Below are 230,686 nucleotides of genomic sequence, written 5' to 3' on the forward strand. Positions count from 1 at the left end.
TTCCGGAAGGCCCTGAGCGTCTGGTTTTTGGCGACCGTCGCTGGAACCGTGTGGCTCACCGCGTCGGTGGAGTGGCTTCTATGCTCGACCTTCCGAACCGTCAAACACTTTTTGCAATTTTGTTTCACGCGCCTCCGAAACCCGCAGAAAACTGCCGTTTATGGGTGCGCGAGCGGGTTTGTTTTGGGCGAATCATGTGATTCGATTGGCTCGAATCATCTCGAATCGGCTTTCCGAAGCGATCGGTAGCGCGCCGCGGGGCTGGTCGGGGTGCGCCATCGGCGTCGCGAACCCGTCAGCTTCGGATATAGTCGCGCATCGCAGCCGCCTCGGCCTCGATCCGGTCGATACGGTGCTTCACCAGGTCGCCGATCGAGACGATACCGACCAGCACCCCGCCCTCGACCACGGGCAAGTGACGGATGCGGCGATGGGTCATAATCGACAATGCGCCGAGCACGGGCTCGCCGGGAGCGATCGTTTCGACGGGCGACGTCATCACCGCGCGGACGGGACCATCGAGCACGCTCGCTCCGACAGTGCCGAGCTGGCGGATCACGTCGCGTTCGGAGAACACCCCGACCACGTCCGCCCCGTCCATAACCGGGACCGCCCCGATCCGCCGCTCTGCCAGCAGGCGCACCGCGTCGCGCACGCTTGCGTCGGCCGGGACCGTCACCACGTCGTGGCCCTTATCGCCCAGGATCACCGCGATCGTCATCGCACCCTCTCCCATTTTCGCGCTTCCAGACGTTGAGCATCGCGGAAATGAGGGCCATTGGCAAAAGCATAGTTATGCCCAGACACGATCCCCTGCCCCAACGCGATCCCGCCGATCCGCTCGACGACCCGGCCTATGCCGCGCATGTGTGGGGGCGGTTCAAGCGGATCATGCGCTGGATGAGCGGTGTCTCGATCGCGGCGGGCGCGGGGGCCGTCTGGATATTGTGGCGATCGGTAGGCCCGCTACCCATCCACATGGCGATCGCGACCTTCCTCGGCGTTACGCTGACGATCTTGATGGCGGCGCTGCTGATGGGATTGATCTTCCTCAGTTCCGGCAGCGGGCATGACGAGGCGGTCGAGCGGCACGACCGGGGCGAGGATGCCGCGATCTGGCGGGACGAATGAAAAAGGCCGGAGCCGCTTCGACAGCGACTCCGGCCTCTTCTCTTAGACAATCGTCACGGCGCCTGCCGTGAGTACTAAGCGTTCTTAGGCCGCGGGCGGGATCGCCTCGTCCTCCGTCCGAACGCGCCGCGGGCGGCCGCGACGCGGGCGCTCGGCAGGAGCGTCTTCGCTCACCGGCGCAACATCGGTCGAGATCGCGGGCGGCAGCAGCGCGGCGTCGAAGCCGTTGTCCTGCGCTTCCTCGGCCTGAACCGTCTCGCGACGCGGGCGGCGTGTGCGGCGCGGTTCGTCGTTCGCCGGAATGGGAGCGGCACGTTCTTCCGGACGCGCTTCGCCAGTGTCACGCGGGCCGGTCGCATCACGCTGGCCGGTCATCTCCCGGGGCTGACGACGCGGACGATCCTCGCCCTGGTCGTATCCACCCTCGCGGTCACGGTCACGGTCACGGCGCGGACGAGCTTCACGATCGCCGCGAGGGCTACGATCCTCGCGCTGGTCGCGGCGCGGTCGTTCCTGGCGGTCCTGACGCTCGCCGTCGTCCGACGACTGCTGATACTGCGCCGGGCTGGCGACTTCGCCTTCGAAGCCGAAATCCTCGCCCTCGTCGTCCATGTCCTCGTCGCGCGGGCGACGGGCCTGACCATTGTCCTCGGCCCGCGAGCGGGTTTCGGCGAGCACGCGGAAATAATGATCCGCGAACTGGAGGTAATATTCGGTGTTCACCCGGTCGCCGGCGCGTTGCGCATCGGCGGCGAGGTTCTTGTATTTCTCGAGCAACTGGGCGGCATTGCCGCGCGCGCGATTGTCGATACGGTTGCCGTTATCCGGGCGACCGGGGTTACCCCCTTGACGCTGCCCGCCCCGACCGCGACGGCGGCCGGCCTGACGATTGTTCATCAAAGTGTTCGGTCCTGTCCCATATAGGCATCTGCCGGTGCGTGCCCAAACCGGCCGCACGATGCGGATGCATGACATCCCCCCGGACCCCGCGCCTCTTCCCTGCAAAAGAGGTCTGGTGTCCCGCCAAGGCCGCCGGACGTCAGCGGCTCTATAGCTTGATGGAGCAACCCCCAGCCATCTCAACGATTTGGGAATGGGGGCCTGCCCTGCCGTTGGTCTTAGCGGTCCGGGCTTCGCTCGCCAAGCATTATATTGTGCGGGCGCTAAGCGGCTTCAAGTCAGGACCAAACACCGTGCGCGGCCGGCGAGGTCGCGGGCCAGCGAAACGGTAAAACCCTGGGCAGCGAAGAGCGCACCGACGTCGTCGGCCTGGCTCGCGCCGATCTCGACACAGGCGACACCCCTCGGCGCGAGTTGCGGGCGGAGCACGGCGGCGATCGCGCGATAGTCGTCGAGGCCGTCGGCGCCGGCGAACAGCGCGGACGCGGGTTCCCACGCCACTACCTCGCGCGGCAACGGCTCGTCCGTCCCGATATAGGGCGGATTGCACAGGATCAGGTCGTGCGGCCCGCCCGCCCCGCTCCAGCCGCCGTGGACGATCCGCGCGCGGTCGGACATGCCGAGCCGGGCGGCATTGTCGCGAGCGATGGCAAGCGCAGTTTCCGAAGCGTCGATGCCGATCCCCGTCGCCTCCGGCCACTCCGCCAGCGCCGCAAGCAACAGCGCGCCGGATCCGGTACCGAGATCCAGCACCGACCGCGGGCCGGGCGTCCTGGCGAAACGCGCGACGGCCGCTTCGATCAGCGTCTCGCTGTCGGGCCGCGGAATAAGCACGCCGGGGGCGACGTGGAGGCTGATGGTCCAGAAATCGCGGGTGCCGGTGATATAGGCGACCGGCTCGTGCGCCAGGCGGCGGATGAGCAGGTCGTCGAAACCCGGTGGAGTCGGATCGTCGAGACGGGAGAGGATCAGCGCGTCGCGGGTAATGCCCAGCGCGTGGGCCATCAGCAGCTCGGCGTCGAGGCGGGGGGTTTCGGAGATGGTGGCGAGTTGGTGCGCGGCGGTGCGCAGGGCGTCCCGCACACGATAACCCTCTCCCCGCTCGGGGAGAGGGTTCGGAGAGGGGCAGTGCTGCGAGCCCAAGTCTCGGTGAGACACCTCCCCCTCTCCCAACCCTCTCCCCCATGGGGGAGAGGACTTTACGCCGTCGTCACCCATCCAGCGTCGCCAACCGCTCGGCCTCGTCCTCCGCGATCAGCGCGTCGATCAACTCGTCCATCTCGCCCATCAGTATCTCGGGCAAACGGTGCAGCGTCAGGTTGATCCGGTGATCGGTGACGCGTCCCTGCGGGAAATTATACGTCCGGATGCGCTCCGACCGGTCGCCCGACCCGACCATCGACTTGCGCGCGCCGGCCCGCTCGGACGCCAGCCGCTCGCGCTCAGCCTCGTACAGGCGGGTCCGCAGCACCTTCAGCGCCTTGGCCTTGTTCTTGTGCTGGCTGCGTTCGTCCTGCTGGATGACGACCAGGCCGGTCGGCAAGTGGGTGATGCGGATCGCCGAATCGGTCGTGTTGACGTGCTGCCCGCCCGCGCCGGACGCGCGATAGATATCGATCTTCAGGTCCTTGTCCTGGATGTCGACGTCGACCTCCTCGGCCTCGGGCAGCACGGCGACGGTCGCGGCGGAGGTGTGGATGCGCCCGCCACTCTCCGTCACCGGCACGCGTTGCACCCGGTGGACGCCGCTCTCAAACTTCAGCTTGGCGAACACGCCCTTGCCCGCGACCGACGCGACGACTTCCTTGTAACCGCCGGCATCGCTGTCGGACGCGGAGATCAGCTCGACCTTCCACCCCTGTCGGTCGGCATAGCGCTGGTACATGCGCATCAGGTCGCCGGCGAACAGCGCCGCCTCGTCCCCGCCGGTGCCGGCGCGGATTTCGAGCATCGCGGCGCGCTCGTCCGCCACGTCGCGCGGCAGCAGCGCTAGCGCCAGCGCCCGGTCGGCTGCCATCAGCGCTGCCTCGTTCGCACGCAACTCGTCGAGCGCCATCGCGCGCAGCTCGGCATCGCCGTCCTGCGACATGAAGCTCAGGCTCTCCGCCTCCTGCCGCAAGCGCCGCACCTCGCCGGCGGCAGCGGCGACGGGTTCGATCTCGGCATATTCCTTCGACACCGCGACGAAGCGATCGCCCGGCAGGTCCCCGGTCGCCATCAATGCCTGAAGCTCGTCACGCCGCGCCTCGATCTGGCGGATGCGGTCGGCGGGGATGCGGGTCATGCGCGGACCTCGACCGCCACCGTCATCCCCGCGACGGCGGGGATCCAGGGTCGCGAGCGACACGGCCTGTGGCTCTGGATCCCCGCTTTCGCGGGGATGACGGAGGACATCACGATAGGGCTTCCCGCAACTGCGCCAACAGGGCGTCGACCCGAGCATGCTCGGGCGCAGCGGTCGCGGAGCGGCCGTTCATCTCGACATTGCCAGCGCGCATCGACACCGACACCAGCACCTTGGCCGGGACCTTCGACGCCTTGTCGTAGCGTTTCTTCGGCGATCCCGTCGCGATCATGTCGGCCGACAGCCCATCGGCGCGGAACATCGCGAGCGCCTTCTGAGCATGCGCGAGGGCGGCATCATTCTCGACAGCGATGACGACGTCCTGCGGCTCGACCGCCGGCTCCTCCAGCAGCATCGCGAGCCGCTCGATCCCGGCCGCCCAGCCCACGCCCGGCGTCGGCTGCCCGCCCAGACTCTCGACCAGCCCGTCGTAGCGCCCGCCCGCCAACACCGTACCTTGCGCGCCCAGCCGGTCGGTCACGAACTCGAACGCGGTGTGGCGGTAATAGTCGAGCCCGCGGACCAGCCGGTCGTTGCGCGTCCATTTGACCCCCGCGGCATCCAGTCCGGCGGTGACCGCGGCGAAGAAGTCGCTCGCTTCCGCCGTCAGATAGTCGTCGATCCCCGGCGCGCTGTCGGCGATCGGCCGGTCGCGCGGGTCCTTCGAATCGAGGATACGCATCGGGTTCTTGTCGAGCCGGGTCAGGCTGTCCTCGGACAGGTCGCCCCGCGCGCTCTCGAAATGCTCAACCAGAGCCGTCCGCCATGCCTCGCGCGTCGCGGCATCGCCAAGCGTGTTGAGCTGGAGCGTCACGCCCTCGGCAATCCCCAGCTCGTTCAGCAGCTGATCGGCCAGCGCAAGCAATTCGACGTCCGCCGCCGGCTCGGCCGCGCCGAGGATTTCGGCATCGATCTGGTGGAACTGGCGATAGCGCCCCTTCTGCGGGCGTTCGTAGCGGAACACGGGGCCGTGCGTCGCGACCTTGATCGGCGCGTGCTGCTGCCAGCCGTTGCCGATATAGGCGCGTGCGATGCCGGCGGTGAATTCCGGGCGTAGCGTCAGCGAATCGCCACCGCGGTCAGGGAAGGTGTACATCTCCTTCGACACGACGTCGGTCGTCTCGCCGATCGATCGTGCGAAGACCTGCGTGTCCTCGAACACCGGCAGCTCGACGCGGCCGAAGCAATAGAGGCGGCGGATGCGGTCGAAGGCGTCGACCACGCGGGCGAAGCGGCGCTCCTCGTCGAACGCGATATCCTGCGTGCCGCGCACGCGCTGCGGGGTCTGGATGCGGGCCATAAGTGCCGCGCCTTATGCGACGAACGGAGCAAACGCCAGTCTCGGTACAGCCAGTCTCGGTACAGGCCCTGACGCCGGGCGATCTTTGGGCTATCGCCCGGCGGCGATGAGAATGAGCGAGTTACAGGACCGGATCGTCACCCAGCTGGTCCGCGATCACGGCGGTACCAAGCGCGACTGGAAACGGATCGTCGGCCGCATCCGCCTCTACGATCCCGCCACCCATCCGCACTGCAACTGGGCGCTCGACCCGTCGGGCACACCGCGCGAAAATGCGGTCGTGGAGCGAATGATGGATGACTGGCGGCTCAGGGTGCGGATCGTGACGCCGGGGTGATCCCCCGTACCGAGCGGGTTGGAGCGCCATCCTTGCGGCGCGCGAAGGGGGGCAGCACTTCGCCACGTTCAGCCAGCCTAATCGGGGATGGACTTGGATCATCCGCCCGCTTCCCGCATTTCCCTCACCGATCATGACCGCCGCCGCCCAGCCCTTTCCCGCATCCCCCTTCGGCATCCCGCTGTTCCGCCGGGTGTGGACCGCCAGCCTGTGCTCGAACTTCGGCGGGCTCATCCAGTCGGTCGGCGCGTCGTGGATGATGACGTCGCTCGGCGCCTCGCCGCAGATGATCGCGCTGGTCCAGGCGTCGACCAGCCTGCCGATCATGCTGCTGTCGCTCTGGGCCGGCGCGATCGCCGACAATCTCGACCGCCGCCGCATCCTGCTGACCGCCCAGAGCTTCATGCTGACCGTCTCGGCCATGCTCGCCATCCTCACTTGGCTCGGCTGGATCACGCCGTGGCTGCTGCTGGTCTTCACCTTCCTGATCGGCTGCGGGACGGCGATCAACGGTCCGGCGTGGCAAGCGTCGGTCGGCGACATGGTGCCGCGCCCGCTGCTGTCGGGGGCGGTCGCGTACAACAGTATGGGCTTCAACATCGCGCGCAGCGTGGGACCGGCGATCGGCGGCGCGATCATCGCGGCGGCGGGCGCGGCAACGGCGTTCGCGGTCAATGCGGTGAGCTATGTCGGGCTGATATTCGTCCTGCGCGGCTGGCAGCCGAACCTGCCGCCACGGCGATTGCCCCGCGAGCGGCTGGGCGTCGCGATGGCGGCAGGTGTGCGCTATGTCCGCCTGTCGCCGCCGATCCTGACAGTCTTGATGCGCGCGGCGCTGTTCGGGCTGGCCGCCAGCGCGATCCCCGCGCTGATGCCGCTCGTCGCGCGCGACCTGATCGGCGGCGGGCCGCTGACCTACGGCGTTCTGCTCGGCGCGTTCGGCCTGGGGGCGGTCGGCGGCGCGCTGCTCGCCCGGAAGCTGCGCGAGCGGCTGACCACGGAACGGATCGTCCGGCTCGCCTCGCTGTCGCTGGCGATCGGCGCGGTTACGACCTCGCTCGGCATCCTGCCTTTAGCCCTGCCCGCCCTCGCCCTGGCCGGGGGCGGGTGGGTGCTGGCGCTGTCGACCTTCAACGTCAGCGTTCAGCTCGCCTCGCCGCGCTGGGTCGTGGCGCGTGCCATCGCGCTGTATCAGATGGCGGCGTTCGGCGGGATGGCGGCGGGCAGCTGGATGTTCGGGTCGGTCGCCAGCGTCCATGGCGTCGCCGAAGCGCTGATCGCCGCCGCCGGCGTCCAGCTGTTGAGCGTCGTCGCGGGCCTCGTCCGCACGATGCCGGAGATCACCCAGGCCGACCTCGCCCCCCGCTCGGGCTGGGTGGAGCCTTCGACCGCCGTGCCGGTCCAACCCCGCAGCGGCCCGATCGTCATCACGGTCGAGCACCGCATCGCCGAAAGCGACGTCGCGCGCTTCCTGACCGTGATGAGCGAGCGCCGCCGCATCCGCCGCCGCGACGGCGCGCGCGACTGGAACCTGCTGCGCGACCTCGCCGAGCCGACCTTGTGGGTCGAGCGTTTCCACTTCGCGACCTGGCTCGACTATGTCCGCCATAACGAACGCCGCACCCAGGCCGACGCGGCAAACAGCGACGCGCTCCACGCGCTCTGGATCGACGGCACCCCGCCCGTCATCCACCGCCGGATCGAGCGCCAGACCGGATCACTGCCCGGCGCCGACGAAGGCGACGCCCAAATGCTGGATCCCGTGACCGATCCGGCGCGCTCCAGCTGATCCCATCCATCGAGGAAACCGACATGACGACGAGCACAGCGGCACTTTCGAGCGGCAATCTGGCGGTGGTGACGGGGGCGGCCGGCGGGATCGGGCTGGCCGCGGCGCGGGCATTCCATGCGCAGGGCCTGCGCGTCTGCCTGGTCGACCTGGCCGGCGAAGCCCTGGACAGGGCGGCGGCGGAGCTCGGCGATGGGGCGACCGCCTGTCCCTGCGACGTAGCCGACGCGGCGCAGGTCGCTGCGCTCGCAAACAGGGTCGCCGCCGATCACGGACCGGTATCCGTCCTGATGAACAACGCCGGCATCGGCGCGGGCGGGGATGTGTTCGCGCGTGGCGATGTCTGGCGGCAGGTTATCGGCGTCAACCTGTTCGGCGTGCTGAACGGCGTCCAGAGCTTCGTGCCCGCGATGATCGCGCACGACGCGCCCGCCCTCGTCATCAACACCGGATCGAAGCAGGGTATCACCCAGCCGCCCGGCAACACCGCATATAATGTCAGCAAGTCGGGCGTGAAAGCGCTGACCGAGGGGCTGGCCCACACGCTGCGCGAACAGACCGGCGACCGCGTGACGGCGCATCTGCTGATCCCCGGCTACACCTTCACCGGCATGACCGCCCGCGGCGCGACCGACAAGCCGGACGGGGCATGGACCGGCGAAGAGGTCGTCGACCGGATGCTGGCAGGCGTCGCGGCCGGAGACTTCTACATCCTGTGCCAGGACAATGAGACGACGCTGGAGCAGGACCGCCGCCGCATTCGCTGGGCCGCGGATGACGTGGCCGAGAACCGCCCGGCCCTGTCGCGCTGGCATCCCGACTGGGCCGACCATTTCGCCGCCCATATGGCCGAGTGACGACGCTTAACGGCAGATATTGACCGCGCGCGACCAGCGCGTCGAGGAAATGGTGCCGGAATTGGGCGAACGGGTCAGGTTGAACGCTCCATGCTCTGCTGGCCGCCGACACCGGGATGATCCTCGCTCCGCTCGATATGCAGATAATTCGGCGAGAACATCGCGGCGCTGCATAGGTCCTGCCAACGCAGGATGACGACGCTGCGTCCACGCCACTCGATCAGCCTGCGCGCCCGCAGGTCCTGAAGCGTCCGGTTGACATGAACCGGTGTCATCCCCGTCGCTTCCGCCAGATCGGTCTGGGTCAGCGGGCAGTCGAATCCCCCCGCCTGTGTCAGCCCGACCGCGTTCAGCCGCACGAACATCTCGCAGATCAGGTGCGCGATTCGCTCCAGCGCACTGCGTTGCCCGAGGTTCAGCGTCCATTCGCGCTGGATTGCCGCGGCAACCAGCAGATCCCAGGTCAGCGCGCTGGCGATCCGCGGATGGTCGATCGCCAGCGCCTCCATTACAGGCGCGGGCAGTTCGACATAAGTCAGCGCGGTGATCGTTCCCAGCGAATGGTCCATCTCGCGCAGCATCGACGCATTGAGTTCGCACAAATCCCCCGGCAGCAGCATTGCCAGCATCTGGCGCCGGCCGTCCTCCAAAGTCTTGTAGAGCGATGCCCAGCCATCAAGGATCAGCATCGCACCGCGCGGCTGTTCGCCCTCGCGGATGATATCCGTCCGCGCGCGTGCCGTGCGGGCCGGGCTGTCGGCCAGATGTTGCAACGCTGCACGATCGTCGTCCGCAAGGCCGATGAATTGCTCATATTTTCGGGCAAGCAGTTGCGGCATTGAAAATCTCTGGGTGCGCCGAACAGCCCTCGAGCGGGCATGACCGGGATTGGGCCTTACCTGCCTTATTTCTACAGGAATTTATTTTGCTTACGCCGCTTTGTTATGAAAATCGACGGCATAGTTGCTGGCTGTGTCGTCCTCATCGCCAGCACTACGGCGCCAATTGATCGGAAGCCGTTCAAGGGTCCAAACCCAATCAGGATGGGGTCGTGACGGAGCCGATTTTGGTTCAGGGCAAGAAGCGAGGAGCGGAGCGATGCTGATGCATCGTGACCGACGAGCGACGCAGCCCTGGGGCAAAATCGGCCCGCGGCGGAGCCGTCGCTCAAAGGAAGGCGCTGGACGGCGTCGCTTGCTTGCAGGTAGCGCCGCTACCTGCTGCGACGCGCTCCTTGCCAGCGCCTTCCTTTGAGCGATCACGATCCCCGTCCTGATTGGGTTTGGACCCTAGCCGCGTCCGGCGCGACTCACACCGCCGCATCCCGGATCGTTTCCATCGCCACGAAGGTCGATGTATTCGCCACATGCGGCAGCGCCGAGATGCGCTCGCCCAACACTTCGCGATAGCGTCGGATATCGGCCGTCCGCACCTTCAGCAGATAGTCGAAACTGCTCGCGATCATGTGGCATTCCTCGACCTCGGGAATGCGCAGCACCGCGCGGCGAAATTCCTCCAGCGCCGCCTCGCGCGTGTCGGACAATTTCACTTCGGTGAAGGCGATGTGATCGAGCCCCAGCCGGGCCGGATCGACGACCGCGCGGAAGCCCAGGATATAGCCGCCGTCGATCAATCGCTTCAGCCGCACCTGGCAGGGTGTCTTGGACAGCCCGACCCGCTTGGCGAGCTCGGTGACCGACAATCGTCCGTCCGCTCGCAACGCGTCGATGATCCGCCGGTCGAATGGATCGAGCGACGGGCTTCTGGCGTCCGTTCGGTCTGCCACATGGCCTCCAAAAGATATGATCGGCCTGGGATTGCCGCAAATCCGGGCGGATCGCCAGCGCCGAAGTCGCTATATCGGCTATCATGAGCACCGCCCCCTTCGCCGACTTCGCGCCACCCATCCGCCCGCAGGACGCCCAGCGCCGCGCAATCACCGCGGCCTATCGCCGGCCCGAGCCCGAGTGCCTCGCGCCGCTCCTCGATCAGGCGACGTTGTCCGACGACGTCCGCCGCCAGGCGACCGCCACCGCAAGCGCGCTTGTCACCGCGCTTCGCGCTAAGCACAAGGGCACTGGCGTCGAGGGGCTCGTCCAGGAATATGCGCTGTCGAGCCAGGAGGGCGTCGCCCTGATGTGCCTCGCCGAAGCGCTGCTGCGCATTCCCGACACCGCGACCCGCGACGCGCTGATCCGCGACAAGATCGCCGGCGGGGACTGGCGGTCGCATATGGGCGACGGCCGCTCGCTGTTCGTCAATGCCGCGACCTGGGGGCTGGTCGTCACCGGCAAGCTGACCGGCAGCGTCAACGACAGCGGCCTGGGAGCCGCCCTCACCCGCCTGATCGCGCGTGCGGGCGAACCGGTCATCCGCCGCGGCGTCGACATGGCGATGCGGATGATGGGCGAACAGTTCGTGACCGGCGAGACCATCGCCGAAGCGCTGGAGCGCGCCCGCCCGCTGGAAGCGCGCGGCTTCCGCTACAGCTACGACATGCTCGGCGAAGCGGCGACGACCGCGGCGGACGCGGAGCGCTATTATCGCGACTATGAAAATGCCGTCCGCGCGATCGGCGAGGCTGCGGCAGGTCGCGGCATCTATGCCGGGCCCGGCATCTCGATCAAATTGTCGGCGCTCCACCCGCGCTACGTCCGCGCTCAGGCGGAGCGGGTGATGGGCGAACTGCTGCCGAAGGTGAAGGCGCTGGCGCTGATCGCCAAGGGCTATGACATCGGTCTGAACATCGATGCGGAGGAAGCGGACCGGCTGGAACTGTCGCTCGACCTGCTCGAGTCGCTGGCGACCGACCCGGACCTCGCCGGCTGGGACGGCCTGGGCTTCGTCGTTCAGGCCTATGGAAAGCGCTGCCCGTTCGTGATCGACTGGATCATCGACCTCGCCGCCCGCGCGAGCCGGCGTATCATGGTCCGGCTGGTTAAAGGCGCCTATTGGGATGCCGAGATCAAGCGTGCGCAGGTCGACGGCCTCGCCGACTTCCCAGTCTATACCCGCAAGATCCACACCGACGTCGCCTACATCGCCTGCGCTCGCAAGCTGCTCGCGGCGAAGTCGTTCGTCTTTTCGCAATTCGCGACGCACAACGCGCAGACGCTGGCGACGATCTATCACCTCGCCGGCCCAGACTTCACCGTCGGCGACTATGAGTTCCAGTGCCTCCACGGCATGGGCGAGCCGCTGTATGACGAGGTCGTCGGCGGCAACAAGCTGAACCGCCCGTGCCGCATCTATGCCCCGGTCGGCACGCACGAGACGCTGCTGGCGTATCTCGTCCGCCGCCTGCTGGAGAACGGCGCCAACTCATCCTTCGTCAACCGCATCGCCGATCCCGAAGTCTCGATCGCCGACCTCGTCGCCGACCCGGTCGAGGCGGTGCGCGCGATGCCGCAGCCGGGGCAGAAGAACCCGCATATCGCGCTGCCTGGCCAGCTTTACGACGCGCGGATCAATTCGGCCGGGCTCGACCTCAGCGACGAGACGACGCTCGCCATGCTGAGCGAAACGCTGGCCGGCGAAGCCCCGTGGACCGCAGGCGACACCGGCACCGAACGCGCCGTGCTCAACCCGGCCGATCGCCGCGATCAGGTCGGTATCGTCCGCGAGATGAGCGTCGCGGACGCCGAAGCCGCCGCCCGTACCGCCGCCGCATCCGCGGTCGGCTGGGCCGCGACCACGCCCACCGCCCGCGCCGCGATGCTCGATCGCGCGGCCGACGCGATGCAGGCGCGCATGCCGCAATTGCTCGCGCTGATCGTCCGCGAGGCGGGCAAGTCGCTGCCCAACGCCATCGCCGAAGTGCGCGAGGCCATCGACTTCCTGCGCTATTATGCGCAGCAGGCGCGATCGACGCTCGGCACCGGCCACCGGCCGCTTGGCGTCGTCACCTGCATCAGCCCGTGGAACTTCCCGCTGGCGATCTTCACCGGCCAGGTCGCCGCGGCACTGGTCGCGGGCAATACGGTGCTCGCCAAGCCGGCGGAGGAAACCCCGCTTGTCGCAGCGCAGGGCGTCGCCCTGCTGCACGAGGCCGGCGTGCCCACCGACGTCCTCCAGCTTGTGCCCGGCGACGGCGCGATCGGCGCCGCACTGGTCGCCGCGCCCGAGACGATGGCGGTGATGTTTACCGGCTCGACCGAGGTCGCCCGCCTGATCCAGAAGGAACTGGCGAAGCGCCTGCTGCCCGGCGGCGCGCCCATCCCGTTCATCGCCGAAACCGGCGGCCAGAACGCGATGATCGTCGATTCGTCGGCGCTGGCCGAACAGGTGGTGGCGGACGTCATCGCCTCCGCCTTCGACAGCGCCGGCCAGCGCTGCTCGGCGCTGCGCATCCTGTGCCTGCAGGAAGAGGTCGCCGACCGCACTTTGGCGATGATCAAGGGCGCGCTGCACGAACTGTCGATCGGCCGCACCGATAGGCTGGCGACCGACATCGGCCCGGTCATCACCGCAGAGGCGAAGGGGACGATCGAGAAGCACATCGCCCGGATGCGCGCCGCCGGCCACCGCGTCGAACAATTGTCGCTCAAGGGCGATACCGCAAACGGCACCTTCGTCGCCCCGACCATCATCGAGTTGAGCGATATCGCCGAGCTGGAGCGCGAGGTGTTCGGCCCCGTGCTTCACGTCGTCCGCTTCCGCCGCGCCGAACTCGACCGGCTGATCGACCGGATCAACGCGACCGGTTACGGCCTGACCTTCGGCCTGCACACTCGCCTCGACGAGACGATCGCGCATGTGACGGCGCGGGTGAAGGCGGGCAACCTCTACATCAACCGCAATGTCATCGGCGCGGTCGTCGGTGTCCAGCCGTTCGGCGGGCGCGGCTTGTCGGGGACAGGGCCGAAGGCGGGCGGGCCGCTCTATCTCGGCCGGCTGGTGACGGGTGCGGACCTGCCCCCGCCGGTGGTGTCCGATTACGCCGATCCGGCCGCGCGCGATCTGGCGATCTGGCTGGAGAACCGCGGCGAGGATCGCGCCGGTGCCCGTGTGCGGGACGCAATCGCGGCGTCGATGCTGGATGCGGAAGCCGAACTGGCCGGCCCGGTCGGCGAGCGCAACCTCTACGCGCTTCATCCGCGCGGCCGGGTGCTGCTCCTGCCCCGGACCCGCGAAGGGCTGATCGAACAGCTGGGCGCAGCGCTGGCGGCGGGCAACGACGCGGTGGTCGGCGATGCGGCGGCGTTCCGCGACATGATCTCCACCCTGCCCCCCAGCGTCGCAGCCCGCGTGCGGATCGCCGACGACTGGCGCCGCGAAGGCCCCTATGCCGGTGCGCTGATCGAGGGCGAGGACCGCCAGGTCGCTGCCGCGCTGACGGCGCTCGCCGACCTGCCCGGCCCGATCGTCCTGCCGCAGGCGGGCTCGGCCGGCTACCGCCTCGACTGGCTGGTCGAGGAAGTGTCGACCTCGATCAACACGACCGCGGCCGGCGGCAATGCGAGCCTGATGGTCCTGCCGACGAGCTAGTAGACTTCTACGAAGTCCCTGTACTCGACAGAAGCTCATCAGTGTTCCCGCGCAGGCGGGAACCCAGGGTCAAGCAATACAATGGCGTGATCGCTCGTGGCCCTGGGCTCCCGCCTGCGCGGGAGCACGGACGGGACTTTCGCAGAGACCTTGCGACGGCGGCACTGACGGGGGTCGTGCACGATGGCCGGTCACACCATCGCCATGTCCGCGCCCGGTGACCGCCACGCCCCCCGTGTGTAAGGCGGTCTTATGCTCTCTCGCCTGCTCATCGTCGCCAGCCTGACCCTCGCCGCCCCTGCGCTGGGGCAGAGCAACGGCTTCGACCTGTCAGGCCCCGACCTGTCAATGACGGTCAAGCGTGGCGAAGCGTCTCTGCCGGTCGGTGCCGTGCCCAGCCTGAAGGCCGGCGACCGCCTGACCGTCACCGCCGCGCTCCCCGACGACCAGTCGGCGCGCTATCTGCTGGTCGTCGCCTTCCTGCGCGGCGCGACCAATCCGCCGCCCAAGAACTGGTTCTTTTCCGCCGAGACGTGGAAGCGCGGACGCAACCGGCTCGATATCGTCGTGCCCGAAGGAGCGGAGCAGGCGGTCACCTTCCTCGCGCCCGACACGGGCGGCGGGCTCGATGCGATCCGCGACGCCGTGCGCGGGCGGCCGGGCGTGTTCGTCCGCGCGGCGCAGGATCTCTATCAGGCCTCGCTCGACCGCGCGCGCCTGGACGCGTTCGTCGGCGGCATCGCCAGCGTCGCCGACAGCGATCCCGATCGTTTGCCGACCGTCGCCCCGGTCCTCGCCAATGCGTTGCGCATCAAGCTCAATCCCGATTGCCTATCGCGCCAGCGCGCCGTCCAGGCCTCCTGCCTCAGCCAGGCGCGGGACTCCGTCGTCCTCCAGGCCCAGCGCGGCGCGACGCTGACCGAGACGCTGACCGGCGCGCCCGTCGACCTCGCCTATCGCGTCGCCGCCACGCGCGAAGGCGGGGCGGGTTTCTACAGCCCGTATATTGGCCTCGCCCGCGATCTCGCCCGCCTGTTCGGCGCATTCCGCAGCGCGCAATATCAATATGTCCCTGCGCTGGCGCTCGGCCGCGGCGATCGGGTCCATCTGCAACTCAACACCGCGCCGTCGTTCCAGAACCCGCGGTCGGTCTTGGTCGCGCCGTTACCCCCGGTCGCAGCGATGCCGCCGCCTGCCTGGCGTCCTGCGAGTGGCGACGTGCAGTGCCTGACCCAGCCGGGCCTGACGCTGACGCTGGACGATGCCTCGCTGATGTTCGCCACCGGCTATGCCCGCGACCTTGCGCTGCGGCTGACGCAAGCGGACGGCAAGACCGTCGACGTGCCGCTGATTGTCAATCCGGGCCGCGGCGGCCTGCGCCTCGCGGGCGACCTGCCGACGCTGACGGGGCCGGTCACCAATGCCATGCTTCAGGGCGTGTGGGGCTTCGACCCGTTCACCGGACCGCGCCTGCCGGTCCGTCTCGACGCGGCGGGCGCCTGGACCGCGCCGGGGGACGGCGTCGTCGTCGTCGGGCGCGACCATCCGCTGTCGCTGCGTGGCGGCGTCGCGGCCTGCGTGACCGGGGTCGCCTTGCGCGAAGCGGACGGCGCGCTGCGGCCGATCGCCTGGAAAGCGGCGGGGCCTGATGCGATCGATGCGACGCTGCCGCTCGGCAAGGCGAAGCCCGGGCCGATGACCCTGGTCGTCTCGCGGCAGGGTGCCGCCGAGCCTGCCACGCTCGCGCTGACGGCGCGCGTGGAGGCGAGCCGGCTCGATCGCTTCACCGTCCACGCCGGGGATCGAGCCGGCGTGCTGGAGGGCACACGGCTCGATCAGGTGGCCGCACTCGACATGGGCGGACGGCGCTTCACCGCGGGGACGCTCACCCGCGGCGCCGATGGCGATCGGCTGGAGATGACGACCGATGCCGCGGTCGAGGCGCAAGGGGACACCGTCGACGCTCGCGTCAAATTGCGCGACGGCCGCGGGGCGTCGGTCGCCGCGCGGATCGCTCCGCCGCGACCGACGGTGACATTGGTCAGCCGCGAGGTGACCGCTGCCCCCGCTCCGGCAACGCTACCAATCATCCTGCCCGAGGGGCTGATACCGCGAGACGCGACGCTGACCTTTTCGTTGCGCCTGACTGGCGGCTTCACGGGCGGCGACGCGGTCGAAGTCGCGGCCGGTGACGACGGTGCGGCGACACGGCTGACCGTCGCGTCCGGCGCAGTGCAGCGCGTGGGTGCGGATGTCGCGGTGGCGCGACTGGCGCCCGCCACCGCGTTCGGCCCCGCGGCGACCGGGCCGATTCGCTTCCGGCTGTGGCGCGGTGAGGTCGCAGGCGACTGGCAGTCGCTCGGCCGCATCGTCCGCCTGCCCGTGCTAACTACGCTCGCCTGCCCGACAGCGGCCAAGGCCTGCACGCTCACCGGCCGCGACCTGTTCACCGTGGCGAGCGTCGGCGAGGTCGCGCTTCCGGCCGGCTTCGTCGGCAGCAAGATCGACGTTGCCAAGCCGGGTGACGGCACTCTCCCGATGACGTTGCAGGACGCGCCGGACGTGGTGGTCCGGATAAAGACACGGCCGGCGGGGTAAACCCCACCGGCCGGTCAAATGCCCCCTCCGTCGCCTCAAGCGCGAGAGGCGTCAGAACCGCAGCGCTACCCCGGCCGAATATTTGCGCCCGCTATATGTGCTGTAGAGCGAATCCTGCCGTACCGAATCCTGGTAGAAGCCCAGTTCCTGGTTGGTCAGGTTCTGCGCCTCGACCCGCAGCTGGATTTGCGGCGTGATCTGGTAGGATGCGGTCGCGTCCAGGAAGAAGGCGTCGATATTACCCTGCACGTCGCTGCCCGCGCGGCCCGACGGCACGCGCAGCAGGAACCGGTCGCGCCACGACCCGCTGGCGCGGATGCTGAACTTGCTGTCTTCGTAATAGAGCGTGCCGTTGGCGGCATATTTCGACAGGTTTACCAGCGCCGCGCGCGTCGTCAGGTTGCAGGCGGTGTTGTTGCAATAGGTGATGTCGGAGTCGACATAGGTGAAGTTCGCCAGCGCCCCGAAGTTGCGCAGGAAGCCCGGCAGGAAGTCGAACCCGGCCTGGACGTTGATCTCGACACCCTTCAGCGGCCCGCCCGGCGTGTTCACCTTGGACGAGAAGGTAAATTCGGTGTCCGCCGTGTTGCTTGACCCCGTCAGCAGCGACAGCGGCAGGCCGGTTTGACTGTAGGGGATGTTGCGCTGGAGCGCCTGGATGAAGCTGTCGATGTCCTTGTAGAACCCGCCGACCGAAATGATGCCGGTCCGCCCGAAATAATATTCCAGGCTGACGTCGGCGGTCTTGGCGCGGATCGGTTCGAGCAGGAAGTTGCTGGCCGATACGGTGCGGGTGTTCAGCGCGATCGACACCGAACCCGGCAGCAGGTCCGACAATTCGGGTCGGGTCATCACCTTGGCGGCGGCAACGCGGAAGATCAGATTGTCGGTCAGGTCCGCGGTGATCGTCGCCGACGGCAGCCAGTCGTCATATTTGCGCGTCAGCGTCGTCGGCGATCCCGAGATCGGACCCAGCCCGACCTGCTGCGTGTTGACGTAGCGGACACCGGCATTGGCCCTGATCCGAACCCCGCCCAGCGCGCGGGTGTCGAGATCGACCATCGCAAACGCGCCGCGCACGCCTTCGTCGAGCGACGACATCTGCGGCGGGTTCAGCGCATAGGCGCCGCTCTCGCTGGAGAAGCCGAACACCGAATCGAACTTCGCATAGTCGGGCGCCGCCCAGCTGCTGATCGTCTGGACCGGCAGCGTGCGACCGAAGTCGCCGATCGGCGTCGTTAGCTGGCCGATCGTGGCGCCCGCGGGGATCGTCGGCGCCAGATTCTGCGTCACGCGATCGCGGCTCCAGCGCTCATACTGCGCCTCGCGATACGAGCCGCCGACGCGGACGTTCAGCCCCTCGGTCAGCTCCAGCGTCGCATTCAGTTCCGCCGTCAGGTTGTTGAATTCGTCACGGCTGCGCGCCAGCGCCAGCGTCCCGTTGACCGTGTTGTCTGCGGACGGCGGACCGAACACGAAATTGGCGGGGTTGTCGACATCGATTCCCCAGCCGATCGTCGGGAAGCGGCGGTTGTTCCGGAAGTCGAAGGAATAGCCGTTGATGTTGTTGGCGAAGATGCCGATCTGCGTGCGCCGCGGCTTGTCGTAGATCGTCCGCGACATGCCGATGAAGCCGTCGAGCTTCAGCGCGCCGAAATCCTGCGATCCGCTCAGATTGATCTGGCCGAAGGTGGTGGTGTACTTGCTGAGCGTCAGGTCGTTGGTCAGATCGACGCCGTTGAACAGGCCATAGACCAACGTGCCGTTGGGATCGCGCACCGCATCGACGACCGATGTTTCCGCGCTGCCATGCTGGGCGGCGTTGCGCGAGAAGGACAGTGCGGTGATCGTCTGGTCGCTGCGCGTCACGTCATAGCGCGAGAACAGCCCGTCAAGCGCGAAGTGCGTCCGGTCGCTCGGCCGCGCCTCCAGCGTCACCGTCGCGCCGAAGCGGGTATATTCCTGGTCCGAACGGATCAGACGGCCGCTGCGCGGGATATAGGTGCCGGCGCTGTCGACCAGCGCATAGTTGCTGTTGTTCTGCGTCGTGTTCGGCAGGCGCGGGTTGCCGGTCGAGCAATTGGTCGCGGTGGTGCCGTTCAAGGTGCTGTTCGACGGGCTCTGCGGCGAATAGCCGACCGGTGAGCAGAAGCGGTTGAGGCTGCCCTGGATGACGTCGACCGCCGACCAGCCCTCTTCGCGCGTGTGACGCTTGGTCCAGGCGACGGAGGCCGCCACGCCGAACGTATCGTCGAGGAATTTCTTGGAGATCAGCCCCGTCACGCGCGGCATGACCTTGCGGCGCAGGTCGTCGTACGTCCCCTGCGCACTTGCGGCGAGGGTGAAGTCCTTGGCGTAGGACAGCGGCCGCGGCGTCTGGAGGTCGACGGTCGCGCCGAGCGACCCTTCCTCGATGTCCGCGGTGCTGGTCTTGCGTACGGTCAGCGTGCTGAACAGTTCGGAGGCGAAGGTGCTGAAGTCGAACGAACGCGACGAGACATAGCCCGACCGGATGTCGGACGACCCCGCCGACGACGACCCTTCCATCCCGTTCAGCCGCACGCGCGTGAATTGCGCGCCGAGACCGCGGACCGAGATGGTCTTGCCCTCGCCGCCGTCACCGCGGGTGATCGCGACGCCCGGCAGGCGCTGCATCGATTCGGCCAGGTTCGAGTCCGGAAACTTGCCGATATCCTCGGCGGAGATCGAGTCGACGACACCGATCTCTTCCTTCTTCGTCGCCAGTGCGGTGGCGAGCGATCCGCGGAAGCCGGTGACGATGATGTCCTGCGGCGTGCCTTCGTCTTCGGACACCTGCGCGGGGGCGGCGGTGCGATCCGCGTTGGTGACGGGCGCGGGGGTCACCTGCGCCGCTGCCGGGCTCGCCAGCCCGATCGCCAAAGCCATTGCCGAAACCGTCACCTGAACGGTCGTGTTGCGCGAAGCCATCAATCCCCTCCCTGTCGCATTTGCCGCGTTATGGGTTGCGCAAACCTGTAAGACAGATTTACCCATAATACAACATACGAGTTTGCAGGGGTCCTGTCGTTCCCGCGAAGGCGGGAACGACAGGTCATCAGGTCACAGCTTGTACGCCGCCTTCGCCAGATCATAAGCCAGCGCCCGCGCGACCTCGAACGCCTCGTCGCGGTCCAGCCGATGTTCCGCCACCAGCCGCGCAAGGAAGCCGCAGTCGATCCGTCGGCTCAGGTCATGCCGCGCGGGAATCGAGAAGAACGCCCGCGTATCGTCGTTGAAGCCGACCGTATTGTAGAAGCCCGCGGTCTCGGTCACCTGCTCGCGGAACCGGCGCATCCCCTCCGGGCTGTCGTGGAACCACCAGGCCGGACCGATCTTCAGCGCTGGATAATGGCCGGCGAGCGGCGCGATCTCGCGCGCATAGGTGCTCTCGTCCAGCGTGAAGAGGATGATTGTCAGGTCGCGTTCGTTGCCGAAGACGTCGAGCATCGGCTTGAGCGCGCGGACATAATCGGTCCGCGACGGCCAGTCGTCGCCCTTCGCCTCGCCGAACGTCCCGCTGACCGCAGGATTCTGTCCGCGCAAGGCGCCGGGATGGATCTGCATGACCAGCCCGTCGTCCAGACTCATCCGCGCCATTTCGGTCAGCATCTGCCCGCGGAACCGCTCGGCCTCGTCCGCACTTGCCTGGCCTGCGACGACCCGGCCGTACAGCGCGGCGGCATCTGCCTGCGACAGGTTTTCGGTATGCGCGGTCGGGTGGCCGTGGTCGGTCGACGTCGCGCCGCCGTGCTCGATGAAATAGCGCCGCCGATCGCGCAGGGCGGCGAGATAGCCGTCCCAACTGCCCACATCGTGGCCCGTGATACGACCGAGCTCGGGCACATCCTGCCGGAACCGCGCATGATCGGGATCGGTGACGTTGTCGGGCCGGAAGGCGGTGACGACCTTTCCGCCCCATCCGCTGCTGCGGATCGCGCGGTGGTGCCGCAGGTCGTCCAGCGGGTTCTCGGTCGTCGCCAGCGCCTCGATACGGAAGCGTTCGAACAGGGCGCGCGGGCGGAACTCGGGCCGCTTCAACTGCGCATCGATCTGGTCGTACAGCCGGTCGGCGTTATAGGCCGACAGACGTTCGGTCAGGCCCAGAATGTCGTGGAACGCATAGTCGAGCCACATCCGGCTGGGCGTCCCGCGCAGCAGGTGGACGTTCTCCGCAAAGCGGCGCCAGATCTTGCGCGTGTCCGTCTCGGTCCAGCCGCCGTCGATCCGCGGCACGCCCAGGTCCTCCAGCGGCACGCCTTGGCTGTAGAGCATGCGGAAGATATAATGGTCGGGGATGATGAACAGCGTCGCCGGGTCGGGGAACGGCGCGTCCTCGGCAAACCACGACGGATCGGTGTGGCCGTGCGGGCTGATGATCGGCAGGTCCGCGACCGACGCATAAAGCTCGCGCGCGATGCCCCGCGTTTCGGGATCGGCGGGAAGCAGGCGGTCGGGGTGCGGCGCGAGGGGCGCAGGGGTCATCGTCAAAATCCTTGGGAAGCGCCGCCGTCGACCGGCAGCAGCACGCCGGTCACGAACTTGGCGGCGGGCGAGCAGAGATAGACGGCGGCGTGACCGATATCGTCGGGCTCGCCGAAGCGCGCCATCGGCGTGCGCTGGAGGATGCGGTTCGACCGCGCCGGATCGCCGTCGAGCGCCTTGCGCAGCATCGGCGACTCGATCCACCCCGGCGCGATCGCATTCACCCGGACGCCTTGGCCCGCGACCTCGACCGACAGCGCGCGGACCATGCCGACATAGGCCGACTTGGCCGCCGAATAGGCGACCACGCCCGGCATCCCGATCAGCGAGGTCATCGACGCGGTGAACAGGATGCTGCCATGCCCCGCCGCCAGCATCCCCGGCAGCACCGCCTGGGTCAGCGCGTGGGCGGCGAGGACGTGCGTGTCGAGCATCGTCGCGAAATCCTCGACGGACGTATCGACCGCGAGCTTCTTGAAGTTGATCCCGGCGTTGTTGAGCAGGATCGACACCTTGCCGTGACGCGCGATCACCCGCTCGACCAGCGCGGGCAGGCTCGCGAAGTCGGTCACGTCGGCGGCGGCATAGTCAGCGCGTTCGTCAAGCGCCTCGGCGGCACCGCGCACCATCTCCTCGCGCCGCCCGACCAGCACGACCGTCGCGCCCGCCGCATGGAGTGCTCGCGCCATGCCGAGGCCGAGCCCCGTACCACCACCAGTGATCAGCGCGACCTCGCCGTCCAAGCGGAACGGGTCAGGCTGCACTGCGGCACCCCCGGTCCAGCTCGGGCGTATCCTGATGCTTGTACATGACGAAATACTCCCTGTGTCCCAGCGCTTCCGGCTTGCTCTGCGTGCCGGACGCTACGTCGGCGACGAGCCCGCCCAGTTCCTCCGCCGCCGCATCGAGCGACAGCGCGCCCGTGAGGACGCGGCCGGCGTCGAAGTCCATGTCCTCGTGCATCCGCGCATAGGTGCGGCTGTTGCCCGTAACCTTGACGAGCGGGGCGACCGGCGACCCGATCACGCTGCCGCGCCCGGTCACGAACAACACGATCTGGCTGCCGCCGGAGATCAGGTCCATGATGCCTTCGGTGTCGTTGGGATTGGTGTAGCCGAAGCCCATGAAATGCGGGTCCGGCACCGAATCCATGACCCACAGACCCGGCCAGGGCGGACTTTCGCCGACCTTGATGACGCCCTGGATGGGCCGCGATCCGCTCTTGGCGAAAGCGCCCATCGACTTTTCCTCGATGGTGGTCAGCCCACCGGCGAAATTGCCCGGCGACACGGAATATTGCCGCACCTCGCGGCAATAGCGCTCGGCCTTGGCATAAGCCGCATCGAGCTGCTCCCGCGCGGCCGGTGAGGCGGCGCGGTCGAGGATGATGTCCTTGAGGCCGATCATCTCGACGATCTCTTCGACGATCGCGGAGCCGCCTGCATCGACCACCCGGTCGAACAGCCGCCCGACGACCGGATTGCCGACCAGCCCGCTCGTTCCGTCCGACCCGCCGCACTCCGCCCCCAGCGTCAGGTCGCCGAACCCCATCGCCACCCGCGGCGTCTCGGCACGGATGCGGTCACGCAAGCCTCGCACGATCGCCTTGCCCTTGTCTGTCGAACTGCGCGTCCCGCCGACGTCCTGAATGAAGAAGGCATCCGCCGGCCGACCGCTCTTCGCCACCGCCTCGGCGATCCGGGCGGGTTGCGTGTATTCGCACCCCAGCCCGACCGCGAGCACCGCACCGACGTTCGGGTGCCGCGCGAGCGACAAGGTCAGGCGGATGGCATATTGGTTGTCGTAGCAGCCGGGGAAGCCGATGACCTGCACATCGTCCTCACCGGCGGCGATCGCATGGGCGACATGCGCGGCGCACTGGACGGTATAGACGACCAGCACGAGATTGCGGACGCCCTTGCGTCCATCGGGCCGCAACCACCCGGTCCATTCGCGCGCGAAGACGTCAGTCATAGCGGATGTCCTGCGCCGCTCCGGTCACGACATCGAACCCGCCCGAGCGTTCGTCGAAACCGCTCGTGCAATTGTGCAGATGCACCCAGTCGCCGCGCGCGATGTCCGTGCTCGCGGTGCCGATCGGAATGCCGAACTTCACCACCGGGTCGCCCGACGCCATGTCGACCAGCGCGACCTTGTGCCCCAATGCGATGGACGTGCGCAGCGGCACCTCGCCCATGCCCAGCACGGTCACGACGCCGTCGCCATCCTCTAGCAACGTCGCGACCGTGTCGCGCGGGTGAATGCGAAACGCCGTGGTCACAGGATGCCGTATTTGGCGAAAGCCGCGGTTGAGGACATGCCGCCCTCGATCTCCTTGCGCACCAGCTTCTCGCCCCGCGCTTTCTCCAGCGCGCGCTCGACCACCTCGTTCTCATGCGCACGCGGGATCACCAGCACGCCGTCGAGGTCGCCGAACACCAGATCGCCCGGCATCACCGTGACCGGTCCGACCTCGATCCGGCAGCGATAGTCGACGACTTTCGTCCGCACCCCCGAATCCTGCGCGAACCGCCCGCGGCTGAACACCGGCCAGTCCTGTTCCAGCACCTGCGGCGTATCGCGGTGGAAGCCGTCGATCACCGCGCCCGCCGCCCCGAGTGTCCGCGCGGTCGCCGTCAGGATCTCGCCCCAATAGGCGCAGCGCATCGTGCCGCCCGCGGCAAGATAGACGTCGCCCGGCTCCAGCTGGTCGAGCGCTTCGGTCAGCCGCCCGAACGGCTGCGCCTGTTCGCCGAAGACGTCGATCATCAGCACCGGCATCGCGCGGCCGATCAGCTTCATCGGCGTCAGCGCGGGCTGGATCGGTTGCGGCAGGAACTGGTGGTACAGCCCCAGCGTGTCGAGGATGTCGCCGACCACTGGCGTATAAAGCTCGGCACGGAACAGGGCGAACAGGTCGGCGTCGGTCATGTCGGTTCCACGGTTGCAGGACGGCGCAGGATCAGCGCCAGGATCAGCACGGCGAGCGGATAGGCGACGCCAGCGCCGACGAAGAGGATGGTGTAGTTGCCGCCGGTCGCGTCCAGGATGCGGCCGACCGCCATCGCGACGAACATCCCGCAAATGCCGGCGGCAAACCCGCCGATGCCGATCACCGAGCTGACCGCGCGCGCCGGCAGCGTATCGGACACGATCGTATAGAGGTTCGCCGACATGCCCTGATGCCCGGCCGCGGCCAGCGCGATCAGCGCGACGCCTGCCCACATCTCGGGCAGGCCCGCGACGAACACCACCGGCAGCGTGCACGCCGCCATGCACGCCATCGCGACCAACCGCGCGGGGATCGTCGCCATCCCACGCGCGATCAGCCGCGACGACAGCCACCCGCCCAAGATGCTGCCGACATCGGCGACGAGGTAGATCGCGACCAGCGGCGCGATCGAGGCCATCATGTCGACGCCGAAGCGAGTGTGAAGGAACCCCGGCACCCAGTTGAGGTAGAACCACCATACCGGGCTCGTCATCAACATACCGATCGCATAGGCCCAGGTGCCGCGGTAGCGGAACAGTGACAGCCAGGGGACACGATCCGGCTCGGACACAGCGCCCGCTTCGATATAGACGCGCTCTTCGTCCGACAGCCGCGGATGATCCTGCGGCAGGCGATAGAAGCGCAGCCAGGCGAACAGCCAGATGATGCCCAGCGACCCTGCGACAAAGAACGCCGCGCGCCACCCGATCCAGGCGACCAGGAACGGCAGGCTGATCGGCGTCACGATCGCACCGATGTTGCTGCCGGCGTTGAACAGCCCCGTGGCAAAGGCGCGCTCGGACGCGGGAAACCACTCGCGCACCGCCTTGATCGAGGCGGGGAAATTGCCGCCCTCCGCCAGGCCCAGCGCGCCGCGGGCGATCTTGAAACCGATCACGCTCGCCATCAGGCCATGCGCGGCGGCGGCGATGCTCCATCCGCCCACCGCCAGCGTCAGGCCGCGACGCACCCCGATCAGGTCCATCAGCCGTCCGCCGAACAGATAGCCGAGCGCGTACATCGCCGAGAATACCGCAACGATGTCGCCGTAATCGGTCTCGGTCCAGCCAAGCTCTGCGGTCAGTATGGGCTTGAGCAGCCCGAAAATCTGGCGGTCGATATAGCAGATCGTGGTGGAGGCGAAGAGCAGCGCGACCACCGTCCAGCGCACGCGTCCCGCCGGCCTGGCGACGGGCGAAGTCGACGTAGCGGCATCCGTATCGGCGATGCTGGCCATCCTCTCCTCCCCACCGCGAAATCCTGTAATACAGGTTTGTAAGGGCTTGCGTGGCGAAGGCAAGCGGGTTTTGTATGATGACTATCGGGAGACACGCGTGGACATGATTGCGGCAGACGACACAGCCATCGCCAAAGGCCCTGGACTGGTCGAACATGTCATCGACTATCTGCGCGATCACGTCGCCAACGAACGCCTCCGCCCCGGCGCGAAGCTGCCGAGCGAGACCACGATCAGCCTGACTCTTGGCGTCAGCCGCCCGGTCGTGCGCGAGGCGATGCGCACCTTGGCGGCGACTGGCCTGGTCGAAATGGCGGTCGGCAAGCGTGCGACCATCGTGCCGGTCGACGGCGAGATGATCTCGCGCGTGATCGAGAATGCGGTGCTGATCGGTCAGGCCGATGCCGCCGATATCCTGGAGATGCGCCGCGGGATCGAAATCGCCACCGTCACCCTCGCCGCTGCGCGCCGCAGCGATGCGCAGGCCGCCGAACTCCAGGCGATCGTCGCCGAGATGGCGGGGCTGCTTCACGATGCGGAGGCCTATGCCGAGCGCGACCTGCACCTCCACGCGACACTGGCGAAGGCAACCGGCAACCCGCTCTACCCCCTGCTGATCGAAGCGTTCCGCCAGCTGATCCAGGCCTCGATGCGCGAAGGGCTGGAGCGCTGGGCTGCGACGCCGAAGCTGGCGCGGGTGCAGGAGTTGCACGAACAGATCGTCGCGGCGGTTGCCGATCGTGACCCGGCGGCAGCGGCGGAGGCGATGGCGCGACACTTCGACGATGCGATCAGCGCGATCCTGGGGGCGAAGGGCTGAGTCCTTTCTCATCCTCCCCTGAAAGGGGAGGTGGCAGCCCGCAGGGCTGACGGAGGGGTGTCGCGCTATCGAGAGGCTGACACCCCTCCGACGCGCGTTCCGCGCGCCACCTCCCCTTAAAGGGGAGGATCAAGGAAGTGCCGTTCAAATCGCTGTGATACCGCCCACCCGCACATCGCGACTCGCCACCGTTCGCACCGCATCCTTCGCCGGACCCGACACCCGCAGCCCCTCGACGCTCGCCCCCGCCACATCGTCCAGCACCACCGCCGGCCGCGCATCCGCCCGCTCGGTTGCAAAGGTCACCTCGTCCAGCACCACGCCGCGCGCATGGCGCACGTACAGTCCATAGGCCGGCAGAACCCCCATGAAGCTCGGCTCCAGGCTCGAATTGCGCCGCTCGGGGACCACCCGCGCCGCGTCCTCCGCGGTCCCGCCGCCCGACGAGCGTACCGACACATTCGCCAGCGTCACGTCCGCGATCGCACCGCCGTCGATACCGACGATACCGCACGGATAGCGCCCGTCCGCCCCGCTCACATCGATATCGGAAAAGCGCACGCCCCGCACCGTTGCGACCGGCGCGCCCTCCGGCGCCCGTTGGCGCGCGGACAGGCGGACGAAGATCGGGTGATTGACGACGTCGCGCATCGTGATGTTGGCGAAGCGGACATTCTCCAACGTGCCCCCGTCGATCGCCCCCATCTGCAATCCGCGGCTGTTCTCGCAGATGCAGTCGGTGACCAGGATGTTGCGGAAGCCCCCGACCGAATCGGTGCCGAGCTTGATCCGTCCCAACACGCCCACCTTGTCGGGCGCGAGATAGTCGGACTTGCGGTACGTGCCGTCGACGACGCTGCCCAGCGCATAGCCGCTGGTCTTGCACCCGCTGACGATCACGTCCTCGCAGACGATGCGGCGATTCAGCGCATAGCTGCTCTTCAGGCAGATCGCGTCGTCCTTGTGCGCGTTGACGGTGCAGTCGGTTATCCGCACCCCGCGGCAGCAGTCGATGTCGATGCCGTCGCGGTCGGTGTCAACCGTCAGATTCTCGACCGTCGCATTGCCGCAGCCGAGCAGATAGACCGCGAAATGACCACCCTGCAGCACAGTGAAGTCGCGCAGCAGGATGTTGCGGCTCTCCTTGAAGGCGACCGCCTTGTTGCCGCGCCCCTGCTGCTCGCGCTCGGCCGGATCGGCAAGCCGCGCCTGTTCGAGGGTCAGGCCCTGCGACTCGGCCGATCGCCAGCCCGGCACGCCCCGCCAGCGCGGCCCCGGTCCCTCGCGCTCCAGCCCCAGGCCATGGATCAGCCCCTTGCCGACGATCGCCACGTTCGACACGCCGATGCCGTAGATCAGGCTGGGGCGCGTATGGACGACGCCGAAGTCGGTCAGCTGCTCGACGAACTCGCCTTCGGGCAGGTCATAGTGGCGACCGTGCGTGTCGGGGTCGGCCGCGACGATGACGGAGCCGGGCGACAGCATCAGCGTGATATTGTCCTTCAGCCGGATCGAAAAGCAGAGGTACCGCCCCGGCGGCACGACGACCGTCCCGCCTCCGCCGCGCGCCGCCGCCTCGATCGCGCGATTGAACGCGCCGCTGTCGATCGCCCGCCCGTCGCCCCGCGCGCCATAGGTGCGAACGTCGTGCCACCCCCGCGGATCGCGGGCCGCCCAGGCCGGCAGCGTCGCCAGTCCGGCCGCCGCGCCCAGTCCGCCCAGCAGTTCCCGGCGCCCGACATCGATGACCGGCATGACCCTCTCCCATGTCGCTTGCCCTCTTAGCCTAGCCGCCGTATCCTGTAAGACAAGTTTTATCGGAGAGGGTCATAAGCGTGCACATCGAGAAATTCGAAACCTGGATCTGCAAGCGTGAAAAGGGCCTGTTCGACGAGGATCGCGAGGGCGCGGCTCCGATGCCGTGGAGCTATGGCGTCGGCCGGATCACGACATCCGATGGCGTGGAGGGCATCGCGACTTTCTGGGCGGCGCGCTCCGGCGCGGTTACCGACGCCTATCTGACCGACGTCATCGCGCCGGTCATCCTCGGCCGCAGCATCCACGACCGCGAGGCGATCTGGCACGATTTCTGGACGATCGATCGCCACGGTGCCTTCTTCCCGGTCTTCCTCCCCGGCCCGATCGACGTCGCGCTATGGGATGCCGCCGCCCGCACCTCCGGCCTCCCCCTGCACCAGTATATCGGCAGCCAGCGCACCAAGCTGCCGGTCTATGCCAGCAGCCTGTGGCTCCCCGGCATCGACGACTATGTCCGCGAAGCGCTTCACTACAAGGAACGGGGCTTCAAGGCGTACAAGGTCCACCCCTGCGGACCCAGCAGTCTCGACATGCAAATCCACGCCGCCGTCCGCGAAGCGGTCGGGCCGGACATGGTCCTGATGAGCGATCCGGTCGCCGAATATTCGCTGCACGAGGCCATCCGTGTCGCACGGCACATGGAGGACCTCGGCTATTACTGGATGGAGGAACCGTTCCGCGATTATGAACTCGACAAATATGCCAAGCTCAGCGCGGCGGTCGACATCCCCATCGTCGGTACCGAGACGACGCGCGGCGGACCGTGGGGCGTCGCGCAGGCGATCAAGGCCGATGCGCTCGACATGGTCCGCGCGGACGTGTCGTGGAAGGGCGGGATCACCGGCACGCTCAAGGTCTGCCATTTGGCCGAAGCGCACGGCATGAACTGCGAGCTGCATACGACGACGATGGGGCCGATGGACATCGCCAACGTCCATGTCGCCTGCGCCGTGCGCAATTCAGAATATTTCGAGCTGTTCGTGCCCGAGGACACGTTCCAGGTTCCGATGAAGCAGAGTCTGCGCGATTTCATCGACGACGCCGGCGACATCCATGTGCCGAGCGGGCCGGGTCTTGGGATCGATATCGACTGGGACTTGGTGGACAACGCCTGCGTGTCCCACCGTAAATTTACGGCATAGTTTCGAAACGCACGCGCAACGGGTGGCACCTTCCGGTCTGACGCTGGTTATAGCGTTAACGGAGACCACATGTGACGGATCGGATCGTCGCCATCGGATTGCTGACGCAACATGACCTCGACCTGCTGGGAAGCGGATTCGATCGTGCTTTTGCGCTTGAAGAGGATGACGCCTTCGCCGATCTGGTCGCCCGGCTCGACCAGATTCCGGCGGTGCATGTTCCCGACGACAAACACGAGCACGCCTGAAGCCGGTGCGATCGTGAGTCCGGCGTCGAAACCGTTCTAAACGAAAAACGGCGGACCTTTCGGCCCGCCGTTTTCGATTCAGCGCCAAAGCGACCTGCGATCAGTTGAGGCGACCAAGCCCCGAAATCGTGCGATCGACGAGCGCCTGATCGGCATCCGCACCATGCTTCGCGGCAATCAGCGCCGCAGCCGCCTTGGTCGCCGCGTCCGCGGTCTTCGCCCGCACTTCGGCAAGCGCCGTACGCTCGGCCGCGGCGATCTTGTCTTCCGCCATCTTCGCACGACGCGTGACCAGATCGGCGGCGTCGGCTTCGGCCTTGGCGACCAGCGCCTTTGCCTCTTCCTCGGCATGAGCCACGATGTCGCGCGTCTGCGTCTCGACGTCGGTCAGCTTGCGCGCATATTCGTCGCGCAGGGCCTCGGCCTCGGCACGAAGCTGCTTGGCCTCTTCGAGACGCTGACGAATGCCCGCGATCTGCTTGTCGAGCAGGCCCGTGATCAGCGACGGGACCTTCTTGACGACCAGCACGGCTAGGAAGACGGCCATCGCCAGACTGACCCAGACAGTCGCATCCAGACCGAACAGCGCCGGATCGGGATGGTTGGCCGGACCCACACCACCATGTTCGGTGGTCAGCGCCTCGCCGCCCGTCTTAGGCACGCCTTCTTCATGGATCGCCTGATCCAGCGTCGGCGCGGTGTTTGCATTAGCCATGAAGCACCGCCTTCGCCGCCTGCTGCGCCTCTGCCGGGGTCACCGACACGCCCGACAGGCGCGCGACGATGGCCTGCGCGGCGTCGGCCGCGACGCTTTCGATCTCAGCCATCGCAGCCTGGCTGGCCGACGCGATCCGCGCCTCGGCCGCCGCCACCTGCTCCGCCGCAGCGCTACCCGCCGAAGCGAGCGTCGCTTCGCTGGCAGCCTGCGACCGGGCACGCGCCGCGGCGATCGTCTGGCGGGCCTGTTCGCGGGCGGCGTTCTCGTTGGCCCGCCAACGCTCTTCTTGGGCGTCGGCGTCCGCACGCGCAGCTTCCGCTGCGGCGAGGTCGGCCGCAACCGACGCGTCGCGCGCGTCGATCGTACCCTGGACCTTGGGAACCATGCCCCGGCCCACGATGAGGAAAGCGATGCCGAACGTGAGCGCCAGCCAGAACAGCTGGGACGCCCAGGTGGCCGCCAATTGTTCGATCTGAGGCATCTCTACTCCGTCCGTCTAGCAATCCCTTGTCCCCGGCCACCGGCTTGTCCGGCGGCCGGGGAACAGGATTACGCGACGAAGATCAGCAGGACGGCAACGACGAACGCCAGCAGGCCGAGAAGCTCGGCGGCGGCGAAGCCGATGAACATGTTGCCCTGCTGGCTCGATGCCGCACCCGGATTGCGCAGCGCGCCTTCGAGGAAGGCGGCGAAGACGTTGCCCACGCCGAGAGCCGCGAGGCCCGCACCGATGGCAGCGAGACCGGCACCCAGCAGCTTGATCGAATCACCGTCCATTGTTCAACTCCCGTAAGAAATTCAGTGTGATGGAAAAGAAATCAGTGATGGTCGTGCAGGTGCACGGCATCGTTGATGTACAGCGAGGTGAGCAGCGCGAAGACATAGGCCTGCACGCCCGCCACCAGCAGTTCGAGGGCCGAGACGCCGACCATCAGCGCGAAGCTCGGCAGGCCGACGACGATGCCGAGGCCCGCGCCGGTGTTGCCGGCGTTGATGATGAAGCCGGCCAGCACCTTCAGCAGGATGTGGCCCGCGGTCATCGCGACGAACAGTCGCAGCGCGAGGCTGAACGGGCGCACCATGAACGAGACGAACTCGATGGGCGCAACCAGGAACAGCACCGGCAACGGCGTGCCCTTCGGCACGAACAGCGAGAAGAAGCGCAGGCCATGCCGCGCGAAACCGACGCCCAGCACGATCAGGAAGCTGGCAATGGCGAGCACGCCGGTCGCGGTGAAGTGGCTGGTGAAGGTGAACGGATGCACGCCGACGACACCAAGGGGCAGAAGGCCCAAGATGTTGGCGAACAGGATGAACATGAACAGCGTGAAGACGTAAGGCAGGAAGGCGCGGCCTTCCTTGCCGATGTTCTGCTTCAGCAGGCGGTCGATGAAGCCGGTGAAGCCTTCCACCGCCATCTGCCAGCGGCCGGGCACCTGCGCGCCCTTGATGCCGCCAAGCATGAAAAGCCACAGCGCGACCAGCGCCACGCACATCCACATCGCCGAGTTCGTGAAGGCGATCTGATGACCGCCCAGCTGGAACCCGTTCCAGATGGTCTGCACCTCGAACTGGTGCATCGGATCGATCTTGCCCGAACCTGCCGACACGTTTCTGTTTCCCGCAAATATTACGACAGGCGCCCGAAGGTCACTTCGAACGCCCGCTGGAAATCCGGATGATATTCCTGAACGCGGCTGCGATTCCGAGGAACAGCAGCCCGAGCAGGAACCAAGGCGACGTACCCAGCAAACGATCGAGCACCCACCCGATCAGGGCACCTCCGACCATTCCCCCGATCAGTTCGGCCAGCACGCGGTTGCCGAGACGATAGCCGTCCCCGCCCTCTTCACGTGCCTCACCGCTCCGGATCGCCTCATCGGTCTTCGCCCGGTTCAGCCGCTCATCGAGCGATTGCAGGCGAGTATCCTCTGAAATTGGGTCCAGTCCGGGCTCTCTCTCCGCCATCTGTTCTCTCCGCCGAGGCGGGCAGGACAAACGGCCGAGCGGCAAGCCCGCCAAGGCAGGCGCGCTTTAGGAAGCGTAAATCCCCGAGTCAACCGAAAGCCCACCACTGCGGTGGCCTATGCGAATACGAAGCTTGCGCTATGTTAGACTTGCATCACATCCCGTGGTGCGAAGGGGGGTGAGAATACTGAACATAGAAACCATGATGGTCATCATCAGCGCTGGCTCGCTGATGGTGGCATTCGCCGCCTTGGTGCTGAAAATCATCGAGGTGGCCCGCTCGAAGTAGCGGCGGGATGGGGTCGGGCTGGCACCCGGCCCCTGAACGCAATAGACCCCGGCCGCTGGCACGACCGGGGTCTGGAGGTGATTTCTGAACATTGAAACCGAGGTTGACATAGCTCAGCCAGCCTCGATTTTCAACCCTCACACACAGCGCGGATCGCGCGTCGGAGCGCCGGCGCCACGCGTCAGCCACTGCCCGTTCGGCGACTGGTACTTCTCCCCCGCCGAAGTCTGGCTGATCAGGTTGCAGCCGGCGACGAACGCCATCTGCTCGACCGTCGCGCCGTTGCCGGCCTGGCGGGTGTAGGCGGCCTTCCGCTGGATGTTGATGTTGTTGACCAGCGCGCGCAGCTCGGGCGTCGGGCTGCCGACGATGCCGAGATAGCCGTCCGGCTGCTCGCCGACCTGGCCGGCGGCACGCGCGGCGGCATAGGCGGGGTCGCGCTGCGCATAGGCGGCGGTCGCGGCCAGCGCGCCGACCGTGGCGATCCCGATCAGGGCGGCGATGTGAAGCGTCTTCATGGTCTTAGAAAATCCCTGGGTTCTGCTGGATGAGCGACTTCGCCTCTCCGTCGAGGCGATAGACGACCTCCTGCGTGATCGAGATGTTGAGGTTGATGACGATCGGCTTGTCGGGCGCGTTCACGGTCACGCACCCACCCGTCATGCCGGCCATTGCCACGCTCACGATCATCACCTTCTTCACACGTCGGATGTTCGTACAAATGCGCACGAACCTCAATCCTGCAGTCTTCATGGACGTTTCTCGCTTACCGGAGGCTGAATGACGGGGAGAGCGGGCGGCTGCGGCCCCTCGCGACGACGCTGTTCCTCGATCAACGTCGGCAGGTTGCGCTGGATGAGCCGCGACGGATCGTAGTAGCTGCGCACCGAATCCATCAGCTGGCGGAAGGGCGCGCGAATCGTGATGTTGAACACGAACGGCAGCCTGGCGAGGCGACGGATAATGAAATTGCTCTTCGTGCCCTGCCCCTGGCTGATCCCGGCGAAGCGGATCGCCGTCACCATCTCGCCCGACAGCGGGCCATTCAGCGTGATGTCGAGGCTGCGATAGTTCAGCGCCCGCAACGCCTGGAAGGCCATGTTGCCCCACACGCCCACATCCTTTTCGGTGATCGTGCCGACATAGGCAATGCTGCCGCCCGAGCGCGCCGCGAGTGTCCCATCGACGATCCGCCCGCCCGATTCGTCGAAGACCATCGGCAGGACGCCGTCGAAGGTGCCGGTCGCGTTGAGATTGTCGAAGTCGAACTGCTGGAGGAACGTCGCGGCATCGGCGCCGACGACGCGGAAGGTCATCCGCCGCTGCTGGTTGGCGTTGAAGTCGAGCAGGGTCGGGTCGAGCGTCAATTGTCCACCCGCGAACGGCCATTCCGCGCCCTGCACCTGGACGCGGTTGTCGCCGATCAGCCGGTAACGGACGGTGCCGTTCTCGACCGCGATACCGGGATTGACCGTCGCGATCGTCGCGACCTGGTCGGGCGCGCTGACGAGGCCGAGCAGGTCGGTGAAGACGAGGTCGCCCTTGATCCCGGTGACCGGGCCGAAGGCGGCGGCGAGGTCCATGCCGGGCGTGCCGAACCGGCCGGTGCTCGTCACGCCCTGCGGCGACCAGACGATCCGGCCGGACCCCGATACGCTGCCCACGACATCGGCGATCACGCCGAAGGTGAGCGGGGTCAATTCGTTCGGTTGGAACGCTTTGCCGAAGACGATGCCCGGCACGTTCAGATCGGCCGAGCCTGTGCCCCGCGACAGATCGTGGACGATCTTCACGGCAGCGACCGACACCCGCTTCGTCGGATGAATCAGCGTCCCCGTCGCATCGATACGGTTCCCGGTGAGGGTCAGCGCGACATCCTCGCTTACCAGCGGTTCGAAGCGGCGGTCCTTGGCCGCGTCCGCCACCGCCAACCGCCCGCCGAGCGTCAGCCTGCCGCCCGCGAACCGCCAGTCGCCCGCTGCCGCCGGCAGGATCAGCGGCACATTGGCTATCTGGCCTCCGCCATCGATGAAGCTGCCCGCGACCTGACCGCCCGCGATCCGCCCGGTCAGCCGCCCGGCATCGATCCGCGTCACCCGCTCCGGCGCGCCGAGCCGCGATTTCACATCATCGAGAACGAAGCTCATGTCGCCGAACCGCAGTCGTGCGTCGGCGACGGCCAGGTCGAGCGGAGTCGATCCGATCCGCCCGGTCAACCGCGTCGCGCCGAGCCGCCCACCGCCGTCGATCCGCCCGCCCGCCAGCGTGACCAGTCCAGCCCCACCGGCGCAGACCCGCACTTGCGTCGGAGCGAGCGTAAGCCCGGAGACGGTCAATCGCTGCCAGGCGAGCGGGGTGCATCCCGGATTGGCGATCATCGTGCGGCCGCGCCACCGCACATCGATCGGCATGCGCACGCCATCGATGCGCCCGGCGGCAACGGGTCCGGACAGGGTCGCTTGCGTCGTGATACGGGTCAGCCCCCCGCCCCGCGCCTGAAACGCGATCGGGGTGAGCGCGAGTCGGGCGGTGCCAGCGGCGTAGGGTTCGACGACTGCGCGCCCCGAAAGACCACCGCCGATCTGTCGCAACGCCACGGTCGCGGTCGGAAGCCCGCCACCGCGTACCGCGATCCGCCCGCCGACCTCGACCGGGCCGAAGCGAATCGGGTCGCCGTCGATCGTCGCGACCGCGCCGCTGGCCGATCGCAGGGTCAGACCCGTGACTCGCACAGCCTGCGCCGCCCCGCGCCGCACCGCCTCTACGTGAGCCTGTCCCGACACGCCGCCCGCCGCCGCGACGCCAGCTTGGGCCAACGCGGTGGCGAGCGGTGCGACCGGGGTGCCGGCGGCGCTCGATGCCAGCGCGGCGATTCTCCGACGGAGGGGGTCGGCCGCTCGCGCACCGGAAACTTGCGCGTCGCCGGCAAATTCCAAACCCGACGGCGCGATGCGGTAGCGGCCGGACAGTTCGCCGCGCGCCATCCGTCCATAGGCGGTCGTCGCATCGTCCGCCGCGATGCGTAGATCGCCGAGCGTCCCCTTCGCACTGCCGTCGAAGCCGACAGTGGCCGACATGCGGCCCGTGGAGAGCCCGAGCGCCGTGGCCCTTGCCCCGACCGCGGTCGCCCGCCCGGTCCAGCGATCGAGCGCCGCGCCAAGCGTGAGGTCGACGTCCGCGCGTAGGTCCTGTCCACCAGCCGCGCCGCAGCGCAACCCGCCCGCCCTCAAGGGACCAACGATGCTCGGTCGTTCGTCGGCAACCTTGAGCGCGAAGGCACCGCCTATGCCGGTCGCCGTACAGCCGCTCGCGACCAATGCGTCGCTGACCAGCGCCAGGCGTCCGGCGAACCCATCGTCCAGCCGACCCCGCCCGCTCAGCCGCGCGCCCACGACGCCCTGCGGCAATTCCAGGCGGATGCGCGCATCCTCGACGTCGGCCTGCAACTGCGGCAGGGCGAAGGGCTTTCCGCTGGGCGGCGGCATCAGCTTGTCGAGCGCGCCGAGCGACAGTGCCCCGTCCTTCCACCTTGCGCGAAGACGGACGTGGCCGGCGTCGATCCCGGTGACCTCCGGCGTTCCCAACCTGACCCGCGTGCGCACGACGATCCAGTCGGCGACCAGATCGGGATCGCGCGGGTCACCGATGACGACGTTGGTCAGCCGCTGCCGCGCGAAGCCGATGTCGGCGACCGTGTAGCGCGCCGGCACGCCGCGCTTCGCCAGTTCCTCGTCGATAAAGCCGGTCGCGATCCCGCGCCGTTGGTGCCACAGCACGCCGATCGCCACCGCGAAGGCGAGCAGCAACACAAGCAGCGTGCGCCAGCGCTTGCGCTGATGCCAGCGCCGCCGCCGCGCCTCGCCCCCGGTTTCCGCGGCGTCCGCCGTCACGCATTACTCCCACTCGCCACCGGTTGCATCGCCGGCATACCCTCGCCTAACCTTGGTCAGTGACGAGCGTTCCCGCAACTGCTGCCGACGATGCCTTAGGACACCGCGCCCGACTGCGCGAGCGACTGTTCATCGGTGGCGCCGAGGCGTTACAGGACTATGAACTGCTGGAATATCTTCTGGCCCTCGCCATCCCGCGTCGGGATACCAAGCCGGTGGCGAAGGAACTATTGCGCGAATTCGGTGACTTGTCGGGCGTCATGAATGCCGCACCCGAGGACTTGGCGCGGATCAAGTTCATGGGCGAAACATCGGTCGCGGCGATCAAGGCGGCGCATGGGGTCGCGCTGAGGCTGCTGAAAACGGAAACGAGTTCACGACCCGTACTCGGCAACTGGCAGGCGCTGCTCGACTATCTGCGCGCCGACATGGCGCATCACCAGATCGAACGCGTGCGGGTGTTGCATCTCGACACACGCAACAAATTGGTCCGCGATGAGGTTATGAACGAGGGTACGGTGGACGAGGCGCCGGTCTACACCCGCGAAATTGTGCGCCGCGCACTCCAGCTGGGATCGGCGGCCGTAATCCTGGTCCACAATCATCCCTCGGGCGATGCCTCCCCCAGCAAGGCCGACATCGATATCACGCGGCAGGTAGCATCGGCGCTCAAGCCGCTGGGGATCGCATTGCACGATCATATCGTGATGGCGCGCGGTGGGCATACGAGCCTCCGGGCGCAGGGGTTGATCTGAAAGCCCTCCCCCGGGCGGATGCCGGGGGAGGTACCGAAGCATCAGCCCAGATCATGCTCCAGCGTGATTTCCGCGTTGAGCAGTTTCGAAATCGGGCAGCCCGCCTTCGCCTCTTCGGCGATGCGCTTGAAATCTTCGTCGGAAATGCCGTCGACCGAACCGGTCAGCTTCAGCGCCGACCTGGTCACCTTGAACCCATCGCCATCCTTGTCGAGCGTCACCGCCGCATGTGTTTCGAGCGTGCCGGCAGTGTGACCCTCCTTCGCCAGCGCGAAGCTGAGCGCCATGGTGAAGCAGCTGGCATGCGCGGCGGCGATCAGTTCCTCCGGATTGGTGCCGGGACCATCCTCGAACCGCGTGCCGAAGCCATATTGCGTGTCGGACAGCACGCCCGATTGCGTCGATACGCTGCCTTTGCCGTCCTTGCCGAGGCCTTCGTAACGGGCGGATGCCGTGCGGGTCACCATGTGCGTCTCCTTGTGAAATGACGCTGCGCGAACGCGCTGGACGGCGTTCGGCTCCACCATGGATTGCGGTCGCCGACGTCATCCCCGCGAAGGCGGCAATCAATAGTCGCTGATCGGCCTGAGACTCACCACGTTCAGCGACTATCTATTCCCGCCTTCGCGGGAATGACGGAAGGCATTGGTACCGCAAAGTTTAGCCGGCGTGCTGCGCGATCCAGTCCTCGACCACGGGCGCGATGCGATTGCGCCATTTCGACCCGTTGAAGATGCCGTAATGGCCGACTTCGGGCGCCATGTGATATTGCTTCATCGCTTCGGGCAGTTCGGTCGCGATCGTCAGCGCGGCCTTGGTCTGGCCCAGGCCGGAGATATCGTCACGCTCGCCCTCGATCGCCAGCAGGCCGATGTCGGTGATCGCCGCCGGATCGACCGCGCGGCCGCGGTGCGTCATCTCGCCCTTGGGCAGCGAATGCTCCTGAAACACGACGCGAATGGTCTGGAGGTAGAATTCCGCCGTCATGTCGCACACCGCGCGATATTCGTCGTAGAACGCCATCGTCGCCTGGCTGCTCTCGCCGTCGCCGGCGACCAGATGTTTGAACAGCTCCCAGTGCGACATCATGTGGTTGCCCAGATTCATCGTCATGAACCCGGCGAGCTGAAGGAATCCCGGATAGACGCGGCGACCGGCACCCGGATAGGTCGCCGGAATCGTCGCGATGACATTCTGTTCGAACCAGGCATAGGGACGCTGCGTCGCGAGCGTGTTGACCGCGGTCGGCGCCTCGCGCGTGTCGACCGGACCACCCATCAGCGTCACGGTGCGCGGACGATTGGGATGCGTGTCGGCGGCCATCAGGCAGGTCGCGGCATAGGCCGGAACCGAGGGCTGGCACACGGCGAGCATGTGCGGGCGCGGATCGCCATCCTTGCCCATCGTTTCCAGGAACTCGACGATATAGTCGACGTAATCGTCGAGGTCAAAGCGGCCGTCCGACAGCGGCACCAGCTTCGCATCGCGCCAGTCGGTGATGTAGACGTCATGCTTCGGCAGCATGCGCTCGACCGTGCCGCGCAGCAGCGTCGCATAGTGGCCGGACATCGGCGCGACGATCAGCAGCTTCGGCCCGCCCTCAACGCCTTCACGCACAAAGCGCTTCAGCTGGCCGAACGGCTTGCGCAGCACGATCTTTTCGCGAACCGCAACCTCGCGGCCGTCGACCGTGGTCGACTTGAGGTTGAACGCCGGCTTGCCCCGCGGGGCACTGGCGTGGGCGAACACCTCCAACGCCGAGGACAGCACCGGCCCGCCGCCGAAATAAGCGAACGGGTTCACCGGGTTGTTGAGCCATCCTGCGGAAAAATTCGCCAAGGCGCTTGCTCCGGCGAGCATCGAGCGCTGCATTTCATAGGCGTTATAGAGCATTCGGTATGGACCCTCACCGGCGCCCGCCACATCGCGGCCGCACCGCCAATCGATCGGCGGGTATAGCCGCTAAGGGTGACGGTGCAATTAATAAGACAAGCGGTTTGCCTACCGGGAAGTTCCGCTGGAACATTGCCGCGGCGCATGAGTGGGCCTAGTCGGACGCGCATGGCCACCGCCCCGACTCCCGTGCCGTCCAAGGCGAAGATCGACAATCTCAAGATCGTCTGGCGGATGGCGGCACGCTACCCCGGCCGGATCGCGGCGGCGCTGGCGGCGATGCTGGTCGCGGCGCTGGCCACGCTTGCCATACCGTCCAGTTTCAAGCTGATCATCGACCGCGGGTTCATGGCGGGCGGCGGCGGCGATATCGGGCGGTGGTTCCAGTACCTGCTGCTGCTGGTGCTGATCATGGCGGTCGCCACCGCGTTCCGCTTCTACTTCGTCTCCTGGCTCGGCGAGCGCGTCGTCGCCGACCTGCGCATCGCGGTGCAGGCGAACCTGCTGCGGCTGTCGCCCAGTTTCTTCGAGGAGAACCGCCCGTCGGAGATCGCCAGCCGGATGACGTCGGACACGACGATCATCGAGCAGCTGGTCGGATCGACCATCTCGATCGCGGTGCGCAACCTGGTGATCGGGGTCGGCGGCATCCTCTACCTCTTCACCCTGTCGCCGAAACTGACCGGCCTGCTGGTGCTCGGCATTCCGCTGGTCATCCTGCCGATCATGATCCTGGGCCGGCGGGTGCGGACCATCTCGCGCGCCAGCCAGGACCGGGTGGCCGACGTCGGCGCGATGACCAGTGAGGTGCTGGGCGCGATGAAGATCGTCCAGGCGTTCGGCCAGCAGCGGCGTGAGGGCCAGCGCTTCGCCGACGCCGTCGAGCGGGTGCTGGCGACCGCGAAGACGCGCATCCTGCTGCGCGCCATCATGACCGCGACCGTCATCGGCCTGATCTTCTCCGCGATCACGCTCGTCATGTGGCAGGGCGCGATCGACGTGTCGCAGGGACGGATGAGCGGCGGGTCGATCGCCGCCTTCGTGCTGACCGGCGTGTTCGTGGCGGGATCGTTCGGCGCGCTGACCGAAGTCTGGGGCGACCTGCTGCGCGGATCGGGCGCGGCGCAGCGGCTGGCCGAGTTGCTCGCGGAGACACCGGGCATCGCCGCCCCCGCCCAGCCCGCGACGCTACCCGAACCGGCGCGCGGCGAGATCGCGTTTTCAGGCGTCGAATTCCGCTATCCGACCCGGCAGGAAGTCAGCGCGCTCCACGATTTCTCGCTGACCGTGCGGCCGGGCGAAACCGTCGCGCTGGTCGGCCCATCGGGCGCGGGCAAGACGACGGTGTTCCAGTTGGTCCAGCGTTTCTACGATCCCGTCGCCGGATCGGTCGCAGTCGACGGCCTCGACGTGCGATCGGTCGATCCCGAGGCACTCCGCCAGCGCATCGCAGTGGTGCCGCAGGAAACGGTGATCTTCGCCGCCTCTGCCCGCGACAACCTGCGCTACGGCCGCTGGGATGCGGACGACGACGCGCTGTGGGATGCGGCCGAGGCCGCGAACGCCGCAGACTTCCTGCGCGACCTGCCGGACGGTCTGGACACCTTCCTGGGCGAAGGCGGGGCACGGCTGTCGGGCGGCCAGCGCCAGCGCGTCGCGATCGCCCGCGCACTGCTGCGCGACGCGCCGATCCTGCTGCTCGACGAGGCGACCAGCGCACTGGATGCGGAAAGCGAACGGCTGGTGCAGTCCGCGCTCGAACGGCTGATGCAGAGCCGAACGACATTGGTCATAGCGCACCGGCTGGCGACGGTCCGCGCGGCGGACCGGATCGTCGTCATGGACGGCGGCAAGATCGTCGAGGAAGGCCCGCACGCGGAACTGGAGCGCGGCGGTGGGCTGTACCAGCGGTTGGCGGGATTGCAGTTTGGCTAGGCGATAGCCCTCTCCCCACTGGGGAGTTTTAGGTAAACCGTCCCCCGGACGGTTAAGGATCGTCCGGGGGACGATCCGACCTGAAACTGGTTGGGAGAGGGGGCCTATCCGCGAGCGCTGGCCTCGGTGAGACCCCTCCCCCTCTCCCAAACCCTCTCCCCGGCGGGGAGAGGGCTTTCTTCGTCACGCCGCCAGCGTCTCCGCATCCACTGCGTACAGCATCTCCGCGCTTGCCAACGCGGCCGCCTTCAGCCCCAGCGCCTCCGGCACGATCTGCGCCACGTAGAAGCGGCATGCGGCCGCCTTCAGCTTGAGGAAGGGCGTCTCCCCCGCATCGGCGATCCGCCCTTGTTGTTCCATCAGCCACCCGCAAACGGCGACCGAAAACATCGTCAGGAACGGATAGCTCGCCGCCAGCCGGTCGTCCTGCGCCGCCGTCGCCAGCACGCCCCCAACCTCGCCACACGCCTCGACCAATGCGCGCAACCCGGCGTCCTCGACCTCGCCCTGCATCCGCGCGATTAGCCCCGGTGCCAGCGCCAGCTTGCGCCCGACGAGGTCCGCGGCCTGGATGCCGTTGGTTCCCTCGTAGATTGGCGTGATCCGCGCATCGCGATAATGCTGGGCGGCGCCCGTCTCCTCGATATAGCCCATGCCGCCGTGGACCTGCACGCCGATGCTGGCGACTTCGCAGCCGATGTCGGTGCCATGCGCCTTGGCAAGCGGGGTGAGCAGGTCGAGCAGCGCCCTGGCCTCCGCATCGCCGGCATTCGCGCGATCGACCTGGCCGCAGGCGTAATAGACGAGCGCGCGTGCGGCCATCGTCTGCGCCTTCATCCGCAGCAACATCCGGCGGACGTCGGGATGTTCGACGATCGCCACCCCTGCCCCGGCGCGCGCGCCCTGCATCCGGTCGCGGGCATAGGCGACCGCGCGCTGGGTCGCGGCTTCCGCCACCTGCACGCCCTGTAGACCGACGTTCAGGCGCGCGTTGTTCATCATCGTGAACATCGCGCGGATGCCGCCGAATTCCGGCCCGATCAGCTCTCCAACGCAGTCGCCGTTGTCGCCGAAGCTCAGCACGCAGGTCGGGGAGGCATGGAGCCCCATTTTGTGCTCGATCGACACGACGCGGATGTCATTAGGCTCACCCGGATTGCCATCGGCGTCCAGGCGATATTTCGGCACCAGGAACAGGCTCAGCCCCTTGGTCCCCGCCGGCGCGTCCGGCGTGCGGGCGAGGACGAGGTGGACGATATTGTCCGCCATGTCGTGATCGCCGAACGAGATGAAGATCTTCGTGCCCTGAATAGCGTACGTCCCGTCGCCACGCGGAACCGCCCGGCTGCGTAGTGCCCCGACGTCGCTGCCCGCCTGCGGCTCGGTCAGGTTCATCGTGCCGGTCCATTCCCCGGTCGACAGCTTCGGCAGGTAGAGCGCCTGCTGCTCGGGCGACCCGTGATGCAGCAATGCCTCGATCGCGCCGACCGTCAGCGTCGGGGCCAGCGCGAAGCCCATGTTCGCCGCGCCCAGCGTCTCCAGCACCGCCGCGGCCAGCACGAACGGCATTCCCTGCCCGCCGAACCCTTCGGGCGACCCGATCGTGCCCCAGCCACCCTCGACATAGGCCTTGTAGGCCGCTCCATAGCCCTTGGGCATCTTGACGCCCGCGTCGGTCCACGTCGGCCCGGCCGTGTCGCCCGCACGGGCGAGCGGCGCCCATTCGCCTTCGGCAAAGGCCCCCGCGCCCTCCAGCACCGCGTCGAGGATATCGTCGTCCACCCCCAGGTCGGCGATATGCGCGATGTGCTGCAGCACGAACTTCTGCTCGGCGACGGGCGCGGTGAAGGGCATTGGCAATCCTCTCGCTTGTGCTGTGGCCCAAGCGCCTATAGCCGCGAAATTGTGAGCGCAACGGGCACGAAAACCTTACCCTACGGCGAGGCCGCGATCGTCGAAGCGGCGCGCGTGATCGCCGCGGGCGGGTGCGTCGCCGTACCGACCGAGACGGTCTATGGCCTCGCCGCCGACGCGACCGATTCGGATGCGGTGGCAGGAATCTATGCGGCGAAGGGCCGGCCGAGCTTCAACCCGCTGATCGTCCATGTGCCGGACCTGGCGGCGGCGGAGGCGCTGGCAGTGTTCGACGATGGGGCGCGGGCGTTGGCGCAGCGGTTCTGGCCGGGGCCGCTGACGCTGGTCGTGCCGGTGCGACCGGGGGCGGTGTCTTCGCTGGTTACGGCGGGGCTGAAAACGGTCGCGATCCGCGTGCCGGCGCACCGGGCGATGCAGGCGCTGTTGCAGGTGTGCGGAAAGCCGCTGGCGGCGCCATCGGCCAACGCCAGCAACCGGATCAGTCCGACACGGGCGGAGCATGTGCTGGCGACGCTCGACGGGCGGATCGCGCTGGTGATCGACGATGGACCGACGCCGGCCGGGCTCGAGTCGACGATCGTCGACGCGGCAAGCGGCGCGGTGCTTCGGCCGGGGCCGATAACGGCTGAAGACATCGTCCGGTGCTCCCGCGAAGGCGGGAGCCTAGGGCCGCACGGGATATCCTCGATAACCCTAGGCTCCCGCCTGCGCGGGAGCACGGAAGAGGTGACGGCGCCCGGGCAACTCGCTTCGCACTACGCACCGACCAAGCCGCTGCGGCTGAACGCTATGGAAGCGCGGCAAGACGAATGGCTGATCGGCTTCGGCACCATAGCCGGCGAAGATACGCTGTCGGCGACCGGCGACCTCACCGAAGCCGCCGCCCGTCTATTCGACGCGCTTCACCGGGCCGACGCGAGCGACCGAGCATCGATCGCAATCGCGCCGGTTCCGGGGGACGGGCTGGGCGAGGCGATCAACGACCGCCTCCGCCGAGCCGCCCACCGCTAGAATTTACTGCGGCGCGGTCATCGCGTTCTTCTGACCCTCGGTCAGCTTGTCCGCGTCGACATCCGACCCGTCGATCGCGTCACCGCGACGCTCGCCATCGTCCTCGATCCGCTCGGCGGTGGCTTCGTTGCCGCCCATTGCGCGAACCTCGTCGGCCTTCGCTTCGGCGCGATCCTCGGCCTGCTCGGCCAGCTTGTCGTCGCCGTTTCCGCCGCAGGCCGCCAGCGGCGCAGCGAGAGTGACGAGCAGGGCGGACGCAAGAAACTTCTTCATGATATTGATCCCCGTTAGGAATTCCGGGGCATCACGCCCGGTCGCGGCACAACCGGCGACCGGGCGGTCGGTTCCTCAGGCGTCCGTCGTCGCCGCCTTCGATCGCGCGGCGAACGACTTGCGCAGCTTCTGCAACTTCGGCGGAATGACCGCGAGGCAATAGGGATTTCGCTGCCCTTCGCCGTCCCAATATTCCTGGTGATAGTCCTCGGCCGGATACCACTGCGCCAGCGGCTCGATCGTCGTGACGATCTTAGCCGGCCAGGTCTCGCTGTTGCGCACGATCGCTGCTTCCGCCGCCGCCTTCTGCGCGTCGTCGTGCGGGAAGATCGCCGAGCGATATTGCGTGCCGACGTCGTTGCCCTGACGGTTGAGCTGCGTCGGGTCGTGGGTCGCGAAGAAGATGTCGAGCAGATCGTGATAGCTGACCTGTGCCGGATCATAGGTCACGCGAATCGCCTCGGCATGGCCCGTATCGCCGCCGCAGACCTGCTTGTAGGTCGGGTTGGGCAGGTGGCCGCCGATATAACCGCTTTCGACGCGCTCCACGCCGATCACATCCTTGAACACGGCCTCGGTGCACCAGAAGCACCCGCCGGCGAAGGTCGCCGTTTCCATGTCTTACCTATCTCCTTGCTTTGGCTCCTTAGATAGGATTGAGGCGGCGTCGGACAACACGGGGGTACGGTGATGATCGACGGCAGCGTGATGGTGACGGGTGGGGCGGGCTATATCGGCAGCCATGCGGTGCTGGCGCTGCTCGATGCCGGATACCGGGTGGTGGTGATCGACAACCTCGTCACAGGGTTCGACTGGGCGGTCGACCGTCGCGCGACGTTCGTTCCGATGGCGGTCGAAGACGCAGGCGTGGCGGGCGTCATCGCCGAACACGACGTGCGCGCGATCCTGCACTTCGCCGGTTCGGTCGTGGTGCCCGAATCGGTCGAGAATCCGCTCAAATATTATCGCAACAACACCGCCGCCTCGCGCACCCTGATCGAGACCGCGGTCGCGGGCGGCGTGAAGCATTTCATCTTCTCATCGACCGCGGCGACCTATGGCACGCCCGACAAGGTGCCGGTGGCCGAGGGCGACCTGCAGCTGCCGATCAACCCCTATGGCATGTCGAAGCTGATGACGGAGGCGATGTTGCGCGATGTCGCGGCCGCCCACCCGATGAACTTCGCAGCGCTCCGCTATTTCAACGTCGCCGGTGCCGACCCGCAAGGGCGCACGGGCCAGTCGACCGTTGGCGCGACCCACCTGATCAAGATCGCGGTCGAGGCGGCGATCGGCAAGAGGTCGCACGTCGGCGTGTACGGCACCGATTTCGCGACACCCGACGGGACCGGCGTGCGCGACTATATTCATGTCACCGACCTCGCCGCCGCGCACGTCCACGCGCTGGAACTGCTGATCGCCAACCCGGCCGACAGCCACTTCCTCAACGCCGGCTACGGCAAGGGCTTTTCGGTCCTCGAAGTGCTCGACGCGGTCGACCGCGTCACGAACATGACGATCGACCGCCGGATGGAGGGACGCCGCGCCGGCGATCCCGCCGCGCTGATCGCCGACAACAGCGCGATCCTCGCGACATTGCCGTGGCGGCCGCAGCACGCCGATCTGGACGGGATCGTCAGGGATGCACTGGCGTGGGAGCGGCAGCTTGCGGAACGCGGTGCCTGAGCTTCGCGCCCAGGAACCACCACATCGCCGCCCATAAGGTCCCGAAGCTCCAGCCGGCCAGCACGTCGCTTGGCCAGTGGACGCCCAGGTACACGCGGCTGACCCCGATCGCGCCGACCAGCAGGATCGCGCCGGCCAGCAGCGTGTTGCGGGTCGCCGCACCCTTCGTCACCTGCGTCCCGAGCGCGGCGATGGTCAGATAGACGATCGCGCTGTTGGCGGCATGGCCGCTGGGGAAGCTGTTGCCGGTCACCTGGACCAAGTGATCGACGATCTCCGGCCGCGGTCGCCCGACGTGCAGCTTCATCTGGGTCACCGCCCATGACCCGGTGATCGTTGCGGCTGCCGTGAGCGCGGCAGTCAGCCACAGCCGGCGGGACGCGAGAAGCGCCACGGTGCCGATGACGACCAGCGTCAACACGGTCGCGCCGCCGGTCGCGGTGATGTCGATCATCGCATCGCGCAGCCAGGACGGGCCGATCGGCTGCGCGGTATCGCCGGGCACGCGCAGCGCCAGCGTGATCCGCGGGTCGAAGGAGAAGCCGCCACGCGTGTCGATCACCGCGCCCAGGATCAGCAGCAACCCGATCGCCACCGCCCCGCACACCGCCGCCCACAGCAGCACCGGCGGATTTCGGACACCGCGGGCGATGCCCTCTTCGGCGGACAGGGTCGGGGTCAAGTTCTTGGTATCCACCCCACCAGCCTAGGCGCCGGGGGCCTAGCCCGGCAATCCATGATCGGCGGCGAAGGCGAGATACATGCCGAGCCAGTCGATGGCGGTGCCGTTCCGGCGCGGCGCGGGCGGGCCGTGGCCGCCGCGGTCGAAGACATGGAGTTCGGCTGGGATCTTCGCGGCGGCCAGTCCCTGATACATCAGCAGGCTGTTGGCCGCGGGTACGGTCTTGTCGTCGGTGTTGGTCGTGACGAAGCAGGGCGCGGCGTCGGCGGGGATATCGAGTTGCGCCGAATAGCGACGTTGCCAGTCGGCGTCGGCCAGCCGTGCGCCGAGCAATTCGCGGCGCGAGGCGGCATGTACGCTCTCGTCGAGCATCGTCACCACCGGGTAGAACAGCCCCGCCACCATCGGCCGCGGCGACTGGGTGTCGGCGACGTCGACGGGATCGTAGGTCTTCAGCGCGAAGCGGGTCGCGACGCGCGCGGCGAGGTGCCCGCCGGCGGAAAAGCCCATGACCCCGACCTTCGCCGGATCGATCGCCCAGCGCTTGCCGGCGCCCGCGCGGATCAGCCGGATCGCCCGCTGCGCATCCTGAAGCGGCGCGTCGGGTCCCGCCGTCCATCCGTCATGCGGCAGGCGGTAGAGAAGTTCGAACGCGACATAGCCGCGCTTCGCCAGGTCGAGGGCGATCGGCCCGGGCTCCCGCCGGGTCGCGACGCGGGTATAGCCGCCGCCGGGGATCAGCAGGATCGCCGCGCCATTGGGCTTCGCCGGACGCGTGACGACCAGCGCGGGGTCGCCGACGCTGGTCCAGGCGAGGTCGCCCGGCGTCTTCGATCGCTGGATGACGACATCCTTCACGCCGCCCGCGGGTTCGCCGGGCGGGCGGCCGGGCCACAGCGGGATGCGCTCGGGCGTCGGCATGATCTGCGCCAGTGCCGGGGCCGCGACGACGGCCGCCGCGCCGGCGCCGAGCAGAGTGCGACGATCAATTGCCATCGGGACGGACTCCACTGGTGCGCGCACTGGCGGCGAGTACGAAGCTTTCGGGCGCGGGCGGGTGCGCCGGATCGAAGGGGGCGAGACCAGGCTGAAGATGCGCAGCGATCGGCAGCTTCGCATCCGTCATCCCCTGCGCCACCGCCCGCGCCAGCACCCAGGCACCATAGTTGTTGTGGTGCGTCGCGTCCTTGCCGCCGTCGTTGAAGGCGAGCAGCGCGCGGTCCTTACCCAGCGCCTCGTAAATCCGGATGCTGGCGTCGTTGAGTTTGATGACCGGCACCCTCTGCTCCACGCCGACCGCCTTCACTGCGGCGGCATAGTCACCGAGCGTCGGGCGGATGCGGCCGTCATCGGTCCAGTTGCGTCGCTCGGGCGAGGTGACCAGGATGACGCTCACCCCGCGGCGGCGAAACTCGTCGACGAACACGCGCAGCCAGCTGCGGTACGTCGTATCGGAGGCGGCAAAGGTCTGCGGCCAGTTCGCCTTCTGGTCGTTATGGCCGAACTGGATCATCGCGGTATCGCCGGGCTTCACGCTTTCGAGCACCTTGGCGAGCCGCTTCTCCATCACGAACGACTTCATCGCTTCGCCCGATTCGGCGTGGTTGGCGACCGCGATGTCGGGCGTCAGAAAGGCGGTGAGCATCTGACCCCAGCTCGCCGCCGGTTCGAACGACTGGTCGGTGACGGTCGAGTCGCCCAGCAGGAACAGGGTCGGTACCTGCACAGGCTCGATCCTGACCGCGGTCACGCCGGGCTGCGGGCCGACGAATTCGAGGGTCAGCCGGTCGTCCCAGGTGAAGCTCGCCTTCTCGCGCGGCTTCAGGTCGACCATCGTCGCGCCGGGCGCATTGGCCGCCGGCGGCACGATCGCAGCGTCGCGGACGTTGACGATGAAGCTGCGCTCGATCCGCTTCCCGGCGGGCACCTTCACGCCATCCAGCATCAACCGGCGCGCCTCGACCTTTACCGTGGTGTCGGTCGCCCGCTTCGGCAGGCCGAGCGTCACGGTCACGCGGTAGTTGCCGGGCGGCGTCTTGACCGAAAACACACCGGGCATGCCGGGTTCGAAGCCGTGGTCGCCGTCATAGGCCCGCGCCGGCCCGTCGAGCGCGAAGCTGCGCACCTGTGCGGCGGCGGGGTTGGCGAGGCCGATCAGTGCGGCAGCCATCAGGGCGATCCTCACTCCCCCTCCCCCGGACGTCGCGCGCGCGGCGGGGGAAATTTTTGTTCCTCCAGCGCCGCAGGCACGAGGTCGAGCATCTGGATCGCGGTCAGCCCGAACTGGGCGGCCGCGTTGGTCGAGATGCCCGGCCATTCAGTCACGCCGTTCACCGTCCGCCGCGGGTCCTTCGGCTCGACCATCAGCCCGGCATCCGCGCCATAGAACTCGCCGACCGCACGCGCCGCAAGCGCGGGGTCATTGTCCATCTTGGCCGCATAGGCGGTCAAGCGGGCGTGGCTCGCGCGCAGGTTGCGATTGACCCACTTCGTCTTGAACTTCGCCTCGAACTCGGCCTTCGGCGCATTGTACCAGCGGCAATAGTCGAGCCAGACCGCGCGATAGCGGGGGACGTCGACCAGCGCGATCAGCTCGGCGCTGATTTCGGGCGCGCCGAACACCGCGTTCAGGTGGCTGATGCGGATGCCCTTGCCCTGCCCCAGGAACCGTCCGGAGGCGAGGTCGTACCACCCGCTCCCCTCCAGCCAGCCGTTCGGCAGGCGGCCGATGCTGTCCATGCCCGCCACGATGCGGTCACGCCAGCGGGTGTCGCCGGTACGCTCCCATTCGGTCAGCCATGCCGCGGCGATCGTGCACCACGTCGTGCCGAAGGTCATGTCGATCATGCCGGCCGGCGGGCGCGCCTGCGCGGACGGCGTCTTGCGACCGATCTCGACGGTGGTGAGCGACCGATCGGACGTGACGAGCGCGCGCATCAGGTCGCCGACGCGTTCGTCGCCGCCACTCAGGTAGAAAAAGATGCGGCGATAGGCGGCGTTGCTGACGCGGGTCTGTTTCGAGCTGTCGGCGAAATGCTGGACGCCGTGGCGCGTGCCCAGACCGGCGAACCGGCCCAGGTGATAGACATCGACTTCGCCGGTGTGCCGGGTCATCGCCTCGGCAAAGCGATAGGCGCGCGGGTCGGCGGCGCGCAGGACCTGGTACCAGAGCCAAAGGTCGGGCGAGAGTTCGCTGTTCGCCCAGGCAAACCCGCCGATGTCGTAGCGCCACTGATGCCGATCGGCGTCATAGGTATGCATGACGTCGCCGTGGTCCCAGAAGCCGTACCACGACCGTTGGTCCACCTCGCGCTCGTAGAAATCGAGCATGTCGGCAAGCTGGTTTTCCAGCGCGGTACGATTGGGGCCGCTGCGATCGGGCAGGTTCCAGTCGCCGAAGATGCCGGCACGGTGCAGGTGCTCAGGAGACGCCATCAGTTGCGGCGGCGTGGCGACGGCCGCCGCCATCGCCTCGAACCGCGGCGTCTCCGGCGTGGCGGGCAGCGCCCAGAGCGTCAGTTCGCTGGTGCGCGCGATGCCGGTCGGCGTGTCCCAGCCGGGTTCGTAATCCTCATAGGTGATGTCGAGCCCGCGGACCTGATCGGCATAGGTCTCCATCCCCATCGTGCCGTGATAGGGGCGCATATCCATCGCAGCCGCGCGCGGCGACCACAGCCAGGCGGTCAGCCGCGCGGTGTCGCCGGCCGCACCGTCGATGTCGATCGCGCTCGGATGCCGCTGCCAGAAATAGCGGACGCCCAGCGCCGCGCCACCCTGAGGGGAGCCGACATAGGCGAGGCCCGGCGCGCGCCTGCCTTCGTCGCTGTCGATCCACGCATGGCCGGGGCCGGTACGCTTGGTGAGCGTGAAGCCGTGGGCATTGGCCTGCTCCAGCCGGAAGTCGTTCCATGCCGGGATCAGGTCGAGCCGATCGCGCACCGCCGGGGCCATCTGCGCGAGCGGCGGCACCGCCTTGCCCGCGACCTGCGCGTCGCGAAACGCCGCGCCGGGATCGCGCCTTAGGCCGGTCAGCGGACGTACGGCCTCGGCAAAGGTCTGGCGGTCGTGCGCGATGCGGATATGGCGGTCGTGCAGGCTCCCGCGCATCGGCACCTCGGCACTCAGGCCCAGCGACGCCAGGAAGTCCTTTGTCGGATCGCCATCATAGACGAAGCTGTGGACGATCCGCAGCGACGGCGTGCCGGCATAGGCGTAGAAGCGGACGGTGAAAAACAGCCAGTCGCGCGTGCCGGCGCGATGCTTGCCCTCGACGCGGATGACCGCACGGACGGGGCCGCGCTGTTCGACGGTAATGGTCGAGATGCTGCCCTTGAACGGCGTGAGCGTCCCGCCCTCCGCCGCATCGCGCACGCTGCCCATCAGGCGAACCGGGCCGACCAGCTGACGCTCGCCCTGCCACGCGCCGCGCAGGACGATGCTGCCTGTGCGCGGAAACTCCCAGCGCAGGTCGCCGCTGGTCACGGTCACGGTATCGGCCGACTCGCGCACCGCGACAGGGTCGGCGGGGGCGCGCGGCTTGCCCGGGACGACGGTCAGGTCGGCGGGTGCGATGTCGGCGGGAAGCGCATGGGCGCTCCACTTCACCGATCCGTCGGGCCAGGTCGCGATCGTCCAGTTCTGGCCGGGAAGGCGGGTGCCGTCGCCGGTAGCGAGCGCCAGTGCCGTGCGCTTGCCGACCGCGCCACGCGGCCAGGCGACGCCGAAGGTCTGGCCGGTGTGCAGGGGCGGCGGAGCGCCATCGATCCAGCGGACCGGCGCGGGCGCGACGCCCGGTGCACGGGCCGCGGCGACCGCATTACCCGACAATGCCGCGCCGGCGCCGGTCAGCGCCGTCGTACGGATAGCCTCGCGACGCGTGAACATGCCTCTCCGTCCCACATTGTCGAACCTGATCTTACGATCTGGTCCGACAAGTGGACGAAGTTGTCAAGCTAACGTCTCAGCGAAGGCCCAATGCCTTCAGGACATCGGCCCAGCTGACATATTTGAAGTTCTGCGTGTCCGGCGCATTGTCGCCGTCCTGCGCGACGAACAGGCCACGTGGGTATTTCGGACCGAAATTGCCGAGCATCATCTCGATTCCGTCGGTGTCGCTGGTCCCGTCGATCGCGCCGCCGCCGATGCGGAATCGGCCGGCATAGGTGACCCCCGGCAGGCGATAGAGGGTGTAGGCATTGTCGCCCTGGCTCGAGACGACCAGATAGCCGCCGTCGCGGCCCTTCGGCGCGAGCGCGAGCCCCTCGGCATCGTCGAACAGCACGCGGCGGTCGACCCTGGCGATCGGAGTCGCGGTGGTCGGCGCGGCGGGATCGGCGTCGAAGCGCCACAGCCCGACATCTTCCTCGGCGACGTAGAGTAGCCCCGTGCGGTCATCGACGACGCAGCCCTCGGACTGGGTGCCGAGCTTCATGCTGCGGACGGTCGCGACCTTGGGCGCAGCGCCCGACAGATCGATCGCGACTTGATCGATCCGCCCGTCCTTCAACACGACGAAGCCGAACAGCGCGCCGTCCCTCGCGCGGCGCCATAGGCACATGCCATAGGCCTCGCCGGACCCGACGCGGAAGCGACCGGTCGGGACCAGCCGCCGCGCGACCGTGTCGAGCGTGAACATCGAGACATGGGCGACGTCCTTGTCCGCGCGGTCGCTTGCCGCGACGACGACGCCCTTCGCACCCATGTCGCGCAAGTCGACGTTGTTCAGCCGCGCCGCGGGCGTAAACGACACCCGCTTTCCGGCGAGGTCGTAGACGTGGATGCCGGCCTTCTTGTCGGTCCCGATCACTAGGCTCGCAGCCGGATCGCGCGGGTTGCGCCAGATCGCGGGATCGTCGGCGGCATCATGCGCGGTGTCGACCGGATCGGTCTCCGCGAGCGCCGCCAGCTGCGGCGCCTGCTCCGATGGCGGCGCGACGGCGGTCGCCGCGCAGCCACCGAGCAGGAGCGCGAGGATGACTGCCTTCACAGCTTCACCCGCACGCCGCCGAACAGCGTGTAGCCGAACTTCTCATATTCGTAGACGCGCTGGCGCTGGCCGAAGTAGCGGACGCCGGCCGAATTGGTCAGGTTCTTGCCTTCGAAGAAAAGGTTGATGCCCTTCATCAGTTGCAGGCTGGCGGTCGCGTCGAGCTGGCCGCGGCCCTCCCAATAGAGGTCGAGCGCCGGCGCATCGGCGTTGATCTCATCCAGATAGTCCGACCGCTTTGTATAGGCGACGCGGACGTTGACCGGGCCGCGCTCGTAGAACAGCGAGGCGTTCCACATATGCTTCGACTGGCCCTGGAGCGCGAAGTCGCGGCGGCCGCCGAACGCGGTGTCGAACCGCGCATCGCCCTGCGTATAGGTATAGTTCGCGAACACGCCGAACCCGCCCAGCGCGCCGGGCAGGAAGCTCAGCTGCTGCTGCCAGTTGACCTCGACGCCGTACAGCTTGCCGTCGCGCGCGTTGACCGGGCGGCTGAGGATCGCGCCGGGGACGCCCAGGTAGCTGCCCGTGCTGGTGACCGTGTAGCGATAGTCGAACAGGTCCTTGTAGAAGGCGTTCACGCCGATCAGGCCGAGCGGGCGGATATAATATTCCAGCCCCGCGTCGACGTTGTTCGACAGCGTCGGGCGAAGGTCCGGGTTGCCGAAATCGACGCGCACGGTGTTGCCTTCGGTCGCCTCAAGGACGCGCGGTGCGATCTGCGGGAAGTTGGGGCGGTTGATCGCGCGGCTGACGGCGAAGCGGCCGATGATGTTCGGGGTGAACGCCTGGCGCACGGTGAAGTTGGGGAAGAAGCGGGTGTAGCCCGACTTGCCGAGCGCGGTCGTAATGACGCCGGTCCTCGAAACGCTGGGCGCCTGGCCGCGGAAGTCGGTCGTCTCGACACGCAGGCCCGCGATCAGCGTCGTGCCGCCGAATTCGCCCTTGCCCATGCCGAACAGGCCGAGGATCTTTTCGTTGGCGGTATAGTCGGCGGTCAGCGACTGCGGCAGGCGGCGCTGCGATGCCGCCCTGGTCGCGTCGAAATAGGCGTCGGCCAGCCCGCCGGCGATGCGGTTGCCCAGATTATAGTCGAAGTTGCGCGAGCCCTCGTCCGACAGGAAGCTCGCCAGCGTCTGGCTGGGCGCGGCGCTGCTGCGCTGGTCGCGCAACCGCTCCTCGTCGGCGGCGATGTTGCGCTCGCGATATTTACCGCCCGTGGTGAAGGTGATGTCGTCGTCACCGATCGCGACCGGCAGGTCGATGCGCAGCGCCGCCGTCAGTTCGTCGTTCTTCGTGGTGTTCGACCGATAGGCATTCTCGCGGAAGGCGTAAGTGCCGGTCTGAAGATGTTCGTTGGTCGTGAACACCGAATAGGCCGGTAGGTCGCTGCTGGTGCCGAAGTCGTAGCTGAGCGTCGGGCGCAGCAAGGAGCGGAACAGCAATTCATCACGGCGTGGATAGGTCTGCGACGATTCGCTGTACGCGCCGTCCAGGCGGACGGTGCCTTCGCCCAGCTTCTGCTCGATGCCGCCGGTGACGGTCCAGATTTCGTTGACCTGCACGCGGTGGCGGATCTGCTTTTCGATACGGGTCGACGCCCAGGTCGCGGCGGTGTCGGTCGAACCGGCGACCGGCGCGGCGTTGCCGGCGTTCCAGGTGATGCCGATGCGGTCGCGATACTCGTTGTCCTCGAACCGGGCATAGGTGCCGCGGACCCACAGCTGGGTCGCATCCGTCGGATGCCATTCGAACGCGCCCGAACCGGCTACGCGGGTTCGGCGGGTGCGGTAATCCTTGAACAATGTTTCCGTGACGCGCAGGCCGGCGGCCGTCTGCGCCCATGTGTTCTCGACATTGTCCGGCTGGCGGTCGGTCTTGGAAAAGCTGCCCGACAGCAGGATGCCGAACTGGCGGTCGGCGCCGAAGCGGTCGCTGACCGAGGCCGAGGCGCGATAGTCGTTGCCCTTGCCGAACTGGTTGTAGCTCATCCCGGCCATGCCGGTCAGCGCGAAGCCCTTGCGGTCGAAGGGCGAGCGCGTGCTGATATTGACCGCACCGGCGATCGAATCGGCGTCCTGATAGGGCAGCAGCGACTTGGTGACTTCGATGTTGCCGACGATGTCCGACGGCAGCGTGTCGAGATCGACCGCGCGGGTCGTCGGGTCGACCGAGGGGACCGCGATGCCGTCGACCGACACCGCCGACCATTCGGACGGCGCACCGCGCACGTTGATGTAGCGGCCCTCGCCCTGGTCCCGCTCGATGCCGACGCCGGCGACACGCTGGAGCGCTTCGGCGATGTTCGGATCGGGGAAGCGACCGATCGCGTCCGACGACAGGATGGTGACGGTATTGTCGGCCTGGCGCATCTGGTTGAGCGCGCGTGCGGTGTTGTCGAGCAGCGACTGGCCGGTGACGACGATATCGCCCGACGCGCCCGCCGCCGGCAGGGTGATGATCGCCGGACGACCGCGCTCGGCAGCGGTGATCGTCACGGGCAGGACGTCGCGGCCGATATAGTCGACGCTCAGCCGCACGTCGCCGTCCGCGCTGGGCACCGCGACGGTGAATTCGCCCTGCAGGTTGGTCGTCGCCTCGACCCCCGTGCCCTCGACGACGATGCGCGCGCCGGGCAGCGCCGCGCCGGTCGCGTCGTACACGCGGCCCGAAACGGTCGGGCCGGCGACCGGCGTAGTCGCCATCGGCGCGCCGGGGTCGTTCGGACGCGCGGCCGCGGGCGATGCGCCGGCGACGGCAAGTGCGATGAGCGAGACGCCCGCGAATGCGCGAGCGCCGGTAAGGACGATGGTCATGAAGCTCCCCCGAGCGGAAAATTGCTGTCGCGCGGCACCGATCGCGCCACGCCTTGGCGCGGCCTTTGACGCAGGTTTGTTACGCAGGCGTGGGGGATTGGTTACAGCCGCGTGACACCGCTCACTCAGGTCATTTAGAACCCGGAGCGGATGCCAGCGCAGCATCCGCCCCGGATCGATCACGCAACCGGTTTGGTCGCGTCGTCGATGATCCGCCGCCCCTTGGCGATGGCATCGGCCTCGGTCGCCGTGCCGGCCTGGACCGCGTCGGCGAGCTTCAGCAGGGCATTGGCGGTGGAGCTGCCGTGATCGGCCTCCTCCATCACATGGATGCCGTTCTTGGTTTCGGCGACGCTGGCCCATGCCGCACGCACCGCAGCCCAAAAGCCCTTGGTCGCCGCCCAATAGGTGTCGGCGGCCTTCACGTCATAGGCGTCGTACGTCGTATAGGTGTTCAGCACCGATTCCTGGACGACCGGCTCCAGCTCGCCGGCGAACTCGCCCATCTTGATATTGTCCTGCCAATGGACCCAGCCGGTCGGTGACTTCTGGTGGCGGTTGATCGAGAGATAGCGGTCATAGACCGGCGAACGCACCGCATCGCGCCGGGCGAGCGGGCGCCACGTCCAGTTCGACCGCCAGCGCCTCAGGCCGCCTTCGGTCGTCCACTGCCCCCAGCCGCCGTAGCGGGGCGAATCGTCGACTTGGTACACCGTCTGCGACCAGCGGCCGGCGCGCATCCGTTCGGGCACCGCTTCCCATTTCCACGTGTCGGGTCCGGCGTAGACGAGCACGCGCGCAGGCTCATATTCCCAGTCCTGACGCCAATGCTTGACCAGCATCGTCTTGCCGCCGGTGTCGATGACCAGGATGTGCTGGAGCGAGATCTTGCGCCCGGTGTCCTCGATCACGCGGACGACCTCGTTGCCACCGGACACCTTGGCCGGGATCGGCGTATAGTCGGTGCGCCACGGCGTCGTTTCCTGCATGTCGAACTTGACCTTGAAGGTGCCGGCCATCGCCAGGATGTCGGCGCGGTCGGCTTCGAAGGCAGCGCGTTCGGCAGCGGCGTCGCGTTTGGGCAGCGGTCCATCGGCATGGGCGGGAACCGCGGCCAGCAGGGCGACGGTGGTGAGCAGAATGCGGATCATGACTGGTCCTTTCGATCAGAAGGCAAAGCTGACGGATGCGCTGGCGTTGCGTCCCGGCTGGGTGAAGGCGTCGGTGACGGTGGAGCTGGCGGCGAGGCCGCGGACGTCGCTCCACCAGGCGTATTTCACGTCGGCGATGTTGAAGATCCCGGCCCGCAGCGTCAGCGCCTGACCGAGCCGGACGAAGGCGGTCGCGTCCAGGGTGGTGAAGGCTGCCGGCCGGAAGCAGGGGCCGCTGCACAGCCCCAGCGTCGCGCCCAGTTCCTTGCGGTCGGCATGGGTCGCGATCAACTGGCCACCGAACCGCCCGGCGACGTCGCGATAGCCGATCCCGGCGACCAGCTTCAGCGGATCGACCGTCGACAGCGGCGACCGCGAGCCGGTCGGCGACGTCACTTCCCCATCGGCAAAGGAAATGGCGAGCGACCCGGTAAGGCCGCCCGCCACCCGCGCCTCGAACCGCGCCTCGCCCCCTTTGACGACGACGCGGTTCAAGTTGACGAACTGGTAGATCGCCGGGTTAGCGGGCGTGAACGCGCCGCCGACGACTTCCTGCGAAATGAAGCCGCGATAGACGCCGCGGAACGCGGTCAGGTCGAGCGACAGGCCACCATGCGCCACCCGCACGCCGGCTTCCGCGCTGCGGCTCGTCTCCGGGCGCAGGTTGGGGTTGGGGCGCGAGGTATAGCCGAAGGCGACGTTCTCGAAGAATTGGTTCACCTGGCTCGGCTCGGGCGCCTTGAAGCCATGGGCGTAGTTGGCGAACAGGCGGATGCCGTCCCGCACCTTCACCACCGCGCCGATCTTCGGCGACACCCGCGACCCGTCCTGCGCAGCGGCGCGGAAGGTCGGGAGCAGCGGGTCGGCCTGCGGCGACAGATCGTAATAATCGACGCGCAGCGACGGGAAGAGCGTCAGCGGCCCGGCGGTGATCTCATCCGACAGGAAAGCGCCCGCCAAAGTGAAGTCGGTCGTCGGGAAGGCGCGGGTCGGGAAGGTCTCGCCCGCGGGCGGCACGGTGCCGTCGCGAAGCCCACGCTGGCGCAGACGGCTGGCGTCGGCACCGAGGACGACGCGGTGCGACAGCGGTCCCGTCGCGAAGCCGAACCGCGCTTCCGCCGCGGCACCATAGACGCGGTTTTCGAAGGTATTGAGCCGGGTGCGGTCGGCCGCCGGAGTGCGGTCCTCTCGCGTGAACTGACGATCGGCGGCGTCCTGCCAATAGCCCGCGATCCGCGCGAACTGGAAGGCGCCGCTGCTCTCCCACGTCCAGTCCGCGGCGATCCGCTTGCGCGTGCCGGTGTCGCGGGCGAGGACCAGGTCGACGGTCGCGCTGCGTCCGCTCAACACGTCCGTTATCAGCCGGTTATCGAGATACTCACCCGTCAGCCGGAAACGGTGCCCGCCGCCCGGCTGGAACACGACGCGGCCCAAGAGCGCGTTAGAGCGCCCATCCTGCGGATTGGCCGTCGTTCGCGCCGCACCGATCGAATCGTTGGTGCCCTGGTTCTCCAACTCGTTGAAGTCGCGGCGGGTATAGGCGACCATTGCCGACAGCCGGTCAGACCCGGTCGCGAGAATCGCGGTCTCGGCGAACTCATTCGACGCCGACTTATAGGCCGCGCGCGCGAGGCCGGCGATTGCGGCACCGTCCTTCAGGAAATCGGCCGGATCGCTGGTGACGAACGATACTGCCCCGGCCAACCCGTCGCTGCCGTAGAGCGCGGAGGCCGGCCCGCGCAGGATCTCGACCGACTTGACCAACCCCAGGTCGACATAGTCGCCCCGCCCGGCCGCCTGCGCGCCGAAGGCGAAGCCATCGGGCACACGGACGCCGTCGACCTGGATCAGCACGCGGTTGCCGCCGATCCCACGGATGACGAAGCCTTCGTTCCCGGCCCGCCCTGTAGCCCCCAGCGCCGCGCCGAAGCGCGCCGGCGCGCGGGGTACCGACACGCCGGGTTCGAAGCGAACCAAGTCACGAATGTCCTGCGCCAGTTCATCGGCGATCCGCTGGCTATCGATCACGCTGACGGTCGCCGGCGCATCGGCGGTGTCGATCGGCGTCCGGGTCGCGGTGACGGTCACCGTCTGCGGTTCGATCTCGTCATTCGCCGATACGGGCGGCGCAACCATCAGCCCACCGGAAATCGCGATGAGGGCCGTGCCCTGTCGAAAATGTCGCATTTGTCGTCCCCTTTTTCGACGCATAAGCGCCGTCGGGGATGGTCGTTAATAGGACCAATTCGCATTAGCAAGATTATCGCTAATGATTCTTAGGTGCGGTTAATCAGCGAACCGGTCTCTTCTCCAATTTCCGCGCCAGCGTCCGGCGGTGCATACCAAGCCGCCGTGCGGTTTCGGAGATGTTGAAACCCGTCTCCGCCAGCGTCTGGTTGATCATCTCCCACTCGTGCGTCTTGATCGACGAAGGGCGCGCGGTGATGTCGACGTCCGGGTCGCCCGCGGCCTTGCTAAAGGCGGCTTCGATGTCGTCGGTGTTCGACGGCTTCACCAGATACTGACAGGCGCCCAGCTTGATCGCCTCCACCGCCGTCGCGATGCTGGCGTAGCCGGTCAGCACGACGATCAGCATTGCCGGATCGATCGCATGGAGCCGCGCGACGCAGGGCAGGCCGGAGCCGGTGCCGAGCTTCAGATCGACGACCGCATGGTCGGGCACCTCTTCGGTCAGCAGCGCATCGAGCGCACCGGCATCGGCGGCGATACGGACGCGGTAGCCGCGGCGCTCGAACGAGCGGCCGAGCGTGCGGGCGAAGGTCGCATCATCCTCGACGATGATCAGGCTGGGCGCGTCCATGCTCATCTCCCGCCCGCGATCGGCAGCAGCAGGCGGACCTCGGCGCCGCCGTGCGGGCTGTTGCGGGCCTCCAATTGGCCACCCAGTTGCCGGGCGAGATTGGTCGCGAGGAACAGGCCCAGGCCATGCCCCTGCCCCTTGGTCGAGCGATACAGCTTGCCGACCCCCTCCAACACGTCCGCCGAAAACCCCGGACCGTCATCCGACACGGTGACGACCAGTTGCGGCGCCTCGACCGTGGCCGCCAGTTCCACGGCGTGCGGCGACACCTCCGCTGCATTGTCGAGTAGGTTCCAGATCGCCTGTCGCAGCGCCGGATCGACGGCGATCGACACGTCGTCGAGCCCCCGCGGCCTGTACACCAGCGGCACGTCGGGATGCAGCCGCCCCCAGGTCCGGACGCAGTCGTCCAGGAACAGCCGCGCGCTGGCTCGTTCCATCGCCTCGCCGCGCGGCTGGCCGGCGGACTGCAGGATGTCGCTGACAATCGCCTTGCAGCGTCCGACCTCGCCCTGCATCTCCGCCACATCGGCGGCCAAGCCGGGGTCGTCCGCGATCGCGGGCATCCGCCGCCAGTCGGCGAGGATCACTGACAGGGTGCCGAGCGGGGTGCCGAGTTCATGGGCCGCACCGCTGGCGAACAGCCCCATGCGCACGATGCCGTCCTGTTCGGCCGCATGCTGGCGCAGGTCGGCGACATGGGCGTCGCGGGCGCTGAGGTTGCGGCGGATGCGGGCGATGAACATCACCAGCAGCCCGGCGACCATGACGAAGGCGATCCAGTGGCCGATCGCGAACAGATCGGCGGCGTCCGCGATCAGGCCGCTCGGCAACAGCAACGGCACCGCCCGCAGCGTCAGCAGCGCGTAGCTTGCACCGGTCGCGGCGACCAGCACGACCGCGGCGGGCGGCGGCAGCAGGATCGCGCCGAGCACGACTTGCAACAGATAGAGCGCGATGAACGGATTGGCCGCGCCGCCGCTGAAATAGAGTTGGAGCGTCAGCGCCAGCATGTCGATCAGCAGCGCGATCATGATCTCGATCGTGCGGACCCGGTGTCGCGGCAGGGCGATGGTCGCGAGCAGATTGGCGAGCGCGAGCGCCCCGACGACCGCCAGCATCTGCAGGACCGGCAGCGGTACGCCCAGCGCGAAATGCACGAACAGGATCGTCGCGGTCTGGCCCGCAACCGCGATCCAGCGCAGCTGGACCAGCTGGCGCATGTTCTCCGCCGCCGCGCTGTCGTCGGGCGCGTCGCGGCGGCGGGTGAGCGCGAGAAGCGGTGCTTCCATCACCCGGCCCGGCCCCGCCAGAACAGCCACGTCCCCGCTCCGGCGAGCGCTGCCAGCGCGAACCAGGTCAGGGCATAGACAAGATGGGTATTGCGGAAGGCGACAACGGTCAGCCCGCCGACCGGATAGCCGCCGGAATTGGGCGTACCGTCCGCGTCGACAAACAGCGGCGCGATCCGACCCGCCAGCCCGCGCGCGGCGGCAATGGCGGCGACGTCGCGCGAATACCAGCGGCCCGCGGCGGGATCGTTGCTGCGCAGGAAGCCGCCACCGGGTTCGGTCAGGCGGACAAGGCCGGTGACGGCGACGGGTCCCGCGACCTGCCCCGCCGCGCGGGTGTTCGGGTCACGTCGATCCTCGGGCACGAAGCCGCGGTTGACGAGAACCGTCCCTTCGGGCGTGCGCAGCGGGGTCAGCACCCAGAAGCCCGCGCCGCGCGCGGTCAACGCCTGGACCAGAGTCTCGCGGGCATGCTCGAAGCTGCCGGTTAGGCGCACGCGTCGGTATTCGAGCTCCCGCGGATCGCCCCCCGCCCACGGAAAGGCGGCGGGGGCGGCGTGGATGCGCGCGTCGACACGGGCGATCAGGTCGAGCTTCCACGCCCGCCGCTCCAGCTGCCACACCCCCAGAGCGATCAGCCCCGCCGTCACCAGCGCGGCCACCAGCGCGAGCCACGGGCGACGGCGGATGGTCAGGGCGTCCCGTCCATCGCCGACATCGGCATCATGTTGCTATTGAGGTGGTACATGATCCACAGCGACCCCGCGATCACGATGAGCACGATGACCGCGGCGAAGACATAGGCCATCAGCGTCCATCCGCCCTCCGAACGCGTGTTGACGTGGAGGAAATAGTTGGTGTGAACCAGGATTTGCGCGACCGCGGCGACGACGACCACGGCGACCGTCCAGTTCGCGCTCAACGTGCCCGACATCACCGCCCAGAACGGAATCGCGGTAAGGATCACCGACAGCGCGAAGCCGGTCAGATAGCCGCGGCGCGAGACGTGGAGATGCTCGTCCTCATGCGTCGGCACGTCGTGGCCTGCGCCGTGGCCGTAGCCGGTCTCTGCCGGGCGGGTGGTGTCGGTCATCGCAAGCTTCCCAGCAGATAGACGAAGGTGAAGACGCCGATCCAGACGACGTCGAGGAAGTGCCAGAACATGCTGAGGCACATCACGCGGCGGCGGTTGTCCGCGTTCAGGCCGCGCTTGGTCAGCTGGATCAGCATGACGCCGACCCAGATGATGCCGACCGTGACGTGCAGCCCGTGCGTGGCGACCAGCGTGAAGAAGGCGGACAGGAACGCGCTGGTCTGCGGAGTGGCGCCTTCGTGGACGAGCTTCGAGAATTCGTAGAGTTCGACGCCGACGAACGCCGCCCCCAGCAGGCCGGTCAGCGCCAGCCAGCCGCGGGTGCCGCCCAATCGCCCTTCCTGCATCGCGATCATCGCGAAGCCATAGGTGATCGACGACGTCAGCAGGATCGCGGTGTTGAGCGCGACCAGCGGCAGCTCGAACAGCTCGCGCGGCCCCGGACCGCCGGCATAGCTGGTGCCGACGACGCCATAGGTCGCGAACAGCGTCGCGAAGATGAGCGCGTCGCTCATGAGATAGATCCAGAACCCCAGCATCGTGCTGCCGCCGGGGCCGGTGTGCGCATGATCGTTGTGGCCTTCGCCCTCGTCGAGGTAGAAGACCGGGGCTTCGTCGCCCTTGGCCGTGGTGGTGCTCATGCCGCGGCTCCCTTCGCCAGCAGGGCGGTGCGGTCGTCCTCGACTTGGCGCACCTCCTCGACCGGGATGTGATAGTCGCGGTCGTAGTTGAACGTATGGCCGATCGCGACGACGACCATCCCGACGAACGCCAGGATCGCCAGCCACCACATATACCAGACCATCGCGAAGCCGAGCACGAGCGCCAGGGCCGACAGGATGACGCCCGCGCCGGTGTTCTTCGGCATGTGGATCGGGGTGAAGCCCGTCTCCGGACGCGCGGCCTGGCGCGACTTCATGTCGTACCAGGCGTCGAGATCGTGGACGACCGGCGTCTTGGCGAAGTTATAGGCCGGCGGCGGCGAACTGGTCGCCCATTCGAGCGTCCGGCCGTTCCACGGATCGCCGGTGGTGTCGCGCAACTGGTCGCGCCGCATGATGCTGACCGCGATCTGGATGATGAACGCCAGGATGCCGATGCCGATGATGAAGGCACCGATCGCGGCGATCACGAACCACGGCTGGAGCGATGGGTCGCTGATGTGGTTCAGTCGGCGCGTCGTGCCCATCAGGCCGACGATGTAGATCGGCGTCCATGCGATCCAGTAGCCGATGACCCAGCCCCAGAAGGCGATCTTGCCCCAGAACGGGTCGAGCCGGAAGCCGAACGCCTTGGGGAACCAATAGGTCATGCCCGCGAACAGCCCGAACACCACGCCGCCGATGATGACGTTGTGGAAGTGCGCGACGAGGAACAGCGAATTGTGCAGCACGAAGTCCGCCGGCGGCACCGCCAGCAGCACGCCGGTCATCCCCCCGACCGTGAAGGTCAGCAGGAACGCGACCGTCCACATCATCGGCAGTTCGTAGCGGATGTCGCCCCGGTACATGGTGAACAGCCAGTTGAAGATCTTGGCACCGGTCGGGATCGAGATGACCATCGTCGCGATGCCGAAGAAGCTGTTGACGCTCGCGCCCGACCCCATGGTGAAGAAGTGGTGCAGCCACACCAGGAACGACAGGATCGTGATGACCACGGTCGCGTAGACCATCGACGAATAGCCGAACAGCCGCTTGCCGGAGAAGGTGGAGGTGATCTCCGAGAAGATGCCGAACACCGGCAGGACGAGGACGTAGACCTCCGGGTGACCCCAGATCCACACCAGATTCCAGTACATCATGGCGTTGCCGCCAAGGTCGTTGGTGAAGAAATTGGTGCCGATATAGCGGTCGAGCATCAGCATGCCGAGCGCGGCGGTTAGGATCGGGAAGATCGCCACCGCCAGCACGTTGCTGCACAGCGCGGTCCAGCAGAACACCGGCATCTTCATCATCGTCATGCCGGGCGCGCGCATCTTGATGATCGTCGTCACCATGTTGATCGCGCTGAGCGTCGTCCCTACGCCTGCTATCTGCAAGGCCCAGAGATAATAGTCCGGCCCCACATCGGGCGAGTTCTGGAGGTTCGACACCGGCACGTAATTGAGCCACCCCGCACGGCTGAACTCGCCGATGAACAGCGACGCCATCACCAGCAGTGCACCCGCGACCGTCAGCCAGAAGCTCAAATTGTTGAGATAGGGGAACGCCACATCGCGCGCGCCGATCTGGAGCGGCATCACATAGTTGATGAGTCCCACGACCAGCGGAATCGCGACGAAGAAGATCATGATCGTCCCGTGCGCGGTGAAGACCTGATCATAATGGTGCGGCGGCAAATAGCCGGGGTTGTCGCCGAACGCGATCGCCTGTTGCGTCCGCATCATGATCGCATCGGCAAAGCCGCGCAGCAGCATGATGATGCCGAGGATCATGTACATGATCCCGATCTTCTTGTGGTCGACGGAGGTGAACCATTCCCGCCACAGCCAGCCCCACAGCCGGTATTTTGTGACGACGAACACCAGTCCCAGCCCGCCGAGCACGACACCCGCGAAGGTGACGAGCAGGATCGGCTCGTGGATCGGGAAGGATTCGAAGCCGAGGCGCCCGAAGATGATCTTGGACAGAGGTTCGTTGAACATGGGGCGTTCCTAGGCCGCTTCGGCGCGCGGCGCGCCGTGGCGGAGGTCGAGGCGGGACATGTCCCGGTTGTTCGGATCGTTCGGATTGGCGTTGCCGGACGGGTTGCGCCGCTCGTCGCCGCGCTTGGGCGACACCGGCTTCTCGTCGCCGCCCTTGAAGATCGCGCCTTCGGGCTTCTTGCCCGCAGGCGGCTGGCTGCCGTGCATCGACGGCATCCCTCCGCCGTCCGCGTCCTTGCGCATCATCTGGCCCATGCATGGCGTACCGGGACGCACGCAGCGTTGGTAGATGCGGTCGAACAGCCCGACCTGGCTCTGAGCGAAATACATCGCCGGCACCTTGTCGGTCGGCTTCTCAAGCTCGAGGTAGCTGCGCGTATCGAGCGCGAGCGGCGCCGCCTTCACCCGCGCGACCCAGGCGTCGAAGCCGCGGTCGTCGACACCGTACAGCGTGAAGCGCATGTCGGAGAAACCGGCCCCCGAATAATTGGCCGACATCCCCTCGAACTTGCCGGGCTTGTTCAGCACCGCATGCAGCGTGCTGCGCATGCCGGGCATGGTGTAGATCATGCCCGCCAGCGTCGGCGCGTAGAAGGTGTTCATCATGTTGGTCGACGTCAGGTGGAACCGGACCGGCCGGTCGACCGGCAGCGCGAGTTCGTTGACTGTCGCGATGCCCTGCTCGGGGTAGATGAACAGCCATTTCCAGTCGAGCGACACGACCTGCACGTCGAGCGGCTTGACCCGCGGGTCGACCGGCTTGGTCGCCGATACCCGGTTCACCGGACGGAACGGGTCGAGCAGATGGGTGCTCCACCACGTCAACGCGCCGAGACAGATGATGATCAGCAGCGGCGCCGACCAGATCACCAGTTCGAGCGACGTCGAATGGTGGAAATCGGGGTCGTAAGTCGCGTCCTTGTTACCCCGACGATAGCGCCACGCAAACACGCAGATCAGCGCCATCACCGGCACGATGATGACCAGCATCAGCGCGGTCGAGATATAGATGATGTCGCGTTGCTGGAGCGCGATGTCGCCCGCCGGGTCGAGCACCTGTGTGTTGCAGGCGGCCAGCAGCGCCAGCGCCGGCAGGGTGGCCAGCGTCGCCAGGCGGCGTCCCATCGTGGAGAAAGACGTGTCGGACATGATGATGCGCCTACCGCCAGGCCCGCTGTTTCCGACAGTGGACATTTTGTCCTATCCCCCAAGATGCACCTAATCGGGCAATAGGCGTTGTAACGGATCACCCCTGTGTGGGTTGCGGGAGCGAAACAACCAATGAGTGCACCGTCGATGACGATGGACCCCGGCGGCCACGGCGCCGCGGATTCGACGTCGCTCGAACGCGACGCCGCCGCGCTCCACGCGCATGGGCAGAAGATCGCACCGGGCGAGATCGCGATCGGCGTCGTCATCGGCCGGACGAGCGAGTTCTTCGACTTCTTCGTCTACGCGATCGCCTCGGTCCTGGTCTTCCCCGCGCTGTTCTTTCCGTTCGTCGACCGGGTGACGGGGACGCTCTATTCCTTCGCCCTCTTCGCGCTCGCCTTCATGTTTCGCCCGCTGGGCTCGGCGCTATTCATGTGGGTCGACCGCAATCACGGGCGCGGGGTGAAGCTGACCATCTCGCTGTTCCTGCTAGGCGGGTCGACGATGGCGATGGCGTTCCTGCCCAGCTATGCGTCCGCCGGCCTGCTCGGCGCCTGGCTGCTGGCGCTGTGCCGGATCGGCCAGGGCATGGCGCTGGGCGGCGCATGGGACGGCCTGCCCTCGCTTCTGTCGCTCAATGCCCCCGAGGACCGTCGCGGCTGGTATGCAATGATCCCGCAGCTGGGCGCGCCGCTCGGCCTGATCGTCGCTGGTGGTCTTTTCGCCTTTTTCCTCAGCACGCTGTCGGAAGCGGACTTCGTATCCTGGGGCTGGCGCTATCCCTTCTTCGTCGCCTTCGCAATCAACGTCGTGGCGCTGTTCGCGCGGCTGCGGCTGGTCGCCACGCCCGATTTCCAGACCCTGTTCGAAAGCCGCGAGCTGCAACCCGCCCCCTTCTGGGAAACCGTCCGCGTCGAATGGCGGACGATCGCGCTGGGCGCCTTCGCTCCGCTCGCCAGCTTCGCGCTGTTCCATCTGGTCACGGTGTTCCCGCTGTCGTGGGTGACACTCTACACTGGCGAGTCGGCGGAGCGCTTCCTGGTCATCGAGATGATCGGCGCGGTCGTCTGCGTGTTGGCGATGCTGGCGAGCGGCGTCATCGCCGACCGCGTCGGACGCCGTGCGGTGCTGGGCGTATCGGCGGTGCTGATCGGCGCGTACAGCGGCTTCGCGCCGCAACTGCTCAACGCCGGCGCGTTCGGCGAGGTCGTCTATATGATGACCGGCTTCGCACTGCTCGGCATCGCCTTCGGCCAGTCGTCGGGCGCGGTGAACGGCCGCTTCTCGCCGGCGCGGCGCTACACGGGCGCGGCGACCGTCGCCAATCTCGCCTGGCTGATCGGTGCGGGCTTCGCACCGCTGGTTGCGCTGACGCTCGCCAGCAAGGTCGGGCTGTGGTCGGTCGGTGCCTATCTGCTGTCGGGTGCGGTGTGCACGCTGGCGGCGCTGTCGATCAACAAGGACTGGGGCCGGTCGGACCGTTGATGCAAAATCCTCCCCTGCAAGGGGAGGTGGCAGCGCGCAGCGCTGACGGAGGGGTGTCGCCCTCTCGACAGTGGGACACCCCTCCACCACGCGCTGCGCGCGCGGTCCCCCTCCCCTTACAGGGGAGGAATGATCCCTCACGACTTCGGCCTTGCCCAACAACCGATTTTGACTAATGAAAGTCCCTTCGGCAGAGGGGCATAGCATGCGGTTCATAGGCAAGACGGTGCTGGTCACGGCCGCCGCACAGGGTATCGGGCGCGCCACGGCCGAGCGACTCCGCGACGAAGGCGCGGCCGTCTGGGCCGTCGATCGCGACGCCGCCGCACTTGCGACCATCGACGGGGTGACGCCGCTGACCGTCGACCTGACCGACCCGGCCGCGGTCGCCGCACTGCCCATGCAGACCGGCCCGATCGACGCGCTCGCCAACATCGCCGGCTTCGTTGCGGCTGGGAATATCCTGGAGTGCAGCGACGCCGACTGGGCGCTCAGCTTCGACCTGAACGTCCACGCGATGCACCACGCGATCCGCGCCTATCTGCCGGCGATGCTGGAGCGCGGCGGCGGATCGATCGTCAACATGAGCAGCATCGCCAGCAGCGTGAAGGGCATCCCCAACCGCTATGCCTATGGCGCGTCGAAGGCTGCGGTCGTCGGCCTGACCAAGGCGGTCGCCGCGGACTTCGCCGGGCAGAATGTGCGGTGCAACTGCATCTGCCCAGGCACCGTCGCGACGCCGTCGCTCCGTCAGCGCGTGAGCGAGCAGGCGGCAGTGCAGGGCGTGGACGTGTCGGATGCCAATGCCGCCTTCGTCGCCCGCCAGCCGATGGGCCGACTGGGTCGCGCCGAGGAGATCGCGGCACTGGTCGCGTATCTGATGAGCGACGAGGCGAGCTTCACGACCGGTGCGGTCCATGTCATCGATGGCGGGTGGGTGAACTGATGACGACGATCACCGGCCTGCGCACTGTCGACCTGCGCTTTCCGACCAGCCTGTCGCTCGACGGGTCGGACGCGATGAACCCCGACCCCGACTATTCGGCGGCCTATGTCGTGCTGGAGACGGATACGCCGGGGCTGGAGGGGCACGGCCTGACCTTCACCATCGGTCGCGGCAACGACATCTGCGTCGCGGCGGTCCAGGCGATGACGCACCTCGTCGTCGGGTTGTCGCTGGCCGAGGTTGCCGCCGATCCGGGCGCGATGTGGCGACGACTGACCGGCGACAGCCAGCTGCGCTGGATCGGGCCGGACAAGGGCGCGATGCATCTGGCGACCGGTGCGGTGGTCAATGCGATCTGGGATCTGTGGGCGAAGGCGGAAGGCAAGCCCGTCTGGCGGCTGGTCGCCGACATGACGCCCGAACAGATCGTTCGCGCGATCGACTTCCGCTACCTGACCGACGCGATTACGCCCGATGAGGCGCTGGACCTGCTGACAGCCCGCGCGGCCGGCAAGGCGGAGCGGATCGAGCGGCTGATGGAGAGCGGCTATCCCTGCTACACGACGTCGGCGGGCTGGCTCGGCTATCCGGACGAGAAGCTACGACGGCTGGCCAGGGAAGCGGTCGATGCCGGATTCGACCATATCAAGCTGAAGGTCGGCCGCGACTTGGACGACGACATCCGCCGCGTCCGCATCGCGCGTGAAGTGCTCGGCCCCGACCGCAAGCTGATGATCGACGCCAATCAGGTGTGGGAAGTCGGCCAGGCGATCGAATGGGTCAATGCGCTCGCCTTCGCCAATCCCTGGTTCATCGAGGAACCGACCAGCCCCGACGACGTGCTGGGCCACAAGGCGATCCGCGACGGCATCGGTGCGGTCAAGGTCGCGACCGGCGAGATGTGCCAGAACCGCATCCTGTTCAAACAATTCATGGCCGCCGGTGCCTGCGACGTCGTCCAATTGGACGCCTGCCGTATCGGCGGGGTGAACGAGGCGCTGGCCGTCATGCTGCTCGCCGCCAGGTTCGACCTGCCCGTCTGTCCGCATGCCGGCGGTGTCGGCCTGTGCGAATATGTCCAGCATCTGTCGATGATCGACTATCTGTGCTTCTCTGGAACGATGGAGGGCCGCGTGACCGAATATGTCGATCATCTGCACGAACATTTCCTCGACCCCTGCGTGATCCGCGATGCGGCCTATATGCCGCCGACGCGGCCGGGCTATTCGATCGAGATGAAGCCGGAGACGCTCGCAGCCTTCCGGTTCGGCGCGTGAAGCTGGGGCTGGCCGACCGGGTCGTCATCGTCACCGGCGGCGGCTCCGGGATCGGCGCTGCGATCACCGCCGGGCTGGTCGAGGAGGGCGCGCGGCCGGTCATCGTCTCGCGGTCCGAACCCAGGGAGCCGCTGGGCGAAGCGGCGTTCGTGAAGGCCGACCTGTCCGATGACGACGCCTGCGCGCGTGCGGTGGCGGAAGTCGGCGAGCGGTTCGGGCGGATCGACGCGCTGGTCAACAATGCCGGCGCCAACGACGGGGTCGGACTCGACCGCTCGCCCGCCGACTTCCGCGCCTCGCTCGACCAGAATCTCATCCATTATTTCGCGATGGCGCATCACGCGTTACCCAGCTTGCGCGCGGCACAGGGCAGCATCGTCAACATCGCGTCGAAGACCGCGCTGACCGGACAGGGCAATACCAGCGCCTATGCAGCCGCCAAGGGTGCGCAACTGGCGCTGACCCGCGAATGGGCGGTGGCGCTCGCCCCCGATGGCATCCGCGTCAATGCGGTCGTCCCGGCGGAGGTGATGACGCCGCTGTACCGCGACTGGCTGGCGACCTTCGACAACCCGCAGGCGAAGCGGGACGCGATCGAGGCGAAAATCCCGTTCGGCAAACGGATGACGACGGCACAGGAAATTGCGGATACGGTGCTGTTCCTGCTGTCGGACCGGGCAGGGCATACGACGGGGCAGTGGTTGTTCGTCGATGGCGGGTATGTCCACCTCGATCGGGCGATGGATTAACGCGTTTGACTGTCATCCCCGCGAAAGCGGGGATCCAGAGCCAAACAATATGCGGGTTGCCAAAACAACCCTGGATCCCCGCCTTCGCGGGGATGACGATGGAGGGGCAAAATGACCGGCAAGGCGCGCAGTTACGCACCGGCGATCATCCTGACGGTGTCGCTGTTCTTCCTGTGGGGGATGGCGAACAACCTGAACGACATCCTGATCGCCCAGTTCAAGAAGGCGTTTACCCTCTCCGACTTCGAGACCAGCTTCGTCCAGCAGGCCTTCTACCTCGGCTATTTCTGCCTAGCGATCCCCGCCGCGATGCTGGTGCGGGCGCGCGGGTACAAGGCGGCGATCGTTACCGGACTGCTGCTCTATGCGGCCGGCGCGTTGCTGTTCTATCCGGCGGCGCATTACGGCGAGTATCGATATTTCCTCGCCGCGCTGTTCGTGATCGCCTCGGGCCTCGCCTTCCTCGAAACCTCGGCCAACCCGCTGATGACCGAGCTTGGCGATCCGCGCACCGCGGCGCGGCGGCTGAATTGGGCGCAGGCGGCGAACCCGGTGGGCACGCTGACGGGCGTACTGATCGGCAAATATTTCATCCTGTCGGAAATCGCGCATGACGAGGGCGCGATCGCGGCGATGACGCCGGCCGCGCGCGAGGTTTTCTACCGCACCGAGACGCAGGCGGTGCAGGCGCCCTATCTCGTGATCGGACTGGTCGTGCTGGCCTTCGCGCTGGCCGCAGCGATCATCCGCTTCCCCGACGCCCGGACCGAAGCGGGCGAGGATGCCAAGCCGCCCTTCGCCCATGTCTTCCGCCACCCGCGCCTGCTGTTCGCGGCGGTCGCGCAGTTCTTCTACGTCGGCGCGCAGGTCGGGCTGTGGAGCTACACGATCCGCTACGCGCAATATAATGTGCCCGGGATGATTGAGCGCACCGCGGCCGATTATCTCTTCGCCAGCCTGCTGCTGTTCGGCATCGGTCGGTTCATCGGAACCGCGCTGATGGGCCGGATTCCGCCTGCCCGGCTGCTCGCGCTGTTCGCGACCGCAGCCCTTACGCTGGCGCTTGCCGCCGCGCTGATCGGCGGGACGGCGGGGCTGTTGATGCTGGTGTCGGCCAGCTTCTTCCTCTCGATCCAGTTCCCGACGATCTTCGCACTCGGCGTCGAAGGATTGGGACCGCTGCGCAAGGCGGGGTCGTCGCTGATCATCATGGCGATCATCGGCGGTGCTGCGGTCACCGCGGCGATGGGCTTCGTCTCCGACCGCGCCGGCATCAACATGGCGATGCTGGTGCCCGGCCTCGCCTTCCTGGTCGTGCTCGTCTTCGCGGTCGTTGCAGGGCGGGACGCCGACACGCGTATCGGCGATGACAACCCACTGCCGATCCACTAGCTTCCTACGAATGACAGGCCGAAAGACCGCACCGCGCGAGGACGCAAAGACCCCCGCCTATTCCGCGCCCGCGCTGGAGAAGGGCATCGATGTCATCGAATTGCTCGGCACCGAGCCGTCGGGGCTGTCGATCGGCGAGATGGCGACGCGCATGGGCCGGTCGATCAGCGAGTTGTTCCGCGTCGTCGTCGTGCTCGACCGTCGTGGCTGGCTGCACAAGGACCCGGCCAGCGATCGCTACCGCGTGACGTACAAGCTGTTGGAGGTCGCGCATCGTGCGACGCCCGCGCAGGAACTGACGCATGTCGCAGGCCCCCATATGCACGCGCTCGCCGCGCGGGTGGAGCAATCCTGCCATCTGGTCGTCATCAACGGGTCGCAGGGGCTGGTCGTATTGCGCCAGGAAAGCCCCGGCCAGACCGGCTTCGCGGTGCGCCTGGGCACGTCGGTCGACCTCGCGTCGAGTTGCTCGGGGCACGTCCTGCTCGCCTTTTCCGGCGATGTGGAGCGCGCCGCGTTGCTCGATGGCGCGAAGGGCGGCGCGACGCTGCGTAGTCGGCTGGATCGGGTCCGCGCACAAGGCCATGAATCGATCCCCAGCGCACGCATGGCCGGCGTGTCGGACATCAGCTGCCCGGTCTTCGGCTTCGACGGCCAGGTCGTCGCTGCGCTGACGATCCCGTTCCTGGAGGCGATCGACGGCGCGCCGCATTGTACGCAGGCGGAGGCGCTGGAGGCGCTGAAGGCGACCGCGGCGAGCATCTCGACCGCGCTCGGCTGGTACGACCGGGGAGCGGAGGACTTCGTGCCCACGCTGTCGGTCGCGGCACCAACCAAGAAGCGGCGGGCAGTCGGGGGTTAAGCGCACCACCCTCCCCCGTTCGTGCTGAGCTTGTCGAAGCACCGTACTTCGTGCCGCGAGTCCATAGCGGGCGTATCGCAGAACGGCCCTTCGACAAGCTCCGGGCGAACGGATCAGATGAATCACGTCCTTCTGTGCAACGTGACGCCGGCTTGGAGGCGACAGTAGGTTACGGCGCGCGCCGCTCGGCCTGAGCCTCCGCAAGGATCAGCGCGAACTTCCCCTCCGCATCGGTCCATTCCGCCACCGGCGTCCAGCCACCGCCACGCAGCAACAGGCGGGCGTCACGCGGGCCGTATTTGTGGCTGTTCTCGGTGTGGATCGTCTCGCCCTTCGCGATCGAGAAGGGCCGCCCTTCCACCGTGAAGTCGACGTTGCGCGTCGCTTCCAGATGCATCTCGATCCGCGCGCGGTCGTCGTTCCAGATCGCGCGGTGGCGAAAATGCTCGACCGGGATCGTGCCGTCGAGCTCGCGATTGATGCGCTCCAGCAGGTTGAGGTTGAACGCCGCCGTCACGCCCGCCGCATCGTCATAGGCGGGGACCAGCACCTCCTCGCCCTTGATCCGATCGATCCCGATCAGCAGCAGCGACCCTTCGCCGAGCGACGCGCGCATCGACCGCAGCAGGTCGACCGCACCCGCCGCCAGCATATTGCCGATGGTCGAGCCGGGGAAGAAACCGAGCTTCGTCAGCCCGCCGACTCCGGCCGGCAGCTTCAGCGGCTTGGTGAAATCCCCCTCCAACGGGGCGACGGCGATATCCGGAAACTTCTGCGCGATGACGTTGGCACTGTCGCGAAGGAAGTCGCCGGAGATGTCGATCGGCACATAGGCGGCGGGCTTCACGCAATCGAGCAGCGCGGGCGTCTTGGTCGACGAGCCGGAGCCGAATTCGACCACCGCGCACCCCGCCGGAACGCGCCGCGCCAGATCGGCGCAGCTGTCGGCCAGGATCGCGATTTCGGTTCGCGTCGGGTAATATTCGGGAAGTTCGGTGATTTCTTCGAACAGCTCCGACCCGCGCCGATCATAGAACCAGCGCGCGGGGATGGCGCGCGGGCGCAACGCAAGGCCGGTCAGCACGTCGTGGCGGAACTGCGGATCGGCGAGCGACGCCTGACCGTCCTCGATTTCCTGTTTCAGCATCTCAGAGGTCTTTCGCTAGGCGGACGCCGGTGAACTGCCAGCGCTGATGGGGTGGGAAGAAGTTGCGGTAGCTCGCCCGCGCATGACCGCGCGGCGTCGCGCACGATCCGCCGCGCAGGACGAACTGGCCGTTCATGAACTTGCCGTTATATTCGCCGACCGCGCCCTCGGCCGCGGCGAAGCCGGGATAGGGCCGGTAGGCGCTGCCGGTCCATTCCCAGACATCGCCGAAGAAGCCCGGCGCGGAAACCGCCGGACGCGGCTCAACCGGTCCGGCGTGGTCCAAGAAATTGCCGACGTCAGCCGCATGGGGCGCGGCGGCGGCTTCCCATTCGAACTCGGTCGGCAGGCGCGCCCCGGCCCAGCTGGCATAGGCGTCCGCTTCGTAGAAGCTGATGTGCGTCACCGGGGCGGCGGGGTCGATCGGGCGGCGACCGTCCAGTCCGAAGCGTGTCCATGCTCCGTCGGTCGCTTCCCAATAGAGCGGCGCGATGATCCGTTCGGCCTTCACCCAGGCCCAGCCGTCGCTCAGCCACAGGCGCGCGTCGCTATAACCGCCATCTGCGACGAAGGCGGCCCATTCGCCGTTGGTGACGGTGCGGTTGGCGATGGCATGGGCGGGCACCAGCGCGCGGTGGCGGGGGCCTTCGCAATCGAACGCGAAGCCGGTGCCGTCGTGACCGACCTCGACCACCCGCTCCTCGCTCGCCAGCCAGCCGATCGGCCCCGGCATCGCGACGGGCACCTTACGCTCGGCTGGCCAGATCGCCGGTTCGCACGGGTTGCAGGAAAACAGGTGGAGGATGTCGGTCAGCAGCAGTTCCTGATGCTGCTGCTCATGATGGCACCCAAGCTCGACCAGTTGTCGCGCATCGGTCGACAGGCTCGGCCAAGCCGCGACGACGGCCGCGGTCACGGCGGCACGATAGGCCAGCACCTCGTCGAGCGACGGCCGCGTGATCATGCCACGGCGGTCGCGCGCGTGGCGGGCGCCCTCGGCTTCGTAATAGCTGTTGAAAAGGAACGGGAAACGGGCGTCGAATAGGCGATAGTCGGCGACGTAATCGCGCAGCACGAAGGTCTCGAAGAACCATGTCGTATGCGCCAGATGCCATTTCGCGGGCGACGCGTCGGGCATCGACTGCACGGTCGCATCGGCATCGCTCAACGGTGCGACCAAAGCCTCGCTCAACGCGCGGACATGCTCGAATAGAGCGCGGGTGGCATCGGCGGTTACCGCCGGCACCGGAGCGAGAGGCATGGGCGATCCTTCCTCCCGCGGGCAGGGTCGCCAGATCAGCAACCTAGGTTCAGGAACCCCCGGGCACCCACAGAACGTCCGCAGCGCCTTTTTGGTTCACCCACCGTCCGGCAACGAACAGATAGTCCGACAGGCGATTGACATAGGCGAGGACCGGAGCGGCAACCTCCGCCCCGCCGGCAAGCGCGACGACCGCGCGTTCGGTCCGCCGCACGATGGCGCGCGCAAGATGCAGGTGTGCCGCTGCCGGCACGCCGCCGGGCAGGATGAAGCTGGTCAGCGGTTCCAGCTCGGCGTTCAGCGTGTCGATCGCCCGTTCGAGCCGCTCGACCTGCGCGGCCGTCACCCGCAGCGCGCCGGGGATATCGCCCGGCGTGGCCAGGTCGGCGCCGAGGTCGAACATGTCGTTCTGGATACGCGCAAGTTCCTCCGCGACCGGCCCGCCCTCGATCGCAGTGCGCGCGACGCCGATCGCCGAGTTCGCCTCGTCCACGTCGCCGATCGCTTCCATCCGCGGATCGGCCTTGGACACGCGGCTGCCGTCGACCAGACCGGTCGTGCCCGAGTCGCCGGTGCGGGTATAGATGCGGTTGAGCTTGACCATGACAATCAGCCACGCCTTGAAGCAGGTGCGCTCAGGTCCGTCCGGCGGCGAACAGGATGACGACAACGATCAGCACCGCGATCGCCTGGAAGAAGATGCGGAACTGCATCATTTTGTTCGATCGCGTCTGCGATGCGGTCGGCCCGTCCGGCCCGGCCTTCAACTCTTCCTCCGTCGTCTTGAGGAAGGTGACGATGCCGCGAACGAGCGCGACGACCGTGGCGATCATCGCCGCAATCAGGGCCAGGGCGAGAAACGTGTTCATGGAGGGTATTTAGGGTGTCGGAAGCGTGTTGGGAAGGCGCCCGGAGAGCAGATCGCGTACCAACGCCGGCCCGTCCGCCCCGCCCTCGCGCAAAGCCGCCAGCGTCGGTGCGCCGTTGCGCTTGGCGAGGCGTTCGCCCGAGGCATCGGTCAGCAACGAGTGGTGATGATAGGCGGGCGTCGGCAGGTCGAGCAGAGCCTGGAGCAGCCGATGGACATGCGTACTGTCGAACAGGTCGACGCCGCGAACGATGTCGGTCACCCCTTGCGCCGCATCGTCGACGGTGACCGCGAGGTGATAGCTCGCAGGCGCGTCCTTGCGCGCGAGCACGACGTCGCCGTGGGCGGCAGGGTCGGCACGAACCCAGCCGGCGGTCGCGTCGTGCCACCACAAATCCTCCCCGGCACGGGGAAGGGGGCCATGCGCAGCATGGAGGGGGGGCTGCGCGAGCGAAACCCTTTGCGGCCCACCCCCTCCACCACCGTCTTCGGCGGCGGTCCCCCTCCCCGTGCCGGGGAGGATCTTCAGAGCCTTCGCCACATCCAGCCGCCAGCAATGCGGCAAACTCGGGTCAATATCGCGGCCGCGGCACGTCCCCGGATAGATCGCGCCCGACGGCCCGTGCGGCGCCGCGAGGCTCGCGGCGATATCCGCGCGCGTGCAGACGCAGCGGTATAGCAGCCCCATCGCCCGCAACCGGTCGAGCGCGGCATCGTACAACGCCAGTCGCACCGACTGGCGCATCACCGGTACGTCCCAGTCGAGCCCGAGCCAGATCAAATCCTCGACGATTCCCGCGACATGCTCCTCGCGGCTGCGCGTGCCGTCGATATCCTCGATGCGCAGCAGGAACCGCCCGCCCCGCTCCCGCGCGAAACGGTGCGCGAGCGCCGCGGAATAGGCGTGGCCCAGGTGCAGCCGCCCGGTCGGGCTGGGGGCGAAGCGGGTGACGACGGGCGCGGCCATGGCGCACAGATGGCGCTCGGGTGGCGACTTGTCGATGTGGCGGACGCCCATTAGCCTGCTGCCATGTCCCGCGCCGCATTCCTGCTCGCCCTGTCGTTCGCAATGCTGCCGGTGACCGCATGGGCGCAAGCCGCGCCCAAGCCGGGGGCGATGAAGACCTTCGGCGACTGGACGGTGGGCTGCGACAACGCCAATCGCTGCATGATGCTGTCGCTGGCGCCGGAGGATGCGTTTGCGCCGCCGCCGACGACGCTTCTGATCGTGCGGGAGGCCGGCGGCGATATCGGATTTCGTGTGACCGTGGAGCCGGAGGATGGTCGCGCGCGGGGGCTGGCGGTCGATGGCAAGCGGCTTGCTGCCGGCACGGTCGAGTATGACGGCGCGCCTGCCGCTGCCATCGTCGGGGCGATGGCGAACGGCCGGGCTCTTCAGGTGCTGAACGCTGCCGGCAAGCCCGAGTCGACGCTGAGCCTGAAGGGCGCATCGGCGGCGCTGCGCTACATCGACGCGCATCAAGGCCGTGTCGGGACGATCACCGCGGCGGTCGCCAAGGGCAGCGTCCCGGCGTCACGGGTTCCCCCCGCCCCGGCGCTTCCGGTCGTGTCCGCGCTGACGCCCGCCGGCGTGGCGGCCAAGCCGACCGCAGCGCAGGTCGCCGCGATGCGCAAGGCCGCCGACTGCGATCTCGAAGGTTTCGCGGGCGACAGTTCGCCCGAAGTGCATGCACTGGGCGGTGGAGCGACGCTGGTGCTCCTGCCCTGTTCGGCGGGTGCCTATAACCTCACCGCCGCCGCCTTCGTACTGCAGGGCGGAAAGGTCGCCCCGGCCCGCGCCGATGTGCCGACCGGCTTCGGCGACGGTACGACGACGAAGGGCCCCGCGATGCTCGTCAACGCCGGGTTCGAGACGGGCGTGGTGACCAGCTATGCCAAGGGGCGCGGGATCGGCGACTGCGGGTTCTGGCAGAGCTTCGTCTGGGACGGCACCCGCCTGCGGCTGACCGAAAAGGCCCAAATGAGCGAATGCCGCGGCAACACCGGGCTCGCCACGACCTGGCGCGCGACGGTGCGGCGGAGGTAGCGCCGCCAGCAACCACCGCCGGCAGCGCCAGTAGCAGCCCGAACATTACCGCGGCCGGCTGAACGCGCTGATCCCAGCGATAGCCAGCGTGGCCGCCGGCACCGCCGTCTCGGCGAAGCTGAGCCGCAGGTAGCGCACCGAACGCGCCCCGCCGGTGAAGTTCAGCCGCTGCGTCGACAGCGCATAGGCGATATTGGGCAGCTCGCCCCCGCCCGCCGGCTGCCAGACCCGGCCGTCGCGGCTGACCTCGACCATGTAGCCCTTGGGTGGCGAGGCGCCGTCCATAACCTGACGTGAGGGCGTCAGGCTGAAGCCCGCGACCGATTGTTCGGTCCCCATGTCGATGGTGACGACGACCGGCTTGCCCGCGGTGGGCGCAGGCGCGGTCCAGATCGTCTTGGCGTCGTTGTCGAGAAGCTTCTCCGCACCGGGCGCGCTTGCCGAGACGATCCGCCAGGCGGCGGTCGACAGGATGGTCGGGTCGCTGGAGATGATCGCCGGCACCGGCACCGGTGCGACCGATCGGAACAGCGCGACTTCGCTGATCGCCGGACATGCGGTGCCTTCGACGATGCGCAGTTGCAGGCGGCGGGCCGTGACGGGCTTGGGCAAGCGGATGATCCGCTGGGCCGAGATGCATTCGTGGACCGCCAGTTCCTGCCACGTGCCGCCGACCTCGGCATCGACCGCGAACTTGGTTACGCGGATGCCGAGCGGCAGATGCTCGCGGATGCGAATCAGGTCGAAGGGGCGGCCGGGCGGCAGGTCGAGCACCAGGCTGGCGGTGGTGACGTCGTCGGGCGTGGTCCAATAGGTTTCGCGATTGCCGTCGAGCACCTTGGCCGCGGCGAACGCGCTCCCGCGCTCGCTGCTGGCATGGGCGACGGCGCCCTTGGTCAGGTCGGTCGCGAAGCTCGCGCGGATCGCGTCGCCGAAGCTCTTGAGGATCTTCGCATCCTGGTCCGGAATCCGCCCGCGGCGATCGGGCGGCAGGTTGAGGTGCATGTTGGTCCCGCGCGCGACCGAGGTGTCGAAATAGCGGATCAGATTCTCCGGCGAGCGGACCTTCGAATCTTCGTCCGAATGGTAAAACCAGCCCGGCCGGATCGAGGTGTTGGTCTCCGCCGGCCACCACAAAGCACCGCCACGCACGCCCGAATTGCCCTCGGACTGGACATAAGGGTGGTTCGGCATCGTCGGCCAGCACGGATCGCCGGCGATCCCGTCCTCATTCCCCACCCAGCGGATTTCGGCACCCAGCGGATCGAAGGTGCAGGCCATCGGCTGGTACTGGTGGACCAGCGCGATGATACTCGGCCAGTTGTAATAGGACGGCGCATCGATCCGCCGCGTCTCGCGCGCGCCGCCATAATAGCCGTCGCCGCCGTTCGCGCCGTCGAACCAGAATTCGAACAGCTCGCCATAGCGGGTGCAGAGTTCGACGATCTGCTTGCGGAAATAGTCGATGTACGCCGGGCGGCCGTATTCAGGGTGATTGCGGTCCCACGGCGACAGATAGACGCCGAAGCTCAACCCCGCCCGCCGCGCCGCCTGCTCCAGTTCGCCGACGATGTCGCCCTTGCCGTTCTTGTAGGGCGAGTTGCGGATGCAATGTTCGGTGAGCATCGTCGGCCACAGGCAGAAGCCGTCGTGATGCTTCGCGGTCAGGATGATGCCGCGCATGTTCGCCGATTTCGCCGCCGCGACGATCTGGTGGGGGTCGAAATCGGTCGGATTGAACAACGTCGGGCTTTCGTCGCCGAACCCCCATTCCTTGTCGGTGAAGGTGTTGATCGAAAAATGGACGAAGGCGTATTGCTCGTGTCGGTGCCAGGCGAGTTGGCGCTTCGACGGCGTCGCGCCCCAGGGCTTGGGTGCGCCCACCTGCGCCCGGACCGGAAGCGCGGGCATTGCGCTCGCGGCTAGGCCCGAAGCGATCAGGGTACGGCGGTCGAGCGTCATCGTGCGTCCTTCACGGGAATGAGCCAGGTTTCTGCGATCTGTGCGCCGCGCCCGCTGCCGCCCATGCCGGGCGGGCGGGTGAAGGCGAGCTCCAGCGTGCCGTCGGCGGTCGCGGCGGCGGGAATGTCGAATTCCGCCGTTTCCGGGTTGCTGCGACGCTTGCGCGGCGGGTGGATTTCGTAACTTCCATCGGCGACCAGCCGGATCGGAAGCGTGTAGTCCTCGCCTGCGTAGGTGACGGCGATGCGGTAGCGGCGGGTGCGGTCTAGGCCGGTGTAGCGCAGGCGAAGCGGCGCATCGTACAGCGCCTCGGCATAGGTCAGCTGGGCCATCCGCCAACCGTCCGCCATGGTGCGGTCGGCGATGCCGTCGATCGCGGCGCCGAACATCGCGGGATCGTCCACGCCGTTGGTGCCGCGGACGAGATGCGGTTCGGCGCGCGGATTGCCGAGATCGTCGTAGAGCGCGCTTTCTGCCGAGCGGCTGCGATCGGGGCCAAGGTCGACGATCTGCGTGTCTGCGCGGTCGAGGTTCGCGCCGCGTTCGACGTGCGAGGCGCCGAACTTCGCGACGCTCAGCTGTAACCGCGCTGTCGCAAACAGCCGGCCGGCAAGGTCGTCGAGCCGCTGGCGGAGTGCCGCGACCTGCGCGCCCTCCGGCTGCCCCGCGCGCCCGGCGATGGTGCGATGACGGACGAGCGCGTCATAGACGGCGCGGTAACGGAAGCTGTCGAGCCGCCAGTCCGCCGCCCTGCCCGGCCGCACTGCGTCGACCTTAGCGAGCGTCGCGTCGATCCCCACATTCGCCGCCGGATCGCCGACCCAATTCGCCTCCAACCGCGCCGGGATCGCCGCGGCGCGCGCGTCGCCGATGAACATCCGCGCATAGTCGGCCGCGGCGTCCTGCGCGTCATGGCCCCAGCCCAGCCGGAACCACAGCAGCTGGTTGAAGTCGTCCGCGACGCCTTCGGAATAGGTGACGAAGCCCGAGTGCAGCCCGTCGAAATGCCGCCAGATCCGGCTTTGCGCGCCCGGCTGCGGATTGATCGGCTCGCGCCCTTGCGTCAGCGCGAATTCGGGCGCCCATTCCGGAATTGGGAACTGCGCGTGCATCGTGTGCGCGATGTCGGGGTAGAGCAGCAGGCGATAGCGTGCGGGCACCCGCTGGCGTTGGAGCGCGACCGGATCGCGCGTCTGGGGGCCCGCGAACACGCCGGTCAGCCATGCCGGCCGTTTGCCGAGTTCGGCGTAGAACGCTTCCAACCCCTTCGCATCGAAACCTTGCGTCGAGAGCCACACGGTCGCCGCCGGATTGCGCCGCCGCATGACGTCGGCCGCCGCCCCCACCAGCGGGAAGAGCCGTGGCGGAGCGGTGTGACCGGGGTCGCCGCCGGGAACATAGAGATCGTCGACGCGCGGCAGTTCCCCCAGCAGCGCGTCGAGCGTCGCGGTTTCCTTCGCGATCGCCGCCGCATCGGCGTACTCGCCCATCATCGGGTAATAGAGCGCGAACCGCATTCCCAACCGGTGCGCCGCTTCGCCGATCGAGCGCAGGGTCGGGATCGGCGGCTGCGGGAACAGCGGGCTTTTCGGCGCATCGTCGCTGACGGGGGCGATGACCTGCACCCCGCTCGCGCCCCACAGCGCCATGTCCTCGACGCGCCGCTCGAACATGGGGATGGTCCAGGCGTCGAGGCTGTTGTTCTTCGCGCGATAGCCGATCTGCGTCATCCGCACGTCGGTCCGCGGCGCTTCGGCCAGACGGCGCGGGATCGCGACGACGGCGCGGCCGGGCGTAACGTCGGCCTTGCGCAACAGCCAGCCGGCGCCCTGAACCAGCCCCAGCGTGTCACGCGCGCTGATTTGCGTGGCCTTACGATCCTCACGGATGACGAAGCCCGACGCGGTGCCCTCGATCACGAAGCGGATCGGCGCGACTTTCCGATCGCAAGTGGCGACGCCCGTCCCCTCGGCCAACCGCCGCGCGAGCAACGGTGCGGCGACCGGATCGCCGGTCACGCACGCGCGGGCGATGTCGCGTGCCTCCGCCGGCGCGGCGGCCAGCAGGGCCAGTGCCAACGCGACGATCCTCATCCCGGACGACGACCGTTCGACGGCGGACGATCGGCGAGCGCGCGGCCGAAATCGCGGTTGGGCTCGGCGCTCATCGTGAAGCGCAGATGGCCGCCGCGGATCAGCTCGGCGTGCGGAATCCAACTCTTGGTCCACGGTCGCCCGTTCCAGGACACCGCGGTGACATAGGGGGTGGTCGGGCCGTTGCCCGGTGCCTCGATCACCAGCCGCTTGCGGTCCCCCACGCGCAGCTCCGCGCGCTCGAACAGCGGCGAGCCGAAGACATAGACCGCCTCGACCGGATCGACCGGATAGAAGCCGAGTGCGGACAGCACGAACCACGCGCTCATCTGCCCGCAATCATCGTTGCCGATGATGCCGTCAGGGTCGTTCCGGTACATCTCGACGCACAGCCGGCGGACCATCGCCTGCGTCTTCCACGGTGCGCCGACATAGGCGTAGAGGTAGGGCACGTGCTGGTCGGGTTCGTTGCCATGGGCGTACTGACCGACCAACCCCGAAATGTCCGGCGGCGCATTGGCGGGCAGCGTCGAGGGCGCATTGAACAGCGCGTCGACCTTCGCCTCGAACGCTGCATCGCCGCCGAAATGCGCGATCTGGGCGTAGATGTCGTGCTGGTTCAGGAAGGTCGCCTGCCAGCCGTTCGCCTCCGTATAGTCGCGCCACCAGGGCTTGGGCATATGGCCGAGCTGGATCGGGTCGTAGGGCGTCCACCAGCTGCCGTCGGCGAACCGCGGCCGCGCGAAGCCGATCGAGGCGTCGAGCACGTTGCGCCAGTTGCCCGATCGCTTGAACAGCCGATCGGCATCCGCCCCCTGCCCGATCGCCCGTGCGATATGCGCCGACGCCCAGTCGTCATAGGCATATTCCTGCGTCCGACTGACGCTTTCGAATATCTTGTCCGCAGGGACGTAGCCGAGGCGGTCGTACAGGTCGCGGCCTAGTGAATTGTCCTTGTCGGGCGCGGTGAAGTCGAAGCTGCGCTTCTTGATCGCCGGCCAGGCGGCGGCATAGTCGGCCGGGATGCCCTTCGCCTGTGCCTCGGCCAGCGGCACGACGCCGTGCCAGCCGATCATCGTCCCCGTCTCCTTGCCCTGGAGCGGCCAGACGAGCGGGCCATAGGGCGACTGCGCGCTCTGGCGGATCATGTCGTCGACCAGGCTCTTGACCCGATCCGGCGCGATCAGCGTCAACAGCGGGTGCAGCGCGCGGTACGTGTCCCACAGCGAATAGCTGCTGTACGCCGCCCCACCGGCCGGAAGCTCATGGACCTGCCCGTCCAGCCCGACATAGCGCCCATCGACGTCGGAGAAGAGCGTCGGTGCGAGCTGCGCATGATAGAGTGCGGACGACAGGATGACGCGCTGGTCGGCGGTGCCGCCGGTCACCTCCAGGTCGCCCAGCGCCCTCCGCCACGTCTTGCCGGCGCGGCGCCGCACGCGGTCGAAGTTCCAGCCCCGTGCTTCCTTCGCCAGATTGCCGATCGCGCCCGCGACATCGACGCCGGAGATGGCACAGCGGATCAGGATCGGCTCCGCACCCGCATCGTCATGGTGGAGGACCGCCTTCACCCGCTTGCCCGCGACGCGCGTGCTGCCCGCCGCCTGCTCGATATCGCCATCGCCGTAGAAGGTCACACGGTCGGGCGCGCGCGACAGCTGCATCGCGAAATGGATGCGCCGCCCCTTCGCCCAGCGGAATACGCGGCGGCTGCCGGTCAGCGTACCCGCGGCATCGATCGCGATATGCGCCTCGTCGATCAGCGGCTGGGTGTCCGATGTGTCGAGGATCAGGTGGGACAGGTCGATCAGGATATGCCCCGGCCCGGCGGGGAAGCGGTGGCGGTGCCAGCCGACGCGCTCAGTGACGGTCAGTTCGGACTGCACCCCGCTTTCCAGCGATACGCGATAATATCCGGGTTCGGCATGTTCGTCCGAGAAGCGCTGGCGGTATCCGGCGTCGGGGTTGGCGAGCGTGCCCGGCGTCAACTGCACCGGGCCGCGGGTCGGCACGACCAGCACGTCGAGCATGTCGCCGATGCCGGTGCCCGACAGGTGCGTGTGGCTGAACCCCATGATCGAGGTGTCGGTGCGGTGATAGCCCGAACAGGCATCCCAGCGCTCGACATCGGTGTCGGGCGACAGCTGAACCATGCCGAAGGGCAGCGTCGCGCCGGGATAGGTGTGGCCGTGCCCGCCGGTGCCGATGAACAGGTTCGGCCGCGCCTCGCCGTCGCGCAACTTCGCCGCGGCGGGCAGCGCGACGGCGATCGCACCGGAGCCGAGCAGGGCACGACGGGTCAGCTTCATAACTCGGTTCCCAGGATATGCGGGCGTTCGTCGGCCAGCTTCACGATCAATTCGCCGAACAGGCCGTTGGCCCAGGCGAACCAGTCGCGCGTGAACTTCGCCGGATCGTCCTGATCGACGGCTTCGTGGATGAAGCCGGTGCCGCCATCGGTGTCGCGCAACGCCTTCAGGCATTGGCGGACGGTCGTGTCGTTGACTGCCGACAACGCGCGGATCGTCAGCGACATCGGCCAGACCTGGCCGGGACCGACATGCGGCCCGCCGATGCCTTCCACAGCCTTGCCGCGGAAAAACCAGGGGTTGGCGTCACTCCACGCCGCGGCTTCGGTGCGGCGCCACAAGGGGTCTTCGGGCTTCACGCAGCCGAGATAGCCGAGACCCGACAGCGACGGCACATTGGCGTCGTCCATGAAGACCGCATTGCCGAAGCCGTCGACCTCATACGCCCACACTTCTCGCCCGTCGCGCAGGCGCATCTTGCCGTACTGCTGGATCGCGATCTCGACCTCATCCGACAGCGCCTTGGCGTCCATCGCCAGCTTCATGTCGCCGGCCGCCTCGGCCGCGACGACCGCAAGCTCCCGCAGCGTGATGACCGCGAACATGTTAGCCGGGATCAAGAAGGGGTAGAGGCACGCATCGTCCGAGGGACGGAATCCCGAATGGATCAGCCCGACCGGCCTGGTCGGGTTGCCATAGCCCCACAGCAACGTTTCCGACGGCTGGTTGGCGGTGCGGCGGAATGTATAGGGGCCGGGGCCGTCCTTCCTCTGCTGCTCGCGGAAGGTCTGGACGATCAGCCGCGCCGACTTCGCCCAGGTCACGTCGAACGGCCGCGGATCGCGCATCTCACGCCAGTAGAGGTATGCGAGGCGCAGCGCGTAGCAGAGCGAGTCGATCTCCCACTTCCGCTCGGCGACGCCGGGGCGCATTTCCGTCTCGTCCTTCAACGCCCAGGACAGATTGGTCTTGGCTGTGGGGTCTTCCATGAAGGCGTTGGCATAGGGGTCGATCAGGATCGAGCGCGCGTGGCGGGCGATCAGGCCGCGGAACAGCTCGTCGACCTTCGGGTCCTTCTTGATCAGGTGCAGGTACGGCTTCACCTGCGCCGCACTGTCGCGCAGCCACAGGCACGGAATGTCGCCGGTGATGACGAAGCTGTCGGGCCGGCCGCCGACGGTCGACATCTTGACCGTGGTGTCGAGCGTATTGGGATACGCATTCTCGAACATCCAGGCGAGCTTCGGGTCGGCGATCTTCTTTTTGACGCGCTCGATCTCGCGTTCGATCGCTTTGCTGACGAACTTACGCTCGGTGACCGGGGGGCGCTTGGTCGGGATCGCGGGCGGCGCGTCGTCCTTCGCGTGCGCGGGCAGCGCGGCGAGCGCGGCTGTGGCTCCGACGAAGGTCCGACGCGTGATGGTCATTTCGGCAAGTCCCGTGCTTCGCCTGCCAGATTGATCTCGGTCCAGGCGCCCGCGGACCTACCGGGCTGGCCGCCGCCGATCCAGATGCGATAGGCGCCCGGCAGCACCCGGCGCGTGCCATCGCGCAGAACAACACTCAGGGATCGCAGGTCGAGGGTGAGCGACACGTCGCCCGCCTTTCCCGGCGCCAGCGTCGTGCGGGTGAAGCCGGCGAGCTGATGGCGCAGCACCGGGTCCGTGAAGTTCGGGCGCTCGCCGCTGTCGGGCGGGACGACATAGGCCTGGACGACCTCGTCGCCGGCCCGCGCGCCGGTGTTGGCGAGGCGGGCGGTCACATTGACGCCCTTCGCCAGATCGCCTGAGGCGCGGACGTTCTGATAGACGAAGCGGGTGTAGCTCAGGCCGTGCCCGAAGCCCCACAAGGGCTCGCCGGAGAAATAGCGGTAGGTCCGCTCCTTCATCCCGTAATCGACGAACGCGGGCAGGTCAGTCGTCGCCTTGTAGAAGGTGACCGGCAGGCGCCCGCTGGGATTGCTGAGGCCCGCCAGCGTTTCGGCGAGCGCGGTGCCGCCGGCCTCGCCCGGATACCACATCGTCAGGATGGCGTCGGCTAAGGTCGGGTCGACCGACACCGCGCTGCCGCTCGCCAGCACCAGCACGACCGGCTTGCCGGTGGCGCGGACGGCTTTGAGCAGGCGAACCTGCGCCTCGGGCAGGCCGATGTCGGTACGGTCACCGCCGACGAAGCCGGGCACCTGCACCTGCAACGCTTCGCCCTCCAGGTCAGGCGAGAGCCCTGCGAAGACGACCGCGACGTCCGCCGCCTGCGCCGCCGCGACGGCCTCTTCGATCAGCGGCTCGGCGGGCGGCGTCCACAGCAGGCGGATGCCTTCGTCTTCGGAAGTGTGATCGAGCTCCAGGCGGAACGGCACGGGGCGGCCGTCGCTTCGAACGGTGACTTCGACCCGACCCTTCTTCACTTCGCCATCGGCGAGCGGCTTGCCGTCGATCCACAGCCGCACCACATCGTGCGCCTTGCAATATTTCCAGCACGCCGGGACGTCGATCGCCAGCGCATAGGTGCCGGCGGCAGGCGGCACGAACTGGCCGGTCCAGCGCACCCCGAACGGCCCCTCCGCCGGCAGGCCCGGCAGCGGCGCGGCACGGTTGAAGTCGTGGTCGATCCGGCGTTCGGCACGCGTCGCGATGGTCTTGCCGTCGGTCGAATATTGCGCCGTCAGGTCGCGGAAGGCGGTTTCGGGCACCACCACCGGCGCGCCATCGGCCAGGACCGATCCTTGCGCGAAGGTCACGGCGAAGCGCTTCCGCAAGCCCTCCAGCGGCGTGACCGGCGCGATGGCGGTCCCGTGGTAGTTGCCCTGCAACACGCCCAGATCGTCGGCATTGGCGCCAATCACCGCGATCTGCGCGCCGGGCTTGAGCGGCAAGCGCTCGACGTCGTTCTTCAGCAGCACGATGCTCTTGCGCGCCGCCTCCAATGCCAGCGCGGCATGCGCGGGCGTCGCGACCTGATCGCCGCGGATGCGCGACCAGGGCGACGTCGCGCCGAACACGGTGCCCAGATCGAGCCGCGCGGTCAGCGCCCGGCGCAGCGCAGTGTCGATCTCCGCTTCGGTGATCAGCCCCCGCTTCACCCCCGCGGGCAGCGCGCCGTAAGCCGTGCCGCAGTTGAGGTCGTTCCCGCCCCGCACCGCCGCCGCCGCCGCGCTCGCCGCGTCGAGCCGGTAATGCTGGAACAGATGGATGTTCGACACCGCGTCGCAGTCCGACACGGTGAAGCCGCGGAAGCCCCAGTCCTTGCGCAGCCGGTCGACCAGCAGCCCCGACGCCGCGCACGCCGGTACGCCGTGGATCGAGTTGTACGCGCACATCAACGACCGCGCGCCGCCTTCGGTCACCGCCATGCGGAACGCGGGCAGGTAGGTCGCCTCCATGTCGCGCGGCGAGGGCATGACGCCGAAGCCGTCGCGTCCGGCTTCGGGGCCGCTGTGGACTGCGAAATGCTTGGGCGTCGCGATGACTTTCGGGTGCGCGGCGTCCGGCCCCTGCAAGCCGCGCACGAAAGCGGTGCCGATGCGTCCGGTCAGATAGGGGTCTTCGCCGTACGTCTCCTGCCCCCGCCCCCAGCGGGGATCGCGGAAGATGTTGATGTTGGGCGACCAGATCGTCAGCCCCTCGTAAATGCGACGATCCGCGCCGACGGGCTTGCGGTTGAACTTGGCGCGCGCCTCGGTCGCGACGACGTCGCCGACGCGGGCGACCAGCGCGGCGTCCCATGTCGCCGCCATGCCGATCGCCTGCGGGAAGACGGTCGACGGCCCGCTGCGGGCAAGCCCGTGCAGCCCCTCGTTCCACCAGTCATAGGCTGGCAGCCCCGCCGCCGGGTCGGCCGGCGCGCTCGACTGGAGTTGGGCGGCCTTCTGCTCCAACGTCATCGTGGCGATCGCGGCCCCGACCGGATCGGCGGCCTGGAGCAAAAGCGGCAGGATCATCGGTTGAGGCTCCGCAGCGTCAGTGCCTTGGCGAGCGTCGCGGCCGTGGCGGCGGAGGCGACCTCGACGGTCATGCTTTCGCCCGGCAGCAAGTCGAAGCCGTTGTCGCTCGGCTGGGCCACCACGTCGCCAAAATCGAGCATCACCGCCCGTGCCAGATTCCCCGCGCGCACCGTCACCCGCTTGCCGACCCAGGTCGCGGTCAGTTGCGGATCGGGATAGGCCATGTCCTTGGGCAGCGCACGCTCCACGATCGTGCGGCTGACGAGGCGGTTGACCCGCTGCAACCCGTCCTGTTCGAAGCTCTCGCTCATCAGTTCGGCGACGGCATAGCTGTGCGTTGGATCCGCTGTGCCGAACAAGTCCGCGTCGGGCACCGTCACGACCGTCGCGGCACTGAGCGGCGCCAGCGCGGCTTCGGCCTCCCGCGTGGCCAGCGTGGCACCTGTCATGTCCCGCACGGTAACCCGCCACCGCGCCTGCACCGGCGTGGTCGCGTCCGACACGACCGAAACCTGCGTCGCGCCGCCCTTATGCTCGGCGACGATCGCCTGGGGCGCGAAGAAGCGCTTCGCCTCGAAATTCAGCAGCTTCCACCGGCCGTACCAGTCGATGCTCGACCAGCTGATCGCCGGCCAGGTGTCGTTGAGCTGCCAGTAGAGCGATCCCAGCGTCACCGGACGGCAGGCGCGGTGGTGGCGCGCGGCCATGCCGATCGCCTGCGCCTGGTTGACCTGCGTCAGGTACACGAAATCGGCGAAGTCCCTCGCCGGCCGCAACCGCTCGCGCAGATAGAGTTCGAGGCGGGCATTGCCCTCCCCGGACAGGAATTTCTGATGCGCCTTCAGTACCGGACTGTCGGGCTTCAGATCACCCGCGCCTGCGAACTGCCGGATCGTCGCCAGGTTCGGCATCGCCTGAAAGCCATATTCGCTCATGAAGCGCGGACAGGTTTCGAGGTAACGCTCGACCGGCTTCGATCCCGACCACACGTCCCAGAAATGCCGGTCGCCGTCGCGGTCGGTATCGGTCGGGCCTTCGTAATCGGTCGAGGGCGACCCCGGCCAATAGGGCGTGCCCGGCGACATGCGCGTCACCGCGTCGCGCAAAACGCGGTCGAACAGCACCGCCATGCCGACGCCGATCCGCTCCTGCTCGTCCGGACCGACCGCCTTCTTGAAGGCCTTGCGGTCCGACCAGTTTTCCCAGCCCGACAGCACTTCGTTGTTGCCCGCCCAGACGACGACCGAGGGATGCGCCTGCAACCGCGCGACCTGTTCCTCGGCTTCGGCGGCGACGCTGTGGCGGAAGGCGGCGTCGGGGGGCGTCACCGCGCCGCCGAACATGAAGTCCTGCCAGACCATCAGCCCCATCTCGTCCGCCATGTCGTAGAAGGCGTCGTCGAGATAATAGCCGCCGCCCCACACGCGGATCATGTTCATGTTCGCATCGCGCGCGCCCTGCAGGACGGTGCGGATCTGCTGCGGTGTGACGCGCGAAGGGAAATTGTCGAACGGGATCAGGTTCGCGCCCTTGGCGAAGACTTCGGTACCGTTGATCTTGAACCCGAAACTTCCCTTGTCCCGGATCAGTTCGACCGTGCGCAGCCCGAAGCGACGTTCAGCGCGATCGTCCCCGCCCAGATCGGCGGCGATTCGGTACATCGGCTGCGCGCCATAGCCGACCGGCTGCCAGCGCTGCGGCTGTGCGATCGTCACCGGCAGGGTCACGCGGTTCTCACCCGGTGCCAGAGCAACTTCGCGCTCGACCGGCACCTGACGCCCATCAGGCGCGGTCACGACGGCGTGGAGGGTGCGGCGAACGGCGGCGTCGGCGACAACGGTGAGCGTGGCGGTCACGCGCGCTTCATCGCTGGTCAGTGCATCCTGATCGATCCGCATGGTGTCGATCCGCGCGTCGTCCCACGCCTCGACCCGCGCCGGACGCCACAACCCCAGCGTCACGATCCGCGGACCCCAATCCCAACCATATTGGTACTTCGGCTTGCGGATGTATGGTGACGTCTGCTTGCCCTTCGGCTCGTCGCCGAACGCGCTGTCGTACTCGCCGGGGAGCGGGTTGACCTCGGCCAGCACCATCGGTTGCAGCCGCTTGATCGGCGACGCGATCGCGACGGTGATCTCGTTGCGCCCGACCTTCAGCAACGGCTTCGCATCCGCCCGCCAGCGACGGTGGGCATTGTCGGCGGTGAGTAGCTTCTGCCCGTTGACGCTGACGACCGCGAAGGTGTCGAGCCCGTCGAACACCAGGTCGAGATGATCGCGCGCCAGCATCGCCGGGGTCACCTCTATCACCGTCCGCCACTGCCAGTCGGTCAGCCCCGCCCACTGGATCGCCGCCTCGTTTACGCCAAGGAAGGGATCGGGCACCCGCTTCGCCGCGATCAGATCCTGCTGGACGCTGCCGGGCACGGTCGCAGGGAGCCAGGCCGCTTCCTTCGGACGCGTCTTCGCATTGGCGTCCGTCGGATCGATCCGCACCTGCCAGCCGCGGTCAAGCTGGACGACGGTCTTCTCCGCCGCAAACGCCGACGTCGACGTGAGCAGCAGCGCGGCAACGAGCGCAAACCTCACTTGGCACCTTCCGTCAGCGTGACCCGGCCGACCGTGTAATAGGGGTCGGCGATCGGGGAGGTGAACTGGAAACAGACGTCCTGGTCGCCCGTCAGCCCCGCCGGGAAAGTGCCGTCGAAGCTGAACTTCTGCGGCGCGGTCTTCGGGTCAGGCAGCGGGAAGGCGCCGGCTGCGATCGGGCGGGCGGTCTTGTCGCCGGCCTTGCGCTTTTCGGCCGCCGCGATGCAGCCGACCTGGACCAGCAGTTCGCCGTGCGCGGAGACGTTGTAATGCTCGCGCACCATCCGCGCCTCGTGCGCCAGGCCATAGTGGCGCGCCAGGCGAACGACCTCGACCTTGTATCCCGTCGCCACGTCCATCGGCACGTCGGGATCGAGGATACAGGTGTCGAACAGGTTGATGTTGTAGACCGGCGCATTTTCGGTCGCGTCCGAGCGCAGTGGCGGACGGAGACCCAGGCTGCCGGCCGGACAGGCCTTCAGCTCCGGGTTGATCCGGGTGAGCAAGCTGACGCGCGAGGTATCGAAGGCCCGCGGGGCGGACGTCGCGAACCCGCTCGCGTCGAAGGCGGCGGCGCGGACGATCGTACCGGACTTGACCGTCAGCGGCGCCGCATAGGCTTTCGACCGCGCGGTCGGGGTGCTGCCGTCGGTGGTGTAGCGGATCGTGCCATAAGCGACCTGCGCCGACAGCGTCAGCGGCACCGCATTCTTGCGCAAAGCGTCGCCCCGCCCGCCGGGAATCGTGAAGTCGACCGCGAACGGCGTGTCGGCGACCTGCACGCCGTTCGTCCGCCAGCGATCGGCCTGCCGCATCAACCGCGGCAGGAAGGCGGCGAAGTTCTTGTCGCCCTTCGGCGTCCACGCGATCTCCGCCAACGCGCCCGCCCGCGGGAAGGCGTGGTGCTGCAACTGATACGGCGTGACGATATATTCGCTCCACAGATTGCCCTGCGCGCCGAGCACATGGTGCGCGCGGTCGGGCGCGATGGCGGCGGGCATCGGGTCGTATTTATAGACGGCTTCGAGCGAGTTGATGTCGTAACGCCCCGGCGGCTCGTCGCGGCGCAATGTCTGCGTCTGGTTGAGGTACAGCGGCCCGCCCGGCGACATGACGACGTCGTGTCCGGCATTGGCGGCGTCGATCCCGCCCTTTTCCCCGCGCCACGACATGACCGCGGCCGACTGCGGCAGCCCGCCCTCCAGTATCTCGTCCCAGCCGATCAGGCGGCGGCCCTTGGATTGCAGGTAGAGGCCGAACTGGTCGATCATCCAGCTCTGCAGCGCTTCCTCGTCCTTGATGCCCAGCGCCCTCATCTGCGCCTGCACTTCCGGACTGCGCTGCCACTGGTCCTTGATCGCTTCGTCGCCGCCAAGATGGATATAGGTGCCGGGGAAGATCGCCATCAGCTCATCGAGCACGTCCTTGACGAACTGGATGCCCTTGGGACCGGGGTTGAACAGATAGGGCTCGATGCCCCAATTGTTGCTGACGACCGGCGCGTCGCCCAGGATGCCGAGCTCCGGATAGGCCGCGACCAGCGCGGTCGCGTGGCCGGGCAGGTCGATTTCGGGGACGATGGTAATGCCGCGTGTCGCCGCATAGGCGACCAGATCCTTCAGCTCGGCCTGGGTGTAGCTGCCGCCGACCTTCTCGGTCGGGCGCGCGCCGCCAGTCCATGGCGGCAGGCGCCAGCCGCCCACTTCCGTCAGCTTGGGATATTTCCTGATCTCGACGCGCCAGCCCTGGTCGTCGCTCAGGTGGATGTGCAACGTGTTGAGCTTCACCGCCGCCATCTGGTCGACCATCGTCTTCACGACCGGGATCGGCTGAAAATGCCGCGCGACGTCGAGCATCAGCCCGCGCCACTTGAAGCGCGGCGCATCGTCGATCGCCTGCGCGGCGATCAGGACGGGCTTGCCCGTGTTGCGGTCGGGGCTGGCGAGCTGGGCGAGCGTCATCGCGCCATAGAGCAGGCCGCGGTCGCCCGACGCAGCGATGGTGACGCCACTGCGGGTCACGGTGAGGCGATAGGCTTCGTCGCCGGCGATGCTCGCGTCACGGACGAAACGGATCGCGCCGTTGGAGGCGTCGGTGAGCGTCAGACCGCGCTGGGTGCGGACGACCTCGGTCAGGATGCGCGCCGCCGCGTCCGCCCCGCGGTCGCCGGCCGGGATAGCGACCCCCGCGTTATTCGTCAGGGTGAAGCCCGGACCGCTGGCAGGCGCGATCTTCGCCGGCATCGGCAGCAGAGCCGCCCCGGTCTGCGCGATCGCCGTCCCACCGGGCAGCGCCATCGCTACCGCAACCGCAACCGCCGTCATCGCCTGCTTCGACCAGCCCGACATACCCGCCCCTTTTGCGTTACCTTTGCCGCGCGATCGTGTGTGTCACGAAGCGGGCGCGACAGACCATAAAAAAGCCGCCCGCAGGCCGGAACCCGCAGGCGGCAGAGAATCGAGACCAGCCGAGGAGAAAAGTGCCGGCATCGAGTAAGTGAAACTCCGTCGTCGATGGGTCGTCCGGGCGGCGGCAATGCCACCCGGACGATGCCCGATCACATCCGCAGCGTCGCGCCGATCGAGAAGACGCGGCCGTTCTTGTACAGCGACGTCGGATAGCGCGGGTCGCTGCTGTACTGGTAATAGGTCTCGTCCAGCAGGTTCGACGCGTTCGCGGTCACCTGCACCTGATCGGTCAGGTTGTACGAGATCTGCGCATCCAGCTGGCGATAAGCGTCGGTGTAATCCTGGCTCGACTGACGGCCGAAGCGGTAGAAATACTTCGAGCGACGGTTGTAGCTGACCCGTGCCTGGAACGGCCCGTTCTCATAGTAGGGCTGGATGGTGACCGTGTTGCGCGACAGGAATGGCAGGCCGGTGGCGAACGGCGTCTGCGCATCGGCGAAGGTATAGCTTGCCTGGATGCCGAAGCCCCACATCAGCGACGTATTGCCCGACAGCGAGAAACCGGTGACCGATGCCTTGCCGCCATTGACCGGGCGCGAGATTGAATAGGTCAGCGACTGGCCAGTGACGGTGTTGGTCAGCGACACGCCGTCCTGCACTTCGTTGCCGACATAGTTCGAGATGTCGCGGTAGAAGACTTCGCCCGAGAGGAAGCTGGCCGGCGCGAAATACCACTCGGCGGACAGACCGTAATTCGTCGCCGCATAGGGCTTTAGGTCCGGGTTGCCGCCGCTACCGGTACGGGTCTGATCATTCAGCGACAGCGAACCGGCGAGGTCGCTGTAGCGAGGCCGTGCAATGACCTTGGCGGCCGCCGCGCGAAGAACGACATCCTCGCCCGCCTGGAAGATCACGTTGGCCGACGGCAGGAAGCGCGTCTCGTCATTCTTCAGCGTGGTCAGTGCGTTACGACCGGCGCTCGAAATGTAGAAGGTCGATCGGTCGCTGGTATTGACCAACCGGCCACCGACGTTGCCACGGATACGGCTGCCCAGCTCGAAATTGGCTTGGAGGTACCCGGCGCTGATGTTTTCGCGAACGCGCCAATAATCACCGGTCGACAGACCGCGATCGACCGTGAAGTTGCCGTACTTTTGCAGCGCCGCCAAGATACCGGCCTGACCCAGGGTCGCGTATGGCGTCCCGTTACCAGTCGTACTCAGCCCGTCGTACAGGTCGCTGGGGTGCACGAAATAGTCGAGATTGGCGAGCGTGAAATTCTGATTGGTATAGACGGCGTTGCTGTACGTCGTGTTGCCGTTGAGGTGGCTGACATAGCGGCCGCCGAACAGGATTTCGGTCACCGGACCGATGTTCAACGGATGCTTGAAGTTGACTTCGCCATATCGCTCGCTGTCGGTGGTGAAGCCCGACTGCAGAGGAATGCCGCCGATCTGACGACCGAAGAAGGTCCGGCCGTCCGGCGCCGTGATGTTGGTCCCACCGCTTGCCGTGAAGTTGCTCAGCCACTTCGTCGGGTCGCTGGCCGGCGATGCCCAGTTGACGACGGTGTCGCGACCGTTTGCACCGGCGGTGAAGCCCATCTGCGTGCGGAAATCGAGCAGATATTCCGGATCCTTGCCGCCCGACGCCTTGGTCCAGCCGATGTTGCCGGTGATCGACCAGTCGCCCGGCGTATAGTCGAAGAGGAACGACAGCGAGTCGTTCTTCAGGCGGGTACGACGATAGTAGGTGTCGAGCTGGCCGGTCGCACCGGTGCCCGACGTGATGCCGGTGAACGTCGCAGAATTGACGACGCCGGTCTGTCCGTTCGTGCCAGGAATAAAGGTCGCCGCGGTCAGACGCGACCCTTCGAACCCGTAGGTATATTCAGAGTTGGAAACGTTGTCGTAGTTGCCGCGGATCATCATGCCGGTGAAGGTCATGGTGAGGTCTTCGGCAGGACGAACCGAAATCGCCCCGTTCAGGCCGATACGCTGACGCTCCTGACGGAAGAACTCATGCGCCAGGAACGAGGCATAGCGCGATGCACTGAAGGCCGCGATCGTCGCCGCGTTCGGCAGCGAACCGTTGATCGTCGCACCGCTAGCGACGGTATTGTTCGGACCGGCATAGACGATGTTGCCGTTGGCATCCTTCGGATAGCTTTCCAGCAGCGCAGCACCGGTACGGTACCAGTAAACCGCGACGCCGGCGCGGCTCAGCTGTTCCTTGTCGTAGTTGCCCGACAGGGTGACGCCGAACGTCTCGGCATCGTTCTTCCAGTTGACCAGCGCCGAGCCGCGGAAGCTGCCGCGATTGGCGCGGTCGTTATACTCGCCGCCGGCGTTCACCGCGAGCGCACCCGACTTCAGGTCGCGGTCGAGGGGCTTGCGCGTGACGATGTCGACGGTGCCGCCGATGGCCCCTTCCTGCAGGCGCGCTTCGGGTGTCTTGTAGACAACCGCCTGCTTGATCAGCGTCGGCGAGAGCAGCGAATAGTTGAAGGTGCGGCTCGACCGGTCTGACGGGTTGCCGCCCCAGTCGGCCGAAGCGACCGAGTGGCCGTCGATGGTCACGCGGTTGAGCGCCGGCTCGGTGCCCGCGATCGACAGCTGCTCGCCTTCGCCGAACTGGCGGTCGACGGTCACGCCGGGCAGACGCGCCAGCGAGTCGGCGATGTTGCTGTCGGGCAGCTTGCCCACGTCTTCGGCCGAGATGACGTCGACGATCGAATTGGCCTCGCGCTTCGTTTCCAGCGCGTCGGCGATCGAGCGGCGGATGCCGGTGACGACGACTTCGCCGCCCTCGTCCTGCTGCGTTGGCACGGTCTGAGCGCCGGCGGCCCCGCCGAAGCCGATGAGCGCGCCGGTCAGCGCGGTGGTGAACAGAATCGTCTTGCGAAGCGACATGCGCCAATCCCTCCCCAGACATCACCCCAGCAGATGATGCCGTGAACCCCTGCGCCGTCCAGCTGGCGGCCCCCTCCCGCATCGTCCCCGCCATGCAGGTCCTATTCGGTGGTATCATTTGTATAACCAATCTAAACCACGTTGGAAATGAAAAATTACAAATCTGTTTCAAATATGAAAAAGTAACGAATTCCGTAGGGTTTCCATATTGCCCACCGCAACGAAACTGGCACATTTCGGTCCGGCAAAAGGGGTGCAGGGAATGAGCGTTCAGCTGGAAATTTGCGTCGAGTCGCCGGCCGGTGTCGCCGCTGCCATCGCGGGCGGTGCCGATCGAATCGAACTGTGCGCCGCGCTGGATGTCGGGGGGCTCACCCCATCCACCGGATTGCTCGCAGCCTGTCGCGAAGCTGCGGGCGATTCGGGGATTCCGATCTTCGCGATGGTTCGCCCGCGTCCGGGCGATTTCGCCTATGACGCCGCCGAAGCCGCACTGGCGAGGCGCGAGGCGATGGCGTTGATCGATGCCGGTGCCGATGGGCTGGTGTTCGGCGCCTGCGCCGGCGGCGCCATCGACGAAAATACAGCTATTTCATGGATTTCTGCGGTTCGTGATCATGCCGGACAGCCCCTCCCCTGCACGTTCCACCGTGCGATCGACCTTGCCGACGACCTGCCGGCCGCGGCGGAACGGGTCGCTGCAATGGGGTATGATCGAATCCTGTCATCAGGTGGCGCGATCCGCGCCATAGATGGCGTCGACACTCTAGCCGCGATGATCGCGCGGGTCGGCGATCGTATCACGATCATGGCCGGGTCAGGCGTTTCTGCGGCGACAGTGCCGGCCCTGACGGCAGCGGGGGTGCGAGCGTTTCACGGCTCGGCCAGCCGGCCCTCCGGGCGACTCGACGACCGTGTCCGCGACCTCGGCTTCGCCGCTTCACCGCGACGCGTCACCGATACGGAACTGGTCGCCGAACTGCGGGAAGCATTATCCATGACCATTCTGTGACATTGGCTTTACATTGGTATTATCATAAGGCATTATCCATGTAATAGCCGCAAGCGGGGGCCTGCGGCGGGATGGCGGGACAATCGATGTTATCTGACAAGATCGGCCGCTTCCGCACAGACGACAGCGCGCCGCTGTACCTCCAGCTTCAGGTGCTGATCCGACACGGGATCGAGGGCGGAGCGATCCGTCGCGGCGACGCGATTCCCGCCGAGCGCGACCTGGCCGAGGAATATGGCATATCCCGCATCACCGTCCGCAAGGCGATCGAGGGACTGGTCGAGGACGGACTGCTGACCCGCCGCCGCGGCATGGGCACCTTCGTCGCCGGCACCGGTCGCGTCGAAAAGAGCTTCTCCAAATTGTCGTCGTTCAGCGAGGACATGATCGCGCGCGGCCGCGTACCGAGCAGCAGCTGGGTGTCGCGCGCCGCCGGCACGGTCGATCCCGAAGAGGCGATGGCGCTGGTCATGTCGCCGGGCGAGGCGGTGCTGCGCTTCAACCGCATCCGCTATGCCGACGACGTGCCGATGGCGTTCGAGGCGACGACCATCGCCGGCTTCTGCCTGCCCTCGGTCGAGGCGGTCGGCGACTCCCTCTACGCGGCGCTCGATGCCGCGGGCAATCGCCCGGTGCGCGCGCTGCAACGCCTGCGCGCGGTGCCGTTCGGTGCGGAGCATGCGCGGATGCTGGGCGTCGACACCGGCCATCCGGGGCTGCTGATCGAGCGCCGCAGCTTCCTGCGCGACGGTCGCGCGGTGGAACTGACCCGGTCCTATTATCGCGGCGACAGCTACGACTTCGTCGCCGAACTGTCCGACCTCTGAGAGAGACCATGGTCACCGACATTTTGGATATGGCGACGCTGATGCGCCGCGAGACGCTTGAGACGCCAGAGCGCATCGCCGAGATGCTGACGCGCAACGCCGGCTCCTATGCCGCGCTGGGCGCCCGGTTGCGGGCCAGCCCGCCGCCGGTCGTCGTCACCTGCGCCCGCGGATCGTCGGATCATGCCGCGACCTACGGCAAATATCTGATCGAGACATTGGTCGGCGTGCCGGTCGCATCCGCCGCCCCTTCCGTCGCCTCGGTCTTCGACGCCGATGTGTCGGCCGCCCGTGCGCTGGTGCTGGCGGTGTCGCAGTCGGGCCGCAGTCCCGACCTGCTGGCCAGCGTCGGCGCCTATGCCGGGTCCGGCGCGCTGGTCGCGGCACTGGTCAATGACGAGACGTCGCCGCTTGCCGAGCGCGTCGATGTCGCACTGCCGCTCGCCGCCGGGCCGGAGACGTCGGTCGCCGCCACCAAGTCCTGCATCGCCGCGATGGTCGGACTGGCCGCGATCACTGCCGCCTGGAGCGAGGATGCCATCCTGGCGGACGCGCTGGCCGCGCTGCCGCAGGCGCTGGACCGTGCGGTCAATGCCGACTGGAGCGCGGCGATCGAACCGCTCAGGGACGTCAGCCAGATGTTCGTGATCGGGCGCGGCTACGGCTTCGGCATCGCCCAGGAATGCGCGCTGAAGTTCAAGGAAACCTGCGCGATCCAGGCCGAGCCGTTCAGCGCCGCCGAAGTGCGCCACGGCCCGATGGCGATCGTCCGCGATGGCTTTCCCGTGCTCGCGCTCGCGACGTCGGACAGCGCCGGGGACGACGTGGAGCTGGTCGCCAGCGAGTTTGCCGGGCGCGGCGCATCGGTGCTGCTCGCCCATGCCGGCAAGGCGGGCCTCCTGCCAGCCGAGGCCGCGCATCCCGCGATCGAACCGATCCTGATGCTCGCCAGCTTCTACGGCCTGGTCGAACAGCTTGCCCGCGCACGCGGCCGCAATCCCGATCAGCCGCCCTTCCTGTCGAAAGTGACGCGCACGCTATGACGATCCTGCGCTTCACCGGCGGCAAGGTGCTGGCGGCCGATACGGTCTGGACGGGTTGCGAGATCCTCGTCGACGGGAGCCGTATCGTGTCGGTGACACCGGTCGACGGTGACGGCGGGATCGACCTTGCCGGCGGCTGGCTGATGCCGGGCTTCATCGACACCCAGGTCAACGGCGGCGGCGGCGTGCTGCTGAACAACGACCTGAGCGTGGCGGCGGTAGCGACGATCGCCGATGCCCATGCCGCCTATGGCACGACCGCGCTGCTGCCGACGCTGATCAGCGAGACGCCCGATCTGGTCGCCGCGGCGATGGACGTGACCGACGCAGCGATCCGTGCGGGGGTTCCCGGCGTGGTCGGCGTGCATATTGAAGGGCCGGTGCTCAATCCGTTGCGCAAGGGCATTCACGACGCCGACCGCTTCCGCCGGCTGGACGACGAGATGCTGGCGATCCTAACGCGCCCGCACGCCGGCAAGGTGATGGTGACGCTGGCGCCCGAGCGTACCGATCCGGCGGCCATCGCCACGCTGGTCGCGGCCGGGGTGATCGTCAGTGCCGGCCATACCGAAGCGTCCTATGACGAGACGCTGGCGGCGCTGGACGCAGGACTCAGCGGCATCACCCATCTGTTCAACGCGATGCCGGCGATGCAGCAGCGCAATCCCGGCATCGTCGGCGCCGCGCTCGACGATCCGCGGCCGTGGTGCGGGATCATCGTCGACGGGGTCCATGTCGACCCGGCGGTGCTGCGCATCGCCATCGCCGCGCGCGGGGCGGACCGCATGATGCTGGTCACCGACGCGATGTCGTCGGTCGGCGCAACGAACAAGGATTTCGTGCTGCAAGGGCGCCACATCCGCGTCGCGGACGGCATCTGCCGGTTCGAGGACGGGACGCTCGCCGGCTCCGATCTCGACATGGCCGCCGCCGTCGCCAACAGCGTCCGCGATCTGGCGCTGACACCGGCGACCGCGTCGCGGATGGCATCGGCCAACCCGGCGGCATTCCTTGGCCTCGCCCATGAGCGCGGCGCGATCGCGCCGGGCTTGCGTGCCGACCTCGTGCAACTCGACGCCGACTTCGCGCACGTCGCGACCTGGATCGGCGGGACGCAGCTCGCGTGAGGGTTGCGCGGCGGGATCTGCTGGCCGGCGTCGGCGCTGCAGCGCTGGTTCCCGCCATCGGTGATGCCGCGGTTGCCGCCGCACCTTCCCCGGACTGGCCGCAGGGGCCGCTCGCCGCGATCGACGGCCTGCCGCCGCGCCTGCCGGTGACCGATCCGGGCCGCTCCTCGCTCGACAGCGGCTGGCTGTTCCACGAAGGCGACATCATCGTCGCGCCGCCCGCGACGCACAACGACACCTATCTCAGCACGAAGGCCGGCAACGCCGCCGGCGCCGCTGCGGTCGACCACGACGACAGCGATTGGCAGGCGGTCACGCTGCCGCACGACTGGGCATCGCACCAGCCGTTCGTTGAGAGCGCCAACCCCAGCCAGGGCTATCGCCCGCGCGGGATCGGCTGGTATCGCCGCACGCTGCGGCTCGACGCGGCCGACCGTGGCAAGCGGATCGCCCTCCAGTTCGACGGCATCGCGACCAACGCAACGATCTGGGTCAACGGCACCGTCGTCGCGCACAGCTGGTCGGGCTATTCGAGCGTCCTGATCGACCTCACCCCGTTCGCGCGCTTCGGGGCGCAGGACAATGTCATCGCGATCCGCGTCGATGCGACCGCGATGGAGGGGTGGTGGTACGAGGGCGCCGGGCTGTACCGCCACGCCTGGCTGTCGCGCCGCGCGGGTGTGTCGATCGCCGAGGACGGGGTGCATTGCGATCCTCGGAAGGACGATGCGGGCTGGAGCGTGCCGGTCGCGGTGACGCTGACGAATATCGAACGCGCGACGGTCGGCGCGACCTGCGAGGCGCTGCTGCTCGACCCCGCCGGCCGCATGGTCGCGCGGGCGACGGTCGATATCGCGGTCGATCCGCTGATCGAAGTCACGGCGAGCCTGACCCTCCCCGCGTCGAACCCCCAACTCTGGTCGGTCGAGCAGCCGAGGCTCTACACCGTCATCACCCGCGTGCTGCGGGACGGCGTCGCGGTGGACGAGCGCCGCACCGCCATCGGCTTTCGGACCATCCGCTTCGACGCCGCCCGCGGGTTCTTCCTCAACGACCAGCCTGTGAAGCTGAAGGGCGTGTGCATCCATCAGGATCACGCCGGGGTCGGCGTGGCGGTGCCCGATGCGCTGATCCACTGGCGGCTGGTGCAACTGAAGGCCTTGGGCTGCAACGCGATCCGCTGTTCGCACCACGCGCCCGCCGCCGAACTGCTCGATTATGCCGACCGGCTGGGTTTCCTCGTGATGGACGAGAACCGGGTGTTCAACCCGTCGCCCGACTATCTCGCGCAGCTGGAATGGATGGTGCGGCGCGACCGCAATCACCCGAGCGTCATCCTGTGGTCGGTGTTCAACGAGGAACCGATGCAGGGGACCGAGGCGGGGGTGGAGATGGTCCGCCGCATGGCCGCCGCGGTTCACCGGCTCGACGCCTCGCGCCCCGTCACGGCGGCGATGAACGGCAGCTTCTACGATCCCGCCAATGTCTCGACGGTCGTCGACGTGATGGGGTTCAACTATTATCAGCGCGACTATGACCGCTTCCACCGGCTGAACCCGGCCAAGCCGATCACCAGTTCGGAAGACACCAGCGCCTTCGAGACGCGCGGCGCCTTCCGCACCGATCCCGCGGCGCATGTCATCACCAGCTACGACACCGCCGCCGCCGACTGGGGCGCGACGCATCGCGCGTCCTGGGCGGCGATCGTCCAGCGCCCGTTCGTCGCGGGCGGCTTCGTGTGGACCGGTTTCGATTATCATGGCGAGCCGACGCCGCATGCGTGGCCGACGATCTCCAGCTTCTTCGGCATCCTCGACCTCTGCGGCTTCCCCAAGACCGCCGCCGGCATCCGCCGCGCACAGTGGATCGACACCCACGCCGTCGTCGCCATCGCGCCGCACTGGACATGGCCGGGACGCGAGGGCGAGGCGGTCCCGGTCCATGTCTCGTCCAATGCCGAGACGATCGAACTGCGCCTGAACGGCCGTTCGCTCGGCCGCCAGGCGGCGGATCGGGTGATGGGGAACGACTGGAGTGTGCCCTATGCGCCCGGCCGGATCGAGGCGGTGGCCTATCGCGACGGGCGCGTGGTCGCCCGCACGGCGCACGAGACTGCCGGCCCACCGGTCGCGCTGCGCCTGACGCCGGCGCGTACGGTGATGGCGGCGGACGGCGTCGATGCGCAGCCGGTGACGGTCGACGCGATCGATGCGCGCGGAAGGCATGTCCCGACCGCGAACCTGCCCGTCCGCTTCACCATGACAAGCGCGACGATCATCGGCCTCGGCAACGGCGATCCGAACAGCCATGAGAGCGAGAAGGGCGATGCGCGCTCGCTGTTCAACGGTCTCGCGCAGGTCATCCTGCAATCCGGTACCGCGCGCGGACGCATCACGCTGACCGCGACCGCACCGGGGATGAAGCCCGCGACGCTTCGCCTCGACGCCATCGCCGCGCCTGCCCGTACCGTCGAACCCGCGGTCGCCGCCAAACAGGCGATCGAGGGCTGGCGCCGCTCGCCCGCAACGCCGAACCGCCCCGACCCTGCCACCGCACCGGCGGCGGGCGACAATAACCTTTGGGCCTTCGTCCGCGCCGGCACGCCGACACCGGCCGAGCCGACCGACGGCTGGCGCATTTATCGCGCGCGCATCACGCCACGGCGGCGGATTGCGGCGGCGGGTGGCACCATCCGCTTCGCCGCCGTCGCTGGTCGCGCCGAACTGTGGGTCGACGGGGTCAAGCTGGCGGACAAGCCGACCGCATCCACGGGACCGATCGCGGCGCGCATCCCCGCCGGGACGGGGGCACGTACGGTGCTGCTGCTGGTCGAGGCAGCGGCGGGAGTGGAATCGGGATTGGTCGGACGCGTGGGGGTAGAGGCATGACGGACACGGGCGGCATGGTGCTGAGCGCACCGATGGCAGGCTGGGCGATGCCGCTCGCCGACGTGCCCGATGCGGTCTTCGCGCAGGGCATGATGGGCAGCGGCGTCGCGATCGATCCGGTCGATGGCGTGCTTCATGCGCCGTGCGATGCGACCGTCACCAGCATCCATGCCGCGCGCCACGCGGTCGCGCTGACCACCGACGACGGTGCCGAGCTGTTGCTCCACATCGGCATCGACAGCGTCGCGATGGGCGGCGAGGGCTTCGAGGCTTTGGTCGCGCCGGCCACGCGCGTCGCGGCCGGCACGCCGCTCATCCGCTTCGACCTCGACCTGCTCGCCCGCCGCGCCAGCGCCACCGCGACGCCGGTGCTCGTCGTGGGCGAAGGCTTTGTCGCGACCCCGATCGCGACCGGCCGGATAGTCGCGATCGGCGAGCCGTTGCTGTCGATCACGCGCGTTGCCGATACGGCCGCTCCGGCGCCGAGCGCGAACGGCAACGCCGGCCGCTGGGAAAGCCTGACCGTCGCGCTCCCGCACGGCCTCCACGCCCGCCCCGCCGCGCGCATCGCCGCTGCGGTGCGCGGACGCGACGCGGTCGTGACCTTGGTCTGCGGCGACAGGCGCGCATCGGCGCTCAGCATGACCGGGCTGCTCGGGATCGGCGCGGTGCATGGCGCGCACGTGTCGATCGAGGCGCAGGGGGCCGATGCGGACGCGGTAACCGCGGCCATCGTCGACATCCTGACCGCGACCAGCGAGCCCGACAGCGCACCGCCCCCGCCGCCCGCCCGGCCCCGCATCGCCGTCGCCGAGCTGGAGCCCGGTGTCATCGCTGGCGTGGGCGCCGTACCCGGCGTCGCGATCGGCACGGTTCGCTGGCTGCGCGCCGCCGAGATCGTCGCTCCGCCGGGCAGCGGCAATAGTGCGGCCGAGCGTGATGCGCTGGCCCGCGGGCTCGATCGGCTGCGTGCGGAGCTGGAGGGCGGGCACGGCGTGATGGCCGCGCACCGCGCCATGCTCGAAGACCCCGACCTGCTGATGGCGTTCGACACCGCCGTCGCCGACGGGCGCGGTGCTGCCGAGGCTGCCCTGTCCGTCACGCGCGCGCAGGCCGCGGCGCTGGCCGCCAACAGCGACCCGCGGCTGGCCGAGCGCGCCGACGACCTGCGCGACATCGGCCAGCGACTGGCCAGCGCGATCCTTGGCACGACGCCGGAAGCCTTCACGGTCTGCGGCGACGAGATCCTCCTAGCCGACGACCTGCTGCCCTCGCAGCTTGCGGCGCTGGTCGGTATGCCGGCCGGCATCGCCATCGTCCGCGGCGGGCCGACATCGCATGTCGCGATCATGGCGGCGGCGCGCGGCATCCCGATGGTGGTCGCTCTCGGCCAGGCGGTCGCCGACCTGACCGATGGCGCCACGCTGATCGTCGATGGCGACGCCGGCACCGTCCATCTCGCTCCGGATGACGCGGCGCTCACCCGTGCCCGCACCCGGATCGCGACGTCGGCGGAGGCAATCCGCGTCGCGCGTGAAGGGGCAGATGGCCGTCCCGCCACCACCAGCGACGGTCACGAGATCGCGGTGTGCGTCAATCTGGGCGACGCCATCGAAGCCGCCGCGGCCATCGCCGATGGAGCCGAGGGCTGCGGCCTGTTGCGCACCGAACTGCTGTTCCTCGACCGCCCGACGCCGCCGACCCGCGACGAACAGGCCGCGACCTATCGCGCGATCGCCACGGCAATGGCGGGGCGTCCGCTGACCATCCGGTTGCTCGACATCGGCGGCGACAAGCCCGCCCCCTATCTGGCGATCCCGGCGGAGGAGAATCCGGCGCTTGGCCTGCGCGGCATCCGCGTCGCGCTCGCGCATCCCGATGTGCTGGAGGCGCAGGTCGCGGCGATCCTCGATGCGGCGGACGCCGGCCCGGTCAAGATCATGGTGCCGATGGTCGCCAGTCTGGCCGAAGTCATGGCGGTCCGCGCGGTCGTCGACCGGTTGCGCGGTGACCGGCAGGTGTCGATCGGCGCGATGGTCGAAACGCCCGCCGCCGCCATTGCCGCGGACCTGATCGCGCAAGCCTGCGACTTCCTGTCGATCGGCACCAACGACCTCACACAATATGCTCTGGCGATGGACCGCGGGAATGCCGCAGTCGCCGGCGGGATCGACGGGCTTCACCCCGCCGTCCTGCGCCTGATCGCGGCGACCTGCGAAGGGGCCGCGCGACACAAGGTGCCGGTCGGCGTGTGCGGCGGGATGGCCGCCGATCCGCTCGCCGCGCCGATCCTGATCGGGCTGGGCGTCGTATCGCTGTCGGTGCCACCCGCGCGCGTCGTCGCCACCCGCGCTCTCGTCGCCGGCCTGTCGCACGCCGCCGCGCGCGCCCATGCCGCCACCGCCCAGACCCTGACGTCTGCCGCCGAGGTCCGCGCGCTCGCCCGCGCCTTTGCCCAAGGGAACGCCGCATGAAATCGCCGATGGCCTTCCTCCAACCGCTCGGTCGCGCGCTGATGCTGCCGATTGCAGTCCTGCCGGTCGCGGGGCTGATGCTCCGGCTCGGTCAGCCCGACCTGCTCGATATCGCATTCCTGGGTGCGGCGGGCGATGCGGTCTTCGCGCATCTCGGCCTGCTCTTCGCGGTCGGCGTCGCGACCGGCTTCGCCCGCGACGGCAATGGCGCGGCGGCGCTGGCGGGCATTACCTGCTACCTGGTCAGCGACAATGGCGCGCAGGTGTTCCTGATCGTCCCCGCCGACGTGATGGCCGGCGTGCCGGAGGGGGCGCAGGGCTTGGTCACCGCAGCGTGGAAGGCCGCCGCGATCGCCAAGCTGCAGGTGCCGATCGGCATCGCCGCGGGCCTGATCGGCGGACTGTTCTACAATCGCTTCGCGACCTTCAAGCTGCCCGACTATCTCGCCTTCTTCGGCGGGCGGCGGTTCGTGCCGATCGTGTCGGGTGTCGCCGGCCTGGCCATCGCGCTGCTGCTCGGCACGACCTATTCGGCCGTCAATGCGGGCGTCGACGCGCTCAGCACCGGCGTCGTCGCCGCGGGCGGCTGGGGGCTGTTCGCGTTCGGCGTGCTCAACCGCCTGCTGATCGTCACCGGGCTGCATCACATCCTGAACAACATCGCCTATTTCGTCGTCGGCGAATATGCCGGCAAGACCGGCGACCTCAGCCGCTTCTTCGCGGGCGATCCGACCGCGGGCGGGTTCATGTCGGGCTTCTTCCCGGTCATGATGTTCGGCCTGCCCGCCGCGTGCCTGGCGATGTACCACACCAGCCGCCCCGATCGGCGCAAGGCGGTCGGCGGCATGCTCTTCAGCCTGGCGCTGACGTCGTTCCTGACCGGCGTGACCGAGCCGATCGAGTTCAGCTTCATGTTCCTCGCCCCCGCGCTCTACGCGCTCCACGCCGTGCTGACGGGCGCGGCGGAGGCGATCATGCACGCGCTGGGCGTCCGGCTCGGCTACGGCTTCTCCGCCGGGCTGTTCGACTATGTGCTGAACTATGGCCGCGCGACCAGGCCGCTGCTGCTGATCCCGGTCGGCCTCGCCTATGCCGCGATCTACTACACGCTGTTCCGCTGGGCGATCGTCCGCTTCAACCTGCCGACGCCGGGGCGTGAGAGCGACGACGTGCCGGTGCCCTCGACCGCGCCGGTGACGGCAGACGCCCGCGCGACAGCCTATGTCGCGGCGCTGGGCGGCGGAGCGAACCTGCGCACCATCGACGCCTGCACCACCCGCCTGCGCCTGGAGGTCGTCGATTCGTCGAAGGTCGACGAGGCCGCGCTGAAGGGGCTGGGTGCGCGCGGCGTGCTGCGGCCGTCGGCCACCGCGGTGCAGGTCGTCGTCGGCGGCATTGCCGATGGGCTGGCGATGGACATGCGCGCCGCGGTCGACGGCGGGTTCAGCGTCGCGACGCCCGTCGCTGTCGTCAAGGCGGTCGATGAGCCCGCCCTTCCCGCTGCGCTCGTCACCGCACTGGGCGGCGCCGGGAACATCGGCCGCGTCAGCCGCAAGCCCGGTCGTATCCGGGTCGAACTGACGGATGCCGCGCCCGTGGATAGCATCGATATGCCGGGCATCCGCAGCACCGTCCGTGTCGCACCCGGCGTCATCCACCTGCTGATCGACGATGCGTCCTTCGCCTGACCGCGCGGGTCAGCGATGCAACAATGACACACCCGGCGGACCATCGAATCTTACACAAGTAAAAACTTCTTTTGTGTCTGAAAGTACTGACCTATCCTACATTGGTATTATCGATCGATAGGGACCAGCGAACGTGGGATCGACAGGGCGCGACGCGGGACAGTTGATGTCGCCGGCGCGACGCGCGGCACTCCGCGCAGGCGCGCTACTCCCACTAATCGGCACGGCTATGTCCGCACGGGCCACCGCGCCCGTCGGTACCGTCATCGTCTCGACTTGGGATTTCGGCGCAGCCGCCAATGCCGCGGCGATCGCGACGCTGGGTAGCGGGGGCAGCCTGCTCGACGCGATCGAGGCGGGCGCGCGTGTTCCCGAAGCCGACCCAGCCAACCATTCGGTCGGCTATTCGGGCTATCCGGACCGCGACGGTATCGTCACGCTCGACGCGGTCATCATGGACGATGCTGGCCGCGTGGGCGCGGTCGCCGCCTTGCAGGACGTGATGCACGCCGTATCGGTCGCCCGCGCGGTGATGGAGCGGACGCCGCATACCTTCCTGGTCGGCGACGGTGCGACCCACTTTGCGCTGGCGAACGGCTTTCCCAAGCGCGACCTGCTGACGCCCGAGGCGCGCGCGGCGTGGCAGGACTGGCTGAAGACCGCGAACTACAAGCCCGAAGCCAATATCGAGAATCGCATCGGCGGCACCGGCATCCGCGGCGACGCCCGCAATCACGATACCATTGGTATCATCGGCCGCGGCGGCGACGGACGCTTCGCCGGCGCCTGCACGACGTCGGGCATGGCGTTCAAGATGCACGGCCGCGTCGGCGATTCGCCGCAGGTCGGCTCGGGCCTGTTCGTCGAGGCTGGGGTGGGCGCCGCGACCGCGACCGGCGTGGGCGAGGAAGTGACCCGCATCGCGGGCACCGCACGCGTCGTCGCCTCGATGCGCGGCGGCCTGTCCGCGGACGCGGCCTGCCGTGAGGCCGTCGAGCATATCGCGCGCCTGCGCGGGGATGCCGTGAAGGATGCGCAGGTCGGCTTCCTCGCACTCGACCGCGACGGCTGCGTCGGCGCCTTCGCGCTGCAAAAGGGCTTCACCTACGCCGTAACCGACGCCGCCGGCCGCACCGACGTGCGCGCGGCGCCCAGCCTGCGCGGCTGACACCAAGAGATTCAAGCGCGCCGGGGAGAAAGAGCGCGCGAGAGGGGAATAAAAAGGGGACATCATGAAGACGAGTTTGACGCATTTGTTGATCACGACGGTGCTTGCCACCGGCGTTGCCGTTCCTGCGGCCGCGCAGACCGCGCCGGCATCGCAGACCGGAGATCCAGTCGCCGACGCCAAGCTGGAGGACACGCGCGCCCGCACGGGGACGACATCGTCCAGCGACGACACCGTCATCGTCACCGGCACGCGCATCCTGCGCCCGAACAACACGTCGGCCGCGCCGATCACCAGCGTCACCGCCGCCGAGATCCAGGCTCAGGGCGCGACGACGATCGAGGAAGTGCTGAACCGCCTGCCGCAGATCCAGGCGAACGCCGAACAGAATTATGCCGATTCGAGCGGCGGCCAGCGCATCAAGCTGCGCAGCCTGGGCTTCGAGCGCACGCTGGTCCTGATCGACGGCACCCGCATGGGCCTGACCAACCAGCAGGACACCGGCCTGATCCCGACCGCGCTCGTTGAGCGCGTCGACACGCTCAGCGGCGGTGCTTCGTCGGTCTACGGATCGGACGCGATCTCCGGCGTCGTCAACTTCGTGCTGAAGAAGAACTTCGACGGCATCCGCCTCGACGCCAACTACAGCTTCTATAATCACCAGAACCGCGCAGGTCCGGTGACCGAGGCCGCCGGGCGCTCGTTCTTTCCGGCGAACACGTCGATGGTCAACGACGGCGCGCGCGTGAACGCGACGCTGGCAGCGGGCAAGAACCTGTTCGACGACGCCGTGAACATCTCTGGCTTCGTAAATTATCGCCATTCGGACATCGTGCCGCTGCGTAACCGCTCCTATTCGGCGTGCGAAGTGACCCAGCCGACGCGTGACGGTGCGCTCGCCTGCTCGGTCGCCAGCTTCACACCGGCCGGCACGATCATCCCGTTGTCACCCCTGGCCGGCAGTTTCCAGAACCGCCAGCTGGTCAACGATCCCAACGGCACGCGCACCTTCGTGCCGATCAATTCGGGTCCGAACACCGCCGCCAACCCGTATGACGGTTTCAGCTTCCAGCGCGAATTCGAGCGAATCAACTACGGCGGCTTCCTCACCGCGAAGGTTTCCCGCGCACTCGAATTCTATGGCACCGCGCTCGTCTACCGCGACGAATCGCGCAATCCGGTTCTCGCGCGAACGCTGAACTTCGGCGCCTATGGCAGCACGCCCTATCAGGTCGCGTGCAACAACCCGTATCTGTCGGCGTCGCAGGCGACGACGTTGTGCGGGGCGTCGGCCGGAACGGCGACGACCGTGCCGATCGACGTGCGCTATCGTTTCGACGACAACGGCCCGGCCGACAGCCGTTTCGTGAACAAGGGCTATCGCTACACCGCGGGTGCCCGCGGTCGCCTGTTCGACGACGTGTGGAACTATGACGCCGTCGCCGTCCTGTCGCGCAACGAAGTCGTGTCGCGCGGCCAGACCTATGCCAATTTCGACAAGGTCAATCGTGCGCTCGATACGGTGCTGGTCAACGGCACGCCGACCTGCCGCTCGGTCGTCAACGGCACCGATCCGGCCTGCGTCCCCTTCAATGCCTTCGCGCCGTTCAGCGGCAGCCCGGCGCTGTCCGCCTATCTGTTCGGTGGCGGTACGTTCGATGTCGGCAACACGTCGGCGACCAGCGCCGCGCGGATGTTCCAGGGGCTGGTGTCCATCGGCGCCGATCTGGGCAAATATGGCATCACTTCGCCGCTCGCGACGCAGGGCATCGCCATAGCGTTCGGCGGCGAATATCGTGACGAAAAGCAGGTCAACCGCGCCGACGCAGCCTATCGCGCATTCTACGGCGGCACCGACCGTGTCTCCACGCAGAATGTCGTCGAAGGCAATGTCGAGCTTCAGGCGCCGCTGGTCGAGGACAAGAGCTGGACGAAGCTGCTCCAGCTCAACGCCGGCTATCGCCTGTCGAAGTATAACCGCCTCCAGGGCACGTTCAGCACCTGGAAAGTCGAGGGCATCTGGTCGCCTATCGCGGACATCGGCTTCCGCGGCGCGTTCAACAAGGCTCAGCGCGCGCCGACCGTGACGCAAGCGGCCTCGGCGGCGAACATCGAATATGTGAACGTCGGTTCGCGCAACGATCCATGCGCCTCGACCCCTAGCGCGTCGAACCCGAACGTGCTGGTTGCCCCGACCGCGACGCTGGTACAGTGCCGCGCGACGGGCCTGCCGGACAATTTGTACGGCAGCGCGACGCTCAGCTGCCCGGACGGCGCCTGCACGATCCGCAACGGCGGCTTCGGCCTGACGCCGGAAACGGCCTATACGAAGACGTTCGGCGTGATCCTGCGCCCGCGTTTCCTGCCAGGCCTGACCCTGTCGGCCGATCGCGTGCTCGTCGACCTGAAGGACTCGATCAACTATTATGCGGCCGCCGACTTCCTGAACGGCTGCCTCACGATCCAGAGCTCCTTCTACTGCCGCGGCGTGGTGCGTAATCCGGGCACTTTCACCCTGTTCAGCGCCGCCAACAGCAACCCGACCACCGGCTTCTTCGCACAGGGGCTGACCAACGGGTACAAGTCGGCGTTCCACGGCTGGGACTTCCAGGGCCAGTATGGCCTGGGCATCGGCGCCCTCGGCCGTCTGGACGCGTCGTTCGACGGGTCGCTCGCGACCAAGGTCGGCGGACAGGACGCCCCCGAACTCGCCGATCGCAACTGCGTCGGCTATTTCGGACAGTTCTGCGGCGAAAGCCTGCCGCGCTGGAAGCACAATGCGCGCGTGACGTGGTCGTCGCTCGATCGCTTCGCGAACGTATCGGTGGCCTGGCGGCATATCGCGTCGACGACGATCTCGTACAACGTCACCGACCCGACGGGCACGGGCATCCCGTTCACCGCATCGGATCGTCGCACGACCTATTTCCGGACGGGTACGTACGACTATTTCGACGTGGCGCTCGGCTTCGAGGTCGCGAAGCAGTTCTCGCTGCGCTTCTCGGTCAACAACATCTTCGACAAGGACCCGCCGCTGCTGCCGAACGCACGCAACGTGCTGGGCCTGCTGCGCAACAATACCCTGATGGGCTATGACCTGCTCGGCCGTCAGCTGGTGGCTGGCGCAACCGTCAACTTCTGATGACACGCGCTGGGCGACCGGCGTGATATGACCTGGCGGCCCGTCGCTCACCCGAGCGGCGGGCCGTTTTTTCCGATAGGCTCATGCGCATGACCACCCGCCGCCTCGTCTTCGCCCTCGACCTCGTCGCCGACGCTGCCCTCATCGCCGCCTATCGCGATCGCCATGCCGCGGGCGCGGTGTGGCCGGACGTTATCCGCGACATCCGGGATCGCGGATTTGTCGATATGGAGATTTGGCAGGTCGCCGACCGGCTGGTGATGATCGCCGAGGTTGCGGAGGACTTTCCGCGCGCCGCCGACCCCGCCTTGCAACCGATCGTCGCCGAATGGGAGGCGCAGATGGATACCTATCAGCGTCCGATCCGCGCGGGCGTCGACAAATGGTTGCCGATGGAGCGGATCTTCGCCCTCGCCGAACAATCCCGCTGACGGCCTTTCAGGATCAGTCGTCGACTTCGCGCTTCATGTGTAGATAGCCGGGATCGAAATCCCCGACGCTGGCGAGGCCCGCCCAGTCGAGGATCTTGAGCATATTACCCTCGGTCTGCACCAGCGACTGGCTGCGCAGTGCGCGCATCATGCGGTTCACATGGACGCCGGTCAGCCCGAGCGCCTCGCCGATATGCGTCTGGGTCAGGTTGAGCGGGAATTCGTACCGCGTCAGCCCGACCGCGAAGTGGCGGCAGGACAGTTCGCACAGCAGATGTGCGACCCGCGCCAGTGCGCCGCGCCGCCCGACGTTCAGCAGCCATTCCGACGCCACCTGCGCATCGACCACGCAGTCCCGCCAGAACGCCCGCGCCAGCGTCGCCGACCGCTCGCCTGCGCGACGGATGACGTCGTGGGGCACGAAATAGACCGTCGCCGTCATGGCCGACTGGAGCGGTGCCGTGACGACCGGAAGGACCGCCGAGTGCAGGTCGGCCATGTCCCCCGGGATATAGAAGGCCGTCAGCTGGCGATGCCCCTCCGACGTCTGGCCGAAGCGGGCGACGATGCCATCGACGACCAGACAGGATTGCTGCGTGCGCTCACCCAATCGGACGATGTCACGCGACGAGGCATAGCGACGCAGCGTGCCCGGGAAGGACAGGACGGTTTCGCGGTCGAAATTGGTCAGCGGAGATCTGAGCTCCAGTCGGCGCAGCCACAGCGCCAATGCCTCTTGCCCCTCGTTCATATCGGCCGGATAGACGAACGTTTCGGGATCGTGATTGATCGACATCATAGGCGATCCTCAGCCTGGGAAATGTCAATTTTAATGGCGCCGACCGGAGCTCCGCCCAAGCGATGGACGGCTAGGGAGAAGGTTCTCAGCCCCTTGGCCGCATGGGCCTGCTCCTTCAGCATTTCAGCCGCCGTATGCGCCGCTTCGCACATCGCATCGTCGTCGGACCCATGGTCGGATTCGATCGCCTCCGCAGCCAGACCGTCATTGTCCCCGAACTGAAAGCGGTATCGTTCCATGCGACAGGCAACGTGCGAACTGTCGCTATGATCCCGATCAATCGGGTCGCCTGTGCCGGGAACGGTTGGACGATGCGCGACGTTCGCCGAATCCCGCCACCCCGGCCGGAATCGGAACCGCCATCATCGTGCTGCAACCGCCCCCGTCTTCCGCCTCGACCACCATCGTCCCGCCTGCCGCCGCAGTCGCCATCCAGCTGATCGAGGCCGACGCGCCGAAGGGCATTGTCTTCGTCGCGCGCGACCATAGCCGCGCCGATGCGGTCGCCGCACTCGTCCGCGCCTTCGCTCCCGATCGCCTGCTCGTCCATTATCCCGCCAGCGACGCCCTGCCCGGCGAGGCAGCGGGTGCCTCGGCCGCCAACATCGGCCTGCGTGTCTCCGCGCTCCATGCGCTGCACATCCGGGATGTGGCGGCCGGGGCGATCCTGATCCTGCCGGTCGCCGCGACTCTGGAGCGCGTCGCGTCGGCCGAAGCCTTCGACGCCGAACCGCCTCTGCTGACGATCGGCCAGACGATCGATGGCGAGGCGTTCCGTGCCCTGCTGGAAGAGATCGGCTACCGCGACGACGATCGGGTCGACGAACCCGGCGAATATGCGGTGCGCGGACGGGTCGTCGATGTCTATCCGGTCGACGCCGCCGGGCCGGCGCGCATCACGCTGGACGACGAGGGGCGGATCGCGGGCATCGATTGGTACGACGCGCTGACCCAGCGCAGCACCGCTGCCTGCGAGCGGCTGGCGATCGGGCGGGCGGCCGAACCGACGGCGGAGCGCAACGCCACGCTGCTCGACCATCTGCCCGGTGCCGCGGTGATGCTCGATACCGGCGTCGAGGACCGACGCGCACGTCTCGCAACGCTGGCGGCGGAAACGCTGCGCGCCAAGGCCGCGACCGTCGATGCGAAGGACTGGGACGCCGCGCTGTCGGCCCGCCCGTCCATTGCGCTGACCGCCGCCGACACCACGCCGCCCCCGCGCTTCGTCGAGCGCAAGGACCCAACCGCTGCCTTTGCCCGCTTCGCCAAGGCGGCGCTTGCCGAAGGCCCGCTGGTCATCGTCGGTGTCGAGCGCGACCTGCGCTTCCTGAAACCCCGCCTCGCCCGCCGGCTGAAGACCGAGATCGTCGACGCCGCCGACTGGTCCGTCGTCCAGACCGCCAAAGCCGGCACCGTCCTGGCGCTGACGGCCGTGCTGCCGCGCGGGCTGGTCGCGGGCAACGTCACCATCGTCGCTGCCGCCGACCTGCTGGGCGGGCGCGCGGGTCGCGACGACGGCGGTGCCGACGGGCTAGCGGCGCTATCGATGGGCGAAGTCGCGATCGGCGACGTCGTGGTCCACGAACGCTATGGCATCGGTCGCGTGCTTGGACTGGAATCGCTCACCGATGGCGATGAGGGCATCGTGTTGGACTATGCCCGCGGCGGACGACGCGTCGTCGCGCTGGCGGAGGCGGATATGCTGTGGCGCTATGGCGCGGACGGCGACGCGGTCGCGCTCGACAGCCTCGACGGATCGAGTTGGGACAAGCGCCGGGCCGAGATCGACCGCGCGGTCGCGGAAAGCGCGCGCGCGCTGGCCAAGGTCGCCGAGGAGCGCGCCGCGCGGACGACCGTCCCCGTCGTGCCGGACGCCGGGGCCTATGAAAAATTCGCCGCCGCCTTTCCCTTCACCGAAACACCGGATCAGGCGCGTGCGATCGCTGCGATCCGCGACGATCTCGCCTCGGGCAAGCCGATGGACCGGCTGATCGTCGGCGACGTCGGTTACGGCAAGACCGAAGTCGCGCTACGGGCCGCGGCAATGGTCGCGCTAGCCGGTCGGCAGGTGGTGGTTGCGGCGCCGACGACCGTGCTGGTCCGCCAGCATCTCGATACCTTCCGCAAGCGGTTCGAGGGCACGGGAATCGAGGTCGCGTCGCTGTCCCGCCTGTCAAGCACGGCGGAGGCGAAGCGGGTCAAGGCGGGCCTCGCCGACGGTTCGATCCGCATCGTCGTCGGCACCGCCGCGGTCGCCGGCAAGGGCGTGACCTTCGCCGACCTGGCCCTGGTCGCGATCGACGAGGAACAGCGCTTCGGCGCGGCGCAGAAGGCGAAGCTCAGCGGCCTGGGCGCCGGACATAGCCTGTTGCTCAGCGCGACCCCGATTCCCCGCACGTTGCAAAGCGCTTTGATCGGCCTGCAGGACGTGTCGGTCATCGCGACCCCGCCAGCGCGCCGCCAGCCGATCCGCACCGTCGTAAGCGAATTCGACGATGCGACCGTCCGTGCCGCGCTGCTCCGCGAAGAGGCGCGTGGTGGGCAAAGCTTTGTCGTCGTACCCCGGATCGAGGATATCGCCCCGCTGGAGGCGAAACTGCGCAAACTCGTCCCCGAACTCGGCCTGGTCGTCGCGCATGGCAAGCTGCCGGCCGCGGAGATCGACGAGGCGATGACCGGCTTCGCGAACGGCGACGGATCGGTGTTGCTGGCGACCAACATCATCGAGGCAGGGTTGGACGTGCCGCGCGCCAACACGATGATCGTCCACCGCGCCGACCGCTTCGGGCTCGCCCAGCTCCACCAGTTGCGCGGCCGGGTCGGGCGCGGCGGTCGGCGCGGGCAGATTCTGCTGACCACCGAAAGCGGCAAGACGATCGCTGATCGCACGGTGAAACGGCTTCAGACGCTTCAGGCCTTCGACCGCTTGGGCGCAGGCTTCGCGATCAGCGCGCAGGACCTCGACATGCGCGGGGCCGGCGACCTACTGGGCGAGGAACAGGCCGGTCACATGAAGCTGATCGGCGTCGACCTGTACCAGCACCTGCTGACCGGTGCGCTGCGCGCCGCACGCGGGGAATCCGCCGAGACGCCCCTGCCGGATCTGTCGCTGGGTCAAGCCGGGCATCTGCCCGACGATTGGATCCCGGAGGCGAGCGTCCGCCTGGCGCTCTACATGCGGCTGGTGCGGATCACCGAGCCGTCCGAACTCGACCGGTTCGAGGAGGAACTGGAGGATCGTTTCGGTCCTCTGCCCGCGCCTGCCGCGCGGCTGATCGAGTGGATGCGCATCCGCCTGCTCGCCCATGCGACCGGGGTCGCCGCGATTACCGCGGGTCCGGCGGCGATCGCGTTCACGCCGACCGATCGCAAGGCGGACTGGGCGGCAGCGGGCCTGACGGAGAAGGCCGGACGCTGGATCGACGCGACCGCGATCGCTGACGACGACGCGCGGCTGGAGCGTGTTCGGGAGGTGCTGGAGGCGTTGGCGGAAGGGTAGCCGCCCGCTCAGCGCGGATCGTCGCCCTTCAGATGCTGCTTCAGCGCCACCCGCCGGTCGCTGCGGGCCAGGGCATGCGGATCGACCGCTTCGGCGCGTGCGACCAGCCCCTCGATCTCACCGAGCAGTTCGGTCATCAGCGCGTGGCGCCGCAGTGTCGGCGCGGTCGCCGCTTCGTCGAGATAATTGTCGATCAGCTCGGGCACCCGCCGCTCGAGCTTGATGCGCAGCTCGCCGAAGTCGGAAAAGGGATCGGCCGCCTCACCGCGTGCAAGCAACAGGTCGTGCCGTCGACGCAGCGCCGTCACGCGCCCGCGCGTCAGGATGCCCGCCGCCCCGGTCAGCCGAGTCCAGGCGACTTCGCCCGCCGGTCGCGTCGCGGCGCGGCCCGGCGTCTTGCCGGTGCCTACTACCGCCAGCAGGAATGCGAGGACCAGCGCGACAATGATCGCCAGTCGCGGGGCAACGCCGCCCTCCTCGATCATCAGTGCCGCCGCGGTCAGCGCGACCGGGGCCGCGACGACGATCCGCCGCGGAGCCGCCGCCAGCGCGATGATCGTGCACATCGCGAGCAGGACGACGAAGATCGCGGCGATCATCCGCCCTTGCGCTCCAGCAGGTCCTTCAACCCGGCGAGCGCACCGGCGGGCTTGGCTTCCTTTTCAGTCTTCACCCCGGCCTCGCGCAGCGCCGCCTCGGCACCCGGTGCCCGCGGATAGGGATCGATCGCCAGTGCCAGCGTCTCCGCTGCCGCTTCGCCCAGGTCGATCGCGGAACCGGCGTAGAACATCGTGTCCATATCGCCTTCGTCCAGTTCGACCTCGTCGGGCAGCTCGCCGTCGCGTTCGGGGAGGAATCGGATGTCGAAGGGGATGTCGATCGTCGAAGGTACGGGTTCGCCGGTCGCGGTGCAGGCCTGCACCACGTCCGCCTGCAACCGGCCCGATGCGATGATGCCGGCGGCATCGCGGCGCAGCGTGTAATCCGCCTCCAGCCGATCGAGCGACGACAGGCCGAACCGCCCGGCGAGCTTGCGGCGCTCCTCCGCCTCCGCCGCGATCTGGACCGCGATGCTGCCCTCGCCGATCGTGTCGAGCCGGCGCGGGCGCGAGAATTCGGGCGATGCGCTCACGGCAGCTGCCCCGCCTTCAGCGCATCGAGCGGCGTTTTGGCAAGCGCTGCGTGGAGCGTCATCAGCCGCCCACGGACATGCGCCAGCGCCGCGTCGCCGGGATGCGCGTCGCGGTAGAGGTTGCGCAGCAGCGCGCGGTCGATCGATCCGCTCGTCAGACCGTCACGATACGCCCCCAGCCGCCCGCCGAGCATCGACATCATCTTGCCGACATGCTTGCCGACGACGATGTCGCCGATGCCGATCTCGCGCAGCTGCGGGTCCATGTCGTCGACGAACCGTTCGGCCAGCGCGACGCCGAACGCTTCCGCGCCCGGCTCCGCCTCGACGCGCAGCAGCACGATGCTCAGGATCGCCGCGATCATGTCGAAGCGGCCGTCGATCGTGTCGGCGACGCCGCCGGTCACATACCAATGCTCCGCACGCGCACGCTCGACGATCGCGCGGTAGAGGGCCGCGGCTTCGTCCTTGCGTCCGAACAGGCGTTCGAAAAATGCCAAACCATATCCCCAGACTTCAGGCTGCCGCGCGGCGCTTGTCGCGCGGCCTTCCCGCGCATATTGAGGCGATCGGGCGCGGTTGCAACGCTTCGGCCCCAGTATGACAATGCGCTGAGCGCCGGAGACCCGAATGTTCCGTCCCCTTGCCCTGATGCTTCTGTGCGGCGTCGCCGTATCGGCCTGTACGCCGCTGCGTGGTCACCAGGGCTATGTGGTCGATGCCGACCTGGTCAATTCGATCCAGCCCGGCGTCGACAATCGCCAGTCGGTCCAGCAGGTGCTGGGCCTGCCGACGCTGGCCGGCCAGTTCAATCAGGGCGACTGGTATTATGTCGCCCGCGACACCCGCAACTTCGCGTTCAACAATCCGAAGCCCGTCCAGCAGTCGACATTGCGCGTGCGCTTCAATGATGCCGGCGTCGTGACCGCGATCGACCGGATGGGGCTGGAGCAGATCGCATCGATCTCGCCAAGCAAGAAGAAGACGCCGACGCTGGGTCGCGAGCGCGGCTTCTTCGCCGACCTGTTCGGCAACATCGGCACGGTCGGCGCGGCCGGGGCGCCTCCGGGCGGACCGCAGTAAAGCTGGACGCCTGTACGCCGCGCACGCAAACGGCCGCGTCGAGATAAGCGCCGACGCGGCCGGGTGCGTTTGCACGCACTGGTCCCGAAAGGGGAAGGACCTGGGTGCCGAACGCGCGATTCGGCAAATGGTTCGCGCAAAATTAACGCAATTCGAATCGCTGTGTTAGCGCCGCCCGGATACCGCCAAATCGGCTCCATGCTTGCGCTATGTTAAGATAATGCGGACAATACCTTCGTCGGATCGGCGGGGGGCTGCGATTTGGATTGGGGTGTCGTTTCGCCGATCGTGGCGACTGTGGCGCGTGAAGCGACGCTGTTCGCGGCGATCGGCATGTTCGTCGGCGGCATCGACGATCTGCTCGTCGATAGCATCTTCCTGATCAAGCGTGTCACGGGCTGGTGGCGCGGCGAGCGAACGCCGACCCTGGCCGACATGCGCCCGTCGGGCAAAAGGCTGGCGATCTTCATACCGGCATGGGACGAAGCAGCGGTGATCGGAGCGATGCTCGCCACGCTGTCGCAGCGGGTGGCGTCGGCTACGCTGACCGTCTTCGTTGGCACCTATCCCAATGATCCCGCGACAATCGCCGCGGTGACGCGAATGGCGGACCTCGACCCGCGCATTCGCCTGGTCGTGGGCAGCGCGCCGGGACCAACGACGAAGGCCGATTGCCTGAACAGCATCTGGCGAGCGTTGCTAGCGGAGGAAGCGGCATCGGGCACGCCGTTCGATGCCATCGTGCTGCATGATGCCGAGGACGTCGTTCACCCCGCCGAGATCGCCGTCATCGACCATTATCTGGACGAGTTCGCGGCGGTCCAACTGCCGGTCATCCCGCTGCCGCATGACGACGCCCCTCTGGTCGGCGGCACTTACCTCGACGAGTTCGCCGACGCGCACGGTCGTACTCTCGTCGTGCGCGGCGCGATCGGCGCGGGCCTGCCGTTCGCAGGCGTCGGCTGTGCCATCGCCCGGCCGGTGCTGGAGCGGATCGCCGCGGCTCGCGATGGCGACCCGTTCGATGCCGACAGCCTGACCGAGGACTATGAGCTAGGCCTGACCGTCGCGGCGATGGGTGGGCGGACACGATTCGCGCGCGTTCTCGAGCGGCCGGGCGGCCCGTTGATCGGGGTCCGTGCCTATTTTCCGAAGAACTTCGATGCGGCGACGCGGCAGAAGGCGCGGTGGATGCTTGGCATCGCACTGGCCGGATGGGATCGGACCGGCTGGGGACGGACGCGACACATCGGCGAATGGTGGATGCGGATGCGCGACCGCCGCGCGCCGATCGCTGCGATCGTCCTGCTGGCGGCCTATCTGGCGTTGGTGCTGGCTGCGGTTCAGTTTGTGTTCGGATTGCCGAACCCCGAACCGTCGCCGGAGATGTTCGCGCTGCTGGGTGTGACGACCGCCCTTCTGCTCATCCGGATCGTCGTGCGCGCTGCCTTCGTCTGGCGGCTTTACGGCGTGGCCGAGGCGTTACGATCGGTGCCGCGGATGCTGATCGGTAACATCGTCGCCATGGCATCCGCCCGGCTGGCGGTCCTGCGCTACATCCGCATGCTGCGGGGAACGCCGCTGCACTGGGACAAGACGATCCATCAATTCCCCGAAGCGGTGCCGCCGGTATGACACGGGGAAACGGTCGGGCGCTTCGGTTCGTCGGCGTCGTCACCGGAGGTTGGATCGCGATCCGGGTCGTGATGTTGTGGCCGCAGGACGGCACGGCCGCCGATGTCGTCCGCGATGTGATGCCGGTGCCGGTGCCGGTAGCAGCGAAGGCCGAACCGCGGATCACGTACCAAGCCCGCGGTGCAGAAAGCGTTCGTTGGACCGCCCGATCCGATCTTGCACGGGTCGGCACGGCGCCGAGACCGCGAACGGTCGCTGCCGAACCTAACTCGCCGCCTGCGACGTCGCCGAGCCTGGCCGCGCCACCGGTCGAACCGGAGCCGGTTTCAGCGTCGAGCCAGACGGCGGTCGCCGGGCCGCTTGCTCCCCTGCCCCCGGAGCGGAGCCGCAAGCGCCTGAGCGTCAGCGGGTGGCTGATCGCGCGGTCAGGAGCCTCCGGTGATGCCGGTCTGCTGGCACCGCAGCTGGGCGGTACGCAGGGCGGCGTGCGGGTCGACTATCATCTGGCGCACGGCATCGCCGCCACCGCACGCTTCGCGGCCTCGGCGGCGGGCGTGGGGCGGGAAGTGTCGATCGGGCTAGCCTGGCGCCGCAAGGGCGTGCCGATCCGCCTCGTCGCCGAACAGCGCATCGCCCTGGACGGTGCGCGCGGTGGGCCGTCGGTCGGGATCAGCGGCGGCGTCGACACGCTGCCGCTGCCCGCCGGCTTTCAGCTCGACGCCTATGGCCAGGCGGGGACGATCTTTCGCGGACCTGCCGAGCATTTCATCGACGGCAGCGCACGTGCCACGCATGGGGTCGGCGCCATCGGCAGGGTAACGCTCGACGCCGGCATCGGGACATGGGGCGCGGCCCAGCGCGGGGCGGCGCGACTCGATGTCGGCCCGAGCATCGGCGCGCGCATCCCGATCGGCGGCACGCGGTTGCGCCTCGTGATCGACTGGCGCCAGCGCATCGCGGGCCGTGCGCGGCCGGGATCTGGCCCGGCATTGACGCTGGGGACCGACTTCTGAGGTGTCATTCGGGGTTCGCCCCGTCGCGATTTCGGGCTATCCCGGCGGCGTGGACCTGTACCTGCCCATCGCCAACCTGTCGGTGAACGCCATCGTCATCGTCCTGCTGGGCGGCGGCGTGGGGTTGCTGTCGGGGATGTTCGGAGTGGGGGGCGGATTCCTGACCACACCGCTCCTGATCGTCTATGGCATCCCGCCCACCGTCGCCGCAGCGTCGGCCGCCAGCCAGGTGACAGGCGCCAGCGTATCAGGCGCGATGGCGCATTTCCGGCGCGGCGGGGTCGATACCGCGATGGGGACCGTGCTGGTCGCCGGCGGCATCCTGGGCTCGATTGCCGGCGCGGGCGTGTTCCGGCTGCTGCAAGCCAGCGGGCAGATCGATACAGTCATCGCGATCCTCTACGTCGTGCTGCTGGGGTCGATCGGCGGGCTGATGCTGCGCGAGGCGCTGGGCGCGATTGGAGCGGCCCGCGCCGGCCGGCCGCCGCGCCCCCGCAAGCGCCGCCACCACCCGCTCGTCGCCGCCCTGCCCCTGCGCTACCGCTTCTACGCCTCGGGCCTGTACATCTCGCCGCTTGCCCCGCTGCTGCTCGGCTTCGTGGTGGGCATGCTGACGGTACTGCTGGGCGTGGGCGGCGGGTTCATCCTGGTGCCGGCGATGCTCTATCTGCTCGGTATGTCGACGCAGGTCGTCGTCGGGACGTCGCTGTTCCAGATCGTGTTCGTCACCGCCGCCGCAACGCTCGTCCATTCGCTGACGACCAAGGCGGTCGACGTCGTGCTCGCCGCGCTGCTCCTGCTCGGCTCGGTCGCGGGGGCACAGGTCGGCGCGCGGTTCGCGCAGAAGATGAAGCCCGAATATCTCCGCCTCGCGCTCGCGGTGATGGTGCTGCTGGTCGCGGTGCGGATGCTGCTGGGTCTCGCTTGGCGGCCCGACGAAATCTACACGATAGCGACGTCGTGAAGGCACTGCTCGCCCTGCTGCTCGCGCCCCTGCTGCTGGGGGCGGCCAAGCCGGTGCTGGTGCCCGACGTGTCGCAGCGCGACATCGAGATCGCCTATTCCTTCACCGGCGCCGACCTGCTGCTGTTCGGCGCAATCCTTTACCCGCGTGGGGAAGCGCCCGACCCCGACCGCCCCGCCGACATCGTCGTCGTGGTGAAGGGGCCGGCGCAGTCGATCCTGGTGCGCGAGAAGGAGAAGGTCGCCGGCATCTGGGTCAATGCCGAGCGCATGCGCTACCGCTCCGCTCCCGGCTTCTACGCCATCGCCTCGTCCCGGCCGATCGACGCCCTGGTCGACGAGCGTACCCGCGCCATCTACGAACTGGGCCTCGCCAGCCTGCAACTGTCGCCGGCCAGCGGGGCGGTGGCGACCGACCAGGCGCGGTTCGACGCAGGACTGGTCGACCTGCTCCGGCGCAACGGCCTCTATTATGAGGACCCGAAGGCGGTCGAGATCACCGACGGCGTTCTCTACCGCGCCCGCGTCCGCATCCCGGCGCGCGTGCCGGTCGGGCGCTTCACCGCGGAAACCTTCCTGATCCAGGACGGCCGCGTGCTCGCCGCCGCGGTGCGCCAGATCGACATCCGCAAGTCCGGCTTCGAACGCTTCGTCGCACGGTCGGCCGATCAGCAGTCGCTGCTGTACGGCCTAGTCGCCGTCGCGCTGTCGCTGGCGTTCGGTTGGGGCGCCGGGGCCATCGCCCGCCGCGTGTAACTCCTGCTCGCGAGAAGGCGGCAAGCCCCAAGTCCCTCGGCGAACCCGATATTAACTCCCTCCGGCGCAAGACGAAAACCTCAGCAAGGGGTTACGAATGGCGGAGACATGGGAACGGCGGGGATTCGAGGGCGCCGAACCGATCGCGAGCACCGGGCATCGCCCCGGTGAGACCTTGCCCGCGTCGGCGGGCATCGGCGCGGTCTTCGAAATCTCTGGCTCGTCGAGCCAGATCATGCTCGATCTCGACTGCCTCGACGCACTGGCCAACGATCCCGATCCCTCAATCGCCAATGCGGGCCAGGTCGGCAGCCAGATCAAGCTGCGCGTCGGCGGCAGCTGGCTGATCGCCAACGTCCGCTCGATGCGGCTGAGCGAAAGCCACGGCAACCGCGTCGTCGCCCAGATCGACTTCCTGGGCGAAGGCGACGAGGAAAAGCTGACCGGCAAGCTCTACCGCTTTCGCCGCGGCGTCACCCGATACCCGTCGCCCGGCACGCCCGTCTTTCCGGTGTCGACCGCCGACATGAAACAGATCTACGCCGCCGACGACCGCGCGAATATCGAGATCGGCACCATCTATCCGACCAAGGATATCCGCGGCGCGCTTTATGTCGACGCGATGCTGGGCAAGCATTTCGCGCTGCTGGGATCGACCGGCACCGGCAAGTCGACGGCGGCCGCGCTGATCCTCCACCGCATCTGCGAGCTGGCGCCGCAGGGTCATATCGTGATGATCGACCCGCACGGCGAATATTCCGCCGCGTTCCGCACGACCGGCGAGATCTACGATGTTTCCAATCTGCAGATGCCCTATTGGCTGATGAACTTCGAGGAGCATTGCGAGGTTTTCGTGACAACGTCGGGCTCGGAGCGGCAGATCGACGGCGACATCCTCGCCAAATGCATCCTGGCGGCGAAGGCCAAGAACCGGCTGGCACAGGAATTCGGCAAGCTGACGGTCGATTCGCCGATCCCCTATCTGCTCAGCGACTTGGTCAACCTCATCCAGCTGGAAATGGGCAAGCTCGACCGCGCCGGCGACACCGCGCCCTATCTGCGGCTGAAGACCAAGATCGACGAAGTGAAGGGCGATCCGCGCTACGCCTTCATGTTCAGCGGCATGCTGGTCGCCGACACGATGGCGCAGTTCCTCGGCCGCATCTTCCGCCTGCCCGCCGACGGCAAGCCGATCTCGATCATCGACGTGTCCGGCGTGCCGAACGAGATCACGAGCGTCGTGGTCGCGGTGCTGAGCCGCATGACCTTCGACTTCGCGATCTGGTCGCGGAACGAGGCACAGCGGCCGATCCTGCTCGTCTGCGAAGAGGCGCACCGCTATGTCCCCAACGAACGCAACGCCGACGCATCGTCGGTCGGCCGCATCCTGAGCCGCATCGCGAAGGAAGGCCGCAAGTACGGCGTGTCGCTGGGCCTGATCACGCAGCGCCCGTCCGACCTGGCCGAAGGCGTGCTGTCGCAGTGCGGCACGATCATCTCGATGCGCCTCAACAACGACCGCGACCAGGCCTATGTCCGCGCGGCGATGCCGGAAGGCGCTCGCGGCTTCCTCGATTCGATCCCCGCCCTGCGCAACCGCGAGTGCATCGTCTGCGGCGAAGGCGTCGCGACCCCGATCCGCGTGCTGTTCGACACGCTCGACGAAGTGAAGCGGCCGGCGTCGGGCGACCCGCTGTTCTCGCAGCTTTGGCGCGAAACCGGGGGCGAGGACGGGATCATCGACCGGACGGTGCGCCGGTGGCGGGCACAGGGGCGGTAAGCGGGCACCCTGCGATTGCGAGAGCAATCGCAGGAGATGCCACGTCGGGCAGCGGTGCGAGCGCAGCTCGCTCCGTCTGACGACGTGGCGGCCAGCCGATCCTTACCGCAACCAGTTCACAATTCGCAGCCCATCGACCCGCGCGAACTCCCGAACATTGTCGGTCACCAGGATCGCATCTGTTGCCAAGGCGTGCGCCGCGATCAGCAGATCGTTCGCACCGATCGTCAAACCGCGCTTCTCCAGATCGCTTCGCGTTTCGGCATAAGTTCGGTCGACATCGTGATCCAGGGGCAAGACCGGAATGAACCCCAACGCCCCCTCTACCCGCTCGGTCAATCGCTGCGAACCGCGGCGGGCGGCACCGTATCGCAGTTCGCATGCGACGATGATGCTCGTGACGACATTCTCCACACCGACCTGCGCAATGGTACGCGTCACGACACCCTGCGGAAATTGGATCAGGTCAGAGACGATATTGGTGTCGATCAGATACCGCGTCACAATACGACCGGTTCCGGCGGACGATCCTCAATCTCCCCGATCCCCTCGTCGAGCGGTTCGAGCGTGGCCAGCCAATCCAGCAGCGATTTCGGCCGCGCGGCCTCGATTACGAGACGATCGCCCTCCTTGCGCATGATCGCATCCTCGCCGGGCAATTCGAAATCCCGCGGGATGCGGATGGCTTGGCTGCGGCCGTTCTTGAAGAGCTTGACGATGCGTTCGTGCTTCATGAGTGGAAATATAGCATAGGCCGGTGGCATATGCCACGCCCCCCCCCACGCCACGTCGTCAAACGTGACCGGCTTTGCCGGTCCCGCTGCCCGAGGGCACCTATGAAAGTAATACTTTCATGGGACCCGTCGACGTGGCATCTCCTTGGCTTGCTTGCGCAAGCCAAGGGTGCCCGCGACTCAATCCGCGGTTGGCACCGCCATCAGTTTCGCGAACTTGCTCTTGAACGCCGCGAGTGCGCTTCCCGACAGCTGCTGGACGCTTTCGAACGTCACCTTACCCGGGTTGATCGGCACGCCGTTCTTCCACAGCTCGTAGTGGAGGTGCGCGCCGGTCGACATGCCGGTGGAGCCGACATAGCCGATGATCTGCCCCTTCGACACGCGCCCGCCGCTTGCGACGGCGATGCGGCTCATGTGGCCGAAGCCGGTGGCGAGGCCGCCGCCGTGGGACAGCTTGACGAATTTGCCGTAGCCGCCGGCCCAGCCCGCCATCTGCACCACGCCGTCCATCGGCGCGCGGATCGGCGAACCCATCGGGGCGGCGATGTCTAGGCCCTTGTGCATGCGCGCATAGCCCAGCACCGGGTGGCGGCGCATGCCGAAGGACGAGGTCAGGCGGCCGGCGACCGGCATCATCGCACCCGACGAACTCTTGGCGCCGATGCCCTTGGCGTCGAACCACTGGTCCTTGCCGTCCTTGTCGAACCGCACGAGCTGCAACTTGCGCGCATCGCTCGACAGGCCGGCGTAGATTAGCTTGCCGAGCTGGACCTCGCCGGTTGCGGCGCGGGCGCGTTCGACAATCAGGTCGAACTGCTCGTTCGAACCGATCCGGCTCATCGGCACCCGGCTGGCGATCGAACGGATGAAGGCCTCGACCGCCTTGGCCGGCACGCCGGCGGCGCGGGCGGAGCGATAGAGGCTGGGGCCGACGCGACCCTGGATGCGCAGCGGCGTGTGGTCGATCGCGATCGGCACCGCGGTCAGCGCCAGGCCAGCGGCATCGCGCGCAACCTTCATGCCCAGGTCGAAGCGCGCGCGGAAGCTCAGCGCCTCGACCGGGCGCGCATCGGCCTTGTTCGCGCGGCGACCGAGCGTCAGCTGGAGCTGGGTGCCGGGCTTCAGTTCGTCGAGCGGCATCCGCGCCGCGACCATGTCGGCGATGCGATCCGCCTCGCCCTCACCCACCCCGGCGCGTTCGAGCGCGCGGGCGAAGGCGTCGCCCGACGGCAGGGTCGTCGAGAGTTCGAGCACCGGGCGTTCGGGCGTGTCGGTCAGCGGGCGAACGGCGGCGGTCGGCGCAAGGCGCCGGCCGGAGGTGCCGCCATAGGCAAGCGGCGCGATCGACTGCGCGCGCGCCTCTTCCCAGTCGGCGCCGTCCATGACGGGTGCGGCGGGACGATAGAGCGGATGAAAGCCGGGGGCGAGCGCCAGCGTGACGGCGCACAGCGCAGCGCAGGTCGCCGCACCGCGCCACCATTCCCGGCTGCCGATGTTGGCGCCGAGGTCGGGCACGAAGTCGATATCGCGAAGCCGCTCGCGCCAGCCATCGCCACGCGATGCGGCGGCGGCCGCCGGCAGCGGGGCACGTCCGAAGGTCAGCGCCGCAGCGCCGCCCGCTCCACCCAAATTCTGATCGTTGCGCAGGTACACGGCCGCGCCAATCCCCCGAAATGAAATTCAGCCTGCCCCGAAAAGCCCCAGGCTTGGCCGCGAGCGTTGTGGGGGAGAAGTGCTAAAGTCAAATTAACCCGCGGTCCCGGGCGGATGGCTTGCGACGAGGCGTGGGGCTGGTTCGACGAAGTGTCATGTCGATCCTCCCCTGGAGGGGCAGGATTATAAGGATTCCTTGACCTAACCCATTGCATCCCCGCGTCCGGCGGTCGATCTATCGGGCAGGATGAGTAGTTTCGCGCGTTCCGCCGTCACCGCGGTGCTGGGGCCGACCAACACCGGCAAGACCCATCTGGCGGTCGAGCGGATGTGCGGGCACTCGTCGGGCATGATCGGCTTTCCGCTGCGCCTGCTGGCGCGCGAAGTGTACGACCGCGTCGTCGCGATGAAGGGCGAACGCCAGGTCGCACTGATCACCGGCGAGGAACGGATCATCCCGCCCGACGCTCGCTATTTCCTGTGTACGGCCGAGAGCATGCCGATCGATCGCGACGTCGCCTTCGTCGCGCTCGACGAGGCGCAACTGGGCGCCGATCCGGAGCGCGGGCACGTCTTCACCGACCGGCTGCTGCGCGCGCGCGGTCGCGAGGAGACGATGATCCTCGGGTCCGCGTCGCTGAAGCCGCTGGTCCGCACCCTCGTGCCCGAAGCAGAGGTGATCGAGCGGCCGCGCTTCTCGACATTGAGCTATGCCGGGGCGAAGAAGCTGTCGCGGCTGCCCAAGCGCTCCGCGATCGTCGCCTTCTCCGCCGAGGAAGTCTATGCGGTGGCCGAGGCGATCCGCCGGATGCGCGGTGGGGCCGCCGTCGTGATGGGGGCGCTGTCCCCCCGCACCCGCAATGCGCAGGTCGCGATGTTCCAGGCGGGCGAGGTCGACTATCTCGTCGCGACCGACGCGATCGGCATGGGGCTGAACATGGACGTCGCGCATGTCGCCTTCGCCAGCCTTACCAAGTTCGACGGCCGCCGCACCCGCCGCCTGACCGTCCCCGAAATGGCGCAGATCGCTGGCCGCGCCGGACGGCACCAGCGTGACGGGACGTTTGGCGGGCTGGTCGAGGACGGCCCCGGCGCGTTCACGCCGGAGGAAGTCTTCGCGATCGAAGACCACCGCTTCGCGCCCCTCGATTTCCTCTACTGGCGCGAGGGACAGCCCGATGTGTCGTCGGTCGACGCCCTGATCGCCAGCCTGGAGCGCAAGCCCACCGAAATCGTACTCCGCGCCGCGCCCGAGGCGCTGGACCTCGCCGTCCTCAAGCGGCTGTCGAACGAGCATGTCGTGCTGAACCGCGCACGCTCCCCCGCCGGCGTCGCCAAACTCTGGGCGGCGTGCGGCATCCCCGATTTCCAGAAGCTGGGTGTCGAGCCGCACAGCCGCTTCGTAGCGCGCGTGTTCACGCATCTGACCGAAGGCAACGGACACATCCCCTTCGCCTGGTTCGCCAGCGAGATCGCGCGGCTCGACACCGTCGCGGGGGATGTCGAGACGATCGCCGGGCGGATCGCAGCGACCCGGACCTGGGCCTATATCGCGCACCGCGCCGGCTGGCTGGCTGATCCGCTGGAGGCACAGGCCCGCGCGCGCGCTCTGGAGGAACGGCTGTCGGACGCGCTGCACGATCGGCTGACGCAGCGCTTCGTCGACAAACGCACCACGGCGCTGCTGCGCACGATCGGCGCGGATCACCGCCACCTGCCCGTCACGATCGGCGAACAGGGCGAAGTGAGCGTTGAGGAGCATGAGATCGGTCGCCTCGACGGCTTCCGCTTCACCGTCGTCGCCGACGCGCGCGCGACCGACAAGCGCCTGTTGCTGGCGGCGGCGGAGAAGCGGCTGGCCGGCGAGCTGGGCAAGCGCGGCGCGGCGCTGGCGGAGGCGCCTGACGCCGACCTGTCGGTCGATGCGGGCGCGATCCTGTGGCGCGGGGCGGAGGTCGCGCGGCTGGGCACCGGCCAGCGGCTGACGCGACCGGCGATCCTGATCGACCGGGCGCTCGATTGCCTCGACAAGCCGGTTCGGGAGCGCGTCGCCGCACGGCTGGCGCGCTGGATCACGGATCGGACGCGCAAGCTGACGCCGGCGCTCGCCCGGCTGGATGCATTGGCGGACGACACCTCCGCCCCGCCCGAACTGCGCGCGGTTGCGATCGCGCTGGCGGAGGCCGGCGGGCTGGCCGACCGGGCGACCGTGCCCGATGTCGAGCGGATCGATCCGCGCGCGCGGCGCTATCTGCGCGATCTGGGAATCACGGTCGGGACGCTCGACCTGTTCGATCCGCGGCTGACGCGGCCGGCGCCGGCGCGGTGGCGGGCAGCACTGCTGGCAGCGCGTGGACGAACGACGGCACTGCCGCAGGAGGGCGCGACGGTGGTTACCGGGGGTGCACCGTTCGCGGGCTTCCGCCGGATCGGGACGCAGCAGGTGCGGCTCGACCTGGTCGAGCGGATCGCCCGCGCGGCCCATGATGCGCGCGGTCAGGGCGAGAACGGCGCGCGCAGGCCGTTCGCCCCCGACCCGGCGCTCGCGACCTCGATCGGGGTGACGCCTGACACGCTCGCCAAGCTGATGGTGCGGTTGGGCTTCCGTGCGGTGAAGGGCGATGCACCGGGCTGGGTCTGGCAGGGACGGCCGAAGCTCGTGTCGCCGAAGAAGGCCGAGCCGCCGCGCCGCGACAATGCCTTCGCCGTGCTCGCCGGGTTCGGGACGCTGCGTGGCTGACACGATGCGCCTCGACAAGTTCCTGTGGTTCGTGCGGCTGGCGAAGACGCGCAGCTTCGCACAGGGACTGGCCGAGGCGCGGCATTTGCGGATCGACGGCCGCGTGATCGAGAAGGCGGCGGCCTGCGTCCGCGTCGGCAATACGCTGACCTTTCCGCTGCACGACCGCATCCGCGTCATCCGCGTGATCGCGCTGCCCGCGCGTCGCGGCCCCGCGCCGGAAGCACGCGCCTGCTACCTCGATCTGCATGAGAATGTCTCGCAGGAAACCCCAGGCGATTGACGCGTTCGCAAAGCGACAATAGCGACGGCCGCGATTCGAAGGAGTTTCCCCGTAATGACCTACGTCGTCACCGACGCCTGCATCCGCTGCAAGTATATGGATTGCGTCGAGGTCTGTCCGGTCGACTGCTTCTACGAGGGCGAGAACATGCTCGTCATCAACCCCAGCGAGTGCATCGACTGCGGCGTGTGCGAGCCGGAATGCCCGGCGGAAGCCATCCTGCCCGACACCGAGAACGGGCTGGAAAAGTGGCTGGAGCTGAACACGACCTTCTCCGCCCAGTGGCCCAATGTCACGCGCAAGCTCGACCAGACCCCGGCCGACGCCGACGAGCACAAGGGCGAAGAGGGCAAGTTCGACAAATATTTCTCGCCCGAGCCCGGCGCCGGCGACTGAGTGACAGCCGACCTGCCGCTACGGCAGGGGTGTCAGCACCGTCATTTGGCGGAAATTCGCGCTTTGCGAGTCGCTTGGCCGTGTTCGGACGCTGGTAATTTTATTGCGACTGTGTTAAATAGGTCAGGACGAGGGCGATTGACTCCCCCCTCGCCCGGAGAAGCACAGATATTGTCTCGACGCCGCCGGCCATCCCTTGGTTGTGCGCGCCCCTTTCGTCGGGGCACTGAATACGGAAAGGCTCACCGCACATGGCTGCTAAGGCGCTGTCCTTCGTTGTCGGCGATTATGTCGTTTACCCCAAGCACGGCGTGGGTCGTGTCATCGAACTTCAGAAGCAGGAAATCGCTGGCACCAGCCTCGAACTCTATGTGCTGCGCTTCGAGAAGGAACGCATGACGCTGCGCGTTCCGACCAACAAGGCCGAAAGCGTCGGCATGCGCAAGCTCAGCAGCGACAAGACGCTGCGCGAGGCGCTCGACACGCTGAAGGGCAAGCCCAAGGTCAAGCGCACCATGTGGTCGCGCCGCGCGCAGGAATATGAAGCGAAGATCAATTCGGGCGACCTGGTATCGATCGCCGAAGTGGTCCGCGACCTGTTCCGCCCCGATGACCAGCCCGAGCAGAGCTATTCGGAACGCCAGATCTTCGAAGCCGCCGCCAGCCGCCTCGCGCGCGAACTGGCCGCGATGGAAGAGGTCGACGAGCCCAAGGCGCTGGTCAAGATCATCGACATCCTGAAGGTCGCGGCGCCCGCCTATGCCAAGGACAAGGCGCTGGCCTGACACATCATTTCTGCCGTTCGTGTCGAGTAGGGATCGAGCGAAATCGAGAGCCCGTATCGAGACGAGCTTTCTCGATACGCCGTCTCGACAAGCTCGACGCCTACTCGAAACGAACGGTGAATTTGCGTTTTTAAAAAGGGGGCGGCCGGCGACGGTCGCCCCTTTTCGTTTGCGCTCCCCCGACCTGTGTATTATGTTCGCAACACACAGCGGGAGAATGACGATGCGATTTCTGATGACCCTGGCAGCCCTGCCCCTGGTCGCCTGCGGCGCGATCGCCGGCACCAACCGGGGCGAAGCGGTCGCCGAGAGCGGCAGCGGCGGGACGCGCGAGTTCCAGGTCGCAGGCTTTACCAAGGTCGAACTGGCGGGCGCCGACGACATCGACGTGCGGGTCGGCCAGGGCTTCTCGGTCCGCGCCGAGGGGCCGGCGGAGCAGCTCGACAAGCTCGACATCCGCAAGGACGGATCGACCCTGTGGGTCGGTCGCAAGCGCGACAAGAGCGGCTGGTCGATCTCGCGCGGCAAGGGCGTGAAGGTCTATGTGACGATGCCCGCGATCGAGGGGGCTTCGCTCGGCGGGTCGGGCAATCTTTCGGTCGATACCGCCCGCGCCAGGGCGTTCGAAGCGAGCCTCGCCGGATCGGGCGACCTGCGGCTCGACCGGATCGAGGCGCAGGACGTGAACATGAGCCTCGCCGGTTCGGGCAACCTCCGCGCGGCGGGACAGGCTGCGACGCTGAAGGTCAGGATCGCCGGATCGGGCAATGTCGAGGCGGCGGGATTGAAGGCGGCGGACGCCAATATCTCGGTCGCCGGATCGGGCAACGCCGCTGCTCAGGTCAATCGCACGGCCAAGGTAAGCGTGGTGGGATCGGGCAATGTGACGCTGACCGGCGGCGCGAAGTGCGATTCGTCCAAGATGGGATCGGGCGAGATCCGGTGCAGCTGATCGGGTAATCGCGCTCACGGAGGATGGAGGGCGGCAGCGGCCTTGCGCATCGCCGGTCGAGGTGCGAGCCTGACGGCCATGTACCGCGTCGCAGTCCTCCTCCCCGCCCTCCTCATCGCCGCGCCCGCCAGGGCAGACGATCGCGCCTATATGCTGACCGACTTCGACGCGGTCCGGGTCGAGGGTCCCTATGAAGTGACCGTCGCCACCGGCCGCGCGCCACGGGCGGTCGCGAGCGGCGCGGCGCGCAGCTTCGAGACGGTCGATGTCCGCGTCGAAAACCGCACGCTCGTCGTCCGTGCCGGGCTGGAGGCTTGGGGCGGATATCCGGGTGCAAAGGCCGCCGCCCCACGGATCGCGGTGACCGTGCCGGCGGTGCGCACCGCCAATGTCACGGGCGGCGGGCGGCTGACGATCGATCGCATGGCCGGACAGACGGTGACGCTGCAACTGCTGGGCGCCGGATCGATCGCGGTCGGCGCTGCGAAGGCCGACCGGCTGGAGGCCGGCGTCGTCGGCGCGGGCACGATCACGCTGGGCGGCACCGCGCAACGGGCACGGCTGATCGCGAACGGCGCAGGATCGATCGATGCCGCAGGCCTGACCGCGGACGCGCTGTTCGTCGACTGGCAAAGCGTCGGCAGCGCGCGCGTGACTGCGCGCTACACGGCGGAGGTCTATGCGCGCGGACAGGGTCCGGTCGAGGTCCTGGGCAAGGCGGCTTGCAAGGTCGCGGGTGCTGGCCCGGTGAGTTGCAGCAACATCGCGTCGCGGCGGGATTGAGGATTTGGCGGCAGTAGTGGCCGTCGTCTGATAGCCGGCCATCGGCTGCTACCCGCCCCTCAATTGGTTGCTCCCCGCCCCTCAATTCCGTCCTTCCGGCGAAGGCGTGAATCGATAGTCGCTGAACGTCGTGAGACTCACTGTCGTCAGCCAGAATTGAGTCCCGCCTTCGCGAGACCTCTGCGAACCTCAGGTCGGTGCTCCCGCGCAGGCGGGAGCCCAGAGTCAAGGGCGACGCAGCTCGTTGTATTGCTTGGCCCTGGGTTCCCGCCTGCGCGGGAACACGGGTGGGTTTTGGTCATGTGCAGAGACTCTCGCCAAAGTCTCGCCTTCGTGGGAATGACGAACATCATCTGATCGCTTACCCAGCCGTCGGAAGGATCGAACCCCCACCCGTCAATCGAATAGCGGCAAGCCCCCCTCCGCACGCGGCGTGAAGTTCGATACCGTCACGCCTACCAGCCTTATGCCCTTCGCCGTCGGCAGCACTGATCGGATCAGCCCCAGCGCCGCGGCGCGCAGTCCGGCGTGACTGTCGACCGGCAACGACAGCGTCTGGCTGCGGGTGATCTGCTGGAAGTCGGCGTATTTCACCTTCACCGTCACCGTCCGCCCGAACGCGCCGGCCGCCGCGCACCAGGCCCAGACGTCGTCGGCCATCTCCTGCACCCCCGCCTCGATCTCCGCGGCCAGTATCAGGTCGCGGTCGAAGGTCGTTTCCGATCCCGATGACTTGCGGATGCGGTCGGGATTGACCGGACGATCGTCCTGCCCACGCGCGATCGCATGATACCAGCCGGCCGAACTGCCGAAATGGGTGCGCAGGAACTCCATCGAACACCCACGCAGGTCGCCGCCGGTGCGGATGCCCAGCCGCTCCATCTTCGCCGCGGTCACCGGGCCGACGCCGTGGAAGCGCGCGACCGGCAGCGTCTCGACCCAGGCCGCGCCCATGTCCGGCGTCACCGCGAACTGGCCATTGGGCTTGCGATGGTCGGACGCGAGCTTGGCCAGGAACTTGTTGTACGAGATGCCGGCGGAGGCGGTCAGCCCGGTTTCCTCCAGAATGCGCCCGCGGATCGCCTTGGCCGTCGCCCATGCCGTCGGCAGCCCGGCTAGGTTCGCGGTCACGTCGAGATACGCCTCGTCGAGCGACAGCGGCTGGATGATGGGCGTGAATTCGGCGAACACGGCATGGATCTGGCGCGACACCGCCTTGTACACATCGAAGCGGGGGCGCACGAAGACGAGGGTCGGGCAGCGCCGCAGCGCGGTGACCGATGGCAGCGCCGATCGCACGCCGAAGGCGCGGGCCTCATAGCTCGCCGCCGCCACCACGCCGCGCGCGGCCGGCGATCCGACCGCGACCGGCTGCCCTTTCAACGACGGATCGTCGCGCTGTTCGACCGACGCGTAAAAGGCGTCCATGTCGATATGGATGATCTTGCGGGGGTCCACGTCGGTCGAGATGGTAGCGGCGGGCGGGCGGCTCAATGGAAATCGCGCGACTTGATCGGAATCGCGTCCTCGGGATCGCACCCGGTACGGAAGGCCTTGTGATAGTCCGACCGCACGCGCGGTTGCCAGCCGGGATCCCCGCGGTCGGGCGATCCGCCATGCGTCGCGCCGTCGCCGCGCGTCGTCAGCCGCGGCAGGTCGACGTCGCCGACCTCGCGCAGCATCCAGCTGTAATCGACGATGCGGTCGACGATGACGTGGATGACCAGCCCTTCCTTCTGCACCCGCCCCTGCACGCCGATCATCGTCGCCGACATGACGGTGCGGCGCTGCGCCTCGAACCGGTCGGGCCACAGGATCGCATTGGCGACGCCGGTTTCGTCCTCGATGGTGATGAACAACACGCCCTTGGCGCTGCCGGGCTTCTGCCGGACCAGGATGACACCGGCGACCTCGACCTTGCGCCCCTCCTTGATACCCGCCAGCGCGGACGCCGGCACGATACCCGCACGCTCCAGCCGCTGGCGAAGGAAGGCCAGCGGATGCGCGCGCAGGGACAGCTGGGTGGACCGATAATCCTCCACCACCTCGCGCCCCGCGGTCAGCGGGGTAAGCGCGACGGCGGGCTCATGCACCTCCATCGCGTCGAGCAATGGCAGCGACTTTTCGCCCAGCGCCTTCACCGCCCATAGCGCACCGCGCCGGTCGAGCCCGAAACAGCGGAACGCATCGGCGCGGGCCAGCCGCTCCAGCGCCGCTGCCTTGACGCGCGCCCGGCGGAAGATGTCGGGGATCGAGGCGAAGGGGCCGCCGGCGGCGCGGGCGGCCAGGATGGCGTCGGCATCGACCTGGGCGAGGCCAGCGACGACCTTCATGCCGAGGCGGATGGGACGGAGTGCCGCCCAATCCGGGTCGGATCCGGCGAAACGCGTGGGCTTCCTATTAAGCCCTCTCCCCCTTGGGGGAGTGCCGGGTAAACAGCGTCCCACGCTGTTTAGGCCATGCCGGGGGCATGGCCGACCCGGCACTGGTTGGGAGAGGGGAAGGTGTTTCACCGAGACCTGAGCCTGCCGCACGGCCCCTCTCCCAACCCTCTCCTCGCTAGCGGGGAGAGGGCTTAAAAGGATCGTGTCCCATTCGCTGCCGTTCACGCACACCGGCTCGACCGTCACCCCATGCTCACGCGCATCGCGGACGATCTGCGCGGGGGCGTAAAAGCCCATCGGCTGCGCATTCAGCAATGCCGCGCAGAACACGTCGGGATGATGGCACTTCATCCAGCATGACGCATAGGCGATCTTGGCAAACGACGCGGCGTGGCTTTCGGGAAAGCCGTAGCTGCCGAACCCCTCGATCTGCTTGACCAGGCGTTCGGCGAAGTCGGTCGCGATGCCGTTCTTTTCCATTCCGGCGATCAGCGCATCGTGGAACTCACCGACGCCACCGGTGAACTTGAACGTCGCCATCGCCTTTCGCAGTTGGTCCGCCTTGCTGGCCGAGAAACCTGCGCCATGAATCGCGACCTTCATCGCCTGTTCCTGGAACAGCGGTACGCCCAACGTCTTCTTCAGGACATTCTCGAGGGTGGCGTTGGGATAGGTCACCTTTTCCTTCCCCTCGCGCCGCCGCAGATAGGGATGGACCATGTCACCTTGGATCGGTCCCGGCCGCACGATCGCGACCTCGATCACCAGATCGTAGAACTCGGTCGGCTTCATCCGCGGCAGCATCGACATCTGCGCACGACTTTCGATCTGAAACACGCCCAATGTATCGGCCTGCTGGATCATCTCGAACGTCTTGACGCAGTCGTCCTGCATCTCTTCGGATGCCATCGTCAGTCGCACGCCTTTGTGTTCGGCCAGAAGTTCGAACGCACGACGCATGCAACCGAGCATGCCAAGGCCGAGGATGTCGACCTTCATCAGCTTCAATTCCTCGATGTCGGCCTTTTCCCATTCGACGACATGCCGGTCGGCCATCGCGGCCGGCTCTATCGGGACCAGACTGTCCAGTCGGTCGCGGGTCAACACGAAGCCACCGGGATGCTGCGAGAGATGGCGCGGCGTTCCGATCAGGTCGCGTGCCAGTTCCAGCGTCAGCGCCAGGCGCGGGTCGGTCTTGTCGAGATTGAGTTGATCGACATGCCGGTCCCTCACCCCCTCCTCCGACCAGCCCCATACCTGTCCGGCAAGCGCGGCCGTCATGTCTTCCGGCAGGCCCATGACCTTGCCGACCTCCCGCACCGCACCGCGCGCACGAAAGCGGCTGACGACCGCGGTCATCGCCGCATGATCGCGCCCGTAAGTGTCGTAGATCCACTGGATGACCTGCTCGCGCCGTTCATGTTCGAAATCGACGTCGATGTCGGGCGGCTCGTGACGGTCTTCGGAAATGAAGCGTTCGAACAGCAGCTTGTGATAGACCGGGTCGATGGACGTGACGCCAAGAACGAAACAGATCATTGAATTGGCGGCAGAGCCCCGCCCCTGGCACAGAATTTTCTGGCTGCGGGCATAGTCGACGATGGCGACGACGGTCAGGAAATAGGGTGCATAGCGCATCTTGGCGACGAGCTTGAGTTCGTGGCTGAGCAGCTTGCGATAGCGTTCGGTCGGACGCCCGCCGTAGCGCGCGTTCAGCGCGCGCCAAGCGAGTTTCTCGAGTGCCTTTTGCGGACTATGCGCCGTCATGACCCGTTCGTCGGGATATTGATATTCCAGGCTGCGCAGGTCGAATGTGCACCGTTCGACGATCCGTTCGACCGCATGTAGCGCATCCGGATAATCGGCGAAGCGGCGCGCCATTTCCTCGGGTGGCTTGAGGTGCCGGTCGATGCTGCGCTCGCGCCGCAGGCCCAGGTCGTCGATCGTGCAGCCGTGGCGGATCGCGGTCACGACATCCTGCAGCAGTCGTCGGTCGGGATGATGATAGAGCACCTCGCCCGTCGCGAGCGGCGTCAGCCCATAGGCACGCGCCGCCTCTGCCGTGTCGCGCAGGCGCAGGGCATCGCCAGGTCGGCGATGGTGGGTCAGGCAGACGTGACCGCGCTCGCGGCCGAAGACATCGGCCATCCATAGAAGCGCATGGCGCTGCGGCACGTCGTCGCAGACCAGCGCGCCGACCAGCCCGGCGGCATGATCGGCCACATCCTCCCAATGCAGGAAGCACTGGCCCTTCTCGCCCATGTCCGGCTTCGCCCGCAGCTTGCCGCGGGTCAGGAGCGTCGTCAGTCGGCTCCAGGCGGCCCTGTCCTCCGGCCAGACGAGCAGCGACGTCCCGCAGACGAGATCCAGCCGGCAACCCGGGATCGATCGGACCCGCAGGCCGCTGTCCTTCTCAACCTTCTCGCTCGCATAGAGCGCCCGCACCACCCCCGCGACCGAATTGCGGTCGACGATGCCCAGCGCCGGCATCCCCATCACCGCGGCCTGTGCGAACAGTTGCTCGCACGACGATGCACCGCGCAGGAAGCTGAAGTGGGTGGTGACCTGCAGCTCGCTATAGGTCACCCGAACCACCCGTGGAGGAACCAGCTGAGGTCGCCCGTCTCCGCGCGCTCGCCGTCGCCGCGGCGGTAGAGCCAGAAGCGGGTGCCGGCTTCGTCCTCGACGCAGAAATAGTCGCGGACGGCGTCGCGTTCGCTGGCGCGGCGCCACCATTCGCCGGCGATCCGCTCCGGCCCGTCGGCGCGCGCGACGGTGATGGTACGACCGCGCCAGACGAAGCGGCGGGGGGCGCCGTCGGGCATGACCGACAGGACATTGTCGATCCGCTCGGGTCGCGGCAGCAGCCGGACCGGGCGGGGCCAGCGGGGGTGCCAGGGATGCTGTGTGACGCGGGTGTCGAGGCGGCGGACGTCGTCGGTCTTGAGGGTGGTGGCGGTACGCTCCGGCGCGTCGAGTGGCGGCGCGGGCGCGGCGCTGCGTTCGGGCACGTCGCTCTCGACCGGGCGGACACGCCACAACCGCCGCCCCAGCGTCGCCAGCGTGTCGACCAGCGGCGCGAGGTCGGGCGTCGCTTCGCTGGCCAGATCCGCGCCCAGCGCCTCCGGCCCCAGCCGGTCGGCGGAACGCAGGTGAAGCGTGATCGCGTCGATACCGTAACCCGGCTCGACATCGCCGATGCGACGGACGAGCAGGCGCAGGATGTGCGCGCCGTCGCGGCTCGGGCGGGCGAGGCCGATACGGATGCGCTGCGGCACCGCGTCGATGCGGTCGGCGATGACCTCGATCCGCCGCGCGCCCAGGCCGGCGGCGGCGAGTTCCGCAGTCAGGCGGGGAACGAGCGTGCCGAGCCAATGTTCGATCGCCTCCGCCGTCGCGATCGGTTCGGCGAAGCGCTGGGTGATGGCGATCGGCTCGGGCGGGATGACAGGAGTCAGCGGGTCGGGCAGCCGGCCGAGCGCCTGGTCGAGCCGCGCCACGGTACCGGCACCGAAGCGGCGCGCGAGCGGTCCACGCGCGACATCGGCGAGCATGCCAATGGTGTCGATCCCCAGCCGGCGGAGAAGCTCGACCTGCGTTTCACCGAGCGCCAGGGCGGCGACGGGCAGCGGGGCGAGCGACGTCGCGTCGTCGTGCGAATGGAGGATCGGCGCCGGGCCATAGCGGGCAAGCGCATGGGCGGCGGCGGCCGAAGTCGCCACGGCGATGCGCGCTGTGAAACCGCGGGCGGCCAGTTGGCGGACGATGCGCCGGACCATCGCCGCCTCGCCGCCATGCAGATGCTCTGTGCCGGTGATGTCGATCAGCAGCCCGGCCGTGCCGTCGATCGCGACGGTCGGGGAGACGCGGCGCGCGAGCACGGTGGCGAGGGCGGCGAGATCGGCGGCGTCGCCGGTAGGGTCATAGTCGCGGGCGATCAGACCCGACGTCTGCGCCCGCGCCTGGGTCAGCGCCATGCCCCGCGTGATGCCGAGCGCGCGGGCGTGTCGGCAGGCGGCGGCAATCTCCACGCGCGGGCCGGTCTTGTGGACGAGGACCAACGGCACAAGGTCTTCCCCGCTTGCGGGGAGGGGGACCGCGCGAAGCGTGGTGGAGGGGGCGGGCCGCGGGCGGTTCGCCTGTGGCGCTCCCCCTCCACCACCGCTTCGCGGCGGTCCCCCTCCCCGTAGTGGGGAGGATCGGGCCTCGTCCGGGCGCATCGCCTTGAACGGATGCGGCGCGGCTTCGCTCCTGCGGCCGAGCTCGCGCATTGGAGGCTGCTGGTGCGCGGGAAGGCGGGCGATGGCCTGCTGGACCTCCGCCTTTGCCCAGCGCGCGCCGGGGCGCCAGCCGCCGCCGCGTGGGACGGAGCAGGCGTTCACGTGTTCGGCGGCGACCTGGGTGGCGAGGGTGGTGACCACGCCATCAAGTCCCCCGTGCTCCCGCGCAGGCGGGAGCCTAGAGTATGATTCGACTGGGTTGATGCATAGCTGTGCTCCGGCGAAGGCCGGAGCGTTGGCGGGCGACCGGTCTTCGACTGCCAAGGCTCCGGCCTGCGCCGGAGCACGGGTAGTCCCATCGGCCCCGCCGTGGGCAAAGCCCACGTCGTCGGACGCACTGCGTGCGCCGGCCGGGCGGGGCGCTGCGGTGCCTTCGGCACGCACCGGCGCCGTCGAGCTATGCTCCGACGCGCCTGCGCTACGCGGCGCGGCTCGCGCCGCTGCCCGCAGCCGCTCTACCGACCACTCCGGCAGGTACAGCGCAGCGACCCGTTTCATCGCAAGCCTCCAGATCCCAGGCGCCCGGTGCGCCACCCTTTTGTCGAACCAGTTCCACCCGCCAGCGTGATCGCCCCACCCCCGCGACGGGCAGCGGGGTGGAGGGCGCGGTGGCGATGCGCCAGCGGGTGACCGCGGCCGAAGGGGCGCCCAGCGGATCGTCGGCCGTGCGGCCGTGGCGTTTCAGCAGCAGCGCGATCGTCCGCCCGCCTTCCGCTGCCAGTTGCAACCGGCGGGTCGCGGCAAGGCCGGCGCGCTTCGCCTCGCCGATGACGGCGCCGAGCGACCGGTGCCGCAACCCTTCCTCCATGATCGCTAGCAGGTCGGCGTCGTCCTGCGCCTCCGCATAGATGACGCGGTGCGGGGCAAGGCCGGCCTGCGACAATCCGGGGGCGAACAGGTCGCGGCGGCGGACCACCCACAGCACCGGTCCCCACGCCCGCGCGGCGATGCCGGCCATGAACAGGGTCGCAGCGGCATCGTCGCCCATGCCGGCCGATGCGCCGGCGACTTCGTGCAGCGCGTCGAGCCGGAGGCCGGTCGAGGCGAGCACCCCGTCGATCGCGCCGATCCCGAACGGCAGCGCCTCGCGCCGGCGGAAAGATCCGCCTTCGATCCCTCGCAATTCCTCGCGAAGGCGGGCTATGACGGCGGGGTTGGACACGCGGGGCACGACTCGCAAAACAGATGATGTTCTTATTCTGTTCCGTTTTGCGATTGAGTCAACCGGCTGTTTTGGAATGGAGTTTCAGGACAGGTCGTTCCCGCGCAGGCGGGAACCCATCTCCCCGGCTGTCCTCCTGGCGTGTGCGGGAGATGGACCCCCGCCTTCGCGGGGGTGACGTGCCCTCGGACGCCGCCAGCCCCTCCACCATCGCTACGCGATGGTCCCCTCCCCGAGACAAGCTCGGGGAGGAATTGCCAACCGCATGCCTCCCGCCACGAATCGCACTCGACCCGCGATCTCAGCTTGTTAATCTCCGCGCCATCCCGATCCCGGCATAGGCCCGCACATGACCTTTCGCTTGACGCTCGCCCTTCTCGCCACGACCTCCCCGGTCATGGCCACCGCCCAGACCCAACCCGCCGCCGCTCCGACCGCCGATGCCGCGATCCTGCTCCAGCCCTGGAGCGGGCCGAACGGCGGGGTGCCGCCGTGGGACAAGGTGAAGCCCGCGATGTTCCCGCCCGCCTATGAAACGGCGATGACCGAGTATCGCCGTCAGGTGCACGCGATCCGCGACAATCGCGCGGCGCCGACGTTCCAGACGGTGATCGTGCCGCTTCAGCTCGCCGGCGAGACGATGGGCCGGGTCGGCGCGATGTGGGGCGTCTATACCTCCAATCTCGCGACCAAGGAGGTGCAGGACATCGACCGGGTGCTGAGCCCGAAGCTCGCCGCCTTCTACGACGAACTGACGCTCGATCCCGCGCTCTTCGCCAAGATCAAGGCGGTCTATGACGGCCGCAAGACCGCCAGGCTCGATGCGCAGCAGCTGCGTCTCGTCGAGCGGACCTATCGCAGCTACGTCCGCCGCGGCGCGATGCTGTCGCCTGCGCAGCGCGCGCAGGTGACGCAGCTGAACCAGCAGCTCGCCACCGCCTTCACCGACTTCGGCAGCAAGCTGCTGGCGGACGAGGAAAAGTGGATCGTCGTCGATGACGAGGCGCAGCTGGCGGGCGTCCCTGATAGCGTGAAGGCGGCGATGGCCGCGGCGGCGACCGCCAGGCAGTTGCCGGGCAAATGGGTCGTCGTGAACACCCGCTCCTCCGCGCAGCCGGTGCTGACCTATGCCAGGGATCGCGTCCTGCGGGAGAAGGTGTTCAAGGCCTTCGTCAACCGCGGCGACAATGGTGACGCCAACGACACCAAGGCGACGATCGCGCAAATCCTGAAGCTGCGGCAGGAGCGCGCCAAGCTGCTCGGCTTCAAGAACCACGCCTATTTCCGCATGGACGACACGATGGCCGAAACCCCGGCCAACGCGATGGCGCTGATGATGCGCGTCTGGCCCGCCGCGGTCGCACGCGTCCGCGAGGAAGTCGCCGACATGCAGAAGGTGGCGGACGCGGAAAAGGCCGGCATCACCATCCAGCCATGGGACTATCGCTATTACGCCGAGAAGGTGCGCAAGGCGAAGTACGACCTGGATGAGAGCGAGATCAAACCGTACCTGGAACTCGGTAATATCCTGAACGGTGCCTTCTACGCCGCCGGCCGGCTGTACGACCTTGGCTTCAAGGAAAACACCGGGCAGATCCCGGTCTTTGATCCCGACGTCCGTACGTTCGAGGTGACGAACACCAAGACCGGCAAGTTCGTCGGATATTTCTATTTCGACGCCTATGCGCGGCCCAGCAAGCGATCGGGCGCATGGGCGACGACCTATCGCAGCCAGCAGAAACTGGCCGGCGACCGCACGGTGCTCAGCTCGAACAACAATAACTTTGTGAAGGGCGCGCCGGGCCAGCCGACGCTGATCAGCCTGGACGATGCGACCACCGCCTTCCACGAATTCGGCCACGCGATCCACTCGCTGCTGCAGAACGTGACCTATCCGGGTCTCGCCGGCACGCCGCGCGATTTCGTGGAATATCCAAGCCAGGTGAACGAGAATTGGCTGCTGACCCGCGACGTGCTCGATCGTTATGCCAAGAACGCGGCCGGCCAGCCGATGCCGCAGGCGCTGGTCGACAAGATCGAGAAGTCGTCGACCTTCAACCAGGGCTTCGACACGGTCGAATATCTCTCGTCGGCGATCGTCGACATGAAGCTGCATGACCGCGAGACGCCGGTGACCGACATCGCCGCGTTCGAGCGCGATACGCTGGCCGAGCTCGGCATGCCCAAGGAGATGGTGATGCGGCACCGCCTGCCGCAGTTCGGGCATCTCTTCTCGTCCGACGCCTATTCGGCCGGTTACTACAGCTATCTCTGGTCGGAGACGATGGACGCCGACACCTGGGCAGCGTTCGAACAGGCCGGCGTGTGGGACAAGGCGACCGCCGACCGCTTCCGCACGACATTGCTGTCGACCGGGAACGAGACGGATCGGAAGGAGGCCTACCGCACGTTCCGCGGGCGCGATCCGGACGTGAATGCGCTGTTCAAGCGTCGGGGTTTTCCGACGAAGTAAGCAGATTTAGAGCGTCATGCCGGACTTGATCCGGCATCCAGAGTCGCGGGCGATGCAGTGCGTGGCCCTGGATGCCGGATCAAGTCCGGCATGACGGGACGGTTACCCATTCACGATCGTCCCCCCATTCGGGTGCAGCACCTGCCCGGACATATAGCTCGAGTCCTGACACGCCAGGAACAGGAACGCCGGGGCGACCTCGTTCGGCTGGCCCGGCCGGCCCATCGGCGTATTCTGGCCAAAGGTCTTCAGCTTCTCCGGCGTCGCGCCGCCGAACGGATTGAGCGGCGTCCAGATCGGTCCCGGCGCCACCGCATTCACGCGGATGCCCTTGCCGATCAGGTTCTCCGACAGCGACCGGGTGAAGGCGGTGATCGCGCCCTTCGTCGACGAATAGTCGAGCAAATCCTTGGCGCCCTGGTACATGGTGACGCTCGTGCAGTTCACGATCGCGCTGCCGTCCTTCAGATGCGGCAGGGCGGCTTGGACCATGTGGAACATGCCGAAGATGTTGGTCTGGAAGGTGCGGAGCAACTGTTCCTCGGTGATGTCGCGGATATCCTCGTCGGGGTGCTGCTCGCCGGCATTGTTGACCAGCACGTCGAGCCGGCCGAAGGCATCCACCGTCTGCTGGACGGCGCGCTCGCACATCTTGCGGCTGCCGACGTCGGCGCGGATGGCGAGACCGCGGCGGCCTTCGCTCTCGATGATCCGCACCGTATCCTCGGCGTCGTCGCTTTCGAGCAGATAGACGATCGCGACGTCGGCCCCTTCGCGGGCGTAGAGCGCCGCGACCGCGCGGCCGATGCCGCTGTCGCCGCCGGTGATGATCGCGACCTTGCCCGCCAGCCGGCCGGAACCGGGATAGCGGGGCTGCCATTCGGGCTTGGGCTCCAGCTGGCGCTCATGGCCGGGCAGCGCGTCCTCGTGGACCATTTCGGCGGTGTCTTGGGCAGCGGTCATGGCAGGGCTCCTGAATACCGCGTCTCAACCGCTCGCGGCGCCCCGCCGTTCCCGGAAACCTTCGTACAACTCACTCGTTTCGCTAGCTAAATGATCGACCTGCAAACCCCGGATGGTATCGAGGATCGGCACGCCGAACCCAAGCGGCTGCACGCCTATGCCAATCTCCTGTCGCTGCTGGTGCTGGGCGCGTTGATGGTCACGGCAATGACCGGCTGGCTGGCGGGCGACCGCACGACGCCCCGCAGGGTCGAGGCACCTGCCGCGACGATGACCGCCAGCATCCCCGACCGCCTGCGCAACGGCGAGTTCTTCGAGATGCGTCTGACGATCACGGCGACGCGCGATATCGCCGATGCGACGATCGCGGTGCCGCCGGCGCTGTGGCGGGACATGACAATCAACGCGATGGTCCCGGCCGCGTCGGAGGAAGCGTATAAGGATGGCGCATACCGCTTCCACTATGGCGCGTTAAAGGCGGGCGAGACGCTGGAGATTAAGATCGACGGCCAGATCAATCCGCCGCTGACCATCGGCACCGCGGGCGAGGTCGCGCTCTACGATGGCGACACGCGGATCTTGGCGCTGCCGGTGCGCATTGCGGTGCTGCCCTGATGGATATCGTGCTGCGCGCCACTGCGATGTTCGCGATCGTCTATCTGCTGCTGCGGCTGCTGGGCAAGCGCGAGCTGGGGCAGATGGCACCGTTCGAGGTGGTGACTTTGGTCGTGATGGGCGATCTGATCCAGCAGGGGATCACGCACAATGATTACAGCCTGACCGGCGCGACGCTGGCGATCTGCACCTTCGCCTTCTGGGGCCTGGTGCTGGGCTGGGTCAGCTATCTGTTCCCGCGCTTTCGCAAGGCACTGGAGGGCGAGCCGCGGGTGATCGTGCGCGACGGGGAATTGCTGGAGGGGAATTTGCGCCGCGACCGGATGACGCGGGGCGAAGTGGAGGCCGAAATGCGTCTGGCGGGGATCGGTCGGATGGCGGATGTCGCCTGGGCGATCTTGGAGACGAACGGCAAGATCAGCTTCATCAAGCGCGAGGACGACAGCCGGCCCGCGCGCCAGTCCGACGAGGACGTGGCGCGCTGAGCCTTGGAAGCGTGGCCTGCGCCACCATCGATCAGGCCAGGAAGCCCGGACCCGGATGGCTACTGCCGATGACGAGCAGCACGGTGGCTGCGAACGAGAAGAGGCCGATGGCGAACGAGCGGATCATGATGAAAGTCCCTTTGGAAATGAATGCGGTGGTCGCGGGTTACGCAATGACGACCTGAGGGGCCGATGCGACGACGAGCATCGTGGTGAAGAGCAGCGAGCCGATGATGGCGATGGTCGAGCGCTGCAGCATTTCGAGGCGGTAGGTCATTGTCCCTGATCCTTGTTCTTTCGTGCGCCGGCCGATCCGACGCTGATGCGAGGATCATTGCAGGGGGCGTGCCAAGTTGGTAAGTTGTTGTAATTGCTGGATACGGAAATTGGCTTAGCAAAGTGCGCCAATTTTATCCGACATTCTCCGCCATGAAATGGCGAGTTTTGCACGTCGGTTACATCAAGGGGGTGGGTGCAGCTACCCGCAACCCCACATATCCAAGGCGAACTCTTTGATGCGCGAAGCCGGGTCGACACTCTGCGTGCCAGCGCGAACGGTCGCCTTGCGATACCGTCATCCCGGACTTGATCCGGGATCCAGGGTCACAAGCGACACGGCTTTGGGCTCTGGATCCCGGATCAGGTCCGGGATGACGAAGCGAAGAGGAATGTAAAGCGCCGCAATCGCACGACGTCATCCGATCCGGACGCAGTTCCGTCCGTCATTCTTGGCCGCGTACAGCAACGTGTCGGCGCGCTGGAACAATGTGCGCGCGGTATCGTCGTTGGCCGCCTCGGCGATGCCGGCCGACAGGGTCACCGAACCGAGCGGCGCGTCGGACTCGCGCAGTTTGTATCGCTTGTCGGCGATATGCTCGCGCGCGCGCTCCATCACGGCCCGGACCTGCCCGATACCCAGATTGGAGAACAGCACGACGAATTCCTCGCCGCCGTAGCGCGCGACGAACTGGCCCGCGCACTGCTCGGCCAGCGCCGCGCCGATCGCCTTCAGCACGCGGTCGCCGACCGCATGGCCGAACCGATCGTTGACCGACTTGAAGTGGTCGATGTCGCACACCGCCAGCGCCACTTGCTGCCCCAGCGCCATCCGCTCGGCAAAGGCCTCCTCGAACGCGCGACGGTTCGGCAGGTCGGTCAGCGGATCGCGGCGCGCATTGTCGCGGGCCTCCTCCAGCTCGGCGCGCAATTGCGCGGCCTCGCGCGTCGCCGCCTCCAGCCGCGCCTCCGCGGCCTGGACGCGGCTCGCCATCGCGGTCGTCATCCGGACAACCTCATCGATATCCAGCGTGGTACGAATCGCCTCGGCGCTGGCCGCCAGGTCGCGGCCGAAGCCGGCGGTGTCGGCGTGCAGATCCTCGACCACGTCGACGAAGCCGTCCAGCTGCATCTGCGTGCGGGCGACCATCTGCGCGGCCTCCGCCTTCGCCTGCTGCATCGCCTCGGCACCCGGCGCGCTCGACACGTCGGCGCCAAGATCCTCGATATCCTTCACCGTCAGCCGCACGCCGCCATCGGTCAGCGATGCGACCGCCTTCGCCAGCGGGCTGCCCGGCTGGCTGAGCACGTTATAGGCGAAGACATAGTTGACCGGATCCGGCGACAGCCGCTGGGCGGTCAGGAACTGTCCGATCTGGTCGTACAGCCCGGTGGCGGCGCTCCGCGCGCCAGGCTGCGCTATCGCTTTGATTGCGACCCCCATGCCGATACGATCCCCAAAAAACGTCGTACGCAGGGGTCTAACTTGGCATTACTAACAATCGATTGACCAGCGCGTCGGTTATCCGCGCCGGATCGCTTTCACCGCGGCCAAAGTCTGTGCGACGTGATGGGCAGCGTCGAGTTCGCTGTGCGTGAAGACGATGCGTCCATCGCGACCGATGACATAGCTGGTCCGGTTGGTCGCATTGATCATCGCGCCCGAGGGCGTCTTGATCTGGCGACCGAGCGCCACGTCATAGCCCGCGACGACCTTCGGCCCGGCGCTCGCCACGGTGAACTTGCCCGCGCATTCCTTGGTCGAGAAGTCGCGCAGCACCTCCACCGAATCCGCCGACATGCCGACCACGGTCGCGCCGGCCGCGGTAAATTCGGGAATCGCCTGCGCGAACGCCGCGGCCTCGGCGTTGCAGCCCTTGGTACCGGCGGCGGGGAAGAAATAGAGCACGACCGGCCCCTTCTTCAGCAGCTGCGCCAGATGCACGTTCACGACCTTGCCCTGATACCCGCCACGCGTCTTGAAGTCGGGAGCCTTGGCGCCAGGCGCGAGTGCCGCGGTGGCGGGAGCAGCGGCGAGCGCGAGGGCGGCAAGAGCAAGCAGACGGCGCATGGGGCAAAGCCTTTCGAATGTACGCAAGCAACCTAGCCGTCCGCGAAAGGCTCGGCTAGTCGCTGTACGATGCCGGTGTCACCTTCCGATCTCGCCCTCGCCCATGCCCTTGCGGACGCCGCAGGCGGGGTCATCCGCCGCTACTTCCGCGCCGATTACGGGCTGGAGACGAAGGCCGACGAAAGCCCCGTCACCCGCGCCGATCGCGAGGCGGAGGCGGCGATGCGCCGGCTGATCCTGGCCGAGGCGCCGCGCGACGGCATCGTCGGCGAAGAGGAAGGCACGACCGTCGGCACCAGCGGGCGGCAATGGGTGCTCGATCCCATCGACGGCACCCGCGCCTTCATCGCCGGCCGCCCGATCTTCGGCACGCTCATCGCGCTGGTCGAGGACGGCTTTCCCATCCTGGGCGTCATCGATCAGCCGATCCTCAAGGAACGCTGGGTCGGCGTAGCGGGCCGCGATACCGAATTGAACGGCAAGCCGGCCCGCACCCGCCGCTGCCGCGACCTTGCCGACGCGCTGCTGGCGACGACGAGTCCCGCACTGTTCGCCGACGACGAACTCCACGCGTTCGAGCATCTGGACGTCAAGGTGCGGTCCACCGTGCTGGGCGGCGACTGCTACAACTATGCCTGCCTCGCCTCGGGGCATCTCGACGTGGTGGTGGAAAGCGGATTGAAGCTTCACGACTTCGCCGCGCTGGTGCCGGTCGTGGAGGGCGCCGGCGGCGTGATGTGCGACTGGAACGGCGACCCGTTGCATGCCGGCAGCGCAGGCGACGTCATCGCGGCGGGCGATGCGGCGCGGGTGGAGGACATCCTCGAAGCGCTTAGCTGTCGCGGTGCAGGCAACCACTGATCGCCCAAGTGAAACGGCGTTTCGCAAAGAAACTAGCGCCATGTGGCCGCGGAACTATTGGCTGACGAGCGTTTGCCCCGGCCCGTGTGCGTTGGCTGTCCAGGCTCCGCAGTCTTGAACGACGTACGCGACCGTATCGAATCGAGACGATGATATTTTTGTAAGATTAAACAGGCATTAACTTACAAAACCTCTGTTACCACCCCGCCCATAGAAGACGCGATCTTCGTAGGAATGGGGGGCAAATGATTGAAAGGAAGCCGCGGCTTGCCGCGACCGCCGTCGTTGCCACCGGCACCTTGTCGCCACAGGGAGGCAACTCTTCCGCCCCATTCGTCGACCATTCCGCCGCCCGGCGAAGCATCATCGCCGACGCTGGCCGGACCAGCGGTATCCTGCATCGCGAGACGTACCGTCGTGCCCGAGCCCCCCTCGCAGATCGGCCGTTTCGCTACGTAACGTCGTCGGTGGCAAAGCCGGCAGCTATTTCGCGTCCGATGCGACCGGGCGTGACTGAGCCTCGGCCATGATCGAAAGCGGGAGCCTGACGCCGGGCATCGATCCGGCGGCTTGGAAGCTGCCGGCCGGGACGGCGCTGCGGTACGAGATGCCGGACGCGCGGTTGCACCCGTTGTTGCCGAGCTATGCGGTCCTCGACTCCGATCCGACGATCTGGACCGGGCCGGAGGAATGGGTGCTGCCGGGCTGGGCACAGCTGTGGATCGTGCTCACGCCGGCACCGATCGCGGTGTCGCTGCGGCGGGGGGACGTGCCGCTCGGCGCGGCGATGGTCTTCGGCAGCACCAGCCAGGCCATGCCGGTGTCCGCGCGTGGCGGCGTGACCGTCGTGGTCGATATCAGCCCGGCGGGATGGGCGCGGCTGTTCGACACGTCCGCCGAAGCCGTGCGCGAAAGGATCACGCCACTGGAACAACTTGGTCGCGCGTCCTGGGCGCGGGATCTGACCGCGCTGCTCGACGCGTCCGACTGCGCGCGCGATGTGAAGGCCGTGCTCGACGACTTCTTCCTGTCCCGCCTGCCGCCGGCGCACCGTGACGAGGCGATGATCGCGCGTATCGCCGGGGCGATCGCCGACGAGACAATTGTCGACAGCCGCGCCCTTGCCGCCGCGCTGGACATGGACCCGCGCACCGTGCTTCGGCGGACATTGCAGCATTTCGGTCATGCGCCCAAAGTGGTGATGCGACGGTCGCGGTTCCTGCGCGTCCTGTGCGCGATGCTGATGGCGGACACGCCCCCCGACTTCTCGGTCACGCCGCCCGGCTATCACGACGTCCCGCACTTCCTGCGCGACGCCAAGCAGTTCCTGGGACTGACGCCGCGGCGCTTCATGGCGCTGGGGACGCCCTATCTGCGCGCGGTCCTGCGCGGCCGGACCGACGTGATCGGCGCGCCGTTACCGATGCTGGACCGGCTTTGAGGTGATGGGGAGCCGGGTCGTCGGCGTCGGATAGGCAGAGTTGCCGCCACGCCGTCAGACGGGGCCGCTTCGCGACCCCGCTGCCCGCCGTGGCGTCTCCTGCGATTGCTTCTGCAATCGCAGGGCGCCCGGTCAGAAAATCCCCAGAAACTTCTTTCGCTGCTCTTTCCGCTCGCCCTTCGTCCGCGAGCCGTCCTCCGACTTGGCAGTCGTCCCCTTCCCCACATCGTCGCGCGGTTCGCCCTTCGTCGTGCGCTGCGCCCGCGCGGTGGCGCCCGCCAGCACCGGCCCGCAGGCGGCCGACTTGGCATCGCCCGGATCGACGAAGGCCAGAATGCCCGCGAGTGGAGTCGCGACCACGCTCAATCCCAGCCCCACGCCCGCGCGTCCGACCAGCTCCGGGCTGATCACGTCGATACCGGGCGAGGAGAAGGTGCCGCCGATCCCGACCGGCGATTGGCCGGCGAACAGGCTGAACTTTTTCGAATCCGCGCGGAAAGCGAGGTCGAGCGTCTCGTTGCGAAACGAAAAACCGCCGCGCCCCAGCATCACATTCTTCTGCGTATCGATCAGGATCGGGTCCGCCGCCGCCATGCCGCGCCGCACGGTGAAGCCGATGAGGCCGCAGTTGATCTGCACCGGTTCCTTCAGCCGCCCCTCGAACATCTTCTGGACGAAGGTACCGAGGTCCAGCTCGCTCAACTGGACATTGCGTGTCCAGAAGCTGCCTGCCGGCAGGACGAAGGCGATCCGCCCGCGCGACGAGGCCAGCGTGTCGTGGATCGTGTCGCCACGTCCGTCGAGGTTGATCCGCCCGCGGATCGTGCCGGTCGTGCCCGATTCCTCGACACCCCACCCCGCCAGCAGCCGCCCGAGCGGGGTCGGGGCGAGGCGGATGTCATAGCTCGCCGCGGTCGGACGCTGACGGGTATCGAACACGACGTCGGAGGCGACGTTGCCGCGTGCCATCGCGAAGGTGAAGGGCGAGAGCGCAAGGCGCCCGCGATCCAAGTCGACGCGCACGCTGACGTCGGAAATGGGGATGCTGCGCGACCGCACCGTCTTCACCGTCCAGTCGACCTTCGCATCGAAGCGCTGCATCGCCTGAACCGGGAAGGTCGCGTCGGGCAGCAGCCGCGCGGGCGCCGCCCCGGTCTCCGCCGCCGCCGCGATCGCGCCCCTGGTTGCGACAGTATCGGGATTATAGCCGATGAAGGGCGCGGCATCGACGATGTCGAGCGTTCGCGTGGTGAGATCGGCGGTCATCAGCAACCGCTCCCCGCTGGCGTCCGCGGTGAACTTGCCCGACAGGTCGCTGTCGCCGAAAATGCCCTTCATGCCGGTGAAGGCGTACACGTCGCCCGACTTCACCATGTTGGCGGACAGGCGATAGTCGCGGGTGTCGGGCAGGACGACCCCGATGATCGCGAGCAGTCGGGCCAGGTTCGGCCCCCGCGCGGTCGTGCGCAGGGGCACATCCTCGATATCGGCGAGGCTCGGCAACGTCCCGCCGACGGTGATGATGTTGCCAGCCGCCCGCGCGCGCAGGATCAGCTGGTTGCGCCCGCGCGCCGCCGTCTCGTTGGGCGAAAGCAGCGCGCCGACGACGGTGAACGGCGTCGCCCGCGCCACCCCGTTGCCGGCGAACCGCACCGATTTGTCGATCCGCGTCGCCGTCGACTCGACCGTTTCGAACGACAGGTCGGTCAGCAGTTGCAGCCGCGCATCCTTGTAGCGCAGCGTGGTGCCCGTGACGGTCGCGCGGTCGATGATCGGAAACTCGACGGGCTTCCCCTTCGTCTCGCTGAACGTCCAGGTATTGGCGCGGTGCTGCGGGTCCCATTCCAGGTCGATCGCGGCATTGCGCAGGTCGAGGAAGCGCGCGTGATAGCGGCCTAAGATCAGCGACAGCGGCGCAATGCGCGTATCGAGCGAATCGGCGGCGAACAGATAGGGCTTCGTCGCATAGGCCGGGTTCGAGATCGTCATCCGCTGCGCCACCAGCTTCAGGTCGAAGGGATCGAAGTACAGCTGGAAGTCGCCGCCGACACGCACCTCGCGGTGGGTCAGTCCGCCGACGACGCGTTCGAATGTCGGGCGCAGGAAGCGGCCTTTGGTGACATAGAGCACGCCCCAGGCAAGCACGATCAGCCCGACGACGCTGACCAGCACCGACAGCGCGGCGGCGAGCGGGGTGCGGATCGCCAGGCGGGGGGCGGTCGTGTCGGGCATGGAACGGTTCAATCCGCCGCCGGCTCGTGAGTTCCCACCGGTTGCATTCGCACGCGCCTTGGGTTAGGGGCGCCACCTTCCGCGATTTGAGATACGGAAACGGCCTGGCCAGTGTGGGCTGCCAGGGCTGTTCGAAAATCGCCCGAACGAAAGGACGAAAATGCCCAAGCTCAAGACCAAGAGTGGGGTGAAGAAGCGCTTCAAGTTCACCGCCACCGGCAAGGTCAAGCACGGTGTCGCGGGCAAGCGCCACCGCCTGATCTCGCACAACGCGAAGTACATCCGCCAGAACCGGGGCACCTCGGTGCTCGCCGATGCCGATGTGGCACACGTGCGCCAGTGGGCGCCGTACGGCCTGCGCTAAGGGAGCCTGACACATGGCACGAGTGAAGCGTGGTGTTACCACCCGTCTGAAGCACAAGCGGATTCTGGATCAGGCGAAGGGCTATTATGGCCGTCGCAAGAACACCATCCGTATCGCCCGCCAGGCCGTCGAAAAGGCCGGCCAGTATGCGTATCGCGACCGCAAGGTTAAGAAGCGGACCTTCCGCGGCCTCTGGATCCAGCGCATCAACGCCGGCGTCCGCGCCGAGGGCCTGACCTATTCGCAGTTCATGCACGGCCTGAAGCTGGCGGGCATCCAGCTCGACCGCAAGGTCCTGGCCGACATCGCGATGCACGAAGGCGCCGCGTTTAGCGCGATCATCGCGCAGGCGAAGGCGGCCCTGCCCCAGGCCGCGTAAGCGACCTGTAGCGACCAAGACGTGAAGGGGCGTCGGTGGGAGACCACCGGCGCCCTTTTCGTATCCAAAAGAGCCTTCCCCCCTTGAGGGGGGAAGGATACGGAGCCTTGGCAGCTTGCTGCCTAGGCGCAGTTGGATGAGGGGTAAGCGGCGCGACATCGCGCCGCTGCGAGCCTGATGGCTCGCATGCCCCCTCACCCAGCTCCGACTAGGCGGCAGAGCCGCCAAGTCTGCGCAACCCTCTCCCCCGTGCCGGGGGCGAGGGAGGGAGTATCAATGACCGACCTCGACCAACTCCGCACCGATCTGCTCGCCAGCGTCGATGCCGCCGGCAGCCTCGATGCGCTGGACGCCGTGCGCGTCCATGCGCTGGGCAAGCAGGGCGCCGTCACCGGCCTGCTCAAGACGCTGGGCGGCATGAGCCCGGAGGAGCGCCAGGCGACCGGCCCGCGCATCCATAGCTTGCGCGAAGCCGTCACCGACGCGATCGCCACGCGCAAGGCGGTGATGGAGCGTGATGCACTCGACGCGCGGCTGGCGGGCGAGACGCTCGACATGACGCTGCCGGTCGATCTGCCGACCACCGGGGGCGTGCACCCCGTGAGCCAGGTGATGGACGAGCTGGCCGAAATCTTCGCCGATCTCGGCTTCGCGGTCGCTACCGGGCCGGAGATCGAGGACGACTGGCATAATTTCAGCGCGCTCAACATTCCGGAGACGCATCCGGCGCGGGCGATGCATGACACCTTCTATCTGGCCGGCGAGCATGAGCGGCCGATGGTCCTGCGCACGCACACCAGCCCCGTGCAGATCCGCGCGATGAAGGCCGCCGGCGGCACCAAGCCCGTCCGCATCATCGCACCGGGTCGCACCTACCGTTCGGACTCCGACGCGACGCACACACCGATGTTCCACCAGGTCGAAGGCCTCGTCATCGACAAGGGCATCACCATGGGGCACCTGAAGTGGACGCTGGAGACGTTCCTGAAGGCGTTCTTCGAGCGCGACGACATCGTCCTGCGCCTGCGCCCCAGCTATTTCCCCTTCACCGAACCCTCGGCGGAGGTCGACGTTGGTTTCTCGATCCAGAACGGCAAGCGCGTGATCGGCGGGGCCGAAGGCTGGATGGAAGTGCTCGGCTCCGGCATGGTCCACCGCAAGGTGATCGCGGCGGGCGGCTACGACCCCGACGAATGGCAGGGCTTCGCCTTCGGCTGCGGGATCGATCGTCTCGCGATGCTCAAATATGGGATGGATGACTTGCGCGCGTTCTTCGACGGCGATCTGCGCTGGCTGAAGCATTACGGCTTCTCGGCACTCGACGTACCCACACTGTCGGGGGGAGTGTCGCTGTGAAGTTCACGCTCAGCTGGCTCAAGGAGCATCTGGACACGTCGGCGACCGTAGACGAGGTCGCGGATGCGCTGACCCGCGTCGGGCTGGAGGTCGAGGGCGTCGAGAACCCCGGCGCCAAGCTCGCCGCCTTCCGCGTCGCCAAGGTGCTGTCCGCCGAGCCTCATCCGCAGGCCGACAAGTTGCAGGTGCTGTCGGTCGACGCGGGCCCGGACCACAACAATGGGGCCCCGATGCAGGTCGTCTGCGGCGCACCCAACGCACGCGCCGGCCTGGTCGGCGTGTTCGGCCCGCCGGGTGCCTATGTGCCCGGCGCGGACATCACGCTGAAGGTCGCCGCCATCCGTGGCGTCGAATCGAGCGGCATGATGTGCTCCGCGCGCGAGTTGCAGATCGGCGAGGGGCATGAGGGGATCATCGAACTGCCGGCCGATGCGCCGGTCGGCACGCCCTTCCCCGACTATGCGGGCCTCGACGATCCCGTCTTCGACATCAGCGTCACGCCGAACCGCCAGGACTGCATGGGCGTCCGCGGTATCGCGCGCGATCTGGCGGCGGCGGGATTGGGGACGTTGAAGCCGCTGGCGGGCACCGACCCGGTCGCAGGCGAAGGCCCCGGCCCCGACGTGCGCACTGACGACCCGAAAGGCTGCCCGGCCTTCTACGGCCAGGAGGTCCGCGGCGTCGCCAACGGTGCCTCGCCCGACTGGATGCAGGCGCGCCTCAAGGCGATCGGGCAGAAGCCGATCTCGGCGCTGGTCGACATCACCAATTACGTGATGATCGACCTCGGCCGCCCGCTCCACGTCTATGACAAGGCGAAGCTGACCGGCGGGCTCGTCGCGCGCAAGGCGGTGGCCGGCGAGCAGGTGCTGGCGTTGAACGGCAAGACGTACACCCTCTCGGAGGGCATGACCGTCATCGCCGACGACACCCACGTCCACGATATCGGCGGCATCATGGGCGGCGAGGATTCGGGCGTGTCGGAGACGACCACCGACGTCGTGATCGAATGCGCCTATTTCACGCCCGAGAGCATCGCGCGGACGGGCCAGAAGCTGCAACTGACCAGCGATGCGCGTCAGCGGTTCGAGCGCGGGGTCGATCCGGCGTTCCTGGACCAGGGTCTCGCCATCGCGACCCGGCTGGTTCTCGACATCTGTGGCGGCACGTCGAGCGGCATCACCCGCGCCGGCACGCCGCCGACCGAGCCAAAAACGCTGACCTACGACCCGCAGCTCGCCGAGCGGCTGGGCGGGCTGATTGTCGCCGAGGATCGCCAGCGCGCGATCTTGGAGAGCCTGGGCTTCACGATCGCCGACGACTGGACGGTCACCGTCCCGACCTGGCGCCGCGACGTCGATGGCCCCGCCGATCTGGTCGAAGAAGTCATCCGCATCGAGGGGCTGGACAACGTCCCCTCGACACCGCTGCCCCGCACGCCCGGCGTCGCGCGCCCGACCGCGACGCCGATGCAGTTGCTCGAACGCAAGGTCCGCCGCGCGGCGGCCGCGCGGGGGCTGGCCGAGGCGGTGACGTGGAGCTTCATCAGCGAAAACGAAGCCGCTGCTTTCGGCGGCGGGGCGTGGACGGTCGCCAACCCGATCAGCGAGGACATGAAGGTCATGCGCCCCTCGCTGCTGCCCGGCCTGCTCGCCGCGGCGGAGCGGAACGTGAAGCGCGGGGCGACCAGCATCAAGCTGTTCGAACTCGGCCGCCGCTATCTCAGCGATGGCGAGCGGCTGACGCTGGGCGTCGTGCTAGCGGGCGACGCCCGTCCACGCGGCTGGGCGCAGGGCAAGGCGAAGGCCTTTGACGCATTCGACGCCAAGGCCGAGGCGCTGGCGCTGCTGGAAGCCGCCGGCGCGCCGGTCGCGAACCTGCAAGTCATGGGCGAGGCGGGCGAAACCTGGCACCCGGGCCAGTCGGCGACGCTGCGGCTCGGGCCGAAGACGGTGCTCGCCGCCTTCGGCATGCTCCACCCGCTGACGCTGAAGGCGTTCGACCTGTCGGGCGACGTGGCGGCGGTCGAAATCTACCTGGATGCGATTCCAGCCAAGCGCAGCACCGGCTTCATGCGCCCGGCCTACACGCCGCCGGCGTTGCAGGCGGTGACGCGCGACTTTGCCTTCCTGGTGCCGGCCGAACTGAAGGCCGGCGACCTCGTCCGTGCGGTCAAGGGCGCGGACAAGGGAACGATCGTCGACGCCCGGCTGTTCGACCGCTTCGTGAAAGATGACCAGACGAGTCTGGCCGTCGAAGTGACGCTGCAACCCGGCGCCAAGAGCTTCACCGACGAGGAGTTAAAGGCGATTGCCGACAAGGTCGTCGCGGCCGCGGCGAAGGTCGGGGCGACGCTTCGAGGATAACGACGTCACCCTCACCCTTCCCACCGGCTGCGCCGGCGGGCCCCCTCCCTCTCCCAACGGGAGAGGGAGGGAGGCGCGGAACGCGCCGGAAGGGTGAGGGCGATCCAATAGGGAGACAAGAATGCCGACAGTCCTCATCACCGGCGCGACCGCGGGCATCGGCAAGGCCGCCGTCGAGGCGTTTGCCGATTCCGGCTGGCACGTCGTCGCCACCGGCCGCCGCGCCGACCGGCTGGAGGCGCTGAAGTCGGACTGCGTCCACACACTCGCCTTCGACATCCGCGACGACGCCGCGCGCGATGCCGCGATCGACAGCCTGGAGGGTCCGTTCGCGGAGATCGATCTGCTGATCAACAACGCCGGGCTGGCGCTCGGGCTGGAGCCCGCGCAGAGCGCGTCGCTGGACAACTGGCGGACGATGATCGACACAAACGTGACCGCGCTGGTCGCGATCACGCACAAGCTGCTGCCCGGCCTCGTCGCGCGCAAGGGGGCGATCATCAACCTGTCGTCGGTCGCCGCAACCTATCCCTATCCCGGCGGCAATGTGTACGCGGGCACCAAGGCCTTCGTCCGCCAGTTCAGCCTGGACCTGCGCGCCGACCTGCACGGCACCGGTGTGCGGGTGACGTCGATCGAACCGGGCATGGTCGAAACCGAATTCACCCTGGTCCGCACCGGCAGCCAGGAGGCGTCGGACAAATTGTACGGCGGCGTGAACCCGATGACGAGCGAGGACATCGCCGACACGTTGCTGTGGGTCGCGACACTGCCGCCGCATCTGAACATCAACACGCTGGAGCTGATGCCGACCAACCAGTCGTGGCAGGGCTTCGCGGTGCATCGGGAGGGGTGATGGCCGACTGGATCTCGTTCGGGTCCGAAGCCTTGCGCGCCGCGGTCAATCCGCAGGGCGCGGAGCTGTCGTCGCTGATCGACGGCGACGGGGCGGAATTGATGACGAACGCCGATCCGGCCTATTGGACCGGTCGCGCGCCGATCCTGTTTCCGATCGTCGGGGCGCTGGCGGGTGGCTGCTATCGGCTCGACGGGCGGGACTATGCGCTCGGCAAGCATGGCTTCGCGCGGCATTCGACGTTCGAGGTGGTCGGCGTCGATGACGACCGCGCGACGTTCCGGCTGGAGGCGTCGGACGCGACGCGCGAGAGCTATCCGTTCGACTTCGCACTGACGGTCGATTTCCGCGTCGACGGCGCGACGCTGCACATTACGACGACGCTCGCCAACCCGGGCGACCGCGATATGCCCGCGAGCTTCGGCTACCACCCCGCCTTCGCCTGGCCGCTGCCTTATGGGGGCACGAAGACCGAGCATCAGATGGTGTTCGACATCGCCGAACCCGGCGCGATCAGCGCATTGTCGAGCGACGGCCTGATCGCGGGCGAGCGCGCGAGCCCGCTCGACGGGCCGGTGCTGCCCTTGCGCGACGACCTGTTCATCGACGACGCGCTCATTTGGTCGCCGGTCGAATCGCGCGGGCTGACCTATGGCGTCGAGGGTCGGCCACACCTGCGGATCGACTGGGAAGCGCCGGAATTGGGCGTCTGGACCAAGCCGGGCGCGGCCTATATCTGCGTCGAACCGTGGTGGGGTAAGGCCGATCCGGCGGGCTTTGCCGGCGAGATCTGGGACAAGCCGGGGATCATGCGGCTGGCGCCCGGCGAGCGGCGGGAATTCCGAATGTCGGTGACGCTGACCCAATAATCGTCATGCCGGACTTGATCCGGCATCCAGAGCCACGCAGGACAACGCCCGTGCCCCTGGATCCCGGCTTTCGCCGGGACGACGACCGCTTTGAAAGACTGACATGACCTCCCCCCGCCGCACCTTCGCGATCATCTCGCACCCTGACGCCGGCAAGACGACGCTCACCGAAAAGCTGCTGCTGAAGGGCGGTGCGATCCATCTGGCCGGTGAAGTGAAGGCGCGCGGGCAGGCGCGGCGTGCGCGGTCGGACTGGATGAAGATCGAGCAGCAGCGCGGCATTTCAGTCACGTCGTCGGTCATGACCTTCGAGCGCGACGGCATCACTTTCAACCTGCTCGACACGCCGGGCCACGAGGATTTCAGCGAGGACACCTATCGCACGCTGACCGCGGTCGACAGCGCGATCATGGTCATCGACGCCGCGCGCGGGATCGAGGCGCAGACGCGCAAGCTGTTCGAAGTCTGCCGCCTGCGCTCGGTCCCGATCATCACCTTCATCAACAAGGTCGATCGCGAGGGCCTGAGCCCGTTCGAGCTGTTGGATGAGGTCGCCGACAAGCTCGCGCTCGACGTCACGCCGATGATGTGGCCGATCGGCATGGGCGGCACCTATCAGGGCCTGCACGTCATGGGCGACGCGACCGACGCGCTGCCGGACGCGGTGCAGGAAGAGGTCGAGCTGGCGGGCGCGGGCTATCCCGAGTTCGATGTCGAGGCGTATCGCAATGGCGACCTGACGCCGGTGTTCTTCGGCTCGGCGCTGCGCGAATATGGCGTCGACCAGCTGATCGAGGCGATCGCCGCGTTCGCGCCCCCGCCGCACGCCCTGCCCGCCGAGCCCGCGCCGGTCGCCCCGGACTATCCGGACGTCACTGGCTTCGTGTTCAAGGTCCAGGCCAATATGGACCCCAACCACCGCGACCGCATCGCGTTCATGCGGCTCGTGTCGGGCACGTTCAAGCGCGGCATGAAGCTGACGCCCACCGGCCACGGCAAGCCGATCGCGGTGCATTCGCCGATCCTGTTCTTCGCCCAGCAACGCGAAGTCGCGGACGAGGCGTTTCCGGGCGACATCATCGGCATCCCCAACCACGGCACGCTCAGGGTGGGCGACACGCTGGCGGAGAAGCCGGGCGTGCGCTTCACGGGTCTCCCCAACTTCGCGCCCGAAATCCTGCGGCGCGTGGCGCTGAAGGACCCGACCAAGACCAAGCAGCTGCGCAAGGCGCTCGACGACCTCAGCGAAGAGGGCGTGATCCAGGTGTTTTATCCCGAAATCGGGTCGAACTGGATCATCGGCGTGGTCGGGCAGCTTCAGCTCGACGTGCTGCTGAGCCGACTGGATGCCGAGTACAAGGTCGCCGCGGGGCTGGAGCCCTCCCCCTACGACACCGCGCGCTGGGTCGGCGGCGACGCGGGCGAGGTGAAGACGTTCATGGACCAGAACAAGGGCGCCATGGCGAAGGACCGCGACGGCAACCCGGTGTTCCTGGCGAAGAGCGCGTGGGAAGTGAATTACATCGCCGAGCGCTATCCGGCGGTGAAGTTCGCGGCGACGCGGGAACGGTAGCGGGCGGCCGGCGCTTTGCGCAAGCAAAGCGCGGACTCGCCACGACGGGCAGCGGGGCGGCGTAGCCGTCCCGTCTGACGGCGGGGCGTTACACCTCCACCCAGTCCTTCCTGAGCGGCCGCACAGCCAGCAGCATCAGCACCGCCGCGACCAGGTAGAAGCTCGTCGCCGCGATCAGCGAATAGCGCAGCGATTCCGTGCCGTACCGCGCGGTCATCGCGTCGGACATCGCGCCCATCACCCAGCTGCCCGCGCCCAGCCCGATCAGATTGTTGATGAACAGGAAACACGCGCTCGCCGTCGCGCGCATCTGCGGGGGCACGAGGTTCTGGACCGCGGTCGTCACCGGCCCCAGCCAAAGGATGTTGAGGCCGTTGGGGATCAGCAGGAACGCCCAGGCGACCCACACCGACTGCGACCAGAAGCCCGCGGCGAACAGCGGCAGGGTGATCAGCCAGGCGATGGCGGGCAGCTTCGCGTAATTGCCGCGGTCGCGCCCGCCCAGCTTGTCGGCGAGATACCCGCCCAGGAACACGCCCGCCGTCCCGCCGACCAGCAGCAGCGAGCCCGCGAACTGCGACGCGCCGATCAGGTCGAGGCCGAAGCTGCGGATGAGCAGCGACGGCACCCAGAAGGCCAGGCCATAGCCGCACATCGAGCTGAACGCGGCGGCAAAGGCCATCAGCCAGAAGCTCGGCTTGCGTGCTAGGATCGGGAACACGGCCGACACCGGTACGGGTTGCTTCGGAACCGCCCCCGCAGGATCCGCCCCGCCGCGCGCGGGTTCGCGCACCACCAGCCGGAAGATCGGCGCGATGACCAGCCCCAGCACGCCGACGATGATGAACGCCGTCCGCCAGTTCACATTCTGCGCGATATAGCCGCCGAGCAGCGCGCCCGCCGCGAGGCCGACCGGGATGCCGAGCGAGTAGATCGCCAGCGCCCGCGCGCGGCGTTCGGGCGGGAAGTAGTCCGAGATCATCGCATAGGATGGCGCGACGCCCCCGGCCTCGCCCACGCCGACGCCCAGGCGAGCGAGGAACAGGCTCCAGAACCCGGTCGCCAGGCCGCACAGCGCGGTGAAGCCGCTCCAGATCGCCAGACTGACCGTGATGACCCAGCTGCGGCTGGTCTTGTCGGCTACGACGGCCAGCGGCACGCCCAATGTCGAATAGAGCAGCGCGAACGCGATCCCGCCCAGCGCGCCGAGTTGCGTATCGGTCAGGCCGAGGTCGGCCTTGATCGGCTGGACCAGAATGCCGAGAATCTGCCGGTCGAGGAAGTTGAAGGTGTAGACCAGCAACAACATCGCCAGCACGGTGTTGGCGTAGCGGCGCGTGGGTGGGGCGGCTTGGCTCGCTTGAATGGTCACGCTGAAACCTCTCCCCGTTCGTGCTGAGCCTGTCGAAGCACCGTACTTCGTGCCGCACGGGTCAGCCCGAGTGTATCGCAGTACGGTGCTTCGACAAGCTCAGCACGAACGGGAGGAGGGATTTTTTGCCCTCCTCCCAAGGTCACGATCAATAGCGCGCGGTGATCGAGAACATCACCTGCCGCGGGTTGCCGTAATAGGCCGTCAGCACGCCTTCGGTGCCCAGCGTCGGGATATAGGCGCCCGCCGCCGTGCGGTTGAAGTCGCCGGTATCCGGGTTTTGCGACAGGAAGTTGTAGCCCGACACGATGTAGCGCTTGTCCGTCAGGTTACGGCCATGCACGCCCAGCGTCAGGTTGCGGTTGATGTCGTAGGTCAGGTTCGCATCCCACAGCGCATAGCCCGGCTGGTCGAGCATCGGCGTGCGCAGTTCGAACTGCTGGCTGTCGCTGCGATAGCTGACCGTGGTCGACGCACCCAGCGTGCCTTCGCCGACCGGCAGCGAAGCGGCGAGCGTGCCGCTGGCGGTCAGGTCCGGCGTGTTCTGGATGCGGCGGCGGCTGGCGACGTCGATGCCGCGGCTGTCGATGAAGCGCGTGTACTTGGCATCGAGATAGCCTGCGGTGCCCGACAGCGTCACACGGCTGCCGGTGCCGGCGAAATCGCGGGCGAGCGTCGCGTTCACTTCGGCTTCCAGGCCGTTGATCCGCGCGCGGCCGGCGTTGGTGGTGACGCCGATGAAGGTCTGCTGGCCGTTGATCGTCGTGCCGATCGACCCCGGCACCTGCACGTCCTTATATGCGGCGTGGAAGGCGGCGAGCGCGAAGTTCAGGCGGTTGTCGAACAGGCTCGCCTTGTAGCCGACCTCATAGCTGTCGACGGTTTCCGGGTCGAACGACAGGAAGTCGTAGACCTGCGTCGGGGTACAGACGGCGCCGGCCGGCGTACGGCAGGCGGTCGACTGGCCGCGCGGATCGAACCCGCCGCCCTTGAAGCCCTTCGAATAGGACGCGTAGATATTGTGGTCCGGCGTCGGCTTGAAGCTGACCGAGGCGCGCGGGGTAAACTTGCTGAACGACCCGTCGCCACGGAAGTCCGAGGTCGTCGCGAACAGCGTACCCGCCCCGCCGAAGAACGGCGATCCGCCCCCCAGGAAGGTCTGGCGCAGGACCTGGGCCTTGCGGTTGTCCCAGGTATAGCGACCACCGACCGACACGCTGATCTGCGGCGAGAAGTCGTAGGTGGCGTCGCCGAAGATCGCGACGGTGTCGGTCTTCACGTCGCCGAAGGTCAGTGCGGTGACGCCGCCGGGCAGGCGCACGTCGAACACGGTGCGCGCCTTGGCATCGAGGTAGTACAGGCCGGTCAGCAGCGACAGGCCGCCGGTGTTGACCAGCAGCTGCGCCTCCTGGCTGAACTGTTCGTTGTTGTAGAGGCTCGGCACGTCGACCTGCACCGCCGGCAGCGCGTCGAAGTCGATCGGGGTCGCGGTATCGTCCTTGCGATAGCCGGTGATCGAGCGGAACGTCAGCCAGTTGGCGGGCTTCAGTTCGGCGAAGAACGATCCGCCATAGGCCTTCACCCGCTGCTTCGGCGTGACCAGCGCGCCGCGGCTGTCGTAGACATCGGCCAGGACCGGCGTGCCGCTGACGATACCCGGGATCAGCCGGTGTCCGCCGCGGGGGTTCGAATTGTCGAGCGTGTAATCGCCCGACAGGCGGAAGAATGCCGACGATGAGGGTTCGTACTGGAGCGTGCCGCGCGCGGCCCAGATGTCCTTGTTGTAGTTTTCGAGGCCGGTCGTCGTATTCTCGCCGAAGCCGTCGCGGGTCAGGCGGGCGAAGGCGCCGCCGACCTTTAGCCCGGTGTCGCCGAGCGGGACGCTGCCCGACACGATGCCGTCGATCTGGTTGTACGAGCCATAGGTGACCTTCGCCATCGCCGAGGGGTCGTCGCTCAGGCGGCGAGTCACGTACTTGACGGCACCACCGATGGTGTTGCGGCCGTAAAGCGTGCCCTGCGGGCCGCGCAGCACCTCGACGCGCTCGACGTCGTAGATGTCCATCACCGCAGCCTGCGGACGGTTGAGATAGACGTCGTCGAGGTAGATGCCGACGCCCGCTTCGAACCCGCCGACCGGGTCCTGCTGGCCGACGCCGCGGATGAAGGCGCTGAGCGTCGAATTGGTGCCGCGCGAGACTTCCAGCGTGACGTTCGGGGTGGTCGCGGCGATGTCGGTGATGTCGATCGCGCCGGCGGCTTCCAGTTGCGCCCCAGTGAAGGCGGTGACCGCGATCGGCACGTCGCGCAGGCTTTCCGCGCGGCGGCGGGCGGTGACGATGATGTCGCCGCTATTTTCGGCGGCTTCCGCCTCGGTCTGGGTCTGGGTGGAGTCCTGCGCCGCTGCCGGAGCGGCGGCGAGAGCGGCGACGCTGACGCCGATGGCGAGCGCGGCGCGCAGGGACGTGGCGGTGCGGATCATGTCTTCCTCCCCTATACTGCGCCCCCCGGTCCGTTCGTCCGGCCGGGGTTGCGCGTGGTCGCCGACATCTTTAGTGAAAGTTGAACCAGGTTTCAACTTGGGATTTTGGGGAGGAGCATCGAAATGGCGGCCAGGCGTGTCCCCGCGGCAACGGTTGCGATCGATGGGCAGGCTGCGGCCGGCGAAGGCAAGGCGCCGCGGACCGAACGCGGGCGGCGCACGCAGCAGGCGATCCTGGATGCCGCCGCACAGGAATTCGGAGAGCGGGGATTCCACGACGCCTCGATCAGCGGCATAACCCGCCGCGCCGGCGTCGCGCTGGGCAGCTTCTACACCTATTTCGATTCGAAGGACGCGGTGTTCCGCGCGCTCGTCACCCATATGTCGTCCCAGGTCCGCGACCATGTCGCGCCGGGCATCCGCGCGGCGAAGGACGGGATCGACGGCGAGCGCGCGGGCCTTGCCGGTTTCCTGGGCTTCGTGCGCGACCACAAGGAAATCTATCGCATCATCGACGAATCGGAATTCGTCGATCCCGACAGCTTCCGCCGCCATTATGCGACGACCGCCGAACGCATCCGCCAGCGCCTGACCGCCGCCGCCGAACGCGGCGAACTGCGCGCCGACGTGGGCGAGGTCCACGCCTGGGCGATCATGGGGATGAACGTGTTCCTGGGCCTGCGCTACGGCGTGTGGGACGCGGACCTCCCCGCCGACGACGTCGCGGCGACCGCGGCGGCGATGCTGCGGCGGGGGTTGGCGGTTCAGCCCGACTGATACGCGCCGGCTTACCGCGCCCAGACATGGTCAACGCGATCTTACCCACGTCGCAATCAAGAATTTAGACCTGCCCCTTAAGCCGATCCCACGCAGCCGGGCTGCGGATCGCGCAAACGGGGGTCGGGTGCCGCACGAGAGTGGATCATGATCGCGGGCTCGCCGGGGCTGGCGCGCGCCGACCTGCTCGGCGTCGAGGTGCTCGACGTACCGCTGGCCGACGTGACCGCCGCGATCGTCGCGCGCCCGGCAGGGACGCCCTTCGGCTATGTCGTCACGCCCAATGCCGATCATCTCGCGCGGCTGGATGCGGGCGATACCACGCTCGCGCGCTGTTATGCGGCGGCGGAAGCGCGGGTGTTCGACAGCCGGTTCCTCGCGCGTGTCGGTCGCCTGTTGGGCACGCCGATGCCGCGCGTCGTCACCGGCAGCGACCTGACCGACGCCGTGCTGCGGGCGGTCCCACGCGATACGCCCGTCACCGTCATCGGTACGACGGCGCCGGCCGTCACCGCGCTGCGCGAGCGTTTCGGACTATCTGAGGTCGACCACCTCGACCTGCCGTTCGGCTTCGATCCCGAGGCCGCCGATATCGTCGACCAAGCTCTCGCCCATCTGCGCGATCGGCCCGCGACGCTGGTCCTGCTTGCCTGCGGATCGCCGCGTCAGGAAATCCTGGCGCATGCCATCGCGGCGGCGGGTGGCACGACCGGCATCGGCCTGTGCATCGGATCGGCCGTCGACCAGGTCGGCGGCCATGTCCGCCGCGCGCCCCACTGGCTGCGCGCGACCGGGTTCGAATGGGTGTGGCGCATCCTGACCGAGCCGCGCCGGCTGATCCCCCGGTATCTGAAGGCATTCCGCGCCGTCGTCGCGCTCCATGCCGCCCGCCGCCCAATCGTGCGCCAGCCCACCCCGACGACGCCGTCGTCCTGACCGAAGGAATTGCGACCATGCCGAAGACAGCGGCGCTTCCCCTGCCGATCGAGACCGCCACGCCTCCGCGGCGGCACGCCATGGCGCCCACCGCGGCACGAGTCGCTCGGGCGCGGCATGACCTCGCTCGCTGGATGCTGTCCCCCGCCGTCGCGCGCGAAGGGGCCGATGGCAGCGTCGGCGTCGTCAACTGGCTGGCCGCCGACAGCGACGACCATGACGGCCTCTACCCGGAGATCGGCGGCTATTATCTTTCGTTCCTGACGCAGATCGTCGGCGTCGACGCCGCAGAGGACGAGTGCCGTACGCTCGCGGCCAAGGTGCTCGACTGGTTCGACCGGTCGGGCGCGGACGGGGCGCCGGCGACGATCGAGCGACGCTGCGCGCGCGCCGGCGACTGGCGCAACCATTGCCTGTTCACCTTCGACCTGGCGATGATCGTCCGCGGCATGATCGCGGTCGAGCGACGCTGGCCGGGGCTGGTCGCCCCTGCCCTGCTGGCACGCTACCGCGCGGCCGCCGAAGCGATCGGCGCCGACGGACGGCTGGGCTCGCACCGCGTGCGCGAGGGCGGCGGGGTGGTCGTGCCCGTCAAATGGTCGACGCAGGTCGACGTGCATCATGTGAAGGCGGCCGCCGCGCTCGACGAGGGGGACGACGGCGCGGCGGTGCTGGCCCGCACGACGTTGGACGCCTGGCGGGAGGAGGCGCGGCGGCCGGTTCGCGAGCTTCACCCAGCGCTGTATCTGGTCGAGGGCTGGCTGATCGCCTGGGCGCGCGGTGGCGACGTCGGTGACCTGGCCCGGGCGGCCGACATGTTCGCTGCGGTGCTCGACACGATGGACCCGGTCACGCTCGACCTGCCGGCGATCGTCGGCGAGCCGATGGCGTCCAGCCGTGGAGACGCGCAGGCCCAACTGCTGCGCGCCGGCCTGATCCTCGACCGCGCAGGCGCGCTGGCGCCGCCCCTTGCACAGCATTGGCGTGTGCTGGTCCCCGCTATCACCGCCAATGTGCTGGATTGGATCGCGCCCGCCGGAGGAATGACCTTCGACCGCCGATCGGGTCACCGCAACAGCTGGGCGAGCATGTTCGCCTGGGGGGCGCTGGAGCTCACCCGCCCGCGTCGGACCGAGACGGCGCGCGAGGACGCCGCGCGACTGATCTGACGACGACCATTCCTGCACCGGCCCGTTGACGATGATACCATATAACATGCATAGGCGCGCCGCGAACGTCATCCGTCGATAGGGTTGTCCACTTGAAGCCTGTTCTCCGCGCCGCCACCTGCCTCACCGCCCTGTCGCTCGCCAGCCTGCCCGTGACGGCACGGGCGACCGACGATCCGCCCGTTACCGATGCCGACACGGTGCAGACCGTGACCGTCACCGGCGTGCGCCAATCCTATCGCGGCGATTTTGCGGTAAAGGAAATCCCGCAGGCGATCACGACGATCGACGAGGCGGTGATCGAGCAGAATGCGATCCTGCGCCTGACCGACGCGCTCGACCTGAACGCCTCCGTCGTCCGGCAGAACACGCTGGGCGGGCTGTGGGACAGCTTCGCGGTGCGCGGCTTTGCCGGCGACGAGAATCTGCCGAGCGGCTATCTGGTCAACGGCTTCAACGCCGGGCGCGGGTTCAGCGGCCAGCGCGACGTGGCGGGTATCGAGCGTATCGAGGTGCTGAAAGGCCCCGCCGCGGCGGTCCTCGGCCGCGGCGAGCCGGGCGGGTCGGTCAATCTGGTGACCAAGCAGGCGCAACTCGGCCGGACGTTCGGCACATCCGCCGTGCAATATCGCAGCTTCGATACCGTCCGCGCCGAAACCGACGTCAACTTGGCATTGACCGGCAATCTCACGACGCGACTGATCGGCTATGCCGAGGCGGGGAACAGCTTTCGCGACACGATCGAACAGCGGCGCTGGGGCTTCCTGCCGTCGATCGGGCTGGGCCTGGGCGCGCGGACCCGGCTGACCTACGACTTCGAATGGACGCGGGTCGAGGTGCCGTTCGATCGCGGCATCGTCGTGCTGAACGGCAATTTCGACACGGTGCCGCGCAGCCGTTTCCTGGGCGAGCCGAGCGATGGCGATACGGTCGCGCGCGCGACCGGGCACCAGCTGCGCGTGCAGCATGACTTCGGCGGCGGGTGGAGCCTGCTGGTCGGCGCCAGCCACCGCGACACGCTGCTGACCAGCGCGTCGTCGGATGCGGAAACGCTGCGATCGCGCCAGAAGCTGTATGTCGACGGCACCTCGCTGTCGCGCCAGCGCCGGACGCGGCGTTATACATCGGCGCACAGCGTTCTACGCGCCGAAGTTTCGGGCGAGGTTATGACGGGCGCGCTGCGGCACCGACTGTTGATCGGCGCCGACATCGACCGGTTCGATACCGACCAGCTGTTCACCCGCTATCGCGGTCCGGTGGTCAGCGCGACGACGACCGACCAGGCGGGCTATGTCATCGACATCCGCAATCCGGTCTATGGCCGCTACCCGGTGCCGACGACGTCGCTGCTGACCGACCGGCTGGACGTGCAGCGGACGATGGGCGCCTATATCCAGGACCAGATCAGCCTGACCGACCGGTTGCAGGTCCGGATCGGCGGGCGCTACGACGACTTCCTGCTGCGCGTCGACAATCGGCTGACGAACGTGCTCGGCCGACGCAAGCGCGGGCGGTTCAGCCCGCAGGCGGGGATCGTCTACGAACTGTCGAAGCCCGTGTCGCTCTACGCGGCTTATGGCGAGGGCTACCGCGCGAACATCGGTGCGGATTTTGCGGGGCGGGTGTTCGAACCCGAAACCAGCCGCTCGATCGAGGCCGGGGTGAAGCTGTCGGCGCTGGGCGGCCGGCTGACGGGAACGCTTGCCGTCTACGAACTCGACAAGACCAATGTGCTGGCGACCGACCCGCTCAATCCCGGCTTCTCGGTCGCGGTCGGCCGCGCGCGCAGCCGCGGGGTCGAACTGGACGTGAACGGCCGCCTGCCGGGCGATGTCGAGGTGCTGGCAAGCTATGCCTATACCGACGCCGAAGCGCGATCGCGTGTCCTCGACCCCGCCTTTTCCTTCCAGATCCAGCCGGGCGACCCGCTGATCAACATCCCGCGCCACAACTTGAACGTCCAGGCGGCCAAGCGCTTCTCGATCGCCGGGCAGTCGGTGCAGCTGGGCGCGGGCGTCCAGCACGTCGGTGCGCGCAGCGGTGCGAGGGGGACCGACTTCGTTCTGCCGTCGCACACGCTCGCCCGCCTGTTCGGCACGGTCGCGCTCACCGACCGGCTGGAGCTGTTCGGGTCGGTGACGAACCTGTTCGACGCACAATGGTACGCCAATAGCTACGCCCCCGTTTGGGTGCAGCCGGGCGCCCCGCGGACGGCCACGATCGGCGTCCGCGCGGGTTTCTAGGGCTGCGAGCCTTCGAGCAGATTCGTTCGCCCTGAGCGAAGTCGAAGGGCATGGGACTCCTATGCTTCGACTTCGCTTGGCACGAATGATGGCGAGCGACCCGGATCAGCCGCTCGATCCTCGGACGTTTGATCCGCCCTGTTCCGGACGCTCCCGTGCTCCGACCGACGGCTTTTGTCTTTCCAACGGCATATATAGATAGCAGCGCACCCGACCCCCGAGTACGCAACGCTTCGCCCTCAGCTTCGTACTGTTGCCGACAGGGGGTCGTGAAACGAAGCCGATGGGAATCGCCAGCCGGATCAGACGCGCTCTCGCCGAAGAGCGGTGGGACTATGCCCCGCACGAGGCGCCGGTCATGCCCGGATCGCCCGGATCGCCGGCGCATCCCGCGCGGCGCAAGGCGGCCTATATCGCGGTCGCAGTACTGCTGGGTCTCACCGGCGGTCTGGGTAATGCGCTGGTCGCGGTGAATACCGGCGTGCTCGGCGGTTCGCTCGGCCTCGACCCCGTCGAGGTCGCGTGGCTGCCGACGGTCTATGTGATGACCAACGTCAGCATCAACCTGCTGCTCATCAAGTTCCGTCAGCAATTCGGCCTCAGGCCCTTCGCTCTGATCTTCGTCGGCCTCTATGCGCTGCTGTGTCTCGCGCATCTGTTCGTCAGCGATTTCTCGTCCGCAATTCTGGTCCGCGCGGCGAGCGGTATGGCGGCCGCACCGCTCAGCACCTTCGCCCTCTACTACATCATGCAGGCGATGCCGCCCGCGGCGCGGCTGAAAGGCGTGGTCCTGGGCATCGGCATCCCGCAATGCGCGACGCCGCTTGCGCGACTGTTCTCGCCAGAGTTGCTGGCGATGAGCCAATGGCGCGCGCTCTATCTGTTCGAGCTCGGACTGGCCGCACTCAGCCTTGCCGCAGTCCTCGTCTTCCGTCTGCCGCCGACCGTTCGGCAGAAGGCGTTCGAGCAGACCGACTTCATCACCTTTGCGCTGTTCGCCACCAGCATGGCGCTGTTCGCCGCGGTGCTCGGCCTCGGGCGGATCGTGTGGTGGACGCAGGCGGCATGGATCGGCTGGGCGCTGATCGTCGCGATCCCGATGCTGGCCGTTGCGCTGACGATCGAGCATGGCCGCGCCAACCCGCTGCTCAACACCCGCTGGCTGGCGAGCGCGGACATCGTGCGGTTCACGATTGTCACGGTGATGGCGCGGATCGTGCTGTCAGAACAGACGCTGGGTGCGGTGGGGTTGCTGACCGTGCTGGGCCAGACCAACGACCAGTTGCAGGAATTCCACGCGATCATCGCCGTCGCGTCGCTGGCAGGCGTACTGGCGAGCGCGGCGACATTGAACGTCCAGCGCTTGAGCCATCCGGTAATGCTGGCGATCGGGCTGGTCGCGGTCGCCGCCTATGTCGACTCGCACGCGACCAGCCTGACGCGCGCGCCGCAACTCTATGTCACCCAGGCGCTGATCGCCTTTTCCGCGACCTTCTTCCTCGGCCCCGCCCTGCTGTTCGGCATGACCCGTGCGCTGAAGGAGGGGTCGGGCCATATCATCAGCTTCATCGCGCTGTTCGGGATCATCAATTCGCTGGGCGGGCTCGGCGGATCTGCGCTGCTCGGCACCTACCAAGTGGTGCGCGAGAAGGCGAACAGCGCGGCGCTGGTGCAGGCGATCGACCCGACCGACCCGATCGTCCAGCAACGGTTGCAAGCGGGGGCGGCCGGGGTCGGGCGCGTGATCGGCGATCCGGCGCTGCGCACCGCGGAGGGCGGCGCATTGCTGTCGCAGGCAGCGACGCGCGAAGCGAATGTGCTGGCCTATGACGATGTTTTTCGGCTCGTCGCCCTCCTCGCCGCGCTGACCTGCGCCTATCTCGCCTTCCTTCTCATCCGGCGCGCCGTCCGAACGCGTCGTCAGGAACCCGCATGACCGACGCCCGCACGCCCGTAGATGCCGCCCCCGCCACCGAGGAGCGGCTGGCCGAGACCGGCGCGCCGCCGCAGGCGCCGGTCGGCTCGGGCTGGCAACCGCCGGCCCTCTCGCGCACCGCACTGATCGTCGTGTTGCTGCTGACGCTCGCCGGTATTGCCGCGGTGATGATGGCGTGGCGGATCGGGCCGTTTACCACGGCCGAGGAAAGCACCGACAACACCTATGTCCGCGGTCGCGTGACGGTCATCGCGCCGCAGGTCTCGGGTTATGTGACGAAGGTATTGGTTCGCGACTTCGCGACCGTCCAGACCGGCCAGCCACTGGTGATGATCGACCAGCGCATCTACGCGCAACGCGTCGAGCAGGCCGCCGCGCAGGTCGCCGCGCAGCAGGCGACGCTGGCCAACAGCCGCCAGGCCGCGGCCAGTCGCGCCGCCAGCGTCCAGGCGCAGGAGGCCGCAGTCGCGAATGCACAGGCGCAGCTGATGCGCGCACAGGCGGACATGGCGCGGGTCGACGATCTGGTCACCGATGGCAGCGTGTCGTTGCGCGAACGCGACCAGACGCGGGCCACGCTGCGGCAGGCGCAGGCAGCGGTTGCGCAGGCACAGGCGGCGCGCGAGATCGCGCGGCAGGACGTCCGCACGGTCGAGGTCGGCCGCGGCGGTCAGGCGGCGGGCGTGTCGGGGGCGGAAGCGGCGCTGCGCCTTGCCCGCATCGACCTTGCCAACACCGTCATCCGCGCGCCGGAGGCGGGACGGCTGAGCGAGGTCGGCGTCCACGTCGGCCAATATGTCACCGCCGGTTCGCAACTGCTGTTCCTCGTTCCCCCCGAAGTCTGGGTCATCGCCAATTTCAAGGAGGCGCAGACCGCGCGGATCGCGGTCGGACAGCCGGCCAGTTTCACGGTCGACGCGCTGGCCGGCGCGCGGCTGAGCGGTCGGGTCGAACGGATCGCGCCTGCGACCGGCAGCGAATTCGCAGTGCTGAAGTCCGACAATGCGACCGGCAATTTCACCAAGGTGCCGCAGCGGCTGGCGGTGCGCATCCGCATCGACCCGAACCAGCCGCTGGCCCAGCGGTTGCGGCCCGGCATGTCGGTCCTCGCGCATGTCGATACCGCAGGCGCGTCGCGATGAGGATCGTCCGCGTCCTGCTACCCGCGCTGATGGTGGCGGGGTGCGTGTCGCCCGGCGAGCGCGCTGCCGCCCCGCCCGCCGCAAGCGTGGCCCCGCCCGCTGCCTGGCGCACGCCCCTAACCGGCACCGCACCCGTTACCGCCGACTGGTGGACCGCGTTCGGCGATCCGGCGCTGACCGCACTGGTCACCCGCGCACTCGCCAACAATGTCGACATTGCGGTCGCCGCCGCGCGTGTCGAGGAAGCACGCGCGGCCGAGGCCTTGTCGCGCGCGCAATTGCTGCCACAGATCGGCGGGCAGTTGCCCGAAACACAGGGGCAGACGCTCAGTCCGCTCGGCACGCCGTCGCGCGCGATCGGGGCACAGCCGGGGGTCACTGCCAGCTTCGACCTCGACCTGTTCGGCCGCCTGCGTCTCGCCAGCCGGGCGGCGCGCGCGCAGTTGCTAACGACCGAGGCTGCGCGCGATACGGTTCGGCTGGCGACGGCGTCGACCGCGGCCAGCGGCTACATCACCTTGCGCGCACTCGACCAACGCCTTGCCATCGCCCGCGCGACACTGGCCGCGCGCGCGGACGCCCTGCGCATCGCCCGGCGGCGATACGAGACCGGCTATTCGTCGCGCCTCGAATATCGACAGGCGCAGGCCGAATATGCCGCGACCGAGCAATTGGTCCCACAGGCCGAACTCGCCATCGCGCGACAGGAGAATGCGCTGTCGCTGCTGGCCGGCGACACACCCGGCGCGATCGCCCGCGGGCAGCCGCTCGACCGGCTGCGCGTGCCTGCCATCCCCGTCGGTCTGCCCGCCGACCTGCTCCGCCGCCGACCCGACATCTATCAGGCCGAACAGGCTTTGGTCGCCGCCGACCTGTCGCTCGACAGCCAGCGCGCCGCCTTCCTGCCCAACCTGTTGCTCACCGGATCGGCCGGCGTCGTGCTGTCGACGGCACTGAAGAACCCGGTCGGAATATTCTCGCTCGGCGCCAGCATCCTCGCCCCGCTCTTCGACGGCGGTCGGCTGGCGGCGCAGGCGGATGCGGCGACTGCACGGCGCGACCAGGCCGCCTTCGCCTATCGCCGCACCGCACTGACCGCCTTCCGCGAGGTCGACGATGCGCTGGCCGGGGCGCAGCGGACAGCGCAGCAAGCCGCCGCGCTCGACGCCCAGGTCGCCGCCACCCGCGGCGCGGTCGGCAACGCCAGCAACCGCTATCGCGCGGGCTATTCGAGCTACATCGAACAGCTCGACGCCCAGCGCAGCCTGCTCGCCGCCGAACTCAGTCTCGTTCAGGCCTCCGCCGACCGGCTGACCAGCTATGTCGCTTTATACCAGGCGATGGGCGGCGGCTGGACGGGCGCCGAGAGGCGGTAGAGGCGGGTAACTGCATAGCCGTACTCCGGCGCAGGCCGGAGCGTTGGCAAACGTGAGCGCTTTCGATCGCCACGGCTCTGGCCTGCGCCGGAGCACGGGATGGCTCTGGTCGGCTGAGCGAGACTAACCAGCCACCGACCGCTGCGACATCGCCGCCAGCCGCTCCGCCAGTTCCGCGCGGCGGAAGGGTTTGGTCAGGCGCGGCAGGTCGGCGTCGATCCCCTCTTCCTCGGCATAGCCCGACGCGATCAGTACCGGCACCTGCGGGAAGGTCAGCTTCAACACGCGCGCCAGTTGCAGCCCGCTCATCCCCGGCATCAGGTGGTCGGTCACGACCAGGTCGAAGGTCCGCCCGCCCTCGAAATGGCGCAGCGCCTCTTCCGCCGACGACACCTCGACGACGTCATAGCCCAGGTCGCTCAGCATGTGCCCGGTGCTGACGCGAACCAGTTCCTCGTCGTCGACCAGCAGGACGGTGCCAACCCGCATCGTCTCGGCCAGCAGGACCGGCTCCTGCTCCTCGACCGCGGCGGTCGTGCTGACCGGCAGCCACAAGGTCACCGTGGTGCCCGCGCCCGGTGTGCTGTCGATCGTCAGCCCGCCGCCCAGCTGCGCGGCAAGGCCGTGGACCATCGACAGGCCCAGCCCCGTGCCCTTGCCGACGCCCTTGGTCGAGAAGAACGGCTCGGCCGCACGCGCGACGACATCGGGCTCCATGCCGATACCGCTGTCGGCGACGCTCAGGCGGACATAGTGGCCGCGCGCCAGTCCGGTCGCCGAGCCTGCATCGATGCTCTCGCGCCGCACGGCCAGCACAAGTTCGCCGCCGCCGGGCATCGCGTCGCGCGCGTTCACCGCCAGGTTGAGCAGCGCCATCTCGACCTGGTTCAGATCGGCCTTGGCCGGCGGCAGGTCGGCGGCCAGGTCGACCCGCACCGTGATGGTCGGGCCGAGCGTCGATTCGATCAGGCCGCTCATCCCCTCGACCAGTGCCGCGATGTCGACCGCCGCCGCCTGGAGCGGCTGGCGGCGGGCGAAGGCCAACAGGCGCTGCACCAATGTCTTGGCGCGCTCCGCCGACTGCAGCGCGCCTTCGATCAGCCGGCGCTCGCGCACATTGCCGACCGCATTGCGCACCAGCAGGTCGAGCGAGCCGATGATCGGCGTCAGCAGGTTGTTGAAGTCGTGCGCGACGCCGCCGGTCAGGCTGCCCATCGCCTCCATCTTCTGGCTCTGGCGCAGGGCTTCCTGCGCCAGTTTCAGCTCGGCCTCGCGCGCCTTCGCTTCCGACAGGTCGCGGCCGACGGCGATGAAATTGATACCGTCCGGCTCCGGCGCGACGGTCCATTCGATCGATTTCCACCCGCCCGACTTGGTCGCGATACGGTTTTCGAACCGCGTCGGCTGGCGCGTCGCCTTCATCCCCTCGATCGCGACCAAAGTCGGCGCGGCGTCGTCGGGATGCATGAAATCGGCATAGCCCCGCGTCAGCAGCTCGTTCGCGCTCCAGCCGAGCGTCGTCGTCCAGGCCGGGCTGACCGCCGACATCATGCCGCCGAAATCGGCGCGCGCGAGCATGTCCTGCGACAGCGTCCACAGCCGGTCGCGTTCGGCGCGCGCGCGCTCGATCGCGCTCTTCAACCGCTCGCCGACCTCCTGGACCAGGCTTTCCTCCGCCGCGGTCCAGTCGCGCGGTTCGGCGCTCTGCACGGCGAGCAGGCCGACCCAGCGCTCCTCCTCGAACAGCACCACGTCGATGAACGCACCGACCTGCCGCTCGGCCAGGCCCGCCCGCGCCAGGTCGCTCAGCCGCATGTCGCCGGGGACGTCGCGCGCGACGACGGGGGTGCCCAGGCGATAGGCGTTGAGCAGGTCGGGACCGAACGCTTTGAGGCAATGTTCGCCGACGATCGACTTCACGCCGTTGGTGAAGTCGCGCTCGACCGTCATCCGCCCGTCGGCGATCTCGGCGTAAAAGACGCGAGATGCGTCCATCTGTTCGCCGATCAGGTCGGCGGCCAGGCTGGTGATCTCGGCCGGGGTGGTCAGCGGGCGCAGGCGATCGGACAGCGACAGCAGGAAGGCCGTCCGCCGCTCGGCCGCGACGCGCTCCGTCGTCTCGGCAAGGATGCAGATGACGCCGGCGGGCGCCCCATCCTCGTCCGGGACCGGCGAATAGTCGAGGTCCATCCACACCTGCTCGGGCCGGCCGTGGCGGTGGAGCGTCAGTTCCTGGTCGCGGTAGTTGAGCGTGCCGCCGGCAAGCCCGACCCGCATGACATTGTCGTTGAAGTCGGCGACCTCGGGCCAGCCCTCGCGCACGTTGCTGCCGAGCAGGTCGGGGTGGCGCCCGCCGGCGAAGCCCGAATAGGCGTCATTGTAGATCATGACACCTTCGTCGCCCCACAGCATCACGATCGGCACTGGCGAGCGCAACAGCAGCGCGGTCGCCGTGCGCAGCGGCTGGCTCCACCCCGCGATCGGCCCCAGCGGCGTCGCCGACCAGTCCCGAGCCGCGATCAGACGGCCACATTCGCCGCCGCCGTTCAGGAAGACTGGGCCATCGACGCCATCGGGACCGGCAACATTATGCATCATAAGACGACTGAAAAACCCGGCTGAGCGATGTTCGCGACCGCGATAGCATCTTTCGCTACGAAGCGGAAACCGGGCACATCTCGCCGCCGCCGATCCGGGAAATCGGCGCCGCCGTGCGATCGAGGCTTTCGCTACCCGCGCACTTGCGTCACTCAGGTACGGGGCAGGACTTGGGGGACGCGGTGCACAGGACGGACGACGGCCGGATCGATCACGAACACAGCAAGGCGCAGCTGGAACGGATGGCGTTCTTTTCCGACGCGGTCTTCGCCATCGCCATGACCCTGCTGGTGGTCGAGGTGAAGCTGCCGCATATCGCGCGCTTCGACGACGTGTCGCTGGCGAACGCGTTGCTGGCGATCATCCCCAGCTACGTCGGCTTCCTGGTCAGCTTCCTCGTGCTGGCGCGCTTTTGGGTGTCGCATCATGTCGTGCTGGGGGAATTGCGCCCGACGAATACCCGGCTGCTGTGGGCGAACCTGATGCTGCTGCTTGCGGTCGCCTTCATACCGTTTCCGACCGCGGTGGTCGCCGAATATGCGCAGTTGCGGGTGGGCGTCGGCTTCTATGCCGTGTGGCTGGTGCTGCTCGGACTGCTGAACCAGCGCATCATCCGCATCGGCATCAGCGATCCGGCGCGGCGACGTCAGCGCAGAGGATCTCCACCCCTTCCTGCGCGCCAGCTGGATTCCGATCCTGATCGGCGGACTGGCCTTCGCGGCAGGCATGGTGTCCCCGCTCGCAGCCTTGGGCGTGCTCGGCATCGGCAGCCCGATCATCTCCTATATCCTGCGGCGAAAGGGCTGAGTGCGCGCTCCTGCACCGCTATAGCCTGACGTCGCGTCACCAGCCCATGCTGCCCGGCACGCCCTTGAACGGGCCTGCCAGATCCGATGTGATCCAGCCACCGTAGAAGCCACCCGGTTGCGCGCGGACGACCTCACCGTCGACCGTACAGCGGTCGAGCGGCCCGGCGTAGAAAGCGACGTGATCGCGCAGGATGGCGAAGCCGGGGGTCGGGTTCGGATAGCTCCAGGCGATGTCGCGCAACAGCTCGCCGCCGACCGCCAGATGCCAATACACTGCCTCGCCCTTCCATTCGCAAAAGGACCGGCGATCGGACCGCTGCAACAGTCCCTGCGCGATGTCGGCAGGCGGCAGGTACCAGCTGGGTGGATGACTAGTCTCCAGCGTGCGGACCGGTGCCCGGCTGTCGGCCACGACGACACCGCGATGCTCGATCCGGACATGGCGGTCGCTTGCCTGCGCGATCGCCGGGCGGGGGTAGGACCAGACGCTTTCCTGCCCCGGCGCGACTGGATCGGGCGACGGCCTCACGCGCCTGCCTGCGGATTATCGCGGCGGATGCGTTCGGCGAGCAATGTCGCAAAGCCCAGCCAGGCGACGAACGGTACCGCCAGCACCGCCGCCGGCCGGTCGACCTTCGCCGCGGTGACCACCAGCGCCGCGCCCGACGCGATCATCGCCCCCGACGCCGCGACGCTCGCGTCGAGCCGCTTGCGGCGGAAGAACAGTTCGGTCCAGCCGCCGATCATCGCGCTGTTCGCCAGCCACAGCCCCACCGCGGCGTTGCGCCGCGGCGTCGCCGGCTGACGCAACAGGCGATAGCCACCGACCGCCAGCCCCGTCTCCAGCACCGGCCACACCGCGCCGAACACGGCGTCGGGCGGCGTATAGCCGGGCTTGTCGAGCCGCCGGTACCAGCGGCGGACACCGGGATGCGACGCATCGGGCGCGTTGCGGCGGCCGATCAGCGCACTGGCGCCCAGCACCGCGCCGACGATGCCGAGTGCGACTATGGGCGGAAGACCTTTCTCTCCCGCATCGGAGGCGGCTGACCCGGGCGGTGCCGTCCCGGTATCGCCGGCACCGAACAGTTTGCCCGTCGCCTTCGCGATCGGCGGCTGGCTCGCAATAGCCACCCGGCCTACTTGCCCTTCTCGCCGGAAATGGCATCCCCGGCCGACTTCAGATCCTCGCCCGCCCCCCTGACGGTATTGCAGGCGCTGAGCCCGAGCAGGATGGCGAACCCGGCTGTGGCGATGATCTTGCGGCTCATGACGAAAACCTTTCATCCAAATGATGGGACACGGTCGCCCGCGCTCACGGCACGATCCCGCAGCCGGCGGCACCCTTGCCGACCGCCAGCGCGATAGCGGGATCACGGATCTCGCCGGCGACGCGCAGCAGGTCGCTGACCGTCAGGCGCGTCGGATCGGTATCGTCCCGTCGATAGGCGGCCGCCGCCTTGCCCAGCTGTTGCAGCTGCCCCAGCGACAGGTCGCCCTGCAACCGGTCGCCGACGCACGTCGATCGCTGCGCATCCAGGCCATAGCGCTGCAAGCCGGTCGAAATCCGCTGCGATGGTGCTGCACAGGCGGTGACTGCGAGGCCGGCGACACATGCCAGGACGATGACCTTCATTGCCGTTCCTCCACGGACCGGCGACACGATGGCATGCGATCCGAGTGAGTAACCTGTGATAGGCGCGACCGTTCCGGTGCGTCGCCGGACGGATCGACGTCCGGCTTCGCAACCAGTAGACACATGGATTGACCGCCCACGCCGAAGCGGCTTGCTATGGCCTGCTCTTCCCCTTTGCCCAGGATGCCCCGCGATGCCCCTCTCTCCTCGTCCCATCGTCATCGCCGCTTTGCTCGCGGGAACCATGTTCGCTCCCGCAGCGGCGCAGCAGCGTGCAGGGGCGGCGGCAACGTCGATCGTGGTTCCGCCCGTCGCCTTTACCGAGCGGACGCTGGCCAACGGCCTGAAGGTGATCGCGATCCGCGATACCACCACGCCCAATGTCACGACCCAGGTCTGGTACGACGTCGGCTCGAAGCACGACCCGCAGGGCCGCTCGGGCTTCGCGCATCTGTTCGAGCACATCCTGTCCCGCAAGACGGTCAACATGCCCTATAATGCGATCAACAAGCTGACCGAGGATGTCGGCGGGTCGCGCAACGCATCGACCTGGTTCGATCGCACCAACTATTACGAGATCGTCCCCGCCCAATATCTGGAGACGATGCTGTGGACCCATGCCGAGCGCATGGCGCGGCCGGTGGTCGACGAACAGGTATTCGAAACCGAGCGCAACGTTGTGAAGGAGGAGTTGCGCCAGCGCGTGCTCGCGCCGCCCTATGGCCGGCTGCGGCTGATCATGGACGAAAACAGCTATGACACGCTGCCGATGCGCCGTTCGGGGATCGGCAGCCTGGAACAGCTCGACGCCGCGACGCTGGGCGACGCGCGTGCGTTTCACGAGGCGTTCTACGGCCCCGATACCGCGACGCTGATCGTGTCGGGCAACTTCGACCCGCGTCAGCTCGATGCGCTGGTCGATCGCTATTTCGCCGCCATCCCGCGCCGCGCCAATCCCATCCCGCTAAAGGTGACCGCGACCGAGGCGCCGCGGACGAAGCCGCGCACCGTCACCGCCTATGCGCCCAACGTCCCGCTGGCGATGATCGCGTCGTCCTGGCGCATTCCGGGGTCGGCGAGTCCCGATCTCGCTGCGCTTGAGGTGCTCGATGCCGTGCTGTCGGGCGGCCAGAATTCGCGCCTCTACCGCGCGCTCGTCCGCGATTCCCAAATCGCGTCGTCAGTCGGCGTCCAGTTGCAGGATGTCGAAGACGGCGGCTTCTTTGCGCCCAGCGTGACGCTCGCCAGCGGCCGGACGGTTACGGAGGCAGAACCCGCGCTCGCCGCGCAGATCGCGCGCGTGCGCGACGAGCCGGTCAGCGCGACCGAGCTGGCCGAGGCGAAGAACGAGATCCTGGCCTCTGCTTTGCGAGAGCGCGAGACGTTCGATGGCCGTGCCTTTGCGATCGGCGAGGCGCTGGTCCGCACGGGCGACCCGCGCGCGCTCGATCGCCGACTGGCGCTGGTCGGCAAGGTGACAGCCGCCGACGTGCAGCGCGTCGCGCGCCAGTATCTGAAGCCCGAGGCGCGGGTCGATGTCCGCTACCTCGACGAGAAACAGCGCCCGGCCGGCGCGGCGGATGCCTGGGCCAATCCCACGCCGATGCCGACCTGGGCCTCGGTCCCGGCGGCCACCCGCGCCCCACTCGCGCTCGCGCCCGAAGCAAGCCGCCAGGCGCCGCCCCAGCCGGGCACGGCCTTGCCGGTCACGCCGCCGGTGATCGCCGAAAGCCGGCTCGCCAACGGCATGGGCGTGGTCGCCGCGCGCACCGGTTCGGTTCCCGTGGCGACGATGGCGGTCGTGCTGAAGGGCGGCAGCGCCACCGATCCGCAGGGCCGCGCCGGGCTCGCCGCGATGCTCGCCGACCTCGCGACTCAGGGGACCACCACCCGCTCCGCCGAGCAGATCGCCGCCCAGGTCGAGGCGCTGGGCGCGCGGATCGACGCGCAGGCCGGGGCCGACGGGACCATCGTCAGCGTGACAGGTCCGGTCGCCACGCTGGCGCAGGCCGGCGCAGTGCTGGCCGATGTCGTGCGCAACGCCAGCGTGCCCGCCGCGGAGGTCGAGCGCCGCCGTCGCCAGACGCTCGATGCCCTGTCGGTCGCGATGAAGAACCCGGGCGCGCTTGCCGGCGCGGCGCTTCAGGCGGTCAGCTACGGCACCGCGCCCTATGGCATGATCCCGACTGCCGCGAGCGTCACCGCGATCTCCCGCGACGACCTGACCGCGGCGCATGCCCGCTGGTGGCGACCGGAACTGGCGACCGTCGTCGTCACCGGCGGGATCGATCCCGCCGCCGCGCGTCAACTGAGCGATCGCCTTTTCGGCGACTGGCGCGCGACCGGCGCCACGCCCGCTCTGCCGACCGCTCGCGCCGGCCAGCCGGGCAAGCCGCGCCTCGTCGTCATCGACATGCCCGGTGCCGGCCAGGCGGCGATCGCGGCGGGGGTCCGCGGGCTCGACCGTGCCGATCCGCGCTGGTTCGATCTCCAGGTCGCCAATGCCGTGCTCGGCGCCGGCTCCAACGGCCGGCTGTTCCAGGAAATCCGCGTCAAGCGCGCGCTGTCCTACGGCGCCTACAGCGCCGTGTCCGCGCGCGCCGACGATGGCCTGCTGACCGCGACGACCCAGACCAAGAACGAAAGCGCCGCCGATGTCGTGCAGATCTTCCTGAACGAATTCGACCGGCTCGGCCGCGAGCCGCTCGACGCCGCGACGGTCGACAAGCGCAAGACGTTCCTGGCCGGTGGGCTCAGCCGTGCCGCCGAAACCAGCCGCGGCCTTGGCGTGACGATCGCCGGGCTGATCCACCAGGGTCTGTCGCCGGCGGAAGCGGCGCGGCTGACCAGCAGGATCGATGCGGTCGACGCGGCCGGGGCCAGTGCGGCGGCGAAGGCGAGCGTGGCGGGTGCCAACGCCAACATCGTCGTGGTCGGTGACGCCAGGCAGTTCGTCGACAAGCTGCGCGCGATCCGCCCCGACCTGGAACTCATCCGCGCCGACGCGGTCGACCTGTCGACCCCGACGCTGGTCGCCGCGAAGTAACGACGACGGGGCGTGCGCGAACTTGCCGCGCACGCCCCGCGTTTAGACATCGACGGTCGGGCTTACTGCTCGCTCGCCTCGCGCTTCACCGCGCCGCGACCCATTGCCGAGACCAGCACGTTACCCTCGCCTGAGAAGTTGGCGGCGGGCAGCGTCGCGACCCGGTCGCCGACCTGGACCAGCACTTCGCGGACCCGGCCGTTTGCCTCGCTCTTTAGCGAGCGGACGGTGCCGAGCGCGCGGCCCTTTGCGTCGACGACATTCATGCCCGGCGCCACGTCGAAGCTGCCAGCACCGTCCGCCGCTGCGCTGCCGGCGAGAGCGAGCATGCCGTTGGTCAGGCTGCCGCTGCCGCTCGCCGCGCCGGTTGCCGAACCGGCCGCGCTGCCGGCTGCCGACCCCACCGCGTCGCGGGCGCCGCCAACCGTGTCACGCGCCCCGCCGATCGCCTCACGACCGCGCCCGGCGAGGCCACGCGCTTCACCCACGGCGCTGCGGGCCGTCGAGCGCACCGCATCGGTGCCGATCAGTTGCGCGTCGGCGCTACCGCCTGCGCTGCCCGATCCGCGCGTCTCGGCGCTGCCACTGCCGATCGGCAAGCCGCCATCGAGCAGCGTACCGCCCTGGCCCGAGGCAGTCCCGCCGGCGCGAACGCGGCCGCTGCGACGGTCGACCTGACGCTCGGTCCGCACCTCACCTGCGCCCGAGCGGCGGAGCGTCCCGTCGATCATCGGTCCGGGTCCGCGCAGCGTTCCGCCAAGCCCGCTGCCCAGCCCGCCGCCGAGCATCCCGCCGACACCGCCGCCGCCACCGAGCAGCTGTGCCGAAGCCGGAGTCGCAGCGATCGCCAGAGCCAGCGCCGCGGTCGTGAACAGTGTGCGTGTCATCTCGTATCTCCCTAATCGGTTCTGTTGGGAGAACGGGTGCCGCGATCCACTTAATCCCGGCGGATACGATTTTTTTGAAATTGGCCTGGCGTGAAGCGCTGCTGCCCCACGCGCCGGGGCATATTCCGAGGTGTGATTCAGCCGACTTCACCCAACCGTGCTCCGGCGAAGGCCGGAGCCTGGGCAGTCGAAGCCCTGACGCTCGCCAAAGCTCCGGCCTTCGCCGGAGCACGGTCAGGTCAGATCCCTAACGGCGGCTGACGCAGGTGCTGCACACCAGCCCGCGCCCATAGCCACAGCCTTTGCGCGCCTCGCCATCGACACGCTGACGCCCGACCGCCGCCAGTCGCGCGGCGACCAGCGGCGCGGCGAAGGACGTGCCGCGCACCGTCTTCATGCCGCCGCGCGCGTCGGGCGCTGCGAAGCCTGCAGCCGGCGCGGCATAGTCGAGATGCGTGGCACGCCCCGCCTCGATCAGCACGCGGTCGCGCGCATCGACGCCGGTCACCGCGACGACGCCGGGGTAGGAGGCGGGATAGGCGGGTGGCCCGGTCGGCCCGTCGTTGCCGACCGCTGCGACGATCGTCATCCCGCGCGCCTGCGCCGCCGCGACGACGCGGGCGAGCAGCGGGTTGGCCGGGCCGACCAGGCTGATCGAGACGGTGCCGACCCGCTCCTTCGCCAGCCAGCCGATCGCGCGGGCGATGGCGACCGCGCCACCGCCGGCCGGATCGCTGCCATAGACATCGGCCGCCAGCACGCGCGCGCCCGGCGCCCCGCGCCCGACCAGCCACGCGACCGCGCTGCCGTGGTCGCTCGCACGCGGTGCGCCCGTCGCGAAACCCATCTGCCGTACGCCGGCGTCGCCGACCCCACCGTCGATGATCCCGACCATCGCGCCACCCGGCGCAGGCGACAGCGGCGCGGCCAGTGTAGTACCCGGCACCGTGCCCATCGCACCGCCTTCGATATGGATGACGTCCGCGGCGACGTTTCCCGCCTGTCGCCGCGCCTTGGCGAGCGCGCGGTCGAGACGAATCCCTTCCGGCACGGCCAGCCGGGCGTAGCCGACCCCCAATTCCTCGATCGTGGTACGTTCGATCATGCGGAACCCGTCACGCTCCAGCGCGGCGATCTGCGCGTCGGTCGGGTCGGTCAGCACCACTTCCCCCGCCCGCGCGGCGTTGCCGCGGTCGTCGCGCACCACCCGCCCGCCGCTATCCCGCACCAGCCGCGCGATCCGGTCGAGCCGTGCCATTTCCAGCAGACGCGGCGTGCTGTCGACGACGCGGTCGACGGTGCGGTCGACGGTGCCAAGCACGCGCCCCGGCAACGCCCCGACCGGGCCGGGCAACGGCGGCAACAGCTGTGCACTTGCCGGCGCGGCAAGGGTCAGCGCGAGGGGGAAGAGGATGCGAGTCACGAATATCCTTCTTGACGCACATTAATGCGCTGTCACGGATGAAACGCCTGTCGGCATCCGTTTCATCCCGGAAAGGACGCGAACCTGAGTTTCGAGACCGACCTGACCGCGCTGCTGCCGCGCCTGCGGCGGTTCGCCCGTGCGCTGACCCGCCATGCGGCGGACGCCGACGACCTCGTGCAGGCCGCCGTGGAACGCGCGCTGGTCGCCCGGTCGAGCTTCGTCGAGGGTACGCGGTTGGATAGCTGGATGTACCGGATCATGCGCAACGCCTGGATCGACACCGCCCGGATGCGCGCCCGCGCCGCGCAGACCTTCGTCGCGGAGGAAGCGGGCGCGAGCGTCGGCGACGACGGCGACCGCGCACTGGAAGCACGGGCCGAGCTCGACCGCGTCGGCCGCGCAATGGCGACGCTGCCCGACGAACAGCGCGAGGCGGTGGCGCTCGTGCTGGTCGAGGGGCTCGCGTACAAGGAAGCCGCGGAAGTTCTCGACATTCCGATGGGAACGCTGACGTCGCGATTGGTCCGCGGGCGGGCGGCGCTGATGGACAGGTTGGGAGAAGCGGCATGACGGTCGATCACGAGACGCTGATGGCCTATGCCGATGGCGAGTGCGATCCGCTGACCGCGCGCCGCGTCGAGCGCGCGATCGCGGCCGACCCCGCCCTGGCCACGGAGGTCGACTCCCACCGGGCGCTGCGGACACGATTGGGTGCGGCGTTCGCTCAGGTCGCGGACGAACCGGTCCCGCCCCGTCTTACGGCGCCGCTGACCAGCAACGTCGTCCCCTTTGCGCAAGCGCCGCGCCGTCGCGTGCCGCCGGTCTGGGCGGGAGCGGTCGCCGCCAGCCTGGTGATCGGCCTCGTCCTCGGCCGCGGCCTGACGCCGCAAGGAACCGTGGCGACCGGGCCGGCGGGCCTCGTCGCGGAGGGAACATTGGCGCGCGCGCTCGACACGCAAGTGGGCGGTGACGGCGCGAAGGGCGGCGTGCGGATGCTCGCCAGCTTCCGCGCTACGGATGGCGAACTGTGCCGTGTCTTCACCGGCGCACCGACGAGCGGCATCGCCTGCCGCAACGGCGACAGCTGGGCGCTGCGCCGGACGATTTCGGGCACGGCGGAAAGCGGCACCTATCGCCAGGCCGGCACGGCGTCGGCGTCGCTGCTGGCCGACGCACAGGACATGATGGCCGACACCCCGCTCGACGCCGCCGCCGAGCGCGACGCCGCGCGACGGGGCTGGCGTTGACCGGGGTCCATCGGGCCGTACCGTCTTCCCCTGATCAAGCGCTGCCCGTCTTCTTCGTCATCCCGGACTTGATCCGGGATCCAGGGTCACGAGCGAATCGGCTTTGCGCTCTGGATCTTGGATCAAGTCCGGGACGACGGCCACTGTAACGACGCTCGCGCAAGCCGTACTAATCGACGCGCCGCCCGCCCTTCATCACCAGGCGCACGTCGCGCACCGCAGCGATCGTGGCGGTCGGATCGCCGCCGACCGCGACGAGGTCGGCAAGCAGCCCCGGCTTGATCGCCCCCAGCCGCGCGCCCTGCCCCATCCAACGCGCATTGCCTGACGTCGCGGCGAGCAGGACGGCCGACGGTGACATGCCCGCGGCGACCAGCAATTCCATCTCGCGCGCATTGTCGCCGTGCGCATAGACACCGACGTCGCCGCCCACGCAGATCGGCACGCCGGCGGCTAGCGCAAGGCGCAGGCCCTCCCGGCTCTGGCGCACGCCGGCCGGCACCGGATCGCCGCCGGCCCAGCCGCGATAGCGGGCGCTGGCGTCCGCGGCGGCGAGCGTCGGACAGAGTGCGATCCGCTTCGCCGCCATGCTCGCATAGATGGCGGGGGTGCCGCCATATCCATGCTCGATCGTATCGACCCCCGCCTCGATCGCACGGCGCATCCCTTCGGGCGTGGAGGCGTGGACCGCGACCGGGCGGCCGGCGTCATGCGCGGCGGCGACTGCGGCGCGGATTTCGTCCAGGCTCAGCGTCGGGCGGCTGTCCTCGCCGGCCCGCCAGCGATAATCGGCATAGAGCTTCACCCAGTCGGCCCCGGCCGCGACCTGGCGGCGGACGGCGGCGACCATCGCGTCGGCGCCGGACACTTCCTCGGCGCCTTGCGGCACCTCGACGCCGGGTTCGAACCCCTTGGGACCATAGGCGCCCAGCGCGACGATCGCACGCGTCGCGACCGCCAGCCGCGGACCCGGCACGATGCCCTGATCGATCGCCGCCTTCAGCCCGACATCGGCATAGCCCGCGCCTTCGGTGCCCAGGTCGCGTTCGCTGGTGAAGCCGGCGCGCAGCGTCGTCCGCGCCTGCGCCACCGCCCGCGCGGTGCGCAGCGCCAGCGGCTCGTGCAGCACCTGATCGTCCCAGCTCGCCTCGTTATACGGATGCAGGAACAGGTGGCCGTGCCCCTCGATCATGCCCGGCATTAGCGTGGTTCCGGGCAGGTCGACGACCTCCGCCCCCGGCGGCGTGGCGAGCGCTGGCCCGACCGCCGCGATGCGATCGCCCCGGATCAGCACCTGCCACCCGTCATGTCTGCGCCCGTCGACACCGTCGAAGACCGCGGCGGGCTTCAGCAGGATCGCCCGGGGCGCGACATCCTGCGCGGGCGCGGCACCGGCGACGAATGCGGCGGCGAGCGCCAACCAGCGCTTGGTCATTTCACGATCCCCGTCATAAGCTTGGGGCATGATCGGACATCTCACCAGACTGCGCAATCCGTCGATCCTGCTGGCGCTGCTCGCGACCACCGCCGCGGCGCCGGATCCCGACATGACCCGCTGGCGCAACTATGCCGCGCAGGTGACGATCACCCGCGACGACTGGGGCATCCCGCATATCGCCGGACGCAGCGACGCGGATGCGGTGTTCGGGATGATGTATGCGCAGGCCGAGGATGATTTCGCGCGGATCGAGGCCAATTATCTGACCGCGCTCGGCCGCACGGCGGAGGCGGACGGCGAAGAGGCGATCTGGGCCGACCTGCGCCAACGGCTGTTCGTCGATCCGCAGCAGTTGCGCCGCGACTATGCCGCGTCGCCGCGCTGGTTGCGCGACCTGATGGACGCCTGGGCGAACGGGCTGAACTATTATCTGGCGACGCATCCGACAGTAAAACCGCGCGTCATCACCCGGTTCGAGCCGTGGATGGCGCTCAGCTTCACTGAGGGCAGCATCGGCGGCGATATCGAGCGGATATCGCTCTCCGACCTCAAGACCTTCTATGGCCGCCCGACACCCCCGACCCCGGAGGAGCGCGGCGCGATCCCGCGCGAGCCATCGGGGTCGAACGGCATCGCCATCGCGCCGAAACTGACCGCGAACGGCCGCGCGCTGCTGCTGATCAACCCGCACACCAGCTTCTATTTCCGGTCGGAGGCGCAGGTGACGAGCGCCGCGGGGCTGAACGCCTATGGCGCCAGTACCTGGGGGCAGTTCTTCGTCTACCAGGGCTTCAATGCGCGCGCGGGCTGGATGCACACGTCGTCGACGGTCGACAATGTCGACGAATTTGCCGAGCGGATCGTCCGTCGCGGCGACGGCTGGGCCTATCGCTACGGCAGCGAGGAGCGCCCGGTCCGGTCGGAAGTCGTGACGATCCGCTATCGATCGGCGGCGGGCGCGCCGGCCGAACGACGCTTCACGATCTGGCGGACGCATCATGGTCCGATCACGCGCGCCGCGGACGGTCGCTGGATCGCGACCGCGCTGATGTGGCGACCGATCGCGGCGCTCGAACAAAGCTATCTGCGAACCAAGGCGACGACGCTCGCCGACTATATCGCGGTGTCTGAACGCAAGGCGAATTCGTCGAACGACACGCTCTATGCCGACGCGCGCGGCAGCATCGCGTTCCTGATGCCGCAGTTCATGCCGCTGCGCGATAACCGTTTCGACTTTACCCGCCCGGTCGACGGCAGCGATCCGGCGACCGACTGGTGCGGCCTGCACAGTCTCGCCAGCCTGCCGAGCGTCGCCAATCCGCGCACCGGCTGGGTTCACAACACCAACGACTGGCCATGGAGTGCGGCCGGGCCGGACAGTCCCAAGGCCGCGGATTATCCTCGATATATGGACCAGACCGGGCCGAATGCGCGCGGCGAGCATGCCGACCTGCTGCTGACGGGAGCGAAAGGGTGGACGCCAGAGCGGCTGCGCGCGGCAGCCTATGACCCGTATCTGCCCGCCTTTGCCCGCCTGCTGCCGCCCGTCGTCGCGGCCTGGCGCGCGCTGCCGGCGAGCGATCCGCGGCGCGCGGCGCTGGCCGAACCGATCGCCGAGCTTGCCCGCTGGGACCATCGCTGGAGCGCGGCATCGGTCGCGACGAGCCTGGCGGTGTTCTGGGGCGACGAACTCTGGTCACGGGTCGGCGCACGGGCGCAGGCGGCGCGGATGAACGTGCCCGCCTATATCGGCGCCCGCGTCGATGAGCGCACGAAACTCGACGCCCTTACCGCGGCGGTCGACCGGCTGTCGCGCGATTTCGGGACGTGGCGAACGCCTTGGGGCCGGATCAACCGATTCCAGCGGCTCGACGACGCGATCAAACCGCATTTCGACGACACCCGCCCCTCGACACCGGTGCCGTTCACCTCCGCACAATGGGGCAGTCTCGCCTCGTTCGGGGCGAAGCGCTGGCCGGGAACGAGGAATTATTACGGCACCAGCGGCAACAGCTTCGTCGCCGTCGTCGAATTCGGGCCGCGGGTGAAGGCGATGGCGGTGATGGCGGGCGGCCAAAGCGGCGACACCCGGTCGCCGCACTTCGCCGACCAGATCGACCGCTATGCCTCCGGTCGCCTGCGCCCGGTCTATTTCTATCCCGACGAACTCGCCGGCCATGTCGAGCGACGATACCGACCGGGCGACTGATCCCATTCAGCGATGCGCGGACACGGGTGCGCACGTCGCTAAAAATTCGCGCATCGAAGACCGCTTGTCCTGCATTGCCTCTCTCCCGCGGAGCGATGTGTCGAGGTTCGCCCACCTCTTGCTCCCATCTCACGGGACGTATAGCCAGAGTGTAGGACAAGAGGCGGCCAAGGACCCGGCGGCGATCGGGTGTTGGCGACGGATGGGGAGGAAGCGGTGGCGGAGCAGCAGGGCGAAGGCTGGCGGGACACGATCCTGGCGGGTCTGGCGAACTACATCGACGCGGGCTCGATCGTCGCGGGCTCGGTCGCGCTTGCCCTGTGGAAGGACGCCTATGGCCTTTCCGACAGCTTCATCGGGCTGATCGGCGCGTTCAGCGCGAATGCCATCTCCGCCGGCGTCGGGGCATTGATCGGCGGGATGCTATGCGACCGGTTCGGGCGGAAGAAGATCTACCAGTACGACATGCTGTTCTACGCGTTCGGCATGGCGTGGCTGGTGTTCGCCTCCGCGCCCTGGATGATCGTGCTCGGATTCGTGCTGGTCGGCCTGGCGGTCGGGGCGGACATTCCTGCGTCCTGGTCGCTGATCGCGGAGCAGGCGCCGGACACGAAGCGCGGCGCGCATTCGGGCGTCGCGCAGCTGCTCTGGTATCTGGGGCCGGTCGCGGTGCTGGTCGCCGCCTATTTCCTCAAGCCCTTCGGCCTGGACGGCGTACGCTGGCTGTTCATCCACCTGATGGTGCTCGCGCTCGGCCTGACCTTCCTGCGGTCGCGGATGCGCGAGTCGCGGCGGTGGGAAGAGGCGCAGGCGGCGTCCGGCGATGCCGGTCCGCGGCTGGACTGGCGCCAGTTGCTGCGCGCGCCCTATCTCGGCTCGATCCTGTTCCTCGCCGCGATGTACGGGTTCTGGAACCTGTGGGCGGGCTATAACGGCTTCTTCACGCCCTATCTGATCGAGCGCAACAACCTGCCCGAGTGGACCGCCACGATGTTGCCGGCGAGCTATTTCCTGATCGGCATGCTGTCGATCCTCGGCATCTTCATGACGCTGTCGGACCGGGTGAACCAGCGCACATTGTTCGGCATCTCGGCGGCGCTGCATGTCGTCGGCATGGCATTGCTCGCCGTCTTCGGCTTCCGGCTGGAGATCGTGATCGCGCATATCGTCATCATGGGCGTGGCCGGCGGGTTCGGCGCGCAGAGCTTCTTCCAGCTCTGGTCGGCCGAGCTGTTCCCCACCGCGATCCGCTCGACCGCGCAGGGGCTGACCTTCGCGATCGTGCGCATCGGGCTGGGCATCTGGAGCCTCGCTGTGCCGACGCTCGCGGCCTATGACTTCACCATCCTCGCCTGGATCCTGACCGGTTTCCTGGTCGTGTCGGGGGTGATCGGCCTGGTCTGGGCGCCGCGCAACGAGGGCAAGTCGCTGGAACAGATCGACCGCGCGCGGGGCTTGGCGGGCTGATCGCCTGCGCCGCGGCGGTTAGGACCGGATCACGGGGCGCAGGCTGTCCCCCGTCCGGTCCCATCGGAACCCGGCGAGCCAGCCGAGCGGATTCCACGTCGCATTCCCGTTCAGCGAGAAGGTGGCGAACTCCGCACGGCCGCCGATGGACTCGACCGGCACCGCACCGCCCAGCCCGCCCTCGTCCGTCGCCACCCGGCTGTCGGCACTGTTGTCGCGATTGTCGCCCATCACATAGATATGGCCGGCGGGCACGCGATAGGCGACGGTGTCGTCCAGCCGGCTCTGCCCCAGGTCCATCGTCGTGTAACTGGCACCGTTCGGCAGCGTCTCGCGCATCATGTGCACGCGACAGATGCCGTCGGTCACTTCGCCGGGGCAGGGCGCGTTACCGTTGTCGACGATCCGCTGCAGGCCCCGGTCTTCCGTCGCGACCGGTCGCCCGTTCAGCCACAGCCGGCCGCGGACCATCTGCACCGTATCGCCGGGCAGGCCGATCACGCGCTTGATCAGCGTCTCGCTGCGCCGCGCCGGGTCGGGCGGGGTCAGGATGACGATGTCGCCTCGCGTCGGCAACCGGCCGAACAGCCGACCGCGCAGCGCCGGCAACACGTCGAAGCTGACCGACGCATAGGACCAGCCATAGGGATATTTGCTGACCACCAACCGGTCGCCGGTCAGCAGTTCGGGCATCATCGATCCCGACGCGATGTAGAAGGGCCGCGCGATCAGGCTGTGAAAGCCGATCACGGCGAGCGCGAGCATCAGGATGCCGCGCAGCTCGGCGCGCCAGGTCGAGCGGGTGTCGGGGGCGGAGATCGTGTCTGTCATGCCGATACGATCGACCGGCATCATCCACCCGGTCCAACGCTTCCGCGTCCGGACAAGCGGATTTTCGTGTCCGGACACGCCGTCGAGGGGACACCTGGGGCTTCGGCGCAGGCTGAATTCGGTCAGTAGTCCCCCAAACGTTCGTGCTGAGTGCAGTCGAAGCACCTGTTGGAGGACTGCCCTTCGACTTCGCTCAGGGCGAATGATGGTAAGCGGAGCGATCGCTCTAAAATCTAGCGCGCGGCGAACTCGCTCGGGCTGAGTACCCCGTCATGATTGCGGTCGAGCGCAGCAAAGGCCTGTGCCTCCCACGGCGCGGAACGCGCCAGCGAGGGTGTCGCCAGCCCGGCCCCGATCGCGGCACCCGCGACCCAGGCCGTCACGGCCAGCCGAACCGATCGCCGCGACGGTCGCCGCAGTGGCTGCTCGCCCGCTTCGAGTTGCGCATTGATGAACGCACGCACCGCGTCGCTGGCAGTCCTGTCCTGCCGGCGGCACTGCGCCATGAATGCGGCCTTGGTCGCATCGGGCAGGCGTACTTCCAGCGTCACATTCTTCTTCGCGCGCATATCGAACCTCCGGGGGCACGGCATATCCCAATCCCCGGTCCGGCAACAGCCAGGCATTTGGGCGGCCCGGGGCAACCGGCACAGCCGCCATCAAAACCTATGCTTAAGTCCGAGTTAGTTCGACTGCCTCAAGCCGCGACGCGGCACACGGCTACGACGGCAGGCGATGCGCACTGCTGCGGATCGTCCTGACCATGGAGCATCCGGTCGACCTCCCGACCGATCGCATCCCAACGCTTTGCCTCGGCGACGTCATGGTTGCGGATCGACCGGACGATCTCGTCCACCACGACCTGCTGCGCGCGCCATCCATGCGCTGTCACCAGCACGCTGGCATTGCCAGACAGGGCCATGTCATATTCGATCATGGAGGGCTGAAACATCGGCGTGACCGATGGTTCCTAGCGTCCTGCCCGAACGCGACGAAACGGTTGAGCTCGGGCATGAGCTCCAAAATTCGTTAGCAATCAAAGTGTCTTGCGACGTAATTTTAGTTTAATTTTTGGTAACCATGAAACTTCTGACCTGAAAGCGCGTCTGAGGGGCTTCGCGTTGGAGCGATAGGGCCGACCGACGCCAAACAGGGAGTTGCGTATGAAGAGGATCATTCCGGCGGCTATTGCCGCAGCCATTGCGTTCGGCGCCGCATCGTCGGCCAACGCCGCACAGACGCTCACCATCACCGGCCCGAGCGGCACCTTCGGCGATGACTCGGTCACCTGCGCAACGGGCGTGACGTCGTGCACTTTCGAGCGCACCTTCACCTTCCTCACGCCGGCGGGCTTCACCCTCGCCAGTGCCGATATCGGTTCGAACTTCACCGGCGGCAACATGATGGCGAACATCGACTTTTCGCGCGTCACGCTGAACGGCGTTTCGTTCAACACGCTGTCGACCGGGCAGCAGGAATTCCGCAACCTCCTGAACCAGTCGCTGGCCGCTGGTGGCACCAACACCCTCTTCGTCAGCGGCACGTCGGGCGGCGACGCGGCTTTCGCCGGCACGCTGAGCTTCGCCAGCACCTCGGCCGTTCCGGAACCGGCGACCTGGGCCATGATGCTGATCGGCTTCGGTGCCGTCGGCGCCACGATGCGTCGCCGCAAGCAGGTTGCTCGCGTCAATTTCGCCTGATCTCACCTACAGGTCGATTAGCGAGAAAGCCGTCGGTCGAAAGACCGGCGGCTTTCTGCATTGTGGGCCGCCCAGTTTTGCGAAAACCTTCTGCCGCTACCCCGTGGTCAGCCAGTCAGCCGTGCTGACCGCAGTTGACGAAGCCTGATGCGCATCGCCTTCAAACTATCGTTAACTCTCTGATAACCATTAATAATTCGGAACGGCTTGCGTCGTGTTTTGTTCGGCCACGATGCAACAAGTTAAGATTTCTCCGCGACTGACGGTCGCCCCGCACACGGAAACGCGACCTGCACAGGCAAGCGATCCCGTTGTTTTCATTGTCGGTTCGGACGATGCCGAACAGCCGGTCGAACTTTCGACTGGCAGTAGACCGGTTAAGACCCGGATCGTGGATGCCATCGGCGGTCACCTCGGCCCGTTAAGGAAGTTACGCTCCTTGGGCTTCCGCGTATCTGGACGCTGACCGTCGTCCGAACCACGGGATTTGCCCCTCACCCCGCCGGGCGAAGCTCCGCGCAAACGCCATTCGAACGCTTCAGGCGTTTCTGCCACGCGAGTTGTGTTGCCTGCGTCTGAAATAAGGGCCGTGCAGTCGGATACCCTGTCGCGCAAGACCGCGGCGGCACCGCACGATTGGCGACTCAATCAATAACGATTCGCATTTGCGTTGACTCTGCGACAGACTCGCAATAGCGGGCCTGCCGAAGGGGAAAATCATGCAATCCTATCTCGCACTCGGCTGTGTCGGATTCCTTGCGACGGCACCCGTCGCCGCTGCCACCAACAACGACGGCCCCAGCGCCGCTGTTGTCCGCGACGATCCGCAGACCAGCACCGGCGCCCGTGACGTCGTCGTGACCGGACAAAAGGCCGGCCCACCTCTCGGCGTCGAAAGCCCGAAGGCGACCGCAGCGATCCTCGACACGCCGCAGACGATCACCGTCGTCAGCGAACAGACGATCCGCAAGCAGAACCTCCAGACGCTGCGTGACGTGCTCCAGACGATTCCGGGCATCACCTTCGGCGCTGGAGAAGGCGGTGGCGGCTATGGCGATAGCATCAACCTGCGCGGCTATTCGGCGAACAACGACGTCACGATCGACGGCGTGCGCGACGGTGCGCAGTACAGCCGCACCGACCCGTTCAACCTGCAACAGGTCGAGGTCTACAATGGTGCGAACAGTGTGTTCAACGGATCGGGCAGCGTCGGCGGCACGATCAATCTGGTCAGCAAGGTGCCGACGCCCGACACGCTGACGATCGTCCAGGGTGCGGTCGGCACCGACGATTATTACCGCGCGGCGATCGACAGCAACGTGCGGGCAAGCGATCTGGTCGCCGTCCGCCTGAACGCGGCCTATCACCGCAACGACGTGCCGGGCCGTGACGTGGAGCGCTACAAGCGCTGGGGCGTCGCTCCGTCGGTCACCATCGGCATCGCCAGCCCGACCAGCCTGACGCTCGGCTACGTCCATCAGGAAGACCGCAACACGCCCATCTACGGCGTGCCCTATTTCATGAACGGCTTCACCGACGGCTTCGCGCCAGATTTCAAGCGCAGCGGCTATTACGGCATCGTCAATCTCGACCGGCAGGACATCACCATCGATCGCCTGACCGCGACGTTCCGCCACGATTTCGGCGACGGGACGAGCGTGCGCAACCTGACCCGTTGGCAGCGGGTCGGCCAGTCGAGTGTGACGTCGGCGCCACAAGGCACCTTCTGCCTGGCCTCGACCGGTCGCCAGCCGATCGCGACGACGCCGGGCGCGACCGTGGGCGCCGCCTGCCCGTCGACGGTACCGGTCGGATCCTACCTGCCGTCAGGCCCGCGCGGACTGATCCGCGACCAGGAAAACCAGCTGCTCTACAATCAGACCGACGTGCGGATGGAGAGCGGCAAGCGGGGCGGATTCCACAACGTCCTAAATGTCGGCCTGTCCGGCACGATCGAGGATTATGCGCTGCGCCAGGGCTCGCTGCTGCGCCAGGCCAATGGCGCGGCGATCACGCCGCTGCCACTGATCAGCATCGCCAATCCCGACACGACGTGGACCGGTCCGGTCAACGACATCACGACCTCCGTCGCGAAGGGGGAGACGCGCAACATCGCCGTCTATGCGTTCGACACGCTGGCGCTGAACCGCTTCTTCGAGCTGAACGGTGGCGTGCGCTGGGAATATCAGCACGCCGACTTCCGCGCGGTGCCCTTGCAGTTCGTACCGCCGGGCACGACCGTGCTGACCGCGCTTCAGGCCCGTCCGCAGACGAGTGAAGAGCGGCTGTTCTCGTGGCGCGCCGGCGCGGTGTTCCATCCGGTCCGCGACGTCAGCATCTATGGCGGCTATGGCAATTCGAAGACGCCGTCGTCGGCGACCGTCCGCCTGGGCTGCGGCGTCCCGGCCAGCGCGACCGCTGCCGACCCGTGCGCCGTCGCCCCAGAAACCGCGAAGAATTACGAGGTCGGCGTGAAGGCCGGGCTGTTCAACCGCAAGCTGGAACTGACCGCCGCCCTGTTCCGCAACGAACGCACCAACTACCGCGTGCCCTCGAACGACCCGTCGCTGCCCGCCAACCTGCAAGTGCTCAACGGTCGCAGCCGCGTCGACGGCATCGCGCTGGGCGCATCGGGTAACATCACGCCCGCGTGGACCGTGTTCGCCAACTACACCTACCTCGACGGCCGCGTGCGCCAGAGCATCTCGAACCGCGACAAGGCGGCAGGCGTCGTCGATCTTCAGGCTGGCCAGCGGCTGGTGCAGACGCCGGAGCATTCGGGCAGCCTGTTCACCACCTACAAGCTGCCGTTCGGGCTGGAGCTGGGCTATGGTCTCAACTACCAGGGCGCATTCGCGACCAATGTGCCGGTCGCGGGGACGCTGACCCAGTTCCGGGTGCCGGACTATCTGCTCCACCGTGCCTTCGCCGCCTACACCATCGCGTCGCGCTGGACGGTGCAGCTGAACGTGCAGAACCTGACCGACGAGAAATACGTCACCAGCGTCCGCAACAACGTGAGCGCGACGACGGGCGTCACCGGCGGCTGGGCGATGCCCGGCGACCGGCGGCAGGCGACGCTCAGCCTGTTCCACAACTTCTGATGTTGCTAGGCGTTATCAGATGTTGATCGCGATTCCTTCCGTCTTGGATGCCGCCGGTGTCGCGCGTGTGCGCGCCGTCATTGACAGCGGTCGCTGGGCGGACGGGAACGTGACGTCGGGTCCGCAGGCGGCGCTGGCCAAGCGGAACGAGCAACTGGTCGAGGACGATGCCGCGACGGTCGAGGCCGGCGGGCTCGTCCTCGACGCGCTCGGCCGGTCGCCGACCTTCATCGCCGCGGCCCTGCCGCTCAAGATCTTCCCGCCACTGTTCAACCGCTACGCCGGCGGGCAGGCGTTCGATGCGCATGTTGACAACGCCATCCGGCTGAAGCGCGGCACCGATTTCCGCATCCGCAGCGACCTGTCCTGCACCCTCTTGCTCGAAGACCCCGCCGCCTATGACGGGGGTGAACTGGTGGTCGAGGACCTGTTCGGCGAACAGCGCGTGAAGCTCGCGGCGGGCGACGCAGTGCTCTATCCTGCGTCCAGCCTGCACCGGGTCGAGCCGGTCACACGGGGCACGCGCGTCGCGTCCTTCTTCTGGATTCAGTCGATGGTCCGCGACGACGGCGAACGGCGCATCCTGTTCGACCTCGACCGCGCCGTGCAGCGGGTGGCCGCCGCGCAAGGAGCGGGCGACCGCGCGACGGTGGAATTGACCGGCGTCTACCACAACCTCCTCCGCCGCTGGGCCGACGCATGACCACCACCGCCAAGCCGAAGCGCAAATGGCGCAGCTGGTATCTGAAGCAGTTGCACACCTGGCACTGGGTCAGCGCCGCCATCTCGCTGGTCGCGATGCTGCTGTTCTCGGTCACCGGCATCACGCTCAACCACGCCGCGACCATCTCCGCCAAGCCGGAGACGATCGAGCGCAGCGGCACCCTGCCCGCACCGCTCGTCGCGCAACTCGCCGGCCGGTCGGGCGACGCGCCGCTGCCGGATACGGTCGCCGATGCCGTACAGGCGGCGGTCCAGCTCGACGCGCATGGCAAGCCCGGCGAATGGTCGGACGGCGAAGTCTATGTCGCGCTGCCCCGCCCCGGCGGCGACGGCTGGGTATCGATCGACCGTACGTCGGGCACGATCACGGCGGAAGTCACCGATCGCGGCTGGATCAGCTACCTCAATGACCTGCACAAGGGCCGCAACGCCGGGACCGCCTGGTTCTGGTTCATCGACATCTTCGCCGCGGCCTGCGTCCTGTTCACGCTCACCGGCCTGCTGCTGCTCCAGCTTCACGCCCGTCACCGGCCCAGCACCTGGCCGATCGTCGTCGCCGGGCTGGTCCTGCCCGCACTCATCGCCATCTTCCTGATCCACTAAGGAGCTTACCCATGCGCCTTGCCTCCCCCGTCCTGATCGCCGGCGTCATCGCCGCACCGGCAACGGCCGGCACCGTCAGCGTGACCATCCCCAAGCTGAGCGTCGCCGAATATCACCGCCCCTATGTCGCGGTGTGGATCGAACCCGCCGCGGGCGGTCCCGCGCGTACGCTTGCGGTATGGTACGACATCAAGAAGGGCGGCAACGAGCCGGGTACCAAATGGCTCGCCGACCTGCGGGCGTGGTGGCGCAAGGGCGGGCGGAGCATGACCATGCCCGCCAACGGTGTCAGCGGCGCGACCCGCGCACCCGGCACGCACAGCATCCCCCTGCCCGCCGATCTCAAGCCCGGTACCTATACGCTGAACGTCGAGGCCGCGCGTGAAACCGGCGGGCGCGAGCTCGTCCAGGTACCACTGACCGTCCCGGCAAAGGCTGCACGTGCGAGCGGCAGCCATGAACTGGGCGCTGTCGTAATTTCCGCCCGCTAACCAACACCGTTCGTGCCGAGCCTGTCGAAGCACTGCCTTTCTTCGGGCCGCACGCCCGGTAGCGCGAAAAAAGGCAGCCCTTCGACAGGCTCAGGGCGAACGGGATGAGACGCAAGGAACGCTTTCGATGAAAACCCTCACCACCCGCCTGCTCGCCGCCGCCGCGCTGCTCTCGATCCCCGCGACGGTCTCCGCCCACCGCCTGTGGCTGCTGCCCTCGGGCACGATCTTCTCCGGCACAGATAGCTGGGTAACGGTCGATACCGCCGCGTCGAACGACCTGTTCTACGCCGACCACCAGCCCGGCCGGTTGGAGGGCATGAAGGTGTGGCAGCCCGATGGCACGCCGGGCCAGATCCAGAACGGCGCGACCGGCCGCTATCGTTCGGTCTTCGACGTCCAGCTCAACAAGCCCGGCACCTGGAAGATCGGCACCGAAACCACTGCGCTGATGGGCAGCTTCAAGGTCGATGGCGTCGAGAAGCGCATCGGTGGGCGACCGGGCATGGGTCCGAACGGCCAGCGCGTCGCGCCGCTGACCGTCGCCGACATCCCCGCCAACGCGACCGACGTCCAGCTGACCGAAGTCAGCGGCCGCAACGAGATCTTCGTGACCGCCGGCGAGCCGACCCGCACCGTGCTGACGCCGACGGGCAAGGGTCTGGAACTGGATGCCGTCACCCACCCGGACGAGCTGGTCGCAGGCGAGCCGGCCAAATTCCGCTTCCTCGTCGACGGCAAGCCGGCGGCCGGACTGAAGGTCACCGTCGTCCCCGGCGGCAAGCGCTATCGCAATGCCGAAGGCGCGCGGGAACTCACTACCGGCGCCGATGGCGTGCTGTCGGTCGATTGGCCGACCGCCGGCATGTACTGGCTTAATGCCACCTATCAGGACGCGAAGTCGACCACTCCGCGCGCGACCGGCCGGCGGATGAGCTACACCACCACGCTGGAAGTGATGACCCCCTGACCCCGCGCATCGCGCTGCCGCCCGTCATCGACCCGGCCGCCTTCGCCGGGTGCGATCCCGACACGCCCGTCGTCGCGCTAGGCGGCGAGACGATGGGCACGACGTGGCGCGTCCTCTATGCCGCGCGCGACGCCGCGGCGGACGTGCAGGCCGCGATCGAGGGCCGGCTTGCGGAGCTTACCGATGAGATGAGTCACTGGCAGCCGGACTCGCACCTCTGCCGCTTCAACCGTGCCGAGGCGGGGCAGTGGGTATCGCTCCCGCCCGATTTTGCGACGGTCGTCGACACCGCGTTGCGAGTTGCGGCGGCGAGCGATGGGGCGTTCGACCCTACGATGGGCAGGCTGGTCGACCTTTGGGGGTTCGGCCCGCCCGGCCCCAGGCCGCCGCCCGACGATGCCGCGATCGCGGACGCGCTCGCTACCTCCGGCTGGGCGAAGCTGCGCTGGCATCCGGCACATCGCCGCCTGCGCCAGCCCGGCGGCCTTTCGCTCGACCTGTCGGGGATCGCCAAGGGCCATGCCGCGGATGCCGTCGCCGACCTGCTCGGCGCACGCGGGATCGCGCATGCCCTGGTGGAGGTCGGCGGCGAGTTGGCGGGGCGCGGCGTGCGGCCCGATGGCGAGCCGTGGTGGGTCGACCTCGAGACCCCGCCCGGCGTCGACCTGCCTCCCCTGCGTGTCGCGCTTCACAATGTCGCAGTCGCCACATCGGGCAGCTATGTCCGCGGCGACCATGCTCTCGACCCGCGCACCGGACGCCCGGCGGCGAACGGCGTGGTTTCGGTCAGCGTGCTCGCAGCGAGCGCGATGCTGGCCGATGCCATCGCGACCGCGCTGATGGTCGGCTATCCCGACGTGACGCCGGGCGGCGTGGCGGTCGCCGCGCGTATCATCGTGCGCGACGGGGGCGCTGTCCGGGAGGTACTGACTCCGCAGCTCATCGACTTGCTTTCAGACTGATCATGCCACGCCGCCCGGAACCCTAGCCGACGCCATTCTCCCGATATCCGACAGCCAGCACGCCGGCCGCCAGGGCGGCGCTGGCGCCGATGATCATGACCGCGCTCGCGGCACCGATCCCGCCGGCAATCAGCGCGGCGCCGATTAACGGGCCGAGGATCGCGCCGCCGCGGCCGATGCCGATCGCCAGGCCGCTGCCGGTGACGCGCAGTTCGGCGGGAAAGGATTGCGCGATCAGCGCATACAGGCCGACGATCCCACCGAACAGCACCAGCCCGGTCAGGAAGGAGAGCAGCTGCATCCCCTGCAAGCTGGTCATCATGCCGAACACGGCAAAGCCGATGGCGGTCAGCAGCATCGCCGCGATCAGCAGACGCACCAGTCCCAGCCGCGGCGCCAGCCAGCCAAAGACCAGACCACCAATCACCCCGCCCATGCTCATCAGCGCCGAGGTCCGGATCGCATCCGCGGTCGCATAGCCCATGTCGCTCATCAGCTTCGGCAGCCAGCCGGAGAAGAAGTAGAAGGTGACCATGTGCAGGAAATAGGCGGCGACGAGGACGATCGTGATCCGGCGATAGCGACCACTGAGCAGCGCCAGCGCGGGATTGGCGGTCGGTTTCCGGTCCTGCCGCGGTCCGTCGCTGCGCTTCTGGAAAGCGGGCGACTCCGGCAGCCCGAACAGGATCAGCGGAATGAAGGCCGCCGTCAGGGCGGCGCCGACGTAGAACACGAACTGCCAGCCATAGGGGCCGACCAGATCGGCGACCGCCAACCCGCCCACGAGGCCGCCGGCGGGATAGCCGACCGTCATCAGCCCGATCGACAGGTCGCGCCGGCGCGGCGTCGAGAATTCGGCGGCCACGGCATTGATCGCCGCCAGCATCCCGCCGATCCCCAGGCCCGTCACGAACCGCCATATGCACAGCTCCGTGATGTTGGTCGCGGTCACCGTCAGCCCCATGCCGAGCGTCATGATCACCAGGCAGCCGAGGATCAGCGGACGACGCCCGAACCGGTCGCCTTGCGGCGCGAGCAGCAGCGACCCTATCGCCATCCCGACCAGCCCGGACGACAAGGCGACGCCCAGTTCCGCCGGCCCGACGTTCCACGCCCGCGCGATGCCGGGAAGCGCGAAGGTGATCGCCAGCACGTCGAACCCGTCGAGGGCATTCAGCAGCACCGCGCAGGCGACCGCGACGATTTGCGTGCGGGTCATCGGCCGGTCGTCCCGGCCGTCGGATGCCGACACCGCCTTCGCCATCGAATCCGCCATCCTCGCGCCCTGTCCATGCCTGTTGTCACAGGATGCGTATCAGCCGCGGGTCGTTTCGCATAGACGATCGCATCGCGACCGTGATGATCATGTCAGCCGCGTTCGAGCAACGTCGCGGTCTTGCCCAGCAGGTCGATGATCCTTTCCTCCAGCGCCGCATCATGGCGAACCATCGGATAGGCGACGCTGAATGCGCCGATCGCCTCGCCATCGACGATCACCGCGCGGCCGAGCCCGATGATGCCCGCCGTATATTCGCCACGCGTGCGGGCGATGCCGGTCCGGCGGATTTCGTCCAACTCGCGGCGCAGGGTCGCCTCGTCGGTTACGGTGCCCGGGGTGAAGGCGGTCCGTTCGGTCTCGCGGAAATAGCGATCGAGGTCGTCGTCGGGCAGCGCGGCGAGCAACGCCTTGCCGGCGGCGAAGCCGTGCAGGCCGTCATGCGTGCCGGCGGGCACCGCATAGCGCAGCGCATGCTCGCTGGTTTCGGTCACCAGCGCCTCCAGCTCCCATCCCTTGCGGACGAAGAACGAGCTCGTTTCGTTCAACTGCACACGCAGCGTTCGCGTCAGCGGCGCGACCATGTCGATCAGGCTGAACGCCTGGTCGCGCACCTGTAGCCGCTCCAACCCCGGCCCCGGCGCATAACGTCGCCCGTCGCGCCGCAGATAGCCGCGCGAGACGAGGGTCGACAGCAGATAGGACAGGCTGCTGACCGGGATGCCGAGGCCGCTCGAAATCTCCTGCGCCACCACCGGCCGGCCGCGCGCGATGACCAGTTCGATGATGTCGAGCGTCCGCGTCGCCGATTTGACCTGGGGCTGCACCATGTCTGTCATGCCTGCGATCATGGCGCAGCGCCGGGGCGAAATCCATGCCCCGGGCGCTGCACGGGTCAGCCCCGGAAAACGACCGTGCGGGTGCCGTTCAGCAAGACCCGGTCGTTGAGGTGCAGGCGCACCGCCTCCGCCAGCACGCGGCGTTCGACGTCGCGGCCCTTGCGGACCAGGTCGTCGGGCGTATCGGCATGGCTGGCGAATTCGACGTCCTGATGAATGATCGGTCCTTCATCCAGGTCGGCGGTGACATAGTGTGCGGTCGCCCCGATCATCTTCACGCCGCGCTCATGTGCCTGGTGATAGGGCTTGGCGCCCTTGAAGCCGGGCAGGAAGCTGTGGTGGATGTTGATGCAGCGCCCCGACAGGAACGACGCGAGATCGTCCGACAGGATCTGCATGTAGCGCGCGAGGACGACGAGTTCGGCGCCGGTTTCGAGGATGACCTGCTTCACCGCGACTTCCTGCGCCGCCTTCGTCTCGCGGGTCGTCGGCAGATAGTGGTACGGAATGTCGCCGATCAGCGAGGTGTGCAGCCTCTCGCGCGGATGGTTGGAGATGATCGCGACGACGTCCATCGGCAGTTCGCCCAGGATCGTGCGGTACAGCAGGTCGCCCAGGCAATGGTCCCAGCGCGACACCATCAGCACGACGCGACGATGCGCGCTTTCGTCCTTCAGCGTCCAGTCCATGCCCGCCGATGTGGCAAGCGGGGCGAAGGCGTCGCGCAAGGCGTCGAGCCCGGCTGTGGCATCATATTGGAACGCGACACGCATGAAGAAGCGCGCGTTGGCGGGATCGTTGAACTGCTGCGCATCGACGATGTTGCAGCCGCGCTCGCTGAGGAAGCCGGAGACGCGGGCGACGAGACCCAGCGCATCGGGGCATTGCAGGCGCAGGACGGCGATGTCGGCCATGACGAAACGAACCTCTCAAATTTCGGTATCGAAACCGCGTCAGTGCGCGCGGTCGTAGTCGGCGATCCAGGCGACGGTCTTCTCGACCCCGCCGAACGGATAGAAATGCAGGCGCAGCGGCCCATGTTCAGGCCCCATCCCGGCCGCCAGCGCGGCGACCAGCTTATCGGGGCCGGCGGTGCCCAGCAATTGCCCGATCGATATGCCGTATTTGGCGAGCACCGATGCCGACGCCCCCACCCCGCACCGCGCCGCGAACCGGACCAGGGTCTTGATCCCCGCCGGCCCCGGCACGCCAATGCGGATCGGCACGTCGATGCCCCGCGCCCGTGCCTCCGCTACCCAGCGCAATACGGCCGCGGCGTCGAAGGCGAACTGGGTGACGATCAGCGGCGCCATGCCGCGTGTGGCGATCTCCGCGCATTTGGCTTGCAAGACCTGCCAGCCCTGATCCGGCGTCATGTGCGGATGGCCTTCAGGATGCCCGCCGATGCCAATCGCGCGGATACCGGCGCGCTCGAACGCGCCGCTGCCGATCAACGCGCTGCTGTCGGCGAACGGCCCTTCGGGCTCGGACGGGTCACCGGCGATGACGAAGCAGCGGCGGACGCCCGCCTCGGCGACGACGGTCGCCAGATAGTTTTCGAACTCCTCGGCAGACCCGATCCGGCGCGCGGAGAAATGCGGCATCGGTTCGAAGCCCAGTTCGCGCACCCGCTTCGCCGCAGCGACGCGTGCATCCATAGCCTCGCCGGGCAGGAAGGTGATCGCGACCGGCGTGTCCACGGGCATCGCTGATGCGGCGGCTTCCAGCGAGGCGACGTCCTTGGCGGTGATCTCGATCGAATAGCCGTCGACCATGTTGTGCGCAGGGCGCGTCCAGTTCGGGTGAAGTATCGGCGTCGCCATCTCGCTCTCCCACAAGATCGTATGGAGGCACTAGCGCACCGCATTTGATTCGGATAGATGAAACTTCACAAGTGCGAAGTTATCGGAGAGGCCGTTGTCGCGACTCGTCATCCTGCCCGGTTTGCTGTGCGACGAACGCCTGTTCGCGGCACAGGTCGCCGCGTTCGATGGGCTGGTGATCGACGGCTTCTATGCGGGTGCTGATAGTATCGGCGCGATGGCCGACCATGCCCTGTCGCGCATGCCCGCCGGGGCGGCGCTGCTCGGCCATTCGATGGGTGGCCGCGTGGCGCTGGAGATGTGGCGGCGCGCGCCTGAGCGGATCGCCGGCATCGCCATCGCCAACAGTGGGGTGCATCCGGTGCGTGACGGCGAGGCGGCAGCGCGCCATGCGCTGCTTGATCTCGGACGGCGCGAAGGCGCGGCAGCCCTGGTCGATCGCTGGCTTCCGCCGATGGTGGCAGAGGGGACGGCGGCCGAGGTATATGATCCGCTCCACGCGATGGCGACGGACGCCGGCGTCGAGATCTTCGCAGCGCAGATCCACGCCCTCCTCACCCGACCCGATGCCGAAAGCGTGCTGCCGACCTTGACCTGCCCGGTCGCGATCATCGGCGCCGAACAGGACCGCTGGTCGCCGGTCGTGCAGCAACGCGCGATCGCCGACGCGATCCCCACTGCCGAGCTGTCGATCGTGCCTCATGCCGGCCACATGGCCCCGGCCGAGGCGCCGTCCGCCTTCAACCGCGCCGTTTCCGACCTGCTGGCGCGGATCGATTCCACCCCTTCCCCTTCGCTCAACCAGAGGATGTATTCGTGACCGACAAGACCCTTCAGGCCGCTCTCGACGAACAGGGCAACATCGTCGACTTCCTGCGCAACCAGCAGGTCGGCCCCAACGTCTATCCGGGCGTGCCGGCCGAATATTCCAACTGGCGCGACGAACAGCGGTCGTGGGCGGAAACCGCGGTCCTGTTCAACCAAAGCTTCCACATGGTCGACCTGCTGGTCACCGGCCCCGGCGCGTTCGACATGCTGTCCTATCTGGCGCCCAACAGCTTCAAGGGCTTCGTCCCCAACCGCGCCAAGCAGTTCGCGCCGGTGACGCCGGAGGGCTATGTCATCGGCGACGTCATCCTCTTCTATCTGGAGGAGGAGAAGTTCGAGCTGGTCGGCCGCGCGCCGTCGATCGAATGGGTCGAATATTGGGCCTCGACCGGCAAGTGGGACGTGAAGGTCGAGCGTGACGAACGCACCGCCGCCCGCCCGCTCGACCAGCAGGGGTACCGCCGCAACTATCGCTTTCAGCTGCAAGGCCCGAACGCGATGAAGGTGCTGGAAAAGGCGATGGGCGAGACGCCGCCCGACCTGAAGTTCTTCCACATGGCGCCGGTCATGATCGCCGGCGTCGAAGTCCGCGCGCTGCGCCACGGCATGGTCGGCCAGCCGGGCTACGAACTATTCGGCCCTTGGGCGGATTACGACACCGTCCGCAACGCTCTCATCGAAGCGGGCAAGGATTTCGGCCTGACGCTGTGCGGCGGTCGCACCTATTCGTCGAACACGCTGGAATCGGGCTGGATCCCCTCGCCCCTCCCCGCACTTTACACCGGCGAAGGCTCGAAGGGCTTTCGCGAATGGCAGAGCGCCAACAGCTATGAGGGCAAATGCTCGCTCGGCGGCAGCTTCGTGTCCGAGAATATCGAGGATTATTATCTGACGCCGTGGGATTTGGGCTATGGCATCATGGTCAAGTTCGACCATGACTTCGTCGGTCGCGAGGCGCTGGAGCGGATGAAGGACCAGCCGCACCGCCGCAAGGTGACGCTGGCGCTCGACAACGCCGATATCGTTCGCGTCATGAGCTCGATGCTCCAGACCGGCGACAAGGCGAAGTTCCTGGAATTCCCCAGCGCCGTCTATTGCATGCACCCCTATGACGCGGTGCTGAAGGACGGGAAGACCATCGGCCTGTCGACCTGGATCGGCTACACCGTCAACGCCGGCCGCTTCCTGGCGCTCGCGATGGTCGACGAGGAATTCGCGACGCCCGGCACCGAAGTCACGCTGCTGTGGGGCGAGCCGGATGGCGGTACGTCGAAGCCGACCGTGGAACCGCACGTCCAGACCGAAATCCGCGCGACGGTCGCCCCGGTGCCCTATTCGGAAGTCGCGCGCGACAGCTACGCCGACGGCTGGCGCACCAAGGGCTGAGGCCCGTCGGGCGCGGGCGGTTCGCCGTCCGCGCCCAATTATCCGATCAGGAAGGACGCCGATGCCGACCGTTTCCGACGTGGCGAGCTATCTCGCCGAACTTGACGACATCCCCGGCACGCGCGTCTTCACCGCCGCCCGCGCCCGCGAGGGTTATCACCTCAACCAGTTCGCGATGAGCCTGATGACGCCGGAGAACCGCGCGCGGTTCAAGGCCGATGAGCGCGCCTATCTCGACGCCTGGCCGATCAGCGAAGCGCAGAAGCAGGCGGTGCTCGACCGCGACTACAACCGGCTGATCGATCTGGGCGGCAACATCTATTTCCTCGCCAAGGTCATCGCCTGCGACGGGCTGAGCTTCCTCCAGGGCGTCAGCACGATGACGGGCATGAGCGTGGACGATTACCAGGCGATGATGCTGGCCGGCGGGCGTTCGCCGGACGGTGCGCGCTCTTTGAAGGACATGAACTGATGGCCCGGATCACCGCAGGCATCGGCTGCAGCCACATCCCCGTGCTCGGCTTCGCGCATGATCACAAGCGCACGCAGGAACCGATCTTCGCCCCCGCCTTCGCCGGCTTCGACTGGACCCGCGAATGGGAGAAGGCGGAGAAGCCGGACGTGGTCATCCTCGTCTACAACGATCACGCCTCGGCATTCGACATGAAGATCATCCCGACCTTCGCGATCGGCTGCGGTGAGCGTTATGCCCCCGCCGACGAAGGCTTTGGCCCACGTCCGGTGCCCGAAGTCATCGGCCATCCCGTCCTGGCCTGGCATATCGCGCAGAGCCTGGTGCTCGACGAATTCGACATGACGATCATCAACGAGATGACGGTCGACCACGGTTTGACCGTGCCGATGACGATGATGTTCGGCGATGTCGACGCGTGGCCGGTGAAGGTGATCCCTCTCGCCGTCAACGTCGTCACCTATCCCCCGCCCTCGGGCAACCGCTGCTGGGCGCTGGGCGAAGCGATCGCGCGGGCCGTGGAGAGCTTTCCCGAGGATCTGAACGTGCAGGTCTGGGGTACGGGCGGCATGAGCCACCAGCTCCAGGGCCCACGCGCCGGCCTGATCAACCGTGAATGGGACACCGCCTTCCTCGACCGGCTGTCGGGCGACAGCGACGCATTGCGCCACATTCCGCATATCGAATATCTGCGCGAAACGGGCAGCGAGGGGATCGAGATGGTGATGTGGCTGATCATGCGCGGCGCGCTCGGACAAGCGACGCGCGAGCTGCACCGCCATTATCATGTGCCCGCCAGCAACACCGCGCTCGGCCACATCGTCCTCGAACCCGTGGAGCAGGCCGCATGATCCATACCACCCATGTCGGCAGCCTGCCGCGCGGCGAGGCGCTGACCCCGCTGCTGCTCGCGCGGGACAAGGGCGAGCCTTATGACGCCGCCGAATTCGACCGGGTCGTACAGGCCGCGGTCGACGAGGGCGTCGCGGCGCAGGTCGCCGCCGGCGTCTCGATCGTCAGCGACGGCGAACTCGGCAAGGTCGGCTATTCGACCTATATGATCGAGCGGCTGGAGGGCTTCGGCGGTCATATCGAGCGCCGCCCCGCCGCCGACCTGGCCGAACATCCGACGCTGGCGAAGAAGCTGTCCGCGATCATGGGTGCTCAGGAATTCACGCGCGCATCCTGCATCGGTGCGGTGCGGCTGAAGACGCTCGATCCGCTGCACGATGATATCCGCCGGTTCCGCACCGCGCTCGACCGGCATGGCAAGGGCGTGCGCGCCTTCATGAACGCCGCGTCGCCGGGGCTCATCACCGCCTTTCAGGTCAACCGCCATTATCCCAGCCACGAGGCATATCTGGCCGATCTGGTCGATGCGATGCGGCCGGAATATGAGGCGATCGTCGCCGCCGGCTTCGACCTGCAACTCGACTGCCCCGACCTCGCCATGTCGCGGCACACCGGCTACCAGGATCAGAGCGAGGCGGAGTTCGTCTGCACCGCGGCGGCCAATGTCGAGGCGCTGAACGCCGCGACCGCCGGCATCCCCGCCGACCGGATGCGGATGCACATCTGCTGGGGCAATTACGAAGGTCCGCACGACCACGACATTCCGCTGGAACGCGTGATCGACACCGTCGTCGCCGCGCGTCCCGCGACGATCCTGTTCGAGGCGGCCAATCCGCGGCACGAGCATGAATGGACCGTCTGGCGCGATGCGAAGCTGCCCGACGACAAACGGCTGGCCCCCGGCCTGATCGACACCTGTTCCAACTATGTCGAGCATCCCGAACTGATCGCGCAGCGTATCGAACGCTTCGCAGGGATCGTCGGCAAGGACCGCGTGATCGCCAGCACCGACTGCGGCTTCGGCACCTTCGCCGGTTACGGCAAGATCGATCCGGGCGTGACGTGGAAGAAGCTGCGGGCGCTGCGCGAGGGCGCCGACCGGGCGGACGCGCGACTGTGACGGAGGCGGAGCGCGTGGGCGTCGAACATGCCTGCGCCAAGCTGATCGCGCGCTACGCCAATCTGAACGACGCGGGCGACTGGGCGGGCGTCGCGGCGCTCTATGCGGTCGACGGCCGCATGGCCCGCCCGACCGCGCCCGACGACTGGATAACCGGCCGCGACGCGATCCTCGCCGCCTTCCGCGCCCGCCCGGCACGCACGACGCGGCATCTGTGCAGCAATATCGTCGTCGATGTGCTGTCGAGCGACAGCGCGGTTGCCGAATCGGCGATGGCGCTGTTCCTTCCCGGCGAGCCGCCCAAACTTGGAGGCTTCTACGATCGCTTCGTCCGCGAAGACGGAAAGTGGCTGTTCGCCGAACGCCGTGGTTTTCTCAGCTTCTAAGCTTCATAACCTGGATTGCGGCCCATCCAATTCATCGATACCATCAAATAGAAGAATATATCGCATATAAGAACAGGGGAGGACGGCATGAGCTGGACGACGATCGCGGTGACTCTGCTTGGGACGGTCGCCCCGCCCCAGCAGGCGACGACAACCGACCCGGCGCAGACCGCCCGCCCCGCCGATGACGAAGCCCAGCCGGGCGAGATCATCGTCACCGCGCAGAAGCGGCAGCAGTCGATCCAGGACGTCAGCGCCGCGGTCAGCGCGATCGGTGCCGACCGGCTCGAGACGGCGCAGGTATCGACGCTGCAGGACCTTCAGACGATCGTCCCGTCGGTCAATTTCGGCAGCGATTTCAACCAGGCGAAGATCTTCATCCGCGGCGTCGGCGCCAACACCTCGACCACCGGCAGCTCGACCGGCGTCGCCTTCCATGTCGATGGCGCCTATGTCGCCCGTGCCGAGGCACAGCTGACCAGCCTGTTCGATCTGGAGCGCGTCGAAGTGCTGCGCGGGCCGCAGGGCACGCTCTATGGCCGTAACGCGGTCGGCGGCTCGATCAACCTGATCACCGCCAAGCCCTCCGCCGATTTCGGCGGCTATGCGCGGCTGACCTATGGCGCCTATAACCAGATCGTCGCCGAAAGCGCGCTTACCGGGGCGCTGAGCGACGGCATCCGCGCGCGCATCGCGGCGCGCATCGAGAACCGCGACGGCTTCGGCACCAATCCGGTCACCGGTCGCGACGTCGACGACCTGAAGCGCCGCATGGTCCGCGGGCAGGTTGCCGTCGACCTGTCCCCCAGCGTCGAATATCTCCTGTCGGGCGAATATTTCCGCCAGGACGACAGCTCGGGCGCGATCCATTACCTGCGCGCCTCCTTCCCCGGCGTCGCTCGCCTGCCACCACTCGGCGTCGGCGGCTATGCGCGTCGCCCGCGCGACCTCGCCTCGGAAAGCCAGGTCGGCACCGATACCGAAACCTGGGCCGCGACCGGCACGCTGCGCGCCGATCTGTCGAGCACGATCAGCCTGTCGAACATCACCAACTACCGGCGTTTCCGCTCGTCGCTGTTCCAGGACCTCGACCTGTCGGCGGTTATCGACAGCCTGGCGACCAACGGCCAGGCGACGACCAATCAGGAACGTCGCATCGACAGCAAGCAGTTCAGCAACGAGCTGCAACTGAACTACACCGGCCGCCTCGGCAGCCTGGTCCTCGGCGGCTACTACTTCCACGAACGCCAGCGGCCGATCGACAACGTGGGCCTCGCCCCGCGCAACGGCCAGGCGAGCAACATCGCGGTGCTAACCGCGGCGGGCATCGACCTCAACGAAGCCTTCGGCCTCTGCGGCTATGGCCCCGGCACGCTGTCGAGCGGTGGGGTCATCGCGCCGAAGCGGGTCTGCACCCGCTCCAACCTCGGCACCCGCGCCTTCGCCGTGTTCGGCCAGGCCAATATCGATCTGGCCACGCTGGCGAGCGGGTTGAGCGGCCTGCGCATCAAGCTCGGCGGGCGCTACAGCGACGAGCGGGTGACGTCGGAAAATCCGTCGATCGTCATCACCCGCAACGGCCTCGGCCCCGTGCTGCGCTACACCGCCGACCAGACGCGGCGCGCCCGCACCTTCCGCGACTTCACGCCGGAGGCCGGGCTGGAATGGAAGCCGAACAGCGACCTGCTCGTCTATTATACCTATTCCGAAGGGTTCAAGGCAGGCTCCGGCGAGAACGCCTCCGGCTCGACCACGATCGTCGACCCCGAACGCATCTTCAACCACGAAGCCGGCGTGAAGGCCGAACTGAGCCGTGCGCTGACGGTCAACGCCTCGGTCTATCATTACCGCCTCGACGGGTTGCAGCTGAACAAGACCATCTCCGGCGGGCCGAGCGGCTACACCACGATCTTCCAGAACGCCGCCAGCACCAAGGCGGACGGCGTCGAACTGGAAATCTTCGCCCGCCCCTCGCGCGACGTGCGCTTCTCGGGTGCCTTGTCCTATGTCGATGCGCGCTTCACCGACTACCTGACGCTCGACCCGCTCAATCCGGCGAACGTCGCTTCGGCCGGGTCGCCCGCCTATAACGCGACGACCAACCCCGATCCCACCGCGTTCGGCGCACCGGGCGGCGGCAATATCCAGTTGGCCGGCAATGCGGTGCGCAACACGCCGCGCTGGGCGTGGAACATCCACGGCGAGGCCGACACGCCCGACGGCTATCTGCCGGGCAAGCTGACCGTGCTGGCCGATGTGTCGTACAAGAACCGCATCTATTTCAGCGAGTTCGAGCGCGATATCGAAAGCTCGCGGCCCTATACGCAGGTCGACATGGCGGTCAGCTATGTCACCGCCGATCGCCGGTTGAAGGCGGACCTGTTCATGAAGAACGTGTTCGACGTGTTCCGCCCGTCGAGCACCTTCGCGCTGGCGACCAGCCGCCTGATCGGCGTCACCTATCTGCCGCCGCGGACCTATGGCCTGGCGCTCGGCTATAATTTCTGATTGCGAGAGGGCGTTACGGTCTGCTGCCGTGACGCCCCCGCGTTTTTCTGATTAAGACCGCCTATGCGGTTCAAAGGTCTCGACCTCAATCTCGTCGTCGCGCTCGACATCCTGCTCCAGGAACGCAGCGTCTCGCGATCGGCGGAGCGGCTGAAGCTCAGCCAGCCGGCGGTCAGCGCCGCGCTCGCCCGCCTGCGCGACTATTTCAACGACGAACTGCTGGTATCGATCGGTCGATCGATGATCCCGACCGCATACGCCGAACAGCTATGGCCGATCGCCCGGGACCTGCTGGCGAAGGCTGACCTGCTGATCGACACATCGTCCAGCTTCGCGCCCGCCACGTCGCAGCGCCGGTTCCGTGTCAGCGCGTCGGACTTCATCCAGACCGTCCTGATCTCCCCCGCCCTGCGGGCGATTCATGCCGCAGCGCCGGGGATCGGCATGGACGTCGGCCCGACCGGGCCGAACAGCATCACCCAGTTCGAAAATGGCGAGATCGACTGTATCATCAGCCCCGAACAATATGCCTCCCCCGCCCATCCGTTTCGCCCGCTATTCGCCGACCGGCATGTCGTCGTCGGGTGGCGCGGCAATCCGGCGATGGATCGGCCGCTCGATCTCGACACGTTCCTGGCGCTCGGCCATGTCGCAGTGCGGATCGGGTCGGGGCGCGAGCTGTCCTTCGCCGAAAAGCAGATGCTGCCGTACATCGACCAGCGGCGGATAGAGGTCACGTCGTCGACCTTCTCGGGCGTGCCGCTGATGCTGCCGCAGACGCAACGTATCGCGGTGTTGCAGGAACGACTGGCCGCGACCTTCTGCGCCGCATTCGACCTGGCGATGCAGCCGCTGCCGTTCGAGATGCCGCCTTTGTGCGAGGTCGTGCAATATCATTCGAGCCGCGCGAACGATGCCGGCATCGCCTGGCTGATCGGCATGTTCGAGCAAGTGGTCGCCGACAGCGCGGCGGGTTTATAGGTCGGGTCGGCATTCGACTTTCCTCCCCTGGAAGGGGAGGGGAACCGCCGCGAAGCGGTGGTGGAGGGGTGTCCCGCTATCGAGAGCGCGACACCCCTCCGTCAGCGCTGCGCGCTGCCACCTCCCCTTGCAGGGGAGGATCGGCGCGGCCGGGGCCTTACCCCTGTACCACCCGCTGCTCGATCACCCCGAACGGTGCGCGGCCATCGGGAAGCAACGCTTCCATCCGCACGAGGTCGCCGAAGCGCATGAAGCCGGTCCGCGCCGCGCCTTCGTCGACGATCTCGATCCCGCGCCGCTCGGCGATGCAGGTCGATCCGACCTCGCGGAAATTGGCGTTGGAGACGGTGCCCGATCCGATGATCGTCCCAGCCGGCAGTGCGCGGGTACGGGCGGCGTGGGCGATGAGTTCGTGGAAGCCGAAGGCCATCGGCGCGCCGTTGGGCTGGCCGAAGCGTTCGCCGTTCCAGTCGACCCTCAGGTCGGCGCAGACGCGACCGTCGCGCCAAACGTCGCCCAACTCATCGGGTGTAACCGCGATGCCCGCCATCGCGCACGCCGGCTTGGCCTGGACCCAGCCGAAGCCGGTCTTCATTTCCAGCCCGGCGAGCGCGCGCAGCGACCAGTCGTTGATCTGGACGACCAGCCGGACGTAATCGAGCGCGGCCTCCGCCGGCGTGCCCATCGGGACGGCGCCGACGATCACCCCGAACTCGCCCTCGAAATCGATGCCCAGCTCCTCGGACGGCAGCGGCACGTCGTCGAAGGGGCCGTAGAAACGGTCGGAGAGGCCCTGATACATCAGCGGCAGGCCGGTGCGTTCGGGCGTGATGCCGAACACCTGATCCATCAGCGCGCCGTGGCTGTCATAGGCCGACCCGTCGAGCCACTGCCACGCCCGCGGCAGAGGCGCCGCCAAGGTTTGAGGGTCTAGCGCGTCCGGAAAGTCGGAAACGTCCCGGCAGGTCGCCGCGTGCGCCTCCCACTGCTCCAGCAGCTGCTGAAGCGTCGGAACCGGCGCAGAGGCAAAGCGCGTGGCATCGGGCGAAACGATGAGGAGGCGCCCGTCCGGTGTCCCGTCGCGCAGGGTAGAAAGGCGCATCGTCAGTCCTCGAAGATCGCGACCGCGCGCGTCCAGCCGGCCGATCCGCGCTTCACCTTGGCGGGGAAGCACGACACGGTGAAACCGTAATCGGGCAGCTGGTCGAGGTTGGTCAGTTTTTCCATGTGGCAATAGCCGATGTCGCGCCCGGCCTTATGCCCTTCCCAGATCAGCGAGGTGTCGCCGGTTTCCGCGACCTTCTGCGCGGTGGCACCGAACGGCGCGTCCCAGCTCCACGCATCGGTGCCCGTCACCCGGACGCCGCGGCTGGTGAGGTACATCGTCGCTTCGTAACCCATGCCGCAGCCTTTGCTGAGGAAGTCGGGGCTCCCCAGCGCCGCGCCGGCCGCGGTATTGACCAGCACGATGTCGAGCGGCTGCACCTCGTAACCGATCCGCGCCAGTTCCGCCTCGACGTCCGCCGCAGTCGCGACATAGCCGTCGGGCAGGTGCCGGAAGTCGAGCTTCACGCCGGGCCGGAAGCACCAGTCGAGCGGCACTTCGTCGATGGTAATCGCCGGCTTCCCGCCGTCCATCGTCGGGTGGTAATGCCATGGCGCATCCAGATGCGTGCCATTGTGCGTCGTCAGCGTCAGCGTCTCCGACGCGGCAAAGCCCAGCCCGCCCGGCATCTGCTCCGCGGTCAGGCCGGGGAAGAAATTCTGCACTTCCGCCACCGTTTCTTCGTGCGTCTGGTAGGTGATAGACGGACGCATGAACGGCGGGTCAGTGATGACCTCTGGGTCGAGCGTGATCGATAGGTCGAGAAAGCGGCGGGTCACGCCGTGTGCCCGCCCAGCGTGTCGGCGAACCAGTCGGCGATATAGTCGCGCCCGAAGCTCATATTGTCGGCGCCGACATGCTCGACCCCGCCTTCGCGCGGCGTGAACAGCTTCAGTTCGCGGCGGGGGGCGTTGACCAGCTGGTCGTGCAGATCGTGCGCATACTCGACGCTGATCTGGCGATCACTGGCGCCGTGGGTGACCAGGAACGGCACGCGGATGCGGTCCATGTGGCCGTTGAGGTTCATGTCGGTCGACTTCGCGAGGAACTCGTCCATGTCGGTCGCACCGAACGCCCACATGACGTGCGCCCAGTAATGCGGCACCGGATTCTCGCCCTCGCGCTTCATCCTTTTGTCCTGCACTTCGCGCCAATTGTGGTTGGCGCCCCACACCGCGCCGCTGGCGAAGCGCGGTTCGTAGGCGACGGCGCGCGGCGCGAAATGCCCGCCGAGCGAAATGCCGGTCATGCCGATGCGTGTCGGATCGACATCGTCACGCGCCTCAAGCCAGTCGACCGCCTTCGACGCCCAGGTTTCGCTGTGCGGGTCGACGGGCAGGCTCTGGAGCCGCAGCGCCTCGCCCGATCCGGGTTGGTCGACGCACAGGGTCGAGATGCCGCGCCGCGCCAGCGCATGGGGCAGCTTCGACCAGTAGAGCAGCTCCTTGCAGCTATCGAGGCCATTGCAATAGACGACGACCGGTTTCGGCCGTTCGCCGGGCGCACGGGTGTAAAGCGCGGGCATGGTGCCAGTGGCCAGCGGCACTTCGACCCGCTCGCGCGGCAGGCTGCCCAGGCGGGTCGAGCGTTCGAACGCCTCCAGCGCCTTGGCATAGGTCGCCTTGCGCCCCGGATGGCCGTGGCCCTGCATGCGCTCGGCGACCAGCAGGTACAGCGCGGCCCGCTCCAGCTTGTCGGAGGCGGAGAAGCCGCGGCCGCGCGCATCGTCCTCGTCCGCCAGGCCGATCAGGCGGTCGGCCATCTCGACCCATTTCGCCATGAACTGCGGCGTGCCGGCATCGGCGCCGCCCGCCGCCGCATCGCGGATCGGCTGGCACATATCGACGATCTCGCCGATCTGCGCACCGCTTTCCAGCGCCATCGCGACCGACAGGTTCCAGATGTAGTTGGGGAAATATTCGAACAGCGCCATGGGCTTACACCTCCGCCGGCTGGAACAGCGCGGGGTCGGGCTTGGGGTGCGGCATGGTCTGCGGGCCGCCGACGCCGACGCCCCACTGGTCCATGATCTGCGGCCCCGGCACATGGACCTGCGCCTCATGCGCGTGGAAATCGACGTCTTCCAGCTCGGACGTATATTCGACCGCGAAGCCGTTCGGCGTCGTGAAGTAGGAGAAGGTGTTGTTGCCCGCGGTGTGGCGGCCCGGCCCCCACAGGATGTCGGTGCCCTTCTTCCGCAGCCGGCTGATCCCGCGCATCATGTCGTCCACCGTCAGCACGTCATAGGCGACGTGGTTCAGGCACGGCGGCCCCGGCAGGAAGGCGATGCGGTGATGCGCCTCGTTGCAGCGCAGAAAGGCCATGAAGTCGCCCAGCCAGTCGCTGAGCCGGAAGCCCAGCACGTCGATGAAGAACTGCACCGCCGCCTTGTGGTCGGGCGAGTGGAGGACGATGTGGCTGATCTTCTGCGGCACCGCGTCCCAGCGCGCCATCTCGCGCTTGCTGCCTTCGGCGACGTCGCTCGACACCTCGAACGGCATGCCGTCGGGCGAGAAGAAGCGGAAGCCGTAGCCGCCGCCCGGCGACGTCAGGTCGCGCGGCGCGAAGATGATCTTGCAACCAGCCGCGACAACGCGGTCGTGCAGCGCATCGACGTCGGCGCGGGTTTCGGTCGACAACGCGATCACGTCAACGCGCGCAACCTCGTCCTGACGCAAGCGGACGACATGATGCTCGCCGTGGCCCTGCGCCTTGAAATAGGCCATGCCGTCGTCGGACGGCACGGGCTCCAGCCCCCATACGTCGGCATAGAAGGCGCGCTCCGCCTCCATGTCCGGCATCGCATATCCGACGTAGCGGATGTCAGTCACTCGGCTCATTCGGATGGTCCTTCGGTTCAGATCGGCTGGGAGATGACGGCGAACATCTCGCGGGTCGCCGCTGCGTTATCGATTGGCTCGGACAAACCCAGCTGCCCGCGGCAGATCGCCAGGCTGGAGCGCACGATGTAGGCGCATCGATCGTAGCGGCGGTCGCGATAGGCGCGGAAGGCGGCTTCGGGCGTGTCGGCCTTGCTGAGTTCCTGCGCGAGCACGATCGAATCCTCGATCGCCATTCCCGCGCCCTGCCCCAGGTGCGGCGTCGTCGCGTGGAGGGCGTCGCCCAGCAACACGACGCGCCCCTTGTGCCAGTCGCCGTCGACGATCAGCGTCTCCAGCGGGCGATAGACGACGCCGTCGTCGTCGGTGATGCCGTCCGCCAGCGCCCGCACCGCCTCCGGCGCCGCCGCCAGCTTCGCGCGCATCGCCGCCGCCAGCCCCTCGCGCGGATAGCGCGTGCCGGCCGGTTCGGGCGTCGTCACGAACATATACATCTGCTCGGCGCTCATCGGCACCAGCCCGATGCCGATCGGACCGTTATAGGCCTGGAGCGAGTCGAGTCCTTCGGGCCGCGGCAGGTTGTACCGCCACACCGCCTGTCCGGTATATTCGGGGCCGGGACCATCGGGGAACAGCGACGTGCGGGTATGCGAATAGACGCCGTCCGCGCCGACGACGATATCGACGTCGTGCGCGGTCCCGTCCGACAGGGTGACGCGGACGCCATCGCCATGATCCGCGATGTCGGTCGTGGTCACGCCCAGCTTCACCTCGACGCCGTCCGCGATCACGCGATCGGCCAGCACCTTGTGCAGCGCAGGCCGAGCGATGCCGACATTGGCCGGATAGCCCTCGACCAGCTTGGGCGACGGCACGCGCGCGATGCGGACGCCGGTCGGAATGAAGACCTCGACGTGATCGAACCCGCAGGCGGCGTCGAGATAGCTGTCGATCAGCCCAAGCTCGCTCATCGCGCGGATGACGTTCGACTGCTGGATGATGCCGACGCCATAGACCGACCAGGTCGGGTCCTTTTCGACGACGGTGACGCGGTGTCCGTCGCGGCGCAGCGCGATCGCAGCGGTCAGCCCGCCGATCCCGCCGCCGATGACGAGGATATCGAGCGCCGTCATTCCCACACCGCCCTATGCGGCCGATACGACCCGCTCGTCTCCATCGCGCCTCTCCATTCTCGCTATCGTTGCAACGACGATAGGGGATCGCGAGGGATCGATAAAATGAGTTTATTTGATCCCGCGCGATCAGAAAGAGTGATCGCAAATGGGCCTCAAACGCTTCTGATAAACGAAGTTGATACCGGCCTATACAAATTACTCGTTTTTCTGATCGCACAAAGCGCAGCATGCTCGATGCCGAAACGAGCCGCAGGAGCGGCCGACATGGGAGGATCTTGAAATGCGTGATCGTACGATGGCGTCGCTGTTTGCGCTGTGCGTGGCGATGCCGACCATGGCCGTGGCGCAGGACACGCCCGCCGCGCCGGGGGCGACCGCTCAGACGGGTGCCGACACCGACGAACAGGGCCTGCAGGACATCGTCGTTACGGCGCAGCGTCGATCCGAAAGCCTCCAGCGCGTGGCGGTTCCCGTCACCGCCGTCTCCGGCGACGCACTCGCCAATGCCGGCGTCACCGAGACGGCGAACCTCAGCAAGCTCGTCCCCTCGCTGGTCGTCCAGCCGACCGGCGGCACGACCAGCTTCTTCCTCCGCGGTGTCGGCACGGCATCGCAGAATTCGTTCTCGGAAAACGCGATCGCGTTCAATTTCAACGGCGTCTACATCGGCCGCCCGACCGCGCCGGCGGGTGTTTTCTACGACCTCGAACGCGTCGAGGTGGTGAAGGGGCCGCAGGGTACGCTGTACGGCCGCAACGCCACCGGCGGCGCGATCAACGTTCTGCCGCGCAAGCCCGAACTCGGCAGCTTTTCCGCCGAAGGGCTGCTCGAATACGGCAACTACGATGCGAAGAAGGGCTTCGCCGCGCTGAACGTGCCGATCGGCGAGACGGTCGCGCTGCGCGTTGCCGGCCAGCTGGTCGATCGCGACGGCTATCTGTCCGATGGCTATGATGACGAACGCGGCGAAGCGGCGCGCGCGTCGCTGCTGATCCAGCCGTCGTCCGACTGGTCGATGACGCTGGTCGGCGATTATTATCGCCAGCATGGCAAGGGCGCGGGCGCCGTCCTGCTCTCCAGCGCCGCCTTCACCGCCCCGCCGCTGGAGGATCGCATCGGCCTGGCCGATCCGCGCGCGACCGCGATCATCGCCGGCTATGCCGCGACCGTCTTCGCGCCCCCCTTCTGCGGCGGCTTCGGCGGCTTCGTGCGCAGCGGCTGCGTCTCGACCGCCAGCACGACCGGCTATCTCAACAACCGCTTCTATGGCCTGAGCGCCCAGGTCGAAGGCGACATGGGCTTCGCCACGCTGACCGTGCTGCCGGCGTATCGCAAGTCGAAGGTCGATCTCGAAACCTATGTTCCCGGCTTCCTCGGCAAGTTGCAGGAGGATACCGACCAGATGTCACTGGAGGTTCGCCTGACCTCCCCCGACACCGGCCGCCTGCGCTACGTGCTCGGCACCTTCTTCTTCAACGAGCAGCAGGAGGCGACCAACTTCTTCCGCCAGGGCAATATCTCGACCACCCGCTTCACGCCCAACGTCAAGACGCAGAGCCTCGCGGCCTTCGGCCAGCTCACCTTCGCCGTCACCGACACGCTGCGCCTGATCGGCGGCGGTCGGTACACCAAGGAGGACAAGAGCCAGCGCACCGCCGCGGCCTCGGGCGGCCTGCCCGGCCCGATCGAGCCGACGCTCGGCACCCCGATCACCGGCGCGCTGACGTTCGAGAAGTTCACGTGGAAGGCTGGTGTCGAGCTGGACGCCGGCCCGGCGTCGCTGGTCTATGCGAACGTCGCGACCGGCTTCAAATCGGGCGGCTTCTTCGTCGCCTCGCCGCCCAACAACACCTATGCGCCAGAGGAACTGACCGCCTTCACCGTCGGCACCAAGAATCGCTTCCTCGACAACAAACTCCAGATCAATCTGGAAGCGTTCTACTGGAAGTACCTCAACCAGCAGATCACTTTCGTCGGCGGCGTGCCGACCGGCAACGGCGTGATCGCGCAAGGGTCGGTGACGACCAACGCCGGGCGCTCGCACATCTATGGCTTGGAGCTCGACCTGCGCTTCGCGCCCAGCCGGTTCGACCAGTTCTTCGCCAACGTCCAATATCTGCGCGGCAAGTACGACACGCTGCGCACGGCCAATTTCTCGCCGACCGGCAGTCCGGTGCCGACCGGTTGTGCCACGGTCGGCACGCGTGCGGCCAATCCGGGGATCAACGGCGCGCTGTTCTTCGATATCGACTGTTCGGGAAAGCCGACCGCCAATTCCCCCGAATGGGCGGCGAACATCGGCTATGAGCGCACGGTCGAACTCGGCAACGACCTGTCGCTGCTGCTCGGCGCGCGCACCAATCTGGAGACGTCGCGCTTCCTTAATACCAACTACCGGCCGGAAGAGTCGCAGGGCGGCTTCATGATGTCGGACCTCTATGCGACGCTGCGCGGGGCGGCCAATCGCTGGAGCCTGACCGGCTTCGTCAACAATGTCGAGAACCGCGCGGTACTGGCCCGCGCCGGCACGCGGCCGATCCTGAACTTCCCCGTCGGCACGCTTCGCCCGCCGCGTACCTATGGCGTGCGCGTCGGCTTCGGGTTCTGACGATGATCCGCATCGCCGTGCCGATGCTGGCCGCGCTGCTCTCGACCGCGCCGGCCTGGGGGCAGTCGCCCCCGGCCGACCGTTTCGTGACGCTCGGCACGATGGGCGGGCCGGTCCCGAGCACGACACGGTCGCAGCCGGCCAATGTGCTGCTGCGGGGCAAGGACGCCTATCTCATCGACTGCGGCGACGGTGCGGTCGAGCAGCTGGCGAAGGCCGGCATCCTGTTGCCACAAGTCCGCGCGGTCTTCCTCAGCCACCTGCACGTCGATCACACCGGCGGGCTGGCGGCGGTGCTCGGCCTGCGCAATCAGACCAACGTCCGGCCCGTGCTGACCGTCTACGGCCCGCCGGGAACCAAGGCGCTGGTCGCGGGGATCGTCGCGTCGATGGAGCCGGCCGCCCGCGCCGGCTATGGCATTCCCGGCCAGCCCTGGGCGCCGCCGGCGTCGACCGTCACCGTCGTCGAGATGGCCGACAACACCCGCCTCTCGATCGACGGGATGACCGTCACCGCCGCGCAGAACACCCATTACGACTTCGCACCCGGATCGGCGGAGGACGTGGCGTACAAATCGCTGTCGCTGCGCTTCGACCTGCCCGGCCGGTCTATCGTCTATACCGGCGACACCGGCCCCAGCGCCGCGGTCGAGCGGCTGACGAAGGGCGCCGACCTGCTGGTCAGCGAGATGATCGATGTCGAGGGCACGCTGGAGGTTGTCCGGCGCATCACCCCGAACATGCCCGCCGTCGCCCAGCAGCAGCTGATCCGGCACCTGACCACCCATCACCTGACGCCGAAGGACGTCGGCACGCTTGCCGCGCGGGCCGGGGTGAAGTCGGTCGCGATCACCCATTTCGCGGCCGGCGCGGACAATTCGGCGCGCGCCGCCGGCTACCTCCGCACGATCGCCGAAACCTACCGCGGCCCCGTCCGCATCGCGAAGGATCTGGACCATTTCTAGCGACACAAGGCCCGTGACGGGCGAGGCGATGGACGCGGGACGACCGGCGGGTACGCGACAGGGCGTGATTCTGATGGCGTCGGCGGTGATGCCGGTGATGGCGATCGTGTCGCTGGTCCCAGTCCTGCCGATGCTGTCGCGCGAGTTCGCCGCGACGCCGGGGGCGGAAGTCCTGGTGCCGATGATGCTGACGGTGCCGGCGCTCTGCGTCGCGCTCTTCTCTCCGGTCGCGGGCTGGCTGTCGGACAGGGTCGGGCGCAAACGCGTCCTGGTCGCGGCTTTGTTCCTCTACGGCATCATCGGCCTGTTGCCGCTGGTCCTCCACAGCCTGCCGCTAATCCTCGCCTTCCGCATCCTGCTCGGCCTGAACGAAGCGGCGATCATGACCGTCGCGACCACGATGGTCGGCGACTATTTCGAGGGCAAGCGCCGCGAACGCTGGATCGCGATCCAGACCGCTGTCACGAGCCTAAGCGCGATCGCCCTGATCGCGATCGGCGGCATTCTGGGCGAAGCGTTCGGATCGCGCGGACCGTTCCTGCTGTACCTGCTGGCGCTGCCGATCGGCGTCGCCGCGGCGCTGGTCCTGTTCGAACCCGCCACCACCGCCCGGTCCGACGCGCGCGCGGCCTTTCCGTTTCGCGCGATATCCTCGATCATCGCGATCACGCTGGGCGCGGCATTGCTGTTCTACACGCTGATGCTCCAGATCGGCACCATATTGGAAGGCGTCGGCATCACGTCCCCCGCGGTCATCGGCGGAGTGGGCGCCGTCGCCAATCTGGGCGTCGTGCTCGGGTCCCTGCTGTTCCGGCACCTGTCGACCGCCGCCCCGCAACGTCTGCTGGCCGCAGGCTTCGCGCTGTCGGCGGTCGGTTATGTCGGCGTAGGCCTGTCGAGCGCGTTCTGGCCCACCGCCCTTCTGACGGTCGTCGCGTGCGTCGGCGGCGGCATCCTGCTTCCGACATTGCTGACCTGGGTTCTCCGGGTCCTGCCGCCCTTCGCGCGCGGGCAGGGCACGGGCCTGTGGACCGGTACCTTCTTCCTTGGCCAGTTCCTCGCCCCGATCCTGTCGATCGCGCTGGGCCAAGCGACCGGCGGGCTGCAAGCCACGTTGGTCCTGCTGGGCTGCTGCGCCGCGGCCGGTGCGGCGGCACTGGCGGTTTTTGGGGCGCGCAACGAAGCCGGGTTGCGACCATAGGGAGGCATCGTGACGAACCGACTTGGTTTCCGGGGCAGGAAACGAGAAGCGGAGCGATGCGCGGAGCGGTTCCCGACGCCAATCCAGCGCCGTGACGGGATCGACATCGCAGGCCTGCGACGAAACCACAGCGCCTGCTTCGCGCTGCCTGCCCCATGGCCGACGCCCCTGATATTCAATCGTCGTCGTAACTCCGCTGATGCCAAGTATTCGTGGGCGGCATCACAAAAGACGGAACCGTTGCTCCATCCATCGAGAGCGCGTTGTCATCAACCGCCTTTGCCCCCCGTCTCAAACGGGAATTTCACCGTGACGCGAAGTCCTGGCCGGGTGCTGATGATCTCGAGATCTGCGCCCAGCCGTTGGGTGGCCGAGCGGACGATGGCGAGACCCAGTCCACTCCCCTCGCGATCGTCCGCGGATGCGAAACGGACGAAACGTTCCCCCGCGCGGGAAACCTCCGTTTCGGACAGCCCGGGGCCGTCGTCACCGACGGCGATCGTCGCCGCGTCGGCCTCCGCCGCGATCGTGATGGTCACGGTCCCGCCCGCCCGGTTGTAGCGGATCGCATTGTCGAGCAGGTTCGACAGGATCTCGAACAGCAACGTGCGATGACTGTCGAGGACGAGGCTGGGCGGCGCGTCCAGGATCACTTCGACATCCGCCTCGATCGCGCGGGCGATGTGGCGGTTGATGACCGCGACCGCCACTTCCCGCAGGTCGACGGGCGCGAACGGCGGCGTCGCGCCGACCTCTTCGGCGCGGGCGAGCGCGAGCAGTTGCGTGACCAGATGCTCCAGCCGGTCGGCCGCATCGGCGATTTCGGCGAGGGCGGCGCGGTCGCCGCGCTGCGCCAGCGCCACCTGGATCTTCAGCGCGCTCAGCGGCGTGCGCATCTGGTGGGAGGCGTCGCCGGTGAAGCGGCGAACCCCGGCGGTGGCGGTATCGAGCCGCGCGAGTACGTTGCTGAACGCATCGGCCAGCGGCTCCAGCTCGGCCGGCAGCGGGCCGGCGTCGATCGGCGACAGGTCCGGCGTCGCCCGCGTGTCGCGCGCCGCGACCGCCGCGCGGAGGCGGGCCAGCGGTCGCAGGCTCCAGCGCAGCGCCGGACCCAAGAACATAGCCGCGATCGCCAGCAGCACGACTTCCCCGGCGAGCAGCGCGGTCATGAGCCGGCGTTGCAGCGCGCGGCGTCCGTCCAGCGTCTCGGCAACCTGGACGATGACCGGACCGGCGATCCGCGGCAGCGCCCGGCGAACCTCGACGATACGGATATCCTGATCGCGGTAGCGCGCGAACCGGAAGCGAGGCACGTCGAGCGTCAGTTCGTCTATCCGCGGCGCCGACAGGTCGCCATATCCGGTGACGAGGCGAGATCCGACTGCGATCCGGTAGTAGATGTTGTCGCGCTCGCTGTTCTCCAGCATGCCGAACGCAGCGGCCGGCAGGTCGAGCGTCACTTCGCCGCGTTCGACCGCGACCGTTTCGGAAATCGCGCCGAGCGCCCCGCCGAGCACCCGGTCGTTGGTGCGACGGACGACATCGGCGATCAGCGCCGCCCCCGCCAGACCAAGCCCGACCGCGGTCAGCAACAGCGGCGCGAGCATCGCGGCCAGCAGCCGTGTCCTGAGCGCGATCGCCCGCCGCCGGCGATCAGCGGGCATCGAGCAGATACCCCACCCCGCGCACCGTGCGGATCGCCGGACCATCGGGACCGAGCTTCCCGCGCAACCGCGTGATGTTCACTTCCAGGGCGTTCGGGCCGACCGGTTCGTCATAGCCGAACACCTCCGCCTGCAGCGTTTCGCGCGTGACGATCTGTCCGGCGCGGATCGCGAGCGCGTCGAGCACCGCCCATTCCCGTCGCCGCAGGTCGAGCGCGCGCGATCCCACCCGCGCCATTCCGGCCGATCGGTCGAGCACCAGCGTGCCGACGATCAGCTCGGGCGTCGGGTCTCCGCCGCGGCGGCGGCCCAGCGCGCGGATCCGCGCTTCCAGCTCGGCGGGCGCGAACGGCTTGCGCAGATAATCGTCGGCGCCGAGGTCGAGCCCGCGGATGCGGTCGTCGAGTGCATCGCGGGCGGTCAGCATCAGCACCGGCACCCGCTCGCCGCGCCGCCGCAGCGCCTGCAACACCGCGAAGCCGTCGATATCCGGCAGGCCGACGTCGAGGATGACCAGCGCATAAGGCTCCTCGCCGACGACCATCAGCGCGTCCTTCCCGCGGGCGACGTGATCGACCGCATGGCCGGCGCCGCGCAGCAGCGCGGTCAGGCTGCGAGCCAGGGCCGCATCATCTTCGACGATCAGAATGCGCATGATGCGACGGATCGGTGAAAGGCGGGTGACAGGTTCGTCACATACATCATGGTGACGAGCTTACCCGAACTGAGAGCCGGGAAGCGAGAGGACCTGAACGATGCGCAGTTTCCTGATGTCAATCGTCGCGCTGCTGCTGGCCACGCCGGCCGCCGCACAGCGTCCCCAGGGCTATCCGCACAGCTATGACACGCTGATCGCCACGGCGCGGGCGGAGCGTGGCGTGCGCGTCTACGGCAATGCCGACGCCGCGGCGATGGCCCCGCTGATCGCCGCCTTCCAGCGCACCTATCCGGGCGTGCGCGTCCGTTATGAAGAGCTCGAATCGCGCGCGATCTACGACCGTGTCGTCGCGGAAGCGCGCGATGGCCGACCGACCGCGGACCTCGTCTGGTCGTCGGGGATGGACCTACAGGCCAAGCTGCTGAACGACGGCTATGCGCAGGCCTATGACAGCCCCGAGAAGCCGGCGCTGCCTGCGTCCGCTGTCTGGAAGAACATGGGCTTCGGCGTCACGACCGAACCGGTCGCGATCGTCTACAACCGCCGCGCCATTCCACCGACGCAGGTACCGCGCACCCACGAGGCGCTGGAGCGGATGCTGGTCGAGCGCCGCAAGGCGCTGACCGGACGGGTCGCGACCTATGATCCGGCGCGCTCGAACGTCGGCTATCTCTACCTGACCGAGGATTATGCGATCACCCGCGACACGCGCTCGCTGCTCCAGGCGATCGCGGCGACGCGGCCGTGGGTGGTGCGCGCGACCGGGCCGATGCTCGATGCCGTGGCCGACGGTCGCATCGCGATCGCCTACAACGTCGTCGGTCCCTATGCCCTTGTCCGCGCCCGACGCGACCCGCGGATCGGCGTCGTCTTCCCGCGCGACTATACCATCGTCGCGTCGCGGGTCGCCTTCATCACGCGTCAGGCCCGGCGCCCGGCGGCGGCGCGGCTGTTCCTCGATTTTCTGCTGTCGCGCACCGGCCAGACGCTGCTCGCCCGCGAATGGCTGTTGCCGGTCCGCACCGATGTCCGCGCGCCGCGGCTGGGCAAGGACCAGGCCCGCCCGATCCGCATCGGGCCGCAACTGCTCGTCAATCTCGATTCGATCAAGCGCCGCCGGTTCCTGGCCGACTGGCGCGCCATCCTCGCCGAAGGAGCGTCCCGCAAATGACCGTCTTCCCCACCGCCTGCGCGGTCGTCGCGCTGGTTGCCGCCACGCCTGCGCTCGCCCAGACCCCGTCGCAAGACGATCTGGCCGCGCTGGTGCGCCAGCAGGCCGCCGAGATCGCGGCACTCAAGGCGCGGCTCGATCGACTGGAGGGCGCGCAGGCCGCCGCCCCGGCAGAGGCCGTGCCACCAGTCGCTCTCGCCTCTGCGCCGCAGCAGGTGATCACGCCGCCCTTCGCCCCGCAGCTCGTCTCGCCCGGTCCGGCCGAACGCGACATCGGCCGCGCGCGGGACGCCAATGCCTCGGGCGTCACCACCGAATGGGGCGCCGGCCTGCCCGTCTTCCGCTCGGCCGATGGCGTCTTCACCTACAAGCCACGCGGGCGCATCCTGACCGACGTCAGCTCGACTTTCGGCTCGCGCTATGCCGGGCGCAACATCACGACGACGGGCATGCGCGCGCTGCGCCTAGGGCTGGAGGGCGGCGTCGGCACGCATTTTTTCTATCAGTTCGAAAGCGATTTTTCGGAGAACGAGGTCGATATCGTCACCGCCTTCATCGGCTGGCGCAACCGGCTGGGCAAGATCGGCGACTATGACGTGCGCGCCGGTCATTTGTTCAACGACCGCTCGTTCGAAGGCTCGACCGGCTCCGACTCGACACCGTTCATGGAACGGACCGTCGTCGCCACCGCGATCATTCCGCAACGCGGCTTCTACGGCATCGGCATCATGCCGCGCGTGTTCTGGAAATCGGGCCACGCGTCGCTGACCGTCACCGGCGACCGTGTCGACGGCAACCAGGCGAACAGCGACAGCCGCACCGTGCTGGGTCGCGTCCACTGGAACCCGATCAAGACCGACCGCGGCGTGCTGCATCTGGGCGCATGGGGCTTCGACGAAGCGCTGGCGTCCAGCGCCACGGCGCTGACCCGCAACACCGTCATCGGCGGCCGCTTCAACGGCGCGCTGCGCGTATCGACCGGCGCGCTGACGGGCGGCACTGGCACGACCGGCTATGGCGTGGAAGTCGGCGGCTATGTCGGCCCGCTGTGGCTGATGGGCGAGGCCGGGCGCCGCGAGGCGCGTCTCGACGGCGGTCGTCCCGATTTCGTGAGCACGGCGTGGAGCGTGTCGGGCGGCTGGTTCCTGACCGGCGACCTGCCGCCGTACAATCCGCGCCTGGGCAGTTTCGGCCAGCCGCGGGTGCTCAAGTCGATCTTCGACGGCGGACCGGGCGCGATCGAGCTGACCGCGCGCTACGAGGACCTCGATTATACCAACCTGCTGACCGGCGGGCGCGGCTGGGCCGCGACGGTCGGCGCCAACTGGTATCTCAACAGCTTCATCCGGTTCCAGTTCAACGTCGCCCACTGGAACACCGACAATCGTGCCGGCGCCTACACCGGCCCCGACGACGGTCAGACCGTCGGCACCCGCATCGCCGTCACCTTCTGACGCCCCTTTCGCCCCGAGGACCCTCGACATGACCCTTGCCGCCTACGGCTTCCTGATGGTCGCCGTCTTCATGACACTGATCATGACCAAGAAGATGACGCCGCTCGTCGCGCTCATCCTGGTCCCCACCATCTTCGCGCTGATCGCCGGTTTCTCGGCGGGGCTGGGCGACATGATGATCGCAGGGATCAAGAACCTCGCCCCGACCGGCGTCATGCTGCTCTTCGCGATCCTGTTCTTCTCGACGATGACCGACACCGGCCTGTTCGATCCGCTGGTCGGGCGCCTGATCCGGCTGGTCCACGGCGATCCGCTGCTGATCCTGGTCGGCACGGTGGTGCTGTGCGCGGTCGTCAGCCTGGATGGGGACGGGTCGACGACCTACATCATCTGCATCGCCGCGCTGCTGCCGCTCTACAAGCGGTTCGACATGAACCGGCTGTACCTCGTCGCGCTGCTGATGTGCACCAGCGGGATCATGAACCTGACGCCGTGGGGCGGGCCGACCGCCCGGGCTGCGAGCGCCCTGAAGCTCGATCCGGCCGAGCTATTCCTTCCGCTGATCCCCGGCATGATCGCCGGCCTGGTCTTCCTGATTCTGCTGGCGATGTATTTCGGTCACAAGGAGCGCCGCCGCATCGGTCATGTGAAGGGCAATGTACCGACCGACTTCACCGGCATGGCCGTGTCGCAGTTCCCCGAGGCGCGCCGTCCCCATCTGCGCTGGTTCAACGCCGCGCTGACGCTGGCGCTGATCGCCGCGCTGGTCCTGGGTATCCTGCCGCTCGCGATCACGATGATGCTCGCCTTCGCGATCGCGATGGTCGCCAACTATCCGAAGATCGCCGACCAGAAGGAGCGGATCGGCGCCCATGCCGGCAACGTCCTGGCGGTCGTGTCGCTGATCTTCGCCGCCGGCATCTTCACCGGCATCCTGTCGGGCACCGGCATGGTCGAGGCGATGAGCCGCGAAGTGGTCAACGTGATCCCGCCGGCGCTGGGGCCGTACATGGCGCCGATCACCGCCGCGCTCAGCCTGCCGTTCACCTTCTTCATCTCGAACGACGCCTTCTACTTCGGCATGCTGCCGATCCTGGCGGAGGCCGGGGCACATTACGGAGTCGAGCCGATGGCAATCGCGCGTGCCTCGCTGATGGGCCAGCCGGTGCACCTGCTCAGCCCGCTGGTGCCCTCGACCTACTTGCTCGTCAGCCTGGCGGGCGTCGAGTTCGCCGACCACCAGCGCTTCACAATCATTCCGGCGACGCTGGTCTGCATCGTAATGACGCTGACCGGCCTGCTCGTCCTCGCCTTTCCGTTCGTCGGCTGACCCGGGAGATTTGAGGATGGTTCACCGTACCGTGCCGCTGGTCCTGCTGCCCGCCATGGGCTGCGACGGTCAGCTCTGGGCGCGCCAGATCGTCGATCTGGGCGACATCGCCCACCCTGAGCTCGGCGACCTCACCGTCGACGACACGCTCGGCGGCATGGCGCAGCGGGTGCTCGCGCATGCCCCGCCCCGCTTCGCGGTCGCCGGGGTAAGCCTCGGCGGCTATGTCGCGCTCGAGATGATCCGCTGCGCGCCCGAGCGGATCGAGCGGATCGCGCTGTTCGGCACGCGCGCCTCGCTGCGGTCGCGGCCGCGGTCGATGGGCGAACAGGGCCTGCTCGCCACCGCGCCCCACGCCGACCCGATGCTGACGCCGATCGTGAGCGGCCCGGTCCAGGCGATGGCTGACCGCGTCGGCGCGCAGGTGTTCGAGCGCCAGCAACGCGCCCTGCTCGCCCGCCCCAGCCTGACCCCGGCGATCGAGGCGATCCGCGTCCCCACTCTGGTAGCGGTCGGCGATCGCGACCGCATCTGCATGCCCGAAGATGCCCAGGCGCTGGCGAGCCGCATACCGACCGCGCGCTTTCATGTGTTGCAGAACTGCGGCCACCTCGCCCCGATCGAACGCCCGGGCGAGACGACGATGCTCCTGCGCGAATGGCTCAGCCGATGAACGCGCGATCCAGGCGCCACCCCGGCAAGTACCGTCTCGATAGCGCTACCTACAACTTCGGACCTGCGCTCTGATGGTGACGGCACATCCGGATGCAACACACGATCGCCGACCAGCCCACGCTCAGTGATCGGAGCGAAGCCGATATCCGACGCCCAGCTCGTTGGCGATGACGCTGCCGACCGGGCCCGGGGCTTCCAGCTTCTGACGCAGGTTACGGATGACGATCCGCAGATATTCGACACGCGGATCCTCGTCCGCGCCCCAGCAAGCGGCGAGGACGCGTTCATGTGTCACCACGCGCCCGATGTGGCGTGCCAGCACGCGCAGAACCTCGTGCTCCTTGCGGGTAAGGTGAAGCTCTTCACCATCACGGCAGACGATCCGCCGATCAAGATCGATGCTGAGATCACCCCGCCGCACGATTTTCTGTGTCGTCCCCGACGATCCCTGATGACGCAGCGCAACCCGGAGGCGTGCTAGAAGCTCTTCAGTGTCGAACGGCTTGGTCACGAAATCGTCCGCGCCGAGATCGAGCGCCGTGACCTTCTCGTCGACCGCATCCCTGGCCGAAACCACAAGGATGACGATATCGCCATGAGCGCGGAGTTGCGGAATGATCGCGAGACCGTCGCGATCAGGCAGGCCAAGATCGAGGAGAATTGCGATTGGGTGTTCGACCGCAGCCTGGCGGAGCGCAGTCTTCGCATCTTCGGCCTCGACGACGGTGTAGTCCGCCCGGATCAGCGTGGTGCGCAGCAGGCGACGGATAGCGGCGTCGTCATCGACGACAAGAATTTTGGCGGGCATGTCAGGAACCGCTTTCAGTCGGAAAATCGCGAACGATGAGGGCAGGAGGGAAGATCAGCGCGAAGGCGGCGCCGCTACCGTCCGGCCGGTTGGCTGCCTCGACGATCATCCCCATCGCTTCGGCAAAAGCCTTCACGATGGCGAGGCCCAGCCCGGTACCGCCGATCGCGCGATCGGAGCCTTCCAGCCGTTTGAAGGTCTCGAACACCTCGCTCTCGCGACCGGGCGGAAGGCCCGGGCCGTGATCGAGCACGGCAAGTCGCAGCTCGCCGAAATGATTGCGCCCTTCGATCACAACCTCGGTTCCCGGCTCGCCATAGCGGCCGGCGTTATCGAGGAGGTTGAGCAGGCAATGGTGCAACAATTGCGGATCGGCCAGCACCAGCGGCAGGTCGGGCGGGACATCGAGACGGACATCATGTCCTTCCAGTGCACGCCGGGCATCGTGCGCCGCGCTGGTCACCGCATCACTCAGGTCAGTCGCCTCGATCTTCAGCTTCAGCGCGCCGGCTTCCACACGCGCCATGTCGAGCAGGTTGGAGACAAAGCGGTTGAGCCGCTGCGCTTCACTCTCGATCGTCCCGATCAATTCGGGCGTGGCACCGTGGTGTAGCTGGGCCGCGGCAGCGATCACCGCGGTGAGCGGCGTTCGCAAGTCATGACTGACGGAGGAAAGCAACGCGGCGCGCAGGCGATCGCGCGTGCGAACCACGTCAACGTCGCGCATCTCGGTCTGCAATCGAAGACGTTCCAGGACAAGCGCAGCCTGATCGATCAGACTGCTGAGGAGCGGCAATTGATCGGCACGGACCGGACTGCCGACCTTGTCGCTGGCCACACCCAGCACGCCCAGCACCCGATCGCCCGCCTTCATGGGCTGGAACAGCCACTCCGATGCCGCGAGCGTGCCAGAGCCCTTGCCGGCCGGACTGCCGGTGTCGAACACCCAACTGGCAGCGGCGTTGTCCATGGTATCGAGACGGTAAGCCGGATCGCTGGCGGCCAGTATCTCGAGGTCTGAGCCGCCAGGCCGCCCGAGCAGCACGACCTGCACGTCGAGCAGGCGACGAACATCGTCGCAGATCATCTGGGCGGCGACATCAAGATCGTTGACCCCGGCGATTTGCCGCAGGAAACCCGCCAGCGTGGCGTTGGTGCGGGCGCTGGCTGTGGCGAGGTCGGCCTGTGCCCGCACGCGCGCGGTCAGCTGGCTGGTTGCGATTGCGATGCCGAGCAGCACGATGACGGAAACGACGTTTTCCGGATTGTTGACGGTCAGCGTGCCCGTCGGGGGCAGGAAGAAAAAATTATAGGCGAGACTGGAGGCAAGGCCGGCGAACAGCCCCGTCCGCAATCCGAAGAAGCTGGCAGCCGCCATGACCGGGAGCAGGTAGAGCAGCGCGACGTTGCCAAGATTTAGGATCGTGAACAGCGCACTGGCGAGTGCAGTGATCCCAGCAACCATTGCCGTCGTCACCGCATAGCCTGTCCCCGTGCCCCACTGGCCGGCACGTCGCCTGCCGCGGTCGGTGGGCTTCGT

Annotated in this window: 189 protein-coding genes (1 of these 189 cut by a window edge); 91 read left to right on the top strand and 98 right to left on the bottom strand. The window is 67.9% G+C overall.

Annotated elements, in window-relative coordinates; translation table 11 throughout:
• Positions 1–200 (top strand): hypothetical protein (locus tag ACFSC3_RS19400; protein ID WP_380941881.1); only part of this gene is annotated, 200 nt, incomplete at its 5' end.
• A gap of 95 nt (positions 201–295) precedes the next feature.
• On the opposite strand, the gene ACFSC3_RS19405 is transcribed toward ACFSC3_RS19400, so the two are convergent.
• Positions 296–721, bottom strand: coding sequence for a CBS domain-containing protein (locus ACFSC3_RS19405; RefSeq protein WP_380941883.1), 426 nt, complete (start codon positions 719–721; stop codon positions 296–298).
• A gap of 74 nt (positions 722–795) precedes the next feature.
• Here ACFSC3_RS19405 and ACFSC3_RS19410 point away from each other — a divergent pair, with 74 nt between their 5' ends.
• Positions 796–1,131, top strand: a complete 336-nt coding sequence (locus ACFSC3_RS19410) for a hypothetical protein (protein WP_380941885.1) — start codon at positions 796–798, stop codon at positions 1,129–1,131.
• An 84-nt stretch (positions 1,132–1,215) separates the two neighbouring features.
• Here the strand turns inward: ACFSC3_RS19410 and ACFSC3_RS19415 are convergent, their stop codons facing one another.
• From ACFSC3_RS19415 to hisS, 4 genes are all read right to left on the bottom strand, one after another.
• On the bottom strand, positions 1,216–2,028 hold the full coding sequence (locus tag ACFSC3_RS19415) for a DUF4167 domain-containing protein (protein ID WP_380941887.1): 813 nt from the start codon (positions 2,026–2,028) through the stop codon (positions 1,216–1,218).
• 276 nt (positions 2,029–2,304) lie between these two features.
• Positions 2,305–3,114 (bottom strand): peptide chain release factor N(5)-glutamine methyltransferase, encoded by an 810-nt coding sequence (prmC, locus tag ACFSC3_RS19420; protein ID WP_380941889.1) that lies wholly within the window; start codon positions 3,112–3,114, stop codon positions 2,305–2,307.
• A gap of 127 nt (positions 3,115–3,241) precedes the next feature.
• Positions 3,242–4,315: a peptide chain release factor 1 gene (gene prfA / locus ACFSC3_RS19425; RefSeq protein WP_380941891.1), complete on the bottom strand. Its 1,074-nt coding sequence runs from the start codon at positions 4,313–4,315 to the stop codon at positions 3,242–3,244.
• A gap of 109 nt (positions 4,316–4,424) precedes the next feature.
• Positions 4,425–5,675 carry a histidine--tRNA ligase gene (hisS, locus tag ACFSC3_RS19430; RefSeq protein WP_380941893.1) on the bottom strand — a complete coding sequence of 417 codons (1,251 nt, stop codon included), beginning with the start codon at positions 5,673–5,675 and terminating at the stop codon, positions 4,425–4,427.
• A gap of 112 nt (positions 5,676–5,787) precedes the next feature.
• On the opposite strand from hisS, the gene ACFSC3_RS19435 reads away from it, so the two are divergent.
• From ACFSC3_RS19435 to ACFSC3_RS19445, 3 genes are all read left to right on the top strand, one after another.
• Positions 5,788–6,012 (top strand): hypothetical protein, encoded by a 225-nt coding sequence (locus ACFSC3_RS19435; protein WP_380941895.1) that lies wholly within the window; start codon positions 5,788–5,790, stop codon positions 6,010–6,012.
• A gap of 133 nt (positions 6,013–6,145) precedes the next feature.
• The gene (locus ACFSC3_RS19440) at positions 6,146–7,801 is read left to right on the top strand and encodes an MFS transporter (protein WP_380941896.1); all 1,656 of its coding nucleotides are present in this window, start codon (positions 6,146–6,148) and stop codon (positions 7,799–7,801) included.
• Between the two features lie 23 nt (positions 7,802–7,824).
• Entirely contained in the window at positions 7,825–8,658 is an 834-nt protein-coding gene (locus ACFSC3_RS19445; RefSeq protein ID WP_380941898.1) for an SDR family NAD(P)-dependent oxidoreductase, read from the top strand.
• A 74-nt stretch (positions 8,659–8,732) separates the two neighbouring features.
• Here ACFSC3_RS19445 and ACFSC3_RS19450 read toward each other — a convergent pair whose 3' ends face one another.
• Both ACFSC3_RS19450 and ACFSC3_RS19455 read right to left on the bottom strand, forming a co-directional pair.
• The gene (locus ACFSC3_RS19450) at positions 8,733–9,497 is read right to left on the bottom strand and encodes a Crp/Fnr family transcriptional regulator (RefSeq protein WP_380941900.1); all 765 of its coding nucleotides are present in this window, start codon (positions 9,495–9,497) and stop codon (positions 8,733–8,735) included.
• 470 nt (positions 9,498–9,967) lie between these two features.
• Positions 9,968–10,444, bottom strand: coding sequence for an Lrp/AsnC family transcriptional regulator (locus ACFSC3_RS19455; RefSeq protein ID WP_380941902.1), 477 nt, complete (start codon positions 10,442–10,444; stop codon positions 9,968–9,970).
• An 83-nt stretch (positions 10,445–10,527) separates the two neighbouring features.
• On the opposite strand from ACFSC3_RS19455, the gene putA reads away from it, so the two are divergent.
• Both putA and ACFSC3_RS19465 read left to right on the top strand, forming a co-directional pair.
• Positions 10,528–14,145, top strand: coding sequence for a trifunctional transcriptional regulator/proline dehydrogenase/L-glutamate gamma-semialdehyde dehydrogenase (gene putA, locus ACFSC3_RS19460; RefSeq protein ID WP_380941904.1), 3,618 nt, complete (start codon positions 10,528–10,530; stop codon positions 14,143–14,145).
• Positions 14,146–14,397: 252 nt separating this feature from the next.
• Positions 14,398–16,743: a hypothetical protein gene (locus tag ACFSC3_RS19465; RefSeq protein ID WP_380941906.1), complete on the top strand. Its 2,346-nt coding sequence runs from the start codon at positions 14,398–14,400 to the stop codon at positions 16,741–16,743.
• Between the two features lie 51 nt (positions 16,744–16,794).
• On the opposite strand, the gene ACFSC3_RS19470 is transcribed toward ACFSC3_RS19465, so the two are convergent.
• The 7 genes from ACFSC3_RS19470 to ACFSC3_RS19500 form a co-directional block, all read right to left on the bottom strand.
• Positions 16,795–19,692, bottom strand: a complete 2,898-nt coding sequence (locus tag ACFSC3_RS19470) for a TonB-dependent receptor (RefSeq protein WP_380941908.1) — start codon at positions 19,690–19,692, stop codon at positions 16,795–16,797.
• Positions 19,693–19,824: 132 nt separating this feature from the next.
• Positions 19,825–21,246 carry a glucuronate isomerase gene (gene uxaC / locus ACFSC3_RS19475; RefSeq protein ID WP_380941910.1) on the bottom strand — a complete coding sequence of 474 codons (1,422 nt, stop codon included), beginning with the start codon at positions 21,244–21,246 and terminating at the stop codon, positions 19,825–19,827.
• Between the two features lie 2 nt (positions 21,247–21,248).
• On the bottom strand, positions 21,249–22,010 hold the full coding sequence (locus tag ACFSC3_RS19480) for an SDR family NAD(P)-dependent oxidoreductase (protein WP_380941911.1): 762 nt from the start codon (positions 22,008–22,010) through the stop codon (positions 21,249–21,251).
• A complete protein-coding gene (locus ACFSC3_RS19485) occupies positions 22,000–23,220 on the bottom strand; it encodes a UxaA family hydrolase (protein WP_380941913.1) in 1,221 nt (406 codons plus the stop codon). The genes ACFSC3_RS19480 and ACFSC3_RS19485 overlap by 11 nt, the downstream gene beginning before the upstream one ends.
• On the bottom strand, positions 23,213–23,527 hold the full coding sequence (locus ACFSC3_RS19490) for a UxaA family hydrolase (RefSeq protein WP_380941915.1): 315 nt from the start codon (positions 23,525–23,527) through the stop codon (positions 23,213–23,215). The genes ACFSC3_RS19485 and ACFSC3_RS19490 overlap by 8 nt, the downstream gene beginning before the upstream one ends.
• On the bottom strand, positions 23,524–24,177 hold the full coding sequence (locus tag ACFSC3_RS19495) for an RraA family protein (protein WP_380941917.1): 654 nt from the start codon (positions 24,175–24,177) through the stop codon (positions 23,524–23,526). The genes ACFSC3_RS19490 and ACFSC3_RS19495 overlap by 4 nt, the downstream gene beginning before the upstream one ends.
• Positions 24,174–25,475, bottom strand: a complete 1,302-nt coding sequence (locus ACFSC3_RS19500; RefSeq protein WP_380941919.1) for an MFS transporter — start codon at positions 25,473–25,475, stop codon at positions 24,174–24,176. Before ACFSC3_RS19500 ends, ACFSC3_RS19495 begins: the two co-directional genes overlap by 4 nt.
• 103 nt (positions 25,476–25,578) lie before the next feature.
• Between ACFSC3_RS19500 and ACFSC3_RS19505 the strand changes: the two genes are divergently transcribed.
• On the top strand, positions 25,579–26,295 hold the full coding sequence (locus ACFSC3_RS19505; protein ID WP_380942231.1) for a FadR/GntR family transcriptional regulator: 717 nt from the start codon (positions 25,579–25,581) through the stop codon (positions 26,293–26,295).
• A gap of 144 nt (positions 26,296–26,439) precedes the next feature.
• On the opposite strand, the gene ACFSC3_RS19510 is transcribed toward ACFSC3_RS19505, so the two are convergent.
• A complete protein-coding gene (locus ACFSC3_RS19510; RefSeq protein WP_380941921.1) occupies positions 26,440–28,050 on the bottom strand; it encodes a rhamnogalacturonidase in 1,611 nt (536 codons plus the stop codon).
• A gap of 80 nt (positions 28,051–28,130) precedes the next feature.
• Between ACFSC3_RS19510 and ACFSC3_RS19515 the strand changes: the two genes are divergently transcribed.
• Complete coding sequence (locus ACFSC3_RS19515) at positions 28,131–29,255, top strand: enolase C-terminal domain-like protein (RefSeq protein ID WP_380941923.1); 1,125 nt, start codon at positions 28,131–28,133, stop codon at positions 29,253–29,255.
• Between the two features lie 71 nt (positions 29,256–29,326).
• Positions 29,327–29,503, top strand: a complete 177-nt coding sequence (locus ACFSC3_RS19520) for a hypothetical protein (protein WP_380941925.1) — start codon at positions 29,327–29,329, stop codon at positions 29,501–29,503.
• Positions 29,504–29,603: 100 nt separating this feature from the next.
• On the opposite strand, the gene ACFSC3_RS19525 is transcribed toward ACFSC3_RS19520, so the two are convergent.
• The 8 genes from ACFSC3_RS19525 to ACFSC3_RS19560 form a co-directional block, all read right to left on the bottom strand.
• Positions 29,604–30,218 (bottom strand): F0F1 ATP synthase subunit B family protein, encoded by a 615-nt coding sequence (locus tag ACFSC3_RS19525; RefSeq protein ID WP_380941927.1) that lies wholly within the window; start codon positions 30,216–30,218, stop codon positions 29,604–29,606.
• Positions 30,211–30,702 (bottom strand): F0F1 ATP synthase subunit B family protein, encoded by a 492-nt coding sequence (locus ACFSC3_RS19530; protein WP_380941928.1) that lies wholly within the window; start codon positions 30,700–30,702, stop codon positions 30,211–30,213. The genes ACFSC3_RS19525 and ACFSC3_RS19530 overlap by 8 nt, the downstream gene beginning before the upstream one ends.
• 68 nt (positions 30,703–30,770) lie before the next feature.
• Positions 30,771–30,998 carry a F0F1 ATP synthase subunit C gene (locus tag ACFSC3_RS19535; protein ID WP_056427744.1) on the bottom strand — a complete coding sequence of 76 codons (228 nt, stop codon included), beginning with the start codon at positions 30,996–30,998 and terminating at the stop codon, positions 30,771–30,773.
• A 41-nt stretch (positions 30,999–31,039) separates the two neighbouring features.
• The gene (locus ACFSC3_RS19540) at positions 31,040–31,801 is read right to left on the bottom strand and encodes a F0F1 ATP synthase subunit A (protein WP_380942233.1); all 762 of its coding nucleotides are present in this window, start codon (positions 31,799–31,801) and stop codon (positions 31,040–31,042) included.
• Positions 31,802–31,871: 70 nt separating this feature from the next.
• On the bottom strand, positions 31,872–32,189 hold the full coding sequence (locus ACFSC3_RS19545) for an AtpZ/AtpI family protein (protein ID WP_380942235.1): 318 nt from the start codon (positions 32,187–32,189) through the stop codon (positions 31,872–31,874).
• Between the two features lie 426 nt (positions 32,190–32,615).
• Positions 32,616–32,996 carry a YdbL family probable chaperone protein gene (locus ACFSC3_RS19550; RefSeq protein WP_380941930.1) on the bottom strand — a complete coding sequence of 127 codons (381 nt, stop codon included), beginning with the start codon at positions 32,994–32,996 and terminating at the stop codon, positions 32,616–32,618.
• A gap of 4 nt (positions 32,997–33,000) precedes the next feature.
• Positions 33,001–33,180, bottom strand: a complete 180-nt coding sequence (locus ACFSC3_RS19555) for a YnbE family lipoprotein (RefSeq protein ID WP_380941932.1) — start codon at positions 33,178–33,180, stop codon at positions 33,001–33,003.
• A gap of 47 nt (positions 33,181–33,227) precedes the next feature.
• Complete coding sequence (locus tag ACFSC3_RS19560; RefSeq protein WP_380941934.1) at positions 33,228–36,368, bottom strand: intermembrane phospholipid transport YdbH family protein; 3,141 nt, start codon at positions 36,366–36,368, stop codon at positions 33,228–33,230.
• A 59-nt stretch (positions 36,369–36,427) separates the two neighbouring features.
• On the opposite strand from ACFSC3_RS19560, the gene radC reads away from it, so the two are divergent.
• Entirely contained in the window at positions 36,428–37,123 is a 696-nt protein-coding gene (radC, locus tag ACFSC3_RS19565; protein ID WP_380941936.1) for a RadC family protein, read from the top strand.
• Positions 37,124–37,164: 41 nt separating this feature from the next.
• Here radC and ACFSC3_RS19570 read toward each other — a convergent pair whose 3' ends face one another.
• Together ACFSC3_RS19570 and ACFSC3_RS19575 are read right to left on the bottom strand one after the other, a co-directional pair.
• Positions 37,165–37,590, bottom strand: a complete 426-nt coding sequence (locus ACFSC3_RS19570) for an OsmC family protein (RefSeq protein ID WP_380941938.1) — start codon at positions 37,588–37,590, stop codon at positions 37,165–37,167.
• 193 nt (positions 37,591–37,783) lie between these two features.
• On the bottom strand, positions 37,784–39,016 hold the full coding sequence (locus tag ACFSC3_RS19575) for a polyhydroxyalkanoate depolymerase (protein ID WP_380941940.1): 1,233 nt from the start codon (positions 39,014–39,016) through the stop codon (positions 37,784–37,786).
• Positions 39,017–39,184: 168 nt separating this feature from the next.
• Here ACFSC3_RS19575 and ACFSC3_RS19580 point away from each other — a divergent pair, with 168 nt between their 5' ends.
• Positions 39,185–40,951 carry an ABC transporter transmembrane domain-containing protein gene (locus ACFSC3_RS19580; protein ID WP_380941942.1) on the top strand — a complete coding sequence of 589 codons (1,767 nt, stop codon included), beginning with the start codon at positions 39,185–39,187 and terminating at the stop codon, positions 40,949–40,951.
• A gap of 183 nt (positions 40,952–41,134) precedes the next feature.
• Here ACFSC3_RS19580 and ACFSC3_RS19585 read toward each other — a convergent pair whose 3' ends face one another.
• Positions 41,135–42,805 (bottom strand): acyl-CoA dehydrogenase, encoded by a 1,671-nt coding sequence (locus ACFSC3_RS19585; RefSeq protein ID WP_380941944.1) that lies wholly within the window; start codon positions 42,803–42,805, stop codon positions 41,135–41,137.
• A gap of 51 nt (positions 42,806–42,856) precedes the next feature.
• On the opposite strand from ACFSC3_RS19585, the gene ACFSC3_RS19590 reads away from it, so the two are divergent.
• Positions 42,857–43,837, top strand: coding sequence for an L-threonylcarbamoyladenylate synthase (locus tag ACFSC3_RS19590; protein ID WP_380941946.1), 981 nt, complete (start codon positions 42,857–42,859; stop codon positions 43,835–43,837).
• Between the two features lie 3 nt (positions 43,838–43,840).
• On the opposite strand, the gene ACFSC3_RS19595 is transcribed toward ACFSC3_RS19590, so the two are convergent.
• The gene (locus tag ACFSC3_RS19595) at positions 43,841–44,110 is read right to left on the bottom strand and encodes a hypothetical protein (protein ID WP_380941948.1); all 270 of its coding nucleotides are present in this window, start codon (positions 44,108–44,110) and stop codon (positions 43,841–43,843) included.
• Between the two features lie 75 nt (positions 44,111–44,185).
• A complete protein-coding gene (gene msrA / locus ACFSC3_RS19600) occupies positions 44,186–44,728 on the bottom strand; it encodes a peptide-methionine (S)-S-oxide reductase MsrA (RefSeq protein ID WP_380941950.1) in 543 nt (180 codons plus the stop codon).
• Positions 44,729–44,800: 72 nt separating this feature from the next.
• Here msrA and galE point away from each other — a divergent pair, with 72 nt between their 5' ends.
• Complete coding sequence (galE, locus tag ACFSC3_RS19605; RefSeq protein ID WP_380941952.1) at positions 44,801–45,796, top strand: UDP-glucose 4-epimerase GalE; 996 nt, start codon at positions 44,801–44,803, stop codon at positions 45,794–45,796.
• Here the strand turns inward: galE and ACFSC3_RS19610 are convergent.
• From ACFSC3_RS19610 to cyoA, 15 genes are all read right to left on the bottom strand, one after another.
• Entirely contained in the window at positions 45,747–46,493 is a 747-nt protein-coding gene (locus ACFSC3_RS19610; protein ID WP_380941954.1) for a phosphatase PAP2 family protein, read from the bottom strand. The two genes, galE and ACFSC3_RS19610, sit on opposite strands and share 50 nt — an antisense overlap.
• Positions 46,494–46,517: 24 nt before the next feature.
• On the bottom strand, positions 46,518–47,474 hold the full coding sequence (locus ACFSC3_RS19615; RefSeq protein ID WP_380941956.1) for an alpha/beta hydrolase: 957 nt from the start codon (positions 47,472–47,474) through the stop codon (positions 46,518–46,520).
• Complete coding sequence (locus ACFSC3_RS19620; protein WP_380941958.1) at positions 47,464–48,648, bottom strand: rhamnogalacturonan acetylesterase; 1,185 nt, start codon at positions 48,646–48,648, stop codon at positions 47,464–47,466. Before ACFSC3_RS19620 ends, ACFSC3_RS19615 begins: the two co-directional genes overlap by 11 nt.
• A gap of 11 nt (positions 48,649–48,659) precedes the next feature.
• Positions 48,660–51,362: an exo-rhamnogalacturonan lyase family protein gene (locus ACFSC3_RS19625; protein ID WP_380941960.1), complete on the bottom strand. Its 2,703-nt coding sequence runs from the start codon at positions 51,360–51,362 to the stop codon at positions 48,660–48,662.
• Between the two features lie 76 nt (positions 51,363–51,438).
• Positions 51,439–52,464, bottom strand: coding sequence for a phytase (locus ACFSC3_RS19630; protein ID WP_380941962.1), 1,026 nt, complete (start codon positions 52,462–52,464; stop codon positions 51,439–51,441).
• Positions 52,461–55,280, bottom strand: a complete 2,820-nt coding sequence (locus ACFSC3_RS19635; RefSeq protein ID WP_380941964.1) for a TonB-dependent receptor — start codon at positions 55,278–55,280, stop codon at positions 52,461–52,463. The genes ACFSC3_RS19630 and ACFSC3_RS19635 overlap by 4 nt, the downstream gene beginning before the upstream one ends.
• Before the next feature lie 179 nt (positions 55,281–55,459).
• The gene (locus ACFSC3_RS19640; protein WP_380941966.1) at positions 55,460–56,431 is read right to left on the bottom strand and encodes a DUF6607 family protein; all 972 of its coding nucleotides are present in this window, start codon (positions 56,429–56,431) and stop codon (positions 55,460–55,462) included.
• A 15-nt stretch (positions 56,432–56,446) separates the two neighbouring features.
• Complete coding sequence (locus ACFSC3_RS19645) at positions 56,447–58,618, bottom strand: TonB-dependent hemoglobin/transferrin/lactoferrin family receptor (protein WP_380941967.1); 2,172 nt, start codon at positions 58,616–58,618, stop codon at positions 56,447–56,449.
• A gap of 103 nt (positions 58,619–58,721) precedes the next feature.
• Positions 58,722–59,252 (bottom strand): response regulator transcription factor, encoded by a 531-nt coding sequence (locus tag ACFSC3_RS19650; protein ID WP_380941969.1) that lies wholly within the window; start codon positions 59,250–59,252, stop codon positions 58,722–58,724.
• Between the two features lie 2 nt (positions 59,253–59,254).
• On the bottom strand, positions 59,255–60,574 hold the full coding sequence (locus ACFSC3_RS19655) for an ATP-binding protein (protein ID WP_380941971.1): 1,320 nt from the start codon (positions 60,572–60,574) through the stop codon (positions 59,255–59,257).
• Positions 60,544–61,239: an SURF1 family protein gene (locus ACFSC3_RS19660; RefSeq protein ID WP_465270263.1), complete on the bottom strand. Its 696-nt coding sequence runs from the start codon at positions 61,237–61,239 to the stop codon at positions 60,544–60,546. The genes ACFSC3_RS19655 and ACFSC3_RS19660 overlap by 31 nt, the downstream gene beginning before the upstream one ends.
• Entirely contained in the window at positions 61,236–61,637 is a 402-nt protein-coding gene (gene cyoD, locus ACFSC3_RS19665) for a cytochrome o ubiquinol oxidase subunit IV (protein ID WP_380941975.1), read from the bottom strand. The genes ACFSC3_RS19660 and cyoD overlap by 4 nt, the downstream gene beginning before the upstream one ends.
• Positions 61,634–62,278 (bottom strand): cytochrome o ubiquinol oxidase subunit III, encoded by a 645-nt coding sequence (cyoC, locus tag ACFSC3_RS19670; protein WP_380941977.1) that lies wholly within the window; start codon positions 62,276–62,278, stop codon positions 61,634–61,636. The genes cyoD and cyoC overlap by 4 nt, the downstream gene beginning before the upstream one ends.
• Positions 62,275–64,281 (bottom strand): cytochrome o ubiquinol oxidase subunit I, encoded by a 2,007-nt coding sequence (cyoB, locus tag ACFSC3_RS19675; protein WP_380941979.1) that lies wholly within the window; start codon positions 64,279–64,281, stop codon positions 62,275–62,277. Before cyoB ends, cyoC begins: the two co-directional genes overlap by 4 nt.
• A gap of 9 nt (positions 64,282–64,290) precedes the next feature.
• Positions 64,291–65,430: a ubiquinol oxidase subunit II gene (gene cyoA / locus ACFSC3_RS19680; RefSeq protein ID WP_380941980.1), complete on the bottom strand. Its 1,140-nt coding sequence runs from the start codon at positions 65,428–65,430 to the stop codon at positions 64,291–64,293.
• A 132-nt stretch (positions 65,431–65,562) separates the two neighbouring features.
• On the opposite strand from cyoA, the gene ACFSC3_RS19685 reads away from it, so the two are divergent.
• The 6 genes from ACFSC3_RS19685 to ACFSC3_RS19710 all read left to right on the top strand — a co-directional run bounded on the left by ACFSC3_RS19685 (position 65,563) and on the right by ACFSC3_RS19710 (position 72,144).
• A complete protein-coding gene (locus ACFSC3_RS19685; protein ID WP_380941981.1) occupies positions 65,563–66,918 on the top strand; it encodes an MFS transporter in 1,356 nt (451 codons plus the stop codon).
• 205 nt (positions 66,919–67,123) lie between these two features.
• A complete protein-coding gene (locus tag ACFSC3_RS19690) occupies positions 67,124–67,864 on the top strand; it encodes an SDR family oxidoreductase (RefSeq protein ID WP_380941983.1) in 741 nt (246 codons plus the stop codon).
• On the top strand, positions 67,864–69,141 hold the full coding sequence (locus ACFSC3_RS19695; RefSeq protein WP_380941985.1) for an L-fuconate dehydratase: 1,278 nt from the start codon (positions 67,864–67,866) through the stop codon (positions 69,139–69,141). Before ACFSC3_RS19690 ends, ACFSC3_RS19695 begins: the two co-directional genes overlap by 1 nt.
• Positions 69,138–69,890 (top strand): L-fucose dehydrogenase, encoded by a 753-nt coding sequence (locus ACFSC3_RS19700; RefSeq protein WP_380941987.1) that lies wholly within the window; start codon positions 69,138–69,140, stop codon positions 69,888–69,890. The genes ACFSC3_RS19695 and ACFSC3_RS19700 overlap by 4 nt, the downstream gene beginning before the upstream one ends.
• 111 nt (positions 69,891–70,001) lie before the next feature.
• Positions 70,002–71,282 (top strand): L-fucose:H+ symporter permease, encoded by a 1,281-nt coding sequence (gene fucP, locus ACFSC3_RS19705; protein WP_380941989.1) that lies wholly within the window; start codon positions 70,002–70,004, stop codon positions 71,280–71,282.
• Between the two features lie 10 nt (positions 71,283–71,292).
• Complete coding sequence (locus ACFSC3_RS19710) at positions 71,293–72,144, top strand: IclR family transcriptional regulator (protein ID WP_380941991.1); 852 nt, start codon at positions 71,293–71,295, stop codon at positions 72,142–72,144.
• Positions 72,145–72,313: 169 nt separating this feature from the next.
• Here ACFSC3_RS19710 and egtD read toward each other — a convergent pair whose 3' ends face one another.
• Genes egtD through gluQRS form a run of 5 tightly spaced genes read right to left on the bottom strand, consistent with a single transcriptional unit; the run spans position 72,314 to position 76,387 of the window.
• Positions 72,314–73,291, bottom strand: coding sequence for an L-histidine N(alpha)-methyltransferase (egtD, locus tag ACFSC3_RS19715; protein WP_380941993.1), 978 nt, complete (start codon positions 73,289–73,291; stop codon positions 72,314–72,316).
• Between the two features lies 1 nt (position 73,292).
• Positions 73,293–74,552 (bottom strand): ergothioneine biosynthesis protein EgtB, encoded by a 1,260-nt coding sequence (gene egtB / locus ACFSC3_RS19720; RefSeq protein ID WP_380941995.1) that lies wholly within the window; start codon positions 74,550–74,552, stop codon positions 73,293–73,295.
• A gap of 49 nt (positions 74,553–74,601) precedes the next feature.
• On the bottom strand, positions 74,602–75,156 hold the full coding sequence (locus ACFSC3_RS19725; RefSeq protein WP_380941997.1) for a cob(I)yrinic acid a,c-diamide adenosyltransferase: 555 nt from the start codon (positions 75,154–75,156) through the stop codon (positions 74,602–74,604).
• A 31-nt stretch (positions 75,157–75,187) separates the two neighbouring features.
• On the bottom strand, positions 75,188–75,421 hold the full coding sequence (locus tag ACFSC3_RS19730; RefSeq protein WP_380941999.1) for a twin transmembrane helix small protein: 234 nt from the start codon (positions 75,419–75,421) through the stop codon (positions 75,188–75,190).
• A 9-nt stretch (positions 75,422–75,430) separates the two neighbouring features.
• Complete coding sequence (gene gluQRS, locus ACFSC3_RS19735) at positions 75,431–76,387, bottom strand: tRNA glutamyl-Q(34) synthetase GluQRS (RefSeq protein WP_380942000.1); 957 nt, start codon at positions 76,385–76,387, stop codon at positions 75,431–75,433.
• A gap of 63 nt (positions 76,388–76,450) precedes the next feature.
• On the opposite strand from gluQRS, the gene ACFSC3_RS19740 reads away from it, so the two are divergent.
• Positions 76,451–77,467 carry a DUF1176 domain-containing protein gene (locus ACFSC3_RS19740; protein WP_380942002.1) on the top strand — a complete coding sequence of 339 codons (1,017 nt, stop codon included), beginning with the start codon at positions 76,451–76,453 and terminating at the stop codon, positions 77,465–77,467.
• Positions 77,468–77,512: 45 nt separating this feature from the next.
• Here ACFSC3_RS19740 and ACFSC3_RS19745 read toward each other — a convergent pair whose 3' ends face one another.
• The 8 genes from ACFSC3_RS19745 to ACFSC3_RS19780 form a co-directional block, all read right to left on the bottom strand.
• The gene (locus tag ACFSC3_RS19745; protein WP_380942004.1) at positions 77,513–79,429 is read right to left on the bottom strand and encodes an alpha-L-fucosidase; all 1,917 of its coding nucleotides are present in this window, start codon (positions 79,427–79,429) and stop codon (positions 77,513–77,515) included.
• Entirely contained in the window at positions 79,426–81,522 is a 2,097-nt protein-coding gene (locus ACFSC3_RS19750; protein ID WP_380942006.1) for a hypothetical protein, read from the bottom strand. The genes ACFSC3_RS19745 and ACFSC3_RS19750 overlap by 4 nt, the downstream gene beginning before the upstream one ends.
• The gene (locus ACFSC3_RS19755; RefSeq protein WP_380942008.1) at positions 81,519–83,831 is read right to left on the bottom strand and encodes a GH92 family glycosyl hydrolase; all 2,313 of its coding nucleotides are present in this window, start codon (positions 83,829–83,831) and stop codon (positions 81,519–81,521) included. The genes ACFSC3_RS19750 and ACFSC3_RS19755 overlap by 4 nt, the downstream gene beginning before the upstream one ends.
• Positions 83,828–85,258 (bottom strand): glycoside hydrolase family 125 protein, encoded by a 1,431-nt coding sequence (locus tag ACFSC3_RS19760; RefSeq protein WP_380942010.1) that lies wholly within the window; start codon positions 85,256–85,258, stop codon positions 83,828–83,830. The genes ACFSC3_RS19755 and ACFSC3_RS19760 overlap by 4 nt, the downstream gene beginning before the upstream one ends.
• Positions 85,255–87,771, bottom strand: coding sequence for a glycoside hydrolase family 3 C-terminal domain-containing protein (locus ACFSC3_RS19765; RefSeq protein ID WP_380942012.1), 2,517 nt, complete (start codon positions 87,769–87,771; stop codon positions 85,255–85,257). The genes ACFSC3_RS19760 and ACFSC3_RS19765 overlap by 4 nt, the downstream gene beginning before the upstream one ends.
• Entirely contained in the window at positions 87,768–90,365 is a 2,598-nt protein-coding gene (locus ACFSC3_RS19770) for a beta-mannosidase (RefSeq protein ID WP_380942014.1), read from the bottom strand. The genes ACFSC3_RS19765 and ACFSC3_RS19770 overlap by 4 nt, the downstream gene beginning before the upstream one ends.
• Entirely contained in the window at positions 90,362–92,713 is a 2,352-nt protein-coding gene (locus ACFSC3_RS19775; protein WP_380942016.1) for a beta-N-acetylhexosaminidase, read from the bottom strand. The genes ACFSC3_RS19770 and ACFSC3_RS19775 overlap by 4 nt, the downstream gene beginning before the upstream one ends.
• Before the next feature lie 209 nt (positions 92,714–92,922).
• On the bottom strand, positions 92,923–95,685 hold the full coding sequence (locus ACFSC3_RS19780; RefSeq protein WP_380942018.1) for a TonB-dependent receptor: 2,763 nt from the start codon (positions 95,683–95,685) through the stop codon (positions 92,923–92,925).
• 262 nt (positions 95,686–95,947) lie between these two features.
• On the opposite strand from ACFSC3_RS19780, the gene ACFSC3_RS19785 reads away from it, so the two are divergent.
• The 10 genes from ACFSC3_RS19785 to ACFSC3_RS19830 all read left to right on the top strand — a co-directional run bounded on the left by ACFSC3_RS19785 (position 95,948) and on the right by ACFSC3_RS19830 (position 111,485).
• The gene (locus tag ACFSC3_RS19785) at positions 95,948–96,697 is read left to right on the top strand and encodes a copper homeostasis protein CutC (protein WP_380942020.1); all 750 of its coding nucleotides are present in this window, start codon (positions 95,948–95,950) and stop codon (positions 96,695–96,697) included.
• A gap of 86 nt (positions 96,698–96,783) precedes the next feature.
• Positions 96,784–97,524: a GntR family transcriptional regulator gene (locus ACFSC3_RS19790; protein ID WP_380942022.1), complete on the top strand. Its 741-nt coding sequence runs from the start codon at positions 96,784–96,786 to the stop codon at positions 97,522–97,524.
• A 29-nt stretch (positions 97,525–97,553) separates the two neighbouring features.
• Complete coding sequence (locus ACFSC3_RS19795; protein ID WP_380942024.1) at positions 97,554–98,567, top strand: SIS domain-containing protein; 1,014 nt, start codon at positions 97,554–97,556, stop codon at positions 98,565–98,567.
• On the top strand, positions 98,564–99,694 hold the full coding sequence (nagA, locus tag ACFSC3_RS19800) for an N-acetylglucosamine-6-phosphate deacetylase (RefSeq protein ID WP_380942026.1): 1,131 nt from the start codon (positions 98,564–98,566) through the stop codon (positions 99,692–99,694). The genes ACFSC3_RS19795 and nagA overlap by 4 nt, the downstream gene beginning before the upstream one ends.
• On the top strand, positions 99,691–102,582 hold the full coding sequence (gene galA, locus ACFSC3_RS19805) for a beta-galactosidase GalA (protein WP_380942028.1): 2,892 nt from the start codon (positions 99,691–99,693) through the stop codon (positions 102,580–102,582). The genes nagA and galA overlap by 4 nt, the downstream gene beginning before the upstream one ends.
• Positions 102,579–105,056, top strand: coding sequence for a phosphoenolpyruvate--protein phosphotransferase (gene ptsP / locus ACFSC3_RS19810; protein WP_380942030.1), 2,478 nt, complete (start codon positions 102,579–102,581; stop codon positions 105,054–105,056). The genes galA and ptsP overlap by 4 nt, the downstream gene beginning before the upstream one ends.
• A complete protein-coding gene (gene nagE / locus ACFSC3_RS19815) occupies positions 105,053–106,744 on the top strand; it encodes an N-acetylglucosamine-specific PTS transporter subunit IIBC (RefSeq protein ID WP_380942032.1) in 1,692 nt (563 codons plus the stop codon). Before ptsP ends, nagE begins: the two co-directional genes overlap by 4 nt.
• Before the next feature lie 229 nt (positions 106,745–106,973).
• Positions 106,974–107,912: a glycosylasparaginase gene (locus tag ACFSC3_RS19820; protein WP_380942034.1), complete on the top strand. Its 939-nt coding sequence runs from the start codon at positions 106,974–106,976 to the stop codon at positions 107,910–107,912.
• Between the two features lie 64 nt (positions 107,913–107,976).
• Positions 107,977–111,054 carry a TonB-dependent receptor plug domain-containing protein gene (locus ACFSC3_RS19825; protein WP_380942036.1) on the top strand — a complete coding sequence of 1,026 codons (3,078 nt, stop codon included), beginning with the start codon at positions 107,977–107,979 and terminating at the stop codon, positions 111,052–111,054.
• A gap of 89 nt (positions 111,055–111,143) precedes the next feature.
• A complete protein-coding gene (locus ACFSC3_RS19830) occupies positions 111,144–111,485 on the top strand; it encodes an L-rhamnose mutarotase (RefSeq protein ID WP_380942038.1) in 342 nt (113 codons plus the stop codon).
• Between the two features lie 13 nt (positions 111,486–111,498).
• On the opposite strand, the gene ACFSC3_RS19835 is transcribed toward ACFSC3_RS19830, so the two are convergent.
• Together ACFSC3_RS19835 and ACFSC3_RS19840 are read right to left on the bottom strand one after the other, a co-directional pair.
• Positions 111,499–112,284, bottom strand: a complete 786-nt coding sequence (locus ACFSC3_RS19835; RefSeq protein ID WP_380942040.1) for a Crp/Fnr family transcriptional regulator — start codon at positions 112,282–112,284, stop codon at positions 111,499–111,501.
• Positions 112,281–112,523, bottom strand: coding sequence for a DUF6894 family protein (locus tag ACFSC3_RS19840; RefSeq protein ID WP_380942042.1), 243 nt, complete (start codon positions 112,521–112,523; stop codon positions 112,281–112,283). The genes ACFSC3_RS19835 and ACFSC3_RS19840 overlap by 4 nt, the downstream gene beginning before the upstream one ends.
• Positions 112,524–112,651: 128 nt before the next feature.
• Here ACFSC3_RS19840 and ACFSC3_RS19845 point away from each other — a divergent pair, with 128 nt between their 5' ends.
• Complete coding sequence (locus ACFSC3_RS19845; RefSeq protein WP_380942044.1) at positions 112,652–115,783, top strand: helicase-related protein; 3,132 nt, start codon at positions 112,652–112,654, stop codon at positions 115,781–115,783.
• A gap of 8 nt (positions 115,784–115,791) precedes the next feature.
• On the opposite strand, the gene ACFSC3_RS19850 is transcribed toward ACFSC3_RS19845, so the two are convergent.
• From ACFSC3_RS19850 to ACFSC3_RS19860, 3 genes are read right to left on the bottom strand one after another with little or no spacing between them, the layout of a single operon-like run.
• On the bottom strand, positions 115,792–116,382 hold the full coding sequence (locus ACFSC3_RS19850) for a hypothetical protein (protein WP_380942046.1): 591 nt from the start codon (positions 116,380–116,382) through the stop codon (positions 115,792–115,794).
• Entirely contained in the window at positions 116,379–116,915 is a 537-nt protein-coding gene (locus tag ACFSC3_RS19855; protein ID WP_380942048.1) for a YceD family protein, read from the bottom strand. The genes ACFSC3_RS19850 and ACFSC3_RS19855 overlap by 4 nt, the downstream gene beginning before the upstream one ends.
• Positions 116,912–117,415, bottom strand: coding sequence for a ubiquinol-cytochrome C chaperone family protein (locus ACFSC3_RS19860; protein WP_380942050.1), 504 nt, complete (start codon positions 117,413–117,415; stop codon positions 116,912–116,914). The genes ACFSC3_RS19855 and ACFSC3_RS19860 overlap by 4 nt, the downstream gene beginning before the upstream one ends.
• A gap of 130 nt (positions 117,416–117,545) precedes the next feature.
• Here ACFSC3_RS19860 and ACFSC3_RS19865 point away from each other — a divergent pair, with 130 nt between their 5' ends.
• The 6 genes from ACFSC3_RS19865 (at position 117,546) to ACFSC3_RS19890 (ending at position 124,145) form a co-directional block, all read left to right on the top strand.
• Positions 117,546–117,998 carry an outer membrane protein assembly factor BamE gene (locus ACFSC3_RS19865; RefSeq protein ID WP_380942052.1) on the top strand — a complete coding sequence of 151 codons (453 nt, stop codon included), beginning with the start codon at positions 117,546–117,548 and terminating at the stop codon, positions 117,996–117,998.
• 297 nt (positions 117,999–118,295) lie between these two features.
• A complete protein-coding gene (locus ACFSC3_RS19870; protein WP_380942054.1) occupies positions 118,296–119,633 on the top strand; it encodes a glycosyl transferase family protein in 1,338 nt (445 codons plus the stop codon).
• Positions 119,630–120,646 (top strand): hypothetical protein, encoded by a 1,017-nt coding sequence (locus tag ACFSC3_RS19875; RefSeq protein ID WP_380942056.1) that lies wholly within the window; start codon positions 119,630–119,632, stop codon positions 120,644–120,646. Before ACFSC3_RS19870 ends, ACFSC3_RS19875 begins: the two co-directional genes overlap by 4 nt.
• Positions 120,647–120,695: 49 nt before the next feature.
• Entirely contained in the window at positions 120,696–121,610 is a 915-nt protein-coding gene (locus ACFSC3_RS19880) for a sulfite exporter TauE/SafE family protein (RefSeq protein ID WP_380942058.1), read from the top strand.
• The gene (locus tag ACFSC3_RS19885; protein WP_380942060.1) at positions 121,607–122,365 is read left to right on the top strand and encodes a TIGR02186 family protein; all 759 of its coding nucleotides are present in this window, start codon (positions 121,607–121,609) and stop codon (positions 122,363–122,365) included. Before ACFSC3_RS19880 ends, ACFSC3_RS19885 begins: the two co-directional genes overlap by 4 nt.
• 97 nt (positions 122,366–122,462) lie before the next feature.
• Positions 122,463–124,145 (top strand): ATP-binding protein, encoded by a 1,683-nt coding sequence (locus tag ACFSC3_RS19890; RefSeq protein ID WP_380942062.1) that lies wholly within the window; start codon positions 122,463–122,465, stop codon positions 124,143–124,145.
• A gap of 102 nt (positions 124,146–124,247) precedes the next feature.
• Here ACFSC3_RS19890 and ACFSC3_RS19895 read toward each other — a convergent pair whose 3' ends face one another.
• The 3 genes from ACFSC3_RS19895 to ACFSC3_RS19905 form a co-directional block, all read right to left on the bottom strand.
• On the bottom strand, positions 124,248–124,649 hold the full coding sequence (locus tag ACFSC3_RS19895) for a type II toxin-antitoxin system VapC family toxin (protein ID WP_380942064.1): 402 nt from the start codon (positions 124,647–124,649) through the stop codon (positions 124,248–124,250).
• Positions 124,646–124,879, bottom strand: a complete 234-nt coding sequence (locus ACFSC3_RS19900; protein ID WP_380942066.1) for an antitoxin — start codon at positions 124,877–124,879, stop codon at positions 124,646–124,648. The genes ACFSC3_RS19895 and ACFSC3_RS19900 overlap by 4 nt, the downstream gene beginning before the upstream one ends.
• 180 nt (positions 124,880–125,059) lie before the next feature.
• Entirely contained in the window at positions 125,060–126,535 is a 1,476-nt protein-coding gene (locus ACFSC3_RS19905; RefSeq protein ID WP_380942068.1) for a M23 family metallopeptidase, read from the bottom strand.
• A gap of 247 nt (positions 126,536–126,782) precedes the next feature.
• On the opposite strand from ACFSC3_RS19905, the gene ACFSC3_RS19910 reads away from it, so the two are divergent.
• The 6 genes from ACFSC3_RS19910 (at position 126,783) to ACFSC3_RS19935 (ending at position 132,474) form a co-directional block, all read left to right on the top strand.
• Positions 126,783–129,275, top strand: coding sequence for a helicase-related protein (locus tag ACFSC3_RS19910; protein ID WP_380942070.1), 2,493 nt, complete (start codon positions 126,783–126,785; stop codon positions 129,273–129,275).
• 4 nt (positions 129,276–129,279) lie between these two features.
• Entirely contained in the window at positions 129,280–129,558 is a 279-nt protein-coding gene (locus tag ACFSC3_RS19915) for an RNA-binding S4 domain-containing protein (protein ID WP_380942237.1), read from the top strand.
• A gap of 54 nt (positions 129,559–129,612) precedes the next feature.
• The gene (fdxA, locus tag ACFSC3_RS19920) at positions 129,613–129,954 is read left to right on the top strand and encodes a ferredoxin FdxA (protein ID WP_380942071.1); all 342 of its coding nucleotides are present in this window, start codon (positions 129,613–129,615) and stop codon (positions 129,952–129,954) included.
• Between the two features lie 251 nt (positions 129,955–130,205).
• Entirely contained in the window at positions 130,206–130,739 is a 534-nt protein-coding gene (locus ACFSC3_RS19925; protein WP_056428215.1) for a CarD family transcriptional regulator, read from the top strand.
• A 235-nt stretch (positions 130,740–130,974) separates the two neighbouring features.
• Positions 130,975–131,691 carry a head GIN domain-containing protein gene (locus tag ACFSC3_RS19930; RefSeq protein ID WP_380942073.1) on the top strand — a complete coding sequence of 239 codons (717 nt, stop codon included), beginning with the start codon at positions 130,975–130,977 and terminating at the stop codon, positions 131,689–131,691.
• A 78-nt stretch (positions 131,692–131,769) separates the two neighbouring features.
• Complete coding sequence (locus ACFSC3_RS19935) at positions 131,770–132,474, top strand: GIN domain-containing protein (protein ID WP_380942075.1); 705 nt, start codon at positions 131,770–131,772, stop codon at positions 132,472–132,474.
• Positions 132,475–132,870: 396 nt separating this feature from the next.
• On the opposite strand, the gene dinB is transcribed toward ACFSC3_RS19935, so the two are convergent.
• From dinB to ACFSC3_RS19955, 4 genes are all read right to left on the bottom strand, one after another.
• Complete coding sequence (gene dinB, locus ACFSC3_RS19940) at positions 132,871–133,932, bottom strand: DNA polymerase IV (protein ID WP_380942077.1); 1,062 nt, start codon at positions 133,930–133,932, stop codon at positions 132,871–132,873.
• A 32-nt stretch (positions 133,933–133,964) separates the two neighbouring features.
• Positions 133,965–137,444, bottom strand: a complete 3,480-nt coding sequence (locus tag ACFSC3_RS19945; protein ID WP_380942079.1) for an error-prone DNA polymerase — start codon at positions 137,442–137,444, stop codon at positions 133,965–133,967.
• Positions 137,441–139,279 (bottom strand): DUF6504 family protein, encoded by a 1,839-nt coding sequence (locus ACFSC3_RS19950; protein ID WP_380942081.1) that lies wholly within the window; start codon positions 139,277–139,279, stop codon positions 137,441–137,443. The genes ACFSC3_RS19945 and ACFSC3_RS19950 overlap by 4 nt, the downstream gene beginning before the upstream one ends.
• A gap of 277 nt (positions 139,280–139,556) precedes the next feature.
• Complete coding sequence (locus ACFSC3_RS19955; RefSeq protein WP_380942082.1) at positions 139,557–140,300, bottom strand: ImuA family protein; 744 nt, start codon at positions 140,298–140,300, stop codon at positions 139,557–139,559.
• Positions 140,301–140,649: 349 nt separating this feature from the next.
• Between ACFSC3_RS19955 and ACFSC3_RS19960 the strand changes: the two genes are divergently transcribed.
• On the top strand, positions 140,650–142,773 hold the full coding sequence (locus ACFSC3_RS19960) for a M3 family metallopeptidase (protein WP_380942084.1): 2,124 nt from the start codon (positions 140,650–140,652) through the stop codon (positions 142,771–142,773).
• 102 nt (positions 142,774–142,875) lie between these two features.
• Here ACFSC3_RS19960 and ACFSC3_RS19965 read toward each other — a convergent pair whose 3' ends face one another.
• Positions 142,876–143,736 (bottom strand): SDR family oxidoreductase, encoded by an 861-nt coding sequence (locus ACFSC3_RS19965; RefSeq protein ID WP_380942086.1) that lies wholly within the window; start codon positions 143,734–143,736, stop codon positions 142,876–142,878.
• Between the two features lie 90 nt (positions 143,737–143,826).
• On the opposite strand from ACFSC3_RS19965, the gene ACFSC3_RS19970 reads away from it, so the two are divergent.
• Both ACFSC3_RS19970 and ACFSC3_RS19975 read left to right on the top strand, forming a co-directional pair.
• A complete protein-coding gene (locus tag ACFSC3_RS19970) occupies positions 143,827–144,351 on the top strand; it encodes a hypothetical protein (RefSeq protein WP_380942088.1) in 525 nt (174 codons plus the stop codon).
• Positions 144,351–144,836, top strand: coding sequence for a DUF421 domain-containing protein (locus ACFSC3_RS19975; RefSeq protein WP_380942090.1), 486 nt, complete (start codon positions 144,351–144,353; stop codon positions 144,834–144,836). Before ACFSC3_RS19970 ends, ACFSC3_RS19975 begins: the two co-directional genes overlap by 1 nt.
• A 694-nt stretch (positions 144,837–145,530) precedes the next feature.
• On the opposite strand, the gene ACFSC3_RS19980 is transcribed toward ACFSC3_RS19975, so the two are convergent.
• Positions 145,531–146,556 (bottom strand): GGDEF domain-containing protein, encoded by a 1,026-nt coding sequence (locus tag ACFSC3_RS19980; RefSeq protein WP_380942091.1) that lies wholly within the window; start codon positions 146,554–146,556, stop codon positions 145,531–145,533.
• Positions 146,557–146,634: 78 nt separating this feature from the next.
• Positions 146,635–147,183 carry a peroxiredoxin gene (locus ACFSC3_RS19985; RefSeq protein WP_380942093.1) on the bottom strand — a complete coding sequence of 183 codons (549 nt, stop codon included), beginning with the start codon at positions 147,181–147,183 and terminating at the stop codon, positions 146,635–146,637.
• 69 nt (positions 147,184–147,252) lie between these two features.
• Between ACFSC3_RS19985 and hisN the strand changes: the two genes are divergently transcribed.
• Both hisN and ACFSC3_RS19995 read left to right on the top strand, forming a co-directional pair.
• Positions 147,253–148,044: a histidinol-phosphatase gene (gene hisN / locus ACFSC3_RS19990; protein WP_380942095.1), complete on the top strand. Its 792-nt coding sequence runs from the start codon at positions 147,253–147,255 to the stop codon at positions 148,042–148,044.
• 526 nt (positions 148,045–148,570) lie between these two features.
• The gene (locus ACFSC3_RS19995; protein ID WP_380942097.1) at positions 148,571–149,485 is read left to right on the top strand and encodes a helix-turn-helix domain-containing protein; all 915 of its coding nucleotides are present in this window, start codon (positions 148,571–148,573) and stop codon (positions 149,483–149,485) included.
• 132 nt (positions 149,486–149,617) lie between these two features.
• Here ACFSC3_RS19995 and ACFSC3_RS20000 read toward each other — a convergent pair whose 3' ends face one another.
• Entirely contained in the window at positions 149,618–151,717 is a 2,100-nt protein-coding gene (locus ACFSC3_RS20000) for an AsmA family protein (protein ID WP_380942099.1), read from the bottom strand.
• 160 nt (positions 151,718–151,877) lie between these two features.
• Between ACFSC3_RS20000 and rpmI the strand changes: the two genes are divergently transcribed.
• The 7 genes from rpmI to ACFSC3_RS20035 all read left to right on the top strand — a co-directional run bounded on the left by rpmI (position 151,878) and on the right by ACFSC3_RS20035 (position 159,480).
• Entirely contained in the window at positions 151,878–152,081 is a 204-nt protein-coding gene (gene rpmI, locus ACFSC3_RS20005; RefSeq protein ID WP_056428647.1) for a 50S ribosomal protein L35, read from the top strand.
• A gap of 13 nt (positions 152,082–152,094) precedes the next feature.
• The gene (gene rplT / locus ACFSC3_RS20010) at positions 152,095–152,460 is read left to right on the top strand and encodes a 50S ribosomal protein L20 (protein ID WP_380942101.1); all 366 of its coding nucleotides are present in this window, start codon (positions 152,095–152,097) and stop codon (positions 152,458–152,460) included.
• Positions 152,461–152,736: 276 nt separating this feature from the next.
• The gene (pheS, locus tag ACFSC3_RS20015; protein ID WP_380942103.1) at positions 152,737–153,816 is read left to right on the top strand and encodes a phenylalanine--tRNA ligase subunit alpha; all 1,080 of its coding nucleotides are present in this window, start codon (positions 152,737–152,739) and stop codon (positions 153,814–153,816) included.
• Positions 153,813–156,182, top strand: coding sequence for a phenylalanine--tRNA ligase subunit beta (gene pheT / locus ACFSC3_RS20020; protein WP_380942105.1), 2,370 nt, complete (start codon positions 153,813–153,815; stop codon positions 156,180–156,182). The genes pheS and pheT overlap by 4 nt, the downstream gene beginning before the upstream one ends.
• A 121-nt stretch (positions 156,183–156,303) precedes the next feature.
• Positions 156,304–157,038, top strand: a complete 735-nt coding sequence (locus ACFSC3_RS20025; protein ID WP_380942107.1) for an SDR family NAD(P)-dependent oxidoreductase — start codon at positions 156,304–156,306, stop codon at positions 157,036–157,038.
• A complete protein-coding gene (locus ACFSC3_RS20030) occupies positions 157,038–157,907 on the top strand; it encodes an aldose 1-epimerase family protein (protein ID WP_380942109.1) in 870 nt (289 codons plus the stop codon). Before ACFSC3_RS20025 ends, ACFSC3_RS20030 begins: the two co-directional genes overlap by 1 nt.
• Positions 157,908–158,010: 103 nt before the next feature.
• Positions 158,011–159,480, top strand: a complete 1,470-nt coding sequence (locus tag ACFSC3_RS20035) for a peptide chain release factor 3 (protein ID WP_380942111.1) — start codon at positions 158,011–158,013, stop codon at positions 159,478–159,480.
• An 88-nt stretch (positions 159,481–159,568) separates the two neighbouring features.
• On the opposite strand, the gene ACFSC3_RS20040 is transcribed toward ACFSC3_RS20035, so the two are convergent.
• Positions 159,569–160,789, bottom strand: a complete 1,221-nt coding sequence (locus tag ACFSC3_RS20040) for a spinster family MFS transporter (RefSeq protein ID WP_380942239.1) — start codon at positions 160,787–160,789, stop codon at positions 159,569–159,571.
• Positions 160,790–161,000: 211 nt separating this feature from the next.
• Positions 161,001–163,334: a TonB-dependent receptor gene (locus tag ACFSC3_RS20045; RefSeq protein ID WP_380942113.1), complete on the bottom strand. Its 2,334-nt coding sequence runs from the start codon at positions 163,332–163,334 to the stop codon at positions 161,001–161,003.
• Positions 163,335–163,457: 123 nt separating this feature from the next.
• On the opposite strand from ACFSC3_RS20045, the gene ACFSC3_RS20050 reads away from it, so the two are divergent.
• From ACFSC3_RS20050 to ACFSC3_RS20080, 7 genes are all read left to right on the top strand, one after another.
• Positions 163,458–164,111: a TetR/AcrR family transcriptional regulator gene (locus tag ACFSC3_RS20050; protein WP_380942115.1), complete on the top strand. Its 654-nt coding sequence runs from the start codon at positions 163,458–163,460 to the stop codon at positions 164,109–164,111.
• Between the two features lie 147 nt (positions 164,112–164,258).
• Positions 164,259–165,047: a WecB/TagA/CpsF family glycosyltransferase gene (locus ACFSC3_RS20055; RefSeq protein ID WP_380942117.1), complete on the top strand. Its 789-nt coding sequence runs from the start codon at positions 164,259–164,261 to the stop codon at positions 165,045–165,047.
• 17 nt (positions 165,048–165,064) lie between these two features.
• The gene (locus tag ACFSC3_RS20060; protein WP_380942119.1) at positions 165,065–166,216 is read left to right on the top strand and encodes a hypothetical protein; all 1,152 of its coding nucleotides are present in this window, start codon (positions 165,065–165,067) and stop codon (positions 166,214–166,216) included.
• 92 nt (positions 166,217–166,308) lie between these two features.
• A complete protein-coding gene (locus tag ACFSC3_RS20065) occupies positions 166,309–168,459 on the top strand; it encodes a TonB-dependent siderophore receptor (protein WP_380942120.1) in 2,151 nt (716 codons plus the stop codon).
• A gap of 283 nt (positions 168,460–168,742) precedes the next feature.
• A complete protein-coding gene (locus tag ACFSC3_RS20070) occupies positions 168,743–170,395 on the top strand; it encodes an MFS transporter (RefSeq protein WP_380942122.1) in 1,653 nt (550 codons plus the stop codon).
• Positions 170,392–171,537 (top strand): HlyD family secretion protein, encoded by a 1,146-nt coding sequence (locus ACFSC3_RS20075; protein ID WP_380942124.1) that lies wholly within the window; start codon positions 170,392–170,394, stop codon positions 171,535–171,537. Before ACFSC3_RS20070 ends, ACFSC3_RS20075 begins: the two co-directional genes overlap by 4 nt.
• Entirely contained in the window at positions 171,534–172,913 is a 1,380-nt protein-coding gene (locus tag ACFSC3_RS20080; RefSeq protein ID WP_380942126.1) for an efflux transporter outer membrane subunit, read from the top strand. The genes ACFSC3_RS20075 and ACFSC3_RS20080 overlap by 4 nt, the downstream gene beginning before the upstream one ends.
• Before the next feature lie 123 nt (positions 172,914–173,036).
• Here the strand turns inward: ACFSC3_RS20080 and ACFSC3_RS20085 are convergent, their stop codons facing one another.
• A complete protein-coding gene (locus tag ACFSC3_RS20085) occupies positions 173,037–175,511 on the bottom strand; it encodes an ATP-binding protein (RefSeq protein WP_380942128.1) in 2,475 nt (824 codons plus the stop codon).
• A gap of 182 nt (positions 175,512–175,693) precedes the next feature.
• Between ACFSC3_RS20085 and ACFSC3_RS20090 the strand changes: the two genes are divergently transcribed.
• Positions 175,694–176,347: a TMEM175 family protein gene (locus ACFSC3_RS20090; RefSeq protein WP_380942129.1), complete on the top strand. Its 654-nt coding sequence runs from the start codon at positions 175,694–175,696 to the stop codon at positions 176,345–176,347.
• Between the two features lie 7 nt (positions 176,348–176,354).
• Here the strand turns inward: ACFSC3_RS20090 and ACFSC3_RS20095 are convergent, their stop codons facing one another.
• Genes ACFSC3_RS20095 through ACFSC3_RS20110 form a run of 4 tightly spaced genes read right to left on the bottom strand, consistent with a single transcriptional unit; the run spans position 176,355 to position 177,956 of the window.
• On the bottom strand, positions 176,355–176,849 hold the full coding sequence (locus ACFSC3_RS20095; protein WP_380942131.1) for a DUF427 domain-containing protein: 495 nt from the start codon (positions 176,847–176,849) through the stop codon (positions 176,355–176,357).
• Complete coding sequence (locus ACFSC3_RS20100; protein ID WP_380942133.1) at positions 176,846–177,454, bottom strand: TspO/MBR family protein; 609 nt, start codon at positions 177,452–177,454, stop codon at positions 176,846–176,848. The genes ACFSC3_RS20095 and ACFSC3_RS20100 overlap by 4 nt, the downstream gene beginning before the upstream one ends.
• A gap of 5 nt (positions 177,455–177,459) precedes the next feature.
• Positions 177,460–177,591, bottom strand: coding sequence for an entericidin A/B family lipoprotein (locus tag ACFSC3_RS20105; RefSeq protein WP_380942135.1), 132 nt, complete (start codon positions 177,589–177,591; stop codon positions 177,460–177,462).
• Positions 177,592–177,635: 44 nt separating this feature from the next.
• Positions 177,636–177,956 (bottom strand): hypothetical protein, encoded by a 321-nt coding sequence (locus ACFSC3_RS20110; RefSeq protein ID WP_380942136.1) that lies wholly within the window; start codon positions 177,954–177,956, stop codon positions 177,636–177,638.
• A gap of 193 nt (positions 177,957–178,149) precedes the next feature.
• Between ACFSC3_RS20110 and ACFSC3_RS20115 the strand changes: the two genes are divergently transcribed.
• A complete protein-coding gene (locus ACFSC3_RS20115) occupies positions 178,150–181,002 on the top strand; it encodes a M16 family metallopeptidase (RefSeq protein ID WP_380942138.1) in 2,853 nt (950 codons plus the stop codon).
• 62 nt (positions 181,003–181,064) lie between these two features.
• Here the strand turns inward: ACFSC3_RS20115 and ACFSC3_RS20120 are convergent, their stop codons facing one another.
• Complete coding sequence (locus ACFSC3_RS20120; protein WP_380942140.1) at positions 181,065–181,889, bottom strand: PRC-barrel domain-containing protein; 825 nt, start codon at positions 181,887–181,889, stop codon at positions 181,065–181,067.
• Between the two features lie 247 nt (positions 181,890–182,136).
• Positions 182,137–183,312 carry a S8 family serine peptidase gene (locus tag ACFSC3_RS20125; RefSeq protein ID WP_380942142.1) on the bottom strand — a complete coding sequence of 392 codons (1,176 nt, stop codon included), beginning with the start codon at positions 183,310–183,312 and terminating at the stop codon, positions 182,137–182,139.
• An 84-nt stretch (positions 183,313–183,396) separates the two neighbouring features.
• Between ACFSC3_RS20125 and ACFSC3_RS20130 the strand changes: the two genes are divergently transcribed.
• Entirely contained in the window at positions 183,397–183,885 is a 489-nt protein-coding gene (locus ACFSC3_RS20130; protein WP_380942241.1) for a sigma-70 family RNA polymerase sigma factor, read from the top strand.
• Positions 183,882–184,562 (top strand): anti-sigma factor family protein, encoded by a 681-nt coding sequence (locus ACFSC3_RS20135; protein ID WP_380942144.1) that lies wholly within the window; start codon positions 183,882–183,884, stop codon positions 184,560–184,562. The genes ACFSC3_RS20130 and ACFSC3_RS20135 overlap by 4 nt, the downstream gene beginning before the upstream one ends.
• A gap of 169 nt (positions 184,563–184,731) precedes the next feature.
• Here ACFSC3_RS20135 and ACFSC3_RS20140 read toward each other — a convergent pair whose 3' ends face one another.
• Positions 184,732–185,997, bottom strand: coding sequence for a metal-dependent hydrolase family protein (locus tag ACFSC3_RS20140; protein ID WP_380942146.1), 1,266 nt, complete (start codon positions 185,995–185,997; stop codon positions 184,732–184,734).
• Positions 185,998–186,025: 28 nt separating this feature from the next.
• On the opposite strand from ACFSC3_RS20140, the gene ACFSC3_RS20145 reads away from it, so the two are divergent.
• On the top strand, positions 186,026–188,209 hold the full coding sequence (locus ACFSC3_RS20145) for a penicillin acylase family protein (RefSeq protein WP_380942148.1): 2,184 nt from the start codon (positions 186,026–186,028) through the stop codon (positions 188,207–188,209).
• A gap of 192 nt (positions 188,210–188,401) precedes the next feature.
• Positions 188,402–189,676, top strand: a complete 1,275-nt coding sequence (locus tag ACFSC3_RS20150; RefSeq protein WP_380942150.1) for an MFS transporter — start codon at positions 188,402–188,404, stop codon at positions 189,674–189,676.
• A gap of 18 nt (positions 189,677–189,694) precedes the next feature.
• Here ACFSC3_RS20150 and lepB read toward each other — a convergent pair whose 3' ends face one another.
• The 3 genes from lepB to ACFSC3_RS20165 form a co-directional block, all read right to left on the bottom strand.
• Positions 189,695–190,507 carry a signal peptidase I gene (gene lepB, locus ACFSC3_RS20155; protein WP_380942152.1) on the bottom strand — a complete coding sequence of 271 codons (813 nt, stop codon included), beginning with the start codon at positions 190,505–190,507 and terminating at the stop codon, positions 189,695–189,697.
• A 233-nt stretch (positions 190,508–190,740) separates the two neighbouring features.
• Entirely contained in the window at positions 190,741–191,076 is a 336-nt protein-coding gene (locus tag ACFSC3_RS20160) for an EF-hand domain-containing protein (RefSeq protein WP_380942154.1), read from the bottom strand.
• A 128-nt stretch (positions 191,077–191,204) separates the two neighbouring features.
• Entirely contained in the window at positions 191,205–191,459 is a 255-nt protein-coding gene (locus ACFSC3_RS20165; RefSeq protein WP_380942156.1) for a hypothetical protein, read from the bottom strand.
• A gap of 211 nt (positions 191,460–191,670) precedes the next feature.
• Here ACFSC3_RS20165 and ACFSC3_RS20170 point away from each other — a divergent pair, with 211 nt between their 5' ends.
• The 7 genes from ACFSC3_RS20170 to ACFSC3_RS20200 all read left to right on the top strand — a co-directional run bounded on the left by ACFSC3_RS20170 (position 191,671) and on the right by ACFSC3_RS20200 (position 199,060).
• Positions 191,671–192,207 carry an FxDxF family PEP-CTERM protein gene (locus ACFSC3_RS20170; protein ID WP_380942158.1) on the top strand — a complete coding sequence of 179 codons (537 nt, stop codon included), beginning with the start codon at positions 191,671–191,673 and terminating at the stop codon, positions 192,205–192,207.
• 719 nt (positions 192,208–192,926) lie between these two features.
• Positions 192,927–195,311: a TonB-dependent receptor gene (locus ACFSC3_RS20175; RefSeq protein WP_380942160.1), complete on the top strand. Its 2,385-nt coding sequence runs from the start codon at positions 192,927–192,929 to the stop codon at positions 195,309–195,311.
• 19 nt (positions 195,312–195,330) lie between these two features.
• Positions 195,331–196,014 carry a Fe2+-dependent dioxygenase gene (locus ACFSC3_RS20180; protein ID WP_380942162.1) on the top strand — a complete coding sequence of 228 codons (684 nt, stop codon included), beginning with the start codon at positions 195,331–195,333 and terminating at the stop codon, positions 196,012–196,014.
• On the top strand, positions 196,011–196,637 hold the full coding sequence (locus ACFSC3_RS20185; RefSeq protein WP_380942164.1) for a PepSY-associated TM helix domain-containing protein: 627 nt from the start codon (positions 196,011–196,013) through the stop codon (positions 196,635–196,637). The genes ACFSC3_RS20180 and ACFSC3_RS20185 overlap by 4 nt, the downstream gene beginning before the upstream one ends.
• Before the next feature lie 11 nt (positions 196,638–196,648).
• Positions 196,649–197,128: a DUF2271 domain-containing protein gene (locus ACFSC3_RS20190; protein WP_380942165.1), complete on the top strand. Its 480-nt coding sequence runs from the start codon at positions 196,649–196,651 to the stop codon at positions 197,126–197,128.
• A 127-nt stretch (positions 197,129–197,255) separates the two neighbouring features.
• Entirely contained in the window at positions 197,256–198,098 is an 843-nt protein-coding gene (locus ACFSC3_RS20195) for a DUF4198 domain-containing protein (RefSeq protein ID WP_380942167.1), read from the top strand.
• 92 nt (positions 198,099–198,190) lie between these two features.
• A complete protein-coding gene (locus ACFSC3_RS20200; protein ID WP_380942169.1) occupies positions 198,191–199,060 on the top strand; it encodes an FAD:protein FMN transferase in 870 nt (289 codons plus the stop codon).
• Between the two features lie 22 nt (positions 199,061–199,082).
• Here the strand turns inward: ACFSC3_RS20200 and ACFSC3_RS20205 are convergent, their stop codons facing one another.
• The 4 genes from ACFSC3_RS20205 to ACFSC3_RS20220 form a co-directional block, all read right to left on the bottom strand.
• Positions 199,083–200,336 (bottom strand): MFS transporter, encoded by a 1,254-nt coding sequence (locus ACFSC3_RS20205; protein WP_380942171.1) that lies wholly within the window; start codon positions 200,334–200,336, stop codon positions 199,083–199,085.
• A gap of 92 nt (positions 200,337–200,428) precedes the next feature.
• A complete protein-coding gene (locus ACFSC3_RS20210; protein WP_380942173.1) occupies positions 200,429–201,175 on the bottom strand; it encodes an IclR family transcriptional regulator in 747 nt (248 codons plus the stop codon).
• A gap of 56 nt (positions 201,176–201,231) precedes the next feature.
• A complete protein-coding gene (gene purU / locus ACFSC3_RS20215; protein WP_380942175.1) occupies positions 201,232–202,089 on the bottom strand; it encodes a formyltetrahydrofolate deformylase in 858 nt (285 codons plus the stop codon).
• Between the two features lie 39 nt (positions 202,090–202,128).
• Entirely contained in the window at positions 202,129–202,998 is an 870-nt protein-coding gene (locus tag ACFSC3_RS20220; protein WP_380942177.1) for a methylenetetrahydrofolate reductase, read from the bottom strand.
• A gap of 94 nt (positions 202,999–203,092) precedes the next feature.
• On the opposite strand from ACFSC3_RS20220, the gene ACFSC3_RS20225 reads away from it, so the two are divergent.
• The 8 genes from ACFSC3_RS20225 (at position 203,093) to ACFSC3_RS20260 (ending at position 211,531) form a co-directional block, all read left to right on the top strand.
• Positions 203,093–203,818 carry an alpha/beta fold hydrolase gene (locus ACFSC3_RS20225; RefSeq protein ID WP_380942179.1) on the top strand — a complete coding sequence of 242 codons (726 nt, stop codon included), beginning with the start codon at positions 203,093–203,095 and terminating at the stop codon, positions 203,816–203,818.
• The gene (gene desA, locus ACFSC3_RS20230) at positions 203,815–205,212 is read left to right on the top strand and encodes a syringate O-demethylase (protein WP_380942180.1); all 1,398 of its coding nucleotides are present in this window, start codon (positions 203,815–203,817) and stop codon (positions 205,210–205,212) included. The genes ACFSC3_RS20225 and desA overlap by 4 nt, the downstream gene beginning before the upstream one ends.
• Before the next feature lie 61 nt (positions 205,213–205,273).
• Positions 205,274–205,684: a protocatechuate 4,5-dioxygenase subunit alpha gene (gene ligA, locus ACFSC3_RS20235; RefSeq protein WP_380942181.1), complete on the top strand. Its 411-nt coding sequence runs from the start codon at positions 205,274–205,276 to the stop codon at positions 205,682–205,684.
• A complete protein-coding gene (locus ACFSC3_RS20240; RefSeq protein ID WP_380942182.1) occupies positions 205,684–206,535 on the top strand; it encodes a class III extradiol dioxygenase subunit beta in 852 nt (283 codons plus the stop codon). Before ligA ends, ACFSC3_RS20240 begins: the two co-directional genes overlap by 1 nt.
• Positions 206,532–207,656, top strand: a complete 1,125-nt coding sequence (locus tag ACFSC3_RS20245; RefSeq protein WP_380942184.1) for a cobalamin-independent methionine synthase II family protein — start codon at positions 206,532–206,534, stop codon at positions 207,654–207,656. Before ACFSC3_RS20240 ends, ACFSC3_RS20245 begins: the two co-directional genes overlap by 4 nt.
• A 14-nt stretch (positions 207,657–207,670) precedes the next feature.
• Positions 207,671–208,042, top strand: coding sequence for a nuclear transport factor 2 family protein (locus ACFSC3_RS20250; protein ID WP_380942186.1), 372 nt, complete (start codon positions 207,671–207,673; stop codon positions 208,040–208,042).
• An 87-nt stretch (positions 208,043–208,129) separates the two neighbouring features.
• On the top strand, positions 208,130–210,550 hold the full coding sequence (locus ACFSC3_RS20255; protein WP_380942188.1) for a TonB-dependent receptor: 2,421 nt from the start codon (positions 208,130–208,132) through the stop codon (positions 210,548–210,550).
• A 63-nt stretch (positions 210,551–210,613) separates the two neighbouring features.
• The gene (locus ACFSC3_RS20260) at positions 210,614–211,531 is read left to right on the top strand and encodes a LysR family transcriptional regulator (protein ID WP_380942190.1); all 918 of its coding nucleotides are present in this window, start codon (positions 210,614–210,616) and stop codon (positions 211,529–211,531) included.
• 157 nt (positions 211,532–211,688) lie between these two features.
• Here ACFSC3_RS20260 and ACFSC3_RS20265 read toward each other — a convergent pair whose 3' ends face one another.
• The 5 genes from ACFSC3_RS20265 to ACFSC3_RS20285 are packed head-to-tail and all read right to left on the bottom strand — an operon-like array spanning position 211,689 to position 216,609.
• Positions 211,689–212,633: a fumarylacetoacetate hydrolase family protein gene (locus ACFSC3_RS20265; protein ID WP_380942192.1), complete on the bottom strand. Its 945-nt coding sequence runs from the start codon at positions 212,631–212,633 to the stop codon at positions 211,689–211,691.
• A 2-nt stretch (positions 212,634–212,635) separates the two neighbouring features.
• The gene (locus ACFSC3_RS20270; RefSeq protein WP_380942194.1) at positions 212,636–213,415 is read right to left on the bottom strand and encodes a cyclase family protein; all 780 of its coding nucleotides are present in this window, start codon (positions 213,413–213,415) and stop codon (positions 212,636–212,638) included.
• A complete protein-coding gene (locus ACFSC3_RS20275; protein ID WP_380942196.1) occupies positions 213,412–214,569 on the bottom strand; it encodes an alpha/beta hydrolase family protein in 1,158 nt (385 codons plus the stop codon). The genes ACFSC3_RS20270 and ACFSC3_RS20275 overlap by 4 nt, the downstream gene beginning before the upstream one ends.
• Positions 214,570–214,573: 4 nt before the next feature.
• Positions 214,574–215,476, bottom strand: coding sequence for a VOC family protein (locus ACFSC3_RS20280; protein ID WP_380942198.1), 903 nt, complete (start codon positions 215,474–215,476; stop codon positions 214,574–214,576).
• A gap of 17 nt (positions 215,477–215,493) precedes the next feature.
• The gene (locus ACFSC3_RS20285) at positions 215,494–216,609 is read right to left on the bottom strand and encodes an FAD-dependent oxidoreductase (RefSeq protein ID WP_380942199.1); all 1,116 of its coding nucleotides are present in this window, start codon (positions 216,607–216,609) and stop codon (positions 215,494–215,496) included.
• 283 nt (positions 216,610–216,892) lie between these two features.
• Here ACFSC3_RS20285 and ACFSC3_RS20290 point away from each other — a divergent pair, with 283 nt between their 5' ends.
• The 3 genes from ACFSC3_RS20290 to ACFSC3_RS20300 are packed head-to-tail and all read left to right on the top strand — an operon-like array spanning position 216,893 to position 221,386.
• A complete protein-coding gene (locus tag ACFSC3_RS20290; RefSeq protein ID WP_380942201.1) occupies positions 216,893–219,220 on the top strand; it encodes a TonB-dependent receptor in 2,328 nt (775 codons plus the stop codon).
• A 2-nt stretch (positions 219,221–219,222) separates the two neighbouring features.
• The gene (locus ACFSC3_RS20295) at positions 219,223–220,185 is read left to right on the top strand and encodes an MBL fold metallo-hydrolase (RefSeq protein ID WP_380942203.1); all 963 of its coding nucleotides are present in this window, start codon (positions 219,223–219,225) and stop codon (positions 220,183–220,185) included.
• 13 nt (positions 220,186–220,198) lie between these two features.
• Positions 220,199–221,386, top strand: coding sequence for an MFS transporter (locus ACFSC3_RS20300; RefSeq protein ID WP_380942205.1), 1,188 nt, complete (start codon positions 220,199–220,201; stop codon positions 221,384–221,386).
• A gap of 269 nt (positions 221,387–221,655) precedes the next feature.
• On the opposite strand, the gene ACFSC3_RS20305 is transcribed toward ACFSC3_RS20300, so the two are convergent.
• Both ACFSC3_RS20305 and ACFSC3_RS20310 read right to left on the bottom strand, forming a co-directional pair.
• Positions 221,656–223,050 carry a sensor histidine kinase gene (locus tag ACFSC3_RS20305; protein ID WP_380942207.1) on the bottom strand — a complete coding sequence of 465 codons (1,395 nt, stop codon included), beginning with the start codon at positions 223,048–223,050 and terminating at the stop codon, positions 221,656–221,658.
• A complete protein-coding gene (locus ACFSC3_RS20310; protein WP_380942209.1) occupies positions 223,040–223,705 on the bottom strand; it encodes a response regulator in 666 nt (221 codons plus the stop codon). The genes ACFSC3_RS20305 and ACFSC3_RS20310 overlap by 11 nt, the downstream gene beginning before the upstream one ends.
• Before the next feature lie 100 nt (positions 223,706–223,805).
• Between ACFSC3_RS20310 and ACFSC3_RS20315 the strand changes: the two genes are divergently transcribed.
• The 4 genes from ACFSC3_RS20315 to ACFSC3_RS20330 are packed head-to-tail and all read left to right on the top strand — an operon-like array spanning position 223,806 to position 228,336.
• Complete coding sequence (locus tag ACFSC3_RS20315; protein WP_380942211.1) at positions 223,806–224,879, top strand: ABC transporter substrate-binding protein; 1,074 nt, start codon at positions 223,806–223,808, stop codon at positions 224,877–224,879.
• Positions 224,876–226,333 carry an OprO/OprP family phosphate-selective porin gene (locus ACFSC3_RS20320; protein WP_380942213.1) on the top strand — a complete coding sequence of 486 codons (1,458 nt, stop codon included), beginning with the start codon at positions 224,876–224,878 and terminating at the stop codon, positions 226,331–226,333. Before ACFSC3_RS20315 ends, ACFSC3_RS20320 begins: the two co-directional genes overlap by 4 nt.
• A 28-nt stretch (positions 226,334–226,361) precedes the next feature.
• Complete coding sequence (locus ACFSC3_RS20325; protein WP_380942215.1) at positions 226,362–227,663, top strand: CitMHS family transporter; 1,302 nt, start codon at positions 226,362–226,364, stop codon at positions 227,661–227,663.
• A gap of 16 nt (positions 227,664–227,679) precedes the next feature.
• Positions 227,680–228,336 carry an alpha/beta fold hydrolase gene (locus ACFSC3_RS20330; protein ID WP_380942217.1) on the top strand — a complete coding sequence of 219 codons (657 nt, stop codon included), beginning with the start codon at positions 227,680–227,682 and terminating at the stop codon, positions 228,334–228,336.
• A 123-nt stretch (positions 228,337–228,459) separates the two neighbouring features.
• Here the strand turns inward: ACFSC3_RS20330 and ACFSC3_RS20335 are convergent, their stop codons facing one another.
• A complete protein-coding gene (locus ACFSC3_RS20335) occupies positions 228,460–229,146 on the bottom strand; it encodes a response regulator transcription factor (RefSeq protein ID WP_380942219.1) in 687 nt (228 codons plus the stop codon).
• A 1-nt stretch (position 229,147) separates the two neighbouring features.
• A protein-coding gene (locus ACFSC3_RS20340; protein WP_380942221.1) for a DUF4118 domain-containing protein crosses the window boundary here: on the bottom strand, positions 229,148–230,686 show its 3' portion. The gene runs 1,149 nt beyond the window's last position; 1,539 of the gene's 2,688 nt are visible here — the last part of the coding sequence; its start codon lies off the right edge, out of view; the stop codon is at positions 229,148–229,150.

It is taken from the genome of Sphingomonas floccifaciens (assembly GCF_042681125.1).
Taxonomy (GTDB): Bacteria; Pseudomonadota; Alphaproteobacteria; order Sphingomonadales; family Sphingomonadaceae; genus Sphingomonas; species Sphingomonas floccifaciens.

Bases quoted from the DNA above. Each gene is read 5' to 3' on its own strand.
- ACFSC3_RS19405 (WP_380941883.1), bottom strand. From the start codon at position 721: ATGACGATCGCGGTGATCCTGGGCGATAAGGGCCACGACGTGGTGACG.
- ACFSC3_RS19410 (WP_380941885.1), top strand. From the start codon at position 796: ATGCCCAGACACGATCCCCTGCCCCAACGCGATCCCGCCGATCCGCTC.
- ACFSC3_RS19415 (WP_380941887.1), bottom strand. From the start codon at position 2,028: ATGAACAATCGTCAGGCCGGCCGCCGTCGCGGTCGGGGCGGGCAGCGT.
- prfA (WP_380941891.1), bottom strand. From the start codon at position 4,315: ATGACCCGCATCCCCGCCGACCGCATCCGCCAGATCGAGGCGCGGCGT.
- hisS (WP_380941893.1), bottom strand. From the start codon at position 5,675: ATGGCCCGCATCCAGACCCCGCAGCGCGTGCGCGGCACGCAGGATATC.
- ACFSC3_RS19435 (WP_380941895.1), top strand. From the start codon at position 5,788: ATGAGCGAGTTACAGGACCGGATCGTCACCCAGCTGGTCCGCGATCAC.
- ACFSC3_RS19440 (WP_380941896.1), top strand. From the start codon at position 6,146: ATGACCGCCGCCGCCCAGCCCTTTCCCGCATCCCCCTTCGGCATCCCG.
- ACFSC3_RS19445 (WP_380941898.1), top strand. From the start codon at position 7,825: ATGACGACGAGCACAGCGGCACTTTCGAGCGGCAATCTGGCGGTGGTG.
- ACFSC3_RS19450 (WP_380941900.1), bottom strand. From the start codon at position 9,497: ATGCCGCAACTGCTTGCCCGAAAATATGAGCAATTCATCGGCCTTGCG.
- putA (WP_380941904.1), top strand. From the start codon at position 10,528: ATGAGCACCGCCCCCTTCGCCGACTTCGCGCCACCCATCCGCCCGCAG.
- ACFSC3_RS19465 (WP_380941906.1), top strand. From the start codon at position 14,398: ATGCTCTCTCGCCTGCTCATCGTCGCCAGCCTGACCCTCGCCGCCCCT.
- ACFSC3_RS19470 (WP_380941908.1), bottom strand. From the start codon at position 19,692: ATGGCTTCGCGCAACACGACCGTTCAGGTGACGGTTTCGGCAATGGCT.
- uxaC (WP_380941910.1), bottom strand. From the start codon at position 21,246: ATGACCCCTGCGCCCCTCGCGCCGCACCCCGACCGCCTGCTTCCCGCC.
- ACFSC3_RS19485 (WP_380941913.1), bottom strand. From the start codon at position 23,220: ATGACTGACGTCTTCGCGCGCGAATGGACCGGGTGGTTGCGGCCCGAT.
- ACFSC3_RS19495 (WP_380941917.1), bottom strand. From the start codon at position 24,177: ATGACCGACGCCGACCTGTTCGCCCTGTTCCGTGCCGAGCTTTATACG.
- ACFSC3_RS19500 (WP_380941919.1), bottom strand. From the start codon at position 25,475: ATGGCCAGCATCGCCGATACGGATGCCGCTACGTCGACTTCGCCCGTC.
- ACFSC3_RS19505 (WP_380942231.1), top strand. From the start codon at position 25,579: ATGATTGCGGCAGACGACACAGCCATCGCCAAAGGCCCTGGACTGGTC.
- ACFSC3_RS19510 (WP_380941921.1), bottom strand. From the start codon at position 28,050: ATGCCGGTCATCGATGTCGGGCGCCGGGAACTGCTGGGCGGACTGGGC.
- ACFSC3_RS19525 (WP_380941927.1), bottom strand. From the start codon at position 30,218: ATGGCTAATGCAAACACCGCGCCGACGCTGGATCAGGCGATCCATGAA.
- ACFSC3_RS19530 (WP_380941928.1), bottom strand. From the start codon at position 30,702: ATGCCTCAGATCGAACAATTGGCGGCCACCTGGGCGTCCCAGCTGTTC.
- ACFSC3_RS19535 (WP_056427744.1), bottom strand. From the start codon at position 30,998: ATGGACGGTGATTCGATCAAGCTGCTGGGTGCCGGTCTCGCTGCCATC.
- ACFSC3_RS19540 (WP_380942233.1), bottom strand. From the start codon at position 31,801: ATGCACCAGTTCGAGGTGCAGACCATCTGGAACGGGTTCCAGCTGGGC.
- ACFSC3_RS19545 (WP_380942235.1), bottom strand. From the start codon at position 32,189: ATGGCGGAGAGAGAGCCCGGACTGGACCCAATTTCAGAGGATACTCGC.
- ACFSC3_RS19550 (WP_380941930.1), bottom strand. From the start codon at position 32,996: ATGAAGACGCTTCACATCGCCGCCCTGATCGGGATCGCCACGGTCGGC.
- ACFSC3_RS19570 (WP_380941938.1), bottom strand. From the start codon at position 37,590: ATGGTGACCCGCACGGCATCCGCCCGTTACGAAGGCCTCGGCAAGGAC.
- ACFSC3_RS19575 (WP_380941940.1), bottom strand. From the start codon at position 39,016: ATGCTCTATAACGCCTATGAAATGCAGCGCTCGATGCTCGCCGGAGCA.
- ACFSC3_RS19580 (WP_380941942.1), top strand. From the start codon at position 39,185: ATGGCCACCGCCCCGACTCCCGTGCCGTCCAAGGCGAAGATCGACAAT.
- ACFSC3_RS19585 (WP_380941944.1), bottom strand. From the start codon at position 42,805: ATGCCCTTCACCGCGCCCGTCGCCGAGCAGAAGTTCGTGCTGCAGCAC.
- ACFSC3_RS19595 (WP_380941948.1), bottom strand. From the start codon at position 44,110: ATGAAGAAGTTTCTTGCGTCCGCCCTGCTCGTCACTCTCGCTGCGCCG.
- msrA (WP_380941950.1), bottom strand. From the start codon at position 44,728: ATGGAAACGGCGACCTTCGCCGGCGGGTGCTTCTGGTGCACCGAGGCC.
- galE (WP_380941952.1), top strand. From the start codon at position 44,801: ATGATCGACGGCAGCGTGATGGTGACGGGTGGGGCGGGCTATATCGGC.
- ACFSC3_RS19615 (WP_380941956.1), bottom strand. From the start codon at position 47,474: ATGGCAATTGATCGTCGCACTCTGCTCGGCGCCGGCGCGGCGGCCGTC.
- ACFSC3_RS19620 (WP_380941958.1), bottom strand. From the start codon at position 48,648: ATGGCTGCCGCACTGATCGGCCTCGCCAACCCCGCCGCCGCACAGGTG.
- ACFSC3_RS19625 (WP_380941960.1), bottom strand. From the start codon at position 51,362: ATGTTCACGCGTCGCGAGGCTATCCGTACGACGGCGCTGACCGGCGCC.
- ACFSC3_RS19635 (WP_380941964.1), bottom strand. From the start codon at position 55,280: ATGACCATCGTCCTTACCGGCGCTCGCGCATTCGCGGGCGTCTCGCTC.
- ACFSC3_RS19640 (WP_380941966.1), bottom strand. From the start codon at position 56,431: ATGATCCGCATTCTGCTCACCACCGTCGCCCTGCTGGCCGCGGTTCCC.
- ACFSC3_RS19645 (WP_380941967.1), bottom strand. From the start codon at position 58,618: ATGCGACATTTTCGACAGGGCACGGCCCTCATCGCGATTTCCGGTGGG.
- ACFSC3_RS19650 (WP_380941969.1), bottom strand. From the start codon at position 59,252: ATGGACGCGCCCAGCCTGATCATCGTCGAGGATGATGCGACCTTCGCC.
- cyoD (WP_380941975.1), bottom strand. From the start codon at position 61,637: ATGACCGACACCACCCGCCCGGCAGAGACCGGCTACGGCCACGGCGCA.
- cyoC (WP_380941977.1), bottom strand. From the start codon at position 62,278: ATGAGCACCACCACGGCCAAGGGCGACGAAGCCCCGGTCTTCTACCTC.
- cyoB (WP_380941979.1), bottom strand. From the start codon at position 64,281: ATGTTCAACGAACCTCTGTCCAAGATCATCTTCGGGCGCCTCGGCTTC.
- cyoA (WP_380941980.1), bottom strand. From the start codon at position 65,430: ATGTCCGACACGTCTTTCTCCACGATGGGACGCCGCCTGGCGACGCTG.
- ACFSC3_RS19685 (WP_380941981.1), top strand. From the start codon at position 65,563: ATGAGTGCACCGTCGATGACGATGGACCCCGGCGGCCACGGCGCCGCG.
- ACFSC3_RS19690 (WP_380941983.1), top strand. From the start codon at position 67,124: ATGCGGTTCATAGGCAAGACGGTGCTGGTCACGGCCGCCGCACAGGGT.
- ACFSC3_RS19695 (WP_380941985.1), top strand. From the start codon at position 67,864: ATGACGACGATCACCGGCCTGCGCACTGTCGACCTGCGCTTTCCGACC.
- fucP (WP_380941989.1), top strand. From the start codon at position 70,002: ATGACCGGCAAGGCGCGCAGTTACGCACCGGCGATCATCCTGACGGTG.
- ACFSC3_RS19710 (WP_380941991.1), top strand. From the start codon at position 71,293: ATGACAGGCCGAAAGACCGCACCGCGCGAGGACGCAAAGACCCCCGCC.
- egtD (WP_380941993.1), bottom strand. From the start codon at position 73,291: ATGCTGAAACAGGAAATCGAGGACGGTCAGGCGTCGCTCGCCGATCCG.
- egtB (WP_380941995.1), bottom strand. From the start codon at position 74,552: ATGCCTCTCGCTCCGGTGCCGGCGGTAACCGCCGATGCCACCCGCGCT.
- ACFSC3_RS19725 (WP_380941997.1), bottom strand. From the start codon at position 75,156: ATGGTCAAGCTCAACCGCATCTATACCCGCACCGGCGACTCGGGCACG.
- ACFSC3_RS19730 (WP_380941999.1), bottom strand. From the start codon at position 75,421: ATGAACACGTTTCTCGCCCTGGCCCTGATTGCGGCGATGATCGCCACG.
- gluQRS (WP_380942000.1), bottom strand. From the start codon at position 76,387: ATGGCCGCGCCCGTCGTCACCCGCTTCGCCCCCAGCCCGACCGGGCGG.
- ACFSC3_RS19740 (WP_380942002.1), top strand. From the start codon at position 76,451: ATGTCCCGCGCCGCATTCCTGCTCGCCCTGTCGTTCGCAATGCTGCCG.
- ACFSC3_RS19745 (WP_380942004.1), bottom strand. From the start codon at position 79,429: ATGACGCTCGACCGCCGTACCCTGATCGCTTCGGGCCTAGCCGCGAGC.
- ACFSC3_RS19750 (WP_380942006.1), bottom strand. From the start codon at position 81,522: ATGAGGATCGTCGCGTTGGCACTGGCCCTGCTGGCCGCCGCGCCGGCG.
- ACFSC3_RS19755 (WP_380942008.1), bottom strand. From the start codon at position 83,831: ATGAAGCTGACCCGTCGTGCCCTGCTCGGCTCCGGTGCGATCGCCGTC.
- ACFSC3_RS19760 (WP_380942010.1), bottom strand. From the start codon at position 85,258: ATGACCATCACGCGTCGGACCTTCGTCGGAGCCACAGCCGCGCTCGCC.
- ACFSC3_RS19765 (WP_380942012.1), bottom strand. From the start codon at position 87,771: ATGATCCTGCCGCTTTTGCTCCAGGCCGCCGATCCGGTCGGGGCCGCG.
- ACFSC3_RS19775 (WP_380942016.1), bottom strand. From the start codon at position 92,713: ATGTCGGGCTGGTCGAAGCAGGCGATGACGGCGGTTGCGGTTGCGGTA.
- ACFSC3_RS19780 (WP_380942018.1), bottom strand. From the start codon at position 95,685: ATGTCGCTTCGCAAGACGATTCTGTTCACCACCGCGCTGACCGGCGCG.
- ACFSC3_RS19785 (WP_380942020.1), top strand. From the start codon at position 95,948: ATGAGCGTTCAGCTGGAAATTTGCGTCGAGTCGCCGGCCGGTGTCGCC.
- ACFSC3_RS19790 (WP_380942022.1), top strand. From the start codon at position 96,784: ATGTTATCTGACAAGATCGGCCGCTTCCGCACAGACGACAGCGCGCCG.
- ACFSC3_RS19795 (WP_380942024.1), top strand. From the start codon at position 97,554: ATGGCGACGCTGATGCGCCGCGAGACGCTTGAGACGCCAGAGCGCATC.
- nagA (WP_380942026.1), top strand. From the start codon at position 98,564: ATGACGATCCTGCGCTTCACCGGCGGCAAGGTGCTGGCGGCCGATACG.
- ptsP (WP_380942030.1), top strand. From the start codon at position 102,579: ATGACGGACACGGGCGGCATGGTGCTGAGCGCACCGATGGCAGGCTGG.
- nagE (WP_380942032.1), top strand. From the start codon at position 105,053: ATGAAATCGCCGATGGCCTTCCTCCAACCGCTCGGTCGCGCGCTGATG.
- ACFSC3_RS19820 (WP_380942034.1), top strand. From the start codon at position 106,974: ATGTCCGCACGGGCCACCGCGCCCGTCGGTACCGTCATCGTCTCGACT.
- ACFSC3_RS19825 (WP_380942036.1), top strand. From the start codon at position 107,977: ATGAAGACGAGTTTGACGCATTTGTTGATCACGACGGTGCTTGCCACC.
- ACFSC3_RS19830 (WP_380942038.1), top strand. From the start codon at position 111,144: ATGACCACCCGCCGCCTCGTCTTCGCCCTCGACCTCGTCGCCGACGCT.
- ACFSC3_RS19835 (WP_380942040.1), bottom strand. From the start codon at position 112,284: ATGATGTCGATCAATCACGATCCCGAAACGTTCGTCTATCCGGCCGAT.
- ACFSC3_RS19840 (WP_380942042.1), bottom strand. From the start codon at position 112,523: ATGGAACGATACCGCTTTCAGTTCGGGGACAATGACGGTCTGGCTGCG.
- ACFSC3_RS19850 (WP_380942046.1), bottom strand. From the start codon at position 116,382: ATGATCGCCGCGATCTTCGTCGTCCTGCTCGCGATGTGCACGATCATC.
- ACFSC3_RS19865 (WP_380942052.1), top strand. From the start codon at position 117,546: ATGTTCCGTCCCCTTGCCCTGATGCTTCTGTGCGGCGTCGCCGTATCG.
- ACFSC3_RS19875 (WP_380942056.1), top strand. From the start codon at position 119,630: ATGACACGGGGAAACGGTCGGGCGCTTCGGTTCGTCGGCGTCGTCACC.
- ACFSC3_RS19890 (WP_380942062.1), top strand. From the start codon at position 122,463: ATGGCGGAGACATGGGAACGGCGGGGATTCGAGGGCGCCGAACCGATC.
- ACFSC3_RS19900 (WP_380942066.1), bottom strand. From the start codon at position 124,879: ATGAAGCACGAACGCATCGTCAAGCTCTTCAAGAACGGCCGCAGCCAA.
- ACFSC3_RS19910 (WP_380942070.1), top strand. From the start codon at position 126,783: ATGAGTAGTTTCGCGCGTTCCGCCGTCACCGCGGTGCTGGGGCCGACC.
- ACFSC3_RS19915 (WP_380942237.1), top strand. From the start codon at position 129,280: ATGCGCCTCGACAAGTTCCTGTGGTTCGTGCGGCTGGCGAAGACGCGC.
- fdxA (WP_380942071.1), top strand. From the start codon at position 129,613: ATGACCTACGTCGTCACCGACGCCTGCATCCGCTGCAAGTATATGGAT.
- ACFSC3_RS19925 (WP_056428215.1), top strand. From the start codon at position 130,206: ATGGCTGCTAAGGCGCTGTCCTTCGTTGTCGGCGATTATGTCGTTTAC.
- ACFSC3_RS19930 (WP_380942073.1), top strand. From the start codon at position 130,975: ATGACCCTGGCAGCCCTGCCCCTGGTCGCCTGCGGCGCGATCGCCGGC.
- ACFSC3_RS19935 (WP_380942075.1), top strand. From the start codon at position 131,770: ATGTACCGCGTCGCAGTCCTCCTCCCCGCCCTCCTCATCGCCGCGCCC.
- ACFSC3_RS19960 (WP_380942084.1), top strand. From the start codon at position 140,650: ATGACCTTTCGCTTGACGCTCGCCCTTCTCGCCACGACCTCCCCGGTC.
- ACFSC3_RS19965 (WP_380942086.1), bottom strand. From the start codon at position 143,736: ATGACCGCTGCCCAAGACACCGCCGAAATGGTCCACGAGGACGCGCTG.
- ACFSC3_RS19970 (WP_380942088.1), top strand. From the start codon at position 143,827: ATGATCGACCTGCAAACCCCGGATGGTATCGAGGATCGGCACGCCGAA.
- ACFSC3_RS19975 (WP_380942090.1), top strand. From the start codon at position 144,351: ATGGATATCGTGCTGCGCGCCACTGCGATGTTCGCGATCGTCTATCTG.
- ACFSC3_RS19980 (WP_380942091.1), bottom strand. From the start codon at position 146,556: ATGGGGGTCGCAATCAAAGCGATAGCGCAGCCTGGCGCGCGGAGCGCC.
- ACFSC3_RS19985 (WP_380942093.1), bottom strand. From the start codon at position 147,183: ATGCGCCGTCTGCTTGCTCTTGCCGCCCTCGCGCTCGCCGCTGCTCCC.
- hisN (WP_380942095.1), top strand. From the start codon at position 147,253: ATGCCGGTGTCACCTTCCGATCTCGCCCTCGCCCATGCCCTTGCGGAC.
- ACFSC3_RS19995 (WP_380942097.1), top strand. From the start codon at position 148,571: ATGATCGAAAGCGGGAGCCTGACGCCGGGCATCGATCCGGCGGCTTGG.
- ACFSC3_RS20000 (WP_380942099.1), bottom strand. From the start codon at position 151,717: ATGCCCGACACGACCGCCCCCCGCCTGGCGATCCGCACCCCGCTCGCC.
- rpmI (WP_056428647.1), top strand. From the start codon at position 151,878: ATGCCCAAGCTCAAGACCAAGAGTGGGGTGAAGAAGCGCTTCAAGTTC.
- rplT (WP_380942101.1), top strand. From the start codon at position 152,095: ATGGCACGAGTGAAGCGTGGTGTTACCACCCGTCTGAAGCACAAGCGG.
- pheS (WP_380942103.1), top strand. From the start codon at position 152,737: ATGACCGACCTCGACCAACTCCGCACCGATCTGCTCGCCAGCGTCGAT.
- ACFSC3_RS20025 (WP_380942107.1), top strand. From the start codon at position 156,304: ATGCCGACAGTCCTCATCACCGGCGCGACCGCGGGCATCGGCAAGGCC.
- ACFSC3_RS20030 (WP_380942109.1), top strand. From the start codon at position 157,038: ATGGCCGACTGGATCTCGTTCGGGTCCGAAGCCTTGCGCGCCGCGGTC.
- ACFSC3_RS20035 (WP_380942111.1), top strand. From the start codon at position 158,011: ATGACCTCCCCCCGCCGCACCTTCGCGATCATCTCGCACCCTGACGCC.
- ACFSC3_RS20040 (WP_380942239.1), bottom strand. From the start codon at position 160,789: ATGTTGTTGCTGGTCTACACCTTCAACTTCCTCGACCGGCAGATTCTC.
- ACFSC3_RS20045 (WP_380942113.1), bottom strand. From the start codon at position 163,334: ATGATCCGCACCGCCACGTCCCTGCGCGCCGCGCTCGCCATCGGCGTC.
- ACFSC3_RS20050 (WP_380942115.1), top strand. From the start codon at position 163,458: ATGGCGGCCAGGCGTGTCCCCGCGGCAACGGTTGCGATCGATGGGCAG.
- ACFSC3_RS20055 (WP_380942117.1), top strand. From the start codon at position 164,259: ATGATCGCGGGCTCGCCGGGGCTGGCGCGCGCCGACCTGCTCGGCGTC.
- ACFSC3_RS20060 (WP_380942119.1), top strand. From the start codon at position 165,065: ATGCCGAAGACAGCGGCGCTTCCCCTGCCGATCGAGACCGCCACGCCT.
- ACFSC3_RS20070 (WP_380942122.1), top strand. From the start codon at position 168,743: ATGGGAATCGCCAGCCGGATCAGACGCGCTCTCGCCGAAGAGCGGTGG.
- ACFSC3_RS20075 (WP_380942124.1), top strand. From the start codon at position 170,392: ATGACCGACGCCCGCACGCCCGTAGATGCCGCCCCCGCCACCGAGGAG.
- ACFSC3_RS20080 (WP_380942126.1), top strand. From the start codon at position 171,534: ATGAGGATCGTCCGCGTCCTGCTACCCGCGCTGATGGTGGCGGGGTGC.
- ACFSC3_RS20085 (WP_380942128.1), bottom strand. From the start codon at position 175,511: ATGATGCATAATGTTGCCGGTCCCGATGGCGTCGATGGCCCAGTCTTC.
- ACFSC3_RS20105 (WP_380942135.1), bottom strand. From the start codon at position 177,591: ATGAGCCGCAAGATCATCGCCACAGCCGGGTTCGCCATCCTGCTCGGG.
- ACFSC3_RS20110 (WP_380942136.1), bottom strand. From the start codon at position 177,956: ATGAAGGTCATCGTCCTGGCATGTGTCGCCGGCCTCGCAGTCACCGCC.
- ACFSC3_RS20115 (WP_380942138.1), top strand. From the start codon at position 178,150: ATGCCCCTCTCTCCTCGTCCCATCGTCATCGCCGCTTTGCTCGCGGGA.
- ACFSC3_RS20120 (WP_380942140.1), bottom strand. From the start codon at position 181,889: ATGACACGCACACTGTTCACGACCGCGGCGCTGGCTCTGGCGATCGCT.
- ACFSC3_RS20135 (WP_380942144.1), top strand. From the start codon at position 183,882: ATGACGGTCGATCACGAGACGCTGATGGCCTATGCCGATGGCGAGTGC.
- ACFSC3_RS20140 (WP_380942146.1), bottom strand. From the start codon at position 185,997: ATGACCAAGCGCTGGTTGGCGCTCGCCGCCGCATTCGTCGCCGGTGCC.
- ACFSC3_RS20145 (WP_380942148.1), top strand. From the start codon at position 186,026: ATGATCGGACATCTCACCAGACTGCGCAATCCGTCGATCCTGCTGGCG.
- lepB (WP_380942152.1), bottom strand. From the start codon at position 190,507: ATGACAGACACGATCTCCGCCCCCGACACCCGCTCGACCTGGCGCGCC.
- ACFSC3_RS20160 (WP_380942154.1), bottom strand. From the start codon at position 191,076: ATGCGCGCGAAGAAGAATGTGACGCTGGAAGTACGCCTGCCCGATGCG.
- ACFSC3_RS20165 (WP_380942156.1), bottom strand. From the start codon at position 191,459: ATGTTTCAGCCCTCCATGATCGAATATGACATGGCCCTGTCTGGCAAT.
- ACFSC3_RS20170 (WP_380942158.1), top strand. From the start codon at position 191,671: ATGAAGAGGATCATTCCGGCGGCTATTGCCGCAGCCATTGCGTTCGGC.
- ACFSC3_RS20175 (WP_380942160.1), top strand. From the start codon at position 192,927: ATGCAATCCTATCTCGCACTCGGCTGTGTCGGATTCCTTGCGACGGCA.
- ACFSC3_RS20180 (WP_380942162.1), top strand. From the start codon at position 195,331: ATGTTGATCGCGATTCCTTCCGTCTTGGATGCCGCCGGTGTCGCGCGT.
- ACFSC3_RS20185 (WP_380942164.1), top strand. From the start codon at position 196,011: ATGACCACCACCGCCAAGCCGAAGCGCAAATGGCGCAGCTGGTATCTG.
- ACFSC3_RS20190 (WP_380942165.1), top strand. From the start codon at position 196,649: ATGCGCCTTGCCTCCCCCGTCCTGATCGCCGGCGTCATCGCCGCACCG.
- ACFSC3_RS20195 (WP_380942167.1), top strand. From the start codon at position 197,256: ATGAAAACCCTCACCACCCGCCTGCTCGCCGCCGCCGCGCTGCTCTCG.
- ACFSC3_RS20200 (WP_380942169.1), top strand. From the start codon at position 198,191: ATGGGCACGACGTGGCGCGTCCTCTATGCCGCGCGCGACGCCGCGGCG.
- ACFSC3_RS20205 (WP_380942171.1), bottom strand. From the start codon at position 200,336: ATGGCGGATTCGATGGCGAAGGCGGTGTCGGCATCCGACGGCCGGGAC.
- ACFSC3_RS20210 (WP_380942173.1), bottom strand. From the start codon at position 201,175: ATGACAGACATGGTGCAGCCCCAGGTCAAATCGGCGACGCGGACGCTC.
- purU (WP_380942175.1), bottom strand. From the start codon at position 202,089: ATGGCCGACATCGCCGTCCTGCGCCTGCAATGCCCCGATGCGCTGGGT.
- ACFSC3_RS20220 (WP_380942177.1), bottom strand. From the start codon at position 202,998: ATGGCGACGCCGATACTTCACCCGAACTGGACGCGCCCTGCGCACAAC.
- ligA (WP_380942181.1), top strand. From the start codon at position 205,274: ATGCCGACCGTTTCCGACGTGGCGAGCTATCTCGCCGAACTTGACGAC.
- ACFSC3_RS20240 (WP_380942182.1), top strand. From the start codon at position 205,684: ATGGCCCGGATCACCGCAGGCATCGGCTGCAGCCACATCCCCGTGCTC.
- ACFSC3_RS20245 (WP_380942184.1), top strand. From the start codon at position 206,532: ATGATCCATACCACCCATGTCGGCAGCCTGCCGCGCGGCGAGGCGCTG.
- ACFSC3_RS20255 (WP_380942188.1), top strand. From the start codon at position 208,130: ATGAGCTGGACGACGATCGCGGTGACTCTGCTTGGGACGGTCGCCCCG.
- ACFSC3_RS20260 (WP_380942190.1), top strand. From the start codon at position 210,614: ATGCGGTTCAAAGGTCTCGACCTCAATCTCGTCGTCGCGCTCGACATC.
- ACFSC3_RS20265 (WP_380942192.1), bottom strand. From the start codon at position 212,633: ATGCGCCTTTCTACCCTGCGCGACGGGACACCGGACGGGCGCCTCCTC.
- ACFSC3_RS20275 (WP_380942196.1), bottom strand. From the start codon at position 214,569: ATGGCGCTGTTCGAATATTTCCCCAACTACATCTGGAACCTGTCGGTC.
- ACFSC3_RS20280 (WP_380942198.1), bottom strand. From the start codon at position 215,476: ATGAGCCGAGTGACTGACATCCGCTACGTCGGATATGCGATGCCGGAC.
- ACFSC3_RS20285 (WP_380942199.1), bottom strand. From the start codon at position 216,609: ATGACGGCGCTCGATATCCTCGTCATCGGCGGCGGGATCGGCGGGCTG.
- ACFSC3_RS20290 (WP_380942201.1), top strand. From the start codon at position 216,893: ATGCGTGATCGTACGATGGCGTCGCTGTTTGCGCTGTGCGTGGCGATG.
- ACFSC3_RS20295 (WP_380942203.1), top strand. From the start codon at position 219,223: ATGATCCGCATCGCCGTGCCGATGCTGGCCGCGCTGCTCTCGACCGCG.
- ACFSC3_RS20305 (WP_380942207.1), bottom strand. From the start codon at position 223,050: ATGCCCGCTGATCGCCGGCGGCGGGCGATCGCGCTCAGGACACGGCTG.
- ACFSC3_RS20310 (WP_380942209.1), bottom strand. From the start codon at position 223,705: ATGCGCATTCTGATCGTCGAAGATGATGCGGCCCTGGCTCGCAGCCTG.
- ACFSC3_RS20315 (WP_380942211.1), top strand. From the start codon at position 223,806: ATGCGCAGTTTCCTGATGTCAATCGTCGCGCTGCTGCTGGCCACGCCG.
- ACFSC3_RS20320 (WP_380942213.1), top strand. From the start codon at position 224,876: ATGACCGTCTTCCCCACCGCCTGCGCGGTCGTCGCGCTGGTTGCCGCC.
- ACFSC3_RS20325 (WP_380942215.1), top strand. From the start codon at position 226,362: ATGACCCTTGCCGCCTACGGCTTCCTGATGGTCGCCGTCTTCATGACA.
- ACFSC3_RS20330 (WP_380942217.1), top strand. From the start codon at position 227,680: ATGGTTCACCGTACCGTGCCGCTGGTCCTGCTGCCCGCCATGGGCTGC.
- ACFSC3_RS20335 (WP_380942219.1), bottom strand. From the start codon at position 229,146: ATGCCCGCCAAAATTCTTGTCGTCGATGACGACGCCGCTATCCGTCGC.